The 221,463-nt window shown below is 68.4% G+C and carries 213 protein-coding genes, 1 tRNA gene, 14 pseudogenes and 1 riboswitch (1 of these 229 running past the window's edge); of the genes and pseudogenes, 120 read left to right on the top strand and 108 right to left on the bottom strand.

The genetic code is table 11. The features are described from left to right. Nucleotides 1-1,897, bottom strand: the 5' portion of a protein-coding gene (locus ASD25_RS08400) for a S9 family peptidase (RefSeq protein WP_056616203.1). The gene continues 215 nt to the left of window position 1, outside the view; the window shows 1,897 of its 2,112 coding nt (coding positions 1-1,897); the start codon lies at nucleotides 1,895-1,897; its stop codon lies off the left edge, out of view. 96 nt (nucleotides 1,898-1,993) lie between these two features. Between ASD25_RS08400 and ASD25_RS08405 the strand changes: the two genes are divergently transcribed. From ASD25_RS08405 to ASD25_RS08440, 8 genes are all read left to right on the top strand, one after another. Then, nucleotides 1,994-2,857, top strand: a complete 864-nt coding sequence (locus ASD25_RS08405) for a GNAT family N-acetyltransferase (RefSeq protein ID WP_056616206.1) — start codon at nucleotides 1,994-1,996, stop codon at nucleotides 2,855-2,857. Then, entirely contained in the window at nucleotides 2,850-3,320 is a 471-nt protein-coding gene (tsaE, locus tag ASD25_RS08410; protein WP_056616208.1) for a tRNA (adenosine(37)-N6)-threonylcarbamoyltransferase complex ATPase subunit type 1 TsaE, read from the top strand. The genes ASD25_RS08405 and tsaE overlap by 8 nt, the downstream gene beginning before the upstream one ends. Continuing rightward, the gene (amgK, locus tag ASD25_RS08415; protein WP_056616211.1) at nucleotides 3,313-4,401 is read left to right on the top strand and encodes an N-acetylmuramate/N-acetylglucosamine kinase AmgK; all 1,089 of its coding nucleotides are present in this window, start codon (nucleotides 3,313-3,315) and stop codon (nucleotides 4,399-4,401) included. Before tsaE ends, amgK begins: the two co-directional genes overlap by 8 nt. Then, nucleotides 4,398-5,117, top strand: a complete 720-nt coding sequence (murU, locus tag ASD25_RS08420) for an N-acetylmuramate alpha-1-phosphate uridylyltransferase MurU (protein WP_056616214.1) — start codon at nucleotides 4,398-4,400, stop codon at nucleotides 5,115-5,117. Before amgK ends, murU begins: the two co-directional genes overlap by 4 nt. Beyond that, on the top strand, nucleotides 5,114-8,200 hold the full coding sequence (gene addB / locus ASD25_RS08425) for a double-strand break repair protein AddB (RefSeq protein WP_056616217.1): 3,087 nt from the start codon (nucleotides 5,114-5,116) through the stop codon (nucleotides 8,198-8,200). Before murU ends, addB begins: the two co-directional genes overlap by 4 nt. After that, nucleotides 8,197-11,691: a double-strand break repair helicase AddA gene (gene addA / locus ASD25_RS08430; RefSeq protein ID WP_056616219.1), complete on the top strand. Its 3,495-nt coding sequence runs from the start codon at nucleotides 8,197-8,199 to the stop codon at nucleotides 11,689-11,691. The genes addB and addA overlap by 4 nt, the downstream gene beginning before the upstream one ends. 112 nt (nucleotides 11,692-11,803) lie before the next feature. Beyond that, entirely contained in the window at nucleotides 11,804-12,142 is a 339-nt protein-coding gene (gene trxA / locus ASD25_RS08435; protein WP_056616222.1) for a thioredoxin, read from the top strand. 88 nt (nucleotides 12,143-12,230) lie between these two features. Then, nucleotides 12,231-12,506 (top strand): hypothetical protein, encoded by a 276-nt coding sequence (locus ASD25_RS08440; protein ID WP_156389225.1) that lies wholly within the window; start codon nucleotides 12,231-12,233, stop codon nucleotides 12,504-12,506. Nucleotides 12,507-12,525: 19 nt separating this feature from the next. On the opposite strand, the gene ASD25_RS08445 is transcribed toward ASD25_RS08440, so the two are convergent. From ASD25_RS08445 to ASD25_RS08485, 9 genes are all read right to left on the bottom strand, one after another. Beyond that, a complete protein-coding gene (locus ASD25_RS08445) occupies nucleotides 12,526-13,800 on the bottom strand; it encodes a folylpolyglutamate synthase/dihydrofolate synthase family protein (protein WP_056616228.1) in 1,275 nt (424 codons plus the stop codon). 5 nt (nucleotides 13,801-13,805) lie between these two features. Continuing rightward, the gene (gene accD / locus ASD25_RS08450; protein WP_056616231.1) at nucleotides 13,806-14,699 is read right to left on the bottom strand and encodes an acetyl-CoA carboxylase, carboxyltransferase subunit beta; all 894 of its coding nucleotides are present in this window, start codon (nucleotides 14,697-14,699) and stop codon (nucleotides 13,806-13,808) included. 9 nt (nucleotides 14,700-14,708) lie between these two features. Beyond that, nucleotides 14,709-15,539: a tryptophan synthase subunit alpha gene (gene trpA / locus ASD25_RS08455; protein WP_056616234.1), complete on the bottom strand. Its 831-nt coding sequence runs from the start codon at nucleotides 15,537-15,539 to the stop codon at nucleotides 14,709-14,711. After that, nucleotides 15,536-15,991: a hypothetical protein gene (locus tag ASD25_RS08460; protein WP_056616237.1), complete on the bottom strand. Its 456-nt coding sequence runs from the start codon at nucleotides 15,989-15,991 to the stop codon at nucleotides 15,536-15,538. Before ASD25_RS08460 ends, trpA begins: the two co-directional genes overlap by 4 nt. Before the next feature lies 1 nt (nucleotide 15,992). Beyond that, entirely contained in the window at nucleotides 15,993-17,177 is a 1,185-nt protein-coding gene (gene trpB / locus ASD25_RS08465; RefSeq protein WP_056617104.1) for a tryptophan synthase subunit beta, read from the bottom strand. A gap of 63 nt (nucleotides 17,178-17,240) precedes the next feature. Then, a complete protein-coding gene (locus ASD25_RS08470) occupies nucleotides 17,241-17,882 on the bottom strand; it encodes a phosphoribosylanthranilate isomerase (protein ID WP_056616240.1) in 642 nt (213 codons plus the stop codon). 31 nt (nucleotides 17,883-17,913) lie between these two features. Next, nucleotides 17,914-19,128: an FAD-binding oxidoreductase gene (locus tag ASD25_RS08475; RefSeq protein WP_056616243.1), complete on the bottom strand. Its 1,215-nt coding sequence runs from the start codon at nucleotides 19,126-19,128 to the stop codon at nucleotides 17,914-17,916. Nucleotides 19,129-19,180: 52 nt separating this feature from the next. After that, the gene (locus ASD25_RS08480) at nucleotides 19,181-19,870 is read right to left on the bottom strand and encodes a pseudouridine synthase (protein ID WP_056617109.1); all 690 of its coding nucleotides are present in this window, start codon (nucleotides 19,868-19,870) and stop codon (nucleotides 19,181-19,183) included. A 205-nt stretch (nucleotides 19,871-20,075) separates the two neighbouring features. Beyond that, on the bottom strand, nucleotides 20,076-20,975 hold the full coding sequence (locus tag ASD25_RS08485) for a class I SAM-dependent methyltransferase (RefSeq protein ID WP_056616245.1): 900 nt from the start codon (nucleotides 20,973-20,975) through the stop codon (nucleotides 20,076-20,078). 70 nt (nucleotides 20,976-21,045) lie between these two features. On the opposite strand from ASD25_RS08485, the gene recQ reads away from it, so the two are divergent. Next, nucleotides 21,046-22,935: a DNA helicase RecQ gene (gene recQ, locus ASD25_RS08490; RefSeq protein ID WP_369816558.1), complete on the top strand. Its 1,890-nt coding sequence runs from the start codon at nucleotides 21,046-21,048 to the stop codon at nucleotides 22,933-22,935. A 76-nt stretch (nucleotides 22,936-23,011) separates the two neighbouring features. Further along, nucleotides 23,012-23,905: an aldo/keto reductase gene (locus tag ASD25_RS08495; RefSeq protein WP_235562667.1), complete on the top strand. Its 894-nt coding sequence runs from the start codon at nucleotides 23,012-23,014 to the stop codon at nucleotides 23,903-23,905. Here the strand turns inward: ASD25_RS08495 and ASD25_RS08500 are convergent. Further along, entirely contained in the window at nucleotides 23,889-25,718 is a 1,830-nt protein-coding gene (locus ASD25_RS08500) for a TonB-dependent siderophore receptor (RefSeq protein ID WP_056616247.1), read from the bottom strand. The genes ASD25_RS08495 and ASD25_RS08500 overlap by 17 nt on opposite strands. A 166-nt stretch (nucleotides 25,719-25,884) precedes the next feature. After that, nucleotides 25,885-26,084: riboswitch (cobalamin riboswitch) on the bottom strand. 51 nt (nucleotides 26,085-26,135) lie between these two features. Here ASD25_RS08500 and mutS point away from each other — a divergent pair. From mutS to ASD25_RS08525, 7 genes and pseudogenes are all read left to right on the top strand, one after another. Further along, nucleotides 26,136-28,737: pseudogene (gene mutS, locus ASD25_RS08505) on the top strand (DNA mismatch repair protein MutS). Continuing rightward, nucleotides 28,734-29,795: a hypothetical protein gene (locus ASD25_RS31830; RefSeq protein WP_235562669.1), complete on the top strand. Its 1,062-nt coding sequence runs from the start codon at nucleotides 28,734-28,736 to the stop codon at nucleotides 29,793-29,795. Before mutS ends, ASD25_RS31830 begins: the two are co-directional and overlap by 4 nt. Beyond that, nucleotides 29,792-30,088: a hypothetical protein gene (locus tag ASD25_RS31835; RefSeq protein WP_235562670.1), complete on the top strand. Its 297-nt coding sequence runs from the start codon at nucleotides 29,792-29,794 to the stop codon at nucleotides 30,086-30,088. Before ASD25_RS31830 ends, ASD25_RS31835 begins: the two co-directional genes overlap by 4 nt. Then, nucleotides 30,049-31,329: an ACT domain-containing protein gene (locus tag ASD25_RS31840; protein WP_235562672.1), complete on the top strand. Its 1,281-nt coding sequence runs from the start codon at nucleotides 30,049-30,051 to the stop codon at nucleotides 31,327-31,329. Before ASD25_RS31835 ends, ASD25_RS31840 begins: the two co-directional genes overlap by 40 nt. Before the next feature lie 9 nt (nucleotides 31,330-31,338). Continuing rightward, nucleotides 31,339-33,048 carry a murein biosynthesis integral membrane protein MurJ gene (murJ, locus tag ASD25_RS08515; protein WP_082572288.1) on the top strand — a complete coding sequence of 570 codons (1,710 nt, stop codon included), beginning with the start codon at nucleotides 31,339-31,341 and terminating at the stop codon, nucleotides 33,046-33,048. 41 nt (nucleotides 33,049-33,089) lie between these two features. After that, on the top strand, nucleotides 33,090-34,133 hold the full coding sequence (trpS, locus tag ASD25_RS08520; protein ID WP_056617120.1) for a tryptophan--tRNA ligase: 1,044 nt from the start codon (nucleotides 33,090-33,092) through the stop codon (nucleotides 34,131-34,133). 67 nt (nucleotides 34,134-34,200) lie between these two features. Next, a complete protein-coding gene (locus ASD25_RS08525) occupies nucleotides 34,201-34,902 on the top strand; it encodes a GNAT family N-acetyltransferase (protein WP_056616250.1) in 702 nt (233 codons plus the stop codon). Here the strand turns inward: ASD25_RS08525 and ASD25_RS08530 are convergent. Then, nucleotides 34,899-36,296 (bottom strand): RsmB/NOP family class I SAM-dependent RNA methyltransferase, encoded by a 1,398-nt coding sequence (locus tag ASD25_RS08530; RefSeq protein ID WP_082572290.1) that lies wholly within the window; start codon nucleotides 36,294-36,296, stop codon nucleotides 34,899-34,901. The two genes, ASD25_RS08525 and ASD25_RS08530, sit on opposite strands and share 4 nt — an antisense overlap. Beyond that, nucleotides 36,293-38,208: pseudogene (locus tag ASD25_RS08535) on the bottom strand (potassium transporter Kup). Before ASD25_RS08535 ends, ASD25_RS08530 begins: the two are co-directional and overlap by 4 nt. Before the next feature lie 174 nt (nucleotides 38,209-38,382). Between ASD25_RS08535 and ASD25_RS08540 the strand changes: the two are divergent. After that, a complete protein-coding gene (locus tag ASD25_RS08540) occupies nucleotides 38,383-38,853 on the top strand; it encodes an Rrf2 family transcriptional regulator (RefSeq protein ID WP_056616253.1) in 471 nt (156 codons plus the stop codon). A 1-nt stretch (nucleotide 38,854) separates the two neighbouring features. After that, nucleotides 38,855-39,667, top strand: a complete 813-nt coding sequence (locus ASD25_RS08545) for an SDR family oxidoreductase (RefSeq protein ID WP_056616255.1) — start codon at nucleotides 38,855-38,857, stop codon at nucleotides 39,665-39,667. On the opposite strand, the gene ASD25_RS08550 is transcribed toward ASD25_RS08545, so the two are convergent. Together ASD25_RS08550 and ASD25_RS08555 are read right to left on the bottom strand one after the other, a co-directional pair. Beyond that, on the bottom strand, nucleotides 39,664-40,050 hold the full coding sequence (locus ASD25_RS08550) for a DUF1801 domain-containing protein (RefSeq protein ID WP_056616258.1): 387 nt from the start codon (nucleotides 40,048-40,050) through the stop codon (nucleotides 39,664-39,666). The genes ASD25_RS08545 and ASD25_RS08550 overlap by 4 nt on opposite strands. 2 nt (nucleotides 40,051-40,052) lie before the next feature. Next, the gene (locus ASD25_RS08555) at nucleotides 40,053-40,751 is read right to left on the bottom strand and encodes a MarC family protein (protein ID WP_056616263.1); all 699 of its coding nucleotides are present in this window, start codon (nucleotides 40,749-40,751) and stop codon (nucleotides 40,053-40,055) included. A 96-nt stretch (nucleotides 40,752-40,847) separates the two neighbouring features. Here ASD25_RS08555 and pyrF point away from each other — a divergent pair, with 96 nt between their 5' ends. Beyond that, a complete protein-coding gene (pyrF, locus tag ASD25_RS08560; protein WP_056616266.1) occupies nucleotides 40,848-41,567 on the top strand; it encodes an orotidine-5'-phosphate decarboxylase in 720 nt (239 codons plus the stop codon). On the opposite strand, the gene ASD25_RS30990 is transcribed toward pyrF, so the two are convergent. The 3 genes from ASD25_RS30990 to ASD25_RS08575 form a co-directional block, all read right to left on the bottom strand. Then, complete coding sequence (locus tag ASD25_RS30990; RefSeq protein WP_162252062.1) at nucleotides 41,564-42,529, bottom strand: hypothetical protein; 966 nt, start codon at nucleotides 42,527-42,529, stop codon at nucleotides 41,564-41,566. The two genes, pyrF and ASD25_RS30990, sit on opposite strands and share 4 nt — an antisense overlap. A 137-nt stretch (nucleotides 42,530-42,666) precedes the next feature. Next, entirely contained in the window at nucleotides 42,667-43,155 is a 489-nt protein-coding gene (locus tag ASD25_RS08570) for a hypothetical protein (protein WP_056616272.1), read from the bottom strand. A 68-nt stretch (nucleotides 43,156-43,223) separates the two neighbouring features. Further along, nucleotides 43,224-43,457 carry a DUF1674 domain-containing protein gene (locus ASD25_RS08575; protein ID WP_082572341.1) on the bottom strand — a complete coding sequence of 78 codons (234 nt, stop codon included), beginning with the start codon at nucleotides 43,455-43,457 and terminating at the stop codon, nucleotides 43,224-43,226. A gap of 88 nt (nucleotides 43,458-43,545) precedes the next feature. Here ASD25_RS08575 and htpX point away from each other — a divergent pair. The 3 genes and pseudogenes from htpX to ASD25_RS08585 form a co-directional block, all read left to right on the top strand. Then, a pseudogene (htpX, locus tag ASD25_RS08580) lies at nucleotides 43,546-44,470 on the top strand (zinc metalloprotease HtpX). A 99-nt stretch (nucleotides 44,471-44,569) separates the two neighbouring features. Then, the coding region (locus ASD25_RS31845) for an argininosuccinate synthase domain-containing protein (protein ID WP_369816559.1) at nucleotides 44,570-44,982 on the top strand (413 nt) is incomplete at its 3' end. 1 nt (nucleotide 44,983) lies between these two features. Next, a pseudogene (locus tag ASD25_RS08585) lies at nucleotides 44,984-45,902 on the top strand (argininosuccinate synthase); the annotation flags it as partial. Nucleotides 45,903-45,922: 20 nt separating this feature from the next. Here the strand turns inward: ASD25_RS08585 and ASD25_RS08590 are convergent. Continuing rightward, a complete protein-coding gene (locus ASD25_RS08590; RefSeq protein ID WP_056616279.1) occupies nucleotides 45,923-46,297 on the bottom strand; it encodes a hypothetical protein in 375 nt (124 codons plus the stop codon). A gap of 188 nt (nucleotides 46,298-46,485) precedes the next feature. On the opposite strand from ASD25_RS08590, the gene ASD25_RS08595 reads away from it, so the two are divergent. The 3 genes from ASD25_RS08595 to ASD25_RS08605 all read left to right on the top strand — a co-directional run bounded on the left by ASD25_RS08595 (nucleotide 46,486) and on the right by ASD25_RS08605 (nucleotide 48,450). Next, nucleotides 46,486-47,064, top strand: coding sequence for a hypothetical protein (locus tag ASD25_RS08595; protein ID WP_056616282.1), 579 nt, complete (start codon nucleotides 46,486-46,488; stop codon nucleotides 47,062-47,064). Nucleotides 47,065-47,165: 101 nt separating this feature from the next. After that, the gene (locus ASD25_RS08600; RefSeq protein WP_056616285.1) at nucleotides 47,166-47,798 is read left to right on the top strand and encodes a LysE family translocator; all 633 of its coding nucleotides are present in this window, start codon (nucleotides 47,166-47,168) and stop codon (nucleotides 47,796-47,798) included. Nucleotides 47,799-47,880: 82 nt separating this feature from the next. After that, nucleotides 47,881-48,450 carry a hypothetical protein gene (locus ASD25_RS08605; RefSeq protein ID WP_056616287.1) on the top strand — a complete coding sequence of 190 codons (570 nt, stop codon included), beginning with the start codon at nucleotides 47,881-47,883 and terminating at the stop codon, nucleotides 48,448-48,450. 36 nt (nucleotides 48,451-48,486) lie between these two features. Here the strand turns inward: ASD25_RS08605 and ASD25_RS08610 are convergent, their stop codons facing one another. Then, entirely contained in the window at nucleotides 48,487-49,227 is a 741-nt protein-coding gene (locus tag ASD25_RS08610) for a DUF6065 family protein (protein ID WP_056616290.1), read from the bottom strand. Between the two features lie 53 nt (nucleotides 49,228-49,280). Between ASD25_RS08610 and ASD25_RS08615 the strand changes: the two genes are divergently transcribed. After that, nucleotides 49,281-49,817 (top strand): prolyl-tRNA synthetase associated domain-containing protein, encoded by a 537-nt coding sequence (locus tag ASD25_RS08615; RefSeq protein WP_082572291.1) that lies wholly within the window; start codon nucleotides 49,281-49,283, stop codon nucleotides 49,815-49,817. A 21-nt stretch (nucleotides 49,818-49,838) separates the two neighbouring features. Here the strand turns inward: ASD25_RS08615 and ASD25_RS08620 are convergent, their stop codons facing one another. Next, nucleotides 49,839-50,924 carry a sensor histidine kinase gene (locus tag ASD25_RS08620; RefSeq protein WP_082572293.1) on the bottom strand — a complete coding sequence of 362 codons (1,086 nt, stop codon included), beginning with the start codon at nucleotides 50,922-50,924 and terminating at the stop codon, nucleotides 49,839-49,841. 188 nt (nucleotides 50,925-51,112) lie between these two features. Between ASD25_RS08620 and purH the strand changes: the two genes are divergently transcribed. Continuing rightward, nucleotides 51,113-52,717: a bifunctional phosphoribosylaminoimidazolecarboxamide formyltransferase/IMP cyclohydrolase gene (gene purH / locus ASD25_RS08625; RefSeq protein ID WP_056616295.1), complete on the top strand. Its 1,605-nt coding sequence runs from the start codon at nucleotides 51,113-51,115 to the stop codon at nucleotides 52,715-52,717. Nucleotides 52,718-52,773: 56 nt separating this feature from the next. After that, nucleotides 52,774-53,523 carry a dienelactone hydrolase family protein gene (locus ASD25_RS08630; RefSeq protein ID WP_056616298.1) on the top strand — a complete coding sequence of 250 codons (750 nt, stop codon included), beginning with the start codon at nucleotides 52,774-52,776 and terminating at the stop codon, nucleotides 53,521-53,523. Here the strand turns inward: ASD25_RS08630 and ASD25_RS08635 are convergent. Then, nucleotides 53,520-53,981: an OsmC family protein gene (locus ASD25_RS08635; RefSeq protein ID WP_056617130.1), complete on the bottom strand. Its 462-nt coding sequence runs from the start codon at nucleotides 53,979-53,981 to the stop codon at nucleotides 53,520-53,522. The two genes, ASD25_RS08630 and ASD25_RS08635, sit on opposite strands and share 4 nt — an antisense overlap. A 122-nt stretch (nucleotides 53,982-54,103) precedes the next feature. Here ASD25_RS08635 and rpe point away from each other — a divergent pair, with 122 nt between their 5' ends. From rpe to ASD25_RS08660, 5 genes are all read left to right on the top strand, one after another. After that, the gene (gene rpe / locus ASD25_RS08640) at nucleotides 54,104-54,763 is read left to right on the top strand and encodes a ribulose-phosphate 3-epimerase (protein WP_056616301.1); all 660 of its coding nucleotides are present in this window, start codon (nucleotides 54,104-54,106) and stop codon (nucleotides 54,761-54,763) included. After that, entirely contained in the window at nucleotides 54,760-56,568 is a 1,809-nt protein-coding gene (locus ASD25_RS08645) for a heparinase II/III family protein (protein WP_056616304.1), read from the top strand. Before rpe ends, ASD25_RS08645 begins: the two co-directional genes overlap by 4 nt. Nucleotides 56,569-56,648: 80 nt before the next feature. Next, nucleotides 56,649-57,545, top strand: coding sequence for a thioredoxin (gene trxA / locus ASD25_RS08650; RefSeq protein ID WP_056616307.1), 897 nt, complete (start codon nucleotides 56,649-56,651; stop codon nucleotides 57,543-57,545). Between the two features lie 9 nt (nucleotides 57,546-57,554). Next, nucleotides 57,555-58,214 (top strand): LON peptidase substrate-binding domain-containing protein, encoded by a 660-nt coding sequence (locus ASD25_RS08655; RefSeq protein WP_056616310.1) that lies wholly within the window; start codon nucleotides 57,555-57,557, stop codon nucleotides 58,212-58,214. A 49-nt stretch (nucleotides 58,215-58,263) separates the two neighbouring features. Beyond that, nucleotides 58,264-58,458, top strand: coding sequence for a Trm112 family protein (locus ASD25_RS08660; RefSeq protein WP_056616312.1), 195 nt, complete (start codon nucleotides 58,264-58,266; stop codon nucleotides 58,456-58,458). Here the strand turns inward: ASD25_RS08660 and ASD25_RS08665 are convergent. Next, nucleotides 58,455-59,708 carry a UbiH/UbiF/VisC/COQ6 family ubiquinone biosynthesis hydroxylase gene (locus ASD25_RS08665; protein WP_056616315.1) on the bottom strand — a complete coding sequence of 418 codons (1,254 nt, stop codon included), beginning with the start codon at nucleotides 59,706-59,708 and terminating at the stop codon, nucleotides 58,455-58,457. The genes ASD25_RS08660 and ASD25_RS08665 overlap by 4 nt on opposite strands. Nucleotides 59,709-59,918: 210 nt before the next feature. On the opposite strand from ASD25_RS08665, the pseudogene ASD25_RS08670 reads away from it, so the two are divergent. The 4 genes and pseudogenes from ASD25_RS08670 to ASD25_RS08685 all read left to right on the top strand — a co-directional run bounded on the left by ASD25_RS08670 (nucleotide 59,919) and on the right by ASD25_RS08685 (nucleotide 64,401). After that, nucleotides 59,919-62,215, top strand: a pseudogene (locus tag ASD25_RS08670) (DNA translocase FtsK 4TM domain-containing protein). A gap of 28 nt (nucleotides 62,216-62,243) precedes the next feature. Further along, the gene (locus ASD25_RS08675) at nucleotides 62,244-62,423 is read left to right on the top strand and encodes a hypothetical protein (RefSeq protein ID WP_056616319.1); all 180 of its coding nucleotides are present in this window, start codon (nucleotides 62,244-62,246) and stop codon (nucleotides 62,421-62,423) included. Nucleotides 62,424-62,559: 136 nt separating this feature from the next. Continuing rightward, nucleotides 62,560-63,192, top strand: coding sequence for an outer membrane lipoprotein carrier protein LolA (locus ASD25_RS08680; protein ID WP_056617134.1), 633 nt, complete (start codon nucleotides 62,560-62,562; stop codon nucleotides 63,190-63,192). 414 nt (nucleotides 63,193-63,606) lie between these two features. Beyond that, complete coding sequence (locus ASD25_RS08685; RefSeq protein WP_056616323.1) at nucleotides 63,607-64,401, top strand: exodeoxyribonuclease III; 795 nt, start codon at nucleotides 63,607-63,609, stop codon at nucleotides 64,399-64,401. On the opposite strand, the gene ASD25_RS08690 is transcribed toward ASD25_RS08685, so the two are convergent. Continuing rightward, the gene (locus ASD25_RS08690; RefSeq protein WP_056616327.1) at nucleotides 64,398-65,801 is read right to left on the bottom strand and encodes an SLC13 family permease; all 1,404 of its coding nucleotides are present in this window, start codon (nucleotides 65,799-65,801) and stop codon (nucleotides 64,398-64,400) included. The genes ASD25_RS08685 and ASD25_RS08690 overlap by 4 nt on opposite strands. Before the next feature lie 61 nt (nucleotides 65,802-65,862). Here ASD25_RS08690 and ASD25_RS08695 point away from each other — a divergent pair, with 61 nt between their 5' ends. Then, complete coding sequence (locus ASD25_RS08695; protein WP_056616331.1) at nucleotides 65,863-66,699, top strand: hypothetical protein; 837 nt, start codon at nucleotides 65,863-65,865, stop codon at nucleotides 66,697-66,699. On the opposite strand, the gene ASD25_RS08700 is transcribed toward ASD25_RS08695, so the two are convergent. Continuing rightward, nucleotides 66,700-67,386, bottom strand: a complete 687-nt coding sequence (locus ASD25_RS08700; protein ID WP_056616334.1) for a response regulator transcription factor — start codon at nucleotides 67,384-67,386, stop codon at nucleotides 66,700-66,702. It abuts the gene before it with no gap. A gap of 62 nt (nucleotides 67,387-67,448) precedes the next feature. Next, the gene (locus ASD25_RS08705; RefSeq protein ID WP_056616337.1) at nucleotides 67,449-68,165 is read right to left on the bottom strand and encodes a YggS family pyridoxal phosphate-dependent enzyme; all 717 of its coding nucleotides are present in this window, start codon (nucleotides 68,163-68,165) and stop codon (nucleotides 67,449-67,451) included. Here ASD25_RS08705 and ASD25_RS08710 point away from each other — a divergent pair. Beyond that, nucleotides 68,164-68,796, top strand: coding sequence for a thiamine phosphate synthase (locus ASD25_RS08710; protein ID WP_082572294.1), 633 nt, complete (start codon nucleotides 68,164-68,166; stop codon nucleotides 68,794-68,796). The genes ASD25_RS08705 and ASD25_RS08710 overlap by 2 nt on opposite strands. Before the next feature lie 6 nt (nucleotides 68,797-68,802). On the opposite strand, the gene ASD25_RS08715 is transcribed toward ASD25_RS08710, so the two are convergent. Continuing rightward, nucleotides 68,803-69,195, bottom strand: a complete 393-nt coding sequence (locus ASD25_RS08715; protein WP_056616339.1) for an NtrZ family periplasmic regulatory protein — start codon at nucleotides 69,193-69,195, stop codon at nucleotides 68,803-68,805. Nucleotides 69,196-69,531: 336 nt separating this feature from the next. Between ASD25_RS08715 and ASD25_RS08720 the strand changes: the two are divergent. From ASD25_RS08720 to holA, 4 genes and pseudogenes are all read left to right on the top strand, one after another. Beyond that, nucleotides 69,532-69,970, top strand: a pseudogene (locus ASD25_RS08720) (DUF3576 domain-containing protein). A 63-nt stretch (nucleotides 69,971-70,033) separates the two neighbouring features. Next, a complete protein-coding gene (leuS, locus tag ASD25_RS08725) occupies nucleotides 70,034-72,592 on the top strand; it encodes a leucine--tRNA ligase (protein ID WP_056616342.1) in 2,559 nt (852 codons plus the stop codon). After that, the gene (lptE, locus tag ASD25_RS08730) at nucleotides 72,592-73,071 is read left to right on the top strand and encodes an LPS assembly lipoprotein LptE (protein WP_056616344.1); all 480 of its coding nucleotides are present in this window, start codon (nucleotides 72,592-72,594) and stop codon (nucleotides 73,069-73,071) included. Before leuS ends, lptE begins: the two co-directional genes overlap by 1 nt. A 10-nt stretch (nucleotides 73,072-73,081) precedes the next feature. Further along, nucleotides 73,082-74,134 (top strand): DNA polymerase III subunit delta, encoded by a 1,053-nt coding sequence (gene holA / locus ASD25_RS08735; RefSeq protein WP_056616347.1) that lies wholly within the window; start codon nucleotides 73,082-73,084, stop codon nucleotides 74,132-74,134. Between the two features lie 11 nt (nucleotides 74,135-74,145). Here holA and ASD25_RS08740 read toward each other — a convergent pair whose 3' ends face one another. The 12 genes and pseudogenes from ASD25_RS08740 to hemE all read right to left on the bottom strand — a co-directional run bounded on the left by ASD25_RS08740 (nucleotide 74,146) and on the right by hemE (nucleotide 84,522). Then, nucleotides 74,146-74,331 carry a hypothetical protein gene (locus tag ASD25_RS08740; protein WP_056616350.1) on the bottom strand — a complete coding sequence of 62 codons (186 nt, stop codon included), beginning with the start codon at nucleotides 74,329-74,331 and terminating at the stop codon, nucleotides 74,146-74,148. A gap of 25 nt (nucleotides 74,332-74,356) precedes the next feature. Beyond that, complete coding sequence (locus ASD25_RS08745; RefSeq protein WP_056616353.1) at nucleotides 74,357-75,247, bottom strand: ParB/RepB/Spo0J family partition protein; 891 nt, start codon at nucleotides 75,245-75,247, stop codon at nucleotides 74,357-74,359. Between the two features lie 28 nt (nucleotides 75,248-75,275). Then, nucleotides 75,276-76,062: pseudogene (locus ASD25_RS08750) on the bottom strand (ParA family protein). After that, a complete protein-coding gene (gene rsmG, locus ASD25_RS08755) occupies nucleotides 76,046-76,669 on the bottom strand; it encodes a 16S rRNA (guanine(527)-N(7))-methyltransferase RsmG (protein WP_056617139.1) in 624 nt (207 codons plus the stop codon). Before rsmG ends, ASD25_RS08750 begins: the two are co-directional and overlap by 17 nt. Nucleotides 76,670-76,671: 2 nt before the next feature. Further along, complete coding sequence (gene mnmG / locus ASD25_RS08760; protein ID WP_235562674.1) at nucleotides 76,672-78,528, bottom strand: tRNA uridine-5-carboxymethylaminomethyl(34) synthesis enzyme MnmG; 1,857 nt, start codon at nucleotides 78,526-78,528, stop codon at nucleotides 76,672-76,674. 69 nt (nucleotides 78,529-78,597) lie between these two features. Next, a complete protein-coding gene (mnmE, locus tag ASD25_RS08765) occupies nucleotides 78,598-79,905 on the bottom strand; it encodes a tRNA uridine-5-carboxymethylaminomethyl(34) synthesis GTPase MnmE (RefSeq protein WP_056616360.1) in 1,308 nt (435 codons plus the stop codon). A 166-nt stretch (nucleotides 79,906-80,071) separates the two neighbouring features. Then, nucleotides 80,072-80,311 carry a DUF6489 family protein gene (locus ASD25_RS08770; RefSeq protein ID WP_056616363.1) on the bottom strand — a complete coding sequence of 80 codons (240 nt, stop codon included), beginning with the start codon at nucleotides 80,309-80,311 and terminating at the stop codon, nucleotides 80,072-80,074. Between the two features lie 49 nt (nucleotides 80,312-80,360). Continuing rightward, nucleotides 80,361-81,578: pseudogene (gene rho / locus ASD25_RS08775) on the bottom strand (transcription termination factor Rho); the annotation flags it as partial. Next, entirely contained in the window at nucleotides 81,500-81,727 is a 228-nt protein-coding gene (locus ASD25_RS30290; RefSeq protein WP_156389228.1) for a hypothetical protein, read from the bottom strand. The pseudogene rho and the gene ASD25_RS30290, both read right to left, overlap by 79 nt. Before the next feature lie 214 nt (nucleotides 81,728-81,941). Then, a complete protein-coding gene (locus ASD25_RS08780) occupies nucleotides 81,942-82,424 on the bottom strand; it encodes a CopD family protein (protein WP_056617142.1) in 483 nt (160 codons plus the stop codon). After that, nucleotides 82,424-83,479 (bottom strand): ferrochelatase, encoded by a 1,056-nt coding sequence (gene hemH, locus ASD25_RS08785; protein WP_056616366.1) that lies wholly within the window; start codon nucleotides 83,477-83,479, stop codon nucleotides 82,424-82,426. The genes ASD25_RS08780 and hemH overlap by 1 nt, the downstream gene beginning before the upstream one ends. Further along, the gene (gene hemE / locus ASD25_RS08790) at nucleotides 83,476-84,522 is read right to left on the bottom strand and encodes a uroporphyrinogen decarboxylase (protein ID WP_056616370.1); all 1,047 of its coding nucleotides are present in this window, start codon (nucleotides 84,520-84,522) and stop codon (nucleotides 83,476-83,478) included. Before hemE ends, hemH begins: the two co-directional genes overlap by 4 nt. 485 nt (nucleotides 84,523-85,007) lie before the next feature. Here hemE and ASD25_RS08795 point away from each other — a divergent pair, with 485 nt between their 5' ends. From ASD25_RS08795 to dnaQ, 5 genes are read left to right on the top strand one after another with little or no spacing between them, the layout of a single operon-like run. Then, nucleotides 85,008-85,889 (top strand): pyruvate, water dikinase regulatory protein, encoded by an 882-nt coding sequence (locus ASD25_RS08795; RefSeq protein ID WP_056616373.1) that lies wholly within the window; start codon nucleotides 85,008-85,010, stop codon nucleotides 85,887-85,889. Nucleotides 85,890-85,936: 47 nt separating this feature from the next. Next, nucleotides 85,937-86,482: a nucleoside triphosphate pyrophosphatase gene (locus ASD25_RS08800; protein ID WP_056617145.1), complete on the top strand. Its 546-nt coding sequence runs from the start codon at nucleotides 85,937-85,939 to the stop codon at nucleotides 86,480-86,482. After that, nucleotides 86,479-87,276, top strand: a complete 798-nt coding sequence (locus ASD25_RS08805; protein ID WP_056616375.1) for a shikimate dehydrogenase — start codon at nucleotides 86,479-86,481, stop codon at nucleotides 87,274-87,276. Before ASD25_RS08800 ends, ASD25_RS08805 begins: the two co-directional genes overlap by 4 nt. Next, nucleotides 87,273-87,914 (top strand): dephospho-CoA kinase, encoded by a 642-nt coding sequence (gene coaE, locus ASD25_RS08810; RefSeq protein ID WP_056616380.1) that lies wholly within the window; start codon nucleotides 87,273-87,275, stop codon nucleotides 87,912-87,914. The genes ASD25_RS08805 and coaE overlap by 4 nt, the downstream gene beginning before the upstream one ends. Nucleotides 87,915-87,919: 5 nt before the next feature. Further along, nucleotides 87,920-88,639, top strand: a complete 720-nt coding sequence (gene dnaQ / locus ASD25_RS08815; protein ID WP_056616383.1) for a DNA polymerase III subunit epsilon — start codon at nucleotides 87,920-87,922, stop codon at nucleotides 88,637-88,639. Nucleotides 88,640-88,766: 127 nt separating this feature from the next. Here the strand turns inward: dnaQ and secB are convergent, their stop codons facing one another. Beyond that, a complete protein-coding gene (secB, locus tag ASD25_RS08820; protein WP_056616386.1) occupies nucleotides 88,767-89,288 on the bottom strand; it encodes a protein-export chaperone SecB in 522 nt (173 codons plus the stop codon). 190 nt (nucleotides 89,289-89,478) lie between these two features. On the opposite strand from secB, the gene timA reads away from it, so the two are divergent. Next, a complete protein-coding gene (timA, locus tag ASD25_RS08825) occupies nucleotides 89,479-90,123 on the top strand; it encodes a TIM44-related membrane protein TimA (RefSeq protein WP_235562676.1) in 645 nt (214 codons plus the stop codon). Next, nucleotides 90,123-91,238: an MltA domain-containing protein gene (locus ASD25_RS08830; RefSeq protein ID WP_056616390.1), complete on the top strand. Its 1,116-nt coding sequence runs from the start codon at nucleotides 90,123-90,125 to the stop codon at nucleotides 91,236-91,238. The genes timA and ASD25_RS08830 overlap by 1 nt, the downstream gene beginning before the upstream one ends. 198 nt (nucleotides 91,239-91,436) lie before the next feature. Here ASD25_RS08830 and ASD25_RS08835 read toward each other — a convergent pair. Next, a pseudogene (locus tag ASD25_RS08835) lies at nucleotides 91,437-92,973 on the bottom strand (helicase HerA-like domain-containing protein). 15 nt (nucleotides 92,974-92,988) lie between these two features. Here ASD25_RS08835 and ASD25_RS08840 point away from each other — a divergent pair. The 15 genes from ASD25_RS08840 to ASD25_RS08910 all read left to right on the top strand — a co-directional run bounded on the left by ASD25_RS08840 (nucleotide 92,989) and on the right by ASD25_RS08910 (nucleotide 109,549). Continuing rightward, nucleotides 92,989-94,209, top strand: coding sequence for an AI-2E family transporter (locus tag ASD25_RS08840; protein WP_369816560.1), 1,221 nt, complete (start codon nucleotides 92,989-92,991; stop codon nucleotides 94,207-94,209). 310 nt (nucleotides 94,210-94,519) lie between these two features. Then, on the top strand, nucleotides 94,520-95,359 hold the full coding sequence (locus tag ASD25_RS08845; RefSeq protein WP_056616394.1) for an outer membrane protein: 840 nt from the start codon (nucleotides 94,520-94,522) through the stop codon (nucleotides 95,357-95,359). Nucleotides 95,360-95,559: 200 nt separating this feature from the next. Continuing rightward, a complete protein-coding gene (locus ASD25_RS08850; protein ID WP_056616397.1) occupies nucleotides 95,560-100,425 on the top strand; it encodes an NAD-glutamate dehydrogenase in 4,866 nt (1,621 codons plus the stop codon). A 10-nt stretch (nucleotides 100,426-100,435) separates the two neighbouring features. Continuing rightward, on the top strand, nucleotides 100,436-100,906 hold the full coding sequence (locus ASD25_RS08855; protein WP_056616400.1) for a universal stress protein: 471 nt from the start codon (nucleotides 100,436-100,438) through the stop codon (nucleotides 100,904-100,906). 169 nt (nucleotides 100,907-101,075) lie between these two features. Next, nucleotides 101,076-101,633, top strand: a complete 558-nt coding sequence (locus tag ASD25_RS08860) for a NifU family protein (RefSeq protein WP_056616407.1) — start codon at nucleotides 101,076-101,078, stop codon at nucleotides 101,631-101,633. A gap of 98 nt (nucleotides 101,634-101,731) precedes the next feature. Further along, on the top strand, nucleotides 101,732-102,328 hold the full coding sequence (locus tag ASD25_RS08865; RefSeq protein WP_056616408.1) for a helix-turn-helix transcriptional regulator: 597 nt from the start codon (nucleotides 101,732-101,734) through the stop codon (nucleotides 102,326-102,328). 69 nt (nucleotides 102,329-102,397) lie between these two features. After that, the gene (locus tag ASD25_RS08870) at nucleotides 102,398-102,787 is read left to right on the top strand and encodes a helix-turn-helix domain-containing protein (RefSeq protein WP_156389229.1); all 390 of its coding nucleotides are present in this window, start codon (nucleotides 102,398-102,400) and stop codon (nucleotides 102,785-102,787) included. Nucleotides 102,788-102,809: 22 nt separating this feature from the next. Next, nucleotides 102,810-103,487, top strand: a complete 678-nt coding sequence (gene tsaB / locus ASD25_RS08875) for a tRNA (adenosine(37)-N6)-threonylcarbamoyltransferase complex dimerization subunit type 1 TsaB (RefSeq protein ID WP_056616416.1) — start codon at nucleotides 102,810-102,812, stop codon at nucleotides 103,485-103,487. Next, nucleotides 103,484-103,909, top strand: coding sequence for a GNAT family N-acetyltransferase (locus ASD25_RS08880; RefSeq protein WP_056616418.1), 426 nt, complete (start codon nucleotides 103,484-103,486; stop codon nucleotides 103,907-103,909). The genes tsaB and ASD25_RS08880 overlap by 4 nt, the downstream gene beginning before the upstream one ends. Nucleotides 103,910-103,937: 28 nt before the next feature. Next, nucleotides 103,938-104,417 carry a Fur family transcriptional regulator gene (locus tag ASD25_RS08885; protein ID WP_056616421.1) on the top strand — a complete coding sequence of 160 codons (480 nt, stop codon included), beginning with the start codon at nucleotides 103,938-103,940 and terminating at the stop codon, nucleotides 104,415-104,417. A gap of 57 nt (nucleotides 104,418-104,474) precedes the next feature. Beyond that, complete coding sequence (gene miaB, locus ASD25_RS08890; protein ID WP_056616423.1) at nucleotides 104,475-105,911, top strand: tRNA (N6-isopentenyl adenosine(37)-C2)-methylthiotransferase MiaB; 1,437 nt, start codon at nucleotides 104,475-104,477, stop codon at nucleotides 105,909-105,911. After that, entirely contained in the window at nucleotides 105,912-106,907 is a 996-nt protein-coding gene (locus ASD25_RS08895; RefSeq protein ID WP_056616426.1) for a PhoH family protein, read from the top strand. Next, the gene (gene ybeY, locus ASD25_RS08900) at nucleotides 106,904-107,365 is read left to right on the top strand and encodes an rRNA maturation RNase YbeY (RefSeq protein ID WP_056616429.1); all 462 of its coding nucleotides are present in this window, start codon (nucleotides 106,904-106,906) and stop codon (nucleotides 107,363-107,365) included. Before ASD25_RS08895 ends, ybeY begins: the two co-directional genes overlap by 4 nt. Next, nucleotides 107,340-108,950 (top strand): apolipoprotein N-acyltransferase, encoded by a 1,611-nt coding sequence (lnt, locus tag ASD25_RS08905; protein ID WP_082572295.1) that lies wholly within the window; start codon nucleotides 107,340-107,342, stop codon nucleotides 108,948-108,950. Before ybeY ends, lnt begins: the two co-directional genes overlap by 26 nt. Before the next feature lie 182 nt (nucleotides 108,951-109,132). Then, a complete protein-coding gene (locus ASD25_RS08910; RefSeq protein ID WP_056616432.1) occupies nucleotides 109,133-109,549 on the top strand; it encodes a helix-turn-helix domain-containing protein in 417 nt (138 codons plus the stop codon). Between the two features lie 10 nt (nucleotides 109,550-109,559). On the opposite strand, the gene ASD25_RS08915 is transcribed toward ASD25_RS08910, so the two are convergent. Continuing rightward, complete coding sequence (locus tag ASD25_RS08915) at nucleotides 109,560-110,072, bottom strand: hypothetical protein (protein ID WP_056616435.1); 513 nt, start codon at nucleotides 110,070-110,072, stop codon at nucleotides 109,560-109,562. A 123-nt stretch (nucleotides 110,073-110,195) separates the two neighbouring features. On the opposite strand from ASD25_RS08915, the gene coaBC reads away from it, so the two are divergent. The 3 genes from coaBC to ASD25_RS08930 all read left to right on the top strand — a co-directional run bounded on the left by coaBC (nucleotide 110,196) and on the right by ASD25_RS08930 (nucleotide 112,321). Next, nucleotides 110,196-111,422: a bifunctional phosphopantothenoylcysteine decarboxylase/phosphopantothenate--cysteine ligase CoaBC gene (gene coaBC / locus ASD25_RS08920; protein WP_056617161.1), complete on the top strand. Its 1,227-nt coding sequence runs from the start codon at nucleotides 110,196-110,198 to the stop codon at nucleotides 111,420-111,422. 11 nt (nucleotides 111,423-111,433) lie between these two features. Beyond that, on the top strand, nucleotides 111,434-111,883 hold the full coding sequence (gene dut / locus ASD25_RS08925; RefSeq protein WP_056616438.1) for a dUTP diphosphatase: 450 nt from the start codon (nucleotides 111,434-111,436) through the stop codon (nucleotides 111,881-111,883). Nucleotides 111,884-111,955: 72 nt separating this feature from the next. Beyond that, a complete protein-coding gene (locus ASD25_RS08930; protein WP_056616439.1) occupies nucleotides 111,956-112,321 on the top strand; it encodes a hypothetical protein in 366 nt (121 codons plus the stop codon). Between the two features lie 30 nt (nucleotides 112,322-112,351). Here ASD25_RS08930 and dapB read toward each other — a convergent pair whose 3' ends face one another. The 5 genes and pseudogenes from dapB to dnaK form a co-directional block, all read right to left on the bottom strand. Beyond that, on the bottom strand, nucleotides 112,352-113,101 hold the full coding sequence (gene dapB, locus ASD25_RS08935; protein ID WP_056616440.1) for a 4-hydroxy-tetrahydrodipicolinate reductase: 750 nt from the start codon (nucleotides 113,099-113,101) through the stop codon (nucleotides 112,352-112,354). A 62-nt stretch (nucleotides 113,102-113,163) separates the two neighbouring features. Beyond that, nucleotides 113,164-114,348 (bottom strand): molecular chaperone DnaJ, encoded by a 1,185-nt coding sequence (gene dnaJ, locus ASD25_RS08940; protein ID WP_056616441.1) that lies wholly within the window; start codon nucleotides 114,346-114,348, stop codon nucleotides 113,164-113,166. A 171-nt stretch (nucleotides 114,349-114,519) separates the two neighbouring features. Further along, a partial coding sequence (locus ASD25_RS31850) for an Hsp70 family protein (RefSeq protein WP_235562677.1) occupies nucleotides 114,520-114,864 on the bottom strand: 345 nt, incomplete at its 5' end. A 1-nt stretch (nucleotide 114,865) separates the two neighbouring features. After that, nucleotides 114,866-115,137 (bottom strand): annotated as a pseudogene (locus ASD25_RS31855) (Hsp70 family protein); the annotation flags it as partial. Between the two features lie 73 nt (nucleotides 115,138-115,210). Continuing rightward, a pseudogene (gene dnaK / locus ASD25_RS08945) lies at nucleotides 115,211-116,628 on the bottom strand (molecular chaperone DnaK); the annotation flags it as partial. A gap of 305 nt (nucleotides 116,629-116,933) precedes the next feature. Between dnaK and ASD25_RS08950 the strand changes: the two are divergent. The 3 genes from ASD25_RS08950 (at nucleotide 116,934) to ASD25_RS08960 (ending at nucleotide 119,029) form a co-directional block, all read left to right on the top strand. Beyond that, nucleotides 116,934-117,347 (top strand): hypothetical protein, encoded by a 414-nt coding sequence (locus tag ASD25_RS08950; RefSeq protein ID WP_235562678.1) that lies wholly within the window; start codon nucleotides 116,934-116,936, stop codon nucleotides 117,345-117,347. Nucleotides 117,348-117,431: 84 nt separating this feature from the next. Continuing rightward, complete coding sequence (locus tag ASD25_RS08955) at nucleotides 117,432-118,049, top strand: alpha-ketoglutarate-dependent dioxygenase AlkB (RefSeq protein ID WP_056616443.1); 618 nt, start codon at nucleotides 117,432-117,434, stop codon at nucleotides 118,047-118,049. 74 nt (nucleotides 118,050-118,123) lie between these two features. Beyond that, on the top strand, nucleotides 118,124-119,029 hold the full coding sequence (locus tag ASD25_RS08960) for a dienelactone hydrolase family protein (RefSeq protein WP_056616446.1): 906 nt from the start codon (nucleotides 118,124-118,126) through the stop codon (nucleotides 119,027-119,029). On the opposite strand, the gene grpE is transcribed toward ASD25_RS08960, so the two are convergent. Genes grpE through ASD25_RS08975 form a run of 3 tightly spaced genes read right to left on the bottom strand, consistent with a single transcriptional unit; the run spans nucleotide 119,026 to nucleotide 121,279 of the window. Next, entirely contained in the window at nucleotides 119,026-119,592 is a 567-nt protein-coding gene (gene grpE, locus ASD25_RS08965) for a nucleotide exchange factor GrpE (RefSeq protein ID WP_369816565.1), read from the bottom strand. The genes ASD25_RS08960 and grpE overlap by 4 nt on opposite strands. 53 nt (nucleotides 119,593-119,645) lie before the next feature. Continuing rightward, complete coding sequence (gene hrcA, locus ASD25_RS08970) at nucleotides 119,646-120,704, bottom strand: heat-inducible transcriptional repressor HrcA (protein ID WP_156389264.1); 1,059 nt, start codon at nucleotides 120,702-120,704, stop codon at nucleotides 119,646-119,648. A gap of 26 nt (nucleotides 120,705-120,730) precedes the next feature. Beyond that, a complete protein-coding gene (locus tag ASD25_RS08975) occupies nucleotides 120,731-121,279 on the bottom strand; it encodes a GNAT family N-acetyltransferase (RefSeq protein WP_235562679.1) in 549 nt (182 codons plus the stop codon). Between the two features lie 46 nt (nucleotides 121,280-121,325). Here ASD25_RS08975 and rph point away from each other — a divergent pair, with 46 nt between their 5' ends. The 6 genes from rph to ASD25_RS09005 all read left to right on the top strand — a co-directional run bounded on the left by rph (nucleotide 121,326) and on the right by ASD25_RS09005 (nucleotide 125,966). Next, the gene (gene rph / locus ASD25_RS08980) at nucleotides 121,326-122,042 is read left to right on the top strand and encodes a ribonuclease PH (protein ID WP_056616451.1); all 717 of its coding nucleotides are present in this window, start codon (nucleotides 121,326-121,328) and stop codon (nucleotides 122,040-122,042) included. Nucleotides 122,043-122,123: 81 nt separating this feature from the next. Continuing rightward, entirely contained in the window at nucleotides 122,124-122,480 is a 357-nt protein-coding gene (locus ASD25_RS08985) for a hypothetical protein (RefSeq protein ID WP_056616452.1), read from the top strand. Nucleotides 122,481-122,727: 247 nt separating this feature from the next. Next, the gene (locus ASD25_RS08990) at nucleotides 122,728-123,870 is read left to right on the top strand and encodes an acyltransferase (RefSeq protein ID WP_056616453.1); all 1,143 of its coding nucleotides are present in this window, start codon (nucleotides 122,728-122,730) and stop codon (nucleotides 123,868-123,870) included. A 39-nt stretch (nucleotides 123,871-123,909) separates the two neighbouring features. Then, entirely contained in the window at nucleotides 123,910-124,437 is a 528-nt protein-coding gene (locus ASD25_RS08995) for a CHAP domain-containing protein (protein ID WP_235562680.1), read from the top strand. 33 nt (nucleotides 124,438-124,470) lie between these two features. Then, nucleotides 124,471-125,427 carry a magnesium transporter CorA family protein gene (locus ASD25_RS09000; RefSeq protein ID WP_056616461.1) on the top strand — a complete coding sequence of 319 codons (957 nt, stop codon included), beginning with the start codon at nucleotides 124,471-124,473 and terminating at the stop codon, nucleotides 125,425-125,427. Nucleotides 125,428-125,492: 65 nt separating this feature from the next. Beyond that, the gene (locus ASD25_RS09005; protein ID WP_056616464.1) at nucleotides 125,493-125,966 is read left to right on the top strand and encodes a COG3650 family protein; all 474 of its coding nucleotides are present in this window, start codon (nucleotides 125,493-125,495) and stop codon (nucleotides 125,964-125,966) included. Here the strand turns inward: ASD25_RS09005 and mmcB are convergent. The 6 genes from mmcB to ASD25_RS09035 all read right to left on the bottom strand — a co-directional run bounded on the left by mmcB (nucleotide 125,963) and on the right by ASD25_RS09035 (nucleotide 130,436). Next, entirely contained in the window at nucleotides 125,963-126,421 is a 459-nt protein-coding gene (gene mmcB / locus ASD25_RS09010) for a DNA repair putative endonuclease MmcB (protein ID WP_056616467.1), read from the bottom strand. The two genes, ASD25_RS09005 and mmcB, sit on opposite strands and share 4 nt — an antisense overlap. A 42-nt stretch (nucleotides 126,422-126,463) precedes the next feature. Beyond that, nucleotides 126,464-126,988, bottom strand: a complete 525-nt coding sequence (locus ASD25_RS09015; protein WP_056616470.1) for a lipocalin family protein — start codon at nucleotides 126,986-126,988, stop codon at nucleotides 126,464-126,466. Between the two features lie 62 nt (nucleotides 126,989-127,050). Next, nucleotides 127,051-127,383, bottom strand: a complete 333-nt coding sequence (locus ASD25_RS09020; RefSeq protein WP_056617170.1) for a zf-TFIIB domain-containing protein — start codon at nucleotides 127,381-127,383, stop codon at nucleotides 127,051-127,053. Nucleotides 127,384-127,466: 83 nt separating this feature from the next. After that, nucleotides 127,467-129,317, bottom strand: a complete 1,851-nt coding sequence (locus ASD25_RS09025) for a DUF885 family protein (RefSeq protein ID WP_056616473.1) — start codon at nucleotides 129,315-129,317, stop codon at nucleotides 127,467-127,469. Between the two features lie 64 nt (nucleotides 129,318-129,381). Next, nucleotides 129,382-129,984, bottom strand: a complete 603-nt coding sequence (locus tag ASD25_RS09030) for a DUF6655 family protein (protein ID WP_156389265.1) — start codon at nucleotides 129,982-129,984, stop codon at nucleotides 129,382-129,384. 11 nt (nucleotides 129,985-129,995) lie between these two features. Then, on the bottom strand, nucleotides 129,996-130,436 hold the full coding sequence (locus ASD25_RS09035) for a VOC family protein (RefSeq protein WP_056616478.1): 441 nt from the start codon (nucleotides 130,434-130,436) through the stop codon (nucleotides 129,996-129,998). A 143-nt stretch (nucleotides 130,437-130,579) separates the two neighbouring features. Here ASD25_RS09035 and ASD25_RS09040 point away from each other — a divergent pair, with 143 nt between their 5' ends. The 4 genes from ASD25_RS09040 to ASD25_RS09055 all read left to right on the top strand — a co-directional run bounded on the left by ASD25_RS09040 (nucleotide 130,580) and on the right by ASD25_RS09055 (nucleotide 132,671). Next, the gene (locus tag ASD25_RS09040) at nucleotides 130,580-131,155 is read left to right on the top strand and encodes a YqaA family protein (RefSeq protein WP_056616480.1); all 576 of its coding nucleotides are present in this window, start codon (nucleotides 130,580-130,582) and stop codon (nucleotides 131,153-131,155) included. A gap of 52 nt (nucleotides 131,156-131,207) precedes the next feature. Beyond that, on the top strand, nucleotides 131,208-131,741 hold the full coding sequence (locus ASD25_RS09045; protein ID WP_056616481.1) for a disulfide bond formation protein B: 534 nt from the start codon (nucleotides 131,208-131,210) through the stop codon (nucleotides 131,739-131,741). Then, on the top strand, nucleotides 131,719-132,312 hold the full coding sequence (locus tag ASD25_RS09050) for a demethoxyubiquinone hydroxylase family protein (RefSeq protein WP_056616482.1): 594 nt from the start codon (nucleotides 131,719-131,721) through the stop codon (nucleotides 132,310-132,312). The genes ASD25_RS09045 and ASD25_RS09050 overlap by 23 nt, the downstream gene beginning before the upstream one ends. Nucleotides 132,313-132,383: 71 nt before the next feature. Further along, nucleotides 132,384-132,671, top strand: coding sequence for a hypothetical protein (locus ASD25_RS09055; protein WP_156389230.1), 288 nt, complete (start codon nucleotides 132,384-132,386; stop codon nucleotides 132,669-132,671). A gap of 3 nt (nucleotides 132,672-132,674) precedes the next feature. Here the strand turns inward: ASD25_RS09055 and ASD25_RS09060 are convergent, their stop codons facing one another. The 3 genes and pseudogenes from ASD25_RS09060 to ppa all read right to left on the bottom strand — a co-directional run bounded on the left by ASD25_RS09060 (nucleotide 132,675) and on the right by ppa (nucleotide 136,086). Next, complete coding sequence (locus ASD25_RS09060) at nucleotides 132,675-133,634, bottom strand: esterase-like activity of phytase family protein (protein ID WP_056616486.1); 960 nt, start codon at nucleotides 133,632-133,634, stop codon at nucleotides 132,675-132,677. After that, nucleotides 133,631-135,423, bottom strand: a pseudogene (locus tag ASD25_RS09065) (cobaltochelatase subunit CobT). The gene ASD25_RS09060 and the pseudogene ASD25_RS09065 overlap by 4 nt, the downstream one beginning before the upstream one ends. Nucleotides 135,424-135,519: 96 nt before the next feature. After that, nucleotides 135,520-136,086 carry an inorganic diphosphatase gene (ppa, locus tag ASD25_RS09070; protein WP_056616489.1) on the bottom strand — a complete coding sequence of 189 codons (567 nt, stop codon included), beginning with the start codon at nucleotides 136,084-136,086 and terminating at the stop codon, nucleotides 135,520-135,522. Nucleotides 136,087-136,258: 172 nt separating this feature from the next. Between ppa and ASD25_RS09075 the strand changes: the two genes are divergently transcribed. Next, complete coding sequence (locus tag ASD25_RS09075; protein WP_056616491.1) at nucleotides 136,259-136,942, top strand: DUF599 domain-containing protein; 684 nt, start codon at nucleotides 136,259-136,261, stop codon at nucleotides 136,940-136,942. Between the two features lie 245 nt (nucleotides 136,943-137,187). Here ASD25_RS09075 and ASD25_RS09080 read toward each other — a convergent pair whose 3' ends face one another. Next, nucleotides 137,188-138,036, bottom strand: a complete 849-nt coding sequence (locus ASD25_RS09080) for an N-formylglutamate amidohydrolase (protein WP_056616493.1) — start codon at nucleotides 138,034-138,036, stop codon at nucleotides 137,188-137,190. Nucleotides 138,037-138,161: 125 nt separating this feature from the next. Here ASD25_RS09080 and cpdR point away from each other — a divergent pair, with 125 nt between their 5' ends. The 5 genes from cpdR (at nucleotide 138,162) to ASD25_RS09105 (ending at nucleotide 144,793) form a co-directional block, all read left to right on the top strand. Then, nucleotides 138,162-138,518 (top strand): cell cycle two-component system response regulator CpdR, encoded by a 357-nt coding sequence (gene cpdR, locus ASD25_RS09085; protein ID WP_056616494.1) that lies wholly within the window; start codon nucleotides 138,162-138,164, stop codon nucleotides 138,516-138,518. Nucleotides 138,519-138,767: 249 nt separating this feature from the next. Continuing rightward, nucleotides 138,768-143,570: a Calx-beta domain-containing protein gene (locus ASD25_RS09090; RefSeq protein WP_056616495.1), complete on the top strand. Its 4,803-nt coding sequence runs from the start codon at nucleotides 138,768-138,770 to the stop codon at nucleotides 143,568-143,570. A gap of 217 nt (nucleotides 143,571-143,787) precedes the next feature. After that, nucleotides 143,788-143,862: transfer RNA gene (locus ASD25_RS09095), tRNA-Val, on the top strand. Between the two features lie 298 nt (nucleotides 143,863-144,160). Next, the gene (locus ASD25_RS09100) at nucleotides 144,161-144,364 is read left to right on the top strand and encodes a hypothetical protein (RefSeq protein ID WP_056616499.1); all 204 of its coding nucleotides are present in this window, start codon (nucleotides 144,161-144,163) and stop codon (nucleotides 144,362-144,364) included. 228 nt (nucleotides 144,365-144,592) lie between these two features. Beyond that, complete coding sequence (locus ASD25_RS09105; RefSeq protein ID WP_056616502.1) at nucleotides 144,593-144,793, top strand: hypothetical protein; 201 nt, start codon at nucleotides 144,593-144,595, stop codon at nucleotides 144,791-144,793. 78 nt (nucleotides 144,794-144,871) lie between these two features. Here ASD25_RS09105 and ASD25_RS09110 read toward each other — a convergent pair whose 3' ends face one another. Continuing rightward, the gene (locus tag ASD25_RS09110; protein ID WP_235562682.1) at nucleotides 144,872-145,504 is read right to left on the bottom strand and encodes an isoprenylcysteine carboxylmethyltransferase family protein; all 633 of its coding nucleotides are present in this window, start codon (nucleotides 145,502-145,504) and stop codon (nucleotides 144,872-144,874) included. Nucleotides 145,505-145,837: 333 nt separating this feature from the next. Between ASD25_RS09110 and ASD25_RS09115 the strand changes: the two genes are divergently transcribed. Together ASD25_RS09115 and ASD25_RS09120 are read left to right on the top strand one after the other, a co-directional pair. Then, complete coding sequence (locus tag ASD25_RS09115) at nucleotides 145,838-146,914, top strand: sensor histidine kinase (RefSeq protein ID WP_056616506.1); 1,077 nt, start codon at nucleotides 145,838-145,840, stop codon at nucleotides 146,912-146,914. Nucleotides 146,915-146,968: 54 nt separating this feature from the next. Beyond that, nucleotides 146,969-148,033, top strand: coding sequence for an NAD(P)-dependent alcohol dehydrogenase (locus ASD25_RS09120; RefSeq protein WP_200943569.1), 1,065 nt, complete (start codon nucleotides 146,969-146,971; stop codon nucleotides 148,031-148,033). Between the two features lie 31 nt (nucleotides 148,034-148,064). On the opposite strand, the gene ASD25_RS09125 is transcribed toward ASD25_RS09120, so the two are convergent. From ASD25_RS09125 to ASD25_RS09135, 3 genes and pseudogenes are all read right to left on the bottom strand, one after another. After that, nucleotides 148,065-148,433 carry a cytochrome c gene (locus ASD25_RS09125; protein WP_082572299.1) on the bottom strand — a complete coding sequence of 123 codons (369 nt, stop codon included), beginning with the start codon at nucleotides 148,431-148,433 and terminating at the stop codon, nucleotides 148,065-148,067. Between the two features lie 236 nt (nucleotides 148,434-148,669). After that, nucleotides 148,670-149,029: pseudogene (locus ASD25_RS09130) on the bottom strand (tyrosine-type recombinase/integrase); the annotation flags it as partial. Then, nucleotides 148,984-149,493 carry a RidA family protein gene (locus tag ASD25_RS09135; protein WP_235562684.1) on the bottom strand — a complete coding sequence of 170 codons (510 nt, stop codon included), beginning with the start codon at nucleotides 149,491-149,493 and terminating at the stop codon, nucleotides 148,984-148,986. The pseudogene ASD25_RS09130 and the gene ASD25_RS09135, both read right to left, overlap by 46 nt. Before the next feature lie 258 nt (nucleotides 149,494-149,751). On the opposite strand from ASD25_RS09135, the gene ASD25_RS09140 reads away from it, so the two are divergent. After that, nucleotides 149,752-150,411 (top strand): helix-turn-helix domain-containing protein, encoded by a 660-nt coding sequence (locus tag ASD25_RS09140; protein ID WP_200943571.1) that lies wholly within the window; start codon nucleotides 149,752-149,754, stop codon nucleotides 150,409-150,411. 168 nt (nucleotides 150,412-150,579) lie between these two features. On the opposite strand, the gene ASD25_RS09145 is transcribed toward ASD25_RS09140, so the two are convergent. From ASD25_RS09145 to ASD25_RS09165, 5 genes are all read right to left on the bottom strand, one after another. Then, the gene (locus tag ASD25_RS09145) at nucleotides 150,580-151,566 is read right to left on the bottom strand and encodes a TerC family protein (protein WP_056616512.1); all 987 of its coding nucleotides are present in this window, start codon (nucleotides 151,564-151,566) and stop codon (nucleotides 150,580-150,582) included. Between the two features lie 30 nt (nucleotides 151,567-151,596). Further along, nucleotides 151,597-151,785, bottom strand: coding sequence for a hypothetical protein (locus ASD25_RS09150; RefSeq protein ID WP_056616514.1), 189 nt, complete (start codon nucleotides 151,783-151,785; stop codon nucleotides 151,597-151,599). Further along, the gene (locus ASD25_RS09155; protein ID WP_056616518.1) at nucleotides 151,782-152,180 is read right to left on the bottom strand and encodes a tellurite resistance TerB family protein; all 399 of its coding nucleotides are present in this window, start codon (nucleotides 152,178-152,180) and stop codon (nucleotides 151,782-151,784) included. Before ASD25_RS09155 ends, ASD25_RS09150 begins: the two co-directional genes overlap by 4 nt. A 167-nt stretch (nucleotides 152,181-152,347) precedes the next feature. Further along, nucleotides 152,348-152,533: a YdcH family protein gene (locus ASD25_RS09160; protein WP_056616521.1), complete on the bottom strand. Its 186-nt coding sequence runs from the start codon at nucleotides 152,531-152,533 to the stop codon at nucleotides 152,348-152,350. A gap of 169 nt (nucleotides 152,534-152,702) precedes the next feature. After that, nucleotides 152,703-153,602: a LysR substrate-binding domain-containing protein gene (locus ASD25_RS09165; protein ID WP_056616524.1), complete on the bottom strand. Its 900-nt coding sequence runs from the start codon at nucleotides 153,600-153,602 to the stop codon at nucleotides 152,703-152,705. Between the two features lie 95 nt (nucleotides 153,603-153,697). Here ASD25_RS09165 and ASD25_RS09170 point away from each other — a divergent pair, with 95 nt between their 5' ends. The 3 genes from ASD25_RS09170 to ASD25_RS30295 all read left to right on the top strand — a co-directional run bounded on the left by ASD25_RS09170 (nucleotide 153,698) and on the right by ASD25_RS30295 (nucleotide 155,881). Beyond that, on the top strand, nucleotides 153,698-154,672 hold the full coding sequence (locus tag ASD25_RS09170; RefSeq protein ID WP_056616525.1) for a sodium-dependent bicarbonate transport family permease: 975 nt from the start codon (nucleotides 153,698-153,700) through the stop codon (nucleotides 154,670-154,672). 526 nt (nucleotides 154,673-155,198) lie between these two features. Next, nucleotides 155,199-155,576 (top strand): hypothetical protein, encoded by a 378-nt coding sequence (locus tag ASD25_RS09180; protein WP_056616527.1) that lies wholly within the window; start codon nucleotides 155,199-155,201, stop codon nucleotides 155,574-155,576. 152 nt (nucleotides 155,577-155,728) lie between these two features. Then, nucleotides 155,729-155,881: a hypothetical protein gene (locus ASD25_RS30295; RefSeq protein WP_156389231.1), complete on the top strand. Its 153-nt coding sequence runs from the start codon at nucleotides 155,729-155,731 to the stop codon at nucleotides 155,879-155,881. A gap of 665 nt (nucleotides 155,882-156,546) precedes the next feature. Here ASD25_RS30295 and ASD25_RS09190 read toward each other — a convergent pair. Next, nucleotides 156,547-156,741, bottom strand: a complete 195-nt coding sequence (locus ASD25_RS09190) for a hypothetical protein (protein WP_056616533.1) — start codon at nucleotides 156,739-156,741, stop codon at nucleotides 156,547-156,549. 147 nt (nucleotides 156,742-156,888) lie between these two features. Here ASD25_RS09190 and ASD25_RS09195 point away from each other — a divergent pair, with 147 nt between their 5' ends. The 4 genes from ASD25_RS09195 (at nucleotide 156,889) to ASD25_RS09210 (ending at nucleotide 162,987) form a co-directional block, all read left to right on the top strand. After that, nucleotides 156,889-157,542, top strand: coding sequence for a hypothetical protein (locus ASD25_RS09195; protein WP_056616535.1), 654 nt, complete (start codon nucleotides 156,889-156,891; stop codon nucleotides 157,540-157,542). A 160-nt stretch (nucleotides 157,543-157,702) separates the two neighbouring features. Further along, entirely contained in the window at nucleotides 157,703-160,168 is a 2,466-nt protein-coding gene (locus ASD25_RS09200) for a BTAD domain-containing putative transcriptional regulator (protein ID WP_056616538.1), read from the top strand. Nucleotides 160,169-160,956: 788 nt separating this feature from the next. After that, nucleotides 160,957-161,586 (top strand): YceI family protein, encoded by a 630-nt coding sequence (locus tag ASD25_RS09205; protein ID WP_056616541.1) that lies wholly within the window; start codon nucleotides 160,957-160,959, stop codon nucleotides 161,584-161,586. A gap of 570 nt (nucleotides 161,587-162,156) precedes the next feature. Then, on the top strand, nucleotides 162,157-162,987 hold the full coding sequence (locus tag ASD25_RS09210; RefSeq protein WP_056616546.1) for an alpha/beta fold hydrolase: 831 nt from the start codon (nucleotides 162,157-162,159) through the stop codon (nucleotides 162,985-162,987). Nucleotides 162,988-163,430: 443 nt separating this feature from the next. Here the strand turns inward: ASD25_RS09210 and ASD25_RS09220 are convergent, their stop codons facing one another. The 4 genes from ASD25_RS09220 to ASD25_RS30300 form a co-directional block, all read right to left on the bottom strand. After that, a complete protein-coding gene (locus ASD25_RS09220; RefSeq protein WP_056616548.1) occupies nucleotides 163,431-165,167 on the bottom strand; it encodes a monovalent cation:proton antiporter-2 (CPA2) family protein in 1,737 nt (578 codons plus the stop codon). A 42-nt stretch (nucleotides 165,168-165,209) separates the two neighbouring features. Continuing rightward, entirely contained in the window at nucleotides 165,210-165,392 is a 183-nt protein-coding gene (locus ASD25_RS09225; protein ID WP_056616551.1) for a hypothetical protein, read from the bottom strand. A 175-nt stretch (nucleotides 165,393-165,567) separates the two neighbouring features. Beyond that, nucleotides 165,568-166,461, bottom strand: a complete 894-nt coding sequence (locus tag ASD25_RS09230; RefSeq protein WP_056616554.1) for a pirin family protein — start codon at nucleotides 166,459-166,461, stop codon at nucleotides 165,568-165,570. A gap of 125 nt (nucleotides 166,462-166,586) precedes the next feature. Next, nucleotides 166,587-166,724, bottom strand: coding sequence for a hypothetical protein (locus ASD25_RS30300; RefSeq protein ID WP_156389232.1), 138 nt, complete (start codon nucleotides 166,722-166,724; stop codon nucleotides 166,587-166,589). Nucleotides 166,725-166,863: 139 nt separating this feature from the next. On the opposite strand from ASD25_RS30300, the gene ASD25_RS09235 reads away from it, so the two are divergent. Further along, nucleotides 166,864-167,772 carry a LysR family transcriptional regulator gene (locus ASD25_RS09235; protein WP_200943573.1) on the top strand — a complete coding sequence of 303 codons (909 nt, stop codon included), beginning with the start codon at nucleotides 166,864-166,866 and terminating at the stop codon, nucleotides 167,770-167,772. Nucleotides 167,773-168,010: 238 nt separating this feature from the next. On the opposite strand, the gene ASD25_RS09240 is transcribed toward ASD25_RS09235, so the two are convergent. From ASD25_RS09240 to ASD25_RS09255, 4 genes are all read right to left on the bottom strand, one after another. After that, the gene (locus ASD25_RS09240; protein ID WP_056616557.1) at nucleotides 168,011-168,931 is read right to left on the bottom strand and encodes a CPBP family intramembrane glutamic endopeptidase; all 921 of its coding nucleotides are present in this window, start codon (nucleotides 168,929-168,931) and stop codon (nucleotides 168,011-168,013) included. Beyond that, nucleotides 168,928-169,509 carry a hypothetical protein gene (locus ASD25_RS09245; protein WP_156389233.1) on the bottom strand — a complete coding sequence of 194 codons (582 nt, stop codon included), beginning with the start codon at nucleotides 169,507-169,509 and terminating at the stop codon, nucleotides 168,928-168,930. Before ASD25_RS09245 ends, ASD25_RS09240 begins: the two co-directional genes overlap by 4 nt. Continuing rightward, nucleotides 169,506-169,877, bottom strand: a complete 372-nt coding sequence (locus ASD25_RS09250) for a PadR family transcriptional regulator (RefSeq protein WP_056616562.1) — start codon at nucleotides 169,875-169,877, stop codon at nucleotides 169,506-169,508. The genes ASD25_RS09245 and ASD25_RS09250 overlap by 4 nt, the downstream gene beginning before the upstream one ends. Before the next feature lie 287 nt (nucleotides 169,878-170,164). After that, complete coding sequence (locus tag ASD25_RS09255) at nucleotides 170,165-170,668, bottom strand: hypothetical protein (RefSeq protein ID WP_156389234.1); 504 nt, start codon at nucleotides 170,666-170,668, stop codon at nucleotides 170,165-170,167. 372 nt (nucleotides 170,669-171,040) lie between these two features. Between ASD25_RS09255 and ASD25_RS09260 the strand changes: the two genes are divergently transcribed. Both ASD25_RS09260 and ASD25_RS09265 read left to right on the top strand, forming a co-directional pair. Further along, complete coding sequence (locus ASD25_RS09260; protein ID WP_056616567.1) at nucleotides 171,041-171,820, top strand: alpha/beta fold hydrolase; 780 nt, start codon at nucleotides 171,041-171,043, stop codon at nucleotides 171,818-171,820. 233 nt (nucleotides 171,821-172,053) lie between these two features. Next, nucleotides 172,054-172,359, top strand: a complete 306-nt coding sequence (locus ASD25_RS09265) for a GNAT family N-acetyltransferase (RefSeq protein ID WP_056616571.1) — start codon at nucleotides 172,054-172,056, stop codon at nucleotides 172,357-172,359. A gap of 26 nt (nucleotides 172,360-172,385) precedes the next feature. On the opposite strand, the gene ASD25_RS09270 is transcribed toward ASD25_RS09265, so the two are convergent. Both ASD25_RS09270 and ASD25_RS09275 read right to left on the bottom strand, forming a co-directional pair. Continuing rightward, the gene (locus ASD25_RS09270) at nucleotides 172,386-173,282 is read right to left on the bottom strand and encodes a LysR family transcriptional regulator (RefSeq protein WP_056616574.1); all 897 of its coding nucleotides are present in this window, start codon (nucleotides 173,280-173,282) and stop codon (nucleotides 172,386-172,388) included. Between the two features lie 86 nt (nucleotides 173,283-173,368). After that, the gene (locus ASD25_RS09275; RefSeq protein WP_056616575.1) at nucleotides 173,369-173,779 is read right to left on the bottom strand and encodes a RidA family protein; all 411 of its coding nucleotides are present in this window, start codon (nucleotides 173,777-173,779) and stop codon (nucleotides 173,369-173,371) included. Between the two features lie 144 nt (nucleotides 173,780-173,923). Between ASD25_RS09275 and ASD25_RS09280 the strand changes: the two genes are divergently transcribed. Both ASD25_RS09280 and ASD25_RS09285 read left to right on the top strand, forming a co-directional pair. Continuing rightward, complete coding sequence (locus ASD25_RS09280; protein ID WP_082572306.1) at nucleotides 173,924-174,895, top strand: LysR substrate-binding domain-containing protein; 972 nt, start codon at nucleotides 173,924-173,926, stop codon at nucleotides 174,893-174,895. A gap of 637 nt (nucleotides 174,896-175,532) precedes the next feature. Further along, a complete protein-coding gene (locus ASD25_RS09285; protein WP_056616576.1) occupies nucleotides 175,533-176,402 on the top strand; it encodes a LysR family transcriptional regulator in 870 nt (289 codons plus the stop codon). A gap of 48 nt (nucleotides 176,403-176,450) precedes the next feature. Here ASD25_RS09285 and ASD25_RS30305 read toward each other — a convergent pair whose 3' ends face one another. From ASD25_RS30305 to ASD25_RS09345, 13 genes are all read right to left on the bottom strand, one after another. Further along, nucleotides 176,451-176,588 carry a hypothetical protein gene (locus tag ASD25_RS30305; protein WP_156389235.1) on the bottom strand — a complete coding sequence of 46 codons (138 nt, stop codon included), beginning with the start codon at nucleotides 176,586-176,588 and terminating at the stop codon, nucleotides 176,451-176,453. Between the two features lie 556 nt (nucleotides 176,589-177,144). After that, a complete protein-coding gene (locus ASD25_RS09290) occupies nucleotides 177,145-178,725 on the bottom strand; it encodes an MFS transporter (protein ID WP_056616577.1) in 1,581 nt (526 codons plus the stop codon). After that, nucleotides 178,722-179,144, bottom strand: a complete 423-nt coding sequence (locus ASD25_RS09295) for a DoxX family protein (RefSeq protein WP_056616578.1) — start codon at nucleotides 179,142-179,144, stop codon at nucleotides 178,722-178,724. The genes ASD25_RS09290 and ASD25_RS09295 overlap by 4 nt, the downstream gene beginning before the upstream one ends. Before the next feature lie 2 nt (nucleotides 179,145-179,146). Continuing rightward, nucleotides 179,147-181,096, bottom strand: a complete 1,950-nt coding sequence (locus tag ASD25_RS09300) for an amidohydrolase (protein WP_082572307.1) — start codon at nucleotides 181,094-181,096, stop codon at nucleotides 179,147-179,149. Beyond that, nucleotides 181,093-181,299 carry a XapX domain-containing protein gene (locus tag ASD25_RS29280; protein WP_156389236.1) on the bottom strand — a complete coding sequence of 69 codons (207 nt, stop codon included), beginning with the start codon at nucleotides 181,297-181,299 and terminating at the stop codon, nucleotides 181,093-181,095. Before ASD25_RS29280 ends, ASD25_RS09300 begins: the two co-directional genes overlap by 4 nt. A gap of 50 nt (nucleotides 181,300-181,349) precedes the next feature. Then, nucleotides 181,350-182,009: a hydrolase gene (locus ASD25_RS09310; protein WP_056616579.1), complete on the bottom strand. Its 660-nt coding sequence runs from the start codon at nucleotides 182,007-182,009 to the stop codon at nucleotides 181,350-181,352. A 256-nt stretch (nucleotides 182,010-182,265) separates the two neighbouring features. Further along, on the bottom strand, nucleotides 182,266-183,093 hold the full coding sequence (locus tag ASD25_RS09315) for a class I SAM-dependent methyltransferase (protein WP_235562685.1): 828 nt from the start codon (nucleotides 183,091-183,093) through the stop codon (nucleotides 182,266-182,268). A gap of 250 nt (nucleotides 183,094-183,343) precedes the next feature. Beyond that, entirely contained in the window at nucleotides 183,344-184,735 is a 1,392-nt protein-coding gene (locus tag ASD25_RS09320) for an FAD-containing oxidoreductase (protein WP_235562686.1), read from the bottom strand. A 79-nt stretch (nucleotides 184,736-184,814) separates the two neighbouring features. After that, nucleotides 184,815-185,054, bottom strand: coding sequence for a DUF2188 domain-containing protein (locus ASD25_RS09325; protein WP_056616593.1), 240 nt, complete (start codon nucleotides 185,052-185,054; stop codon nucleotides 184,815-184,817). A 109-nt stretch (nucleotides 185,055-185,163) separates the two neighbouring features. Next, a complete protein-coding gene (locus tag ASD25_RS09330; protein ID WP_056616594.1) occupies nucleotides 185,164-186,207 on the bottom strand; it encodes a zinc-binding alcohol dehydrogenase family protein in 1,044 nt (347 codons plus the stop codon). Further along, entirely contained in the window at nucleotides 186,204-186,584 is a 381-nt protein-coding gene (locus ASD25_RS09335; protein ID WP_056616595.1) for an antibiotic biosynthesis monooxygenase, read from the bottom strand. Before ASD25_RS09335 ends, ASD25_RS09330 begins: the two co-directional genes overlap by 4 nt. A gap of 60 nt (nucleotides 186,585-186,644) precedes the next feature. Continuing rightward, a complete protein-coding gene (locus ASD25_RS09340) occupies nucleotides 186,645-187,658 on the bottom strand; it encodes a zinc-dependent alcohol dehydrogenase family protein (RefSeq protein WP_056616596.1) in 1,014 nt (337 codons plus the stop codon). 342 nt (nucleotides 187,659-188,000) lie between these two features. Beyond that, nucleotides 188,001-188,609 (bottom strand): RNA polymerase sigma factor, encoded by a 609-nt coding sequence (locus ASD25_RS09345; RefSeq protein WP_082572349.1) that lies wholly within the window; start codon nucleotides 188,607-188,609, stop codon nucleotides 188,001-188,003. Between the two features lie 29 nt (nucleotides 188,610-188,638). On the opposite strand from ASD25_RS09345, the gene ASD25_RS09350 reads away from it, so the two are divergent. After that, entirely contained in the window at nucleotides 188,639-189,565 is a 927-nt protein-coding gene (locus ASD25_RS09350; RefSeq protein WP_056616602.1) for a LysR family transcriptional regulator, read from the top strand. 106 nt (nucleotides 189,566-189,671) lie between these two features. Here ASD25_RS09350 and ASD25_RS09355 read toward each other — a convergent pair whose 3' ends face one another. Next, complete coding sequence (locus tag ASD25_RS09355; RefSeq protein WP_056616603.1) at nucleotides 189,672-190,022, bottom strand: AraC family ligand binding domain-containing protein; 351 nt, start codon at nucleotides 190,020-190,022, stop codon at nucleotides 189,672-189,674. Nucleotides 190,023-190,280: 258 nt separating this feature from the next. Here ASD25_RS09355 and ASD25_RS09360 point away from each other — a divergent pair, with 258 nt between their 5' ends. Genes ASD25_RS09360 through ASD25_RS31860 form a run of 3 tightly spaced genes read left to right on the top strand, consistent with a single transcriptional unit; the run spans nucleotide 190,281 to nucleotide 191,937 of the window. Next, the gene (locus tag ASD25_RS09360) at nucleotides 190,281-190,496 is read left to right on the top strand and encodes a hypothetical protein (RefSeq protein WP_056616604.1); all 216 of its coding nucleotides are present in this window, start codon (nucleotides 190,281-190,283) and stop codon (nucleotides 190,494-190,496) included. Next, nucleotides 190,496-191,230: a cytochrome c oxidase assembly protein gene (locus ASD25_RS09365; RefSeq protein WP_056616608.1), complete on the top strand. Its 735-nt coding sequence runs from the start codon at nucleotides 190,496-190,498 to the stop codon at nucleotides 191,228-191,230. Before ASD25_RS09360 ends, ASD25_RS09365 begins: the two co-directional genes overlap by 1 nt. Next, nucleotides 191,227-191,937 (top strand): cytochrome b, encoded by a 711-nt coding sequence (locus ASD25_RS31860; RefSeq protein ID WP_056616609.1) that lies wholly within the window; start codon nucleotides 191,227-191,229, stop codon nucleotides 191,935-191,937. Before ASD25_RS09365 ends, ASD25_RS31860 begins: the two co-directional genes overlap by 4 nt. Nucleotides 191,938-191,950: 13 nt before the next feature. Here ASD25_RS31860 and ASD25_RS31865 read toward each other — a convergent pair. Next, nucleotides 191,951-192,409, bottom strand: a pseudogene (locus ASD25_RS31865) (cytochrome c); the annotation flags it as partial. A 222-nt stretch (nucleotides 192,410-192,631) separates the two neighbouring features. Here ASD25_RS31865 and ASD25_RS09375 point away from each other — a divergent pair. The 6 genes from ASD25_RS09375 to ASD25_RS09400 all read left to right on the top strand — a co-directional run bounded on the left by ASD25_RS09375 (nucleotide 192,632) and on the right by ASD25_RS09400 (nucleotide 198,630). Further along, nucleotides 192,632-192,994, top strand: coding sequence for a cytochrome c family protein (locus ASD25_RS09375; protein ID WP_056616610.1), 363 nt, complete (start codon nucleotides 192,632-192,634; stop codon nucleotides 192,992-192,994). Beyond that, nucleotides 192,987-193,943: a cytochrome c oxidase subunit II gene (gene coxB, locus ASD25_RS09380; protein ID WP_056616613.1), complete on the top strand. Its 957-nt coding sequence runs from the start codon at nucleotides 192,987-192,989 to the stop codon at nucleotides 193,941-193,943. Before ASD25_RS09375 ends, coxB begins: the two co-directional genes overlap by 8 nt. Continuing rightward, the gene (locus tag ASD25_RS09385; RefSeq protein WP_056616616.1) at nucleotides 193,940-196,477 is read left to right on the top strand and encodes a cbb3-type cytochrome c oxidase subunit I; all 2,538 of its coding nucleotides are present in this window, start codon (nucleotides 193,940-193,942) and stop codon (nucleotides 196,475-196,477) included. The genes coxB and ASD25_RS09385 overlap by 4 nt, the downstream gene beginning before the upstream one ends. Nucleotides 196,478-196,496: 19 nt before the next feature. After that, the gene (locus ASD25_RS09390) at nucleotides 196,497-196,787 is read left to right on the top strand and encodes a hypothetical protein (RefSeq protein ID WP_056616620.1); all 291 of its coding nucleotides are present in this window, start codon (nucleotides 196,497-196,499) and stop codon (nucleotides 196,785-196,787) included. 83 nt (nucleotides 196,788-196,870) lie between these two features. Continuing rightward, the gene (locus tag ASD25_RS09395) at nucleotides 196,871-197,308 is read left to right on the top strand and encodes a DUF2231 domain-containing protein (protein WP_056616623.1); all 438 of its coding nucleotides are present in this window, start codon (nucleotides 196,871-196,873) and stop codon (nucleotides 197,306-197,308) included. Then, complete coding sequence (locus ASD25_RS09400) at nucleotides 197,305-198,630, top strand: sorbosone dehydrogenase family protein (protein WP_056616626.1); 1,326 nt, start codon at nucleotides 197,305-197,307, stop codon at nucleotides 198,628-198,630. The genes ASD25_RS09395 and ASD25_RS09400 overlap by 4 nt, the downstream gene beginning before the upstream one ends. A 262-nt stretch (nucleotides 198,631-198,892) precedes the next feature. Here the strand turns inward: ASD25_RS09400 and ASD25_RS09405 are convergent, their stop codons facing one another. From ASD25_RS09405 to ASD25_RS09420, 4 genes are all read right to left on the bottom strand, one after another. Beyond that, nucleotides 198,893-199,465, bottom strand: a complete 573-nt coding sequence (locus tag ASD25_RS09405) for a hypothetical protein (RefSeq protein ID WP_056616628.1) — start codon at nucleotides 199,463-199,465, stop codon at nucleotides 198,893-198,895. 46 nt (nucleotides 199,466-199,511) lie between these two features. Then, nucleotides 199,512-200,051 carry a heme-binding protein gene (locus ASD25_RS09410; RefSeq protein ID WP_082572310.1) on the bottom strand — a complete coding sequence of 180 codons (540 nt, stop codon included), beginning with the start codon at nucleotides 200,049-200,051 and terminating at the stop codon, nucleotides 199,512-199,514. Between the two features lie 242 nt (nucleotides 200,052-200,293). Beyond that, a complete protein-coding gene (locus tag ASD25_RS30310) occupies nucleotides 200,294-201,598 on the bottom strand; it encodes a helix-turn-helix transcriptional regulator (protein ID WP_156389238.1) in 1,305 nt (434 codons plus the stop codon). Between the two features lie 57 nt (nucleotides 201,599-201,655). Next, a complete protein-coding gene (locus ASD25_RS09420; protein WP_056616636.1) occupies nucleotides 201,656-202,111 on the bottom strand; it encodes a hypothetical protein in 456 nt (151 codons plus the stop codon). A 160-nt stretch (nucleotides 202,112-202,271) separates the two neighbouring features. Between ASD25_RS09420 and ASD25_RS09425 the strand changes: the two genes are divergently transcribed. Beyond that, entirely contained in the window at nucleotides 202,272-203,009 is a 738-nt protein-coding gene (locus tag ASD25_RS09425) for a LytTR family DNA-binding domain-containing protein (RefSeq protein ID WP_235562687.1), read from the top strand. Nucleotides 203,010-203,217: 208 nt separating this feature from the next. Here ASD25_RS09425 and ASD25_RS09430 read toward each other — a convergent pair whose 3' ends face one another. The 3 genes from ASD25_RS09430 to ASD25_RS09440 all read right to left on the bottom strand — a co-directional run bounded on the left by ASD25_RS09430 (nucleotide 203,218) and on the right by ASD25_RS09440 (nucleotide 205,117). Beyond that, nucleotides 203,218-203,700, bottom strand: coding sequence for a hypothetical protein (locus tag ASD25_RS09430; protein WP_056616641.1), 483 nt, complete (start codon nucleotides 203,698-203,700; stop codon nucleotides 203,218-203,220). Continuing rightward, nucleotides 203,690-203,914, bottom strand: a complete 225-nt coding sequence (locus tag ASD25_RS09435; protein ID WP_056616644.1) for a hypothetical protein — start codon at nucleotides 203,912-203,914, stop codon at nucleotides 203,690-203,692. Before ASD25_RS09435 ends, ASD25_RS09430 begins: the two co-directional genes overlap by 11 nt. A 483-nt stretch (nucleotides 203,915-204,397) precedes the next feature. Further along, complete coding sequence (locus ASD25_RS09440; protein ID WP_056616648.1) at nucleotides 204,398-205,117, bottom strand: hypothetical protein; 720 nt, start codon at nucleotides 205,115-205,117, stop codon at nucleotides 204,398-204,400. A 287-nt stretch (nucleotides 205,118-205,404) separates the two neighbouring features. Here ASD25_RS09440 and ASD25_RS09445 point away from each other — a divergent pair, with 287 nt between their 5' ends. Then, on the top strand, nucleotides 205,405-206,556 hold the full coding sequence (locus ASD25_RS09445) for a hypothetical protein (RefSeq protein ID WP_056616651.1): 1,152 nt from the start codon (nucleotides 205,405-205,407) through the stop codon (nucleotides 206,554-206,556). Between the two features lie 65 nt (nucleotides 206,557-206,621). Here the strand turns inward: ASD25_RS09445 and ASD25_RS09450 are convergent, their stop codons facing one another. Then, on the bottom strand, nucleotides 206,622-207,023 hold the full coding sequence (locus ASD25_RS09450) for a hypothetical protein (protein WP_056616652.1): 402 nt from the start codon (nucleotides 207,021-207,023) through the stop codon (nucleotides 206,622-206,624). A gap of 83 nt (nucleotides 207,024-207,106) precedes the next feature. Continuing rightward, nucleotides 207,107-210,562, bottom strand: a complete 3,456-nt coding sequence (locus tag ASD25_RS31210; RefSeq protein WP_056616655.1) for an autotransporter outer membrane beta-barrel domain-containing protein — start codon at nucleotides 210,560-210,562, stop codon at nucleotides 207,107-207,109. Between the two features lie 321 nt (nucleotides 210,563-210,883). On the opposite strand from ASD25_RS31210, the gene ASD25_RS09460 reads away from it, so the two are divergent. The 3 genes from ASD25_RS09460 to ASD25_RS09470 all read left to right on the top strand — a co-directional run bounded on the left by ASD25_RS09460 (nucleotide 210,884) and on the right by ASD25_RS09470 (nucleotide 214,090). Continuing rightward, nucleotides 210,884-211,972: a helix-turn-helix transcriptional regulator gene (locus tag ASD25_RS09460; RefSeq protein WP_056616659.1), complete on the top strand. Its 1,089-nt coding sequence runs from the start codon at nucleotides 210,884-210,886 to the stop codon at nucleotides 211,970-211,972. Next, nucleotides 211,969-213,258 (top strand): hypothetical protein, encoded by a 1,290-nt coding sequence (locus tag ASD25_RS09465; RefSeq protein WP_156389244.1) that lies wholly within the window; start codon nucleotides 211,969-211,971, stop codon nucleotides 213,256-213,258. Before ASD25_RS09460 ends, ASD25_RS09465 begins: the two co-directional genes overlap by 4 nt. 79 nt (nucleotides 213,259-213,337) lie before the next feature. Next, nucleotides 213,338-214,090 (top strand): DUF6065 family protein, encoded by a 753-nt coding sequence (locus tag ASD25_RS09470; RefSeq protein ID WP_056616666.1) that lies wholly within the window; start codon nucleotides 213,338-213,340, stop codon nucleotides 214,088-214,090. 337 nt (nucleotides 214,091-214,427) lie between these two features. On the opposite strand, the gene ASD25_RS09475 is transcribed toward ASD25_RS09470, so the two are convergent. From ASD25_RS09475 to ASD25_RS09490, 4 genes are all read right to left on the bottom strand, one after another. After that, nucleotides 214,428-214,949: a hypothetical protein gene (locus tag ASD25_RS09475; RefSeq protein ID WP_056616667.1), complete on the bottom strand. Its 522-nt coding sequence runs from the start codon at nucleotides 214,947-214,949 to the stop codon at nucleotides 214,428-214,430. A gap of 79 nt (nucleotides 214,950-215,028) precedes the next feature. Continuing rightward, nucleotides 215,029-215,436 (bottom strand): hypothetical protein, encoded by a 408-nt coding sequence (locus ASD25_RS09480; protein ID WP_056616668.1) that lies wholly within the window; start codon nucleotides 215,434-215,436, stop codon nucleotides 215,029-215,031. 96 nt (nucleotides 215,437-215,532) lie between these two features. Continuing rightward, nucleotides 215,533-216,081 carry a DUF3617 family protein gene (locus ASD25_RS09485; RefSeq protein WP_156389245.1) on the bottom strand — a complete coding sequence of 183 codons (549 nt, stop codon included), beginning with the start codon at nucleotides 216,079-216,081 and terminating at the stop codon, nucleotides 215,533-215,535. A gap of 115 nt (nucleotides 216,082-216,196) precedes the next feature. Then, a complete protein-coding gene (locus ASD25_RS09490; protein WP_056616670.1) occupies nucleotides 216,197-217,063 on the bottom strand; it encodes a hypothetical protein in 867 nt (288 codons plus the stop codon). Between the two features lie 194 nt (nucleotides 217,064-217,257). On the opposite strand from ASD25_RS09490, the gene ASD25_RS09495 reads away from it, so the two are divergent. Further along, nucleotides 217,258-218,979 (top strand): hypothetical protein, encoded by a 1,722-nt coding sequence (locus ASD25_RS09495; protein WP_056616671.1) that lies wholly within the window; start codon nucleotides 217,258-217,260, stop codon nucleotides 218,977-218,979. Between the two features lie 328 nt (nucleotides 218,980-219,307). After that, nucleotides 219,308-220,168, top strand: coding sequence for an OmpA family protein (locus ASD25_RS09500; protein ID WP_162252067.1), 861 nt, complete (start codon nucleotides 219,308-219,310; stop codon nucleotides 220,166-220,168). The last annotated feature ends 1,295 nt before the right edge of the window (nucleotides 220,169-221,463 follow it).

Genomic DNA, 221,463 nt, shown 5'->3' on the forward strand with positions numbered 1-221,463 from the left:
AGTCGCCCACAAAGGTGTTCGGGCTGAAGTCGCGATAAAGGTCGGCCCGTTCCCACGACGGGCCGCCGAACTCGGCGACGAAGGTGGCGATGTCCATGGCGTTCATCAGCTGGCCGACGTCGAACACCCCGGCGTGATTGACCAGACAGCGCCACGGCCCGTTCCACTTGCCGGCGATCATATTGACCATATAGCCGCCGTAGGAGGCGCCGAGCGCGCAGGCCCGGTCGCCGTCGATGAAGGGGTTGGCTGACAGCGCCTCCGCCCAGCCCTTCTGCAGATCCTCCAGCGGACGGTCGCCCCAGTGGTCGTTGATGGCGTCTGTAAAGGCCTGACCGAAGCCCGGCGACCCATGGAAATTGACCATCACCACCGCATAGCCGGCGCCCGTGTAGATCTGCGGGTTCCAGCGATAGCTCCAGCCGTCGGTCCATGGCGACTTGGGCCCGCCGTGGATCAGATAGACGGCCGGATAGCGCCGTCCCTCGACATAGCCGGTCGGCTTGAACACCCAGCCCTGCACGGCCTCGCCGTTCCAGCCGGAGAAGCTGAAGCTCTCGCCCTCGGGCAGATCGGTTCCGGCCAGGGCCTCGACATTATGCCGGGTCAGAACCTGCAGTTCCTTGCCCGCGGCGTCGACGATCTGCGCGGGGCCGCCGAAGCCTTCCTGCGACAATACCAGCCGGCCGCGCGTCTCGTCATAGGCCGAGACCGTGCCTTCTTCCGTCACCGCGTGCACCGCGCCCGTCCGGGCGTCGATCTCGAACAGCTTCTGCTGGCCGTTCTCGGCCGCGACAGCGTAGAGCGCCCGCCCGTCGGAACGCCAGCGCAGGGCGCCGGGGCCGCGGTCCCAGTCAGGCGTCAGGGCCCGGGCGTTCGAGCCGTCGGCGTTTCCGACCATGACCACGGCCTGATCGCCGAACACATTCTCGCGCCGCCCCGCCAGCCAGGCCAGCTGGCGTCCGTTCGGAGAGAAGACCGCATTGCTGTCGGGCGCCGGATTGCCGTCCGTCAGATTGACCGCCGGTCCGCCGTCCATCGAGGCGCTGTAGAGATCAAGGTCGTTGGTGAAGGCTTCCTCACGGCCCTGCATCTGGGTCGAGAACACCACGCGCCGCCCGTCCGGCGAGATGACGAACTCGCTGTCGTCGCCCAGCGGTCGCGCCGGGGTGTCGCCGTCCACGCCCGCCATCAGGTCGCGCGGCTCGCCCGCCGCCAGACCCGAGGCGTTCAGCGGCAGGGCGAACAGATGGCTGCGCCGCACGTCGTTCCAGCTGTCCCACGGGCGCAGCGGCAGCCGGTCATAGGTCCGCACCGTCGAAACCGCCGCCCCCTGCGCCTTCAGCCGGTCGCTGGTGCAGGCGAGGGTTCCGCAGTCCACGAAAACCGGCAGCGCCACGACCAGCATTCGTCCGTCCGGCGTCATGCGGAAGGCGGTGATGTCGAGCGGCAGGGTCGTCACCTGCACCGCCGCCCGGCCGTCGCGGTCCATGCGCCAGACCTGGCTGGAGCCGCCGCGCGATGACAGGAAATAGATCGCCTGCCCGTCAGGGCTCCAGCGCGCGCTCGACACGCCGCCGTCCGAGGCCGCCAGACGGCGGCTGGTCCCGTCAGCCTCGATCACCCAGGCGGCGCTGACACCCCTGTTGCCGCCCCAGTCGGTGGTTCGGACGGTGTAGAGAACCCGCGACCCATCGGGCGACAGGCGGGGATCAGCCACTCGCTCCATCATGGCCAGCTGGTCCAGGCTGAGGCCGCCCTCCGCCGTCGGCGCGACCACAGGCGCGGACGGCGTCGCCGCCGGCGCTGGCGCGGCGGTCTGGGCCAGCGCCCCCGCCGCGCCCGCCAGCCACAACAGCGCCGCCGCGCCGACCCGAAGTCCCGACCTGACCGCCATCTTCATCCCCTGAACGCCTGCGCCAGACTTAACACGCCCGCCGGTCCCGCCAAGCCGCTTGCCGAGCGGGCCGCGAGCGGCGACAACCGGCGTCGAATGACCGAGACCGTCGCCCTCACGCCGACCCGCCGGGAACCGCACGTCTGCGACGTGCTGATCGCCGAGCGCGCGCCGCGTCTGACCGCATCCCTCGCCTGGCCGCTGGTCCGGCCGATCCTCTACAAGCTGCTCAACTACCGCGCCGCGGTGCGCATGGCGGATGCTGTAAAGCCGCTCTCGGGCGCCGGCGCCCTCGACTATATGAGCGACCTGCTGGACCTGAAGGTCGCGGTGATGAACCCGGAGCGGATTCCGGCCACGGGCCGCTGCGTCGTCGTGGCCAATCATCCGACCGGCATCGCCGACGGAATCGCCGTCTTTGACGCCATCCGCAGCCGCCGCCCCGACGCCGTCTTCTTCGCCAATGCCGACGCCCTGCGGGTCTCGCCCCGGCTGGGTGAGGCCGTCATCCCGGTCGAATGGGTCGTCGACAAACGCACCCGCGAAAAGACCCGGGCCACCCTTCTGGCCGCGAAGGAGGCGTTCGAGGCCGAGCGCTGCATCGTCATGTTTCCGGCCGGACGGCTGGCGCGGGTGGCGAAGGACGGTTCGGTCACCGATCCCGAATGGGCCCCCACCGCCGCCTCGCTGGCGCGCAAATATGACGCGCCCATCGTGCCGATCCATGTCGCCGGCCCTACCTCGCGCCTGTTCCACTTTTTCGACCGGATCTCGCCGGAGCTAAGGGACATCACCCTGTTCCACGAACTGCTGAACAAGCGCCGCAAGGCCTTCCAGCTGAAGGTCGGCAAGCCGGTGCCGCCGACCCGGCTCGACATCGACGCGGTCAAGGCGACCTATGGCCTGAAGGCCTTCACCGAGCGGGTCCTGCCCAGCCAGCCGGACGCCGACTTTGCCTGACGCGGTTCCCCTGTCTCTGCCCGACGCCGACGCCACCGCTCGCCTCGGTGGCGCCGTCGCCCGGCGGCTGGAGCGCGGCGAGACGGTGCTGCTGTACGGGCCGCTGGGCATGGGCAAGTCGACACTGGCCCGCGGCCTGATCCGGGCCCTGACGCGGCCCGACGAGGACGTGCCCTCCCCGACCTTCACCCTCGTCCAGTTCTACGAGGGTGATCCCCCGGTCGCCCATTTCGACCTCTATCGCCTGACCCGGCCCGAAGAGGCCGCGGAGATCGGACTGGACGAGGCGCTGGACGACGGCTGCGCCATCATCGAATGGCCCGAGCGTCTGGGCGCCGATCCGGCCCGCTGGCTGGGCCCCGACATCCTGACCGTCACCCTCGCCGAACAGGACGAGGGCCGGGTTGCGACACTGTCCGGCACAGGCGCATGGGAGACGAAACTGAAGGACCTCCATGTCTGACCGCGAACACCTCCGTCTCGCCTTCCTGAGGTCCGCCGGCCTGGCCGAGGCTGTGCGGACGCCCCTGCCCGGCGACGCCTCGACGCGACGCTACGAGCGGCTGACCACGCCGGCCGGCGCGACCCTGATGCTGATGGATCAGGCTCCCGCCGCGGAGTCCCAGCCCTGTGACCCCGGCTGGACGCCGGCCCAGCGCCACGCGGCCGGCTGGAACGCCGTCGCCCGCCTGTCAGCTGGCCGGATCGAGGCCTTCGCCGCCGTCGCCGACCACCTGCGCCACGCCGGCCTCTCGACGCCTGACATCATCGCCGTGGATGTCGAGAACGGACTGGCCGTGATCGAGGACTTCGGCGACGACCTGTTCGCCCGCGTCATCGACGAGGGAGAACCGCAGGCCCCGCTGTACCTCGCGGCTGTGGACGCGCTGGCGAGGCTGCATCTGGCCGGACTCCTGCCCGACGTCATGCCCGGCCCGGGGGGCGGCTGGCCCCTGCTCAAATATGACGCGGTCGCGCTGCAGGGCGGCGCGGACCTGTTCGTCCAGTGGATGCCGAAACTGCACCCGGAACTCGACTTCGGTCCCGCGGCGATCGACGAATGGCAGGCCGTTTGGGCGCCGGTCGCGGCCATGGGCGAAGAGAAGGCCTGGGTGACGGCGCACCGCGACTATCACGCCGAAAACCTGATCTGGCTTCCCGACCGGACGTATCAGCGCCGGGTCGGCATGATCGATTTCCAGGACGCGGTTCTGGCTCACCCCGTCTGGGACCTGCACTCCCTGCTGCAGGACGCCCGCCGCGACGTGCCCCCGGAACTGGAGGCGGTCTGCTTCAACCACTATTGCGAGGTCATGATGGTCGATCGCGAGACCTACCGCCGCGACTACCACGCCCTCGCCGCCCTCAATGAGGCCCGCATTCTGGGCGTCTTCGCCCGGCTGATCTCGCGCGACGGCAAGCCCCGCTACGCCGCCTTCATGCCGCGCGTCTGGGCCCATCTGAACGCCAATCTGGGCAAGCCCGGGATGGAGACCGTCGCGGCCTGGTTCGATCGCCACGTCCCGGCAGGACTGCGCGCATGACCGCCGTCCCGAAGACCGCCATGGTTCTGGCCGCGGGCCTCGGCACCCGCATGCGCCCCCTGACCGACGACCGGCCCAAGGCCCTCGTCGAGGTCGGCGGACGGGCCCTGATCGATCACGTGCTGGACCGGCTGGCCGAGGCGGGCGTCGAGCGGGCGGTGGTCAATGTCCACTGGTTCGCCGACCGGCTGGAGAGCCATCTGGCGGCGCGCGGGCGCGGGCCGGAGATCGTCATCTCCGACGAACGCACCGAACTGCTGGAAACCGGGGGCGGACTCAAGAAGGCCGCGGCCCTCCTCGGGTCCGACCCGGTCTTCGTCGCCAATATCGACAGCGTCTGGACCGACCCGAAGGGCGATGCGCTGAATCAACTCGCCCGGTTGTGGAATCCGTCAATCATGGATGCCGCGCTTCTTCTCGCGAGACGCGAGGGCTCGATCGGTTTTGAGGGCGACGGCGATTTCTTCCTCGCCGATGACGGCCGGCTGACCTTCCGCGGCGACGCCACGGAAGCGCCCGTCGCCTATATGGGCGTCCACATCTGCCGGCCCGACTATGTGGCGGACGGCCCCGACGGACCCTTCTCGCTGGCTGACCTCTGGCGTCGCTCCGCCGCCGCCGGACGCCTGTACGGCTGCGTGCTGGACGGCGACTGGATGCACGTCGGCGACCCACAGGCGCGCGACGAGGCCGAGGCGAAACTGGCGGGGGAATGAGCAGCCGTTTCGATCCCTTCGAACCGATTGGCCCGCGCTGGTACGCCATCGAGGCGCGCCGGCCCTTCCTCGAGGATCTGGCCGCCGGGGTTCTGGACTGGCTGGGCGATCATCCGCCCGAGGCGCTGTCCGACGCCGTCATCCTGCTGCCCAACCGACGCGCCGCCCGCGCCTTCACCACCGCCCTGTCGAAACAGGCGGGGGGCCGGCCGCTGCTGCTGCCGCAGGTCCGACCGCTCGGCGATCTGGAGGAGGATGAGCCGCCGTTCGCCCCCGGCGAACTCGGTCTCGACCTGCCGCCCGCCATCGCCCCCCTGATGCGCCGCTTCGAGATGGCGCGGATGATCGTCGAGGACTTCCGTCCCGGCCTGTCGCCGTTGCGCGCGCTGGAGATGGCGGATGCGCTCGGCGGCTTCCTCGATTCCTGCCAGCTGGAAGAGATCGGGGACCTGCATAAGGTCGCCACGCTGGTCGAAGGCGATCTGGCCGAACACTGGCGCGAGTCCGCTGAATTCCTCGCCCTCGCGGTCGAGGCCTGGCCGAAGCGGCTGGAGGCCATGGGGCTGGTCGATCCGGCGTGGCGACGCGCCCGGCTGCTGCGCCTGCTGGCGACGGCCTGGACCGAGCGGCCGCCGACCCAGACCGTCATCGCCGCCGGCTCGACCGGCACCGCCCCCGCCGCCGCCGATGTGCTGGCCGCCGTCGCCGCCGCGCCGCGCGGCTGTGTGGTGCTGCCCGGCCTCGACCGAGATCTGGACCCGACCGTCTGGGACACGCTGGGCGACAACGAACAACATCCGCAGAACGCCCTGTGGCGGCTTCTGAACAAGCGCGCCGGGCGCGAGGCCGTCCGGCCGTGGTTCCGCCCCGCCGAGGACGCGGTCGCCGAAGCGCGCGGCCGCGCGCGCCAGCGGCTGATCAACGAGGCCCTGCGGCCCGCCGACGCCACCGATGACTGGCGCACGGTCATCGGCGCCCTGCGTAAAGACGCCTTCAGCACACAGTCCGCTGACCCCATCGCCCAAGGGCTGGAGGGTCTGTCCGTCGTCACCGTCCGCGCCGAGGAAGACGCCGCCTCCGCCCTCGCCCTGATGATGCGAGAGACGCTGGAGACGCCGGGCCGGACCTGCGCCCTCGTCACGCCCGACCTCGCCCTCGGCCGGCGCGTCGCCGCCCGGCTGGAACGCTGGGGCGTCGCCGCCGACGTCTCCTCCGGTCAGCCGCTTTCGCGCATGGATGCTGGGCGGCTGGTGGATCTTGCGGTCCGCTTCATGGCGACGCCGCTGGATCCCCATGCCCTGCTGGGCCTGCTGAAACATCCGCTGGTCCGGGTCGACCTCGGCGAGACCGACGGAGCCCTCGCCCTGCGCGCCCTCGAACACCACGCCCTGCGCGGTCCCCGCCATCGCGACTGGAGCCGGCTGCGCCGCGCCCTTCTGAAGGCGGGCGAACCCCGCGACGACGGCAAGGTCCCGTCCGAGGGAAGCCGCGCCCGCCTGACCGCCGCCGGAGCTCTGGTCGATCGGCTGGAGGCCCTGTCCGCCGCCGCGCTCTCGCCCTTCGCGCCCGAGGCGCCGCTGGACGCCGCTGCCCGGACCCTGACCGAACTGATCGAGGCCTTGGCCGGTCAGAACGCCTGGGCCGGACCTGACGGCGAGGCGGCCGCTTCCCTCCTGTCGGGTTTGATCGAGGGCGGGGCGTCGCTGGGCGCCGTGTCGCGCGCCGAGTTCACCGATCTGGTGCGCGGCCTGCTGACCGAGGAGACGGTGCGCACCGGTGGGGCCACCCAGCCGCGCCTGCGCATCCTCGGCGCCATCGAGGCCCGGCTGGTGCGGGCCGACCGGATGATCCTGGCCGGGCTGGAAGAGGGCGTCTGGCCCAACGCAGCGCCGACCGATCCCTTCCTGTCACGCCCCATGCGCCAGACCCTGGGCCTGCCGCCGCCCGAGCGGCGGCTCGGCCAGACCGCCCAGGACTTCGTCCAGGCCGCCTGCGCCGACGAGGCCATACTGGTCCATTCCGAACGTCGGGGGGGTCAGCCCGCGGTCAAGTCGCGCTGGCTGTGGCGGCTGGAGATGCTGACCCGCGGCGCTAACGCCCCGACGACGCCCATCGTGCTGGAACGCCCCTCCGCCTCGGTCGATACTGCCCGCGCGCTGGATGTCCCGCCACCGGGACCGCCGCGTTACGAGCGGCGCCCGGCTCCGACACCCCCCGTCCGCCGCCGCCCGCGCCAGCTGCCGGTCACGGGCGTCGAACGCTGGGTCCGTGATCCCTACGCAGTCTACGCCCAACGCATTCTCGGCCTGCAGAAGCTGGACCGGCCCGGCGCCTCTGCCGAGGCCATGGCGCGAGGCAACGCTGTCCACCGCGCCATCGAGCGCGTCGTCGTCAGCTGGCCCGACGCCCTGCCCGACGACTGCGCCGATCAGATCGAGACCTTCCTGCGCGAGGAGCTGGATGCCGCCGGCTTCGAGGACCACGCCATGGCCCGGGAAACGCCGCTGGCGCGCAACTGCGCCGTCTGGCTGGCCAGCTGGGAGCGCGAGCGCCGGTCTCGCGGCGCGACCCTGCTGATCGAACAGACGGGCCAGATGACCTTCGGCGCGCCAGCCGGTCCCTTCACCCTGACCGCCAAGGCCGACCGGATCGAACTGGACGCCACGGGCGCGGCCGTCATCGACTTCAAGACCGGCTCCACGCCCAGCGCGAAACAGGTGGCCCAGGGCTTCGCGCCCCAGCTGACCCTGACCGCCGCCATCCTCGCGGAGGGTGGTTTCCCCGGCGCGCCGCCGACGCCCGCCTCGGAACTGCTCTACGTCAAGGTCACGGGCCGCAAGACGCCCGGCGAGGCTGTCGACGTCGGCAAGGTAACGCGCAACCAGCCCCTGACCGCTGACCAGCTGGCCGAACGCGAACTGACCCGGCTGGTCGACGGCGTCGCCGCCTTTGACGAGGAATCGAAACCCTATGTCTCTTGGGCCGCGCCGCAGTTCATGGGCAATTTCGGCGGCAACTACGACCATCTGGCCCGCGTCTGGGAATGGCACGTTGTCGGCGGCGAGGACGAGGCGCCGGAATGACCCTGTCCCCCCTCGAACAGGCCCGCGCCCACCAGACCGCCGCCGCCGATCCCGGCCGGTCAGTCTTCGTCACCGCCAACGCCGGCTCGGGCAAGACCACGACATTGGTCGACCGCGTGGCCCGGCTGCTGCTGCAGAAGGCTCCGCCCGGCGAGATCCTGTGCGTCACCTACACCAAGGCCGCCGCCGCCGAGATGCAGGCCCGGCTGTTCGACAAACTGGGCCGCTGGGCCGTGATGGACGACGCCGACCTGTCGCGTGATCTGGCCCGGCTGGACGGCCGCGATCCCGCCGCCCTGAACCCTGGCGACCTTAAGGAGGCCCGTCGCCTGTTCGCCCGCGCGCTGGAGACGCCCGGCGGACTGAAGATCCAGACCATCCACGCCTTCTGCGAAAAACTGCTCCGCCGCTTCCCCATCGAGGCCGGCGTCTCGCCCGCCTTCAAGGTGCTGGAGAACGAGGCGGCGGTGGCCCTGTCGCACGCAGCGCGCGAGGATCTGGCCCGCGCGGCGCTCGCCGATCCCGACGGCCGGCTGGGCGCCGCCTACGCCCATTTCGCGGTCGAGCTGGACTGGAAATCCTTCCACGCCCTGCTGGCCATGATCGAGGCCGAGCGCGGCAAGCTGGTCGCCTATGTCGAGCGCTGGACCTCGGGCGCCGCGCCGGGTCCGCACATCCTCGCCGGGGTTTCGGAAGACGATACGCCCGCGGCCATCGAGACCGGTTTCCTCGAATGGCTCGACCCCGCCGACTGGCGCGCCGCCGCCGATGGCTTCGCCACCGGCTCGGCCAACGACCAGAAGATCGCCCACCAGATGCGCGAGGCGGTCCCGCCCCACTCCAGCCTCGCCGCCATGAAGGCCCTCTTCATCGACTCGAAGGGCGAGGCGCGGACGAAATTCGGCACCAAGAGTGCGCCGGCCGCGGCGGCTGGCTATCTCGACTCCGTCTCGCTCAAATACTGCGCCGTCCTCGACCGCATGCGCGCGGCCAGGGTCGCCGATGATACGGTCAAGGCGCTGACGCTCGCCCACGCCCACGCCGCCTTCTACGAGACCGCCAAGGCGCGGCAGGGCGCGCTGGACTTCTCCGACCTCGTGGTCCGCACGGTCGAGCTGCTGACCCAACGCGCGACCGCCGCCTGGGTCCTGTTCAAGCTGGACGGCGGCATCGAGCACGTGCTCGTCGACGAAGCCCAGGACACCGCCCCCGACCAGTGGGCCATCTTCAAGGCCCTGACCGAGGAGTTCTTCTCGGGCGAGGGCGCCGCCCGCCGGGGCGAGACGCCGCGCATCCCGCGCACCGTCTTCGCGGTGGGCGACGAGAAACAGTCGATCTACTCCTTCCAGGGCGCGCGACCAGAAAGGCTGCGGCAGGAGGCGCAGGCCTATGAGGCGCTGGCCCGCGGCGCAGGTCGTCCGTTCGAGGAGGTGCCGCTGGACACCTCCTTCCGCTCGACGGAAGAAGTGCTGGCCTTTGTCGACGCGGCCTTTGAGGGGCCGGAGCGGACCCGCGCCCTTGTCGGCCAGCTGGGCGACATCCCGACCCACCATCCGGCCCGCGTCGGTCAGCACGGCTCGGTCGATCTGTGGCCCCTGTTCCACGATCCCGTCACGCCGGACCGCGAGGCCTGGAACGCTCCGGTCGACAAGGAGGACGCCCGCAGCGGCCGCAAACAGCTGGCCCAGGCGATGGCCCGCGACATCCGCAAACAGGTCGAGGCCGGAAGCGCCGTCCATGACCGCGACGCGCCCGGCGGGATGCGCCCCGCCCGCTGGGGCGACTTCCTCGTTCTGGTCCGCCGCCGCGACGCCCTGTTCGAGGAGATCATCCGCGCCCTCAAGGCGGAGGCCGTTCCCGTCGCCGGCGCCGACCGGCTGAAGCTGAGCAGCCATATCGTCTTCGACGACCTGATCGCCGTCGCCCGCTTCGCCCTCTATCCCGATGACGACCTGTCACTGGCCGAAGTGCTGCGCAGCCCCTTCTGCGACATCACAGATTTCGGCGACGCCCACAGCCTGTATCCGCTGGCCGACAAGGAGGGCCGCGCAGGCCGGTCGCTCTGGCGCGAACTGCAACAACGCGCCGGCGAACAGCCGCAGTGGCGCCGCGCCCGCGACTTCGTCCAGGCCGCGCTGGAGGCCCGCGACCGTGACCCCTTCGCCTTCTTCTCCAGCCTGCTGAACCGGATCGACGAGACGGGCGTCTCGGGCCGCGCCCGCATTCTCGCCCGACTGGGCCGCGAGGCTGAGGAGGCGATCGACGAAACCCTCGCCCAGGTCCTGGCCGCCGAGGACCGCGGCGGGGTCGATCTGGAGACCTGCGTCGCCCTGCTGGAAGCCGCCGATGTCGAGGTGAAGCGCGAGATGGAAGGGGCCCGCAACGAAGTGCGGGTCATGACCGTGCATGGAGCCAAGGGTCTCGAGGCGCCCATCGTCATCCTTCCCGACACGACCTCGCGCGCCAAGCCGCAGGGCCCGACCCTGATGCCGTCTGCGACCGACGACGGCGAGGAGGGCGAGGGCTGGCTGATGTGCCCCGGCTCGGCCAGAGACGACTGCCCCGCCTCAAAGGCGGCGCGCGAGGCTCGCGTAGCCCGCACCGACGCCGAGACCCTGCGCCTGCTCTATGTCGCCCTGACCCGCGCCCGCGACCGTCTGGTGATCATGGGCCGCGCGACCCGGCGGCCCGAGGAGGGCTTCGAGGCGGGCAGCTGGTGGAGCGTCATCGCCGAAACCTTCCGGCGGCTGGGCGATGACGAACCGCTGAACATCCGCGACATCGGCGACGGCGTGCTTCGCTTCGGTGTCGATCCGGAGATGCTTGCGGCTGGCGCCATCGCCCGTCCGGCGCCGACAACGGTTCCGTCGTGGGCGCGCACCCCGCCCGCGCCGGACAACGCCGCCCGCTTCGCCTCGCCGTCGAAGATGGAGGAGACGACCCGCATCCCCGCGCCTTCGCCACTGGCGACCACCGCCGGGCCGGGGGCGCCTCTAGGTCGATTCCGGCGGGGGGACCTGATCCACCGCCTGCTCGAGCGCCTGCCCGACATCACGCCCGCCGACCGCGCCGACGCCGCCCGCCGCATTCTGTCCCGGGAACGGGACCTCGACGACGCCGCGCGCGCCGAAATGATCGACGCCGCGTTCCGCGTTCTGAACGACGCACGGTTCGCGCCGGTGTTCGGCCCCGGCTCCCGTCCGGAAGTCGCGCTGACCGGATCGGTGCGCGATGTCCCGATCTCGGGACGCATGGACCGGCTGGTCGTGACGCCCGACCGGGTGCTGGTGGTCGACTACAAGACCAACCGGCCCGCCCCCGACCGTATCGAGGACGCCGACCCCGCCTATGTGCTGCAGATGGCGGTCTACGCCTCGGTGCTGGCGCGGCTCTATCCCGACCGGCCTGTCGAGGCGGCGCTGGTCTGGACGGACGGTCCGCGGCTGATGGCCGTACCCGCAGACCTGATGCGGGCGGCGCTGACGCCATAGGCGTTGATTTGGACGCCGGAACATCCCACATCCTCGGCACCGGGCCGGAATCAGACAGTCTGACCGTCCGATCATTCGCGTCGCCCCTGCGACGCCAGACAGGATATTCTCCATGGCCACCATCAAGGTCACCGACGACAGCTTCGAAGCCGACGTTCTGAAGGCTTCCCAGCCCGTTCTGGTCGACTTCTGGGCGGAATGGTGCGGCCCGTGCAAACAGATCGGACCCGCGCTGGAGCAGATCGCCGACGATCTGGCCGGTCAGGTCACCATCGCCAAGGTCAACATCGACGACAGCCCCATGGTCCCGTCGAAACTGGGCGTGAAGGGCATCCCGACCCTGATGCTTTTCAAGGACGGCCAGATGGCCTCGATGAAGGTCGGCGCCATGCCCAAGGGCAAGATTCTCGAATGGCTGGCCGAGTCGGGCATCGGATCGGCCGCCGCATGATCCCGCCGGGGTTGAACAACCCCGGATTTGCCCCCATCGGCGATCGGTGTTCTCCTGCGGTCTGATCAACGACCGCCGGAGCCGTCCCATGCTGACCGCCGCTCTCATCGCCGCCGCCCTGCTGGCAGGCGGCCAGGTGTCCGTCATCGCCGCAACGCCGGCGCCCGCCGAAGCGCGGTCGACCAGTGCAACGCATGCGGAGCTGGAAGCCGGGACACGGCGGGTCTGCCGGCTGGAGCGCGCCACGGGTTCGAACCTGCAGCAGCGCGTCTGCCGGACCATACGCGTCGCGGCGCCCCAGACGCAGCAGACGCGCGAGTTCCTGCGCAACCTCCAGCGCGTTCGCACCCCGGACGTGAACTAGCGGCTCGGGCGAAAGCGGGTCAGACCGGCCAGGTTTCCCGCGCCGCGCCCAGCACCTCGCCCGCGAGATACAGCGAACCGCAGATCGCCACGCGACCCGCGCCCAGACGCAGGGCCCGGTCCAGCGCCTCGTCGACCGAGGCGCATGGCGTGGCGCCCAGACCGTGCCCCCGCGCGACCGCGGCCAAGGCTTCCGGCTCTGCCGCAGCCCCGTCGAAGCGCACGGTGAAGACGGCGGCGCCCGAGTCCTTCAAGGCCTCGAAGAATCCGCCCGCATCCTTGTTGGCCAGCATGCCGACGATCAGCGCCAGCGGTCGCGGCGCCTTCGCCTGCCGCTCGGCCAGGGCCTCGGCCAACGCCCGGCTCGCATGCGGATTATGTCCCCCGTCCAGCCAGAGCTCGGCGTCGGCCGCCCGCGCGGCCTCGCCGAGGGGCCCCTGCGTCAGCCGTTGCAGACGGGCAGGCCAGCGCACCGCCCGCAGGCCCTCCGCGATCGCCGCCTCGGGCAGATCCAGTTCCAGCGCCACGGCGACGGCGAGCCCGGCGTTGGCGATCTGGTGCGGTCCGGCCAGCGCCGGGGCCGGCAGGTCGAGGAACCGCTCCTGATCCTGAAACGCCATGCCGCCCCGCTCTGCCCAGGCGTCGAAATCCACGCCCATGACGGTCAGGGGCGCGCGAACCGTCTGCGCCGCCTTCTCAATCACCGCCATCGCCGCCTCCGACTGGCGCGCGATCAGACCGCGCGCGCCGGGCTTGAGGATGCCGGCTTTTTCCGCGGCCACGCCGGGCAGGGACGTGCCGAGGAATTCCGCATGGTCCAGATCGACAGGCGTGATGACGCTCAGCAGCGGGCGTTCGATCACATTGGTGGCGTCCAGCACGCCGCCAAGACCCACTTCGACGATGGCCAGATCGGCCGGGGTTTCGCTCATGGCCACGAAGGCGGCGGCGGTCGTGCTTTCGAACACGGTCGCCTCGACGTCCAGCACCTCGATCCGGTCGAGGATGTCGTTCAGCACATCGTCCCCGATCAGTTTCCCGCCCAGACGGATGCGCTCGTTGAACCGGACCAGATGCGGCGAAGTGTAGGCATGGACGCGCAAGCCGGCGGCTTCAGCGATGGCGCGAATGAAGGCGACGGTCGAACCCTTGCCGTTGGTGCCCGCCACATGGACCACCGGCGGCAGCCGGTTCTGGGGATCGCCCAGGGCGGCGCACAGCACCCGCATCCGATCCAGAGACAGGTCGATCCGTTGGGGGTGCCGCGCCCTCAGGCGTTCGGAGATCGGGTCCACGGCGCTCAGGCCGCCCGACGCCGCCCGCCCATCAGCATCGACAGGATCTGGCCCAGCACCACCGGCAGGTCCTCACGGGCGACGACGCGGTCGACCATGCCCTTTTCCTGCAGATATTCGGCGCGCTGGAAGCCCGGCGGCAGTTTCTCGCGGATGGTCGCTTCGATGACGCGCGGACCGGCGAAGCCGATCAGGGCCCCCGGCTCGGCCAGATGCACATCGCCCAGCATGGCGTAGCTGGCGGTCACCCCGCCGGTCGTCGGGTCGGTCAGCACCACGACGAAGGGCAGCTGCGCCGCCTTCAGCTCCTGGATGGCCAGGGTCGAGCGCGCCATCTGCATCAGGCTGAGGGCGCCCTCCTGCATCCGCGCGCCGCCGGCGGCGGTGTAGCAGACCAGCGGCACGCCGCGCTCGACGGCCGCCCGGGCCGCGGCGATGAAGGCCTCGCCCGCCGCCATGCCCAGCGAACCGCCCATGAAGCTGAAGTCCTGGACGATCACCACCGCGGGCGTTCCGTCCAGCTCGCCGAAGCCGATGGCCATGGTGTCCTTGCGGCCGGCTGCCTTGCGGGCGGCGGCCAGCCGGTCCTTGTACGGCTTGCCGTCCGAGAATTTCAGCGGGTCCTCGGGCACGTCGGGCGTGTCGATCGACTCGAACGCGCCGTCGTCGAAGGTGTAGCGCAGCCGCTGGTCGGCGTTGATCCGCATGTGGCGGCCCGAGGGCGTGACCCACAGCGAGTTTTCAAGATCCGACCGGTACAGCATCTCGCCGGTGTCGGGATCCTTGACCCACAGGTTCTCGGGTGTGTCGCGCCGGCTGACGATCTTGCGCACGCCGGGGGCGAAGCGGCTGAGCCAGCCGCCGCGTTTTTCCTGGGGGGGTTTGTTCTTGTCGACCATGGCGGCGCTTTAGACGCTTTCTTTCACGCGCGCACCCCGGACCGCATCGGCGAGGGACCGCACCTTGGCCAGAACGCGGGTCGCGGCGGGTTCGTTCGCCTCCAGAGCGGCCGCAACCTCGTCGACCAGAACCGAGCCGGCCACCACGGCATCGGCCACCCGGGCGATCTCGGCGGCGCGCTCCGGCGTCTTGACCCCGAAACCGACCGCAACGGGCAGGCCCGAAGCCTTGCGGACGCGTTCCACGGCCGGAGCGACCGACACGGCCTGCGCCTCCTTCACCCCGGTCACGCCCGCGACCGAGACGTAGTAGACAAAGCCCGAGGTCCGCTCGGCGATGATCTTCAGCCGCGCGTCGTCCGAGGTCGGCGTGGCCAGCCGGATCAGCGACACCTGCGCCGCGTCCAGCGCGTCCGACAACGGCCCGGCCTCTTCCGGCGGGCAGTCGACGACGATCAGCCCATCCACGCCGCTGGCCGCCGCGTCGCGGGCGAAGGCGTCGTAGCCGTATGTCTCGATCGGATTGAGGTAACCCATCAGGATCACCGGCGTGTCGGCGTCGCCCTGGCGGAAGGCGGCGGCCAGCGCCAGCGTGCCTTTCAGCGTCAGCCCGGCCTTGAGCCCGCGCAGGGCGGCGCGCTGGATCGGCGGTCCCTCGGCCATCGGATCCGAGAAGGGAAAGCCCAACTCGATGATGTCGGCGCCCGCGCCGGGCAGGCCGCGCAGGATCTCGATCGCCTGATCCCGCGTGGGATCCCCGGCCATGACATAGGCCACAAAGCCGGCCCGGCCCTCGGCCTTCAGCGCGGCGAAGCGGGCGTCGATGCGCGCTGTGGTCATTGCGCCGGCGGGACCGTCGCCGCGGGAGCGGCCGGCTGGGCGGCGCAGACGTCACCGGGGATCGGACCGAAGCCGAGATAGCCAAGCGCCGCGGGACCCGCAGGCCGCGTCGTGTCGTAGAATGCCTGCATCTGCAGCCCGTCGCAGCCGCCGCCGTCCCTGCGGCGCACGAACACGACGCGGTTGTCGTCGCCGCCGGCCGTGAGCCAGCCCCTGCTCCCCAGATCGGCGATATAGGCCTCGGCCAGAGCGCCGATCCCTGCCAGCGGCGCGCTGACGCAGAAGGCGCGGCCGGCGAGATTGTAAAGACCGCCGCAATCGGGCGCCAGGGTCGCGCCCGGCAGCACCATGGCCTCCGGAGACGCGAGAACGGGGGGCGGCGCCGCCGGTTGCTGCGCCCAGGCGGGCGCGGCCATGAGGGCCGCTGCAACGGCCAGTCCTGCGATCTTCATTCTACAACTCCACGCCCAGGTGTTTCGCCACGGCGAAAATGTCCTTGTCGCCCCGCCCGCACATATTCAGCACGACATCGCCGCCCTTGCCCACTTCCTTCGCGATCTCGCCCACCCGGGCGAGCGCGTGGCTGGGCTCCAGCGCGGGGATGATCCCCTCAAGCTTCGAGCACAGCTGGAAGGCTTCGAGCGCCTCGGCGTCGGTGGCGGCGCGGTATTCGGCGCGGCCGATGTCCTTCAGCCAGGCGTGCTCGGGGCCGATGCCCGGATAGTCGAGGCCGGCCGAGATCGAATGGCCTTCCAGTATCTGGCCGTCGTCGTCCTGCAGCAGATAGGTGCGGTTGCCGTGTAGCACGCCGGGCCGTCCGCCCTGAAGCGACGCCGCATGGTCCGGGCCGTCCAGCCCGCGTCCGGCCGCCTCGACCCCAATCAACCGCACCCCGGCGTCCTCGATGAAGGGATGGAACAGGCCGATGGCGTTCGAACCGCCGCCGATGGCCGCGACCACCGCGTCCGGCAGCTTCTCGCGCCGCGCCAGCATGGACACACGCGTCTCGCGCCCGATCACCGACTGGAAGTCGCGCACCATGGCCGGATAGGGATGCGGGCCCGCCGCCGTTCCGATCAGGTAGTAGGTGTCCTCGACATTGGTGACCCAGTCGCGCATCGCCTCGTTCATGGCGTCCTTGAGCGTCGCCCGGCCAGCCGTCACCGGCACGACCTCGGCCCCCAGCAGCTTCATGCGGAAGACGTTGGGCATCTGCCGCTCGACGTCGGTGGCGCCCATGTAGACGACGCATTTCAGGCCGAAGCGGGCGCAGACGGTGGCCGTCGCCACGCCGTGCTGGCCGGCGCCGGTCTCGGCGATGATGCGCGTCTTGCCCATCCGCATGGCCAGAAGGATCTGGCCCATGCAGTTGTTGATCTTGTGCGCGCCCGTGTGGTTCAGCTCGTCGCGCTTGAACCAGATGTTCGCGGCGCCGTGATGCTCCGTCAGGCGCTCGGCCAGATACAGCGGGCTGGGCCGGCCGACATAGTCGGTCAGGAAGCCGTCCAGCTCGGCCTGGAAGGTCGGGTCAGCTTTCGCGGCCTCGTATGCCGCGTTCAGCTCATGAACCAGCGGCATGAGGGTCTCGGCCACGAACCGCCCGCCATAGGGGCCGAAACGGCCCTCGGCGTCGGGCATGGCGTATTGATTGGGGATGATGGCGTTCACGGGGGAAGCTTTCACGCGGGGGAGCGGCGGAAATCAGGCGGAGCGGACGGCGTCGAGGAACGCCGTGATCAGGGCCGGGTCCTTAACACCCGGGGCGCTTTCCACGCCAGAGGACACATCCATCAGGGGCGCGCCCGAGATGCGGATGGCCTGCGCCACATTGTCCGGGGTCAGACCGCCCGCCACGAACCACGGATGGCGATACGCCCGCCCGGCCAGCATGACCCAGTCGAACCGCGCCCCGACCCCGCCCGGCAGCGCTGATCCCTCGGGCGGCTTCGCATCGAACATCAGGTGATCGACGAACGGCTCCCAGTCGTCGGCCGCGGCGAAATCGTCGTCCGTCCGGATCGGCAGGGCCTTGATGATCCCCGCGCCGGTCAGCATCCGGACCTGTTCGGCCCGCGCCGGCGTTTCGGATCCGTGCAGCTGGATCAGGTCCGGCTTCAGGATCAGGGCGATTTCGGTCAGCAAGGCGTCGTCGGCGTCGACCGTCACCGCCACGATCTTCGCCTTGCCCCGCGCCCGCTCGAACAGGGTCGCCGCGTGCAGGGGTGCGATGTGGCGCGGACTTTTCGGAAACACCACCGCGCCCACGAAGGCCGCGCCGCCCGTCAGCGCCGCATCCAGCGTTTCCGGCGTCGTCAGGCCGCAGATCTTGGCATGGGCGCTCATCCGCCGCAGGTGCTCCCGCCGCCCGCCGGGGTCAAGGCCGGTACAGGTCCGCGTCCGGGTCGGCCCCGCCGCGCAACGCCGCCGAAACCACCTGCGAAGCGATGACCGAATAGGTGATGCCGTTGCCGCCAAAGCCCATCACCGCCCAGGCGTGGTCCATGTCCGGCACCGGCGCGATCGAGGGCAGGCCCGTCGCGCTTTCGCCGAAGGCCCCGGCCCAGCTGTAATCGACCTCAAACTCCACCTCGGGCAGCAGGCGCGACAGCTTCCGGGCGATGGTCTCGCATTTGCGCTTCAACTTCGCCTTGTCGGCATGGGCGTCGGGCGACGTCTCGTCCTCGCCGCCGACGATCAGCCGGCCGTCCCCGCCCATGCGGAAATAGAGGTACGGATCCGACGCCTCCCACACGAGCGTGTCCCGCAACCACGCCGGACAGCGCTGGCGCGGCTTGGACGCCATGGCCCAGGTCGAGATCACTTTTGCGCCCGGCGTCGGCACCCCCTTGGGAAACTCGTAGCCGCAGCAGAACACCACCGATGTCGCCCGCACTGCATGACCCGCATCGGTCAGCAGTGTCACGCCGTCCGGATCGCTGACCGCATGGAGCACCTCGACCCGCGAATACACCTTGGCCCCCGCCGCCTGCGCCCGCCGCAGCAACCCCGCCGCCAGCCGCGCCGGATCGCCGCTGGCCGAACCCTGGCTCACGATAGCCCCCGTCCGGTCGATGCCGAACCGGTCGCGCAGAATCTCCGGTCCGATGGATTCGCTTTCCAGCCCGATCCCGGCCCGCGCCTGAGCCTCGGCCTCGAGGGCGCGACGGCCGTATTCGTCGCCGGCCAGATAGAGGGTGTCCTTGTCCTTCAACCCGCAGACGATCCCTTCGTCCGCCACGATCCGCTTCAGATCGTCGACGGCGGATCGCGAGCGCAGATATGCCCGCTTCGCCCTGGCCATCCCGACCTTTTCGGCCAGGGCGGTCAGCGGCAGGTCGATCTCCCATTGCAGCAGGGCCGTCGACGCCACCGTCGATCCCGTCAGCGGCGGCCGTCGGTCCAGCACCGCCACCGAATGATCGCGGCTCAGCTCACGCGCCATGAAGGCGCCGCTGATCCCGGCCCCGACGATGGCCACATCGACCGCGATCGCCTCCGTCAGCGGCTGGACGGGCACGCCCAGCCCATGACTGTCCGCCCACAGCGAGCGTCCGGTGCGCAGGTCTCTCTTGATCGTCGCCCCGGTCATGTCGTCTCCGCTGGAAGCGGAGCGTTAGAGCCCCAGACCGATCCGGGTTCCGTCAGGCGAAGATCAGGTCGATCTGCGCCTGATCCAGCAGCCGCCACTCGCCCGGCGCCAGATCGTCCGGCAGGGCCAGCCCGCCGACGCGTTCGCGGTGCAGCGCCTCGACGTGGTTGCCCACCGCTGCGAACATCCGCCGCACCATGTGATAGCGGCCCTCGGTCACCGTCAGCCGCGCCTCGGTCGGCGACAGCACCTCCAGCACGGCCGGCGACAGCGGCTTGTCCTCGCCCTCCAGCACCAGACCGCCGGCGGCGAAGACGTCGCCCTCGCTCCCGTCCAGCGGCCGCGCCAGGGTGGCGCGATAGACCTTGGCCACATGCCGTTTGGGACTGATCACCCGATGCAGCAGATCGCCGTCATCGGTCAGCAGCAGCAGGCCCGTCGTCTGCTTGTCCAGTCGCCCGATGGTCGAGATGGCCGGGTCGCGCCGCTTCCATCGCGGCGGCAGGACGTCATAGACCAGCGCCCCGTCCTCCTTGCGCGAACAGGTCATCCCCAGCGGCTTGTTCAGCATCATCACCAGACCGGGCGTCGGATCCAGCGGCTCGCCGTCGATCTCCATCCGCGCGGGCAGGTCTGGCGTCACGGCGATCCGCTTCGAGACATCCGTCAGGTCGGCGCCGTCCAGCACGATCCCGCCCGCCTTGCCCAGCCGCGCCATCTCGGTCCGCGAGCCATAGCCCATCGAGCCCAGCAGCTTGTCGACACGAGAGGTGGGCGTTTTCAACGCTCCCTCCTGTCGTCATCCCGGGGCGCGCAGCGACCCCGGGACCCAGCGGCGCCGAAGCGGCAGCGAAGGCGATGACGCAAGCGCCGGATGCCGGGACAGGTTCGCGCTCCCGCGCGCTGCTGGGTCCCGGCCTTCGCCGGGATGACGACAAGAGGAGCGATCACTTCACCGCCTCGAACACCTTGTACCCGCCCGCGTCGGCGGCCATCCGCACGCGCTTGAAGGCCGCGTTCAGCTCGGCCTCATAGGGCAGGTGGCGGTTGGCCACGAGCCACAGCACCCCGCCCTTGCCGAGCATGCCCGCCGCCTGACGGATGAAGGCCTGACCCAGCCGCTTGTCCTCGGTCCCGCCGTCGTGGAACGGCGGATTGGTGACGATGAAGTCCAGATCGGCGGCCGCCTCGACCGTGCGCGCATCGGCCCATTCGAAGGTCGCGCGCGGGTCGGTGACATTCTGCTTCGCCGCCGCGATGGCGCGCCGGTCCAGATCGATCAGCCGCAGCGAGGTCACCGCCGACGAGCCCAGCACCACCGTCGCCAGAGCGCCATAGCCGCAACCCAGATCGGCCCCCGCCCCCTTCAGCCCCGGCGCCGTCTGCGCCAGCAGCAGCGAGCCGGCGTCGATCCGTTCCCACGCGAAGATCCCCGGCTGCGACCACGCCTCCAGCCCCTCGACCAGACGCGGCGCCCCGGCGGCGATCGCCTCGTCGATCCCCATCAGCGCCTTGGGCCGAATGACGACGCAGCGGCGGTGATGCGCCTTGGCGCTCTCGCCGACCTCGACGCCAAAACCCTCCAGCTCCTTCTTCAGCCGCGAGCCGCCCTTGTCCTTGGGCGCCATGGCGTCCAGCCGGCCGCCGGGCTTCAGCGCCCGCAACGCAAGCGCCAGCGTATGCCGCCGCTCCAGCACGCCGGGCGGGGCGTAGATCATGATCTCGTCGGCCGAGCCCTCGGGGATGTCCTCGAGCGGCGTCGAGCCGGGGATCAGGGGCGAAACCTGGGTCGCCGCGCCGGGCGGATCGAACACCGCCGGCGGGCGGCCATACAGAAGGGTGGTCATGGCGGGGCTATAGCGGGACGGGCGTCATCCGTCTCCTCCCGCCGAATTCCCCGCTGACAAACGAGAACAAATGAGGCACAAGCGCACCATGCTCGCGGATACAACCTTAGCGTCAATCGCCCCGCCGTCGCTCGCCGACGCCCGCGCGACGCTGGAGCGGGTCTGGGGCCACGGCGACTTCCGAGGCTTGCAGGCCGACGTTGTCGCCGAGATTCTCGCCGGGCGCGACGTGCTGGCCGTCCTGCCGACCGGCGGCGGCAAGTCGGTCTGCTACCAGATCCCGGCCATGCTGCGCCCGGGCCTCGGCCTCGTCGTCTCGCCCCTGATCGCCTTGATGACCGATCAGGTGGAGGCGCTGAAACAGCAGGGCGTGGCCGCGGCCCGGCTCGATTCCGGCGTGTCCATGGACGACCGCTCGGCCATCTGGCGTCAGGCCCGGGCCGGCGAGCTGGACCTGCTCTATGTCTCGCCCGAGGGCCTTGCCCAGCCGCATCTGATCGACCGGCTGCACGATCTCCCGCTCAGCCTCATCGCCATCGACGAAGCCCACTGCGTATCCCAGTGGGGCCACGACTTCCGCCCCGACTATCGCACCCTCGGCCGTCTGGCCGAGCTGTTCCCCGGTGTGCCGCGCATCGCCGTCACCGCCACCGCCGACGCCCGCACCCGCGAGGACATCGTCCGCTCCCTGCATCTGGAAGGCGCGAAGGTCCTCGTCGACAGCTTCGCCCGCCCGAACCTGCAGCTTTCGGCGGTGCGCAAGGAGAATGCCTCTCGGGCGAAGACCGACCTCGCCGTCATCGATCTGGTGCGCCAGCGGCGCGGCAAGTCCGGCGTCGTCTATTGCGGCTCGCGCGACGGCTGCGAGCGGGTGGCCGACGCGCTCAAATCCGCCGGAACCAACGCCATCGCCTATCACGCCGGCATGGACGCCCGCGACCGCGACCGCCGGCTGGAGCGGTTCCTGGCCGAGGACGGGGCCGTCATGGTCGCGACCATCGCCTTCGGCATGGGGGTCGACAAGGCCGACGTCCGCTTCGTCATCCACGCCGATCCACCCGGCTCGCTGGAAGCCTACTGGCAGGAGATCGGCCGCGCCGGGCGCGACGGCGAACCCGCCGAGGGCCTGACGCTCTACGGCCCGTCCGACATCGCCTGGACCCTCAAACGGCTCGACGGCCGCCCCATGGCCGAGGAGGTCAAGGCCGTTCAGGTGCGCAAGGCGCGTCAGCTGTTCGCCATGCTGGACGGCGCCACCTGCCGCCCCCAGACCGTGCGCCGCTATTTCGGCGAGACGGCCGCCCAGCCGTGCGGCGCCTGCGACATCTGCCTCGACCCGCCCGCCGTCTTCGACGCCACCGTCCACGCCCAGAAGGCTCTGGCCGCCGTCCAGCGGCTTGGCGAGCGTTTCGGCAAGACCCGCGTCATCGACCACCTGCTGGGCAAGACGAAGGAGGTCCAGCCGTGGGAGACCGCCCTGTCGACCTGGGGCATCGGCGCCGACGTCGCCCTGCACACCTGGCGCGACGTGGTCGACCATCTGATGTTCGAGGGCCTGCTGGTCGAGGACCCGAATGACGGCAAGCCGCTGGTCCGCATCGGCGAGCCCGAGGCCGTCCGCGCCGTCTATCGCGGCCAGCGCGTCGTCGAGGTCCGCCTGACCCCCGCCCGCGCCGTCGCCTCGAAGGAGCGGGTCCGCACCGGCCGCAACGCCGCGCTGGAAACCATGGAAGCCGACGTCCGCGCCCGCTTCGAGACCCTGCGCGCCTGGCGCCGCGACCGCGCCGCCGAACAGCGCGTGCCGCCCTACGTCATCTTCCAGGACAAAACCCTGCTCGAAATCGCCATGGCCCAGCCCGGAAACCTCGAGACGCTGGGCCATATCTCGGGCGTGGGCCAGACCAAGCTGGACCGTTACGGCAAGGGCGTTCTGGCCGCTCTCGGTCAGGCTGTGGATTGAAACCGGCGTTCGCGAGGTAAGGTTCGGTCAAGGTCTTGGAAGGGGCGCCTTAAACTTTCGCCGTCACAGTCCCTCGGTGATCCCGAACCGCGCCCCGATTCCGGTCGACAAACTCGCTCTGGCCGTCGTGCACGCGCCGGACCGCGCCATACCCGCGCCCGCCGGAGCGCGCGAGGAATCGCTGCGCATCCTGCTGCAGACCGCCGCTGACTCCGGAGTCACCCGCGTCGCCACCCGCCCCGACGGCGACGGCGAACGCTGGCTGGGTCAAAGCTGGCCCTTCCCCTCGCCCTTCCAGGTCTCGGTCCGCACCGTGCCGGTCAGCGACGGCGTCGATCGGGTCGAGGCCCGCGCCCGTCGCTCGCTCGAACGTCTGGGCCTGCCACGCGGCGACGCCCTGCTTGTCTCCTCGGCCTCGGACCTCGCCGGCACCGAGGGCCGCGCCCTGTGGGACAAGCTGCTGGCCCTCAAGGACCGCGGCCTGTACCGCCGCATCGGCTTCTGCGCCTCGGTCGAGGACGGCCCGGCCCTGCTGGCCCGCCGCTTCCAGCCCGACCTCGTCCAGCTGAAATGCAATCTGCTGGACCAGCGCGCCCAGCACACGGGCGTCCTGTCCGAACTGGCCTCGCTGGACGTGACCGTCCACGCCTCGTCCATCTTCGCCGACGGCCTGCTGTTCATGAACAGCGAGCAGTTGCCGGTCGAGATGCACCGCCACGCCCCGACCCTGTCGCGCATCCGCCGCCGCCTGGCCGAGGCCCGCGTCGATCCGATGCAGGCTACACTCGCCTATGCACTGGGCCTGCCCGAAGTCTCCGCCGTCGTCGCCAGCGTCGCCTCGGCCGCCGAGTTGCGCGCCGTGGTGGCCGCCGCACACGCCCCGACGCCGGCGCTGGACTGGGGTTCCATGCAGCTGGAGCCGGCGACGATCTCCGCCGCCGGCCCCCGCCGCATCAGTAGCGCAGCCTGACCCCGACATAGCCGGACCGGCCCGGCTCGCCGTAGCCGAACACCTGCTGGTAGCGTTCGTCCGCCAGATTCTCGATCCGCGCCGTCAGGGTGACCTTGTCTGTCAGGGCGTAGGACCCATTCAGATTGGCCGTGATGAAGGCCTCGCGGACCCCGCCGGCGTCGTCCTGATCGCCCTCGGCCCGGACGGTGAGCGCACCCGACAACCGTTGACCGGTCCAGCCCAGCGTCGCCGATCCCGCCTGTTCCGGCACGCGCAGCAGCCGCGTCCCGTTCGACTGGTCCCGCGCGTCGGTCCAGGCGTATGCAAGCGTCAGGTCGAACCCGCCGCCCAGCTGGCCGCGGCCCTCGAATTCGACCCCGTCCGTCGCCGTCTCGGCGACATTGACGTAGTAGCTGTCGAAGGTAGCCAGATCGAAGATGTAGGTGATCTGGTCCTCGACGTTCAGCCGGTAGAAGGTCAGCCGGCCCTCAATGCGGCCGTCCGCCGAACCCCAGCCGACCGCCCCCTCATAGCCCTCGGCCGTCTCGGGCCGCAGCACTGGGAAGGGTTGGGACGAGAAGCAGAAGTCGCACACCGCCTGGCTGATCGACGGCGCCTTGAACCCCGTCCCGTACGCCGCCGACAGGATGAAGCCCGCGCCCGCCTCGAACGCGCCGGAGACGCGGCCCGTCGTCTTTGAACCGAAGTCATCGGTATCGTCGAACCGCAGGGCCCCGGTCAGGCTGAGCCGGTCGGTGGGATCGATCCGCGCCGTCGCGAAGGCGGAGGTCGTGCCGAGCTCCTCGGCCAGGCCGGTCGATAGACTGCCCTCCGTGTCCTCGCGTTCTGCGCCGATGACGAAGTCCACGCCCGCCGCCGAACCGTCCGCTTGCCAGCGGAACACCTGCCGGTCAGCCTCGAAGGCCGAGGGGAAGGATGAGACGGTCTCCCGCGCGATGTCCGACGCCGAGACGCTGAACTGGTGCGCCAGCCCGAGCGCGCTCAGGCGCAGACGGCCGAAGCCGGACCATTGCTCGCTGGCCTGGCTGTCGGGCGTGTCGGCCAGGACGTAGGCGGGCGCGGGATATCCATCCAGATCCACGTCGCTGTCGGTCCAGCGCACCGATCCATCGACGCTGACAACCGATGTAAAGGCGTAGCGGCCCTTGGCGCCGACCGTCGTGGTGGTGAAGCCGTCGGCCTCCGTATTGCCGTCCGCCTCGTCTGCGGCGGAGATGCCGTCCGTGTCGAAATGCGAGACCCAGGCCCCGAAGCCGTACTGCTCCGTGGAAACGCCCGCCGCCAGCCGGCCGCGAAGGGTTTCATACGACCCGGCCTCCAGATCGGCGCCGAAGCCGTCCAGCTCCCGCGTCGTAAAGGCGATCACCCCGCCGATGGCGTCCGAGCCCCACAGCGACGACTGCGGCCCCGACAACACCTCGATGCGCTCGATGTCGGACAGCTCCATGCTCGAGAAGTCGAAGGCGCCGTTGACCTCGGCGGGGTCGTTGACCGGCACGCCGTCGACCAGCACCAGGGTCTTGCCCGGCGTGGCGCCACGCATCCGCACCTGGGCGACGCCGCCGAAGGCGCCGGAACGCACGACGGACAGGCCGGGCACGTCATGCAGGATGTCGGCGGCGAACACAGCCCCGCGCTGCTCGATGGCGTGCCGGTCGATGACCCGCGCGCCCGGCGTGTCGGCGACGATGGCCGGCAGGCGGGTGGCGGTCACCACCACCTCCGGCAGGGCGTCGGGATCGTCCTGAGCATGGGCGGACAGGGGGAACAGCACGGCGGCTGCGGTGGCGTAGAGGATGGATCGCGTCATGCGCGGGACTCCGTCTGCCCCGCGCTGGCGCTGCGCGGCGGCGTGTGAAAGCGACCGACCCGGCCCTTGGGAAAGAGCGCGGCTGCCTGGGTCGGGTCGCTTCGACGGAACATCTCCCGCGCAAGCGGAAGGGCAGGCCCCACGCCTCTGTCTGGTCCCGGACAGCGGACGAGCGACGTCGGCGGCCAGGTCTCCTGGCTTGCGGGTCAACAACAGCCGCTCACGCCTTCCCGGTTGCCCAGTGACGCCGGAAGCAAGCTCCCGGATCGAACGACGGCCTCGCCGCCTACAGTTGCGGGCACAGCCGCGGTTTCTGACCGCGTTCCCTTAACCGCCTGCCGGGCTTGTCGCAGTGCGGCACAGCTTGCGCAAGACGCTTGAGGCGGGGCGCGCAATCCTTCACCTTGCGGCGCTCCCATGAACGCCCCCCTCGTCCACCCTCCGAAAGCCGACGCCGTCCCGTCCAGCGAGGGGACGACGCCCGTCATGGCGCAATTCCTCGCGGCCAAGGCCAGCCAGCCCGACGCCATCGTCTTCTTCCGCATGGGCGATTTCTACGAACTGTTCTTCAAGGACGCCGAGATCGCCTCGGCCGCCCTGGGCATCACCCTGACCAAACGCGGCAAGCACCAGGGCGAGGACATCCCCATGGCCGGGGTCCCGGTCCATGCCCTTGACGGCTACCTCGCCCGCCTGATCCGGCAGGGGTTCAAGGCCGCCATCTGCGAACAGCTGGAAGCCCCGTCCGAGGCCCGCAAGCGCGGCTCCAAGGCCGTGGTCCACCGCGACATCGTCCGCGTCGTCACCCCCGGCACCCTGACCGAGGACAGTCTGCTACGCCGTCGCCTGTTCGCTGGAAGACCTCGGCGCCACCCTCGCCTCCTTCCGCCCGTCCGAGGTGCTGGTCCCCGACCGCCTGTTCTCCGACGAGGCGACCAAGGCCGCACTCGACGGCTCGGGCGGCGTCGTTCAGGCCCTGCCGCAGGCGTTGGCCGAACCGGTGGGGGCTCGGGTCCGGGTCGAACGTCTGTACGGCGTCGCTTCACTCGATGGTTTCGGCGCCTTCGAGGAGGCGGAGGTCTCCGCCCTCGGCCTGATCGCCGCCTATCTGGAGACGACCCAGGCCGGCAAGATTCCCGCCCTGTCGCCGCCGCGTCGCTCGGGCGAGACCGGCTTCCTCGCCATCGACCCGGCGACCCGCCTCAGCCTCGAGATCGACCGCACCCAGCGCGGCGAACGCGAAGGCTCGCTGCTGGCCTGTATCGATCGCACGGTGACCTCGGGCGGCGCCCGCGCTCTCGCCGAGCGGATCGCCCGGCCCCTGCGCGACACCACCGCCATCAACCACGGTCTTGACGCCGTTGAATGGCTGCTGGAGAAGCGCGACCTGCGCCGCGATCTGCGCGACGGCCTGCGCGCCTCGTCCGACGTCGCCCGCGCGACCTCGCGTCTGGTGCTGGGCCGCGGCGGCCCGCGCGACCTCGCCGCCATCCGAACCGGCCTGTCGATCGCCGAGGGCATAGCGGGCCTGTTCCCCCCGGCCCGCGACCCGCTGACCGGTCCGCCCGCCCGCATCGCTGCCGCGCTGGACCTGTTGAGCCTGTCGCCCGAGCTCGGGCGTCTGCTGGTCGATCTGGCCGAGGGTCTGGTCGCCGAGCCGCCGCATCTGGCCCGCGACGGCGGCTTCGTCTCCGCCGGCTACCGCCCCGAACTCGAAGAGGCCCGCCGCCTGCGCGACGACAGCCGCCGCGTCGTCGCCGACCTCGAGGCCCGCGCCGTGGCCGAAGCGGGCGTCCCGTTCAAGATCCGCCACAACGCCGTCCTCGGCTATTTCCTCGAGACCAGCGCCAGGGCGGCCGAGCCCCTGCTGCGGCCCTCGGGCGAAAGCCCCTTCATCCACCGCCAGACCCTGGCCAATCAGGTCCGGTTCACCACCGTCGAACTCTCCGAGCTGGACGCCAAGATCAGCCAGGCCGGCTATCGCGCGCTCGCCATCGAGGGCGAGACCTTCGAGGTCTGGCGCACGACCGTGCAGTCGCTGGCGCAGCCGCTTCAGGCCGTGGCCGAGGCGCTCGCCGAACTGGACGCCCATTCCGCCCTCGCCGAATGGGCCGAGGAGGTCGGCGCCGTCCGGCCCGCCGTCGACGACACCACCTGTTTCGAGGTCACCGCCGGCCGGCATCCGGTGGTCGAGGCGGCGGTGAAGGCGCAGGGCGATCCCTACACGCCGAACAACTGCAAGCTGGACGGTTCCGGCTCGGCTTGCGCCCGCCTGTCGATCGTCACCGGTCCGAACATGGCCGGCAAGTCGACCTTCCTGCGCCAGAACGCCCTGCTGGTCGTTCTGGCCCAGGCCGGAGCGTTCGTCCCAGCCCGCGCCATGCGGCTTGGCGTGGTTGACCGGCTGTTCAGCCGCGTCGGCGCCGGCGACGATCTGGCCCGCGGCCGTTCCACCTTCATGACCGAGATGGTCGAGACCGCCGCCATCCTGACCCAAGCCACCGACCGCAGCTTCGTGGTGCTGGACGAGATCGGCCGCGGCACCGCCACCTATGACGGCCTCGCCATCGCCTGGGCCGTGGCCGAGGCCCTGCACGACCGCAACCGCGCCCGCACCCTGTTCGCCACCCACTATCATGAGCTGGCGGGGCTGGAGACGCGGCTGGCCCATGTCTGCAACCTGTCCATGGTCGCCAAGGAATGGAACGGCGACCTCGTCTTCCTTCACGAGGCCGCCCCCGGTGCCGCCGACCGGTCCTATGGGGTGCAGGTGGCCAAACTCGCCGGCGTCCCCGCCGCCGTCGTCAGCCGCGCCCGCGAGGTTCTGGACCGGCTGGAGGGCGAGAAGAGCGCCGCCATCAGTCTCGACGACCTGCCCCTGTTCGCCGTCGCCGAGCCGACCCCGCCGCCGCGCTCCTCCGCCGTCGAGGACGCGCTTGGGGCCATCGAACCCGACGAACTGTCCCCGCGCGAGGCGCTGGAGGCCCTGTACCGGCTCAAGGGTCTGGGACGCCGGTGACCCCCGATCCCGACGACCGGCTGATCGAGGCCGCGTCCGCTCCCGATGTGCGCAAGGCGGTCGCTGAGGTCCTGCGCGAACGCTTCGACGCCGCCCGCGCCAGGGCGGCCCGCCGACTGGAAGCCGGCGGCGAGGGAGTCGAGGTCGCGCGGCTCTATTCCGCCGCCGCCGACGACCTGCTGAAGGACCTGTGGCGATTCACCACCGAGACCCTCTACCCCGCTCACAACCCGACCGAGGCCGAGCGGCTCAGCCTGATCGCGGTCGGCGGCTACGGCCGGGGCGTGCTGGCGCCCTTCTCGGATCTCGACATCCTGTTCCTGCGTCCTTGGAAGTCGATCCCGCGCACCGAACAGGTCATCGAGTTCATGCTCTACGTCCTCTGGGACCTCGGCGTGAAGGTCGGCCAGTCGGCGCGTTCGGTCGACGAATGCCTGTCGCTGGCGAAGTCCGACATGGTCATCCGCACCACCCTTCTTGAGGCGCGCCCTCTGGCCGGCGACGAACGGCTGGCCGACGACTTCATCGCCCGCTTCCGCGCCTTCGTCACCAAGGCCGACCCGAGATCGTTCATCGCCTCCAAGCTGGAAGAGCGCGACCTGCGCCACCACAAGTCCGGCGCCGTCCGCTATCGCGTCGAGCCCAACGTCAAGGACGGCAAGGGCGGCCTGCGCGACCTCAACACCCTGTTCTGGATCGCCCGCTCCCTCGCTCCCGAGAGCCCGCTGGGCGCCCGCGTGCTCGACGACCTGCTGACCGCGCGTGAACGCCGGACGTTCGAGGAGGCCTTCGACTTCCTGTGGCGCACCCGGGCGCATCTGCACCTGACCGCAGGGCGGGCCGAGGAAAAGCTGACCTTCGACCTCCAGCCCGAGGTCGCCCGTCGCATGGGCTGGCGCGGACGCGGCGACGAGCCGGCGGTCGAGCGCTTCATGCGCCGCTACTTCCTCGTCGCCCGCGACGTCGGCGCCCTGACCCGCGCCATGTCGGCCAAGCTGGAGGCGCGCCAGCAGAAGCCGACCATGAGCCTGTCGCGGCTGATCCCGGGCCGCAAGTGAAAGGCCCCGAGGTCTTCGCCGCCGCGCCCGAGAAGCTGCTGATGCTGTTCCGCACGGCGGACGAGCATGATCTGGATTTGCACCCCGACGCCTTCTCGGCCGTCAGCCGGTCGCTGTCATTGGTCACGCCGTCCCTGCGCCGCGACCCCGAGGCGACCCGCGCCTTTCTCGACATCCTCGCCCACGGCCAGCGGCCCTACCGCGTCCTGACGCTGATGAACGAGACCGGCCTGCTGGGCCGGTTCCTGCCCGAATGGGGGCGGATCGTCGGCCAGACCCAGTTCAACATGTAATCAACGACATCTGGCGGGGCAAGCTGAAGGCCGATCATCCGTCCTCGTCCGAGATCGTCCATCGCATCGACGATTTCGAGGCCCTGATGCTGGCCATGCTGCTGCATGACGTCGGCAAGGGCGGCGACCGGGGCCAGCTGGAGGACGGCGCCATCGCCGCGCGGCGCGCCTGCGACCGGCTGGGCCTCGATCCGCGCCGCACCGAGTTCGTGGTCTGGCTGGTGCGCAACCACCTGGCCCTCAGCGACTACGCCCAGAAGCGCGACGTCTCCGACCCGGCGACGGTGCGCGCGTTCACGAAGCTGGTCGGCGACCCGGAACGTCTGCGCACCCTGCTGATCCTGACCGTGGCCGACATTCGCGCCGTCGGGCCCGGCGTCTGGAACGCCTGGAAGGGCAACCTCATCCGCGACCTGTATCAGCGCACCGAGGGCGTGTTCCGCGGCGAGGACGTGACCCATGCCGACCCGCTGGACGACTATCCCGGACTGGTCGCCCGCGCCCGTGCAGACGGGGCCGCCGCCGAGGCCGTGACTGTCGAGGACAGCGAGGAGGAGGACCGCGCCGCCACCCGGGTCGCCGTCGCCGCCCGCGACCGGCCCGGCCTGTTCGTCGATCTGGCCGACGCTCTCGCCGCCGCGGGAGCCGACGTCGTCGGCGCCCGCGTCGCCACCGCGCCGGACGGCACGGCGCTGGACGTGTTCGAGCTTCAGGACGGCGGCGGCGCGCCCTACGGCCAGGCCGAGCCGCGGCGCCTGACCCGGCTGATCGAGGGGCTGGAGACGGCCGCGCGCGGGGGCGTGCCCACCGCCCCGCCGCCGGTCGCCCCGCCCAATCCGCGCCGCGCCGCCTTCGACGTGCGGCCCACGGCCATGGTTGATCTGGACGAGAGCCCGACCGCCGCCGTGGTCGAGGTGTCCGGCGCCGACCGCCCCGGCCTGCTGGCCGATCTGGCCCGCGCCTTCGCCATCCACCGCCTGTCGATCCGCTCGGCCCATATCGCCGGCTTTGGCGAACGCGCGGTCGACAGTTTCTATGTCACCGACGCGGCGGGCAGGAAGCCGAAGCCCGGACCGAAGCTGGAGGCCCTGCGCGCCGATCTGGAGACGGTGCTCGACTTCACGGAACGCGGCGGCCACCGCGTCTCCGCCCCCGTCCGGGCCAGCCTGCGCGACGTCTCCGAGGTCGGTCGACGCGGCGGCGCGCAAGAGCCCGTATCGCGCGCGCCGGAACCACGCTAAGGCGCTGACATGGCCAAAAAAACCGATAACCGAGCTGAACCGATCGAGGCCGCGCCGCCAGTGCCATCGGCGACGGCGACGACCGATCCCATGGTCCAGCCGCCGGCCTCGGGCACGACCTCCCGCAAGGGCGGCGGCATGATGCGCTCGTCGGCCATCTTCAGCGGCCTCACCCTGGTCAGCCGTCTGGCCGGCTTCGCCCGCGACATCGTCATCTCCGCCGCCCTGGGCGCGTCGGTCGGACCGGCGGCGGACGCCTACAACACCGCCCTGAACTTCCCCAATCTGTTCCGGCGCATCTTCGCCGAGGGCGCCTTCGCCGCCGCCTTCGTCCCGGCCTACGCCAAGACCCTCGAGACCGAAGGCGAGGCGGTGGCGGACAAGGTCGCCACGGACGCGCTCGCCGCCGTGGCCTTCGCCACCCTGGCGCTGACCATCGTCGCCCAGCTGGCCATGCCGTGGCTGATGGCCGTGATCAACGTCGGCTTCCTCGACGATCCCGCACGCTTCAAGCTGGCCGTCGTCCTGACCCAGATCACCATGCCCTATCTGCCCTGTATGGCGGTGGCGGCCCTGCTCAGCGGCGTGCTGAACGCGCGCGGCCGGTTCATCGTCTCGGGCGCCTATCCGGTGCTGCTTAACGTCATCATGCTGGTCGCCGTGATCCCGGCCCAGGGCGGCCAGATCGGCGCCGCCTACGCCGCGTCCTGGGCCGTGCTGGTCGCGGGGGTTTCGCAGGCCGGATTATGCTGGTGGGCCGCGCGCAGGGCCGGCGCCGATATCCGGCTGGCCCTGCCGCGCCTGACCCCGGCTGTGAAGGCCATCATCATCACCGCCATCCCCGCCGCCATCGGCAATTCGGCGACCCAGATCAACGTCTTCATCTCGGGAAACCTGTCCAGCTTCGTGGCCGGCGGACGGACCTGGCTGGCGACGGCCGACCGCCTGTATCAACTGCCCCTCGGCCTCGTCGGCGTCGCCATCGGCATCGCTCTTCTGCCCCGCCTGTCCCGCGCCGTGGCCTCCGAGGACCATGGCCAGCAGCAGGCCTCGATGGACGAGGCCCTGACCCTGTCGATGGCCCTGACCCTGCCGGCGGCGGCGGCCCTGATGGCCATGCCCTATTTCCTGATCGACGCCCTGTTCACCCGCGGCGCCTTCCTGCAGGTCGATGCCGTCAACACGGCGCAGGCCCTGTTCCAGTTCGGCTGGGGCGTGCCGGCCTTCGTGCTGATCCGTATCCTCGCCCCGGCCTTCTTCGCCCGCCGCGACACGCGCACGCCGATGATCTTCGCCCTCGTCTCCGTCGCGGTGAACGCGGCTCTGGCGATCGGGCTGTTCAATCTCGGCTGGGGCATTGCGGGCATAGCGGCGGCGGTTTCCGCCGCGGCCTGGACGAATGTCATCCTGCTGGCCGCAACCCTGTGGCGGCGCGGTCTCTACCGGCCCAGCCCGCAAGCCCTGTCGCGCCTGACGCGCATCGGACTGTCCGCAGCGGGACTGGCCCTCATTGTCGGCCTGGCCGCGGCGAGTCGCGCCCTGATCGAGGCCCCGGTGGCCGACGCCCTCGGCGTGGTGGGTCTGGATGTGGGCGCCAAGGAGGCCGCCCTGCTGCTGGTCACCGCCGCCGGCGGACTGGCCTACATCGTCCTCGCCTTCGCCACCCGCGCCATAACCATGGCTGAAGTGAAGGGCCTGCTGCGACGAACCGCCAAGTAACGGCTTGCTCCTTGGGCGATGGTCGGGCATTGCGCCTCGACATGACCGACGCCTCCCCCGCCGTTCCCGCCTACCAGGGCCCCCGCCGCGTGCTTAGCGGCATCCAGGCCTCCGGCGCCCTTCATCTGGGTAATTATCTCGGCGCCCTGAAGCGGTTCACCCAGCTTCAGGACACGGGCGCGCCCTGTTTCCTGTTCGTCGCCGACCTGCATGCCATCACCGTCTGGCAGGACCCGGACAAGCTGACCGCCCAGACGCGCGAGATCGCCGCCGCCTATCTGGCGTCCGGCCTCGATCCGTCGAAGTCGATCATCTGGCCCCAGTCGGCCGTGCGCGCGCATTCCGAACTGGCGTGGATCCTGAACTGCGTCGCCCGCCTCGGCTGGCTGGACCGCATGACCCAGTTCAAGGAGAAGTCGGGCAAGCACAAGGAACGCTCGTCCGTCGGCCTCTACACCTACCCCGTGCTCCAGGCTGCCGACATCCTGCTGTACAAGGCCACCGAGGTGCCGACCGGCGAGGACCAGAAGCAGCACCTCGAGCTGACCCGCGACATCGCCCAGAAGTTCAACACAGACTTCAACGCGCCCGGCTTCTTCCCCCTGCCCGAACCCCTGACCCAGGGCCCGGCGCCGCGGGTCATGAGCCTGCGCGACGGTGCGGCCAAGATGTCCAAATCCGATCCGTCGGATCAGTCGCGCATCAACCTGACCGACGACGCCGACTCCATCGTCGCCAAGATCCGCAAGGCCCGCACCGACCCCGATGCCCTGCCCGAGACGCTGGAAGGCCTTGAGGGCCGCGCCGAGGCGAAGAACCTCGTCACCATCTACGCCGCCCTCGCCGACATGACGCGCGAGGCCGTGCTGGCCGAATACGCCGGACAGGGCTTCGGCGCCTTCAAGCCGAAACTCGCCGATCTCGCCGTCGCCTCCATGGCTCCGGTGACCGCCGAGATGCGCCGGCTGATGGCCGACCCTTCCGAGATCGACAGGGTCCTCGCCGATGGCGCCGCCCGCGCCGCCGCCATCGCCGATCCGGTGGTCGACGAGGTCAAGAAGATCGTCGGCTTCTGGCGCGCCTGACGGCGGCTTTCGGACGCCGCGTCCCGTCGGGTCTGGCCAACAGCGCCGCTTAAGCTAATTCAGCCTGATGAGCCTCGCCCATCCCCTCGACCGCCCGGTCTGGAGCGCCCTCAACACCCGCGTGGCGCCGCTTGCGATCCGCCGCGAGCAGGACGGAGGCGCGGCGGTGCGGCTGGACCCCGACGTGGGGGTCTTCGTCGCCGCCGCCGACGGCTCGCCGGCCAGCCGGGCCCTGCTGACCGCCCTCAGTCGCGAATACCCCGGCGCGGGCATGGTCGAGCCGGAAGGCGCGCCGATCGAGGCGGTGCTGCCCGACGTCCCGGTCATTTCCCGTGCATCGTGCGTGCAGATGACGGCTGCGGCCCTGACCGCCGGCCCGGCGGGCGACATCGAATTCCAGACGCTCGGCGAGGCGGACGCCGACGAAATGCTGGCTCTCGCAATACTGACCAGACCCGGCCCCTTCCGGCGCGGCACCCTGCGGCTGGGCGGCTTCATCGGGGTGCGGCGCGAAGGCCGGCTGATCGCCATGGCCGGCGAACGGATGAAGGTCGAGGGCTACAGCGAACTGAGCGGCGTCTGCACCCATCCCGATTTCCGCGGACAGGGTCTGGCCGGCGCGCTCAGCCGCGCGGTGGTCGCTGGCATTCTGGCGCGCGGCGAGCAGGCCTTCCTGCACGCCTATGCCGAACACACGGCAACGGTGGCCTTCTACGAGAGCCTCGGCTTCGCCGTCCGCACCCGGATGACCTACACCGTGCTGGCCTAGGCCACCCGATCCAGCCGGGCGACGAAGAAGCCGTCCACCCCGCCCTTTTCCGCCCACATCGACGGCAGGATGCGCAGCCAGCCCTCGGGCGTCAGCGCCTCGGACGGCGCGCCGACGGCGACCGGATCGGCGGGGGCCGTCCTGAACGCCGTGTTGCGGCGCAGGAAGGCGATGATCTGGGTCTCGCCCTCCTCGCGCTCCAGCGAGCAGACGCAATAGACCAGCCGCCCGCCCGGCTTCACCCGTTCGGCGGCGGCGTCCAGCAAACGGTGCTGCACATCGGCCAGCTTGGCGACGTCGGCGGGCTTGGTGGCGCGCAGGACTTCCGGATTGCGGCGGAAGGTGCCGGTGGCGGTGCACGGCGCGTCCAGCAGGACGGCGTCGAAGGTGCGGTCGTCCTCCCAGTCCTCGGCGGGGGTGGCGACCACCTCGGCGTTCAGGTCCGTGCGTTGCAGGTTTTCTGTCAGCCGCTTCAACCGCACCGCCGACCGGTCCAGCGCCACCACCGTCGCGCCCGAGGCCGCCAGCTGCAGCGTCTTGCCGCCCGGGGCCGCGCACAGATCGATGACCGCTTCGCCCGCCTGCGGGGCCAGCAGGCGTCCGGGCACGGCGGCCGCCGCGTCCTGCACCCACCACACGCCGTCGTCGAAGCCCGGCCAGGTCGCCAGATCGCCGCGCCGGCCCGTGCGGATCGATCCGCCCGGCAGGACCTCGCCCTCGACCGCCTCGGCGATCGCAGCGGCGTCGACGTCCGGCTTGATGCTGAGGTCCGTCGCCGGCTCCTCGCGCGCGGCCAGGGCCAGTCCGACCAGCGCCGCCTCGCCGTAGGCGGCGCGCCAGCGGGCGGACAGCCATTCGGGCAGATTGCTCTCGGCGGTGGTCAGTCCCGGCCCTTCGCGGTCGATGCCGCGCAGGACGGCGTTGACCAGATTCTTGTACGGCCGCGTCTTGGGCTCGCGCTCGGCCAGTTTCACCGCGGTCGACACCGCCGCGAAGGCCGGCGTCTCCAGGATCAGCATCTGGGCCAGAGCCACGCGCAGGATGGTGCGCACCGCCAGCGGCGGCGCCTTCTGCAGCTTGCGGTCGAGGATCTGGTCGATCTCGCCCAGCCGGCGCAGCGCGGCCATGGCCACCGCGCGGGCGAAGGCGCGGTCCGGTCCCGGCAAGCTTGAGATCTCGCGGAACGACAGGGCGGCGTCCAGTCCGCCGCGGCCTTCCAGCGCCGCGTTCAGCAGCACGCCCGCCGCGATCCGCGCCTCGACGCCGATGTCGGCGCTGTCGTCCTGCACCTCGACCTTGGGCGCGCGCGGCGGCCGGGTTCCGGCGCGGGCCTTGTCGGCCATGCGGCGGCCGCGGGCGGCGGAGCTGCGCCCCTGTTCGGGTCCACGGGTCATACGGCTACCTGCGCGCCCAGTTCGACCACCCGGCCGGGAGGGATGTGGAAGAAGTCGGTCGGATTGGCCGCGTTGCGGGTCAGGAAGATGAACAGCTTGTCCTGCCACAGCGGCATGCCCTGGGTCGCCGAGGCGATCACCGAGCGGCGGCCGAGGAAGAAGCTGGTCGACATGATGTCGAACTTCAGACCCTGTTTGCGGCACACGCCCAGCGCCTTGGGCACATTGGGCTGTTCCATGAAGCCGTAGCTGATGGTCAGCTTCTTGAAGTCGTCCGAGATCGGCTCGATCGTGACCCGCTGGTTTTCCGGCACGCGCGGCCGGTCGGTGGTTCGGACGGTCAGGATGACGTTCTTCTCGTGCAGCACCTTGTTGTGCTTGAGATTGTGCATCAGGGCGACCGGGGCGACGTCGGGGTCGCTGGTCAGGAATCCTTGCGCGTCTTGTCCGACAGGATCTGGGTGCCGCGCACCCAGGTCCACATCAGCAGCACGAGCGCCGCCCCCAGCACCAGCGGCATCCATGCCCCGTCCGGGATCTTGAGCAGGTTGGAGGTCAGGAAGACGGTGTCGATGAAGCCGAACGGGATTAGCGCGCCCAGCACGGCCCACACCGGCCAGTTCCACTTATGCCGGATGACCGAGTAGGCCATCAGGGTGTTGATCAGCATGACCCCCGTCACCGCCACGCCATAGGCCGCGGTCAGGTTGTGCGAGCTCTGGAAGACGAACAGCAGCACCAGCACGCCGATCATCAGCAGGTTGTTGACCGCCGGCACATAGATCTGGCCGGCCTGGGTCTCCGAGGTGTTCTTGATGTCGATGCGCGGCAGCAGGCCCAGCTGGACGGCCTGCTGGGTCACCGAGAAGGCGCCGGTGATGACGGCCTGGCTGGCGATCACGGTCGCCGCCGTGGCCAGCGCCAGCATGGGCCAGTAGATGGCCGAGGGCACCATGCTCCAGAACGGATTATCGGCCGCCCCCGGATGGGCGAGGATCAGGGCGCCCTGGCCGAGGTAGTTCAGGGTCAGACAGGGCAGGACGAAGCCGATCCAGCCGGCGCGGATCGGCGCCTTTCCGAAATGGCCCATGTCCGCGTACAGCGCCTCGGCCCCGGTCACGGCGAGGAAGACGCTGCCAAGGATGATGAAGCCGAGGAAGCCGTCGTTGATCAGCAGCATCACCCCGTAGTGCGGCGACAGGGCGCGCAGGATCGAAACGTCGTCGAAGATGTGGATCAGGCCCAGCACGCCAAGGCTCAGGAACCATACGGCGGTGATCGGGCCGAACAACCGCGCCAGACCGGCCGTGCCGCGCGCCTGAACAAGGAACAGGGCGATCAGGATGCCCGCCGAGACCGGCACGATGAAGGGATCCAGCCGGCCGCCGACGCCCGGGGCGTCCTTGACGCCCTCGATGGCCGACAGGACCGAGATCGCGGGCGTGATGATGCCGTCGCCGTAGAACAGCGCCGCGCCGCATACGCCCAGAATGAAGATGAAGGCGCTGCGCCGGCCCACGGCGTGGGTCGCCAGCGCCATCAGGGCGAGGGTCCCGCCCTCGCCCTTGTTGTCCGCGCGCATCAGGAACATGACGTATTTGAACGTCACCACGATCATCAGCGCCCAGAAGGCCAGAGAGACCACGCCGATCACGGCCAGATCGCCGCCGACGCCGTCCCGGGCGTGGCCGATCGCCTCGCGCAGGGCGTAGAGCGGGCTGGTGCCGATGTCGCCGAACACGACGCCGATGGCGCCGACGATCAGGCCCCATTTGCCGGCCTTGACGTGACCGCCTTCGCCGGCCGCCGCGGGGTGCGGATGGGCCGGTGCGACAGACTTGTCGGAGGGGGATTGGGTGTTGGAGGTGGCGGCGCCGGCGCCGTCTTCACCTTGGGGAGAGGCCCCGGCCATGAAGTTCCTCCGGGACCCCGCACAGCGCGGTTCCCATCAAAAGAGCGGCGAGCCTTTAGGCTCTTTCATTCCGCGGTTCAATCGTGCTGCGGGTGCGAAGGTTCCTGCGCCGTCAGCCTTGAAGATGTCCGGTTTGTGAAACAGCCTCGCAGCACCTATCTTGGAGGCTGCACCATGTCAGACAGCCAACGCTTTCCCGTCGCCGCCCACACCCTGGCCTATCTGGCCCACAAGGGCGCGTTCTCGCCTGCCGATGCGGCGGCGAGCGCGGTTCTGGCCGCCTCCATCCCGACCAACCCCGTCGTCGTGCGCCGCGTGACAGCCCTGCTGGCCAAGGCCGGCCTGATCGCCACCCGTCCCGGCGCCTCGGGCGGAGCCTGGCTGCTGCACAAGCCCGAGGACATCTCGCTGGAAACCGTGCTGCGCGCCGTCAACGGCTGCGCCCACCTCGGCTCGCCGCCCGCCGGGGCAAAGGGCTGCCCGGTCAGCGAACACATTCCGCGGCAAGTGGCCAAGGCCCTGACCGCCGCCGATCAGGCAGCGGGAACGGCCTTGTCGAAGATCACCATCGCCGATCTGCTGGATCACGATCCGGCGTCCCTGGCCGGCTTCGCTCCGCATTCGTCCTGCCCGGTCGCCGCCTGACATGAGCCTGCCGTCGCGGCCGCGTCCGGTCGTGCTGGTCACGGGCGCGTCCGCCGGCATCGGCGCCGCCCTCGCCCGGGTCTACGCCGGCCACGGCTGGGATCTGGTCGTGACGGCCCGTCGTGAGGCTCCGCTACACGCCCTCGCCGATGAGCTGTCACACACGGGCGCCGCGACGACCGTCCTGACCGAAGATCTCGCCGACCCCGCCGCCCCGCGCCGTCTGTTCGAAACCCTTCAGGACCGCGGCCTGCACATCGACGGCCTGATCAACAACGCCGGCTTCAGCCGCACGGCGGGCTTTCTCAACACCGACCCGGCCGCCCACGCCGCCATGATCCGCGTCATGCTGTCCGCCCCCGTGGAACTGGCCCGGTTGTTCGCCCCCGCCATGGTGGAGCGCGGCTATGGCCGCATCCTCAACGTCGCCTCGCTCGCCGGCCAGATGCCCGCGACCGGCGGCGACACCCTGTACGGCCCGATCAAGAGTTTTCTGATCAAGGCCTCGCAGGGCCTGCACCTCGAGCTGCGAGGGACTGGCGTCCACGTCACCGCCCTGTGTCCCGGCTACACCCTGACCGAATTCCACGATGTGAATGGAACCCGGGACGAAGTCTCGACCGCCTATCCCGCCTGGATGTGGCAGACCGCCGACCACGTCGCCCGTGTCGGCTACGCGGCGTGCGAGGACAACCGGCCGAAGGTCACGCCGGGGGCGATGAACAATCTGCTGGCCGGCCTCGCCAAACACCTGCCGGACCGGGTGGCGCTGGCCATGGTGGGCGGCCATGCGAAGCGACTGAAGCGGATCTAGCGCGTCGCCTCGAGCCAGCGCCGGCAGATCGCAGCGAAAGCGTCGGCATTTGCCGAAATCGCTTCTTCATCGGCGAAGGTGACGACCCCGCGATCCGGCGCCGCCCAATGAATCAGTCCGCTGTCGTCCGGAAAGCTGAAGCCGGTCGCGTCTTTCGCCTTCACCCCGCGGTGCAGGACGGCGCGCACGCCGCCCCTCGGCGCGACACCCACCGTAATCCGGTCGTCACCGTCAACGCAGAAGCTGGGCCCGTTCCATTTGATGTGTTCGGTGACGCCGTCGCCCGAAGCGAGCGCCAGCGCCCGCAACCGGCCGACAGCAGCCCGGACAGCCGGCGCCTGATCCGCCAGCCAGGCCTCGACCGACTGGACGGTCCCGGCCATCGCTAGTGTCCGCCCGTGGGGTAAGGCGTCGTCACCGCGCCCGAGATCATCCCCGGGATCGCTTCCGACAGCCCCAGCAGGATGAACTGGATCGCCAGGGCGCACAGGATCAGGCCCAGCACGCGCACGATGATCGACATGCCGATCTCACCCAGAATTCGGCTGATGGGGCCCGTCAGGGCGAAGCACAGGAAGGTGGCGATACAGGCCGCGACGATGGCGACCATGCCCGCCACCTGACCCTGATAGCCGATCTTGGAAGCCTCGCCGGCCTGGATGATGATGGTCGAGATGGCTCCGGGCCCGATCATCAGGGGCATGGCGAAGGGCACGACCAGCCGCTGGAACCGCCGCCGCGCGTAGCCGCGAACGTCCGCCGGATTGCTGTCCGCGTCATTGTCGGCAAACGACTTCAGGAAGTCCCCGCGCGTCATGTCGAGGCCCAGCAGCAGCAGCAGGATGCCGCCCGCGATCCGGAACGCCGCCAGCGAGATGCCGAAGAACTGCAGCAGCCCCAGACCGGTGAAGAAGAAGAAGGCGAGGAAGGCCGCCGCGAACAGGCAGATCAGGAACGACACCGACAGCCGCTGACGCACGCTGGCGCCGGCTGTCGCCGCGGCGAAGATCGGGATGTTGCCGATCGGATCCACCAGGGCGAACAGGGCCACGAACAGGTTGACGCCCAGATCGACCGCGTCCATGTGCTGACCTCGCCCTGCAATTCAGAAAACCTGCGGCCATCAAGGCTGACGCCCGTCCGCGCGTCCAGCCCTGACCGCGAAATAAGGAGCGACGCCATGAACCCCGCCACATTCGACCCCCGCCTGATCGTCGGCCTGGACCTGCCGTCCGTCGACGCCGCCCGCGCCATGGTCGACCGGCTGGGCGAGACCGTCAGCTTCTACAAGGTCGGGCTCACGCTTCTGGCCCGCCCCGGCGGCGTCGCCTTCGCCCACGAGCTCCGGTCCGCGGGCAAACAGGTGTTTCAGGACTGGAAGCTGCATGACATCGGCGCCCAGGTCGAAGGGGCCGCCCGCTCCGTCGCCGAGGGCGGTTGCGACCTGCTGACCGTCCACGCCGAACCTCAGGTGATGCGCGGCGCGGTCAAGGGCCGCGACGCCTCGGGCTCTGATACGAAACTGCTGGCGGTGACCGTCCTGACCAGCCTGTCGGACGCCGACCTGACCGAGCTCGGCTACGGCTTCACGGCGTCAGATCTGGTTGAGCGCCGGGTGCGTCAGGCGCTGGACTGCGGCGTCGACGGCGTCGTCTCCAGCCCGCTGGAAGCGGCGCGGGTGCGCGAGATCGCCGCCGCCGCCGGTCGCCCCGACTTCCTGATCGTCACCCCCGGCGTGCGTCCGGCCGGCGCCGACAAGGGCGACCAGCAGCGCGTGGCGACGCCGGCCGAGGCCCTGCGCTCGGGCGCCAGTCATCTGGTCGTCGCGCGGCCGGTGGTCGGCGCGGCCGATCCGGTTCAGGCCGCCGCCGCCATCGTCGACGAAATGCGGGCCGTCTAGCCGCGCTCGCCGGGTTCCTGGCTGTAGCGCTGGCGGGGCGGGGGCGGAGGCGCAGGCGTGGCGCCGTCGATGCCGTAATACTGGTTCGGCGTCATCGGGGCTTCGTAAGCGGGCGGGGCCTCGTAAACCCGAACCGGCGGCGGCTCCGGCTCGTATCCGTAGGGCGCCGGCTCGGGCGCATGGAAATACGGTTCGCCGTCGCGTCCATCGGGGCGACAGTCGCAATCGCGCCGCCCGTCCATATAGCCGCGGTCGTATTCGCGGGCGCTGGAGGCGTGGTCGTAGCCGCCGCGGTCTTCGTACCGCTCTTCCCGGCGGCCATGGTCAGCGTCGCGCCAGACTCCGCCGGCTTCGTACTCGCTGTATTCCTCGCGGGATTCGTACCGGCTTTCCTCATACCGGCTGGCTTCGTAGCTGTCCCGGCGCTCGCTGTAGCCGTACCGGCCGCCGCGGTCGGCGTCCTCGTAGTAGCGGGTGCCGCAGACGGGGGCGTAGCGCTCGTCGCGCCCGAAGCCGCCCAGCACATAGCCGAACGGCGCCGGAGCGCACGCACGGCCCTCATAGACGGCCTCATGGTAGACCGGCCCGCCGTAGTAACCGCCCCCGACGTCGCCGCCGTAGCCGCCGCCGACATAGACCGTGCCGCCGCCCGCCGCGCCGCGCACGCCGCTGACATTGTAGGTGCGGGCGTTCAGGTAGGACCGGGCGGACGCGCCCGCATAGGCGCTGGCGCTCGCATTGGCGCTCGCATTGACGTTGACGTTGATGTTCCGGCCGCCGCCTCCGGGATAGCCGCCCCCGGGGTGACCACCGCCCGGATGCCCGCCGCCGGGGTTGCCGCCGCAGCCGCCGCCGCACGGGCGTCCGCCACCGGGATGACCGCCGCCCGTGGGACCGCTCGCAAAGGCGGGCGTAGCGAGGATCAGAAGAGCGGCTCCAGCCGCGACGGTAAGCATACGCATGAGACAGGCTCCGGTGTTGAGCCGTTGTAAGTCCCTGGAAAGAAAAGGGTTCGTATTACACCGCAGGGGTGAAACAGGGGCCGCCGCATTCCCCCGGGACCCGTCAATTTAACCTTACCGGTGCGATTCCAGCCCGATCAGCGGTCGTAGAGATAGACGTCCGCACAGCCGCAACCGCGATCGCGCCGGTAGCGAACGTCACCGTCACTTCCCCCGCGCCAGACCGGGTGGCGGTCGTCGTTGTAGCCCCACTCATCGCGATAACCGGGGCGCGGCGGCGGATCGTACCGGCGGCTGTCGTAGCGGTAGTCGCCATACGCGTACCGGTGACCACCGCCATATCCGTAGGACCGATCGCCCGTCGGGTATCGATAGCCCGACCCGTAGCTCACATAAGGCCGCCCGTATCCGGGCGCCGGCACATAGACCTGCGGCCGGTCGGAGTAGCCGTCGGCCCATCTGCCCGTCTCGACGTAGGACCGCGTCTCCACTTCCGACAGAGGCGTTCCACCCACGGGTCGTCCATAGGCGTTTAGATAGACGGGCTGCCCGTACGTCTGGGCGGAGGCGGCTCCTGCAAGCATGAGCGTGGCGAGGGCCGCGGCGGCGGCGAGCGTGCGATACATGGGCGGCGTCTCCTGAACGGAATGGTTAACGCCGTTCGCCCGCCTTCGTTCTCTCGGTCGCAGACGGGTCAGAAGTCGACCGCCAGCCCCTTCTTCTCCCAGTCGCCGTAGCGGGTCGGCTCGGGCCCGCGCGGTCCGCCATGCTCGCCGGGCGGCTCGGCTTCACGCGCGGCGGCGCGGCGCTCTGCGGCTTCCAGCAGGGCGCGGCGCGCGGCCTCGCTCAGCGGCCGCTCGGGCGTGGCGTGGGGCACGTCGCCGTTCAGGGCCGGGGCTTCAGCTTCGGGGGTGGGATGATCGGTCACAGCGGCCTCGCCTTGAGCCTGGGCGTTGAACTCCACAAGTTAGGCGTTCGCCCTCAAGGCAGCCAGCCGTGATCCAGTAAAAGCCACCATGAACCACCTGAAGACCTTCACCCTGCTGGCGGCCCTGACCGCCCTGTTCGTCGGCATCGGCTACATGATCGGCGGCGTCGGAGGCATGCTGATCGCCCTCGTCGTCGCGGGCGGGATGAATCTGGTCAGCTACTGGAACGCCGACAAGATCGTGTTGAAGATGTACCGGGCCCAGCCGGTCGACGAACAGCATCCCAACGCCGTGGTCCGCGCCTATGTCGGCGACGTGGTCCAGATGGCCCGCGACGCCGGCCTGCCCCGGCCCGTCATCGCCATCATCCCCAACGACCAGCCCAACGCCTTCGCCACCGGCCGCAATCCGGCCAACGCCGCCGTCTGCGCCGATCCGCGGCGTCATGGCCCACGAACTGGCCCATGTGAAGAACCGCGACACCCTGACCATGACGGTCACCGCCACGGTCGCCGGGGCCATCGCCGCCCTCGCCAATTTCGCGCTGTTCTTCGGCGGCGGGAACGACGACGAGGAGCGGCCCGGCGGCATCTTCGGGACGCTGGCCCTGATGATCCTGGCTCCGATGGCCGCCGGCCTGGTGCAGATGGCCATCAGCCGGAGCCGCGAATACGAGGCCGACCGCGTCGGCGCGGAAATCGCCGGCGACCCGCAGGCCCTCGCCTCGGCGCTGGAGAAGATCGACGCCTCGGCCCGCCGCATCGTCAATCAGACCGCCGAGCGCAATCCGGCCTCGGGCCAGCTGTTCATCATCAACCCGCTGGCCGGGCGAGGCGCAGACAACCTGTTCTCGACCCATCCGGCGACCGGCAACCGGGTCCGCGCCCTGATGGAGCTGGGCGCGAAGATGGGCGTCGCCCCGCGCCGTCCGGCCTTCACCGAGCCCGCGCCGCGCCACGTGACGACCAGCGTGCCGACCACGCCCGCGAGCCGCTCCGGCCCCTGGGGCTGAGCCTGCCGCATTCCCGCCCTTGCATCGCGGGGCGTCTGGTCCTTTAAGCGCGCGCAACGCCGCCGAACGCCTCCCCCGCGTTCTACGAAGGATCCCCGCATGACCCAGTCCGCGCCGAAGAAAGTCGTCCTCGCCTATTCCGGCGGCCTCGACACCTCCATCATCCTGAAATGGCTGCAGACCGAATACGGCGCGGAGGTCGTGACCTTCACCGCCGACCTGGGCCAGGGCGAGGAACTGGCGCCGGCGCGCGAGAAGGCGCTGAAGATGGGGATCAAGCCCGAGAACATCTTCATCGACGACCTGCGCGAGGAATTCGTCCGCGACTACGTCTTCCCCATGTTCCGGGCCAACGCCCTGTACGAGGGCCAGTATCTGCTCGGCACCTCGATCGCCCGTCCGCTGATCGCCAAACGCCAGATCGAGATCGCCCGCATGGTCGGCGCCGACGCCGTCTGTCACGGCGCCACCGGCAAGGGCAACGACCAGGTCCGCTTCGAGCTGGGCTACTANACGCCAGATCGAGATCGCCCGCATGGTCGGCGCCGACGCCGTCTGTCACGGCGCCACCGGCAAGGGCAACGACCAGGTCCGCTTCGAGCTGGGCTACTACGCCCTCGAGCCCGACATCCGCGTCATCGCGCCGTGGCGGGAATGGGATTTCAAGTCGCGCGAGCACCTGCTGGACTTCGCCGAGAAGCACCAGATCCCGATCGCCAAGGACAAGCGCGGCGAGGCTCCGTTCAGCGTCGACGCCAACCTTCTGCACAGCTCATCCGAGGGCAAGGTGCTGGAAGATCCGTCGGTCGAGGCCCCCGAATTTGTACACCAGCGCACCCTGTCCCCTGAGGACGCGCCCGACGTCGCCACCGTCATCACCATCGGCTTCGAGAAGGGCGATCCCGTCTCGATCAACGGCGAGACCATGTCGCCGGCGACCCTGCTGACCGCCCTGAACCAGTACGGTCACGACAACGGCATCGGCCGCCTCGATCTGGTCGAGAACCGCTTCGTCGGCATGAAGTCGCGCGGCGTCTACGAGACGCCGGGCGGGACCATCCTGCTGGCCGCTCACCGCGGCGTTGAGTCGATCACGCTGGACGGCGGCGCCATGCATCTGAAGGACGAGCTGGCGGTCAAATACGCCCACCTCGTCTACAACGGCTTCTGGTTCTCGCCCGAGCGCGAGATGCTCCAGGCGGCCATCGACCACAGCCAGCAGAAGGTGTCGGGCGCGGTCCGCGTCAAGCTCTACAAGGGCAACGCCACCGTCATCGGCCGCGAGAGCGCAGAGAGCCTGTACGACCAGGAGCTGGTGACCTTCGAGGACGGCGCCGTGGCCTATGACCAGAAGGACGCCGCCGGCTTCATCAAGCTGAACGCCCTGCGCCTGCGGGTGCTGGGCAAGCGCGACGCGCGCGACCGGGGCTAGGGCCGGGCGCGCCGCCGTGCTCAGCGCGGCGGCGGATTTCCGTTGATCCAGTCCGGCGGGTTCTGGCTGCGGGCGCGGAACTGCGCCGCGGTCATGCGCAGCCGCAGCTGCCCGTCCTCGACGAAGGCCTCCCGGCCATAGATGCGGCGCAGGACCTGAAGCGGCGCCAGGGTCATGAAGGTGTCGTTCGGGCCGTATGAGGTCCGGCGATAGAGGTGGCGCACCTCCGCCACGCGCACGCCGTCGGAGGACACGACAGCCATGCCGTCGGCAAGGCCCGACACCCCTTGCGCTCCGACGGTCGCGGGCGCCGGGGCGGCTGCGGGCGCGGCCTGCCCGGCGAGGGCGGGCCCCGCGATAGCGAGCGTGGCGGCCACGATCAGGGCGGTCTTCATGCGGGTCTCCTCCGGTCCTTTCGGGACAGGACAGATCATCGCGACGCCGGCCTCGCCGCCACCGGTTTGAGACCAACGATCCGGTTTCGGCGACACGTCCGGGCGGCGGGGGCGCAGCCTTACAATCAATTCACTTGTGACGCGGCGGCGTTGGGCGGACCCTGCGGCTACCTTTCGGGAGCCCCGCCATGATCAAGGCCCTTTCCCTCGCCGCCGCCCTCGCCCTGCTACCCCTGTCGGCCGCCGTCGCCGCCGACGTGCGCGGCCCGTCCGAGGACGCGCTGGAAGCCGCCGCCGAAGTCTTTGAAGCCCGCATGGAAGCCTTCGGCGAACGCGCCGAGGCGATCGGCGAGGACCGGAGCCTGACCGAAACACAGCGCGAGCTCCGCATCGCCGCCTTGTGGACCGAGTACCAGCCCGACGTGAACGCCTTCACCGCCGCGGCCGCGCAGCACGCCTCGGCCATCGCCGCCGAAGCCCTGGCCAATGTCGATGTGGACGCCATCGTCACCGAAGCCCTGGCCGAGGTTCACAACTCGGGCGCCTTCGCCGCCGCACAGGGCATCGCCGCCAACGGCGCCTGGGCCTCCAACGATCCGGAGCACATGGCGACCTACGGCCTGATGGCCGAATACGCCGTCGGTGAAGCGCTGGATTCGATCGACGAGGTCGAGATCCAGATCGCCGAAGCCAACGCCCAGGTCGCGGAAGCCCTCGCCGAGGCGCAGGCTGAAGCCGCCCGGCCGGACGAGTCCGACGAGGACTGACCGGCCCGCCGCCTGAGCAGCGGCGCAACACTCTCCCTGTGACCGGCGCCGGGACCGCCCGGCGGGCTTGACCGTGGCCGGCGACTGCCGGACACGACGGCATGGCCAGCCTGCCCGTTGATCCGCACCTTTATCTGACCTTCCTCGGGGTCATGACGGTGATGGCGATCACTCCCGGGCCCGCCAACATCTTCTCGGTCGCCAACGGCGTCCAGCGCGGCAAGGCGGGCGCGCTGCTGGGCGTGGTCGGCATGAACGCCGCCACCCTGGTCTGGTTCTGCGCCGCGGCCCTTGGGCTGGGCGCCCTCGTGATCGCCTTTCCGCAGGTGTTCCGGCTGATCTCGATCGGCGGCGCCCTGTATGTCGCCTGGCTGGGGATCAACGCCCTGCGCGGCGCCTTCCGCACCGCCGCCGATGCTGACGCGCCCACGGTCCGCATGGGACGCAGCGCCCTCGTCGACGGCTTCATGGTCCAGATCGCCAATCCCAAGGCGATCCTTTTCTTCACCGCCGTCCTGCCGCCGTTCCTCGATGTGAACCGCCCCGCAGCCCCCCAGCTGGCGCTGTTCGCCCTGGCCACCATCGGCATGGACGTGATCTCGATGTCCGCATACGGTCTGGGCGGAGCGGCCCTTGCGCGGCGTATGAACGAGCCTCATTTCCGCAAGGGTTTCGCCCTCATGACCGGCGTTCTTCTTCTGGCTGCATCCATCCTTATTATTACGCGATTATAAGGACTTGAGTCAGGACGGAACGGCTTTGTTCATGTCCCGTTCAGCAGGCAGGGCGCGTTGTATCGCGTCAAGGAGAGTTCCCATGAGACATCGGTTCCTCAAGCCCGTGCTTCTGGCGGCGACGGCGGCTCTCGCCCTGTCGGCCTGCGCCACGGCCACCCCATACGGCCCGGCCGGCTACGGCAGCCGTTTCGGCTACTCCGAACAGCGCGTCGACGCCGACCGCTACCGCGTCAGCTTCGCGGGCAATTCCGTCACCTCGCGCGAACAGGTCGAGATGGCCCTGCTGCTGCGCGCCGCCGAGGTCACGCTGGAAAGCGGCGGCGACTGGTTCTCCACCGTCGAACGCGTCACGGACCGCGACGTCCGCTACCAGTCCACCTATGACCCCTGGTACGGCGGCATGTACGGCCCCTATTGGGGTCCGTCCTGGCGCTACTCCCGGGCCGGGTACTGGAGCCCGTGGGGCAGTCCCTGGGGCTACGGCGGCGGCTATGGCGGCGACCTGCGCGAGATCGACCGCTTCGAAGCCACAGCCGAAATCATGATCGGACGCGGCGCCAAGCCGGCCGGAGACGGCAACGCCTTCGACGCGCGCGAAGTCGTTCAGAACCTCGGCCCGCGCCTGCCGCGCCCGGCGCCCGCCAGCTGAGTTCACGGCCCCTCCGCTACGGCGGAGGGGTTCGTCCTATCCGACGCGCGGGCTCTTCAGCCGGCGCTTGTTGACGTGGGTCTCGGGCGCCGTGCCCAGATCCTCGGGAATCTCTCCCTTGAAATAATAGCGCTGCCACGCCTCCTTGGCCGCGTCCGGATCGCCCGAGGCCAGCCGCTTGTTGAAGTCGGTGCGGGCCCGGTTCCAGGCCTCGAACTGTCCGTGCATGACCGGATTGGATTCCAGGGACCGGATCACCGGTTGCATGGTCTCGACCTTGCGGTGCTCGATCGGGGTGATGAAGCAGAAGGGCTCGCCCTTCTCGAACTTCACCTTGCCGGGGCGGGTGAAGAGCCAGTTCATCGTGAAGGGGAAGGGCAGCCAGTCGGTCTCGATCAGGCCGACCAGAGGCTGGATGCCGTCCTTCATGTGATTGGGCGACCCGCCGGCCAGCAGGCCCCAGCCCGGCGGCGTGCGGAACAGATACTGCGGATGCATGGTCAGGACCCCGCGCGAGAAATGCGAGGTCACCACATGGGTCAGGTCGGCGTTGTGCCGCTCGGGCGTGATGACAATGTCGGCCTGGCTGGGCCCGCCGTTCCATTCGGCGGTGAAGGTCAGCGGGCACAGGATCTCCCAGCCCGTGGTGTTGGCCATGTTCAGCGGCAGGCAGCGATAGGGGTGCCGGCTGGCGAAGGCGTCCATCCAGTTGCGCGACTGCCGGCCGGGCACGAGGTCCGGCGGCGTTTGCGTCATCGGATAGCATTCGAGTTCCACAGGGAGCCTCCGGGCGGTATCGAGGGACGTGTTTGCATCCCTAGCGGCCCCGCATGACCCAAGACAAGACGCCCGAAGCTGGGCCCCCACCCGCCTTCAACCGCGACAGCCTGCTCGACTGGATGGCCGCGAACGCTGTCGGGCAGACCACCCGTGACCACCCCGCCGTCTTCCGCGTCGAGGAGGGGCTCGAGCTCAAGGCCGCCATGCCCGGCGCCCACACCAAAAACCTGTTCCTCAAGGACAAGAAGGGCCGGCTCTGGCTGATCTCGGCCCGGCAGGACACGGTGGTGGACCTCAAGCGCGCGCCGAAGACCATCGGCTCTGACAGGCTGTCCTTCGGCAACGAGGCCCTGCTGTACGAAACCCTCGGCGTGCGCGGCGGATCGGTCACGGCGCTGGGCCTGATCAACGACCCGGGCCACCGCGTCACCTTCGTCCTCGACAAGGCCCTGTGGGACGCAGACGTCGTCAACTTCCATCCCCTGACCAATACCGCGACCACGGCGCTGGATCAGGCGGCGTTCCGGCGCTTCCTGTCGTTGATCGGTCGGGAGCCAGTGGTGGTCGACTTCGCTCGACTGAACTGATCCCCCGGTTGCGATCGGCCGTTACCGGGCGGCGCCCACGGGCTGCGGCGCAAGAGGCAGGGCGATCAGCGCTTCCCAGTGGGTGGCGGACGCCGATGTCGTCAGGCTCGCCTCCGACCCGTAGAGCGTCGCCAGCCGCCTGCGGACGTTGACCAGCCCGGATCCCGTTCCAACGGCAGCCGGCTGTGCCTCACCGTTCGGCAGGTCATTGACCACGCTCAACAGTAGCCGTTCTGCATCTGCCCGGCCCCGGATTGTGAGCTCGGTCACGCCACTGGTTCTGGCCACGCCGTGCTTTATCGCATTCTCGACCAGGGGCTGAAGAACCAGCGCAGGCACGCGGACGTCCGGCAGGTCTTCCGCCATGTCTATGTCGATCTCCAGACGACCGCCGAAACGCACGCGTTCGATTTCCAGATAATCTGAAACGGCGTCCATTTCCTCATGGAGCGGGATCAGATCGCTGTCCGTAGCGAGCAGGCTCGAACGGTAGAAATTCGACAGCCGCTCAATCATGGCCTCGGCATCGTTCGTTCGGCCGGTCACGACGAGCGCGCTCAGCGCGTTGAGAGCGTTGAAAAGGAAATGCGGAGCGATCTGAAGACGAAGCGCGTAGAGCTGGTTTTGCTGCGCCTCCAGTTGAGCATCCTTGACCTCAAGCCTTGCTTCGTAACTCGAATGGGCGGCATCAAGCAGAGCAATCACTGCGGCGTAAAACCCGAACAGCCAGATATATACCTTGAAATTCTGGACTACAGTCGTAGCTGCGCCGGATTTCACCATCGAGCTGTCAAACAACGTCTCGATTTTGGTCGGAACGCTTAGATGATACACGAACCAGAGGTCGAGCCAGGACTGGGCGAGGGTGAACAGAACGGGCAGAACAAGCACGGCGGGCCAGTAGAGAATTCGCGGTCGCGAACGCGCCAGATCCAGCAATGCCGTCATGATCAGCATCAGGATCAGTCCGTGAACCGCCCACACGACGGCAAGCCAGAAGAATTTCCCGAGCGAGGCCATCTCGACCAGGGCGTGAACAACCCAGATCAGGCAAGCCAGTCCGACCGGCGCGAGACCACGAAAACGATCTTGAAGCTGTGAGGCCATAGGCAGGGACGCTAATGTAAAGGTTGGGCCAGAACACCCCCCTTTAACGGCCGGCCGGGATCACTGCTGTCAGGGATCGGCCTTCGGCCCCCGATTTCGGTGTTCCGGGCCGCTCCGGCGGTTCTATCCGGTCGCGTCATCTGCTAGAGGCGGCGCGCCTCCCCGCTCCTGACATACGGACCGCCGCCATGCCCGCCGCTCCCGACTTTCCCCCCGCGCCGGACCGCGTGGCGCCGAGGCGCGCGCTGATCTCCCTGTCCGACAAGACCGGGCTTGAGGACGCCGCCCGCACCCTGCACGACCTCGGCGTCGAACTGGTCTCGACCGGCGGCACCCGCGCCGCCATCGCCGGCTTCGGCGTGCCGGTGAAGGATGTGGCCGACCTGACCGGCTTCCCCGAGATGATGGACGGCCGGGTCAAGACCCTGCACCCCGTGGTCCATGGCGGCCTGCTGGGCGTGCGCGGCGCGCCCGACCACGCCGAGGCCATGACGACCCACAACATCGGACCGATCGATATCGTCTGGGTCGACCTCTATCCCTTCGAGGCGACGGTGGCGTCGGGCGGCGGCTTCGACGCCGTGGTCGAGAACATCGACATCGGCGGCCCGGCCATGATCCGCTCGGGCTCCAAGAACCACGGCTATGTCGCCGTCTGCGTCGATCAGGCCTCGGTCGCCGAACTGCTGGAGGCGCTGAAGGCCGACGGCGCCACCACCCTGGACCTGCGCAAACGCCTCGCCGCCCGCGCCTTCGCCCGCACCGCCGCCTATGACGCCGCCGTCTCCGGCTGGTTCGCCGGTCAGGTCGCCGACGCCGCCCCGGCCCGCAAATCCATCGCCGGCGCGCTGGCCCAGACCCTGCGCTACGGCGAGAATCCGCATCAGACCGGCGCCTTCTACCGCACCGGAGAGACCCGCCCCGGCGTCGCCCACGCCCGTCAGCTGCAGGGCAAGGAGCTGGGCTACAACAACATCGCCGACGCCGACGCCGCCTATGAGCTGGTCGCCGAGTTCGAGGCCCCCGCCTGCGTCATCGTCAAACACGCCAACCCCTGTGGCGTCGCCGTCGGCGGCGACCTGTCGGTCGCCTACGCCCGGGCGCTGGAATGCGACGCCGTCTCGGCCTTCGGCGGCGTGGTCGCGGTCAACCGGCCGCTGTCCGGCGCCGATGCGAAACTGATCACCGACATCTTCACCGAGGTCGTCATCGCCCCCGGCGCCGACGACGAGGCGAAAGCGATATTCGCCGCCAAGAAAAACCTGCGCCTGCTTCTGACCGACGGCCTGCCCGATCCGCTGGCGGCCGGCGAGGTGTTCCGCTCCGTGGCCGGCGGCTTCCTGGCCCAGTCGCGCGACCGCAGCCACATCGCCGCTTCCGACCTCAGGATCGTCACCCGCCGCCAGCCGACGCCGCAGGAGATCGAGGACATGCTGTTCGCCTTCACCGTGGCCAAGCACGTGAAATCGAACGCCATCGTCTATGCGAAGGACGGCCAGACCGCCGGCATCGGCGCCGGCCAGATGAACCGCCGCGACTCCGCCCGCATTGCCGCCATCCGCGCCCGAGAGGCGGGCGAGGCCAAGGGTCTGGCCCATTCGCTGGCCCAGGGCTCGGCCTGCGCCTCCGAAGCCTTCTTCCCCTTCGCCGACGGCCTGCTGGAAGCGGTCGCGGCCGGCGCCACGGCGGTGATCCAGCCCGGCGGCTCGATCCGCGACGACGAGGTCATCGCCGCCGCCGACGAGGCGGGCGTGGCGATGGCCTTTACGGGGGTGCGGGTCTTCCGGCACTGAAGGCGGAACCTCTGCCGTTTCCGACGGTTTGAACGCCCCTTCCTTCAGGTCGCCCCATGCAGACTCTCTCCCAGCGCTGGTCGATGCTCGAGCCGCACGCGACCACCGTCGGCCCCGACGACGACCGGCCGCGCCCGACCGTCATCCTGTTCCATGGCTGCGGCGGCCTGCGCGACCACCTGCCTCGCTATGCCGCCGCCGCCGTCGCCGCGGGCTGGCGTGCGGTCATCGTCGACTCCTACGCGCCGCGCGGCTGGAGCCGCCAGTTCGCCATGGCGACGGTGTGCACAGGCCTGCTGCTGCACGGATGGCAGAGGGCGGGCGATGTGCTGGCTGCCCTGCACGGCGTGTCCCAGCGGCCTGTCGTCGACGCGTCCAAGATCGTGCTTGCGGGCTGGAGCCACGGCGGGTGGGGCATCATGGAGGCCATGAGCTCGCAGCGCGGCCGCCGCATGCTCGGCGTCGAGGATCCCGGCGCCGTCGCGCTGGACGGCGTGGTCGGCGCCTGGCTGGCCTACCCCTATGTCGGCATCGGCGCGGTCAACAAGATGCGGCCCTGGACCCATTGCCCGAAGACCCTCGCCGTCATCTCGCGCACCGACCATCTGACCACGGTCCGCAACGCCGAGCGCGTGAATGACATGGTCCGGCGCTGCGGCGCGGACGTCGAGACCTGGATCGCCGACGGCACCCACGCCTTCGACGAACCCATGGCCGCGGGTCCGATGCGCTATCATGCCGAGCTGGCCGCAGAGGCTGTGCGCCGGTTCACCGCCCTGCTGGGCGACGTGGCCGTTGCGCCCTAGCGCGGTTCGACCGTCACTTCGCCACGAATGGAATTGGCGATGAAACAGTCCTCGTGCGCCCGATGGTGGAGGTCGTCCAGCGCCGCTTCATCAGGCAGGACATCGCCCGAGAAGGCGATCTCGGGCCGCAGCGTCACTTTCAGAAGCGCGATCTTGCCGCGCTCATCGCGCCCCATCAGCCCGATCGCCTCGTCCCGATAGGCATCGACGACAAAGCCCGCCTTGGCCGCGTAGCCGAGGAAGAACAGCATGTGACAGGCGGACACAGAGGCGACCAGCGCCTCTTCCGGGTCAACCGCGCTGGCGTCGGACATGGGCAGGGGCACGATGGAGGGCGCGGACGAGGCTGTAACGACCGCGCCGCCGTCGAACCGCCATTCGTGGCGACGGCTGTATTTGTTGTCGGTGAAGGCCTGACCGTCCCGGCTCCAGGCCACGGTAGCGACATACTCGCCCATCACGCACTCCATCGTTTCGCGATCAAAGATGGCCGCCTGAATGACCGAACCGTGAAGTCACCGCAACAGTGAAGCTTCCATCTCGCCTTGCTACGTCAGGCGAGCCGCCGTATCCCCGGCTCATGGCCGCGCCCCTCATCTGTCCGTCCATCCTCGCCAGCGACTTCGCCCGTCTGGGCGAGGAGGTTCGCGCTCTCGACGCCGCCGGCGCCGACTGGATCCATGTCGACGTCATGGACGGGCATTTCGTGCCCAACATCACCATCGGCCCCGATGTTGTGAAGGCCCTGCGCCCGCACACGACCCTGCCGTTCGACGTCCACCTGATGGTGGCCCCGGTCGATCCCTGGCTTGAGGCTTACCGCGAGGCCGGCGCCGACATCCTGACCGTCCATCCCGAAAGCGGCCCGCACCTGCACCGCACCCTCGGCCGCATCCGCCAGCTGGGCGCGAAAGCCGGGGTTGTCCTGAACCCCGGCACCTCTCTCAGCGTGCTCGACGACGTCGTGGAGCTGGTCGATCTGGTCCTGCTGATGTCGGTCAATCCGGGCTTCGGCGGCCAGTCCTTCATCGACACCACCCTGCGCAAGATCGAGAGGAGCCGCGCCATCCTCGACGCCGCCGGCTCGAAGGCGCACCTGCAGGTCGACGGCGGGGTCACCGCCGCCAACGCCGGCGCCTGCGTCGCCGCCGGGGCCGACGCCTTGGTCGCCGGAACCGCCGTCTTCCGTGGCGGTCCCTCGGCCTACGCGGCCAACATCCAGGCCCTGAAGGCAGCGTGAGCCCTCTCGGACCCTTCGCCCGTCCCGAAGCCGACGGTCCCGCGCCGGGCGAAATCCCCGGCCTGCGCGGCGCCCCGATGCGGACTCCGGTCAAGACCACCGGCGCCTCCAGCGGCCCCGGCCTGTGGCCCGCCGTCATCGGACGCCTGCTGACCCGCCAGCTGTGGATCGAGGCCTATGGCCTGCCCGGTTACAGCCTCACCCTGAAAGGCCGGCCGGCCCAGGGCTTCGCCGCGACCCCGCGCGATTTCCGACCCGTCGACCCGGCCCAGGGCAAGATCGTCCTCGGCGGCAAATTCGCCCTCGCCGGCACCAGCCTTGAGGCCGTTGCGCCCGAGGATCCCTGGAACCGGCCCAGCCCCACCCGCGCCTTCGCGGTCGAACTGCACAGCTTCGCCTGGCTGCCGTCCCTGATGCTTCAGGGCGAGCGCGGTGCGCGCGAGGCCGTGCGCCTGACCCTCGCCTGGGCCGACGCCTTCTCGCGCTGGTCGCCCTTCGCCTGGGGCCCGGAGATTCTCGCCCGCCGCGCCATTCATCTGGCCTGCGCCGCCCGCCGCATGGGGCAGGTCGCCACCGAGGCCGAACGGCTCCGGCTGGCCGACGTCCTCGGCCGTCAGGCACGCCAGCTGCTGCGCCCGCCCGGTGGCGTAGCCGGCAAGGCCGAGCGCCTGACCGCCGCCGCCATAACGGGCTGCACCCTTGCCGGCGCGCCGGGAGTCGCCCTTCGACGCGCGGCCCTGAACGGCCTGCCGGGCGCGCTGGACCGCACGGTCGGCCCCGACGGCGGCCACGCCACCCGCAGCCCGGAAGCGGGGCTGGAACTGCTGCTGGACCTGCTGACGCTCGACGACGCCCTTTCGCAGGTCTCGGAAGCCACGCCCGACGCCGTGCGCGGCGCCATCCAGCGGCTGACCCACGCCCTGCGCCTTCAGACCCTGCCGGACGGGCGGCTGATCACCATGCAGGGCGGCGGCCCGTCGAGCGCGGCCCGCGTCGCCGCGGCCCGCGTCCACGACGAGACCCATACGGACGCCGCAGGCGGAACCGTCGCCGGCATCGCCCGCATCCGCAGCCCGCTGCTGACCATCGCCGCCGACATCGCGGCTCCGGCGCGCGGCGCCTGGTCCGCTGCCGCCTGCGCCCAGCCGATGGCGCTGGAGATCGTCTGCGGCAAGGACCGGATCGTCACCGGCTGCGGCTGGACCCCGCGCGCCGCCGACCGCCAGGGCCTGCGCCTCGCCCCCGGCCATTCGACCCTGACCCTCGGCGACGGATCGACCGGCGAGCCCCTCGGCGGCTGGAAGGGCGACCTGCTGGACCACCGTCTGGTCGGCCGCCCCCTGCATCTGGTCGTCGACCAGCGCGACGGCGAGGGCGCGGTCTGGCTTGAGGTCGAGCACGACGGCTGGGTCCACGACTACGGCCTGTTGCACCAGCGCCGCCTGTATCTCGACCAGCGTCTCGACGAACTGCGCGCCGAGGAGCGGCTGCACCCCGCCCCGGGCCAGAAGGAGGTGGTCCGCGCCATCGCCGCCCCCTACGCCGTGCGCTTCCAGCTGGAACCCGGCGTCCAGGCCTCGCTCGCCCGCGACCGCCGCTCCATCCTGCTGCGCGGTCACTCGGGCCGGGGCTGGTGGTTCCGCACCGACGGCCCCGACGTCGCCATCGAGCCCTCGGTCCATATCGACGATGGCCTGACCCGGCGCTCGCTGCAGATCGTCGTACGCGGCTCGGCCCGCACCGATTCCGAAACCAAGATCCGCTGGAAGCTCAGCCCCGCCGGGGCAGGCGGCGAACCTTCCTGATCCTTCTCCCTTGAGACGAGCGGTCGCCGCGACCATCTGCGAACTGCCGCGTTACGCCTTTCCGACCACAGGACCGACTGATGAGCCTCGCCGACCCGACCGCCCTGCCTGACGACCTGATCAAGGACGGCTCCGACGCCGGCTTCATGACCGATGTCATCGAGGCCTCGAAGACTCAGCCCGTGCTGGTCGACTTCTGGGCCACATGGTGCGGGCCGTGCCGGACCCTGACGCCCATGATCGAAAAGGCCGTCCGCGCTGCCGGCGGGGCTGTGAAACTGGTCAAGATCGACGTCGACAAGAACCCGGCCTATGCGGGTCAGCTGCGCGTCCAGTCCATCCCCACCGTCTACGCCTTCGTCAACGGCCAGCCTGTCGACGGCTTCCAGGGCGCCGTGCCCGACAGTCAGCTCAAGGCCTTTATCGACAAGCTGACGGGTGGAGAGAGCGCCAACTCGGACATCGAACAGCTGTTGTCGCTGGGCGAGGAATCCCTGTCGCTGAACGACCTCGGCGGCGCGGCCCAGGCCTTCGCCCAGCTGCTGACGCTGGAGCCCGACCACCAGAAGGCCATCGCCGGCATGGCCCGCGTCTATCTGGCCGACGGCGACGCCGATCAGGCCCGCCAGACCATCGCCATGGCCCCGCAGGACTCGAAGGAGCCGACGGTCCAGAGCGTCCGCGCCCAGCTGGCCCTCGCCTCGGCCTCCCCGACGGGCGCGGCGTCTGAACTGGAGGCGAAAGTTGCGGCCGATCCCGCCGACCATCAGGCCCGCTACGACCTGTCGCTGGCCCAGGCCTCGGCCGGGGATCTGAAGGGCGCGGTCGACAGCCTGCTGGCCATCGTCGCCGCCGACCGCGAGTGGAACGACCAGGCCGCCCGCAAACAGCTGCTGGTCGTCTTCGACGCCGCGGGCGGAGCCTCCGACATCGCGCGGGACGGGCGTCGCCGCCTGTCCTCTATCCTGTTCGCATAGGAGGTCCGGGTGGCGCAGGGATATGTGAAGGCCGCAGACCTGCCGCAGGTGATCCCTGTGTTCCCCCTGCCGGGCGCCATCCTGCTGCCGCGCGGCCAGCTGCCGCTCAACATCTTCGAGCCGCGCTACCTCAACATGATCGACGATGCGATGGCCGGCGACCGCATCATCGGCATGCTTCAGCCGCAGGCCGGCTCGGTCCGCCTGCCGAACCTGTCGCCGGTCGGCTGCGCGGGGCGGATCACCAGTTTCGCCGAGACCTCGGACGGCCGCTATCTGATCACCCTGACCGGCTGCGCCCGCTTCCGTCTGGCCAGCGAACTGCCGGCCCAGACGCCCTACCGCCAGATCCGCGCCGACTTCGCGCCGTTCGAAAGCGACCTCAGCGCCCCTCCGGAAGACGACATCGGCGTTGATCGCGACGGCCTGCTGGACGCCCTGCGCGCCTATCTGGAGACGCGCGGCCTCGACATCGACTGGGACACCGCCGAGACCGCGCCGCCCGAGGCCCTGATCAACAGCCTGTCCATGGCCCTGCCGTTCGAGCCGCCCGAGAAACAGGCCCTGCTGGAAGCCGTCAGCCTCACCGACCGGTCGGACGTCCTGACCGCCCTGCTGACCATCGACGCCGCCAGCGACGGCGAGGGCGACACGCCGCAGATGCAGTGATGGTCGCACCCGAGTAGCGCCGCCCGCGAGCGACCTCTAGAAAGCTTCGATGTCCGACACCTTCCACACCCCCGCCTCGGTCGATCCCCGCCTGCTGGAGGTGCTGATCTGCCCCGTCACGCGCGGCAAGCTGACCTATGACCGCGAGCGTCAGGAACTGGTGTCGAAGGGCGCCAAGCTCGCCTATCAGATCCGCGACGGCGTGCCGATCATGCTGCCCGAAGAGGCGCGGGCGTTGGACTAGACCGCTTCGCCCCTCAGCAGCCGCGGCAGATCCCCCGTCGCCCCGCCTGCCTCATGCATGAAAGCGCGGCGCAAGGGCGCGATCCGGTTCACCGCAGCTATGCCCAGTCCCCGCGCCAGCCGCACCGGCGGCGCGTCGTTCGAGAACAGCCGCACGAAGCCGTCGAAGCCCGCCGCCAGCGCCGTATTGTCGAACCGCCGCCAGCGTGCGTAGCGGTCCAGCACCGTATCCGAGCCGATGTCCTCGCCCAGCCGCATGGCCTCAACCAGCACCTCGGCCAGGGCGGCGGCGTCCTTCAGCCCCATGTTCAGCCCCTGACCCGCCACCGGATGCACCGCATGGGCGGCGTCGCCGATCAGGGCGGCGCGCGGACCCGTCAGCGCCTCGGCCAGCTGCAGCGACAATGGATAGACGAAGCGCGGCCCGACCACCGTCACATCCTCGAGGAAGTCCCCGAACCGCCGCATCAGATGCGACTGGAAGGCGGCGTCCGAACACGCTTTCAGCGCATCGGCCCGCCGCGTCGTCTCGGTCCAGACCAGACTGGCCCGTCGCTCCGTCAGCGGCAGGATGGCGAACGGACCCGCAGGCAGGAAATACTCATGCGCCACATTGCCGTGGTCCCGGCCCAGAGACACGGTCGCCACGACCCCGCTCTGGCCATAGCCCCAGCCGACAGTATCGATCCCGGCGCTTTGTCTCACAAGTGAGCCCCGGCCCTCGGCGCCCACGACCAGCGGCGCCTCCAGCGACGTTCCATCCGCCAGCGTCACCACCGTCCGCCCCGGCCCGGCCTCGACCTTTGCGACCGCCGCCGGCGCCCGCACCTCGATCCCGCCGGCCGTGACCGCCTCGGCCAAGGCCGCCCGTATCCGCCGGTTCTCGACCATGTACCCGAGCGGCTCGCCGTCGGTGCGGTCGCCGATCTCGTCGGCGTCGAAGCGCAGGAAGGCCGAGCCGGCGGGCCGCGACGCCGCGCCCGGCCGACGGCCGTCCGTCACCAGAATTCGGTCCATTCGGCAGGCGTGCGGCCGCAAGGCCGCACCCACCCCCAGCGCGTCCAGCATGCGGAAGGTCGAGAAGGCGATCGCCGTCGACCGTCCGTCGAACGTCGGCGCCAGCTGCAGCGAAAACGGCTGCGGATCGACCAGCACGACCTTCAGCCCGCCCTGCGCCGCCGCCAGCGCAAATGTCGCCCCGGCCATGCCGGCGCCGGCGATGATGACGTCATGTCGGTCGGGCGTGCTCATGCCGTGGTTGTCGCGCTGGCGGGCTCAAAGGTCCAGTGCGGCAAAGTGGGATGAGGGATGAGGGATGAGGGAGCAGGGATGAATCGATATTTGAGCGGCGTCCATTTTCTTCCCTCATCCCTCATCCCCGCCCCTTGGGTAAACAGCCTCTTAACCCTGCGCAGGCGACACTCCCCGGTCAGTTCGACCGTCCGGAGTTTCGTCCCCGCCATGTCCGCCGCCCTCGCCATCGGCCAGCGCGCCTGGTTCGGCGCCCGCATCCTGTGGGGCGCGCCCATCGCGATCAAATTCCGCGGCGTGCTCCAGGCCCTGCTGGCGGCGCTTCTGCTGGCGGCCCTGATCTCGTGGAATCCGGCTGATCCCAGCCTGAACGCCGCCTCCAATCTGGCCCCGACCAACTGGCTGGGCCTGAACGGCGCCCTGTTCGCCGACCTGTTCATGCAGTCGCTGGGCATGGCCGCCTTCCCGGCTGCTGTGCTGCTGATCGCTTTCGGCCTCGCCTCCGCCATCGGCGACGTCATCCAGCAGCGGCTCAAGCCCACGACGCTCAAGGCCCTGTCGGCCGCGGGCGGGGTCCTCGCCCTCTCCGCCGCCCTCTCGGCGCTCGCCGCGCCCGCCGCCTGGCCGCTGGCCGCCAACCTCGGCGGCCTGTGGGGCGACGCCATCGTCGGTCTGATCCGGATGGCCTGCTCGGCCCTGCGCATTCCCGGCGCCCCGATCATCGCCGGCGTCATCTTCTTCCCCATGGCCCTGTGGGCGATCGGCTACGCCATCGGCCTGAGGACCTCGGACGTCGGCGACGCCTTCCACTGGGCCGGCAGCCGCCGTGCGCCGCCGGAGCTTCCCGCCAAGGCCCGACGCGTCGCCGCTGTGAAGGCGCCGCCCCGTCCGCGCCCGGCCCCCGAACCCGACGACTACGCCCCCGTCAGCCTCGACGTGGACGAAGCCCCGCCGTGGGACGCCCCCGTCCCCGCCCGCGGCGCGCCCGAGCCCAAGGTCGCCGCCGCCAAGGCCCCCAAGGCCTCGAAGCGCGAACTCGACGACAGCCAGGCCGCCTTCGACTTCGCCCGTCCCTCGGGCGGCTTCGACCTGCCGCCGCTGGGCATGCTGACCAAGCCCGCCAAACGCGTCGCCTCGGTCGACGAGGAGGCGCTGAAGCAGAACGCCAAGATGCTGGAAGGCGTGCTGCAGGAATTCGGCGTGCGCGGCGTCATCGACCAGATCCGCCCGCCGGCCCCCGGCGTAAAGCACGGCCGCGTCGTGGCCCTCAGCGACGACATCGCCCGCTCCATGTCGGCCCGCGCCTGCCGCATCTCGGTCGTGCCCGGCCGCAACGCCATCGGCATCGAACTGCCCAATACGAAGCGCGAGACCGTCTATCTGCGCGACCTGCTGGCCTCGACTGAGTACGACAAGCCGGCTCATCTGCTGCCGCTCGCCCTGGGCGAAACCATCGGCGGCGAGCCCTATGTCGCCGATCTGGCGCGCATGCCCCACCTGCTGATCGCCGGCACCACCGGCTCGGGCAAGTCGGTCGGCGTCAACGCCATGATCCTGTCGATCCTGTACCGGCTGACGCCCGCCGAGTGCCGCTTCATCATGATCGACCCCAAGATGCTGGAGCTCAGCGTCTATGACGGCATCCCGCACCTGCTGGCCCCCGTCGTCACCGATCCCAAGAAGGCCGTCGTCGCGCTGAAATGGACCGTGCGCGAGATGGAGGACCGCTACCGCCGCATGTCCAAGCTCGGCGTGCGCAACATCGCTTCCTACAATGAGCGCGCCCGCGAGGCCGTGGCCAAGGGCGAGCATTTCGAACGCACCGTCCAGACCGGCTTCGACGAGCAGGGCCGCCCGGTCTACGAATCCGAGAAGATCCGCCCCGAACCCATGCCCTTCCTCGTCGTCGTCATGGACGAGATGGCCGACCTGATGCTGGTCGCGGGCAAGGACGTCGAGGGCGCCGTCCAGCGTCTGGCCCAGATGGCCCGCGCCGCCGGCATCCACCTGATCATGGCCACCCAGCGCCCGTCGGTCGACGTCATCACCGGAACCATCAAGGCGAACTTCCCGACCCGGATCTCCTTCCAGGTCACCTCCAAGATCGACAGCCGCACCATCCTGGGCGAACAGGGCGGCGAGCAGCTGCTGGGTCAGGGCGACATGCTCTACATGGCCGGCGGCGGCCGCATCACCCGCCTGCACGGCCCGTTCGTCACAGATCAGGAGGTCGACGAGGTCTGCAAACACCTGCGCTCGCAGGCCGAGCCCGACTACCTCGACCTGATCACCGACGATCCGGACGGCGACGGCGACGGCGCCTTTGACGACGAGGGCGGCGGCGGGTCGGGGGACGACCTGTACGACCGCGCCGTGGCCGTGGTCACCCGCGACCGCAAGGCCTCGACCAGCTACATCCAGCGCCGCCTCCAGATCGGCTACAACCGCGCCGCCTCCCTAACCACGCCGGCAAGCGCGACATCCTCGCCGGCCCGCCGCCTATGTAGTCCGCGCGCGCGGCAAGAAAGCTGTCCAATGAATCGCAAACGTCCCTGGCGGCTGGCCGCCATTGTCCTGATCGCACTTGTCCTGACCGCGCTGGCGGTCCGGGCGGTGGTCAGGTTCGCTGACGCGAACGCGAGCTACACCGACGACGCCGTCGATATCGAGGTGATCGCGCCCCCCTCGCCACCGCCCGTTCCCGCGACGAACTGAGGTCCGCAGGGAACCCCGAGCCTGAACAGGGCTTCATCGCAGCGCCGGAATATGGTCAGGCTCGGGCCATGCCCCCGCCTTTCAAAGGCCGTATCCCGGCATGATCGATAACCATCCCGAACGGGAGAAGACCCTTATGACCGTCTCACGCCGCGCGTTCGCCTTCGGAACCACCGCCATCGCGGCCCTTGCCGCCCTGCCCGCCGCCGCACAGAGCGCGCTGTCGGCGGAAGATCGCGCCGTCGTGGCCCAGGCCCAGGCCTATCTGCAGAACCTGACCTCGGCCCAGGGCAATTTCGTCGAGACCTCGGGCACCCAGCGCCGCGAGGGCCGGTTCTGGATCCAGCGCCCCGGCAAGATGCGCTTCGAATACACCAGCCCGGCCGGCCTGCTGGTCGTCTCGGACGGTTCGAACGTCAAACGCTACGACCCGCGCCTGAACGTCTTCCGTCAGGTGCCGCTGGGCTCCACGCCCCTGTCGACCTTCCTCGCCCGCACCGTGCGCCTGGACCAGGGCGTGCGCATCGACCGCGTGACCCGGATGGCCTCGGGCGCCTTCGCCATCACCGCCCGTGACAACCGCCGTCCCAACGACGGTTCGGTCATCCTGTCCTTCGCCGGGTCGCCCCTGCGGCTGCACGAATGGACCATCACCGACGCCCAGGGCGGCCGCACCCGCACCCAGCTGACGACGCTGCAGCCGGCCTCCGGCCTCGCCGCCAGCCTGTTCCAGCTCAGCGACCCGACCCGCCGTCCGCGTCGCGGATGATTCGCGCTTTTGGCGAGTTGACTTTTTTCGCCCTCCGTGGCACTTTCGCAACAGGTCGGCGGGAGCCGGCCTGACCGCTACGGATTTCATCCCCTTCCCGGCGGCGAGAGACGAACCTTCCAGCGCCCGATCCCCCGATCGGGCGCTTTTTTGTTTGGCGGCCGCGGCGATGCGGCGCAGCGACTCTCCACCTTCGTCATTCCGGGCGAAGCGCAGCGGAGACCCGGAACCCAGCGGCGCCGCGACGGCGGCGAAACACTGCTGGTTGATGCAGGATTCCGGCGGGCGGTGCTCCCGACAGTTTCGCGCTCTCCCGCGCCGTTGGGTTCCGGGTCGCGCCGCAAGCGCGGCTTGCCCGGAATGACGACAGCAAGGGGATCAGCGATCCCGGATCAAAGATGCTAGACCCCCTCCATGCTTCGCATCGCCACCTGGAACATCAACTCCGTCCGCCTGCGCATCGATCAGGTCGCCCGCTTCGTCGAGGAGAGCGGGACGGACGTCCTGTGCCTGCAGGAGATCAAATGCCTCGAGGACCAGTTCCCCCGCGCGGCCTTCGAGGCCATGGGCATGCCGCACCTGAAGATCGGCGGTCAGAAGGGATGGCACGGCGTGGCCATCGCCAGTCGCAAGCCGATCACCGGGGCCCCCGCGCTCGACGTCTGCCGTGAACGCCACGCCCGCTGCGTCGGCGTGATGGTCGACGATGTGGAGATCCAGAATTTCTACATCCCCGCCGGCGGCGACGTCGCCGACCGGGCCGTGAACCCGAAATTCGATCACAAGATGGACTTCTACGAGCGCCTGACCGCCGAGATGGCGGAGCGTGACAAACAGCGGCCGCTGGTGCTGGCCGGCGATTTCAACATCGCGCCGGGCGAGAACGACGTCTGGAACCACCGCTACATGTCGAAGATCGTCAGCCACACGCCGCTTGAGGTCGAGACCCTGCGCCGGCTCCAGGCGGCCGGCGGTTTCGCCGACGTGGTGCGCGACCAGATCCCCGAACCGCAGAAGCTGGCCAGCTGGTGGAGCTACCGCGCCGCCGACTTCCGCAAGTCAAACCGCGGCCTGCGCCTCGACCACATCTGGACCTCGCCCGGCCTGACGCCGGCGGTCGCGCCCGGCACGGCCCGCATCCACGACACGGTCCGCGAATGGACCCAGCCTAGCGATCACGCCCCCGTAACGGTCGATCTGAACGTCTAGAAGGGGAAGAAGATCGGGATGGCGACCATGGCCGCCGCCCATGTGATCAGGTTCAGCGGCACCCCGACCCGCACGAAATCCATGTAGCTGTAGCCTGCCATCTGGAAGACCAGCACATTGGTCTGGTAGCCGAACGGCGTGGCGAAGGCCGCCGAGGCCGCCATCATGACCGCCACAAGGAACGGCCGCGCATCGACGCCCAGCGCATCAGCGAGCGCCACCGCGATCGGCGTGATCAGCACCGCCACCGTCGCGTTCGAAAGGAGCTCCGTCGCGAACAGGGTGACGCCGTAGAAGATGATCAGGGCGCCCATCGGACCCAGGGGCTCGACCACCCCGATCAGCGAGGCGGCCCCTGCCTCCGCCAGCCCCGTGACTTCGATGGCCGTGCCGACCACCACCATGCCGGCGATCAGCAACAGGATTTCCGGCCGCAAGCCGGCATAGGCCTCATCCGCGCTGATGACCTTGAGCAGGATCAGCACCACCGCGCCGGCGAAGGCGCTGGCGGCGATGGGCGCGAGGCCGGCCGCGGCGACAAGGATCACCGCCACGAATACGCAGATCGAGAGTACCGCCCGCCTCGGCTCCAGCGGCCGTTCCTTGCCTTTCTCATAGAGGTCGACATCCCCCAGAACCGCATCGCCGGACCCGTCCGGCTGGCTGCGGGCCTCACCGATCAGGGGCAGGCCGAACCAGCGCCGGCGGGCCGCGGGGCGATCCGCGGACTGTGCGCGTTTCGCCTGTTCCGCCTGCGCCCGCGCCATGTCGGCCTCTTCCAGACGGGCCACCCCGTCCAGCTGCCGGGCCCCGACGAGGTAGAGCCAGGCCGCGCCCGTCAGGCCGATGATCAGGCCGACGCCGGTGATGTCGAACAGACCGAAAACCGGCTGGCCCGCGTTCCGCGCCATGTCATTGACCAGCAGGTTGGTCGAGGTGCCGATCAGGGTCAGCAAGCCGCCCATGACGACGATGTAGCTCAGCGGCATCAGATAGCGTTTGGGCGAGTGGTTCAGGGACAGCGCCATATCCCGCACCACCGGCGCGGCCAGGACGACCACCGGCGTGTTGTTGAGAAAGCCCCCGACCGAGCCACACAGGCCGATCACGAGCCAGATGCCCCGTGCGCCGAGCCTCTGGGTCAGGCGCGTCGCCTGCCGTATCAGAAAGGCCAGCAGGCCCGACAGTTCGACCGCATAGGCGATGACGAACAGGCCGGCCAGGGCGATGACCGCCGGACTGGCGAAGGCGCCCTGCACCTCGACGGGCCTCACCACGCCCAGCATCAGCAGCACGGCGGCGCCCGTCAGGGCCACCACATCCGCCCGCAGCTTGCCGTGGATCAGGGCCGCGACGACGGCGACGAGGACGGCGAGGGCGGCGATCTGGTCGAACGACATGAACCCTCCCCGCCCCGATGCGCTAGGTCAGGGGTAGCGGATCGAAGGAGGGGACGGTTCCATGACGCGAAAGACGGCCCACATGATCTTCTCCGGGGCCGCGATCGCCGCCTCGATCAACCTCGCAGCATGCCAACGGCCCGAGCCGGCGGAAATCGCCAGCCCTGATCCCGAAATCGCAGCGCCCGCCGATCCGAAACCGCAGTCTTCTCCCTCCGTTCTGGGCCGCGCGGAGTTGCTGGACGCCGTCGCCGCCGCTGCATCGGATGCGGCCGGCGGCGTCGCCCGGCGCGGGCCATCCGGCATCGACGGGCGCCAATTCAGATTGCGGTTCGCCTTTGGCTGTCATGGCGAAGACCCGCCCCCGCCGGACGTGGATACTGACGGCGACGGCGTGGCGCGCTGGTTCCGGCCGGCTGGCGGAGGGAATTTGCGACTTTCGCTCTCCCCCGCGGACTGGAGCGAGGGCGATCCCACAGGCCCCGCGCCTCCCGGTTTCGACGGCGTGGAAGGGGTGTGGATCCCGTTCCCGTGGATGAAGAGCGAGCGGTGCCCTGCGCCCGGCCTCCCCATGATGGACGCGCGGACTGTGAAGGCCGAGCCTCGGGCAGGGTTGGCCATGCTGCGGGCGAAAGACGGATCCAGACTGGGGCGGGCGGGCACGGACGACTTTACACACCTGGTGCGTGGCGAGGCCGGAGCGCCCGCGGTGGCCCCTGGGGATGGTTATCGTCTGGTCATCGAGGGCCGGCTGACGGCCTGGGCGGATGGCCGGGTGATCCGCTGCCGCGTCATACGATCGGACGAGCCCCCGGCCTGCGTTATAGGGGCCGCCGTGGACAAGGTCGCCTTTGAGAATGCGGCGGGGGCCAGCCTCAGCGAATGGCGGCCCGGCTGATCACGGTTGCAGCCGGTACCCGCCCGCGTCGGTCAACAGCAGGCGGGCCTGACCGGGCTCGGGCTCGATCTTCTGGCGCAGGCGGTAGATGTGGGTTTCCAGCGTGTGGGTCGTGACCCCGGCGTTGTAGCCCCAGACCTCGGTCAGCAGCTCCTCGCGCGACACGGCCTTGGCCCCGGCGCGATAGAGATATTTGAGGATGTTGGTTTCCTTCTCGGTCAGCCGCACCTTGCGCGCCTTGTCGTCGACCAGGACCTTGGCGGCGGGCCGGAACTCATAGGGACCGATGCGGAAGACGGCGTCTTCCGACTGTTCGTGGCTCCGCAGATGGGCCCGGATGCGGGCCAGCAGGACGGCGAAGCGGAAGGGCTTGGTGACATAGTCATTGGCCCCGGACTCCAGCCCCAGCACGGTGTCGGAATCCGACGACTGGCCGGTCAGCATGATAATCGGGGTCGAGACGCCGTCCTTGCGCAGCAGGCGGCAGGCCTCGCGCCCGTCCATGTCGGGCAGGTCGACGTCCAGGAGGATCAGGTCGGCCCGCACCTCGCGCCCCATCCGCACGCCTTCGGCGGCGGTCGAGGCCTGCACCGGGCGGAAGGCCTCGTGCAGCGCCAGCTGTTCGGCCAAGGCCTCGCGCAGGTCGTCGTCGTCGTCGATGATCAGGATGGTTTTGGGCGTGGGCATGACTACCAGAATGGCGAGCGTTGCCCGTTCCGCCAAGGGCAGGAGCCCAAGCGGAGCGGTTTTCAGTCGATAGAGGCCGTTTGGAGGGTGTTTCGTTCCCCGAATAGCGCCGATCCGACGCGGACATGGGTCGCGCCCAGGCCGATTGCGGCCTCGTAGTCGCCGCTCATCCCCATCGACAGCACCTTCAGCCCGTTGCGGCGGGCGATCTGACCCAGCAGATCGAAATGTCTTTCCGGGGCCTCGTCGGCGGGCGGAATGCACATCAGACCCTCGACCATGAGCCCCGACGACCGGGCATGGGCGATCAAGGCGTCAGCGTCTTCGGGCAGGACGCCAGCCTTCTGCGGTTCGGCCCCGGTGTTGACCTGCACCAGCACCCGTACAGATTTCCCCGCCTTGCCGCCCGCCGCAGCCAAGGCGTCGCCCAGTTTCAGGCGGTCCAGCGTCTCGATGACGTCAAAGAGGGCGACCGCGTCGCCAGCCTTGTTGGTCTGCAGCGGTCCGATCAGCCTCAGCTCGAGGTCGGGAACAAGGGCGCGGTGGTCGGTCCAGCGTCCCTGCGCCTCCTGCACCCGGTTCTCGCCGAACACCCGCTGGCCCGCCGCCAGTATGGCGTCGATCGCCTCGGGGGGCTGGGTCTTTGTCACGGCTGTCAGCACGACGCTGTCCGGCGCGCGCCCGGCGGCGCGGCAGGCCTGCGCCATCCGGGCTCGCACCGTTCCGAGACGGCGGGCCACGCTGGACGCATCGGCTGGATCGGGGGATGAGGAGGCCATGAACCGCTCGGATGCCGAAATCCTGTGGGAGGTCGCCTGTGTCCTCGCACGCGACGCCGCCAAAGTCAGCGGGGCGTCCGCCCTTCCCCCCCTGTTGTTTTTCACCGACCCCCAACGCACGCCCCGGCCGTGGGATACGGCCGCCCGTTTGCCGGCGGGGGCGGCCGTGGTGTTCCGCCATTTCGGTCAGCCGGACGCCCGAGGGACCGCCTTGCGTCTGCGGGAGATCACGGCCGGGCGCGGCGTCCGGCTGCTGATCGGTCTCGACGCCGATCTGGCCGACGCCGTCGGCGCGGACGGGGTGCATCTGCCTGAACGTGCGCTGGATCAGGCCCGCGAGCTGTCGAAGGCGCAGCCGCAGTGGTTGATCACCGGCGCGGCCCACGCCGGCTCCGCGCTCGACGCGCCCGGCGTTCACGCCCGGGTCCTGTCGCCGGTCTTCCCGGCGGGCGGCCCGTCCGGAGCCACGCCGCCGCTGGGCCTGGACCGGTTCAGCGCGCTGGCGGAGTCAGCGGCCTGCCCCGTCTACGCCCTCGGCGGGGTCGATGCGAAAAACGCCCGCAGCCTCATCGGCTCGGGCGCTTGTGGCATTGCGGGGGTGTCGGCGATCCAGGCGGCGTTCAGCGCCTGACCGGCCTCAGAACCGGAAGATCGATTCCAGCCGGAAGCGCGGGGCCGAGCGGCGTTCGGTCTGCGGCCCGGTGGCGGGATCGGTGTCGGTCTCGGCCAGACCGGCCGCGGCGCCGACGCGGAGGCGCGGGTTGACGCGGTAGTAGGCGCCGGCCTCGACATCGCCAACGCCGCGGTCGCGGGTCTCGGGCTGGCTGAGGTTCAGGTCCAGACCCCAGCGGCCGCGCTCGGTGAAGCGCAGGCGCGAGGTGCCGGTGGCCGCGCGGGCGGACTGGGCTTCGTTCAGCGAAACGGCGGGCGCGCGGCTGCGGGCGGCGGCCTGGGCCGACGCGGCGTCGGCTGCGGCCACGAGCGTAAGGCCCGCGGCCAGTCCAGCTATGACGGCGCTTTTGCTGCGCATGTCCTGCCCTTCACGCCACGACGGGGATCCCGTCGCGATCTCTTGCCAGCAAGTAGACACCGCTGGTCAGCCCGGTCAACGAAACGGCGTAGCTGTACGGTGGTTCCGCGCGACTCTGGGGACTCCTGTGGCGCGAGCGTCACGACTCCGGGGTTCCCGTGACGCGGGAATGCCCCAATGCGGGACATATCCTTCAGCTCCCGACACGTCTTCGCCTTGTCATCGCCCCTTTTCGCCGTGTTATAGAGCCTCGCTTCGGCTGCGACCCCTGTTCGGGCAGGCCAGCGCGTGGGTGGAACCGGTCCGCCGCACGTTTCGATCGAATGGAGTTTCTCGATGGTGCTGGTTCGCGGTGCGATGTTCGCCCTCCTCGCCTCGGGCGTTCTGCTGAGCGGCTGCTCGTCCGACCGTCCGTTCGGGCCCACCGTTGGCGACGTCTTCGGCATGGACAGCGCGACCAAGGCCGCCGCTGCAGCCCAGACCGGCATTGGCGTCAACGCCTTCCTGTGGCGCGCCACCCTCGACACCATGGCCTTCATGCCCCTGGCCAACGCCGATCCCTGGGGCGGCGTCATCAACTACGACTGTCAAGGCCACGGTCTTCATCCTAGACACCCGCCTTCGCGCCGATGCGCTGAACGTGACGGTGACCAAGGAAGTCCGCGACGCCACAGGCGCCTGGGTCGGGGCCCGCGTCGCGGCCCAGACCGAGACCGATCTGGAAAACGCCATCCTGACCAAGGCGCGCCAGCTCAACCTCCAGAACGCCGGCTAACCCTCCCCGATACCCACCGCCTCCTTCTGGCCCCGCCTTCAGGAGCGACCCTGAAGGATTCCCGTGGCCCGATACGAGCCCAAGACCGCCGAACCCCGCCAGCAGGCCCGCTGGGCGGCCGCTGACGCCTTCCGCACCCCCACCGAGGGGACCGGCAAGCCGAAATACTATGTGCTTGAGATGTTCCCCTATCCGTCGGGGGCCATCCACATGGGCCACGCCCGCAACTACGTCATGGGCGACGTGGTGGCGCGGTCGAAGCGGGCGCAGGGCTTCGACGTCCTGCACCCCATGGGCTGGGACGCCTTCGGTCTGCCGGCCGAGAACGCCGCCATCGAACGGGGCATTCATCCCGGCGACTGGACCTGGTCCAACATCGCCGCCATGCGCGACCAGCTGAAGCTGCTGGGCCTGTCGCTGGACTGGTCGCGCGAATTCGCCACCTGCGATCCGGCCTACTACGGCAAGCAGCAGGCTTGGTTCCTGGAGCTGTTCCGGCGCGGCCTGGTCTATCGCAAGGACTCGGTCGTCAACTGGGACCCGGTCGACAACACCGTCCTGGCCAATGAACAGGTGGTCGATGGCCGCGGCTGGCGCTCGGGCGCGATCGTCGAGAAGCGCAAGCTGAACCAGTGGTTCCTGCGCATCACGGACTACGCCGACGACCTGATCGAGGGCCTGAAAGAGCTGGAAGGCCGCTGGCCGGACAAGGTCCGCCTGATGCAGGAGAACTGGATCGGCCGGTCCAAGGGCCTGCAGATGACGTGGAAATGGGCCGGAGACGCGCCCGCCGCCGCGCCGGACGGTCTGGAGATCTACACCACCCGCCCCGACACCCTGTTCGGCGCCAGCTTCATGGGCGTGGCCCCCGACCACCCCATCGCCCGCGCCATCGCCGAGACCAACCCCGACGCAGCCGCCTTCGTCGCCGAATGCCGCAAGGGCGGCTCGACCCAGGCCGAGATCGAACAGGCCGAAAAGATCGGTTTCGATACGGGCCTGAAGGTCCTCCACCCGTTCGACGGCCGCGAGGTCAGCGTCTGGATCGCCAACTTCATCCTGTCGGAATACGGCACCGGGGCCATCTTCGGCTGCCCGGCCCACGACCAGCGCGACCTCGACTTCGCCCGCAAGTACGCCCTGCCCGTCATCCCGGTCGTGAGACCTGACGGCGCTGGCGACGATTTCGAAGTCGGTTCAGAGGCTTATGTCGGCCCCGGCCGCCTGTTCCACTCCGACTTCATGGACGGAATGGAGATCGAGCCGGCCAAGGCCGCGGCTATCGCCCGCATCGAGGCCGCCGGTCAGGGTCAGGGAGCAACCATCTATCGTCTGCGCGACTGGGGCGTCAGCCGCCAGCGGTACTGGGGATGTCCCATCCCTGTGATCCACTGCGCCAAATGCGGTCCCGTGGGCGTGCCCGCCGAGCAGCTGCCCGTCGAACTGCCCAAGGACGTGACCTTCGACACGCCCGGCAATCCGCTGGACCGCCACCCGACATGGAAACACGTCGCCTGCCCGACCTGCGGCGGCGAGGCCGTGCGCGAGACCGACACCCTCGACACCTTCGTGGACTCCAGCTGGTATTTCGCCCGCTTCACCGACCCGACGGCGGCCGAACCCATCTCGAAGGCCGCGGCCGACAAATGGCTGCCGGTCGATCAGTATATCGGCGGCGTCGAACACGCCGTCCTGCACCTGCTCTACGCCCGCTTCATCAGCCGCGCCCTCAGCGACGCCGGCCTGATGTCGGTCAAGGAGCCGTTCGCCGGCCTGTTCACGCAAGGCATGGTGGTCCACGAGACCTACCGCCGCGCCGACGGCCTGTGGGTCGAACCCACGGACGTCGAACTGACCAACGACGCCGGCAAACGCTCGGCCCGTCAGCTCTCGACCGGCGAGACCCTGACCATCGGCGACATCGAGAAGATGTCGAAGTCGAAGAAGAACGTCGTCGCCCCGCAGGAGATCGTCGAGGGCTATGGCGTCGACGCCGGCCGGCTGTTCGTCCTCAGCGACAGCCCGCCCGAACGCGACGTCCAATGGACCCCCGGCGGCGTCGAGGGCGCAGGCCGCTTCGTCCAGCGCGTCTGGGCCGAGGTCGATGGGTTCGATCCGAACGCCGCGGGCGAGCCCGAGGCCGACGCCTTCCTGATCCGCGAGACGCACAAGGCCATCAAGGCGGTGTCCGAGGGCGTCTCCGCCTTCCGCTTCAACTCGGCCATCGCCAAGCTGTACGGCTTCATCGCCACGGTGCGCGACACGTCGAAAGCCGGCGGCGCGGCGCGGCGCGAGGCGCTGTCGGCCCTGACCCGGCTGATCGCACCCTTCACCCCCCACCTGGCGGAGGAGTGCTGGACGCGCCTCGGCGAACAGGGGATGGTGCTGGACGCGCCCTGGCCGGTGTTCGATCCAGCCCTGGCGGCCGACGACGAGGTGGTCCTGCCGATCCAGGTCAACGGCAAGCGCCGCGGCGAAATCCGCGTCGCCCGGGGTCTGGAGCCGGCCGAGGTCGAGGCGATCGTCATGGCCGACGCCGACGTGCAGGCGCGGCTGGAGGGTCAGACGGTGAGGAAGATCGTGGTGGTGAAGGATCGCATCGTCAATCTGGTGGTCGGCTGATGCGCCGGCTGGCCCTTACGTTTGTCTCCTTTGTGGGACTTTCCGCCTGCGGCTTCACGCCGATGTACGGCGACACGGGCGTGAGCGGCTCACTGTCGCGCATCGCCGTGACCACCCAGGACGACCGCCTCGGCTATCGCGTGCGGGAGCAGCTGGAGGACGCCCTCGGTCGCGACGGCTCGCAGCAACCTCTGTGGCGCCTGCAGACCGATCTGGACCAGTCGCGCCGCTCACTGGGCCGCCGGATCGACGACACCGCCACCCGCTATGAACTGACCGTGCGCGGGGCCTGGACCCTGACCCCGGCCGCCGGCGGCGAACCCTTGGGCGGGGTTGAGACGGTCACCACCACCTACGCCGCTGCGGACCAGCCCTACGCCGCTATCGCCGCCCAGCAGGACGGCGAGGAACGCGCCGCCGCCGAACTGGCGCGCCTGATCCGGCTGGACATCATGCGGGCGCTGTCGGCGCAGCCTTGAGGGTCGCCCGGTGATCCTGACCAAACGCCCCGAGGTCGACCGCTTCCTGTCCTCGCCCGACCGCGGCGTCCGCGCTGCGGTCATTCACGGCAAGGACCGATCCGGCGTCGCGGAGCGGGCCGGGATTCTGTGCAAGGCGATCACGCCCGATCTGAACGACCCCTTCAACGTCACCGTCCTGACTGACAGCGACATAGACGGCGACGAGGCGCGGCTGGAAGAGGCCCTGACCGCGCTGAGCATGATCGGCGGCCGCCGACTGGTGCGTGTGCGGCTGGGCTCCGAGAAAGCCTCGATAGACAAGATGCTGGCCGCCGCGGTCAGGAACCACGCCGAGGGCGCCTACAATCCTGACGCCATGCTGGTCATCGAGGCCGGCGCGTTGGGCCGGGATTCCGCCCTCCGCAAAGCGGCCGAGGGGGCGAAGGAAGCCGTCGGCATTGCTTGTTACGAGGATGAGACGGGCGATGTCGCCCGAATGACGCGGGAGGCCCTGGCTGCGGACAAGGTCGGGCTGACCGGCGACGCCCTGGACCGTTTCGTCAGCCGCCTGCCGCGCGAACGGGGCCTGATGCGGCAGGAGATCGAGCGGCTGGCCCTCTATATCGGGCCCGGCTCGGGCAAGACCATCGACGTGGCCGAGCTGGAACAGCATCTGGGGGTCGAGGCCGACGCCTCCCTGCAGGACGCCGCGCTTCAGGCCTTCGGCGGCCGCCCCGCACCGGCCCAGTCCGGCCTGCGCCGCGCGTTCGCGGAGGGCGAGTCGCCCGTCATGGCGGTCAGACAGGCCTCGATCCATCTGGGCCGCCTGCGCCGCATCAATGTGCTTCAGGCCAATGGCTCGGGGGCCAAGGAGGCGGCCAAGGCGGCGGGGGTGTTCTGGAAACAGGAGGCCGAGATGCTGCGTCAGGCGCGGAGCTGGCGTCTTGAGGACCTCGACCGGGTGCTGGACAGCGTCAACACCGCCGACATCGCCACCAAGACGACGGGCTCGCCCGATCAGTTGATCGCAGAACGGCTGCTTCTGGAGATTTCCGCGCGGGCGCGACGGCTGGTGCTCTAGCCCCCGGCGGATCAGCCCCGCTTCGACGCCTTCCGGAAGGCGGGCTTGGCCAAGGCGACGCTGCGCGCCTGCTGGGCCTTTTCCTCAGCCCGGGCCGAGCCCTGGAGGCCCGTATATCCGGGCCCGCCCCCGGCCTTCTTGGCCGCGAGGGCGCGTTTCATGGCTTCGGCGGTCGGATTGCTGGGCTTGTCGGTCATTCGGTCAGCCTAGCACAGGTTGGCGTCAGCCCCGCATCAGCCGGCGGCACAGATCGTCCAGCTGTTCCAGCGAGCCGTAGCGGATGGTGATCTCGCCCTTGCCGCCCTTGTCCGCCAGCTGGACCTTCAGGCCCAAGGCGTCGGCCAGATCCTGCTCCAGCGCCGCCACATCGGCCGCGCCTTCGCCCGACGCAGCCGAAGCCGTCCTCGCCTTGCCGGGTTTCGGACCTTCCGCGGCGCGGCGCGCCAGAGCCTCGGCCTGACGGACGTTCAGCCCCTCATCGACGATCTGCTGCGCGAGAGCGGCCGGATTGGGCGCGGTGATCAGCGCCCGGGCGTGACCCGCGCTCATCTTGTCGTTCCGAACGAACCACAGAACCTCTTCAGGCAGCTGCAGCAGGCGCAGGGTGTTGGCCACATGGCTGCGGCTCTTGCCGACCACGCCGGCGACGGCGTCCTGGGTGCGGCCGAACCGCTCCATCAGCATACGATAGGCGTCGGCCTCTTCCAGCGGGTTGAGGTCGGCGCGTTGGACGTTCTCGATGATCGCGACCTCGAAGACCTCGACGTCGTCCATCTCGCGGACCACGACCGGCACCTCGGTCAGACGCGCCAGCTGGGCGGCGCGCCAGCGGCGTTCGCCCGCAATGATCTGCCAGACGCCGTCCTGCCCCGGTTGCGACCGCACGAGGATCGGCTGCAGCACGCCCTTGTCGCGGATCGAGGCCGACAGCTCGGCCAGATCGTCGTTGTTGAAGATCTTGCGGGGCTGTTCCGGATTGGGCTTCAGGCTCTCGATCGGGGCCATGCGCACGCCGGCGGGCGCGGGCGCGCCGTCGACCGGGGCGCTCTCGGCCACCTGTTCACCCAGAAGGGCGGAAAGACCCCGCCCGAGGCCGCGCTGACGTTCGCTCAAGACACTGATTCCGTTCTTCTATTCATCATCACGCGGCCTGAAGCCGACGGGATTTCTCGCGCGCCACCACCTCGCGGGCGAGGCGCAGATAGGCCTGGCTGCCGGCGCATTTCAGGTCGTAGATCCTCCGCCACCCGCACATTCCGCGGAATGACCGATTCATAGACCTTGTCGCCGAAGTGATTGCGCACGTCGTTGGCGACCTGTCCCGACAGGGCGCTGCGCCGGTCGTACATGGTCAGGACCAGCCCCTGGATCTCCAGCGTCGGGTTCAGGCTCTGCCTCACCATCTCGATAGTCTTCATCAATTGGGTCAGGCCCTCGAGCGCGAAGAATTCGCACTGCAACGGCACCAGAACCGCGTCGGCCGCGGCCATGGCGTTGAGCGTGAGCAGGTTCAGCGAAGGCGGGCAGTCGATCAGCACATAGTCGTACCGGGTCTGACCCTCAGCCCCCTGCCCGGCCAGCGCGTCGCGCAGACGGAACGAGCGGCGGTCGGCTTGGCTCAACTCGATCTCCACGCCCGACATATCAGCGTCGGCAGGAATAATGTGCAGTCCGGGCACCGAGGTATGAACCGCGGAGTCGTCAACCGAGCGGCCATCGACGATGACATCGTAGATCGTCACCCGTCGTGTTTCACGTGGAACACCCAGACCGGTCGAGGCATTGCCCTGCGGATCCATGTCGACGATCAGCACCTTTTCCCCGATCGCGGCCAGGGCCGTGCCGAGGTTGATCGCCGTCGTGGTCTTGCCCACGCCGCCCTTCTGGTTGGAAACAGCGAGGACGCGAGTCTTACCGGTTGGGGACACGTCGAAGGCTCCGGACGGAAACGATACGGCCGCGCGGATCACTGCGCGAAACGGAGAGGTCGCTATCGAACTGCCAGACCTTGCGGGCTTCGATCAACTCAACCTCGGCCTTTTCCCCCTTGAGAAACAGCCCCTGTGCGCCGCGCTGTAGATAAGGCTGTGCATAGCCGAGAAGCTTCTCCATCGGAGCGACGGCGCGGGCGGTGACGATGTCGACCTTGACCCTCTGTTCCTCGGCCCGGCCGTTGATCACCGTGGCCCGCAGGGACAGGGCGTCGACCACCTCCTGCAGGAAGCGGCAGCGCTTTCCGAGGCTGTCGATCAGCCAGACATGACTGTCCGGACGGTCCTTCAGCAGGATGGCGAGCACCACCCCGGGGAAGCCCGCGCCCGCGCCGAGATCGGCCCAGGTCTTCGCGTTCGGCTCCATCTCCAGCAGTTGTGCGGAATCCCAGATGTGACGGTTCCAGACGTCGGGCAGGCTGTCGGGCCCCACGAGGTTCATCACGGCGTTGGCCTCGGTCAGGCGGACGATGAAGCGCTCGAGGTCAGCCATCTGGGCCGGGGTGGCCTGCGTATGGGCCTGAAACGTGGCCGCGTCGGTCAGGCTCACGCGGCCACCCTGGTCCGTTTGACGTGGGACAGAAGCGCCGTCAGGGCGCCGGGGGTCATGCCCTCGATGCGCCCGGCCTGACCCAGGGTGCGAGGCTGGACCAGCGTGAGCTTCTCGCGGACCTCGTTCGACAGACTGCCAATGGCCGCATAGTCGAGGTCGACCGGGATGGCGAGCGCCTCCTCGCGCCGCAGGGCCTCGGCGTCCGAGGCTTGGCGCTCCAGATACCCGGCGTAGCCAGCGTCGATCTCGATCTGCTGGCGGACCTGATCCGACCAGCCCGAGATCTGCGGTCGGGTCGAAAGGAAGGTGTCGAGGGTCACACCGGGGAAGGCCAGAAGGTCGCGGATCGAACGGCGCTGGCCGTCCGCATTGACGTGAATTCCGAGGCCCGCCGCCTCCTTGGGCGTGAACACTGTTTCACGTGAAACAGCGGTCGCCTCCGCCAGCTGGGCGGACTTGGCCCGGAAAGCCTCGCTGCGACGGGACGAGACGATGCCCGCCTCCATCGCCAAGGGGGTCAACCGTTGATCCGCATTGTCGGCCCGCAGCGTCAACCTGTACTCGGCCCGGCTGGTGAACATCCGGTAGGGCTCGGTAACGCCGCGTGTGACCAGATCGTCGATCATGACGCCGATATAGGCCTGGTCGCGGCCCAGAATGATCGGGTCCGAGCCGGCGGCGGCGCGGGCGGCGTTCAGGCCGGCGATGAGGCCTTGCGCCCCCGCCTCCTCATAGCCCGTGGTGCCGTTTATCTGGCCGGCCAGATACAGGCCGGGCCGCTTCTTGACCTCCAGCGCCGGGGTCAGTTCGCGCGGGTCGACATAGTCGTATTCGATGGCGTAGCCGAAGCGGAACACCTCCACCGCCTCCAGCCCCGGAATGGTGCGCAGGAAGGCGGACTGGGTCGCATCCGACACCGAGGTCGAGATGCCGTTCGGATAGACGGTCGGGTCGTCGAGTCCCTCGGGTTCGAGAAAAATCTGGTGCGAGGTCTTGTCGGCGAACCGGACCACCTTGTCCTCGATCGAGGGGCAGTAGCGGGGGCCGCGGCCGGACAGGTGGCCGCCGTAGACGGCGCTTTCACCCAGGTTCTCGGCGATGATCCGGTGCGTCTCGGCCGTGGTGTGGGTCACGCCGCAGGCGATCTGGGGCACGTCGATCCGGTCGGTCAGGAAGCTGAAGGGCACGGGCTCGGCGTCGGCCTGCTGCATCTCCAGCCGGTCCCAGGCGATGGTGCGGCCGTCGAGGCGGGCGGGCGTGCCGGTCTTCAGTCGGCCCATCTGCAGGCCCGCGCCATAGAGGTCGGCGGCCAGACCGGTCGAGGGAGCCTCGCCGTGGCGGCCCGCAGGAATGCGTTGGTCGCCCTTGTGGATGACCCCGTTCAGGAAGGTGCCTGTGGTCAGGACCACGGCGCCGGCGCGGACCTCGGTCCCCTCACCCGTGACCACGCCGACGACGCGACCGCCGTCGAGGATCAGGTTTTCGGCCGTGCCGGCCATCAGGGTCAGGTACGGGGTCTGCGCCAGTTCGGCCTGCATCGCCTCGCGGTACAGACGGCGATCGATCTGGCTGCGAGGCCCCTGCACCGCCGCGCCCTTGGAGCGGTTGAGCAGTCGGAACTGGATGCCGGAGACGTCGCCCAGCCGGCCCATGACGCCGTCCATGGCGTCGATCTCGCGCACCAGATGGCCTTTGCCCAGACCGCCGATGGCCGGATTGCAGGACATCTCGCCGATGGTCTCGAGCTTCTGGGTCAGCAGCACCGTGCGCGCACCGGCGCGCGCGGACGCGGCCGCGGCCTCGCAGCCGGCGTGTCCGCCGCCGATGACGATGACATCAAAGGATTTCATGGCCGGGGACATAGGGGAAAAGCGCCCGAAACGCCACCGGCGCTGTGGCGGTGTTTCACGTGAAACAGATCATTTGCCGATACAGAACGTCGAGAACACCTCTCCGAGGATGTCCTCGACGCCGATGGCGCCCGTCACCCGGCCCAAGGTTTCGGCGGCGCGGCGCAGGTCGTCGCCGGCCATTTCCGGCGTATGATCGAGCGCGCGGCGCGCCGCTTCCACATCGATCAGGGCCTCCGTGAGGCGGCGGCGATGGCGTTCACGGGTCACGGCCGGGAAGTCGGCGCCCGACAGATCCCGGGCCAGTCTCGCGGCGATCCAGTCGTGAAGCCGCGTCAACCCCTCGCCCGTCGCGGTGCTGACGACGAGATTTTCCATATCCTCGACGGCGTCGGTATGGCCGAGGTCTGACTTGTTGAGGATCAGGAGATCGCCTGGCTGAACATAGTCGGCGGCGACGCCCGGAGGATCACCCGGACCCCTTACCCAGAGCCGCAGGTCCGCCGCCTCGGCTCTCGCCCGCGCGCGGCGCACGCCCTCGGCTTCCACAACATCTTCGGACTCTCGCAGACCCGCGGTGTCGGACAGGGTCACGGCGTAGCCGCCGATGATTAGATCGGCGTCCAGCACGTCGCGGGTGGTGCCGGCGATGGGCGTGACGATGGCGGCCTCGCGCGCAACCAAAGCATTGAACAGCGATGATTTTCCGGCGTTGGTTTCGCCGATCAGGACGATCCGATAGCCCTCGCGCACGCGCTCGCCGCGCCGGGCGTCGGCCAGGGCGGCGCGCAAATCGGCGATCAGCTGGTCGAGCACCGGCCCCGCCGTGCGGGCCAGATTGTCGGGGATTTCCTCGTCCGGGAAATCGATCTCGGCCTCGACGAGCGCCATCGCCTTGAGCAGGTCGCGGCGAAAGCCCGTGTAGGTGCGCGACAGGGCGCCATCGAGCTGGCCCAGCGCCTGCGAGGCCTGGGCTGTGGTCTCGGCGTCGATCAGATCGGCGACAGCCTCGGCCTGGGCCAGGTCCATGCGACCGTTCTCGAAGGCGCGGCGGGTGAACTCGCCCGGGTCGGCCGGTCGCAGGCCGAGCGCGATCAGGGCCTGACTGGCTGCCTCGACCACCGCGCGGCCGCCGTGGAGGTGGAGCTCTGCGGAGTGTTCGCCGGTGTAGCTGTTCGGGGCGGGGAAACGCAGGACCAGCGCCTCGTCGATCGGCTGACCCTCGTGGCGCAGCGTGCGCAGTGACGCCAGACGCGGCTTCAGGTCGCCGGCGCCGAGCGCCGAGAGGGCGGCTTCGGTCCCGGGACCGGACAGGCGGAGGATGGCGATGGCGCCCCGGCCGGGCGGGGTCGCGAGGGCGAAGATGGTGTCGGTCATTTGTCTCCTCCCTATTCCATGGGGAGGTGGCGCGCCGCACTTGCGGCGTGACGGAGGGGGTGACACCGGCGCTTGGGGCGACGTCGTCGGGTCGCAATGCGACCCTCCTCCACCCCTCCACCGCTTCGCGGTCCCCCTCCCCACTTCGTGGGGAGGAGACGCGAGGTCACGGCTTGCTGGCTCCGCCGACCGCGGTCTCCATCAACTTGCGGAACTGGTCCTGGGCCTGGAGGCCGAAGCTGGTCCAGGTCTTCATCAGCTCTTCGGGCTGCATGGCCGTGATGTTCTCGTCCATGCGCCGCTTCATCTCGGAGACGAGATGGTCGTTCAGCGGCTCGACGTCCGGCAGGCCCATGAAGGCGCGCGCTTCCGCCGGTGTGCAATCGACCTCGACCGTGACCTTCATGCCGCCGCTCCATGTTTCACGTGAAACACGACCTTCCGTGTCCGGAGGGTCAGGTGTTCATCGACTGGAAGAAGTCCGCATTGTTCTTGGACTGGCGCAGCTTGTCGATCAGGAATTCGATCGCATCCTGCGGGCCCATCGGGTTCAGGATGCGGCGCAGGACGTAGGTCTTGGCCAGCTGATCCTTGGGAGTGGTCAGCTCTTCCTTGCGGGTGCCGGACTTCAGAACGTCGATGGCGGGGAAGATGCGCTTGTCGGCGACCTTGCGATCGAGGACGATTTCCGAGTTACCGGTGCCCTTGAACTCTTCAAAGATGACCTCGTCCATCCGCGAGCCCGTGTCGATCAGGGCGGTGGCGATGATGGTGAGCGAGCCCCCCTGCTCCACGTTCCGCGCGGCGCCGAAGAAGCGCTTGGGCCGCTGCAGGGCGTTGGCGTCGACGCCGCCCGTCAGGACCTTGCCCGACGACGGGACGGTGGCGTTGTAGGCCCGGCCCAGGCGGGTGATGGAGTCGAGCAGGATGACGACGTCCTTCTTGTGCTCGACCAGACGCTTGGCCTTTTCGATCACCATTTCGGCGACCGCGACGTGGCGGGTGGCCGGCTCGTCGAAGGTCGAGGCGATGACCTCGCCCTTCACCGTGCGCTGCATGTCGGTGACTTCCTCGGGGCGCTCGTCGATGAGCAGCACCATCAGGGTCACTTCAGGGTGGTTGCGCTCGATCGACTTGGCGATGTTCTGCAGCATGACGGTCTTGCCGACGCGCGGCGGGGCGACGATCAGGCAGCGCTGGCCTTTGCCGAGCGGGGCGACGATGTCGATGACCCGGCCCGAGCGGTCCTTCAGCGTCGGGTCCTGGATTTCCATGTGCAGCCGCTCTTCGGGATAGAGCGGGGTCAGGTTGTCGAACAGGACCTTGGTCTTGACCGTTTCGGGGTCCTCGAAATTGATCGTGTCGACCTTGAGCAGGGCGAAGTAGCGCTCGCCCTCGCGCGGACCGCGGACGGCGCCGTGGACGGTGTCGCCCGAACGCAGGCCGAAGCGGCGGATCTGCGACGGCGACACATAAACATCGTCCGGACCCGGAAGATAATTGACGTCCGGGCTGCGCAGGAAGCCGAAGCCGTCGGGCAGGATTTCCAGCGTCCCCGAGGCGATGATCTCGACCTCTTCGTCGGCCAGGGTCTTCAGGATGGCGAACAGCAGGTCCTGTTTGCGCAGGTTGCCGGCGTTCTCGATCTCGAGGCTCTCGGCGAAGGCGACCAGTTCCTCATCGGCTCGCCGTCGTCCTCGTCCTCGCCCTGCTCCTGGTCGACCATGGGCAGGTCGGAAGCGGCGACTTCCGTCGACGGCAGGTCGCCGTCGAAGGTTTCGGCTTCGGGGGCGGTGGGGTCGGTGTCGCGGACGTCGGTCATGGGAAGCTTCTTGAACATGCGCGGCCGGGCGCTCGCGAGACAGCGAGACCGGGCGGGCTGACGATGTCTGGCCTTGCGGCCGGCAGGGAGAACGACGGGCTCCGAAGGGAGAGATCCGATCGGCGTCGCTGAAAGAGAGGGACCGCCCGGCGCTGCCAGGAACGGTTCGGGACCAGCGAAACCACGCCAGCCCCGTCAGGTCAAGCGGCGCCGCCTAGCCGAACGTCCATTGGGTCGTGACGGAGAGCACCGCAACGATGGCGATGACGAAGGGGATCTCATTGGTCATCCGCCAGAAGCGGCCGGTGCGAACCGACGTCCCGGCTGCGATCCGCTTCAGCTCGCCGGACAGGAAGCCGTGCCAGCCGCTGAGGGCGACGACGGCCAGCAGCTTGGTCGCCATCCATGGCTGGGCGAGGAAACCCCAGCCCTCGCCGAAGCCGTAGACGTGGATGAGGATCATCCAGACGCCGAAAATCCACGTCATCGTCATGGCCGGATTGATGATGATCTTCAGCAATCGCTTCTGCCAGGTCCGCAGCAGGCCCTGCATTTCGGAGCGGAGCGGCTCCGCCTTGTCGGCCTGTTCAGCGTCGTAGGCGTAGAGACGCGGCAGGAAGAGCATGCCGGCCATCCAGGCGATGACCGCAAGGATGTGCAGGCCCCGGACGACCTCGAACGCACCGATATCAAGCATCAGGCCGCCTTCCGTGCGCATTGGGCCGGGCAGGCCTTCCAGACGGCCCGGCAACCCTGACCGTAGGGCGCGACACCCTCGCGCGGCAAGGCCTCGACGACCGCGTCGGAGAGGGTCTGGATGAAGGGCGCGGCCACCCCGACGGCGGGGGTGCGCAGATAGGGGGCGACGCCCAGACCATGGGCCAGTTCGGCGTATTCTATGTCGAGCTCGACAAGGGTTTCGATATGTTCGGAGACGAAAGCGACCGGGGTGACGATGACGCCCAGCCCATGATCAGCGGCCTGCTGGATGGCTTCGGGCGTCGAGGGGCCCAGCCATTTCATCGGCCCGACCCGGCTCTGGTAGCAGATGGTCCAGTCTCTCTCGCGTTCGACCAGACCGGCGGCCGCGGCGATGGCGGCGCAGGTGGCCTCGACCTGCTCCTGATAAGGGTCGCCCTTCTTCGCGATCAGGCTTTCCGGGATGCCGTGGGCCGAGAACAGGACGCGGACGGGGCGGTCGCCAGCCTCGTCGAGCTTCGCCCGTACGGCCTCTGACTGGGCCACGATCCAGCCGGGGGCCTGCGGATAGCAGCAGACGGTGCGGCTGACGCCCGGCCCCGCGTACGCCTCGCGCCACGCCTTGAGCGAGGACTCGGTCGTGGTGGTGGAGAACTGCGGATAGAGGGGCAGCAGGACGATCTCGTCCGGCGCAAAGGCGGCGACCTCGGCGGCGGTCTGTTCGGTCAGAGGCGACCAGTAGCGCATGGCGATGAAGGCGCGGACCTCGTCACCGGGCAGCCGGTAGGTAAGCGACTGTTGCAGCGCCGTCGCCTGTTTGCGGGTCTCGGCCAGCAGGGGCGAACCGCCGCCCATCAGGGCGTAGTTGGCCTGGGCGCTGGTCTCGCGACGGCTTGAGATCAGGCCGGCCAGCCATGTCCGGAAGGGGTCAGGCAGGCCGATGATGGCCGGGTCGCGGAACAGGTTGAACAGGAAGGGCCGCACGCTGGCCTGATCGTCCGGTCCGCCGAGATTGAACAGGACGACGGCGATGCGGCGTCCGGACCCGCTCATTGGGCGCCGATCCGCTTCAGCACCTGTTCGACATGGGCGATCGGCACGTCGGGCAGGATGCCGTGGCCGAGATTGAAGATCCACGGCCCCTGCCCCCAGGCCTCGAGCAGCTGATCGACGCGGCGGTCCAGCATCGGCCCGCCGGCCCGCAGCAGCAGGGGATCCAGCGCGCCCTGGATCGGCTTGATCGCCTGAACGCGGCGACCGATCTCCAGCGGACAGGCGGTATCCAGCGCCACGGCCTGAACATCGACCTCGGCCGCATACCGTTCCGCCAGGGCCGCCGAGCCCCGGGGGAAGCCGATCAGGGGCACGGTGACGCCCAGTTCGCGCGTGCGGCGCACCAGCTGCTGATGGGGACGCAGGACGAGGGTTTCGAACAGGTCTTCCGGCAGGCCCTCGGCCCAGCTCTCGAAGATCTTCAGCACCTGGGCGCCGGCGTCGGCCTGCATTTTCAGATAATGGGCGGTGGCCTCGACCAGCACCTCCAGCAGGGCCGCCACCTTCTCCGGCTCGGCATAGGCGTAGGTCCGGGCCTGGGCGCGCTCGCCCTTGCCTATGGTCCGGGCCTCGCCGTCCAGCATGTAGGTGGCCACCGTCCAGGGCGCCCCGGCGAAGCCGATCAGGGCGCGTTCGGGCTGCAGCTCGCTGCGCACGATCGACAGGGTCTGGCCGACCTGTTTCAGCGCCTCGCCAGCCCCGGAGGTCAGATCACGCATGGCCTCGACCGGCGGCAGGGCGCCCAGCCGCGGACCCTCGCCGGCCTCGAACCAGACCTCCTGACCGAGAGCCCGGGGGATCAGCAGGATGTCGGCGAAGACGATGGCGGCGTCGAAGCCGAACCGTCGCATTGGCTGCAACGTCGCCTCGGCGGCCTTTTCGGGGTTCAGGCAGAAGGAGATGAAGTCCGGCGTCGTCGCCCTGAGGGCCCGGTACTCCGGCAGGTAGCGCCCTGCCTGACGCATGAACCAGACCGGCGGACGCGACGGCGTCTCTCCGGCGAGAACCTTGAGAAGCAGCGGTGTGGGGGGCGAGGCGGTCATCTGACGTCGGTCCTACCGGTGGCCCGGTTCAGGCTCAACCCCGGGCCGTGTCGCACCCTTCCAATCCTTATCAAGAAAAGATTCGAAGAATGGGAGGTAGAAGGCAGGACCGGGGATGACGGGGATAAGCCGGACCACACGGCTGCGGGCGGACGGGTTTTCCGCAAACGGTCACAGACGATGCACCGGGTTTCACCGGGCTGGTGAAAGCGGGGATAGATCCTAACGAGGCCTTAAGGGCGGGCTTTGCGGGCCGGCGGGCCCCAGGGACGCTGGGCGCCGTTAACGTCTCATTAAGGATCTCCACAGGCGAACCGCGAACGGGTCGCGGCATCGGGATGAACCGGCCCGGCTGTGGGAGTCCCGTCCACCCCTATCCCCGCTCGCCGCCCTCGCCCGGCCCGGCTATAGGAAAAGGCTGACAGCCCCGGGCCAATGGCGCCCCGCCCTGTCCACAGGAGTCTCGCACATATGGACAGCCGCCGATGACGGGCTCAACAGGGACGGGCCGCGCGACGGGGCCTTCGCGGCTGGCCACCTATTTCCACGTTCATCTGGTCTCCGACTCGACGGGCGAGACGCTGAACGCCATGGCCAAGGCCGTGGTGGCGCGCTTCGACGGGGTCATTCCGATCGAGCACATCTACGCCCTGGTGCGGAACGACAAGCAGATGGACCGGGTGCTGGAGGAGATCGCCTCCTCGCCGGGCGTTGTGCTGCACACCCTCGTCGACCGCGAACTGCGCGAACAGCTGGAGGCGGGGTGCCGCCGCCTGGACATGCCCCAGATCGCGGCGCTGGATCCGCTGGTCGGTGCCCTGTCGCGCTATCTGGGCGCGGCCCTGTCGACGCGGGTGGGAGCTCAGCATGCGCTGGACACCGACTACTTCAACCGGATCGCGGCGCTGGACTTCGCCATGGCCCACGACGACGGCCAGGGCACGACGGCCCAGCTTGAGGGCGCAGACGTGGTGCTGTGCGGGGTCAGCCGCACCTCCAAGACGCCGACCTGCATCTATCTGGCCCACCGCGGCATCCGGGCGGCCAATGTGCCGCTGGTGCCGGGGCAGGAGGACGGGGAGCGGCTGGTCGGGCTGAAGAATCCGCTGATCATCGGCCTGACGGTGTCGCCGGACCGGCTGGTTCAGATCCGCAAGAACCGGCTGGACGGGCTGAACGCCACCCGCGCATCGTCCTATGTGGACCATGACTCGGTGCGCGACGAGACAGTGAAGGCGCGGCGGGCCTTCGAGCGGCGCGGCTGGCCGGTGATCGATGTGACGCGGCGGTCGGTAGAAGAGACGGCGGCGGCGATCATCAATGTGCTGAACGAGCGGCGCACGCGTCGGTTGGGGGCGACCTGGTGAGCGGCGAACGTCTCATACTGGCGTCGAAAAGCGCCGCCCGGCGGGCCATGCTCGACGGCGCCGGCGTGCCGTTCGCGGTTCAGGTCGCGGATGTTGACGAGGACGCGGTCAAGGCGACGCATGACCCGACCGATGCGGCCGGGCTGGCGGTCGAGCTGGCGCGGGTGAAGGCGCTGGCGGTGTCGCGGCACGATGCGGACGCCTGGGTGCTGGGCGCGGACCAGACCCTGGCCTTCGAGGGCGGGCTGGTGTCGAAGGCCGGATCGCTGGAGGCGGCGCGGGAGCGGCTCAAGGCGATGCGGGGCAAGACGCATCAGCTGCACTCCGGGGCGGCGCTGGCGCGAAACGGTCAGGTGGTCTGGTCCGGCGTCGACACGGCGGTCATGCGGGTGCGGAATTTCTCGGACGCCTTTCTGGACGCCTATCTGAAGGCCGAGGGCGAAGGCCTGCTGGCCTGCGTCGGCTCCTATCGGCTGGAGGGGATGGGGTCGCAGTTGTTCGAGGCGGTCGACGGCGACTATTTCACTGTCCTGGGCCTGCCGCTGTGGCCGGTGCTGGAGGAGCTGCGGCGGGCCGGGGTGCTGCGGTCATGACCCTGGTCGCGGGCGTCGCCGGGCAGCCGATCGCCCACTCGCTGAGCCCCGTCATCCACGGAGCCTGGATCGCGGCAGCGGGACTAGACGCTGTCTATGAACGCTTCGGGCCGGCGGATGCGGCGGGGTTTGTGGAACTGGTCGACCGGGGGCGAGCGGGATCACTGCGCGGACTGAATGTGACCTCCCCTTTCAAGGAGCAGGCGCTGGCCCTGGCGGATGAGGCGAGTGAGACGGCGCGGGCCTGTGGCGCGGCCAATCTGCTGGTGTTCGACAATGGCCGGGTCCGGGCGGACAGTACCGACGGCCGTGGGTTGATGGCGGCGCTGGCTGAGCAGGCGTCGGGACTGGATGTTTCCGGCCGGACGGTGGTCGTGCTGGGCGCGGGCGGCGCAGCCCGGGCGGCGGCGGCGGCGTTGAAGGCGGCGGGGGCCGAGGTCGGGGTGCGGAACCGGACGGTGGAACGAGCGCAGGCGCTGGCGGACGACCTGGGCGTGGCGGTGGTCGACGCCGGCGCGCTCGGACAGGCCGCGCTGGTGGTCAACGCCCTGAGCGTCCCGCCCGCAATCGATCTCGCGGCGCTGCGGGACGACGCGGTCCTGATGGACATGACCTACAAGCCGCTGCTCACGCCGTTTCTGGCGGAGGGCCGGGCGCGGGGGCTGACGACGGTTGACGGACTGGCCATGCTGATCGGGCAGGCGGGGCCGTCGTTCCGGGCGCTTTTCGGGATCGCCCCGCCGGCTCTCGATGTTCGGGCGGCAGCGCTCGCGGCTCTGGGAGAGACGGCGTGATCGTTCTGGGTCTGACCGGCTCCATCGGCATGGGCAAGTCGACGACGACGGCCATGTTCGCCGACGCCGGCGCCCTGGTTTGGAATGCGGATGAGGCCGTGCATCGGCTCTACGCGCCGGGCGGGGCGGCGGTCGGGCCGGTGGGAAAGGCCTTTCCGGGCGTTGTCGTCGACGGAGCCGTGGACCGGACGCGCCTGGCCGAGGCGCTGGGACGCGACGATCAGGCCTTCAAGCGGCTCGAGGCCATCGTCCATCCGCTGGTGATGGCGCATCGGCTTGAGGATCTGGCGGCGGCGGAAAGCCGGGGTGTCAGGCTCGCCGTGCTGGACATCCCCCTGCTGTTCGAGACGGGCGGCGACGCCGCGGTTGACGCGGTGGTGGTGGTGACCGCTCCGGCCGAAGTGCAGGCGGCGCGGGTGCTGGCCCGGCCCGGCATGACCCGCGAACGGTTCGAGGCCATTCTGTCCCGGCAACTGCCGGACGCAGAAAAGCGCCGACGGGCGGACTTCGTGGTCGACACCGGCGAGGGGCTGGAGGCGGCGCGGGCCCGGGTGGTCGAAATCGTGGGGATGGTTCTGGCCGAGGGGTGGTCTCCGCCCCGGCGCGGCCTTCCGAAAGACGGCGAACCGCGCCAATAAGGGCCATGTCCCGCGAAATCGTACTCGACACCGAAACCACCGGCTTCGACCCCCGCACGGGCGACCGGATGATCGAGGTCGGCTGTATCGAGATCGAGGATCTGCTGCCGACCGGGCGGACCTTTCACCGGTTGATCCACCCCGAGCGGCTGATCCCGCCGGACGCGATCCGGGTGCACGGCATCACCGACGACAAGGTGAAGGACGCGCCCAAATTCGCCGAGATCGTCATCGACCTGTGCGACTTCATCGGCGACGCGCCGATCATCGCCCACAACGCCCAGTTCGACCGCAACTTCATCGACCACGAGTTCGGGCGCTGCGGCCGGCCGCTGTTCCCTGAAGACCGCTGGATCGACACGCTGAAGCTGGCCCAGACGCGATTTCCGGGCATGCCCAACTCGCTGGACGCCCTGTGCAAGCGCTACAAGATCAGCTTGGTCGAACGCAGCCTGCACGGCGCCCTGATCGACGCCCGTCTGCTGGCCGAGGTGTATCTGGAGCTGAAGGGCGGCAAGGAACGGCGGCTGGACCTGTCGGCGTCGCGCACCGTCGCCACGGCGGCCGCCGCGGCCTATGCGGCGGCAGGTTATCCGCCTCGCCCCCGTCCGCTGGAGCCGCGCGGAAGTGAGGCCGAGCATGCGGCGCACGAAGCCTTCCTGCAGGCGACGCTCAAGGACCTGTCGCTGTGGAAGGGCTATGGCTTGGAGATCGAAGCGGCCTGACCGCTTCTCCCTCCCCCTTGTGGGGAGGGATGTCGGCGCGAAGCGACGACAGGGTGGGGTGCGTCTGACATTCCCCACCCGGTCGCTTCGCGACCACCCTCCCCATGAAGGGGAGGGAGAGTTCCGCTTACGCCTTGCCCTGCTCGGCCGGGCCGCGGGCGATGGACTGCTGGCGGGCGACATAGATGCCGGCGAAGTCGATCGGGTCCAGCATGAAGGGCGGATAGAAGCCGCCGTCCGAGGTGGCGCGGGCAATGATCTCGCGGGCGAACGGGAACAGGTAGCGCGGGCATTCGATCAGCAGCAGCGGCTCGATGTCCTGCTCGGGCACGCCCTGCAGGGCGAACAGGCCGCCGTACTGGAGCTCGACGTTGAAGACGGTCATGGCCTCGGTGGTGGCCTTGATGGTCAGGCGCAGCTCGACCTCGAACAGGCCGTCCGGACGGCCCTGGGCGTTCATCTCGACGCCCATGTCGATGGCGGGCTTGCCGTCCACGCGCAGGCTGTCGGGAGCCCTGGGGTTTTCGAAGGACAGGTCCTTGACGTACTGGGCGACGATGCGGAAGCCGGGGCCCTGCGGCGCGCCCTGCTGGGCGGTGTCGGCGGGGGCGGCCGTGTTGGCGTCGGCGGGAGGGGCGGCGTCGGTCATCGATCGGGTCTGTCTGAAGAGGGTGAACGGCGTCGTATCGGACGCCCCGGAAGGCGCGGCGACTAGCACGAGGGCGGGGGTGCGGCAACGACGCTCCCCTGCCATCAGGGGCGGTTCAGGTTGCGCGGCCCTATATCAGCCCCTAATCGTCAACCGTCGCGCCCGCCGTTTCGCGGACGCCAGTCAAGGATTGCCAGTGCCGCCGGTCCAGATTCAGATCGTCATCTTCGCCGTGATCGCCGCTATCGTCCTGTTCCAGCTCTACAATGTGCTGGGCAAGAAGGTCGGCCGTCAGCCCGAGGATGACGCCCGCGCCAAGCCGGCGACCATCCCCGCCGGCGCCAAGGCCGAAGCGGCCGGGGCCCGTCCGAACGTTCTGGACGCCGTCACCGCCGCGTCCATCGCCGGTCTGAAGGCCCGCGATCCCAATTTCGACCCCGTCCGCTTCCTCGAGGGCGCGCGACAGGCGCATGAGACCATCGTGCGGGCCTACGCCGCCGGCGACCGCGAGACGCTGAAGCCCCTGCTGACCCCGACCGTCATGGCCTCGTTCGAGGCCGGCATCGCCGCGCGCGAGGCCCGGGCCGAAACCGAGGTCGCCGAATTCCTGCACCCCGCCCGCGCCGATCTGGAGCTCGCTTCCGCCGAGGAGAACCGCGCCATGGCCAAGGTCCGCTTCCTGGCCGAACTGCGCAATACGGTGACGCCCGCGGACGCCGCCGCGGAGCCGCAGATCGAGGAGCGCCGCGTCGCCGAACTGTGGACCTTCGAACGGACCCTCGGCGCCAGCGATCCGAACTGGGTCCTGGCCCGCACCGAACCCGCCGCCGCCTGATGCGGGGCGCAGGGCCCGGGGTCGCCGCGCTGGCGCTGGTCATGCTGGCGGGTTGCGCGACGACACCCGTCCCCGGCCCGCCGCCGCTGCCGTCGTCTGCGCCCTCTCCCGCCCAGCCCCGGCCGGCGCCGCCACGTCCCGCGCCGGTTGCCCCTGCCGGATTGAGCCCGGCCTCCCTGCCCGGCTGGTCCGGCGAGGACCATCTGGCGGCCTTCGAGGCCTATGCCGTAGGCTGCACGGCGGCCCGTGAAGCCGCCGCCCGCGCGCAGTGCGCCGAGGCCACGCACATCAAACAGACGTCGAGGCCGGTGACCCGCGCGGCAGCGCGCGCCTTCTTCGAGAACGGCTTCACCGTCGTGGCGGCCGAGACGACGGACGGCGGTCCCGGGTTGCTCACCTCCTATTTTGCGCCGGAATACCCTGCCCGGACGAGGCCGAGCGCCGAGTTCGACGCGCCTGTCCTGCCCCGGCCCCCGCTCTGGTCGCGCGGCGACGTCATGGCTGTACGTTCCGATCTGGAGGTCGGCCCCCACGACGACGCCCTCGCCTGGATGCGGGCCGAGGACCTGTTCTTTATGCAGATCCAGGGCTCGGGCTATCTGACGCTGGAGGACGGATCGCGGTTCCGCGCGGCCTACGCCGCCGACAATGGCCGACCCTTCACCGGCATCGCGCGGCCGATGGCGGACCGGGGACTGCTGCCCCGCAACGGAACCTCGGGCGACGCCATTCGCGCCTGGCTGGCGGCCCATCGGGGCGCCGAGGCGCGCGAGGTGATGGCGCTGAATCCGCGCTACATTTTCTTCAAGGTGGACCCCGACGACGGGGGCGACCCCGCCGGGGCGGCGGGCATTCCCCTGCCCGCCCGGCGCGCCATCGCGGTCGACCCGGCCAGCTGGCGCTATGGCGATCTGGTGTGGATCTCGGCCGACGGCGGAAACCTGACCGGGGCCCGGGGCAGCTATCAGGGTCTGGTCATGGCGCTGGACACCGGCTCGGCCATCCGTGGCCCGGTCCGCGCCGATCTCTATATGGGCCGGGGCGAGGCTGCGGGGGCCGAGGCCGGGACCGTGCGGCATCCGCTGCGAATGTGGCGGCTGGTTCCGAAGGGGTAGCTCAGTGTCTCCTCCCTGTCGCGCAGCGATGGGGAGGTGGCGCGGCGCGGCTTCGCGCCGTGACGGAGGGGGCGGCGCAAGGGTCAGCCAGCCTTCCGCAAATCACTCTCCGTCGGCGCCGCCCCCTCCACCCCCCGCGCTGAGTCGCGCGGGCGGTCCCCCTCCCCATCGGCTTCGCCGACAGGGAGGAGACGGGTGCTACCGCCGCTTCAGCCCGCCCAGCAGGCCGCGCAGCAGTTCCCGCGTGAGCGTGGACCCCGCCGTCCGCAGTACCGATTTGGTGGCCGCCTCGATCGGCGTTTCCCGCGTCGAGCGGCGGGGCGCAGCGCGAGGACGCGCCACCTCCCGGTCGTAGCGGGCCTGTTCGCGGGCCTGTTCCTTCTCGCGGGCGGCGGCGGCCTTCTCCGCATCCTTCGCGGCGGCAGCCTCGGCCTTGGCGCGGGCCTCGGCCAGTTTGGCGTCAGCGGCGGCCTGGTCCTGTTCGCCGCGGCGGGCGTTCAGGATTTCCTCGGCGGATTCGCGATCGACCATGGTCTCGTACAGACCACGCACCGGGCTGGCGGCCATGACGGCGGCGCGCTCGGCGTCGGTCGCCGGGCCCAGACGGCTGTCCGGCGGGCGGATGGCGGTGCGGGCCACGACGCGGGGCGCGCCCTTTTCGTCCAGCGTCGAGACCAGCGCCTCGCCGACGCCCAGACCCTGGATGGCCTCGGCCGTGTCGAAGGCGGGGTTGGCGCGGAAGCTCTCGGAGGCCGCCTTCAGGCCCCGTTGTTCGGCGGGGGTGTAGGCGCGGAGCGCATGCTGGATGCGGTTGCCGAGCTGGGCCAGGACGCTGTCGGGAATGTCGGCCGGGTTCTGGGTGACGAAATAGACGCCGACGCCCTTGGAGCGTGAACAGCAGGTGGGCCTCGTCGAAGAAGAAGACGAGGCGCGGCTTGTCGGGGTCGCCGACCTCGGGCAGCTGTTCGAACAGCTCCGACAGCAGCCAGAGCAGGAAGGCGGCGTAGAGGCGCGGGCTGGCCATCAGCTTCGTCGCGTCCAGCACATTGACCTGACCGCGGCCGTCCAGACCGGTGCGCATCATGTCTTCCAGCCGCAGGGCCGGTTCGCCGAAGAAGGCCTTGCCGCCCTGCTGCTCCAGCTGGAGCACGGCGCGCTGGATCGACGCGATGGAGGCGGGGGCGACATTGCCGACCTCGCGGCCGATCCGCTCGGCGTTCTCGCCGAGATAGGCCAGCATGGCGCGCAGGTCGTCGAGGTCGAGCAGCAGCAGCTTTTCGGTGTCGGCGACGTGGAACAGGACGGACAGGACGCCTTCCTGCACCTCGTTGAGGTTCAGCATCCGCGCCAGAAGCACCGGGCCGATCTCGGAGACGGTGGTGCGGATCGGATGGCCCTTGAGGCCGTACAGGTCCCAGAAGACCACCGGCGCGGCCTTGGGTTGAAGCGTCAGCCCCATGGAGGCGGCGCGGGCCAGCAGCTTCTCATTGGGGGAGCCGGGGACGCAGACGCCCGACAGGTCGCCTTTCACATCGGCGCAGAAGACCGGGACGCCGGCGTCGGAAAAGCCTTGGGCCATGATCTGCAGGGTGACCGTCTTGCCGGTGCCGGTGGCGCCGGCGACAACGCCGTGGCGGTTGGCGCGGTTGAGCAGGAGGGTCTGGGCCAGGTTCGCGCCGTCACCCGCCCCTCCGTCCATGGATTGGCCGAGGAAGATGCCGGGGGCGTCGGTCATGGGGAGAGCTCCTGAATGCCGCCCACATTCCCGCGCCCGGCCCCGGGCCACAAGCGCCTTGTCGAGATCATTGACCGAACCCGCGACGCCGCCGACCATGCACCTATGAAACCGCCCATCGTCCTGCCGACCTCCTCCGTCGCGCGCAACGCGCTGGTCCTCATCGCCGTGGTGGCGGCCGGAGCGGCGCTCTACTGGCTGCGCGGCATACTGACGCCGCTGGCCATGGCGATCTTCCTGATGATCATGGTCGACGGAGTGAAGCGGTCGATCGAGGCGCGGACGCCGATCCCGGGCCGCTGGGCCGGCGCGGCGGCGCTGACGGTCGTGGTGGTGGGCTTCCTGATTTCCATCGTCATCATCGTCAACGGAGCCGCCGGCTTCTTCGACCAGGCGACCGGCATCACCGGCCGGATCGGGCCGCGGATCGACCAGATTCTGATCGACGGCGGACGGATGTTCGGCGTCGAGACGGCGCCGACGGCGGCCGAGCTGCTGAGCGGTCTGGACGTGCGCAGCTATCTGACGGCCGCGGCCATGCAGGCGCAGGGGATTCTGTCGGGCGCCTTCTTCGTCATGGTCTATCTGGCCTTCCTGCTGGCCTCGCAGTCCGGGTTCCGGCGCAAGCTGGTCGGCCTGTTCCCGGCCCGAGAGAGCCGCGCCGAGGCGCTGGAGGTGTTTCACCGGGTGCGTGGCGGGGTCGAGGGCTATCTGTGGGTCCAGACCGTCACCGGGGCCATGATCTGCGCCGCCGCCTGGCTGCTGATGCGGGCGGTAGGGCTGCAGAACGCCGAGTTCTGGACCTTCGTCATCTTCGTGGTCGGCTTCATCCCGGTGCTGGGCGGGGCCGTCGCCGGTCTGGCGCCGCCGCTGTTCGCCCTGGTGCAGTTCGAAAGCTACTGGCCGGCCGCGGTGTTGCTGATCGGATTGCAGGCGATCCTGTTCATCAGCGGCAACATGATCCAGCCGCGCATGCAGGGCGACAACCAGAACATCGATCCGGTGGTGGTGCTGCTGTCGCTGGCCCTCTGGGGTCAGCTGTGGGGCGTGGTCGGCATGTTCCTGTCGACGCCGCTGGCGGTCATGGCCATGGCCGTGCTGGCCGAGTTCAAGGGCTCTCGCTGGATGGCGATCCTGCTGTCGGGCGACGGCGAACCCTATGCCGAGGACGACGAGCCGAAGCCGGTCGGGAACAAGCGAAGCCGCGTCAACCCGCCGCAGTCTGCGACCGACTGAGGCCCATCCGCCGCCCTTGATTGGTCACAACCGGCGCCTATCTCATCCCTGTCGCCGCGGCCCCTCCCCCTCCCCCAAGCCGCGGTGGACAGATCGGCGCCGACCCTCCCCCTCCCCGGGCGCCGATCCGAAGCAGGCCGCCGAACGCAAGTTCGGCGGCCTTGTCGTATCCGGAACCCGCTGCGCGACATCCGCGCCACAGGGCCTGATCGAACCGCGATCCGGGCGGAACGGGCGTGCGAGGTCCCCGTTAGCGGCGGCGGAAGGGCGAAGCGCGGACGGTCCGCGAACAGCTCGAAGGATACTCCCCATGTACAGAACTCTCTCCGCCGCTTCCCTGGCGGTCCTGCTGGCCGGCGTCGCGGCGCCCGCCCTGGCTCAATCCGCTCCCGACTGGACCGGCCCCTACATCGGCGTCTACGGCGGCGTGGTCGAGAACAACGAGGAGGCCGGCGAAGGTCTGGTCTTCGACCGCGACTTCGATGGTCAGTTCGACGACACCGTGGTGCTGAACGGCACGACCAATGACGCCTTCAGCCCGGGTTCCTGCGACGGCGCAGCGACGGCCCAGGCCGCGGGCGGCGGCTGCGACATCGACCCGACCGGCGTCGATGGTTCGATCCGCGCCGGCTACGACATGCAGCTCGGTCCGCTGGTCGTGGGTCTGGTCGGCGAACTGAGCGCCGTGGATCTGGAAGACTCGGTCACCGGCTTCAGCACCACTCCGGCCGCCTATGTCTTCACCCGTCAGGTGGACCAGATGGCCGCCATCCGCGCCCGCGTCGGCTTCCCCGTCGGCCGGGCCCTGTATTACGCCACGGCCGGCGCCGCCAAGGCCAAGGTCGAGAACAGCTTCCGCACCACCAACACGGCCAACAGCTTCACCGAGACGGTGAATGAGGACGACGCCGACGGCTATCAGCTGGGCGCGGGCGTCGAATGGAAGCTGGCCCGTAACCTGTCGGTCACCGGCGAGTACCTCTACTCAAACCTCCAGCCCGGCGACTATGTCGTGCGCGTCGGTCAGGGGACGGCTCCGGCCACCAACCCCTTCATCCTGGCCCCCAACACGGCCGGGACGGACATGATGCGCAGCAATGACGATCTGGAGCTTCACGCTCTGCGCATCGGCATGAACGTCCGCTTCTAGTCGCTTCCCGACGATCAGCGATCGGCGACGCCGGCTCCGGAAACGGGGCCGGCGTTTTCGCTTTTGGGGGTTCCCCGGACGGGCCGGCTGGCCTAGTCAGGCGGCCATCGGACAGCGGCCTTGCCCCGGTGGCGAAGCGGCCTAGTCTGAGCCCCCATCCGGCGGCCGATGCTGAGGCCGCGTCTGCAAGAGACCTGCCCATGTCCGGCGAACCGGCGTCAAAGCTTCCTCAGGCGATCACGCTGGAGGCGCTGGAGAAGCGGTTCCGCAAGGCCCTGACGGTCAAGCCCGACGCCCGCGCGCTGGACTTCCTCGCCCAGGCCTTTGAGGACTATGCGGCGGACGAGACCCCGGAACTGGGCGGCGACGACCTGGCCGTGCTGCTGGCCAATGTCTGGAAGGCCGCCGAAGGCCGCGCCCACGGCGAACCGGCGCGGATCACCGTCTCGCCGGTGACCGGCGCCGACGGGCGGGCGGCCGGCTACGATCTGCTGACCGTCATTCAGGACGACCGCCCCTTCCTCGTCGACAGCGTAATGGGCGAACTGGCCGAGGCCGGCGTCACCGTACGCTCGCTGTACCATCCGGTCACCGACGAGGACGGCGGACGGGAATCCGTCATCGTGGTGGTCATCGACCCCCTGCCGCAGGAACGTCGCGACGCCCTCGGCGAGGAAATGTCCGCGACCATGGCCGATGTGGCCGGAGCGGTGAACGACCATGCGGCGATGGCGGGCCTGATGGCGCGCTCGATCGAACATCTGGAGGGCGGACCCAAGGGCGTGGCCCCGGAGGTTCTGGCCGAGAATCTGGAATTCCTGCGCTGGCTGCAGCAGGACCATTTCGTCTTCCTCGGCGCGCGCGACTACGACTATCCGCGCTCGAAGGACGGCGGCTACGAGGCCGAGGCGCCGTTGTCGCAATCGGGCGCCGGTCTGGGCGTGCTGGCCGATCCGAACCGGACGGTGCTGCGCCGCGCCAATGAGCCGGCGGTGCTGACCAGATCGATGAAGAAACAGCTGGACCTGTCCGAACCGGTGACGGTGGCCAAGGCCAACGTCCGGTCGCGGGTGCACCGCCGGGCCTATATGGACTACGTCGGGGTCAAGCGGTTCGGCCCGGACGGGCGTCCGTCGGGCGAGACCCGCTTCGTCGGCCTGTTCACCGCCGAGGCCTATGACCGGGCCGCCGCCGAGGTCCCGCTGATCCGGCGCAAGGTCGCCGGCGCCCTGGCCCGCGGCGGCAAGATCGAGGGCAGCCACAGCCACAAGCGGCTGAAGAACATCCTCGAGAACTATCCGCGCGACGAACTCTTCCAGATCGGCGAGGACGAGCTGCTGGATATCTCGCTGGGCATCCTGCACCTGCACGACCGGCCCCGGATCAAGATCTTCACGCGCAAGGACCCTTTCGACCGGTTCGTTTCGATCCTCGCCTTTATTCCGCGCGAGCGGTTCGACGCCTCGGTCCGTGAACGGATCGGCGGCATCCTGGCCAAGGCCTGGGGCGGGCGGATGTCGGCCTGGTATCCGCAGCTGTCGGACCAGCCGCTGGTGCGCATCCACTACATCATCGGCGTCACCCCGGGCGATCATCCGTGCCCGGATCAAACCGAGCTGGAGGCCCGGGTCGCCGAGGCCGGCCGCAGCTGGATCGACCTGTTCGAAGCCGCCCTGCGCGCCGCAGACGTGGACGACGTCGCCGTCGGCCCGCTGAGCGTGCGCTGGGCCGATGCCTTCGGCGCCGGCTATCGCGACCGCTATGACGCGGACGAGGCCGTGCGCGACCTGCAGGCGATCGACGGACTGAACACATCGGGTCAGGTCGGCTCGGGCGATCCCGTGTCGGTTCGCGCCTTCCGCACGGCGGAAGACGGCCCGCTGAACTTCCGCTTCAAACTGTATCGCCGCGGCTCGGCCGTGCCGCTTTCGGACGTGCTGCCGATCCTGGCCGACATGGGGCTGAAGACGCTGGAGGAATGGGGCCACGCCCTGAAGCCGACCGGCGGCCAGAACATCCATGTCCATGAATTCCTGCTCGAGGACCCGCGCGGCGGCGACCTGAAGTTCGAGGACGTGAAGGGACCGTTCGAGGCCGCCTTCTCGGCCGTCTGGACCGGCCTGACCGAGAGCGACGGCTTCAACCGTCTGGTGCTGGAGCTCGGCGTCGACTGGCGCGAGGCGGCGCTGGTTCGCACCCTCGCCCGCTATCGCCAGCAGACCGGTCTCGACCCGTCGCAGGCCGTGCAGGAAGAGGCGCTGCGCGACTATCCCGCCGTGGCGCGCGCGATCCTCGAATTGTTCGAAACGAAGTTCGATCCGGCCCGGGGCGGCGACGGCGAAAGCCGCGAGGCCGCGGTCGCCAAACTGGTCGCCGGCATCAACGCCCTGCTGCAGGACGTGAAGAGTCTGGACCACGACCGCGCGCTGCGCCGGATGGCCCTGCTGGTCGAGGCGATCAAGCGGACCAACTATTATCAGGCGGGACCCGACGGCCGGCCCAAGGCGCACATCTCGATCAAGATCGCCTCGCGCGAACTGGCCGACCTGCCGCTGCCCAAGCCGTTCCGCGAGATCTTCGTCTGGGCGCCGCATATCGAGGGCGTCCACCTGCGCTTCGGCCCCGTGGCGCGCGGCGGCCTTCGCTGGTCTGACCGCCGCGACGACTTCCGCACCGAGGTGCTGGGTCTGGTCAAGGCGCAGCAGGTCAAGAACGCCGTCATCGTGCCGGTCGGCTCCAAGGGCGGCTTCTTCCCCAAACATCTGGCCGCCATCGTGCGCGCCGGGGGCGACCGCGACGCCCAGCAGGGCGAGGCCATCCGCGCCTACAAGACCTTCCTGTCGGGTCTGCTGGACGTCACTGACAACATCAACGCCAAGGGCAAGGTCGTTCCGCCCCAGCATGTGATCCGCTTCGAGGGCGACGACCCCTATCTGGTCGTGGCCGCCGACAAGGGCACCGCGACGTTCTCCGACATCGCCAACGGCGTGTCGCGCGACTACGGCTTCTGGCTGGACGACGCCTTCGCCTCGGGCGGCTCGGTCGGCTACGACCACAAGGTCATGGGCATCACGGCCCGCGGCGCCTGGGAAGCGGTCAAGCGCCACTTCCGCGAGATGGGCAAGGACATCCAGTCCGAACCCTTCACCGTCGTCGGCGTCGGCGACATGAGCGGCGACGTGTTCGGCAACGGCATGCTGCTGTCGAAACAGATCCAGCTGGTCGCGGCCTTCGACCACCGCGACATCTTCATCGACCCGACCCCGGATCCGGCCACGAGCTGGGTCGAGCGCGAACGCATGTTCCGCCTGCCGCGCTCCTCCTGGCAGGACTACGACAAGAAGAAGATTTCGAAGGGCGGCGGGATCTTCCCGCGCTCGGCCAAGTCGATCCAGCTGACGCCGCAGATCAAGGCGGCGCTCGACATCCAGGAGGACGTTCTCGACCCGGCTGCCCTGATGAAGGCCATCCTGAAGGCGCCCGCCGAGCTGCTCTATTTCGGCGGCATCGGCACCTATGTGAAGGCTCCGACCGAGAGCGACGCCCAGGTCGGCGACAAGGCCAATGACGCCATCCGTATCGACGGCGGCGAGGTGAAGGCCAAGGTCATCGGCGAGGGCGCCAACCTGGGCCTGACCCAGGCTGGCCGCATCGCCTTCGCGAGAAGCGGCGGCCGGATCAACACAGACGCCATCGACAACTCCGCGGGCGTGGATTCGTCCGATCACGAGGTCAACATCAAGATCCTGACCGGCACCGCCATCGCCTCGGGCTCGTTGAAGGCCGACAAGCGCGACGCCCTGCTGGCCTCCATGACTGACGAGGTCGGGCTGAAGGTGCTGGCCCACAACTACGACCAGACGCTGGCGATCTCGCTGCAGGAGGCGGAAGGCGCGCAGGCGCTGGATTCCCAACAGCGGTTCATGCAGTGGCTGGGGTCGAAGGGTAAGCTGGACCGCAAGGTCGAGGGCCTGCCCGACGATCTGAAGCTGGCCGAGATGAAGGCCTCGGGTCAGGCGCTGACCCGGCCCGAACTGGCCGTGCTTACCGCCTATTCCAAGCTGGAGCTGTTCGACGACATCGTCGCCTCGGCGGCCCCCGACGACGCCTTCTTCAAACAGACCCTGGTCCGCTATTTCCCGGCCCCGCTGGCGAAATACGAAGCCGATATGCAGCGCCACCGGCTGCGGCGTGAGATCATCTCGACGATCCTGTCGAACGAGATCGTCAACATGGCCGGGCCGACCTTCCCCGAGCGGCTGCGTCAGGCGACGCGCTGCGACACGGGGGCCATGGTCATCGCCTTCGAGGCCGCGCGCCAGATCTTCCGCCTCGACGAGGCGTGGGACGCGGTGTCGGCCCTCGACCGGAAGATCCCGGCCGAGGCCCAGATGGCCCTTTACGGGGAAATCGCCACCGTGCTGCGCCGCCAGACCTTCTTCCTGGCCCGCCGCGCCATGCGCAAGGGCTGCACGGTCGGCCAGCTGATCGAGGCCTACCGCCCCGCGGCCGACGCCCTGCGCGCCGCCGGAGGCGCGGTGCTGTCGCGGTTCGAACAGGCGCGGCTCGAGGACCGGGTCCAGACCTTCATCGGCCTGGGCGCGTCCAAGGCCATGGCGCGCGACTTCGCCATGCTGCGGCCGCTGGTCGCCACCGTCGACATCGGCGATCTGGCCCGCGAGGCGAAATGGCCGGAGCCGGCCATGGCCATGCTGTACCATCAGGTCGGCGCGGCCTTCGACATCGACCGGCTTCGCGCCGCTGCGGGTCATGTGCCGATGGCGGATCATTTCGACAGTCTGGCGGTGCGCCGCCTGATCGAGGATCTGATGGCCGAACACGTCCTGCTGACCCGCGCCGTGGCCAAGGGCTCCAAGGCCTCGGTCGGGGCCAGCGAGGCGGCGGCGGAGACCGCCGTCGACGCCTGGATCGGGCCGCGTCTGGAGACGGTGGAAGGCGTGCGCAACTCGGTCGACGAGATCGAGGCCTCGGGCTCGGGCTGGACCTTCGCGAAACTGACCATCGCCAACGGCGCCATTCGTGAGATAGCCTCAGCCGCAGGCTGAGGGCTTATCCATGCCGCGCAAGTTTCTGGTCGTCGTCGACGACAGCCCGGAGTTCGAGTCCGCCCTGCGCTACGCCGCGCGGCGGGCCCGTTCGACCGGCGGGCGGGTGGCCATGCTGCGCGTCATCCCGGCGGCGGCGGCGGACGCCCACTGGTCCGGCGTGCGCGAGGAGATCGAGCGCCAGACGCGGCTCGAGGCCGAGACCCTGCTGAACAAATGGGCCGACGAGGCCGCGGAGCGTTCGGGCGCGACGCCGATGCTGCTGATCGAACGCGGCGAGGCCCAGGCGGCGATCCGAAAGGTTGTCGGCGAGGATCCCGAGATCAAGATTCTGGTGCTGGCGGCAGGCAGCGGCGGGCGCGGCCCGGGGCCTCTGGTCGGGGCGGTAGTCAAACAGGGCGCCGCCTTCACGGGGCGGAAACTGCCGGTCACCATCGTGCCGGGGGAGCTGACCGAGAAGGACATCGAGGACCTGGCTTAGGTGGTAGCTTTCTCCCTCCCCCTTGTGGGGAGGGATGTCGGCGCGAAGCGACGACAGGGTGGGGTAGGGGCCGGACTTCCCCACCCGGTCGCTACGCGACCACCCTCCCCATGAAGGGGAGGGAGACGCAGGCCTTGAACCCGAGCCGCTCACGGCGCACTTACCCGCCATGTTCATCCAGACCGAACCCACCCCCAATCCGAATGTGCTGAAATTCCTGCCGGGGCGGGATGTTGCGCAGTCGCCGACCGACTTCGTCAATGCGGATGAGGCCGCCGCCTCGCCGCTGGCCGAGGCCCTGTTCGCGCTCGAGGGCGTGACGGGCGTCTTCTTCGGCTACGACTACGTCTCGGTGACGCGCGAGGCGCAGGGCCCGGAGTGGGCGACCATGAAGGCCCCCATCCTGGCCGCCGTCATGGATCATTTCGTCTCGGGCGCGCCCCTCATGCGCGGCGGATCCGCGGCGGCCGCACAGTCCACCGCCGAGGACACCGAAATCGTCGCCGAGATCAAACAGCTGCTGGACAGCCGCATCCGCCCGGCCGTGGCCCAGGACGGCGGCGACATCCTGTTCGACGCCTTCGACGAGGAGACCGGCGTCCTGACCCTGCGCATGCGCGGCGCCTGCGCCGGCTGCCCCTCGTCCTCGGCGACGCTGAAGGCCGGGGTCGAGCAGATGATGAAACACTACGTCCCGGAAGTGACGCGCGTTGAGCAGGTGTTTTAAGGGGCGTTATCGCTCGAGACGCGTTCGCCCGGCTGTTTGAGCGCGGCCTGAAACGAATACGTCTCGCTTCCGCAGCCGGACGGCGCCATCATCGATCCATGCCCCGGTTTGAAAGCGATGAGGACGCCCGACGTCTCGGCGAGGCCCTCGCCGCCCTGCGCCGCGAGGCGGGCCTGAGCCAGGCCGAGGCCGGGCAGCGCGCCGGCATGACCAGCCAGGGCTGGGGTCTGTACGAATCCGGCAAGCGATCAGGCCTGTTCCGTCCCGATGTGCAGCGGCGGCTGACCGGCGCGATCGGCGCCACGGTCGAGGCGTTGGCGCTGGTTCAAGGGCCGGCCGACGAGAAACCCGAGCGACCCGTCGGTGCGGACGGCGTGTCCAGCGCGGGCCGGGGCTTCATCGCTGCGCCCTCGACGCCTGTCGCAACCCGGCGTGTACAGCTTTCCAACGACGACCTCGCGCCCTGGGCCGCCTCAGGCGTGGTGCTGGAGTATGAGCCGGGACGATGGCCGCGGCGCGATCAGGGCTGCGTCATCGAGATGGCCGACGGCGAGACACGGGTGCGGCTGTACGACCGGGCCGACGCGGATGTGCTGGTGGTGCGCGGCGGACCGGCGGGGCTGAACGCCGAAGAGCGGATCGCGCGCGGCGACACCTGCTCCGTGTCCGCGGTGACGGCGCGGCTGGAACGCTGATGAAACTAATTTATTGCAACGTTTTCGTTTCCATGAAACTCTCCGGGGTGGAAAAGGAGGCGAGCGAATATGGCGAGGATCGGCGGTCGGGACGACGTGGACGCCTATGTGGGCGCGCGGATGGGCTTGCGGCGTTCGGCGTTGGGCCTGTCGCAGAGCGCTCTCGCCCAGCAGATGGGGATCAGCTTCCAGCAGGTCCAGAAATACGAGACGGGGCAGAACCGCATCTCGGCGTCTCGGCTGCACCGGGCTGCGACGGTGCTGGGGACCTCGGTCGAAAGCTTCTTTCCGCCAGTCGAGACGGCGCGGGGGGCGGCCGACGACGGCTGGGCCGGGCTGCGCTTCATCACCGCAACGATGGACGGCCGGGCGGTGGCGACCGGCTTTCCGATGATCGCGGACCGCGAGGTGCGCAAGGCCGTGGCGCGCATCGTCCAGGCGCTGGCGCGGGACGTCTGAACGCACGCGCCGGAGTGCGGACATGAGGGTGCTGGTCGTCGATACGGCCTTGGGCCTTTGCACCGCCGGGGTGTTTGAGGTGTCGGGCGCGGATGTGCGTCGGCTGGGCCTGCGGTCGGAGCCGATGACCAAAGGGCATTCGGAACGACTGGCAGGCTTCGCAAGAGATGCGGCGGCCGAGGCGGGGCCGGGTTTCGAAGCGATCGACCGGATCGGGGTGACGGTGGGCCCGGGGTCGTTCACCGGCCTGCGCGTCGGCCTGGCCTTCGCCCAGGGGCTGGGTGCGGCGCTGGACCGGCCGGTGGTCGGGGTGTCCAGTCTGGATGCTCTGGCGGCGTCGGAAGAGGGCGGGGCCATGGCGGCGCTGATCGATGCGCGGCGGGGGCAGGTCTATGCGCGGTTCTGGACCAAGGGCGTCGCGGACGGACCGGCGGAGGCATTGTCGCTTGAGGCGGCGACGGCGCGGATCGGGGACCTCCCTTCTGGCGCTGTTCTGATCGGGTCGGGCGCACCCCTCTTCGCCGAAGCATTTCCGGCGTTGACGTGCATGCCCCTGTCGGGACCGGCGCCCGAGGCTCTGGCGCGGCTGACGGCGGGGGCCGATCCCGCGCAATCTCCGCCCCGACCCCTTTATCTGCGCGCGCCGGACGCCGCCCCGCCCACCCGCCTGCCGGGGCAGGCCCGGCCCGCGCGGCCATGATCGAGACCGCCGCCCGGCTGGCCGCCCTGCACGCAGAGGCCTTCGACGCGCCCTGGGACGCCGCCGCGTTCGAGAGCCTGATGGGGCAGGGCGGGGTGCATCTGGTCGAGACGCCCGGCGGCTTCATCCTGATGCGGACGGTCGCCGACGAGGCGGAAATCCTGACGTTCGCCGTGCGCCCCGCGGCCCGGCGATGCGGCGTGGGGGCCGACCTCGTCGCCCGCGGCGCGGCCGAGGCGGCGGCGCGCGGGGCGACCCGGCTGTTCCTCGAGGTGGCCGACGACAACGAGGCGGCGCGCGCCCTTTACGCCCGCGCGGGGTTCGAGGAGGCCGGTCGGCGGCCGCGTTATTACGCCCGGGCCGACGGCTCGCGGCGGGACGCCTTGCTACTGGCTCTCAACTTGCCCGGACGGCTTCCCTAGCGGGGGCGGCCCGCCTATCCTGCGGCGCATGGACCGGATCGAAAAACTTTGCGCCGACCGCGGCATGCGGATGACCGAACAGCGCCGCGTCATCGCGCGCGTGCTGTCCAGCGCCGAGGACCATCCGGACGTCGAGGAGCTGTACCGCCGCGCCTCCGCCATCGACCCGCACATCTCGATCGCCACCGTCTATCGCACGGTGCGCCTGTTCGAGGAGGCCGGGGTGGTCGAGAAGCACGACTTCGGCGACGGTCGCAGCCGCTATGAAGAGGCCGGCGACGACCATCACGACCACCTGATCGACACCCGCACGGGCGAGGTCATCGAATTCTTCGACGCCGAGATCGAACGGCTGAAGTCCGAGATCGCCGCACGACTGGGCTTCGAACTGATCGGCCACAAGCTGGAGCTCTACGGCAAACCGATCGAGGGCGCCGAGCCGGGCGCCCGCGATGGGCTGATCTTCAAGCGCCACGCCGCGCGCGTCGACCCGTCGGACGTCGGCTGACCCCGGTCGTATCCGCGGGCATGGCGTGAAGCCGGCGCCCGGATTAAAAGCCACCCCATGACCGAGACCCTCGTCCCGCCGGCGGCGTCGGATGGACAGGCCGCGCCCAAACGCCTGTTCATCAAGACCTACGGCTGCCAGATGAACGTCTATGACTCCGAGCGCATGGCCGATGTGCTGCGGCCGCTGGGCTATGCGACCACCGACGCGCCGGGGGACGCGGACTTCGTCATCCTCAACACCTGCCATATCCGCGAGAAGGCGGCCGAGAAGGTCTATTCCGAGCTGGGCAAGCTGCGCGAGATGCGGGACCGGCGTCTGGCCGCGGGCAAGCCGCGCATGACCATCGCCGTCGCCGGCTGCGTCGCCCAGGCCGAGGGCGAGGAGATCATGCGCCGCCAGCCCGCGGTGGATATCGTGGTCGGGCCGCAGGCCTATCACCAGCTGCCCGAACTGCTGACCCGGACGGCGCGGGCGCGGGGCGAACGGATCGGGGCCGACTTCGCCCCCGTCGACAAATTCGACGCCCTGCCGCAGGTCCGCGGCGTCGACGGGCCGACGGCCTTCCTGACGGTGCAGGAGGGATGCGACAAATTCTGCACCTTCTGCGTCGTGCCCTATACGCGCGGCGCCGAATGGTCGCGGCCGGTGGCGGCCGTGCTCGCCGAGGCGCGAGAACTGGCGTCCAGGGGCGTGCGCGAGGTCACGCTGCTGGGCCAGAACGTCAACGCCTATGACGGCGAGGGGCCTGACGGGAAGCCGTCGTCGCTGGCGCGGCTGGCGTACGAACTGGCCGAGATCCCTGGGCTGGACCGCATCCGCTATACGACCAGCCACCCCAACGACATGTCCGACGAACTGATCGCCGCGCATGGCCAGCTGGACGCCCTGATGCCCTGGCTGCACCTGCCGGTGCAGGCGGGCTCCGACCGGGTGCTGCGGCTGATGAACCGCAAGCACGGGCGGACGAAGTATTTCGAGCTGATCGATCGCATCCGCACGGCGCGGCCGGACATCGCCATGGCCGGCGACTTCATCGTCGGCTTCCCGGGCGAGACGGATCGGGACTTCGAGGACACGATGGATCTGGTGCGGCGGGTGAACTACGCCTCGGCCTTCGCCTTCATGTATTCGCCGCGCCCGGGCACGCCCGCCGCCACCATGGCGGGGCAGGTTCCGGATGAGGTTTCGCGGGAACGGCTGCACGCGCTTCAGGCGCTTCTGGCCGAACAGCAACTGGCCTTCAATCAGGACAAGGCGGGCCGGACCTTCGGCGTCCTGTTCGAGAAGAAGGGCCGGCACGGAGCCCAGGCGGTGGGGCGTTCGCCCTGGCTGCAATCTGTTCACGTCGACGATGCGGATCATCTGATCGGCCGGATCGTTCCGGTGACGATCGAATACGGCCAGCAGAATTCGCTGAAGGGCCGGCTGGCGGAAACCCGCCCTCAAGCAGCGACGCGCGGCGCGCGGAGCGATAGGGCGCAAGGAGTGTGAATGGCGCGTGAGAGTGAGTTTCTGGCCCTGGGCGACGAAGCCCTGCGCGCCGTCATCGGTCCGGGCAGCCGGCACCTGGCGCTGATCGAGGACCGCTTCAAGGTTCTGGTGGAGACGCCCGGTGGCGGGGTGTCGATCAATGGCTCGTCGAAGGATCGGTCGCAGGCGAAGCGGGTCATCGAGACCCTCGCCAATCGCGCCGAGACGGGCGCCGAGATCACCGAGGCCGACGTGCGCACGGCGTTGGGCGCCGCCGCGGCGCAGCCGATGGCAGGGCAGGGGAGCGTCGCGCCCGACGCCATCGCCCTGCCGGTTGGCCGGCGCGGGGCGATCGCGCCCAAGACGGCGGCCCAGGCCAACTATCTGTCGCTGCTGTCCCATTGCGAACTGACCTTCGGCGTCGGTCCGGCGGGCACGGGCAAGACGTTTCTGGCGGCGGCCTATGGCGCCTCCCTGCTGCGGCGGGGGCAGGTGGACCGGCTGGTCATCACCCGGCCCGCGGTCGAGGCGGGCGAGAAGCTGGGCTTCCTGCCCGGCGACCTGAACGAGAAGGTCGACCCCTATCTGGCCCCCATCTGGGAGGCGCTGAACGACATCCTCGGTCCCGACGACGTCCGCCGCCGGCGTGACAAGGGCGAGATCGAGGCCGCGCCGATCGCCTTCATGCGCGGCCGGACCCTGGCCCACGCCTTCATCATCGTCGACGAGGCCCAGAACACCTCGCGGCTGCAGATGAAGATGGTGCTGACCCGCCTCGGCGAGGGCGCGCGGATGGTGGTGACGGGCGACCCGTCGCAGGTCGACCTGCTGAACCCGCGCGACTCCGGCCTGAAACACGCCCTGCGCATCCTCGAGGATGTGAAGGGCGTCGGGGTGCAACGCTTCCAGGCCCAGGACGTCGTGCGCCACGCCATGGTCGAGCGGATCGTGCGCGCCTATGACGCCGACGCGGCCGCCCGTCGCCCCGCCGCTGACCTCGAAGATCCCGACGCATGATCGAGGTCGAGATCGAGGACGAGGCCTGGACCGCCGCCCTGCCGGACGTCGAAACCGTGGCCGGACGGGCCGCAGCCGCCGCACTGGGTGCTGTCGAGGGCGATGTCGTGGTGCTGCTCACCGACGATGAGGGCGTGCGCGACCTTAACGCCCGCTTCCGCGACAGGGACCGGCCCACGAACGTGCTGTCCTTCCCGGCCGCGGAGAGCGCCGCGCCGCACCTCGGCGATCTCGTGCTGGCTTACGGAGTCTGCGCGGCGGAGGCCGGGGCGCAGGGCAAGACGCTGGCGGATCATCTCAGCCATCTGACGGTCCACGGCGTGCTGCATCTGCTCGGCCGCGACCATGAGGCCGAGGACGAGGCCGAGACGATGGAGGGCGAGGAGCGATCCATTCTTGCCAGCCTGGGCGTCGCCGACCCATACAGGCGCGATGACCCATCCCAAGGCGACGCTTGATACCGACCTGCCGACCGGGAGCCCGCGCGCGCGGCTGATCCTGCGGTTCGGACGCATCGGTCTGGCGCTGGCCGCCGGCGCGGCCGCGGCGCTGGCGCATCCGCCGTTCGGCGTCCTGCCCGGCCTGCTGGGCTACGCCCTGCTGATGTTCCTGTCCGAACGGTCGACCGGCGCGCGCGGGGCCTTCTGGATGGGATGGCTGGCCGGCTTCGCCTATTTCTTCATCAGCTGCTGGTGGGTGGCCGAGGCCTTTCTGGTCAATCCGGCGCAGGCGTGGATGGCGCCGTTCGCGGCCAGTCTGCTGCCGATCGGGCTGGGCCTGTTCTGGGGGACGGCGACGGCACTCTACCGTAAATTCATGCCGCAGGGCGTGCGGCGCGCGCTGGTCTTCGCCGCCCTGTTCTGCCTGCTGGAATGGCTGCGCGGCCATGTGCTGACCGGCTTCCCGTGGAATCCGGCCGGGGCGAGCTGGAAGGCCGGCTCGGCGGGTTCGCAGTTCGCGGCGGTCGCGGGCGTCTATGGCCTGAGCTTCGTCACCGTAGCGGCGGCTGCGGCCTTCGCCCCCCTGCTGGGGGCCGGACCGCGCCGGGACCGGATCGCGGCGGCGGCGCTGGGCGCGGCGGCGCTGGGCGCGCTTGTCGTCGGCGGGACGATGCGGCTGGCTCAGGCGCGGCTGGAGCTCACGGACACCGTGGTGCGGATCGTCCAGGCTGACGTGCCCCAGGAATCCAAATGGTCGCCCGAGGCCTATCGCGGCATCGTCGACCGTTACGTCAATCTGACCGCCCGCCCCGGCGCGGTTGTCCCGGACCTGATCATCTGGCCCGAGGGGGCGCTTCCGGCTTCGGCCAATCAGGTGTTCGCACCGGGTTCGGCGGACGCGGAGGCGATCGCCCGCGCGGTGCAGCCGGGGCAGAGCCTGATCATGGGTCTGGGGCGAGGCGTGCCCGATCCGTCTGCGCCCGAGGGGGGGCGTTATTTCAACAGCCTGTTCGTGCTGAGCGACGAGGGCGAGAGCGGCCTGCGGGTCAGCGCCACCTATGACAAATACCGGCTGGTGCCGTTTGGCGAATATCTGCCTGCGGGCGGAATCATGGGGGCGCTGGGTGTGCGCAGCCTGACGCATATGCCGACCGATTTCAGCGCCGGACCGCTGCCCGCGCCGATCGACATTCCGGGCGCGCCCCGGGCACAGCCGCTGATCTGCTACGAGAGCCTGTACCCGGGTTTCACACCCGGCGGCGCAGGGCGGCCGGGGTGGATCGTCAACATCTCCAACGACGCCTGGTTCGGCCGCACCTCAGGGCCGCTGCAGCATCTGAATCTGGCCAGCTATCGCGCGATCGAGACCGGACTGCCGGTCGTCCGGTCCACCCCGACCGGCGTTTCGGCCATGATCGACCCCTGGGGTCGGGTCGTCGGCGACCAGAGGCTGGAGCCCGGCGAAAGCGGGGTGATCGACGCGCGCCTGCCCCGGCCCACCGGTCTGACGCCCTATGGCCGGCTCGGAGACATCCCGTTCTGGCTTGCGGTGCTGGCGGGACTGGCCTTGGCTGCTCCATGGAGTCGGCTGCGTCGCCGGTAAAAGGTCCGTCGGATCGGGTATAAAATTCGCCGATATGGGGAGTTTTCCCGCGTCGCGCGAAGCGTGGAACCCGTTACTCAACCAAGGCTGGGTCTGACACTCGCGTTTTTGCATTTTTAGATGACAGCAGGCACAGCCGGGCGCATTCAGGCTCTACGGTACCAACCGAAGGACGAGTAACGATGGCGAGAGGCAAGGGCGAGGACGGACCTCATCCCGTAGACCGGCATGTCGGCCGGCGTGTCTGCGAGAAGAGGCTGGCGCTCGGCTACAACCAGAGTGACCTCGGTCGGGCCCTTGGCCTGACCTTCCAGCAGATCCAGAAATACGAGAAGGGCGCCAACCGGGTTTCGGCTTCGAAGCTCTGGGACATCGCCCGGTTCTTCAAGGTCGACATCGGCTATTTCTTCGAAGGCCTGAGCGGCGCCCAGATGGCGGGCGTGGCTGAGGGCGGCGCGGCGTTCGAGCACGACTTCCCGGCCACGCGCTACACCATCGAGATCGGCCGCCTGGCGCCCCAGCTGTCCAGCCGGCAGCAGAAGCTGGCGCTGGAGTTGATCCGCGACATGGCCGACCGCAAGGAGACGGACGAGGTCTGATCCTTGTCCGCTATTCCTGTGAAGCCCGCCGCCGGCCGAAGGTCGGGGCGCGGTCCTTCTGTTCTGTCCAGTAAGCCACCCCCTCGCGCGGCTTGAACATCGTCTTTGGCACGCCGTCGCGCGAGACCACCGCGAAGGTGTTGGTCGAGGCCTGATACAGCAGCACATCGCCATTGGGCCGTTCGACCCGGTCCGTACCGGCGGGCGGTCGCGTCGTGAAGGCCTGCACCTTGGCCAGGTAATCCTGCGGCGACCGCGCCCCGAAATCCGCGCCGTTGCGCTCGAACAGCCGCGCCACCTTGGCGTCCACCGTCTCGCGCCGGTTCGCGGTCAGAGCGGGTTTCGGAACTTCCGCATCGAGCGAGGCCGTGGCGGCCTGCGCAGGGATGCTGCCCGCGGCGGTCAGCACCGCTTCGCCGGCCCCTTCCGCCGCCCGCTCGCGCGTTTCCACAGCCGAGCCGCCGTTGCCGCATGCCGATAGCAGCACCGCGATGACGCCTCCGTTCCAGAGCCTGGAGATCATTCTATCCTCCCAAAGGTTGAAACTCCCGAGCTTCGACATAACCACAGGTCTTATGTTCTGGCAATGTTCCGATCTGGGGCCCGGTCCCTCGACGGAACCGGTCGGGATGGCTAGATGACCGGCATGACCTCCGCCGCCCTGTCCGGACGCAAGATTCTGCTGATCGTCGGCGGCGGCATCGCCGCCTACAAGGCGCTGGAGCTCACGCGTCTGCTGAAAAAGGCCGGCTGCGAGGTGATGAGCGTGCTGACGGCGGCGGGGGCCGAGTTCGTGACGCCCATGTCGCTGGCCGCCCTGACCGGCCAGCCCGTGCGCCAGGCCCTGTTCATGCCCGAGGACGAGACGGCCATGGGGCATATCGAACTGTCGCGCTGGGCCGATCTGGTGGTCGTGGCGCCCGCGACGGCGGGGCTGATCGCCAAGGCGGCCAACGGGCTCGCCGACGATCTCGCCTCCACCACCCTGCTTGCGACCGACAAGCGGGTGCTGCTGGCCCCCGCCATGAACGTGCGGATGTGGTTGCATCCGGCGGTGCAGGCCAATGTCGGGCGGCTGGAAGGCTTTGACGGCTTCCATGGGGTCGCCGTCGTCGGCCCCGACGAAGGCGAGATGGCCTGCGGCGAGTTCGGCCCGGGCCGGATGGCCGAGCCGGCGGCGATCATGACGGCGATCGAGGGTCTGCTGGCCGGACCCGAGGGACGGCCTCTCGCGGGCCGCAGAGCGGTGGTGACGGCGGGACCGACTTTCGAGCCTATCGACCCTGTGCGCGGCCTGACCAACCGCTCCAGCGGGAAGCAGGGCTACGCCATCGCCGAGGCTCTGGCGCAGCTGGGCGCGCAGGTGACGCTGGTGTCCGGGCCTGTGGCCCTGTCGGCGCCCGTCGACGTGGAGCGGATCTGGGTCGAGACGGCGCGCGAGATGAAGGCGGCCGTCGAGGCGGCCCTGCCGGCGGACATCGCGGTGATGAGCGCCGCCGTGGCCGACTGGCGCGTCGACGGCGTCGCCTCCGGCAAGATCAAGAAGGCTCCGGGCGGCCCGCCCTCACTGGCCCTGATCGAAAACCCCGACATTCTGGCCAGCGTCTCTGCGCCCGGAAAGAAGCGGCCTCAGCTGGTCGTCGGCTTCGCGGCAGAGACGACGGATCTCGAGGCCAACGCCCGCGCCAAGCTGTCGCGCAAGGGCTGCGACTGGATCGTCGGCAACGACGTGTCAGACGACGTCTTCGGCGCCGACGGCAACACCGTGACCCTGTTCACGCGGGACGGCTCGGCGGAAAACTGGCCGCGCCAGTCCAAGACCGAGGTGGCGCGGAAACTCGCCGCGAAGATCGCCGATCATTTCAAAGCCTGAGAGCCTCTCGCATGACCACCGTCCGTGTCGAACGCCTGTCCCATGCCGGAGACCTGCCGCTGCCCGCCTATGAGACCGGTGGATCGGCGGGGATGGATCTGCGGGCGGCGGTGGCCGAGGACGCGCCCCTGACGCTGGCGCCGGGCGCGCGGGCGCTGGTGCCGACGGGTCTCAAGATCGCGCTGGAGACCGGCTACGAGGCGCAGGTACGGCCCCGGTCCGGTCTGGCGCTGAAACACGGCCTGACGTGCCTGAACTCGCCCGGCACGATCGACAGCGACTATCGCGGCGAGGTCGGGGTCATCCTGATCAACCACGGTCAGGAGCCGTTCGTGATCAAGCGCGGCGAACGCATCGCCCAGATGGTCATCGCGCGGCACGAGCAGGCCGCCATGGTCGAGGTGGAGACCCTGGACGAGACCGCGCGCGGCGCGGGCGGTTTCGGCTCGACGGGGCGGTAAGCGGAGCCATTCGCCGGATTTCGCGTTAACCCTGCTCCCGGCCAGGCTCGGCCGTTCCAAGGAGGTCAGCGTATGGAGTCCCTGTTCGATTCGATCGGCGCGTTTCTGACCGGCATCTTCGGCCTCGCCCAGGGCGGGTTCGACAGCGTCAACCAGATCATGGGTCTGCTCATCGCAGTGATCGCGGCCCTGATGATGCCGGCGTGGAGCCGGCTGTGGGCGACGGCGCTCGGCGCGGCCCTTGTACATATCCTGATCGGGGTGGTGCGGCCGATGCTGGACGGCGGGGCGCTGGTCCTGCCGAACCTGCTCAGCCTGACTTTCTGGATGACCGTGCTGGCCCTGTTCCTGGGCTATGCGATCGTCATCGCAGTCTTCTTCTTCATCAAGTCGCTGTTCACCGGCGGCGGCCACCGCCGTCACAGGCACGCGCACTGATGTGTGAGGGGCGGGCCAGCGCCCGCCCCGTCACGCCTGCCTGAAACCCAGTACGTCCTGCATGTCGTAGAGCCCCGGCTTACGGCTGCGCACCCATGCGGCCGCCGCCACCGCGCCGCGCGCGAACAGCGAGCGGTCGATGGCCGAGTGGCTGAGGGTCAGGGTCTCGTCCTCCGAAGCAAACAGGACCGTGTGCTCGCCGATGATCCCGCCTGCGCGTAGTGAGGCGAAGCCGATCTTCCCCGCTTCACGCGCGCCGGTGATGCCGTCGTAAGGGGCGGAGCGGACGTCAGCCAGATCCTCGCCGCGGCCGTTGGCGGCGGCCTCGCCCAGCATCAGGGCGGTGCCCGAGGGGGCGTCGGCCTTCTTGCGGTGATGGGCTTCCAGCACCTCGATGTCCCAGTCGCGCGGGTCCAGCCGCTGGGCGGCGTGTTCGACCAGACCGATCAGGATGTTGACGCCCAGCGAGAAATTCCCGCTGCGGACGATGGCGATCTTCTCCGCCGCCTTGAGGATTTCGGCGTCCTGTTCCGGCGACAGTCCTGTCGAGCCGATGACCAGGGCGGGCCCGCCGCGTTCGGCGCAGGCCTGGGCCAGTTCGACCGACGCGTCGGGGGTGGAGAAGTCGATGATGACGTCGCACAGCGACAGATCCGGCGTCTCGCCCCGGTCGAAGCGGGCGGCGACCACCACGTCCTCGCGGGCGTCCAGAACGGTGGAGACGGCCCGGCCCATGCGGCCCCGGGCCCCGGAGATGCCGGCGTGGAAGATGGCGCTCAACTCGGGACCCCTGTCAGTTCACGGACATGATGGCGACATTCGTCGGCGCCGTCATCAGGAGCCTACTGCGGCGTTTCGGAACCCACGATGTCGGCCCAGAAGCGTTTGGCCTTGCCGGCGAAGGACGAGTTGCGCGGGGTCTGGCTCTCCCCCAGCGAGGCGGCCAGTTCCTGCAGCAGTTCCTTCTGGTGCGCGGTCAGCTCGGTCGGGGTCTCGACGAACAGCTCGACCACCAGATCGCCGCGGTTCTTGCCGTTCAGGTGCGGCATGCCCTTGCCCTTGATGCGCACGGTCTTGCCGGTCTGGGCTCCGGCAGGGACGGTGACAGGCGCGCGGCAGCGGCCGTCGCACGCGTCGGAGGTCAGGCAGGGGGCGTCGATCTCGCCGCCCAGGGCGGCTGTGGTCATGGGCACGGGGACGGTGACCAGCAGGTCGAGGTTGTCGCGCTCGAACAGTTCGTGCGGCGTCACCGACAGGAAGACATACAGGTCGCCGCGCGGGCCGCCGCGCGTGCCCGCGTCGCCCTCGCCCGACAGGCGGATGCGCGAGCCGTCGTCGACGCCGGCAGGGACCTTGAGCTGGAGCTTGCGGTTCTTGCGCACCTGGCCGTGGCCGGCGCAGCTGGTGCACGGCTCGGCGATCATCTGGCCCTGGCCGCCGCAGCGGGGGCAGGTGCGCTCGACCTGGAAGAAGCCGTTGGCCGAGCGGACGCGGCCCGCGCCCTGGCAGGTGGTGCAGGTGGTTGGCTTGGTGCCGGCCTTGGCGCCCGTGCCTTCACAGGTGTCGCAGGTGGCCGTGGTGGGGACCGAAATCTCGACGTCGGCGCCCTTGTAGGCCTGCTCCAGCGTGATTTCGAGGTCGTAGCGCAGGTCCGAGCCGCGGCGCGGGCCGTGCTGGCGCGCTCCGCCGCCGCCGCGTCCGCCGAAGACGTCGCCGAACGCCTCGCCGAAGACCTGGGAGAAGATGTCGTTGACGTCGGCGAAGCCCTGGCCCTGGCCGAACGGATTGCCGCCGCCGCCGCCATTGACCCCGGCGTGGCCGAAGCGGTCGTAGGCGGCGCGTTTCTGGTCGTCCGACAGGACGGAATAGGCTTCGGAGATTTCCTTGAAGCGCGCCATGGAGTCGTCGCACCCGCCGTTCCGGTCGGGGTGATGCTTCATGGCGAGCTTGCGATAGGCGGCTTTCAGGCCGGCGGCGTCGATGGTCCGTTCGACCTCGAGAACCTCGTAATAGTCACGCGTCGCCATGCGGCGGTCGTCCTCTTACTCTTGCCGACGGTGCGCGCCTCTTCATGGGCGGATGAACCGTTGCGGCTGACCGGGCAGACATGGTGGCCCGGGAAAATGATGCAAGTTCATGAAACGGCCCCGCCCGTCGTCAGACAAGCGGGGCCGGAGTGATTGCGGAGCGAGTGTGTCTTACGCGCTCTTCTTCTCGTCGTCGTCGCCGGAGACTTCCTCGAACTCGGCGTCGACCACGCCGTCGTCGGCGGGGGCTTCATCCGAGGCGCCGTCGCCTGCGCCCTGCTGCGAGGCGTACATGGCCTCGCCCAGTTTCATCGAGGCTTGGACCAGGGTGTTGGTCTTGGTCCGGATGTCTTCCGGATCCGTGCCGTCCTTGGCAGTCTTGAGTTCGGCCAGAGCGGTTTCGATCGCGGCCTTCTCGTCGGCCCCGACCTTGTCGCCGTGTTCGGCCATGGCCTTTTCGGTCGAGTGGATCAGGCTGTCGGCGGCGTTGACCGCCTCGACCATTTCCTTCTTCGCNTCGGCCCCGACCTTGTCGCCGTGTTCGGCCATGGCCTTTTCGGTCGAGTGGATCAGGCTGTCGGCGGCGTTGACCGCCTCGACCATTTCCTTCTTCGCCTTGTCGGCCGCGGCGTTGGCCTCGGCTTCCTTGACCATCTTGTCGATGTCGGCGTCCGAGAGGCCGCCGTTGGCCTGGATGCGGATCGACTGTTCCTTGTTGGTCGCCTTGTCCTTGGCGGTCACGTGGACGATGCCGTTGGCGTCGATGTCGAAGGCGACCTCGATCTGCGGCATGCCGCGCGGCGCCGGGGGAATGCCCATCAGGTCGAACTGGCCCAGCACCTTGTTGTCGGACGCCATCGGNATGTCGAAGGCGACCTCGATCTGCGGCATGCCGCGCGGCGCCGGGGGAATGCCCATCAGGTCGAACTGGCCCAGCACCTTGTTGTCGGACGCCATCGGACGCTCGCCCTGGAAGACGCGGATCGTCACGGCCGACTGGTTGTCGTCGGCGGTCGAGAAGACCTGGCTCTTCTTGGTCGGGATCGTCGTGTTGCGTTCGATCAGCGGGGTGAAGACGCCGCCCAGGGTCTCGATGCCGAGGGTCAGCGGGGTCACGTCCAGCAGCAGCACGTCCTTGACGTCGCCCTGCAGAACGCCGGCCTGAACGGCCGCGCCCAGCGCCACGACCTCATCTGGGTTCACGCCCTTGTGCGGCTCCTTGCCGAAGAATTTCTTCACGGCTTCCTGAACCATCGGCATGCGGGTCATGCCGCCGACCAGAACCACTTCGTCGATGTCCGACGCCTTCATGCCTGCGTCCTTCAACGCCTTGGCGCAGGGCTCGATCGTGCGCTGGACCAGATCCTCGACGAGGGCTTCCAGCTTGGAGCGCGACAGCTTGATGTTCAAGTGCAGCGGGCCCGAGGCGTTCATGGTGATGAACGGCAGATTGACCTCGTACTGCGTGGTCGAGCTGAGCTCCTTCTTGGCCTTTTCGGCCTCTTCCTTCAGGCGCTGCAGGGCCAGTTTGTCGGAACGCAGGTCGACGCCCTGCTCCTTCTTGAACTCGTCGGCGAGGTAGTCGACCAGGCGCAGGTCGAAGTCCTCGCCGCCCAGGAAGGTGTCGCCGTTGGTCGACTTCACCTCGAAGACGCCGTCGCCGATCTCGAGGATCGAGACGTCGAAGGTGCCGCCGCCGAGGTCGTAGACGGCGATCTTCTGGCCGTCGTTCTTGTCCAGGCCATAGGCCAGGGCGGCCGCGGTCGGCTCGTTGATGATGCGCAGGACTTCCAGACCGGCGATCTTGCCGGCGTCCTTGGTCGCCTGACGCTGGGCATCGTTGAAATAGGCGGGAACGGTGATGACGGCCTGGGTGACGGTTTCACCGAGGTAGGCCTCCGCGGCCTCCTTCATCTTGCCGAGCGTGAAGGCCGAGACCTGCTGGGGCGAATAATCCTTGCCGTGGGCCTTCACCCAGGCGTCGCCGGTCGGGCCCTTGACGATCTCATAGGGGACCATCCCCTTGTCCTTGGCCACCACGGGATCCGTGAAATTGCGGCCGATCAGGCGCTTGATGGCGAAGAAGGTGTTGGTCGGGTTGGTGACCGCCTGGCGCTTGGCCGGCTGGCCCACCAGCACTTCGCCGCTGTCCTGGATAGCGACGACGGAGGGCGTGGTGCGGTTGCCCTCGGCGTTTTCAATGACCTTGGGGTTCTTGCCGTCCATGACGGCGACGCACGAGTTCGTGGTGCCCAGGTCGATGCCGATGATCTTGGCCATGTGTAGTCTTTCACTCCATTTCAGCGGGCGATGCGGCGGCCTTTTAAAGCGAAGCGCCGCGCGTGACCGCCCCTGATGTCAGGGTCGTTGGTCGGTTGGTACGGTTCCGACGCAAAGCCCCACGAACTGCGGGGATTTACGGCGGTTGAGGCCGATATGGGAAACACCCCCCCGCCTGCAAGCCCCAAACGCTTCGGGGCGAAGATTCGCCGTCTCATAATGAAGAGGTGATTTCGCCGAACATTGGTGTAATTAACTTTGGGTTAACCGGCCTTGGGGGGCTGGTCTCCGGGGAGAAGACCAAGATGAAAGTGCAAAAGACCATCGCCCGCGCCGCCGTGATTCTGGCGGCCCTGGCCTCGACGGCCTCCGCCGCGGCCGTCACCAGCACGGCGCCCGACCGGGCCGTCGCTGTCACCGCCGCCACCGCTTCTGCGCCGATCCAGTCGCGCGACGGCCGGAACCGCCGCGTGCGGGTCCATAACAACACCGGCTGGACCATGCTGCGCTTCTACGCTTCCAACACCAGCCGCAGCGACTGGGAAGAGGACATTCTGGGCGACGACGTCCTGGCCAATAACGCCAGCATCGTGATGAACATCGACGACGGCACCGGCGCCTGCCTGTTCGACTTCAAGGCCGAGTTCACCAACGGCCAGAACCTGATCCGCAACAACGTCAACGTCTGCGAGATCGCCGACTACTACTACACGCGCTGAGGCGCGCAGCCCCTCAGCTCGCTTGTCGGGCCTGCCGCCCTTCGGGCTACTTGAGGCCCGGTCGCGCGCGCTTACCTTGAGGGGATGAGCGGAGCGCGCGAGATCGATACGGGAATGGAGGGCTTCCGGTTCTGGCCGGGAGCCCTTTCCGCGTCTGAACAGGCGGGATTGCTGGCCGAGGTGCTGGCGGCCGGGGCGGAGGCGCCGTTTTACCAGCCGGTGACGCCCGGCGGGCGGCCGTTTTCGGTGCGGATGACCAGTCTGGGGCCACTGGGCTGGGTCTCGGACCGGGCGGGGTACCGCTACCAGGCGACGCATCCGGTCACGGGCGAGCCGTGGCCGCCGATCCCGCGGCTGTTGCTGGAACTGTGGCGCGATCTGACGGGGACAGAGACGCCGCCGGACGCCTGTCTGGTCAATCTGTACCGCGACGGGGCGAAGATGGGCCTGCATCAGGACCGGGACGAGGCGGACATGTCGGCGCCGGTGCTGTCGGTGTCGCTGGGGGACGCGGCCATGTTCCGCATCGGAGCGGCCGGCGGCGGGCCGACGAAGGCGATCCGGCTGAACTCGGGCGACGTCTGCGCCCTGACCGGCCCGGCGCGGCTGGCGCGGCACGGGATCGATCGGGTCATTCCGGGCTCGTCGACGCTCGTCCCGGGCGGGGGGCGGATCAATCTGACGCTGCGCCGGGCCGTATAGCTTCACAGCAAACGTGAATGGACGCCTCGCCGGGGCCGCGCCAAGGTCCCGCCTTTCCAAGGCCGGAGCCCGCCATGACGAACCTGATCCGCCCCGAGGGCCCCGAGGCCGACGACTTCCGCTTCAGCCGCCGGGCCGTGGCCGTCGGCGCCGTGGGCGGTCTGGCCTTTGCCGGCTACGCCCCGGCGGCGCTGGCGCGTCAGGCCGCGCCGATCACCACCAGCGACGACGACCTGACCATCGAACAGACGACATATCCCGCGCCTGACGGCTTCGCCCTTCCGGCGTACATCGCCCGCCCGACCGGCGACGGGCCGTATCCGGTGGTGATCGTCGTCTCGGAAATCTTCGGCGTGCACGAATACATCCGCGACGTCTGCCGCCGGCTGGCGAAGGCGGGCTACGCCGCCATCGCCCCGGCCTTTTTCGTGCGGATCGAGGATCCCGCGCCGCTGTCGGACATGACGCGCATCCAGCAGATCGTGGCCGGGGCCGGCTATGAGCAGGTGATGGGCGACATCGCCGCAACGCTCGACTGGGCCAGCTCGCAGCTTTGGGCCAACACCGACAGGGTCGGCATCACCGGCTGGTGCTGGGGCGGCAAGGTGGTGTGGCAGGCCGCGGCCCGCTTCGCCGCCATCGACGCCGGCGTGGCCTGGTACGGCCGTCTGGCTCCTTCTGAAACCGCCACGCCGGAACAGACGGCCGCGGGTCAGCCGTGGCCGGTCGATCTGGCCGACGACCTCAAGGCACCGGTGCTGGGCCTGTACGGCGAGGCGGACCGCGGCATTCCCCTGCCCAGCGTCGAGGCCATGCGCGCGGCCCTGCAGCGCGCCGGCCAGACGAACAGCCGGATCGACGTCTATCCGGCCGCGCCGCACGGCTTCCACGCCGACTACCGCGACAGCTATCGCGCGGCGGATGCGGCGGACGGGTGGGCGAAGTTGCTGGCCTTCTTCGAAAGCCGGCTGAAAGCCTAGGCCTTGCCGTCGAAATTGCCGCCGGTGGCGCCCGCGGCGACATAGGCGGCGTTGCCGGCCGCGGCGCCGGAGCCCTTGGCGGCGACGACCACCATGGCCGGGCGCACGGTGCGGCCGAACAGGGCGTAGCCGGGCTGCAGCGTCTGGATGACCTGACCGCCCTGAACGCTGTCGGACGGCTGTTCCATCATGGCCTGGTGCAGATGCGGATCGAAAGCCTCGCCCGGCTCGGGGGCGACGCGTTTCAGATTGTTGGACTCGAAGGCCTGCAGCAGCGACTTCTGGGTCAGCTCAAGGCCCGTCACCAGACCGGCCTCGCCGGCGTCGGCGTTCTTCGGGGCGGCCTGCAGCGCGCGCTCCAGATTGTCGGCCACGCCCAGCAGGTCGCGGGCGAATTTCTGGATGGCGTAGGCGCGAGCGTCGTTGTTCGAGGTCTCGGCGCGCTTCTTCGTGTTCTCGGCCTCGGCGACGGCGCGCAGGGCGCGGTCCTTCCACTGGTCGCGCTCGGCGATCAGGGCGTCGATCGGGCCCATGCCGTCGTCGTCGCCGGGATGTGAATCCAGACCGGCCTCGGCGTTGGCTTCGGCTTCGTCGTCAAACTCGTCGTGAATGTCGCTCAAGTGTCCTGTCCGTCCAGCATTCGCCCCAGCACCCGGGCGGTATAGTCCACCAACGGTATGATGCGGGCATAGTTCAGTCGCGCGGGTCCGATCACGCCGATGGCGCCCAGAACCCGCTGGCGGCCCGTCATATAGGGCGCCGCGATGACAGCGGAACCCGAAAGCGAAAAGAGTCTGGTTTCCGCGCCGATGAAGATGCGCACGCCCTGGGCCGTCGAGACCCCGTCCAGCAGGCCGATCAGCTGTTCCTTCTGCTCGAGATCGTCGAACAGGATGCGGACCTTCTCCAGATCCTCGGCCGTCTCGCGGTCGTGCAGCAGATTGGCGCGGCCGCGCACGATCAGCGAGCGTTCGCGCTCGGCCCCGCCGGACCAGGCGGCCAGACCGTCCTCAACCAGTCGGGCGGCGGCGGCGTCCAGCTCGCGGCGGGCGGCGTCCAGTTCGGTGCGCATCTCGGTGCGCGCCTCGTGCAGCGGGCGGCCCTTGAGCCGGGCGTTGAGGAAGTTGGAGGCCTCGGTCAGGGTCGAGGGTGTGACCCCCGCCTTGAGCGGCATCAGCCGGTTCTCGACCGAGCCGTCGTCGCCGACCAGCACCGCCAGCGCCTGATCGTGGCCGAGGGCGACGAATTCGACGTGCTTGACCCCGGCCTCGCGGATCGGGCTGGCGACGATGCTGGCGCCGCCCGCGAGGCCGGACAGCAGGCTGGAGGCTTCGTTCAGCGCCTCCTCGAAGCCGCGGCCGCGTCCGGCTAGGCGTGCGTCGATCTCGCGCCGTTCCTCGGCCCCGATGTCGCCGATCTCCAGCAGGCCGTCGACGAACAGGCGCAGGCCCGCATGGGTGGGAATCCGGCCCGCCGAGGTGTGCGGCGCCCCCAGCAGGCCTGCCATGGTCAGGTCCTGCATGGTGTTGCGGATCGAGGCCGGCGACAGGGCCACGCCGGTCATGGACAGGGTGCGGGAGCCGACGGGATCGCCGGTCTCCAGATAGGTTTCGACGATGCGGCGGAAGATGTCGCGGGCGCGCTGGTCCAGCCCGGTCAGGCTGCCCGTCTCCATCGCCGTCGAGGTCAGCAGGGTCGGCTTCATTTCGTCCGGCCTTCCCAGGTCGCCCGCGTCAGCCGATGCACCAGACAGTCATCCTCGCCGAACATTCGCCGGCCCTCGGGCTGGAAGCCGAGGCGCTGGTAGAAGCGGTGGGCCTCGGTATTGGTGTTCAGCGGATCGATGACGATGGCGGTCACGGCCGGGTCTGCGAAGGCCTCATCGGCGGCCAGGGTCATCATCCGCGTGCCGTAGCCGCGGTTCAGCGCGTCTGCAGGGCCGATCCAGATGTCCATGGCGCGCAGGTTCGGCTCGATCTCGCCCCAGTAATGCGTCGACTCCCGATGCGGATCACAGATCTGCATCACGCCGATCGGGCGGCCGTCGGCCTCGGCGATACGGTAGAAGCTGACGTCGGACTGGTCGGCCAGTTCCTCGCGCCATTCAATGCCGCCGAAGGCGACGTCGGCGTCCGGGTCGTCGGTCGAGCATTCGATGACGTGCGGCTCGCGATCCCACTCCGCCAGCATCGGGGCGTCGTCCAGCGTGGCGGGACGCAGGCGAACGGAAGATGCGGGGGACAGGGTCACGGTTTCAGGATAAGCACCGCCGCTGTCGCTTCCAAGGAATACCGTCATGCGCCCGTCCGAACGCACGCCCGAGCAACTTCGCACCGTCACGCTCGAGACCGGCGTGAACCGCTACGCCGAGGGTTCGTGCCTCGTGACCTTCGGCCATACGAAGGTTCTTGTGACGGCCTCGGTGGAAGAGAACGTCCCCGGCTGGATGCGCAACAAGGGTTCGGGCTGGGTTACGGCCGAATACGGCATGCTGCCCCGCGCCACCCACACGCGCGGCCGGCGCGAGGCCGCCAGCGGCAAACAGACGGGCCGGACGCAGGAAATCCAGCGTCTGATCGCTCGCTCGCTGCGCGCCGTGGTCGATCTGAAGCTGCTGGGCGAGCGGCAGGTGGTTCTGGACTGCGACGTCATCCAGGCCGACGGCGGCACCCGCACGGCGGCCATCACGGGCGCATGGGTCGCCATGGCCAGCGCCTTTGACTACCTGCGCGCCGAGGGTGTGCTCAAGACCGACCCCATTCTGGATCAGGTCGCGGCCGTGTCCTGCGGCATCTGCGGCGACGCGCCGGTTCTGGACCTCGACTATGAGGAGGATTCCAACGCCGAGGCCGATTCCAACTTCGTCCTGACCGGTGCGGGCGGGATCGTGGAAATCCAGGCCACGGGCGAGAAGCGCGGCTTCTCCCGCGCCGAGTTCGACCGTCTGTTCCAGCTGGCCGAGGGCGGCTGCGCCGAACTGTTCGCCCTGCAGCGGGCGGCGCTGGGCCGTTAAGCTTCGCCTTACGGGCATTCGGGGTTCCATCGTTCGCTGAAAGCAGGCATCGTCCGCCATCCATCGTGGGGAGACGATCCGATGCGCTTGCCGATCCTGCTGACCGCCGCCGCCTTCTTGCTGTCCGCCTGCCAGCCGCCCGCCGAGGCGCCCGCAGCTCCGGCGCCGGCCGAGGCCGCGCAGGATCCGGTCATGCCGGCCGACGCGCCCCCGCAGGAAGAGGCCATCGCCCCGACCGAGGCCTCCTCGACCTCGTGCACGCTCGATCAGGGTTCTGACGCGGCCGTCGCCCTTGCCAGCCGTTGCACCCGCGTCAGCCCGGCCTCGCACCCGCCCTGCAATCCCGACAACCCCTGCCAGCTGATCCAGGACGAGATCGACCGCTCCTGCGCCATGTACAAGGCGGGCGAGACCAAACCGGCGGAATGCACCGCCTGATCCAGGGCTGACAGAGGGCCCGGCTCCCTCCTGTCGTCATCCCGGGGCGCGCAGCGACCCCGGGACCCGGCGGCGCCGCGACGGCGGCGAAACACGGGCCGTTGCCGCGTCAGTGCTACCGGCAGGGTCGCGCTCTCGCGCGCCGCTGGGTCCCGGCCTTCGCCGGGATGACGAAAACAAAGGGCTCGTTGACGGCCAGCGAAAGCTTAATCGTTTTCCAAGGCTGTTGCGGCAGTCTGGCGGGGCCATGACCCCTGTTCAGACGCCCCCCGACCTGCGCGCCCTCACCGGCCTGCGCTTCCTCGCCGCCTTGTGGGTGGTGCTCTATACGGCGTGGCCGCATCTGGACGTCAGCTGGATCCCCGTCGCCGTGACGAAGGGATATCTGGGCGTCGAGGTCTTCTTCGTCCTGTCGGGCTTCATCCTCAGCCACGTCTATCTCGAGGCGGCGGGGACGAAGCGATATTCATACGGCGGCTTCCTGTGGGCCCGGATCGCGCGGGTCTATCCGCTGCACCTGCTGACCCTGTTCGGCATGGTGGCGCTCGGCATTGCCGGGACGGCGGCGGGGCTGAGCATCGACGGCAGCCTGACCGACTGGCGCGCCCTGCCGGCCCATCTGACCATGACCCATGCCTGGGGGCTGGCGCCGACCTCGGCGTTCAATCATCCGTCCTGGTCGATCTCGGCCGAGTGGTTCGCCTATCTGACCTTCCCGGCCTACGCCTTCGTCGCATGGCGGCTGCGCGAGCGGCCCATGCTGGCCGTGGCAGGCGCAGTCCTGCTGGCGCTGGGCATCTACGCCGCCTTCCAGCCGCTGGCCGGCTTCTCCCTGACCGAGGCGACCTTCCGCTGGGGCGCGCTCAGGATCGTGCCCTGCTTCCTGCTGGGCTGCGCCCTCTATCTGGTTCGCCGCCGCGCGCCGATCCCGTATGCGGGGCCGGTCGCCCTGATCAGCGGTCTGGCCCTCCTGGCCAGCGCATCGCTGGGTCTGTGGGACCCGGTCACCGTGCTGCTGGCGGGGGCGATGATCCTCGGCCTCGGTTCGCTGGACAACGCCCGCGCGGGCCTGATGGGATCGAGGGCGGGGGTGTATCTCGGCGAGATCAGCTATTCGATCTACATGGTCTGCGCGCCGGTGCTGCTGGTCATGACGAACCTCGCCGCGCGGGTGACCGGCGCTGACGACAAGCGGTTTCACATCATTGTGTGGCTGGCGGTGGTCGCAGCCATCCCGGTCACGGCGATGGCGACCTATCACCTGGTCGAACGCCCGTGCCGTAAGGCTTTGAGGGGATTCGCGGACCGGCGGCGGGCGCGGTCAACCGCGACAAAACCGCACACGGATTCGCCCGAAAGGGTTCTTCAACCCACGAAAACTATCGTCTAGGGATAGGTCTTCGGACGTCGGGGAACATACGCCAGCATGATGAAACGGCTCACAGCCGCTGCGGTTGCAGCGACCCTCGGATTTTCAGCGCTGGGCTATGCGCCCGTCGCGAAGGCCGACGAGCCCTACTGGCAGTGCGTAACCTTCGCCCGCATGTTTTCGGGCATCAATATCTTCGGCGACGCCCTGACGTGGTGGCGGCAGGCCCAGGGCAAGTTCCGCACCGGCGGCCGTCCCGAGACCGGCGCCGTCCTCGCCTTCCAGCCCAGCGGCCGGATGAGCCGGGGCCATGTGGCCGTCGTTTCCGACATCCTGACCGACCGCGTGATCCGCGTGACCCACGCCAACTGGGGCGGCAGCCGCGGCAAGGTCGAGGAAAACGTCACCGTCGTCGACGTTTCGGCCTCGGGTGATTGGAGTGCGGTGAAGGTCTGGTACAACCCGATCCATGATCTGGGCACCTCCGTCTATCCGACCTACGGCTTCATCTACAAAGCCCCGGCCGCTCCGAATGGCCCGACCGTCGAGAGCGTTCTCATGGCTTCGGCCGACGCCCCCGCCGGCTAGCCCCGAAAACCACTTCCTCGACAGGCTTCCGGCATGATCCGCGTCTGGTGCGCGGGACGGTCCGCCTGCGATCAACTGGTCGATCCCGCGACCTGGACCCTGCCGCCCGACGCGATCTGGATCGATCTGGTCGCGCCGACGGTCGAGGAAGAAACCGCCGTCGAGAAGGCGCTGGGCCTGTCGGTGCCCACCCGCGAGGAAATGGCCGAGCTGGAGGCGTCCAGCCGGGTCTATCGCGAGAACGGCGCCACCTACGCCACCGCCGACATCATCATCCACGGCGACGAGGAGATACCGGGCGTCGAGCCGGTGACCTTCGTGGTGACCGACGGGCCGCTGGTGACCATCCGCTACACCGACCCCCGGCCCTTCCGCCTGATGATCGAGAAGCTGGAGCGCGAACCGGGCCGGTGCGCCACGGGGCCCGACCTGTTCCTGAACCTGATGGAGACGATTATCGACCGGTTGTCCGACATCCTGTCGGGCACCGTGCTGCGGGTCGAAACCATCGCCGGCCACGTGTTCTCGGGCGGCAAGACTGTCGGCTTCGGCAAGCTGATCACCAAACTGGGCCGGGCCCAGATGACCAACGCGCGCATCGAGCAGAGCCTGGCCGGACTGGCGCGCATCTTCGCCTTCGTCGGCATCGACGAGCGGATGGACAGCGAGGAGGCGCGCGCCCACCTGCGGTCCCTGGCCCGCGACGCGGACAGCCTGTCGGCGCACAACCAGTCGGTCGCAGCCTCGATCAATTTCCAGCTGTCGGCGGCGCTGGGCCTGATCAACATCGAGCAGTCGTCGATCATCAAGATCTTCTCGGTGGCGGCGGTGGCCTTCCTGCCGCCGACGCTGATCGCCTCGATCTACGGCATGAATTTCGACCACATGCCCGAGCTGTCGCAGCCGTGGGGCTATCCGCTGGCGGTGGTCGCCATGGTGGTGTCGGCCATCCTGCCGCTGGCCTGGTTCAGGAAGCAGGGCTGGCTCTGACGGCCGGACTTGACCCAAGGGGCGCGGTCCGCGTTTGGTGTTCGAGACTTACCGGAGCCCCCGCCATGCGTCTGACCGTCCTCGCCGTATCCGCCCTGATCCTGACGGCCTGTTCGCAGGGCGAGGAGCCGGTCGCGCCGCCGCCGGCGGCGCCCGAACCGGCCCCGGTGCTGGGCGGCGTCGATCTGACGAAACCCGTACGGGCGCTGGGCACCGAACCATTCTGGAGCGTCGAGCTGACCGGAACCGAGATGGTCTACACGACCCCCGAACCGCCCGAGCAGCGCGCGCCGCAGCCGAAGGCCGTCGTCCAGGGCACCACGGCCACCTTCGAAGGCAAGACCGGCGCAGGGACGCCGCTCAGCGTCACCCTGGTCGCCACCGAATGTTCGGACGGGATGAGCGACCGCACCTATCCGCTGACCGCGATGGTCAAGGTCGGCGAAACCAGCCTGAACGGCTGCGCCGCCTCAACGGCGGCCATCATGTCGACGGGCGAGAGCGGGCCGGTGGTCGAAAAGGCCGAGCCGGCGGCCTAGCCGCCAGCGGGGTCCCGCAACGTCCGCATCGCCCCCAGACGGGCGAAGGCGATGGTCAGGGCCTTGCGGCGGGCCGGCGCCAGCGGCGTCAGCGGCGCCTCGCGCACCACGGCCCCGCCGAAGCCGTCGGCGACGATCAGACCCGGATGGTCGGGCAGGATGTCCGACGGAAACTCGGGCGCGACCGCGAAATAGAAGGCGTCGCAGAAGGGCGCGTACTCGCCCCATTTGCGGTCGACGCGATAGTCCTCGAGCCCGGACTTCACCTCGCAGATGACGATGTCGCCGCGCGGCCCGACGGCCATGACGTCGGCGCGCCGGCCATTGGGCAGGCAGACCTCCAGCAGGGGCGCATACCCCAGGTCGACCATCAGTCGCGCCGCGCCCCGCGTGACCGACAGGGTGGTCTCGGGGCGGCTGAAGACCAGCTCGATGTGGGCGACGGCGGCGGGCATTCCCGACTTATGTTCCGCTTGTGTTCCGATTTCAAGCGGGGTTCAGCGGCCGGTGTGGACCACGTTCGAGGTATCGAGGCCCAGCGCGCGGGCGCGGGCGATCACGCGCGTGCGCTCGGCCTCTGACGGCGACTGACTGCGGTTCCAGATCCACCAGTCCGACTTGTCGGGCAAGGACAGGATGGCCCAGCTGTAGTCCGGCGCGTGCTCCTGCACCCGGTAGTTCTGGCCGGCCAGGCCGCCGACGCCCAGCAGGCCGGTCAGGGTGAAACGGAACCGCCGGTTCGTGCCCGGATCGGTCACCCGGGCGTTGGCCCTTAGCGTCTCGACCCCGCCGTCGGCCCGGCGGGTGCAGGTCACCACGAGACCGTAGCGATTGGCCTGGGCCTGCGGATTGAAGTCGATCTGGGCGCGGCGGCAGTCTTTCTGGACGTCATTGGGACTGCGCGCGATCTCGAACCACCGGCCGTCGAACTGCCCCATATCGACGGCGGACGACTGGGCCGCCGCCGGCGCGGCGAGCGCGCAGGCGGCGAGGGCGACAAGGGCTGTGCGGGTCGAGATCATGACGCGTCCTTCGCATGAGGGTGCGAAAGATACGGTGGCGGCCGGCCCGGGGTTGCGCGACCTCAGTCGAAGATGTCGAAGATGCTGTCGCGCTTCTTCTTCTTGTAGCGGTAGTCGTCGTCATCGCGGCTGCGATAGCGCTCGTCGCGGTACTGCGGTTGTCCGCCCCACGGCTGGGGCGCCGGCTGCTGTGGCGGATAGGGTTGCTGGGCCTGCGGCGGCGCGGCCTGCGGGGCGGACGCGCGGCCGTCCTCGGTCGCCGAGGCCATCAGCTTCTCCAGCTCGCCGCGGTCCAGCCAGACGCCGCGGCAGTTGGGGCACATGTCGAACTGCACGCCGCCGCGTTCCAGCGTCTGCATGGCGGCGTTGTCGTTCGGGCACATCAAGAGCGGCATGGGCGTCTCCATCCAAAGGGTCCACCCGTAGAGCTAGGGTGTCGCCATGGTTCCGCCAACGCGGCGAAGGGCCGCGCCGTTCGTCAGGACGCCGGCGCGCCGCCGCCCGCTGCGATCCATGCGTCGACCTGGTCCTCCAGCACCTCCAGCGGCACCGAGCCCGAACCCAGAACCACGGCGTGATAGTCGCGCACATCGAACCGCGGCCCCAGCGCCGCCTCGGCCCGCGCGCGCAGTTCGCGGATCTTCAGCTCGCCGATCTTGTAGCTGGTCGCCTGACCCGGGTTGGTGATGTAGCGCTCGACCTCCTTGACGATGTCGCGCTCGCTGAGCAGCGAATTGCGCTGGAAATATTCGATCGCCTGTTCGCGGCTCCAGCGTTTGGCGTGCAGGCCGGTGTCGGTGACCAGACGCACCGCCCGCCACAGCTCCAGCGACAGCCGGCCGAAGTCCGAATAGGGGTCGGAGTAGTAGCCCATCTCCTTGCCCAGCCGTTCGGCGTACAGGCCCCAGCCCTCGGAATAGGCGCCGTAGCCGCCGAAGCGCCGGAAGCGCGGCATGCCCTCGATCTCCTGCGCATAGGCGATCTGGAAATGGTGGCCCGGCGCGCCCTCGTGATAGCTGATGGCCTCGATCTGGGGCTTCAGCACCTGGGTCATGTCGGACAGGTTGACGTAGTAGATGCCGGGCCGCGTCCCGTCCGGCGACGGCGAGTTGTAGAAGGCGACCGAGGCCGTCGCCTCGCGCCACGGCTCCACCGACCGCACCTCCAGCGCCGCCTCGGGCAGGTCGTGGAAGTACCGCGGAGCGTCGACCATGACCTGGGCGATGAAGGCGCGGGAATCGGTCAGATACTGCTCCTTGCCTTCCGGCGTGTTCGGATACTGGAAGCGCGGGTCCGTCTTGATGAAGGCGAAGAAGTCCTGCAGGGAGCCGGAGAAGCCGACGGCGGCCTTGATGACCTCCATCTCGGCCTGGATGCGCGCCACCTCGGCCAAGCCGGTGTCGTGGATCTGGTCCGCCGTCAGGTCGGTGGTGGTCGAGAGCTGGAGCCGGGCGTTGTAGAAGGCCTCGCCGTCCGGCAGCCGCCAGACCCCGCCGTCGCGGTCGGGCATGGCCGCGGCCTGCTGCTGCACCTCGGCGAGGGTCGCCAGCACGCCTTCATAGCCGCGCTTCCATTCGCCGGTCAGGGCCGCCCGGCCCTCGGCCAGCAGTCTGTCCTTGGTCGCCTGATCGGCCTCCAGCGCGCCGACCTTTTTCTGGAAATCGGCCCAGACCGGATTGTCTGCGCCGCCGTCGAAGGGCGCGCCGGCGATGATGTTGCGGGTGTTGGCGATCGAGGGCTCGAACACGAAATTCGGCGAGATGACGCCCTTCGACGCCCGGTCGCGGAGCTCGGCCGCGATCTCGCCCATGACGCGCTCGGCGTCGCGCAGGCGGGAAACATAGGCCTCGGCGTCAGAGACGCTGCCGACGCGGTGGTTGTTGATCATGAACACTGGCAGGCCGGTGGTCGGATTGCCGTTGGCGGCGAATTGATAGCCCCAGTCGCGCCAGCGGTTCGACAGCCGCGCCTGCTGGACTCCGTATTCGAACAGCCGCCAGGACATCCGGCTGTCGGCGCTGAGGGTCTGCGGATTGAACTGGTCGTTCAGCTGCGCCAGCTGCCGCTCTGAAAGGGCCAGCGCCCGGTCAGAAGCCGCGTTGGTGGCGTCGTCCAGCTTGTCGTAGTCGGTCTTCAGACCCAGCGAGGTCATCGATTGCGGGCTGAGCGCGATCCGCTCCTGAAACGCCTGTTCGAAGAAGGCCGCCAGCCGGGCGTCCTCGCTTTGCGCCGGAGCGGCGGCGGGCGCAGGGGTCTGGGCCAGGGCGACAACGGGCGCCCCCGCCAGCAGGGCGACGACAGCGGCGGACGAGACGAGCAGACGGCGCATGGGAACCCCCGGACAACTTTGAGGGCGCGACCATCCCCGACGCGGGGCCGGGGCGCAAGCGGTCCTAGAACTGCCGCCAGCTGTCGCCCGGTTCACGTTCGCCGGGGTCGATGGTTTGCTGGCCCCAGGCGGCGACCATCAGGAATTTGTGGCTGCGGATGCGGAACTCGCCGGTCATCGGCACAACCGCGCCCAGCGGAGCGCCGGTCCTCGGCTCGTAGAGGAAGCCCGAGAACTCCGCCACGCCGACCCGGTCGCGGCGGCTGTAGATCGACAGCTCGGGCAGGGAGACGACGTTCAGGCTCTCGCTGATCGGCACCCGCATTTCGGGCAGGCCGAAGACCCGGCGCATCTGCTCCAGCGACAGGGCCCCGGCGCGCAGCTCGAAGACAGCGTCGGCCTCGGACTTCGAGGGGGCCATCGCATAGCCGGCGTCCGACAGGGCCGAGCGGATGGCGCTGACGGCGTAGGCCGAGTTCTCGGCCTGGAAATAGGCCGCGTCCACGAAGACGCGCGACCCGGCCGGGATCGGCAGGGTCAGGCCCTCGACCGCGCGGTCGGCGGCGCGGGCGACCAGCAGCTGTTCCGTCGCCGTGCGCCCGGGGTAGGTCTCTGAGGTGGAGGCGCAGCCCGCCAGAGCCCCGGCCGCGGCCAGGACGGCGATCATTGTCCGCACGCTCACCAGCTCCCGGTGTTCGGCATGGAGGCCCAGGGCTCGGCGGGCGCCAGCGGCGCGCCTTCCTGCAGCAGTTCGATCGAGATGCCGTCGGGCGAACGCACGAAGGCCATGTTACCGTCGCGCGGCGGGCGGTTGATCACGACCCCGCCGTCCATCAGTCGCTGGCAGGCCGCGTAGATGTCGTCGACCTTGTAGGCGAGGTGGCCGAAATTGCGCCCGCCGTCGTAGGGCTGGGGATCCCAGTTGAAGGTCAGCTCCACCTCGGGCGACCGTTCGGCCTCGGCGCGGGGCCGGTCCGACGGCGTGGCGAGGAAGACCAGGGTGAAACGGCCCGCCTCATTCTCGATCCGGCGCGTCTCCACCAGACCCAGAAGGTCGCAATAGAAATGCAGGGAGGACCCGATATCGGTGACCCGGACCATGGTGTGCAGGTAGCGCATGGGGAACGTCCTTCCGGGGGAGGCTGGAAGGCCGCTTCTATAGCGACCGTTCGCCGCGATCGCGAATAACGGCCTGTTTCGGTGGATGCGTCCGCCCGCGCCGCCTGCTAGAGCCGACGTCCGGCCTTCGCCCAAGGGATCAAATGCTTCGCAAGCTCTACGACTGGGTCTTCGAACTCGCCCGCAGCAAACACGCGACGCCCGCCATGGCCGCGGTGTCGTTCGCCGAGAGCTCCTTCTTCCCGATTCCGCCCGACGTGATGCTGGCGCCGATGATCCTCGCGCGCCCGGACAGGGCGTATTTCTACGCGACGGTCTGCACAGTGGCTTCCGTCCTTGGCGGCATTCTCGGCTACGCCATCGGCTACTTCCTGACCGACGTCGGAATGATGATCCTCGCCTGGCTGGGCAAGGCCGACACCTTCGAGGCGTCCAAGGCCCTGTTCCAGCAACACGGCGCCTGGGTGATCCTGATCAAGGGGCTGACGCCCATCCCCTTCAAGCTGATCACCATCGCTTCGGGGATTTTCCAGTTCAACTTCGCCCTGTTCGTGGCCCTGTGCGTCGTGACGCGCGGCGCCCGCTTCTTCGCCGAGGCCTTCATCCTCAAACGCTGGGGTCCGCCCATGCTCGAGATGGTCGAAAAGCGGCTGGCGATGTGGACCGTCATCGGTCTGGTGGTGCTGGTCGGCGCCATCGCGGCGGTGAAGCTTCTCTGATCCCGCGAGCCGCATCGACGCGACGCACGGGCCCGGCTATGAACATCGTCCGATGAGAGCCCTTTATCGACTCCTGACGCGGTGGTGGACCGCCTTCGCGCTCGCCGCCTCCCTGGCGCTGCTGGGCGCCGCACACGCGTTCGAGCGGTTCGGCGGGCTGGCGCCCTGCAACCTGTGCCTCAAGCAGCGCGAGGTCTACTGGGGCGCGGTCGCTGTCGCCCTGACCGCCACCCTCTGGCATCTGATCAGCCGCGGCAGCCGCGGCACGCCGCGCATCGCCGCCTTCCTTCTGGCCGTCATCTTCGCCACGGGCACGATCACCGCGGTCTTCCACATGGGCGGCGAGATGAAGTGGTGGGCGCTGCCCGCGACCTGCGCCGGCGGGGGCGAGGTCAATCTCGAAGGGCTGGCCGCCCTGGCTCTCGGCACCGGGCCGATCGAGAAGCCGGTCTTCTGCGACGCGGTGACATGGCGTTTCCTCGGCCTGTCCATGGCAGCATGGAACGCCCTGATCTCGGCCGCGCTTGCCGTGTTCAGCCTTCTCGCAGCCAAGAGGCCCAAGGATGCCCGAGCACCCCGCAGCTGATCTGAAGGCCGACCGGCGCATTCCGCTGGCCCGGCCGGGACGCGGCGCCAGCAAGCGCCGACGGGCCGAGATCCTGCGCGTCGACCACGCGGGCGAATATGCGGCCGTCCACATCTACCGGGCCCAGAAGGCCGTGTTCGAGGGTCGCGTCGGCAAGACCGCCCTGGCCGCCGACATGGGCGAGATGCAGGAACAGGAGGCGGTGCATCTGGCGCGTTTCGACGCCCTGCTGAACGCAGAACGCGTGCGTCCCACCCTGATGACGCCGGTCTGGCGGCTGGCCGCCATGGCCCTGGGCACGGGCACGGCCCTGATGGGCGAAAAGGCCGCCCACGCCTGCACCGAGGCGGTCGAGAGCGTGATCGAGGAACACTACGCCGACCAGATCGCCGAGTTGCGCGACCGCGACCCGGCCCTGGCCGCCGAACTGGCGGTGTTCCGCGATGAGGAACTGGCCCACCACGATCACGCCGTCGACCACGGCGCCCGCGAAGCGCCCGGCTACGGCCTGCTCAGCGCAATCATCAAGGCAGGCTGCCGCGCGGCGATAAAGATCAGCGAAAAGGTCTGATCGCACGCCCGGGTTGCGATCCGCGGCGCGACGGGCATTATAAGTGATTACCGTTCTCACAGGAGTTCCTGGTGCTTCTCCCCGTCGCCATGTTCGCGTCCGCCCTGTTGCTGCAGCAGACCCCTGCCTCCCGGACGCCTGCCCCTGCGGCGACCGCCGAGGCCCCGACCGCGACTGCCGCCGCGAACGCCGCCGTCACACCCGCCGAGCCGGCCCAGACCTGCCGGATCGAGCCCGTCACCGGTTCGCGCTTCGGCCGCCGCGTCTGCCGCAACACCGCCCAGACCGAAGAAGACCGCGCCAACAGCCGTGAGATGCTGCGTCAGATGCAGGGCGCGCGGACCCCGCCGGTCGGCTGAGGCCTACCGCCGGGCCTCGACATCGAAGGCCAGCAGCAGGGTTCGCTGACGCGGATTGTCGTTGTCGTCGGAGACGATGTAGAGGCGCGTTCCCGCGGTGCCCGCCATTGCGGCTATCCCCTCGAAATTGTCTGTCGTCGACGGCAGGCTGAGGGTCGCCAGCACAGGCCCCAACACCCCTGACGCATCCATGCGGCGAAGGCGCGCGCGCATGTCGAAGGGCTCGCGGTACAGCCGCTCGACCACGAACCAGCCGTCGCTCGCCGGATCGCGGTCCATGCCTGTAATGCGCCAGTCCGAGATCGCGGGCGGGGTCGCGGGCGCGGGCGAGACCTCGATGCAGCGCACGGCGCAATCCCAGACGCCGCCGCTTTCCGCCGCCGCACGAAGGCCGCCCGGGCCGGCCGCCAGGGCTTCCAGACCGTCATTGCCCGGGGCGACGGGCGGGGTCGCCAGCGGCGCCGGCCTGTCCCTCAAGGCGTCGAGGCGGCCATAGGACCACAGGCGCGGCGTCTGTTCGAAGCCCACGACCAGATCGCCTACCTCGGTGATCGCCAGACTCTCGGCGTCGCCGTCGGATTTTGTGGAGAAGGCGCCCCCGTCTTCAGCGGTCAGGCCGCGCAGGCGCAGGTCGGAAAGCCCCGCCAGCCGACCGCGCGGGTCGAACGCCAGCCGTCCGCGCACCAGATGGCCCGCGTCGGTGACCGCGATCATGTCGCCGTCCGCCAGCTTCAGATCCGAAAGGCCGTGTAGCGGGCCGCCGCGCGGCGCAACGATCTGGATCCCGCCGGCGAACCGCACCCCCGGCGCCAGCCGCACGCCACCCGGAATGCCCAGTCCGACGGCGCGTATCTCCGCCGCGACCGGAGTCCAGCCGGCTTCCGCGCCCCGCCAGGGTTCGGAGACCGCGCCCGCGCAGGCGCCCAGCAGCAATGTCAGGCAGACGGCGGCGAGCCGCCTCACGCGGCCTTCCGGCGGCGCCCCGAGGCCACGGCCTTGGGCTCGGCGTCGAACAGGGCGGCGAGGTTCTCGACCATGGCTCCAGCCAGCTGCTCGACATCGACGATGGTGACGGCGCGGCGGTACCAGCGGGTCACGTCATGGCCGATGCCGATGGCCATCAGCTCGACCGGCGACCGGCCTTCGATCTCGGCGATGATCTGGCGCAGGTGTTTGTCCAGATACAGGGCCGCATTGGCCGACTGGGTGGAATCGTCGACCGGCGATCCGTCTGAAATGACCATCAGGATGCGCCGCGACTCCGTCCGGGCCAGCAGGCGCTCATGCGCCCAGGTCAGGGCCTCGCCGTCGATGTTTTCCTTCAGCAGCCCCTCGCGCATCATCAGGCCGAGGCTCTTCTTCGCCCGCCGCCAAGGCGCGTCGGCCGACTTGTAGATGATGTGCCGCAGGTCGTTCAGCCGGCCCGGATTGGCGGGTTTGCCGGCCGTGATCCACGCCTCGCGCGCCTGACCGCCTTTCCAAGCCCGGGTGGTGAAGCCCAGAATCTCGACCTTGACGCCGCACCGCTCCAGCGTCCGCGCCAGAATGTCGGCGCACACGGCTGCGACCATGATCGGCCGCCCGCGCATCGAGCCGGAGTTGTCGAGGAGCAGGGTCACCACCGTGTCGCGGAACGGGCTCTCGCTCTCGGCCTTGAAGCTCAGGGGGCTGGTCGGGTCGGTGATGATCCGGGTCAGGCGGGCGGTGTCCAGCACCCCCTCCTCGAGATCGAAGTCAGCTGCTGGTCCAGCAGGGCGCGCAGCCGATCCAGTTCGTTCGGGTCGCACAGGTCGGCGGCGTCCACGACCTCGTCATAGGCCGTGGTGAAGACGCGATAGGCGTCGATGGCCCGACCGTCGTCCATGGTCTGCTGGCGATTGGGCAGGGAGCCTTCGTTGACGTCCGGGCCGTCGTCCGAGGCCTCGCCATCGGGATCGCCGGGCGCGCCGTCGGGGCGGCTTTCGCGATCCTCGCCCTGATCCTTGTCGTCGGTCGAGCCGTCCATCGACTGACCCTCGCCGCCACCGGCGTCGTCTTCCTCGTCCTGATCGTCGGCCGCGTCCGGGTCCTGCGGATCGGGCTCCTCGTCGCCCTGATCGTCAGAGGCGTCGTCGCCGCGCCCGTCGCCCGGATCGAGATCCAGCGCGCGCAGCACATCCTTCAGCCGTTCGCCGAACACAGCCTGGTCGCCGGCTGCCTCGGCCAGCGCATTCAGCTTGTCTCCCGCCTTGTCCTCGAGAGAGGTGCGGACGAGGTCCAGCATGGCCCCGGCGCCGTCGGGCGCGCGCTGGCCGGTTAGCCGCTCGCGCACCAGCAGAGCTACGGCCTCGGGCAGGGGCACGCGCTCGGCGTCGGCGCGCAGGGCGCCCATCTTCTCCAGACGGGTCAGCAGCGCCGCATTCATATTGGCGCGAACACCCGCCAGCGAGGTTGACCCCACGGCCTCGACGCGGGCCTGTTCGACGGCCTCGAACACATCGGCGGCGCGGGTGTCCGACGGGCGCAGCCGGGCGTGCAGGCCTTCGTCGTGATTGGCCAGGCGCAGGGCCAGCCGGTCTGCCTGACCGCGCAGGGCGGCGTTGCCGTTCGCGCCCGGATCGCGGGCGGGATGGGGCAGGGTCAGGACGCCGTTGGAAAGCTTCGGCCCGTCCGAGCCGAAGGTCACCTCAAGCTCGGATTGCTCGGCCAGCGCGCGCGCCGCATGGGCGAGCGCGCGCTTGAAGATGTCAGCGGGGGTTTCGGCGGCGGCCATGGGCGACACATAGCGCAGCGAGCGGAGAGGGGAAGCGTTCCCTGTCGTCGCTTCGCGCCGACATCCCTCCCCACTTCGGGGGAGGGAGAAGCGAGATCACGCCGCGTTGGCGGCCTTGCCGGCGGCGGCTTTCAGCTTGTCCTGATGCGCGCGCATGCCGGCGGCGATCAGCTCGGCGGCCTCGCCGGCGTCGCCCCAGCCCTTCACGGTCACCGACTTGTTCTTCTCCAGATCCTTGTAGCGGGTGAAGAAGTGCTCGATCTGCTCGACCAGAATGGCCGGCAGCTGCCGGTAGCTGGCGATGTCGGTGTAGTAGGGGTTCAGCTTGTCGACGGGCACGGCGAGGATCTTCTCGTCGCCGCCGGCCTCGTCTTCCATCTTCAGCACGCCGATCGGGCGCGAGCGGATGATGCAGCCCGGGACCACGGGGGTCGGGTTCAGCACGATGACGTCGCAGGGATCGCCGTCGTCCGAAAGGGTGTGCGGGATGAAGCCGTAGTTGCCCGGATAGTACATCGCCGTGTGCAGGAAGCGGTCGACGAACAGGGCGCCGGAGGCCTTGTCCATCTCGTACTTCACCGGAAGACCGCCTTGCGGGATCTCGATGATGACGTTGACGTCCCAGGGCGGGTTGGGGCCGACGGTGATGGCGTCGATGTTCATGGCGCGCTCGATTATTGTGCAGTGCGATACGAAAGTGGCGGGCGTGATAGGCTCGCACGGCGCCCGAAGCAAGGCAGAGCATGATTTGGGCGCTATGTTCGCGGCGCGGTCGCTCACGGCTTGAGCGCGCGGCGCGTGCGCGCCACGATGCGGCTGTGACGAGGAGCGACCCATGACCCTTTTCGACTGGCTGGCCCTCGGCTTCTTCATTGTCTGCTGGCTGGGTTATGGCCCTCTGCTCGGACTGCTGGCCCGGCGCAGCGGCACGCTGAACGACGACATGCTGATCGTCCGCCGGGTCTGGATGACGGCGATGACCCATCGCGAAATCCGCCTCGTCGACAGCAATCTGCTGGGCCACACGATCAATTCCGGCGGCTTCTTCGCCTCGACCAACCTGCTGTTGATCGCGGCCGTGGCCAGCGTGTTGTTCGGCGGCGAGCAGGCGATCGAGGGTTTCGCCTCCGTCGGCGCCGAGGATGTGCCGACCCGTCTACTGGAAGCCAAGCTGGCGCTGGTGCTGCTGTGCCTGTCGCGAGGCCTGCTCGATTTCATCTGGTCGATCCGCCAGCTGAACTATTCGCTGGCCCTGATCGGCGCGGCTCCGGAAGTCCACACCGAGGCGGATCGGGTGGCGCTGGGCGATGCGGCGGCCAATCTGCTCAATCCTGCCCTGAGCGCCTTCAGTCAGGGCGTGCGCGGCTACTATTTCGCCCTCGCCGCCGCTGCATGGCTTTTCGGGCCGGTCTGGCTGGCGCTGGGCGTCGCCCTCATCTCCGGCCTGCTGATCTGGCGTCAGGCCGCGTCCCCGGCCGCTCTGGCGATCCGCAGCGCACGGCGTCTTCTCGAGCCTTGACCGCCAATAGCCAAGGCCGTTCGCAGATGCGCTGGCACACGGACAGATTTGCCCCGGAAACCGGTTACAGCGGCATCACGCGGAACGACCGTGCCGTTACACTGCGTGAACGCAGGTGCGAAATACTGTCTTGACGGTTTGTGCACTGCACACTAGCTTGATTTTCGACGCCTCCGGGCGTCATGCCCTTCCTGGGCGTTTCCTCCCTAAAGACTTTTATGCCGCGCCTTCGGGCGCGGCTTTTTTTATGCCTCGCCGGCCAGCAGGCCTGCGATGACCCGCGCGACGCCCTTCTGCGTGCGTGACCAGCCCGCCGAAGGCGTCCGAGCCGCCTCGTCGAAATACAGGGCGCGGTTCAGCTCGATCTGGATCGCCTGGAAGCCCTCCTCCGGCCGGCCCCACGACTGGGTGGTCCATCCACCCGCATAGGGCTGGTTCAGCGCCACCCGCCAGCCCAGCGCCTCGAACGCCCGCCGCAGTCGTCGGGTCAGCTCCGCCTCACAGGACGCGCCGTGCCGGTCGCCCAGCACAACATCCGGTCCGCGCGCGCCGCCCGAGCCCTGGGTCGCCCGCGCCGGCATCGAATGCCAGTCGACCAGCACGGCCCCGCCATGCCGCGCGCGCGCAGCCCGCATCCGCTCGCCGATGGCGGCGTGATAGGGCGCATGCACCCGCGCGATCCGCTCCCGCGCCTCCTCCAGCGTCAGCCGGCGCCTGTACAGCGTCTTGCCGTCCCCGCCCAACCGCGGAATGACGCCATAGCCGGCCGCCGTGCGGGCCGAACCCGGGCTGTCGCCCAACCCCTCGATCAGCAGGGGGTCAAGATCGGCGGGATCCCGGTTCAGGTCGACATAGGCCCTGCCGAGCCGCCCGAGCACCAGAACGGCCCCGCTGTCAGTCCCGGGCGCGATCAGCTGGTCGACCAGCGCGTCCTCTGCGCTGCGCAGGCTTGCCTGCGACAGGTCGGGATCGGCACCCATGTCAGCCGGATAAAGATCGCCGGAGTGGGGCGAGGCGAAGACGAACCGCCCGGCGGCCGTCGCCTCCACGACGGTGAAGCTCGCCTGATCCCTGCTGTCGCCCCCGAGAGTCATGCCGCAGCCATAGCCTGTTTCCGCCGCTCATCCACAGGGGACCGCTTTGACATCGCGGTGATTTTCATGGCGGGTTTACCAGTGCAGGCCTAACTTCAGGGAAAGAAGACCGGGGCGAAAACTACATGGCGCGTATCCTTCTGGCCGAAGACGACCACTCCCTGCGCGGGTTCCTGACCCGTGCGCTGGAGCGCGCCGGCCATTCGGTGGTTGATTGCGAGAACGGCGACGACGCCATCGACGCCCTCGACCAGGGACCGTGGGACCTGCTGCTGACTGACATCGTCATGCCCGGCGCCGACGGCATCGAGGTCGCGCGCGTCGCCGCCGCCCGCCAGCCCGGCATCCGCATCATGTTCATCACCGGCTTCGCCGCCGTGGCCCTCAGCGCCGCCCAGGCCAGCCCGCAGGCCAAGGTCCTGTCCAAGCCCGTGCACCTTCGCGACCTCGTCGGCGAAGTCGAACGCATGGTCGCCGCATAACGAAAAGGCGCGGTGATCGGGAGGTCGCCGACGCAGTAACCGAGCAGGCGGCTGTCCAAGGGACAGGCGCCGCCGCGCGCAACCACGCGCGCCCGTCTATGCTTTACCGTCAAGGCAACGGTGCCGCACCACTTGAGGTGTGCAATGCAATTGCATTGATGCAAGCGGTTACAATTACTTCGCTTGATCTGTTTTCGGAGGCGCGCCAAGGGCAGAGTCCCTTCGTTCCTCAGACGCGAGACAGAGACCATGCCGACCACCCTGGCCGCCGGCGACATCGCCATCATCGGTGTGAACGCGGATGATCCGGATTCCTTCGCCTTCGTGGTCCTGACCGAGATCTCGGCGGGGACCCAGATCACCTTCACCGACAACGGCTGGACGGGCACGGGCTTCCGCACGGGCGAGGGCGTCTACACCTACACCTTCGCCACCGCCGTTCCGGCCGGCACGGTGATCAACGTCGGCGCGACGGGGATGTCGTTCTCGGGATCGGGCGACTCCATCATCGCCTACCAGGGCACGGCGGGGAACCCGACCTTCCTGTATGCGGTCGACTTCGCCGACGGGAACGGCGTTTTCGCCGCGACCGCCAGCAACAGCAACACCTCGGCCATGCCCTCAACGCTGGAGCCGGGCCGGACGGCGATTGCGCTGCCGCAGGACAATGTCGCCTACAACGGCCCGACCTCGGGCTCCAGAGCCGACATCCTCGCCGCCATCGCCAACCCGGCCAACTGGGTCGGCGACGAGGCCGCGCGCCAGACGCCGCCGTCGGGCCCGTTCAGCATCGGCGACGGCTCGCTGATCGACATTTCGGACGCCTCGGTCATGGAAGGCGATGCGGGGGCGAGGGTCCTCACCTTCACCGTCACCCGCTCGGACGGTTCGGGCGCGGCCTCGGTCGATTTCGCCACGGGCGGCGGAACGGCCACGGCCGGCTCCGACTACGCCGCCGCAGCCGGCACGGTGACCTTCGCGGCCGGCGAGACCACGAAGACCGTCACCATCACGGTCAACGGCGACTACGAGATCGAGAATGACGAAACTGTGGTCGTCACCCTGTCGAACGCCCGGGGCGGAACGATCGGCGACGGCTCGGGCGTCGGCGCGATCCGGAACGACGACGCGCCGCCGGCGCCGCCCCCGCCCTTCATCAATGAGTTCCACTACGACAACGTCGGCGAGGACGCCGGGGAGTTCATTGAACTGGCGGGCGTCGCGGGCAGCAGCCTCGAGGGCTACAAGCTTGTGCTGTACAACGGCGCCAACGGCCGGCCCTACGCCGAGATCGCGCTGAGCGGCCGGTTCCCCGACCAGCAGAACGGCATGGGCACGATCTCCATCCCGCGGTCGGGCCTGCAGAACGGCGAGCCCGACGGCTTCGCCCTGGTCGGACCGGACGGCAAGGTCGTCGAATTCCTGAGCTATGAAGGCGCCATGACCGCGACCGAGGGTCCGGCGGCCGGCATGACCAGCACGGACGTCGGCGTATTCGAGGACGGCGACGTCGGCGGCACCTCCATCGGCCGCACGGGCACGGGCGGGGTGGCCGAAAACTTCACCTGGAAGCTGCTGAGCGACGACACCCCGGGCGGAGCCAACACGGGCCAGACCTTCACCCCGACCGTCAGCGTCTCCGACGCCGCGGTGGTCGAGGGCCAGGACGGCGCGGCCGTCCTGCGGTTCACGGTCACCCGCACCAATGGCAGTGGCCCCGCCTCGGTCCGCTACGCCACCGCCGACGGCCCGGCCAACGGCACGGGCGCCAACAGCGCCGACTATCTGGGGCAGGCCGGGGTCGTGAACTTTGTCGACGGCCAGATGACCCAGGTCATCGAGATCGTCGTCACGGGCGATCAGCGCGCCGAACTGGACGAGACCCTGACCCTCAACCTGTCCGATCCGTCGGACGGTCTGAGCCTGGCCGACGAGCAGGGCGTGGGAACCATCATCAATGACGACGGCATGCCGCCCGTCGTCCGCATCGGCGACGCGGTCCTGTCCGAGGGCGACAACGGCGAGACCGTGATGACCTTCACCGTCACCCGCGAAGGCGGTGACGGCGCCTTCACCATCGACTACGCCACCGCCGACGGCACGGCCACGGCTGGCTCGGACTATGAGGCCGCCGCCGGCACGCTCAGCTTCGCCGCGGGCGAGACCAGCAAGACCATCTCCGTGGTGGTGAAGGGCGACGTCTCGCCCGAGGGGTCCGAGACCCTGACCGTCAAGCTGTCCAACCCGACCGGCGACGCCGCCGTCGCCGACGGCGAGGCCCGGGGCAGGATCGTCAACGACGACATGATCGCCATCTACGACCTGCAGGGCGCGGGCCATGTCTCGGCCTTCGCGGGCGAGGCCGTCCTGACGCAGGGCGTCGTCACCGCCATCGACAGCGACGGCTACTACATCCAGGACGCCACGGGCGACGGCGACATCCGCACCTCGGACGCCATCTTCGTCTACACGGGCACGGTGGCTCCGACCGGGATCTCGGTGGGGGACGTGGTCCGTGTGCGCGGCACGGTCAACGAGTTCAAGGCCGCCGCCAACCAGCTGTCCTCGACCCAACTGGTCGCGGGCGAGGAAGGCCTGAGCTGGGAAGTCATCGGGACGGGCACGGTCCAGGCCGTGGCGATCGGGACGGGCGCCGGCGAGCGCGCCATTCCGACCAGTGTCGTCGATGACGACAACATGACCTCATACGATGTCGAGACCGACGCCATCGACTTCTATGAGTCGCTGGAAGGCATGGTCGTGACCATGAAGGACGTCCGCATCGTCACCGACAGCGACGAAGGCGGCGCCTATGGCGTGGCCTCCAACGGCGACGGCGCGACGGGCCTGAACGATTACGGCGGCATGACCCTGACCGAGGGCGACTTCAATCCCGAGGCGCTGTTGATCTACGACGACTCGACCCTGTCGGGCGATTACCAGTCGAACCACTCCACCGGCGACCGCCTCGGCGACGTGACCGGCGTGATGAAATACCACAGCGGCGAATACGAGCTGGTCGTGACCCGGCCGGTCACGGTCGTTGAGGACGTCGATGCGCCGGAAGGCGAGAAGACCGACCTGGTCCAGGGCGACACCGAAGAGACGGGCACGGCGGACCAGCTGACGGTCGCCACCTACAATCTTCTGAACCTGAACCCGACCGCGCCCAATATCGACGCGCTGGCGGAAGACATCGTCGACAGCCTGGGCACCCCGGACGTGATCAGCGTGGTCGAGATGCAGGACAGCAACGACGGGACGCTCAGCGGCGCGAAATCGGCCCAGGTCCTGATCGACGCCATCTACGCCCTGAGCGGCGTCCGCTACGTCTATGTCGAGATCGCTCCCACCGAGCCGAACTCGACCGGCGGCGCGGCCAACAGCAACCTGCGCAACGGCTTCCTCTACAATCCCGAGCGCACCAGTCTGGTGGCCGGCTCGGTGGAGCTGATTGACGGCCCGGCGTTCGAGGGCAGCCGCCGTCCGCTGTCGGCGCAATTCGCCTTCAACGGCGAGGCGGTGACCGTGGTCAGCGTCCACTCCAGCTCGCGCATCGGCAGCGACACCCTGTACGGCCCCAACCAGCCCCCGGTGAACGCCGCCGAGGCCGCCCGTATCGCCCAGAGCACCGCGATCAAGGCCTATGTCGACGCCCTTCTGGCCGATGACGCCGACGCCTCGGTCATGGTGCTGGGCGACTTCAACGCCTTCTATTTCGAAGAGGCGCTGACGATGTTCGAAACGGGCGAGAACGCCCTGCAGAACCTCTATGAGCTGCTGGCCGAGGACGACCGCTACACCTACACCTTTGGCCAGAACCGCCAGGCGATCGACAACATCATGATCTCCCGGGCCCTTCAGGACGCGGCGCGGTTCGACGCCGTTCACCTGAACACCCTGCTGGCCAAGGCCGATCAGGGCAGCGACCACGACGCCCTGGTGACCCAGCTGTTCATCGTCGGGGCAGGCGACAACAAGGTGGTCGGCACGTCCCAAGCCGACGTGCTGCGCGGCCTCGCGGGCAACGACACCTATATCATCAACCACACTGGCGACCGGATCGTGGAGGCGTTCAACGAAGGCGTCGACACGGCCATCTCCACCATCTCGTATCGCCTGTCGGACAACGTCGAGAACCTCACCCTCACGGGTCAGGCCGTGCGCGGCGACGGCAATGCGCTGGACAACATCCTGATCGGCAACGGTCAGGAGAACAGCCTGTACGGCTATGACGGCGACGACGTGCTGGACGGCGGCGCCGGCTGGGACACGATGAACGGCGGATCGGGCAACGACATCTACTATGTCGACGCCGAGTTCGACGCCGTGATCGAGGCGAAGAACGGCGGCGTGGACGAGATCCGCACCACCCACGGCGTCCAGGTGCTGGGCGTCCATGTGGAGAACCTGACCGGCCTCAGCGACTCCGGTCAGGTGCTGATCGGCAATGCGGTGAACAACGTCATCAAGGGCGCGGCCGGCGATGACCACATCGACGGCATGAGCGGAAACGACATCCTGTTCGGCAACGCCGGCATGGACTTCCTGCTGGGCAGCGCGGGCGACGACTTCCTGTTCGGCGGCGGCGACGACGACCGGCTTGAGGGCGGGTCGGGCAATGACCGTCTGGACGGCGGCGCGGGCGTCGACCTGATGCGCGGCGAATCCGGGAACGACATCCTGGCCGGCGCCGACGGCGACGATCTGATGGACGGCGCCGCGGGCGCCGATGTGCTGATCGGCGGCGCGGGCAACGACTTCCTCAGCGGCGGTGCGGGCAATGACGTCTTCGTCTTCGGTCCCGGTTCAGGCGACGACATCGTCACCGACTACCGCAAGGGAGACATCCTCGACTGGTCGGCGATGACCGAGGCGGGCATCACCGCGACCCAGACGCGTCAAGGCAATGATGTCCTGATCAGCTTCTCGGACGGGTCGTCGATCCTGCTGCAGAACGCCAATCCGCGCGACATCGTGTCGGCTGACGCCTTCCAGTGGAACGCCGGCCAGCCCGACAAATACGCCGAAATGGACTGGATCTACGCCTGATCCTGAACGGACCGGACTGGACCGCCGTCCCGATGCGCTTCGGGACGGCGGAAAACCGGGCCGGCGCGGGTTCGCTCGCGCCGGCCCGGTTTTCATGCCGTGGGAGCCCCGGACTTTCTCCCGCGCGAGCCCGGTTTTTGGAGCTTGCGGCGAGCGCCTTCCACAGGTTATAGACCGCGCCTTCCCGACCCTTGGGTTCGCCCGGGGCCGCCACGGCGGACGCGTAGCTCAGCGGGAGAGCACTTCGTTGACATCGAAGGGGTCACAGGTTCAATCCCTGTCGCGTCCACCATTCTTTTCAATAGGTTAGCTTGATACGCCGGAAGGCGCTGTCGATCTATTGCGCAGTTTGCACTGCGCCACGGGGGCCCCCCCGCCTAATCCGGAGTATCCGGCCGCGCGGCGATGCAGTGAAGACCTGCACCACTGCCAGAGCGGCGAGACGGACGAATGGTGTCGTCCAGGATCGATCCCCGCGGCAGCAGGGACAGCCAACTCCGTCAGCCACCGTCCAGAAGCCAGTCCCGAGTTAGCCGGACAGAAAGCGTTGCGGGTTTAATGGTTACGAGGTTTGCGCTAAACATTTCCGCATGGCCAATCAGACACACAGGTTCTCCATCACTGGCAGCTCCATTCACATTGTGGAGGTCACCGATGAGGAGCTGAATGCGGTTGGCGGGCGATACCACGACCTCGTGCGGGACAAGGCCGTCACTGACGGGCTGATGACGAAGATCGAAACCCGGACAGCGTATGTCGCACCTGTGAAATCCACTTCGACACCACAGGGATAGGACCGGCCGGCTCGAGGCCTTGAAGCGGTTGTCGGCTTTCCACCCTTAAGCGACGGTCTGCTCCCGACCCAAAGCGGACTTAAACCTTTGGCGTATACGTAGCTGACAAACCCCCGCCTAAACGTGGCTTGTGGGCAACGCGGGCGATGCGACGTCTTTTCCGTTGCAGCCGAATACGGTTCCGGACATTACCGCCGACGACCTCCCAAGCGGGTCCGGGTTCGAGGCATGGGCGACTACACACTTACGGTCTGCAATGAGGGCGAAAGCCTTCCAATCGAGACCGTTCGGCTGACCGAGTCTGTGAAGGTTCTCGACACCATTACGGCCCTGCTGGAGAAGCATCCGGGCTGTCACCGTATCCATGTGAACGCCGGAAATGCTCGCCTGTTTTCGGTGGACTGCGCGGGGAACAACGTGGCCGACTAAAGGCCATCCGGTCGACCAAGTCCGCTATCAACCCATTGCGGACTTTAGGCCAGCCGCTGAGAACGGAGACGTTCTGCGCTAGGGCAGAGTGAACATTGCATGGACCCAGCCCACGTCCTGAGCGTGTTCCAGCGCCTCGAACAATGGAATGACCAACAGAAAGGCCAGACCGTCTCGCAGTGTCGTTAGAAACAGGACAGGGCGGATTTCCAGCGTCTCGAGATCACGCCACCTGCGGAAATCCGGCCAAAAGCGCGGCGTGCTAGCCAAATACCGCTCGTAAACTGGTCCGAACGTGGCTTTCAGCCAGTCCTCCTCACGGCGCACCGTCGCGTAGAAAACAAGGAACGCGATTATAGCAAACAGGCCGGCCATCACGACAGACCCGGTCTGGGCTCCCATGCCGAAGGCACCGATGAAGCTGAACACATAGAGAGGGTTTCGGCTGATCGAATATGGACCTCGATCCACGATCTCAGCTTTCTTCCGCCCGCCGATATAGAGCGAGCACCACGACCGCCCGACGATACAAATGCCGATGAGTGCGAGACCAAGGGCTTCAAACGCTTCGTGGAAATCGTTGTTGCCACCCAGCGTGTGTGTGATTGCGGCGAGGACGCACACGGCCAAAATACAGGCCGCCAAGACCGCCTTACGCATGAGCTGGACGCGACGAAGATGATCAGGGTGGGCAGTGGTCAACGCGATCACCTCGTTTGTGCTCCCGCGTTACTCCCACGTGGGATCGGGGTCCAGCAACCTAGCCGCTCGACGCCCGCTTTCCACCCCTAGCTGACGTTCGGCAGGACCACTCACCGGTCGTCGGCTAGCCTGTAGGGTCGCCCTACGCCAGCAGGACGAAATACGCAGCGTAGCGCCTTGAGGCGGTCTCACTTCGACCCGGGCTTGAGGCCGAGATTTTACTAAGTTGTCGTCCCGGCGGCCATACATGCTATTAGAGCCTCACTCCGACGCTCATGACCGCGTTCGAGCGCCCCGTGCGGCTTTCGCTTCGCGAGCTCCGGGGACCCAGAAAGGGCTTTCATGCCCGGATCGACCAAACTCCTTACCGATGCCTCCAGCCTGAGCCTTGCGCTTGCGATGGTTTACGCGTCCGCGTCGCCTCTTCTCTTGCTTGATGGCGAGTTCGAAGTGATGGCGGCCAGCGCATCATTCTGCGACGCGTTCGACATCGACCCGGCGCAGGCTGTGGGCAGCACTCTGTTTAGCTTGGGAACAGGCGAATGGGATGTGCCCCAGCTGCGCTCTTTGATGGACGCCACGCGAAGCGGCGATGCAGAGATCGACGCGTATGAGACGGAAATCCGCCGGGAGGGCGGCCTGCCGCGATGCGTCATTCTGAATGTGCGAAAGCTGTCTTACGGAGACCCTGACAATCTGCGGTTTCTAGTGGCGGTCGCGGATGTCACTGAAGCTCGGGCGCTCGCCCAAACCGCACGGGACTTGGTCAAGGACAACGACCTGCTGCTGCAGGAGGTGCGCCATCGGGTCGCGAACAGCCTCCAGATAATCGCCAGCGTTATGATGCTCAACGCACGACGCGCATCTTCGGAGGAAACTCGGGGCCATCTTCGCGATGCCCATACTCGCGTCATGTCCGTGGCGGACCTCCAGCAACTGCTCGCGGTCTCTAGTCGGGACGTGGTGAACGTGCGGAGTTATCTCACCAAACTGTGCGGGACCATCGCCGCGTCAATGATCGTCGATCCGGGGGCCTTGGTGCTTAGCGTCGACGCGCCCGAGGTCTCCGTCGAGCCGGAGGTGTCCGTGAGCCTTGGCCTTATCGTCACCGAACTGGTGATTAACTCGCTCAAGCACGGATTTCCGGACGGAGCTGGCGGGACGATACTTGTCTCCTATACCTGCGAAGGACCTCGTTGGACGCTTTCCGTAGCCGACAGCGGTGTGGGCATGCCCGTGAGCCTCAACGAGGCGCGAGCTGGCTTGGGTACCAGCATCGTGCAAGCATTGGCCCGACAGCTCCTCGCGCGCGTCGTAGTCAGCGCCCGGACGCCCGGCACCACGGTGACCATAGAGCACACGGGAGCGGCAGCGGTGAAGCCGGAGACCAACGTCGCCGAACCACAGGTCGCGATCTAGCCACTCCCGGTCCCGCCAGTCTGCAGATCAGAACCGAGGCGCTAAATGGCAATGATGAAGGCGGCGGTTTTCGCGGAGCCGGGACGCATCTTGCTCCGAGACAAACGAGTGCCCGAAGTGGGGCCGCTGGACGCCCTGCTCCGAATAACCACCACCACGATATGCGGCACCGACGTCCACATCCTCAAGGGCGAGTACCCCGTCGAGCGAGGACTGACGGTCGGCCACGAACCTGTGGGGGTAATCGAGCGGCTGGGCTCTGGCGTCACCGGCTACCACGAAGGCCAGCGCGTTATAGCCGGGGCCATCACGCCGAGCGGGCATAGCAGCGCCTGCCAGTGCGGACGCGCAGCTCAGGATGGCGCCGGTTTGACACATGGCTGGAAGGCGATGGGCGGCTGGAGGCTCGGCAACACCATCGACGGCTGTCAGGCCGAGTTTGTTCTCATTCCGGACGCGATGAATAATCTCGCACCGGTCCCCGACGAACTGAGCGACGAGCAGGTTCTGATGTGCCCGGACATCATGTCCACTGGGCTCAGCGGCTCCGAACGGGGCGATGTCCAGATCGGCGACGCCGTCGCGATCTTCGCGCAGGGTCCTATCGGACTTTGCGCCACTGCTGGAGCGAAGCTGTCCGGGGCCACAACAATCATCGCCGTCGACCGGCTCCCGGAACGGCTTGCCATGGCCAAACGAATGGGAGCTGACCATGCCGTCGACTTCAGTGCGGTCGACCCCGTCGAGGAGATCATGCGGCTGACCGGCGGGCGAGGCGTCGACGTCGCCATCGAAGCTCTTGGCACCCAACACACCTTCGAGGCCTGCCTGCGGGTTCTTCGTCCGGGCGGAACCCTGTCGAGCCTTGGCGTCTACTCGCAGGACCTGTCGATCCCGGCCGCCCCCTTCGCGGCGGGGCTGGGAGACTACAGGATCATCACCACCCTTTGCCCCGGGGGCCATGAACGGATGCGTCGCCTGATGTCGGTCATCGCCTCGGGCCGGGTCAGCTTGGAGGCGATGGTCACGCACCGCTATCGGCTGGACGACATCGAAGCTGCCTACGAGCTCTTCGCCCACCAACGAGACGGCGTCCTCAAGATCGCGATAAGCCCGTAATGCGACGGACCTCGCATTCAGCGGGGCCGCCTCAGCCCGAAGGCTTGCTCTGAACGCTCTCGAGGTAATTGATCAAGTCGTTGCTTTCCGCCGGGGACAGAACGAATTCTGGCATGGTGGAGTGCCCCGTGTTGATGCCCTCGGCGAAGGCTTCCGCGAGCATTTCAACCGGATAGCGGCGGCTAATTTCACGAAGCGGAGGTGCAGCCGCGTTCGGGCTATCACCGATGTCCGCTATCGCGTGACAGCCTGCGCAGCGAGCTTGCGCAAAGGCCAAGCCGCGCAGGATGGAGGCCGTTTCGTCCGCAGCACTGCGAACGGGCCTCGAAGTCTGCACAGCAAGGCTTGAGCCACATCCGCAAACTGCGGCAGAGAGCGCGAGGACGACGGCGAGCTTCATATTCTTCCGGGCACGCTGACCTAGACATGATCAAGAAGTCACTCAGCGTCGGAGCCATCTGTACGCCCAACTTGCCCTAATGTTGGCATTGTAAATGTTGCAGCCGCGACTTTCACTGCGAACCATAACTACAGCGCCGCATCGCCCTTTAGTCCTTCGACGTCTACAACGGTCCGCTTCCCACCCGAAAGAGACCTTCGGTGGGTCCGCTTTCCGACGGACCCACCACCCAGCCGCTAAAGGTCGATCTGTTCGGAGATCTCTAGAGCGTCGTCGACTTCGATACCGAGGTATCTGACGGTGCTCTCCAGTTTGCCGTGACCCAAGAGCAGCTGGCAGGCGCGGAGGTTTCCGGTCTTCTTGTAGATCAGCGCCACCTTGGTACGTCGCAAGCTGTGGGTGCCGTACGCACTCGGATTCAGATCGATCATACGGACCCAACCGTCGACGAGGCGTGCGTACTGGCGCGTCCCGATATGCCGGCCGGCGTTGCTGCGGCTTGGGAACAACCAATCATCCGGCCGCCGGCCTCGGAGGTCGAGCCATTGCGTCAGAGCTTCCCTCGCCGGCTCTGTGATCTCGAATGGTACGGGTCGCTCCCTGAAGGGACCCGGGCGATCACCTTGATCTCGAAATCGAAACCCGCGAGCCAGTTGACGCCGAGCGCCGTCCAGCTTGGATAGGGCGCGTTCGGAAAAGCCTCAGCCTTAACCGCCATCACCGTAGCGAACTGGTTCTCGGGATCGGTGTTGAAGGTCGTCACATCGACGACGTCCTCCAGGCCGCATCCGCCGGCTTCCAGGGTCGCTTTCAGGTTGGCGAACGCCAGATGGACCTGAGCCTCGAAATCAGGCTCGGGGGAACCGTCGACGCGGCTCCCGACCTGACCCGACACGAACAGCAAGTCTCCGGACCTGATCGCCGCGGAGTAGGCATAGTGGCTGTACAAGTCATGCCGAACCTCCAACCCCGGCGTTAGCCCAAGGCTTTCTATAAGGGCGTCACCGCTTTCGCGCATTGATGCGGCGATGCGGGTGAAGTCGCCCTTTTCCCAAAGCATCTTGTTGGGGTTCGCAGGCCCGCTGCTCGTGGAAGCCGTCTGTTCTCTAACCATCATCAAGCCCCTTGAGTGCCCGCGAATTCGGCCGCCGACCGTCTGATTACAGCGTTCGCTATCCAGCCATCCAGTTCCGGAACTGTACCGCCCGGTACAGTTTCGGAACTGGCGGTGCCCGCCGCTGGAGAGTAGAACGCAGTTCTCTCAGATCGAGGAATTATGATGGCAACCAGCGCGCATCGGCAGTTCTGTCCCTTGGCAATGGCGTCGGACCTCCTCTGCTCGCGCTGGACCATGATGCTTCTGAGCGAACTGCTCAGCGGCACCGCTCGCTTCAACGATCTTCGACGGGGCCTGCCGCGCATGTCCCCCGCCTTGCTGTCCAAAAGGCTCAAGGACCTCGAGCAAGCCGGAATCGTTGTGCGGCGGCCCACCACGGACGGAGCTGACCTCTTCGAATATTCGCTCACGGAAGCAGGACGGGCGATCGAACCTGTCATCGATGCGATGGGCGATTGGGGCCATCGCTGGATCACGACCGAGGCCACCTTGGCGCATCTCGATGTGCAGCTCCTGATGTGGAACATGCGGCGCAAGATCGACCCTAACCCCCTGCCGCCTCGCCGCAGCACCATCCAGTTCATCTACCGCGACCTGCCGACATCGAAGCGAAATTGGTGGTTGCTCGTCCAGCCAGGTCGGGAGGTCGACCTGTGCTCAGTCGAACCCGGCTATGATGTCGACCTGTACGTCACGACCGATCTCCGAACTCTGACTGAAGTCTGGATGGGCTACGCCCCGATCGCTGCGGCCATGGATGACGGTCGGTTGGTCGTCGTCGGCAACCGCGAGCTGGAGAGCAGCTTCCAGACTTGGCTAGGAGCAAGCCGTTTCGCTACCCTCGACAAATGCGTCGCCTGAAGGCGGTTGCGGCTAGCGGGGGAAGTCAGCTGCCCGGAAGGTGACAGCAACAAGCTAGCGGGCTGCGACGGCTTAGCGCCAGTGCGAACGTTGGTTGACGGCCTGAGGACCGCCACCTAGCGGAAATGCGGTGGACGGCGCCCTTGAGCGGGTCGTCCGATTGCAGCGTCATAGCGCGACTCCTTCAGCGGCGCCCGACCGGGTCCGCCAGAGCGACCAGAGGATACCGGCCGCGAGGATCGCGAAGGTTACGCCCAGAGAGATGGCCGCCGGAAACTTCTCCCATCCCATCAGGTCTGCGACGAAGATTTTGGACCCGATGAAGATCAGCAGGACAGCCAGCGCCTGCTTCAGATACGCAAAGCGGTGGATAATGGCGGCGAGAGCGAAATAGAGCGCCCGCAGGCCCAGGATGGCGAAGATGTTCGACGTGTAGATGATGTAGGGGTCGGTCGTGATGGCGAAGATGGCCGGAACGGAGTCGACCGCGAAGATCACGTCGGCGATCTCGATCATGATCAGCGCCAGGAAGACCGGCGTCACGAAGGTCGCCAGTCGCCCCGTCCTGGGGTCCGGCAACTTCACGACGAAGCGCTGGCCATGCAGTTCATCGGTGACCGGCAAGCGCCGCTTCAGAAACCGCAGCAGCGGGTTGTCGCCTATGTCGTGGGTCTTGTCGGCCATGGCGATCATCTTGATCCCCGTCAGGATCAGGAAGGCCGCGAAGATGTAGAGCACCCAGCCGAACTCGGAGACCAGTGCGGCTCCGCCGGCAATCATGATGGCGCGCAGCACGATCACGCCCAGGATCCCCCAGAACAGCACGCGGTGCTGATAGATCTGGGGGATTGCGAAATAGCCGAAGATCATCGCGATGACGAAGACGTTGTCCATCGCCAGCGACTTCTCGACCACGAAGCCGGTCAGATACTCGATCGCCGGCTGCTGGCCGAGGCTGAACCAGACCCAGCCGCCGAAGCCGACGCCGAGGGTCAGATAGCCGAGCGACATCAGCAGGCTCTCGCGCACGCCGATTTCACGGTGCTTCTTGTGCAGCACGCCGAGGTCCAGCACGAGCAGAACGACAACGAGCACGAGGAAGGCGGCCCACATCCAGACCGGTTTGGTCAGGAGGTCCTGGGTCAGAAAATCCATACGATCAGTGTTCCAGTCTGTATGTCCGCGTCAGACGCGGATGTCGAAGGTGTGCCGGCTGGGCCGGCGGATGACGGTGTCGTCCGTCACCGCGTCGGGCGCGGTGACGGGACGATCCGTGGGACTGCTGCGGTGAGAGGCGACGCGCTGCGCGCACTGGGCGAAGTGGGCCGCGCTCATCTGCGCCGTCATCGCCGGCGGCGGCGGGCCGATCCTCATCGCCGTACGTCCAGCGCCGCGCGCTCAACCAGCAAGTCGAACCTCGCCGGATCCACGTCGAGCAGTTCACACATGCGCAGCAGTGCCGCGCGCTCCTCGGCGTCGAACCCGCCGTCGGCCTCGGCGACCGAACAGGCGGTCTCGATCAGCAAGCGGGACGGACCCGGCTGCCCGCGAAGCTGTGCGATCGCGGCCTCCGCCGCCGCCTGGCCGTCCTCAAGGTCGCGATCGAACCGCAGGTTCAGGGCCTCGAACCCCACCAGAACCTCATGGAGCCCGAAGCTGCGGATGCTGGGCGTTTCCCGCATCCGGTCGGTCATCCGTTTGCGCTCCTGTGGGGTCACCCAGCCGTCGGCCTGCGCCACGAGTGCGCAAGCCGCGACGATGGCGTCCATCTGGACCACGTCACCTGGGGTCCAGACGTCATCCTGTTCAATGGGCGCGCGGCTGCGCGCCCGGCGATCTAATGAAGGCATGGTGCTCGTTCCTGCGCCAAGCAGTGGCGCTTCGTTGAAGGTGGTCGACGGAGGGAAGCGGAAGTCGGTCCCTCGAGGATCGGTCGTCAGTGCACCGTGGACTGCGCCAAGACCGCATCGGCCTGCGCCAACTGGTCCCTGATCGCCAGCTTCCGCTTCTTGATCCCCACGAGGGTCCGATCGTCGGGCCTCACCCGCGACCGCTCCGCCTCAAGCGCCATCTCCAGCAGGACGTGAAGCCCCTGCAGGCGACGCATCAACACGACATTCATGAGCCTCTCCTTCTCGACGGAGGAGCGCTCGACACAGGTTCGATGAAGGGAAGACTGCTGGACCCCGACATCGAGCGCACCCGATGCGGTCCGACATCACGATCACCATGATCGTCAGAGGGGCCCGGGCCGCCCCGTGAGATAGGCGGGGCAAGCCAAATAACCCAAATCAGTACTGGTGATGCGTCTTATAAGCGCTGGTCATGGGGGATCTACCGCCCTCCAGAGTGCGGAGGACTTCCTGGGCGAGCAGTCCAGCAGGACCGCACATGCCACGCGCGGAGACCAGGGCTATTTCGGTATCGCTCAGGGCGGGAAGCGGGCTCCCAAGCACGGTCAGGTCCCGCGACGCCATGGCCGCCGGGAGAACCCCGACCCCAAGCCCCGCGCGAAGCGCCGCCATCTGTCCCGAGAGGCTGGGGGATGTGAAGGAGGCGCGGAATGCGAGACCGTAGGCTTCCAAAGCGCTCAGCGCACGCTTGCGATAGATGTCAGGCGCTGGCGCGATGATCAGCGGCAACGGCGTCTGCTCGAGGATGGACGCGTCGAGTGCGACCCAGACGAGAGGCTCGCTCCACACCCGGACGCCCAGTTCAGGACCGACCGGCTCGCGCTTGATCAGGGCGAGATCGAGCAGCCCGCGCGACATCTGGTCGAGCAGATTGGTGGTGTAGTCACACGTAACCGACAGCTTGATGCGCGGGTGGCTGCGCGCGAACGATCCCAGAATGCCTGGCAGGTGGATGGTGGCGATGTCCTCCGGCGCCCCGAAGCGCACCTCGCCGGCAAGATCCCCCTCGCCCAGGGTCGCGACGATCTCATCGTTGAGCCGCAGCAGCCGCCGGGCCTGGGGAAGCAGGCCGGCGCCTTCGGTCGTCAGGCTGAACCCCCTGCCGCCACGATCGAAGACCGGTGAGCGCAACTGGTCCTCAAGCCGGCGGATCTGCAGGCTGACCGCGGGCTGTGTCCGCCCCAGCAGCGCGGCGGCGCGGGTGAAGCTGCCCGTCTCCGCTACCATGACGAAGGCGCGCAGAAGATCGATGTCCAGATTGACCAACCGCTGCGCCATCCATCAGCATCCATTATGAGCCCCATCACGCCAATAAACTGGATCGAGGTACCGGTCGAGCACACAGGAAGCGCCCCACAGGAGCGCCTCACCGAATGCCCGATCTCACTGCCAGCCTCGCGCTTCTGACCTCCCCCGCGATCCTGTTCTTCTACATCGGAGCGGCCGCCGCTCTCGCCCGCTCCGACCTCGCCATCCCGGAACCGGTCTCCAAGGCGCTGTCGCTCTACCTGATGCTCGCCATCGGCTTCAAAGGCGGCGTGGAGGCGAGGGAGGCGGGGGCGAACGGCGACTTCCTCGTCGCCGCGGTCATCGGCGTGACGCTCAGCGCCCTGATGCCGCTGCTGGCTTACATGATCCTGAAGCGGGTGCCGCGGCTGGACCGGTCAACGGTCTGCGCCCTTGCGGCGACGTACGGCTCCGTGTCCGTCGTCACCTTCGCGGCTGGTCAGCAGCATCTGGCCACGATTGGCATGGCCTCGGGCGGTTATATGGCGGCCGTTCTGGCGCTGATGGAGACGCCTGCGATCCTGACGGCGCTTCTGCTCCTCAATGGCGCCGGCCGCGGCGAACCGGGTCGCCGCCGCACGATCCTCAGGGAAGTGTTCGTGGGAGCGGCCACGGTGATGCTGCTGGGAAGTTTCATTGTCGGACTAATCTCCGGCCCGGCGGGCATGACGAAGCTTGAAGTGTTCGTCGGCCCCCTGTTCCAGGGAGCGCTCTGCTTCTTCCTGCTGGACATCGGGCTGATCGCCGCGCGTAGGTTGCTCGACGGCGGACGGAAGCTGACATGGGGCGTGCTCGCCTTCGCGCTAGCCTTTCCGCTCGTCTCCGCTGCCATCGCTCTTGCGGCGTCGCGGCTGCTGGGTCTCGGTGTCGGCGACGCCGCCTTGCTCACCATCTTGGCTGGGTCGGCGTCCTATATCGCCGTGCCGGCTGCGATGCGGCTCGCCGCGCCCGACGCAGACGCCGGCGTGTTCGTGACCGCGTCGTTGGCCGTGACCTTCCCGTTCAACCTCACGATCGGTATCGCTCTGTACACCGCTGCGGCTTCTTGGCTCTGGGCGTAAGAAATCGGTGGGGCTGGATGATACTCCCTCCCCACAAGGCGGACCTCCACATCGGCCGCTCAGCGCCGAGGCCTGACGCACCGGATTTAGGCCGCGGACATACCCGACAACGGACTCGGGCAAGGTCCGCAAAGAGTCAGAAGTAGGCCCTATAGCTGCGTCGATCGAAGAGAGGATGCAGTGGTGGACGACCAGTGATGGTGGCTGTCTCGATATGCCGGCCATGCTTGGGTTGAGGTCGCCCGCGAGATTGCCTTGATAACTGACCCAGAGGTTCGGCTTGTGGCGCTCGAGGCTGCGTGCCTCCGTCTGCTCGTAGATCGCGACGACCTTCTGAGCGATCTGCTGGAAAAGTTGAAAGGCGTCCGTCACGGGAGCCTCGGCGCTGAAGCTATCGACCCGGTGCGGGAAGGTCACTGGCGCAAGTCGACCGGGGTGGCGACCGCCCCCTCCACCTCCTGACGCTCGCACTCCTCTCCACCACGGCGTGCGGGTCCATTCGCCCGGCGCCCCATGAAAGAACACCATGAACGACGGAATTTTCTCGAACCTCGCCCGCGCAACGCGGCTTGCCGCCGACCACCAGTGTGCAGGCTACCGCTTCTGGATGGTCTTGCACCTTCTCGGATGCATCACGCTGCAGAACGACGCCGACGGCGTCTTCATCGGGATCGACACCGTTGAAGATTTTTTGCTCGAGGGGGATCCTGACGATCTCTACGCGGTAATGCACCGCGACGGGTCAGGATTAGTGGTCGATATCGACCACTGGCCTGCCTTCATTGGCACGGAGCCCCTTGCCGCCATGGTGATCTGTGGGGGAGAGTCCGCAGCGCGCCAAGAGCGGACATTGGCTGGCCGCCTGAAACCGGACATCTTCAGCTTGGACATGTGCGGAGGTTGACGTTGGCGGCGGTGCCGGATTTCCAGGAACTTATGTCGCTCGTAGGACACCTGCTCCTGCGTTGGGGGTGGGTTGAGGACGGCCTAGAAGGGGCCCCCGTTCCCAGCGAACTGGACCGCGTCCGTCACATCAGGAACGCTCTATGTCACCGAATGATCTCTGCGCGCGCCGATCCCGACGGGGACGAAGTCGCTTATGTCAGGTGTCGACTGCTGGACGGCACGGTCGTCCAGTATTCCGCGGAAGACCTCGAGGAAGCGATCCGCGAACTCGAGAAGCTGGGCCATCGCTACGGCACGCGGTGACTCGCCCGCTGTGCGCCAAGTGCAGACATGGGCAGCCGGCCTGGAGGCAGACATTGGACGGCGTCCTGCCGTTAGGACCGCTTCCGACCCATACCACACGCTCAACAGGCCGCTTCGGCGGGGCCAGGTCTTGGGGGGCGGGACGTCTACCCAGCCTCCGGCCAGAAAAATTCGTGCCGCGCTTGCCGACCCCTGCTGTGTCGACGTTTTTTCCCGGGGTAGCTCCGAGTACTTCGCAGGATCAGTCCTCGCATTCGGCCTGCATAGCGAGCGCCAAGGCCTCGCCCCGGTCGGCCTCTTCCTTCAAGATCGCTAGTTCACCAGCGGTAAGGCTGCCGTCTGGCGCCAGCCGCGGTCAGTGGCTCGCCAGCGAAAAGGGGTCGTTCGACGCCGCCGTTTGGCGCGTCCGCTGTTGTGAGCAGGCCCCGTGTCCTTCGGACACGGCTTTCTGCAGATCGCCTAGCTGACGTTGAACGGGTCAACATCGTGCCGAGGGTCCTCGTATGCCCCTCTGCCGCCCCATAAGACGCACACCCTCTGAGCGGGGCGGAGCCGGCTCTCGTCCCCCAACAGCTTTGACGGGCTGCCCTGCCCGGCCGACCCGGCTGGACAGGATCACGGGGCTGAAGTCACGTTACAGTCGCCCGGGTCGATAGAGCCGGTGGTCACGCTGCCCTGAAGCAGAAGGTCGTCGCCTGCCCGGGCGTGACGTCGCCGCGACCGAACGGCTCGAAGAAGTCGGCGCTCCTGCCGAAGTCGGGGTTCCCGACGATGTTGGCGCCGACGTGGTTCGTGCCGACATCGAGGCTGGCGGGCGCTTGCCCGCCGCGCCGCCTCCCTCGAACGATGGAGGACTGCACCGTCCAAACCGCCTATCCCATGAGGCGACGGATAAAAACCGCGCCTTGGCGGTCCGGCTCGGGACGATTTCACGCCCATTTCACGCTCGGCGCCACGGTCCCTGGGACGCCTCCACGAAATGCTCCGGCAAAACAGGAGCATCTCCCATGGCCGTAGAACGGCAGATTGAAATGGAACGACTCGCGTCGTTCGCACACGGGGGCGGAGCGTTCGTCAGCATCGCGCTCAGCCAAGCGTTGGGTCACGCCCGCATCGCGGTCCTCGTGACCGACCGGCACGGCCGGCTGAAGTTCGCCAATCACCTGGGTCAGGCGCTTCTTGGCGGCGATCTCAAGATCATCGGCGATCGACTCGCCGCGATCGATGATCGGGCGACCCCCGCCCTGCGCCGTGCGATCGAGGCGGCGGCGACGCGTCCCGCGGGCGATGCGCAGGAGGTGCTTGTCGATACCCTTGGCGACGCCTGCGAGGCGCTGCGCCTCGTCGTGGTGTCGCTCGACTGGCCCGGCGACGAAGGTCTGGCGATGCTGATGGCCGTCGATGGAGCGCCCCGCTTCGACTGTGCCCGCCTGCGTACGGCCTTCGGCCTCACTCCGGCGGAGGCGAAGTTGCTACGGGCTTTGATCGATGGCGATCGCATCTCGGACCACGCCGCAAGGTACGGTATTAAGCAGACCACCGCCAAGAGTCACCTGCGGCAGCTGTTTCTCAAATTCGGCGAGAGCCGCCAAGCGGACCTTGTCCGAAGGGCGCTGAACGACCCGGCCCTCCGCCTCGCCCTGGAGCCGATCGCCGCCTGACACGATATCGCGCAAATCGGGGATGAGTTCGTCAATGCCCCGGTGTAGGGTCCACCCGTGAAGGGTGGGCTGCGTGAATTCCTGGCGGTTGACTTTATTGGGACGGTGCGAGCTGAGCACCCCCGGCGGGAGCGTCGTGACGCCGCCGACGCGAAAGGCCTTGGCCCTCGTCGCCTTCCTCGCCCTGCAGCCCGGACGCCGCGCCTCACGCGAACGCCTGGCCGCCCTGCTCTGGCCCGACGCGGACGCGACCCAGGCCAGGCTCAATCTCCGCAAGGCTCTTTCGCTGCTCCGCAAGGTGACGCCGGACGGCGACGATCTGTTCAGGGCGCAGGGCGAGCAGATCAAATTGCGGGCCGACGGCTTGGAATGCGACGTCGATGCGCTGGAAGCCGCCACCCGCGCGCCGGTCGCGGTCGACGCTCCCGTCGACGACCTGACCGGCGAGCTCCTGCAGGACTTCGGCATCCGCGACGCCTACGAGTTCGAGGCCTGGACGCGGGTCGAACGTCAGCGCATCCGCGAACTGCAGCTGGCCCTGCTGACGCGGCGCCTCGATAGCGAAATCGACACTCCGGCCGGTGCGGAGTCAGCGGTCCGGACAGCGTTGCGGATTCTGCAGATCGATCCCTTGCAGGAGGGCGCCCGGCGGGTGCTGATGACGCTGCATGCGCGCCAGGGCCGATCGGCCGCGGCCATGGAACAGTATCGCGAACTGGCCGACCTCCTCCACCGGGAACTCGGCGCGCAGCCGGAAGAGGAAACACGCACCCTCTATCAGGACATCACCCGCCAGCGACGCACCCGGCCGGCGCCATCGCAGACCAGACCGCCAAGAGCCCTTCGGGAAACGCCGGCCACGACCACGCCGGGCAAGCCTCCCGCTCGCCGCGGTCACCGGATCGGCATCGCAGCCTCACTCCTGCTGGCCGCGCTCGCGGGATCCCAATTCAGTGTGCAGCAATCGCCCGAGACCGTCGCGCTCGGGCCGCTGACCACGATCCTGGCCAGCGAGGAACCGACCCGCCCGGCGGTATCGCCGAACGGCGAATGGATCGCCCATATCTCGCGACGCATACATCCCGGAAACCTGGACATCTACCTTCGCACCTTGAGCGGCGGGGATCCAGTGCGGCTGACCACAGATCCGGCGCTGGACGACAATCCCGCCTGGTCAGCCGACGGCCGACTGCTCGCCTTCACGCGAACCCCGGCGACCGGAGATGCGCCGTGCCGCATCATTGTCATGGCGCCGCCAAACGGACATGAACGGATCGTCGGCGCCTGTCGCGCGGTGAGCAGCACGCGCCTGAGCTGGGCCCCCGACGGGAAGTCGATCTATTTCGCCGACCAGGCCGCCCCCGGCCTTCCGACGAGCCTCTTCCGTCTCGACGTGGAAACTGGACGGAGCCGCGCGCTGACCACCAGCCCGGCCGAGATTGCCGGCGACGAAGCCCCGACGATCTCACCCGACGGGAAAATGCTCGCATTCCTTCGTCGCACAAGCTGGACAGCCGCCAACGTCTACGTTCTGGACCTGACCAAGGGCCGTACGCGTCAACTGACCACCGACGGGAGGCGAATCTGGGGGTTGACCTGGGACAGGACCGGCAAGGGCGTTTACTTTTCCTCCAACCGCAGCGGCGACACCGCGCTCTGGTGGGCTCCCGCGCGGCGGACCGGCGAGGCAAAGCGTATTTCGGTCGGGTTGCTGGACTTCCGCTTACTCACCTCCGCTCGCGCTCGCGACCGTCTGATTTTCGAGGCTGTCTCCGACTACTCCGACCTTGTGCAGGCGGACGCGGCCGGCGTGCGGCGTCCCATTGGGGACACGCCCTGGCCGGCGGAAGGCTATTCAGACTGGTTCGCGGATGTCGCAGCCGATGGCAGCCTTGTCATGGTCTCTGATCGTGACGGCAGTGAACGCCTGTGGATCCAGGGCGCAGACCACGGTCAGCCGACCGCCGCCTCAACCATACTGGACGCTGTGCTCAGCGAGCCGCGCTGGTCTCCTGACAGTAGACGCATCGCGTTTGTGGCCACGCGTGACGGCGGCGCCGATCTCTACGTCGCCGACCGGCGAACGGGCCGGATAACACCTTTGACCGCCGACGACGCCGATGACGCCTCGCCAGTTTGGTCGCACGACGGCCGGCATCTCTACTTCACGTCCCGACGGGGCGGCTTCTGGCGCATCTGGCGGATGAACGCCGACGGGTCCGGCGCGACGCCGTTCAGTCTGCCGGGGCCGCGCGCCGTGCGCATCGACAGCAGCGGTCGCATCTACGCCGTCTTGGATGGTCGCCAAGGCGTATGGCGCCTGTCGCTCTTGAACGATCGGGAGGCCGGACCGCGCCAACTGATCGTCGCCGACCAACAGTCCTGGGATTGGCTGAACTGGGATATCGATCGCCGACAGCTGTTCTACGTACAGCGTTCGCCCGACGGCCTGAGCGGCAGGATCCGTCGCCGCGATCTGGCCGGCGGTCGGGACGAGAGTCTGGACGAGACGACGGACCTTCTGTTGCTCGATGCCTTCGCCGTACGCCCGGATGGCAGCCTCCTCCTCACCCGCCGCAAGTACGGGACCCGCTTGCTGGCGACGGACCTCATCAGGACGCCCTGATGCGCGACTCTCATTCATTCGGACCGCGCCTGACGAGCAGGCTGGCAAGTTTCCAGGCAGCCCAGGACTCGGAACAGCCTGAAGCCGAGACGAACTTGTGCCCCCATTGTTCCCCCAAGTCGAAAGGCCACAGCCCTCTAGACTCTAACGCATTGAAAAAGTTGGCGACCCAGGCAGGACTCCAACCTGCGACCTCGGCTTTAGGGAAGCGGACCTTGCGAAATGCGCGCCAGTGGGTCGCGTAGCCCTGCTGGGAAGTGGCTCGTGTCCGATGCTTTCGCCACGAGATGGGGTGAGCTGGGAATTAGCCTGCCGCCTTATCACGGCGAAGGAATAGGGGCCCAGAGTGACCGCATCATGGAGCGGGGCTGCTGTAAGCGGACATTCCGAACTGCCGCATTGAGTCACAGGCGGGCGTAGGTGAAGCGCAAAAAGCGGGGCCTCAAGCTCCACATCGACCCGCAGACTGGCTAAACTCCGCTACCCGCTCGTTCCGCCTCGCAAGACACGGCGTATCGCCTGAAGGGGCTAGGCGTGCAGCCCCTTCCCCGACGTATTTCGATAGGGTGGAGCAGACCCGATGAAGGGAGCCGGCCCCACTCTGAAAGCCGTACTCGACCGTAAGGAGCGGACACGCCGGATCATCGACCGGGACCATCCGGAATTCTCGCCGGAACTTCTCCAACCGTACCGGCCCACCGGACCGGCGCCGGACACCGATACAGACTTGCGGCCACGCTCGGCCGCCCTATCTGTATCTACCTCTATTGCAGTTTGGATATCCCCTCATGATTCACCTTCGCCGTTCCGCCCTTGCGGGCGTCACAGCCCTCGCCCTCCTCACTTCGGGCGCAGTCATCGCCCAATCCGCCGCAACGCGGGTTCCCGCCGAGGTGCGCGCGGGGACCTACAAGCTCGACGCCGACCACGGCAAGATCACCTGGTCCGTCGACCACCTGGGGTTCTCCACCTACATCGGGCAGTTCGTTAACGTACAGGCGGACCTGAACATCGACCCGGCCAATCCGTCCGCTTCCCGGCTTATCGCAACCATTCCCCTCACCGACGTGGATTCGAACTCTGACGCACTCGACCAGCACCTTCAGACGTCCGACTTCTTCGACACGGCCAATCATCCTGCGGCGACCTTCGTCTCACGCTCGGTGACCATCGATCCTGCAGATCCCACCGAAGCGACGGTCATCGGCGACCTGACGCTGCGGGGCGTCACGCGCCCGGTGACCATCGAGGTCGAGTTCAATCAGGCAGGCCCCGCCATGGGCAATGTCTACAAGGCCGGCTTCGATGGCGAGGCGACCATCAAGCGGTCGGAGTTCGGCATCACCTTCGGCCAGCAGTTCGGCCTCGGTGAGGAGGTCACGCTTCACATCGAAGGCGAGTTCGTCCTTCAGCCATAACCGCACCGCCGGCGAAGGTTCCCGCGCCCGCCCAGGAACCCTCGCCGGGAGCGGCTCCGCGTGATTCCATAGCGCCGGCGGTCCTCCCGGCGGGTCCCGGGGTCCAAGGATCCGGACAGGCGACTCCGGCGAGCCGGGCCCTCCGGGCACAGGGTGTTGCGCGAGGCGCAACACCCTGTGCCCGACCGTGAAGCTATCGCCCCGCGGTCCAATCGGCCATCATCCGCCGCATCGTGACGGGCGAGGGCTGACGATGCGAGAGGCGATCGACATGCGGCGGGCCCGCGCAGCAGACGCCGCGCAGGTTCCTTTTCACCCCCATCATACCGGGAGGCGCGGCCGACCTGACCGATTTCCGGGGCGCCGCCCGGACGTTCATTCATCTCCGACTTTCCTGGGTCCGCGCCTCCGGACCCCTGTCCAGAGTGGCTCGCTCTCTCCAGCGTCTTGAGACCTTCGAGACCGGCCTCGATACGCCGCCGGCCGCGCCTTCCAACGCTCGTAGTTCGTCCTCCTGCGGCGTCTGACCAGAACCACCGTTCCTTCCCACCCCAGAGAAAGAAGCCAGCCATGCCCCACCTGACCCTCAAAGACGGCGTCCGGATCTTCTACAAGGATTGGGGTCCCAAGGAGGCCCAGCCGATCGTCTTCCACCATGGCTGGCCCCTCAGCGCGGACGACTGGGATAACCAGATGCTCTTCTTCCTGGACAAGGGGTACCGGGTCGTCGCCCATGACCGCCGCGGACACGGCCGGTCCGATCAGACGGACACCGGCAACGATATGGACACCTACGCAGCGGATGTCGCCGAACTGGCCGCGGCGCTCGACCTCAAGGGGGCCGTCCACGTCGGCCATTCGACCGGCGGCGGCGAAGTCATCCGTTATGTGGCTCGCAGCGAATCCCGGCGCGTCGCCAAGGCGGTCCTGATCGGGGCGGTGCCTCCGATCATGCTGGCGACGCCGCAGTATCCGGGCGGACTGCCGATGGAAGTCTTCGACGGCTTCCGCGAGGCGCTGAGCCGGAACCGCGCCCAGTTCTTCATGGATGTGCCGGCCGGTCCCTTCTACGGCTTCAACCGCCCAAGCGCGGAAGTCAGCGAAGGCCTGATCCGGAATTGGTGGCGCCAGGGCATGATGGGCGGGGCCAAGGCTCACTACGACTGCATCACGGCCTTCTCCGAAACCGACTTCACCGAGGACCTCAAAAATGCGTCCGTCCCGGTGCTGCTTTTGCACGGCGAGGACGACCAAGTCGTGCCGATCGACGCCTCCGCCAGGACGGCGATCAATCTCCTCGCGAACGGGACCCTGAAAACCTATCCCGGTCTGTCGCATGGCCTGTTCGCCACCCATCCGGACATGGTCAACGCCGACCTGCTGGCCTTCGTCACCTCCTGAGCTCACGCATACTGACCGCCGGACCTTCGGGTCCGGCGAACCGGCGGCGAGTTCGCGCCTAGGCGCTGGTGAACCCGGCTCGCGGCACAGGCGTCAAGGGCGTCGCCGCATGCGTCGCCTCGGCGTTCGAGGTGAGCCGGGCGCCGCCGGGAACCAGCTTGCTCGGGGGATCGACAGCGACGCTGCAGTCCTGAGCGAGGCGGACACCGGCGTGATCGAGCCGAGGCGTGTCTTCAAGGAGCAGCCGGGCCGGCCCCGGCGCCGGATGCGGCGCCTCGCCTCGCCGCCTGCCGAGCAGACTTGCAGCTCCTGGCGGGCGTCGTCGGCTGACGGCGTCACACCGCTCGGCAGCCCCCGCTCGCTCGCCCCTTCCTCCGCCATCCGGAACGGCGGCCTCGGGTAGCGTAGCTCGACGCCTCAACGGCGTGGGGGCCACGTCTCCGTCACGAGGCGGCCGGCGCCAGGTGCAGGCGATCCAGACCCGACATGGCGTCGCCCTGGATCTGCTCGGCCAGACGCTCCGCGTCCCGGCGCCGGACGTCGGCGGCCGCTTCCGCGATGTCAGCCTCGGCGTGGCCAAGGGCCCGCAGACCCGCCGCGCCCATCAGATAGGCGGACTCGACCGTCTCGCGGATCTCGAAATCGACGCCGGCGCGGGTCAGCTCCACCGCGTGTCCTCGATCGGAGCTTCTCACGAGCAGGCGAGCCTGGGGAAAGGCGTGACGCGCCAGTTCGACGATCTGCGTCGCCGCCCTGGGATCGTTGACGCAGACCATGACCGCGTCCGCCTCCCCGGCGCCCGAGTGGCGGAGAATGTCGAGGCGAGCGCCGTCGCCGAAGAAGACCTTGAATCCATACTGCGCGGCTTCGCGGATCCTGTCCGGATCCGCATCAATGACCGACAGGCTGACCCCTCGCGCCAGGAGGGCTTGCGAGGCGATCTGGCCGAAGCGTCCGAACCCGATCAGCAATACCCTTCCCTTAAGGTCGCGGGCGGCGTCGATGCCGTCCATGGACGCATCGTTGCCGAGCAGGCGGTCCGCGGCCAGCATGAGCAACGGGGTCATGGCCATGGACAGGATCACCAGAGTGGAGAACAGGGCGTTCTCGCGCGCGTCAATGACACCGGCCGAGGTCGCCGCCGTATAAAGAACAAAGGCGAACTCACCCCCCTGGAGGAACATGGAGGTGCGGTGCAGCGCCTGTCGGTTGCCGCTGCCGAACAGGCGCGCGACGGCCAGGACGACCGCACCCTTGGCGAGCGTGAATGCGCCCAACAGCGCGATGAGCAGCCGCCAGTCGAGAGCGACGACCGAGAGGTCCAGGGACATCCCGACGGCGAGGAAGAACAGGCCCATCAGCAGCCCGCGGAACGGTTCGATGTCACTTTCGATCTGGTGCCGGTAGCTCGAGCTGGAAAGCATCACCCCCGCAAGGAAGGCGCCCATGGCCATGGACAGGCCGACAATATCCATGAGCAAGGCGGCGCCGAGGACCACCAGGAGGGCGCCGGCGGTGAGCACTTCGCGGGTCCGGGCCTTCGCCAGCAATGCGAAGAACGGATTCAGCGCCCAGCGCGAGACGACCAGGAGCATCAGCAGGGCGCCGGCGGGCGCCACCAGGCCGGCCCAGCCGACGTCTCCCTGACCGACCGGCGCCAGAAGGCCGACGATCGCCAGGAGCGGGACGATCATCAGGTCCTCGAACAGCAGAACGGCGACCGACTTCTGGCCTTCCGCGCTCGCCATCTCCCCCCGGTCCCGGAGCACGGACATGATGACGGCCGTCGAGGACAGGACGAAGCCGGACCCGGCGATGAATGCCACGGGCGCGGACAGGCCGAAAACAGCCCATCCCGTGACGCCGAGCGCCAGGATCGCGGCGCTCACCTGAGCCAGCCCAAGGCCGAATATCGAGCCACGCATCGCCCACAGTTTCCGGGGCCGAAGTTCCAGCCCGATTACGAACAGGAACATGACGACGCCCAGTTCCGCGAAATGGAGGATGGCCTGGGCGTCGGTGAAGACGCCGAGCACCGACGGACCCACCAGCACCCCGGCCGCGAAATAGCCCAGGACCGAACCGAGCCCAAGGCGGCGGAACAGGGGCACGGCGACGACCGCGGCGGCCAGAAGCACGACCGCGGGCGCTATGGTGTCGGTGACGCTGGCTTCAGCCAAGTTGTGTTCCTTTCAATGCGGATGGGCCCGATCGCTAGGGAGTCATGAGAGCGGCCGAACGCGCGTGGTGATCACCGGGGCACCCTCGAGGACCCGCTGCACCGGACATCTGGCGGCGACGTTGAGGAGGCGGGCGCGCTGTTCGTCCGTGAGCTCAGGCCCCTGGATCACTATGGCCTTTTCGAAGGTGTCGACGGGCGCCGAAGCTCCGGCGATCCGCTCCATGCCGTATTCGACCCCGACTTGCCGCCCAGACGCTCCGGATCATCGGCCGTGAGGATATGGCGACCCACGGTGAGGGTGACGGCATGGGACATCTCGCCGACCCCGCCGGTGGCGCTGGCCAGGACGGCGTTCGGTCTCCCGGCCGCGCCTGCGGCCCGGCCATCGGCGCCCTCTCTCACGACAGCGGCGACGGCATCATACGCGCACCGTCCGGGAAGGGTGTGAACTCCTGGTCGTCGCCGTCCGGCAACTTCATCCGGCCGGCCTTCCAGTCTTCCGCGGCCTGCTGGAGGCGGTCCGGCGAAGAGGAAACGAAATTCCAGTAGAGGTAGCGTTCGCCGACCGGCTCCCCGCCCAGCAACATGATTGTCGACGGCCGTTCTGCCCGCAGGTGCGAGGCCGCCGGGCTGAGGACGGCCATCTGCCCCGCCGTCAAGGTCCGGCCGCCCAGGGTGATCTCTCCCGTGGCGACATAGACGCCCCGCTCGCCATGGCCCATGGGAACCTCCGCCCTGGCGCCCGCCTCAAGGTCGAGATGGGCGTAGAACAGGGGCGAGTGGGTCCGTGCGCCGGCGACAAGCCCGTAGGCGCTCCCGGCGATCAGATGGCCGCTGACGCCCCCGTCGCGCCAGGCCGGCAGATCGGCGCCCTCGTAGTGGGCGAAGGCGGGGTCGGTCTCCTCGTCTGCGGTCGGCAGCGCCACCCAGGCCTGGATGCCGTGAAGATGGTCGCCTGAAGCCCGGCCCTTTTCCAGCCGCTCGCTGTGGGTGACGCCCCGGCCCGCCGTCATCCAGTTGACCTCCTGGGGCCGGACGGGAAGCTCATAGCCGAGGCTGTCCCGGTGCATCATCTCGCCCGAATACAGATAGGTGACGGTCGACAGGCCGATATGTGGATGCGGCCTGACGTCGGCGTTCCGGTCCACGCCCGGGGCGATGTCCATCGGCCCCATGTGATCGAAGAAGATGAAGGGCCCGATCATCCGCCGCTCCGCGAACGGCAGGACGCGGCCGACCTCCAGACCCCCTCCAAGGCTCCGGCGTCTCTGCTCGATAATCATCTCGATCATGGTCGTCCTTGCTGTCGGGGGAACGACGAAATCCGCCTGAGCGGTCCCGTCGCCGTCCCGGGAGTGGAAGAGGATGAAGGAAGAAACAGCCGCGCGGGCTCTCCATCCTCCGTCATCCCGTTTGATCAGGCGCCGACGCCCGGGCCGGTCGGGACCGGCCTGTTGACCACCGGCTGTTCCCACAGGCTGGGCTGGTGATCGGTCAGCCCGAGAACCGGCTCCTCGGGCCGGAGGAAGGATGCGAGGCCGTTGCGGAGGGTCATGAGAGGGCTCTGCTGGCTAGAGGAGTTGGCAGGGTGGCGCGCCCTGTTCCGACGCCGCCTGGAAAGACAATCGCATTGCCGGTTCCGATAGAGTATGGCCGGGGAAAGCTACGCAGTGTCTCGAATCCCGGAACGCCAGGTGGACCTTGAAGACCTCCACACCTTTGTAGAAGTGGCCGACGCCGGGGGCGTGTCGGCGGCCGCACGCCGCCTCGGACTGGCCAAATCCATCGTCAGCCGACGGCTCTTCCGGCTCGAGGCCGAACTCGGCGTACAGTTGCTCGCGCGCACGACACGGGGCTCCTCGCTCACCGAAGCCGGAACCGCCTTCCGCGACTACGCCCACCGGATCGGCCTCGAGATGGAGGTCGCCAGGGAAATGATCCTGCCGCAAGGCGAGCTGCGCGGCCGCTTGCGCATTTCGGCGCCGCTGTCGTTCGGACCAAGCCATTTCGCACCCGTGATTGCAGAGATGGCGCGGCTCCACCCGCAGCTCAGCATCCAGACATGCTACACCGACGGCTTCGTCGATCTCGTCGCCCAGGGCTTCGATTGTGCGGTCCGCGTCGGCTATCTCCAGGACTCGAACCTGATGGCGAGGCGGATCGGACCTGTAAACGGCCGCCTGGTCGCGAGCCCGGCGTACATCGAAGCCCACGGCGCGCCCGAGACGCCCGACGAGATTCTCGAACACGAGGCGCTGATGCAGGGCACTGAAGCCTGGCAGTTCCTCGACGGGGACCAGACCGTCACCATTCGCCCTCACGGCCGGTTCAAGGCCGACAACGGCATGGCTCTTCTAGCCGCGGCGCTCGCGGGGCTGGGCGTCGCCTACCTCCCTGACGACTTCACCCGCCCCCATCTGGCCAGCGGCGCACTGGTCCCGATCATGACCCGCTACCCGCTGCCCACGGCCGGAGCCTATGTCCTGCGCCCGCCCGGCCAGCATCCCGCGCGCAAGATCCGTGTGCTGACCGAGCTGCTGATCCGATACTGCAACCAGCCCGATCTGTGGTCGGCTCTGGCCGAAGCACGGCGTCGAACCTGAGGTCGTCTTCCCGGGCGGCGGCTTGATCGGTCTCGAGATCAACGGTGAGCAGGTCGCCGCGAGGCTTGTCCCGCACGCAGTGATCGCGACCTCGCGACCGGCCCGAAGGCCGCCCTGGCGGCGATCACGATGGCCGCATCCCCTCTACGCCCGGCGGCCGCCCCGCGGCCGCGATGCCGCCAGAGCCGCCCCGGATCGGGCCCCTCCTGCATGGTCGTTGCGCCTTCGCCGCCGAAGGTCACCGAAGCGGGCGCGTTGCGTTCCGCGGGGGCTTGGCCTCGCGGGGGCGACCCTTCCGCTGGTCCGGTCTCCCCGTGCGGCGCTCGTCACCCAGCGCAAACCAGCAGAACAGCCCGACGAGGGCCATCAAGGCGGTCAGCAGCACGTCGGCGTGAAGCGCCGATCCCTCCGGACCGAGATTGCCGACGACCCCCTGCTGGATGGAGTTCACTGCGCCATGGGCCAGCGCGGCAGGCCAGAAGCTCCCCGACCGGATGGTGAGCCAGCCGAAGAAGAGCGATGCTCCGATCATCTGCAGCGGGAACAGCACGAACGCGCCGAGATAGGGATGCTCCGGGAAATTATAGCCGGCGAGAAGGGCGGGAAAGTGCCAGACCGTCCAGATGGCCGCCAGCACGAGGATGCCGGGGCGCACGCCGAACTGACGGGTGAGATGGCCCTGCAGAAAACCCCGCCAGGCGAACTCCTCGCCGGTCGCAGCCACGAGGTTCATGACGGAAAACGCGACCGCGGTCAGAACGATGTTGAGCAGAAACAGCGGCCAGGCCTGCTCGCCCCGGCCAAGCAGCCAGGGCCCGCCGGACACGGCCACGCCTTCCGCCCCGAAAACGAACCAGCCGGAAACCGCGAGGCCGGCGGCGACCAGCAACCCCACGACCGCAAAACCGAGGGCGGTCTCCACTGCGATCCCGATGGGTAGATACCTCAGGCGCCCGAGCCGCCAGAGCACGCCCTCGCGCGAGGGGCGGTGAAGTATGAGGAAGCCGGCGGCCAGCAGGGTCGGCGACCACATGATGAGCAGGAAGACAAGACTGGCCCCTGGCGTCCCGAGGCCGAACACGCCGATGGCGGCGAACTGCATGGCCCAACTCACCGCGACGGCGAGCAGTACGAAAATGAAGATGGCGCGACGGGTCATGTCGGCTCCTTGACCGGACGGTCCGGCCGGGGCTTCAGCAGCGGAACGACGAAAGAAAGCAGGAGCCGGCCGCAGACAGCGACCAGGGTGAGAAGCAGCGCCGAGATCGGAAACAGCCAGGGGCCCATAAGTTCGCGGCCGGCGGCGGCATCGTCGATGATGCCGACAAAGCCACCCCCCTGTCCGACCCAGAGGCCGGTGTGGACGGGGTCATAGATCTTGAGCCCGACCATCAGGACCGTGATCGCCGCCAGAACTCCCAGCAGAAGCAGGAGAAGCAGGGTGAAGGCGGCGACGCCGCTGCGGTGGGCCCTGTTGGCGACAAAAAGGGCCAGGTCGGCGGCACGCTGCGACCCCAGGGCTTCATACGCCTCGATCTCGTCAATGAACTGGCGAGCGTAGCGCTCCGCGGGCCCGAACCCCTGAAGCACTGTCTCAAGCGCGACGCCCTCCGCGACCCGGTCATCGATATGGGATCGGGTTTCACGCAGGATGTCGTCGCGCTCGCGGACCGGCAGACTGCCCAGTGCCCAGCCGAGGCGGCGCACCCATTGCTCTAGTCTCTGTTGCTCGGTCACGACGGAATCCTCCTCGCAAGGAATTGGGTGAGCCGCGCGGACATCTCGCTCCAGCTGTCAAGCTGCGCGCGCAGCTCGGCGCGACCGGCGTCAGTAATCGCATAGTACTTTCTGGGTCGGCCGTTGTCCGGGTCGAAACGCCACTCGGCCAACGTCCAGCCGGCTTTCTCCAGCCGGTGAAGCAACGGATAGACCGCCCCTTCCGCCAGATTCAGTCCCGCGTCTGTGCGTAGCCGTTCCAGGATGTCGAGACCGTAGCAGGGCTCCTCCTCAAGCAGACTGAGAAGCGCAAGCTCCACCAGTCCCTTGAGCATCTGGGAACGCTGCGGCCGCAGCGGGCCGGTCTGAGGCTCGATTTCATACGACATCTTGTTATACAAGATATCGATTTTTTGATTATCCGCAACCCCCGGCGGGGTCGGCGGTCAGGCTGTCTCCGCCGGCGCCCAGTTGAGCGTCTCCGGCGGACAAGGTCGTCGGAGCTGGCGGAGGTCCAGCGAACGCCCGCCACGGCTCCACGAAAAACCCGCCGTCGCCGAAGCGGGACCGGCCTCCTGGTCGAGGCGCAGGGTTGAGCCGCCCGCCGCTCGAACGGCGGTTTTGAGGGCGCCGCCCCCCGAAAGGCAGGCTCCAGACCCTCCGGCCTCCTACCCGCTCAGGCCGGACCGCTTCGCCTCGCCCAAACCAGGACGCCGGCGAAAACGGCGCCGCTCAGGGCAGAGGCGGGCCCGTATTCCGGCAAGGCCACGAACCAGGTCCGGGCGAAACCGGCCATTGTCAGCTGCCGCCAGTCCAGAAGCGCGAGGGTCAGAATCGTCAACGGCAGACCCAAGAAGAAGCCGCCTAGTCCTCCCGCTGCGAGCATGGTCGTCCAAGCGGTACGCCGTCGGTCGAGCCACAGCGCCAAGGGCGAAAGGACCACCGTGGCCGGCGCCGTCGCGAAGGCGGCGACGAGCGCGACGAGAATCGCCATCAGGATCGCGCCCGCCGCGGCCTGAGGTGCCGTGGTCGACACCGCTGCGCTGCAGTCGTTTGCGCAGTCCGGCACGGTCGAGACGAGCTTTGCGACGAGCGCGGTAGCAGCCAGAACGATCCCGGTCGTGAGCGCCGCTAGGAAATGCCCCAGCGTCAAGGCGAGGACAACGGCCCTGAGGCGCATGAAGTCAGACCGCGGTCGCATCAGGGGATCGTTGTCGGCGATACATTTCGGACTCCGTAACGGTTCGCCGGCGGCCCGTCATCCTGGAGGCCTGGTCGCACCGGGGCAGCCCGGGCGCCGGCTCGCGCGACGCGTCCACCTGCACTTCCGGGCCACTCCGGGGCTTCCCCCTGATGCGGCCGGCTCCGCCCTGCGTTCCGCTTCAAGCAACAGTGTGCACGACTTTTGAGACTACCCCACAAGCCAGCGTTCGGTCAGGACTTGTCGAGGAACAGACGAACCCTCCCGCGAACAGAAAGCCGCCGGGGGCTGGTTCGACGCACAACTCGGAGCGCCTCCCGCCGGGGCGGATCTTTTGCTGGAGACGACCTCATGCCCGGACGCAAGATCGCCGGAGCGCTTATGGCCGGACTGATGCTGGCCACGACCGCGGCCGAAGCGCAGACGCCGGAGAAGCCCACCATCGTTCTCGTGCACGGCGCGTTCGCCGATGCGTCGAGCTGGAAGGGCGTAATCTCCAGCCTTCGGGAAGACGGCTTCACGGTCATCGCAGCCGCCAATCCGCTGAGAGGCGTGTCGTCCGACGCAAGCGCCGTCGCGGCCCTGGTCGACAGCATCAATGGTCCTGTCGTGCTCGTCGGCCACTCCTATGGAGGCACGGTCATCACCAACGCCGCACGAAACCAGGACAACGTCCGTGCCCTCGTCTATGTGGCGGCCTTCGCGCCTGACGCCGGTGAAACAGCGGCCGACCTCGCCGGCCGGTTCCCCGGGGGCACGCTCGGCGAAGCCCTGAGTCAACCCGTGCCCTTGAGCGCCGGAGGCCATGATCTCTACATCCGGCAGGACGCCTTCCATCAACAGTTCGCTCACGACGTCGCCCCGGCAGAGGCCTCGGTGATGGCGGTCACCCAGCGGCCGATCACCGACCTGGCGCTCAACGAGCCCTCGGGCGAGCCCGCCTGGAAGACCATACCCTCCTGGTTCGTCTACGGAGACGGCGACAAGAACATCCCCGCGGCTGGCCTGGCCTTCATGGCGGCGCGCGCCCAGTCGCGCAGCACCGTGGTGATCCCCGGGGGATCGCATGTGATCATGATTTCCGAGCCCGGGCGCGTCGCCGATCTGATCGAGTCCGCCTCTGCGCCATGACGGCGGGGCACGGCCCATGGCGCCACCTCGCCGCCCTCGATCAATCGGATGTCCGTCGGAAGTCACAGACCAGGATCAACGCCGGATCATTGGAACATCGAAGCCGCTTCGCTGACATTTCCAGCGCACGCTAACAGGTCGGGACCGGCGAGAATCCACCCTTACGACGCCAATCCCGACCATCGGTCGCCGGCGACCCTGACCCAACCCCTCCTCGCTCACCTGGAGCCGCCATGTCTGATCCCGAAGTCCGCAACAACACGGATCTGAACCGCTACGAACTGGCGGCGGACGGGGAGGTCGGGGTCGTGACCTACAACCTTTCGCCGCCCAATCTGATGATCTCGGAAACCCTTGTGCCCCGACGTCTTGAGGGAAAGGGGATCGCCGGCCGGCTGGCGCAACACGTGATCGACGACGCCAGGTCGCGCGGACTCGTGATCCTGCCGGTCTGCCCGTTTTTCTCGGCCTATCTGAAGAAGCATCCTGAACACGCGGAGGCGGTGCACCCGACCTATCGCGGCATCCTCGGCATCTAGCGGCCGCCTTGTCACGCGCCTTGCGGTCAGATCACAGGTCCGAACCTGTCCGCGAGAAAAGACACCAGCGCCCGGACGCGCGCGATCCGGGCCCGCGCCGGCGGCATCAGCAGGTGAAGGCCGCCGCCCTCGTGGGGATGCGCGGGCAGGACCTGTTCCAGATCCCCGTCGAGGACCGCCTGCTCCACCATGAACCACGGGAGGATGACGACGCCGAGCCCCGCCTTGCCGGCGGCGAGGACCATCTGTCCGCTGTCGGTCCGCAGGCGCGGGTTGCCGCGGACGTATTCCCAGCCCTCCGCTCCTCTGAAGCGCCACTGGTTCGTGGCGTGGGTGTAGACGATGACGTCGTGCCCTGTCAGATCGCCGGGCCGTGACGGACGACCGCGCGTATCGAGATAGGCAGGGCTTGCGACCACGACGGCCCGAACGGTCGCGAGCCGGCGCGTGATCAGGCTCGAGTCCGGCAGGTTGCCGATCCGCACCGCCAGATCGTAACCCTCGCTGATCAGGTCGACCTGCCGGTCCTCGAAGCAGATTTCGAGGCGGACCATGGGATGAAGCGCCGCGAAGTCGGCCAGCAGCGGCGCCAGGCCGAGCTGAAAGACCTGCGGCGCCGAGATCCGCAACTCTCCGGAGATCTCGGTCGTCAGCTTGCCGACGGCCTCCCGGGCGAACTCCAGTTCCGCAAGCGCCGCCGCGCCCCCGGCGTAATACGTTCGCCCGGCGTCGGTCAGGGCGGTGCCGCGCGCGGTTCGGGTCAGCATTACCGCGCCCACGGCCCGTTCGAGCTGGCTGACCCGACGGCTGACGATCGATTTGGCCACGCCCAGCCGCAGCGCCGCCTGGGTCATGCTGCCGGCCTCGGCGACACACACGAACGCCCTGACCTCCGTTAGCTCCACCGGCCTGGGATCAGACACTTGCGACGCTCCGTTCGATATTTCCTCGGGACTGCGTTGAAGGGACGCGGAAGCCGGTCGACCGGCGGCCCGGACAGTGGACGACGTCAGTCCGCTTTCCGCCGCGGTTCGGGTATGCGCGCGATCACCTTGATCTCGAAATCGAACCCGGCCAGCCAGGTCACGCCCACAGCCGTCCAGTTGGGATACGGCGCAGGGCCGATCTCATCGGCCCGCACCGCCATGACGGTTTCCAGCTGGGACCCGGGATCGGTATGGAAGGTCGTCACGTCGACCACGTCATCGAGCGAAGCGCCCGCGGCTGCGAGGATGACCTTCAGGTTGGCGTAGGCGCGCCGGACCTGGTCGGCGAAGACTGGCTCGGGCGAACCATCCTCCCGGCTCCCGACCTGCCCCGACACGAAGAGCAGGTCCCCGAACCGGATCGCAGGCGAATAGCCGTGCACATCGTACAGGGCGTGACGGTTGGGCGGCGAAATGACTTCACGACGGGACATGGCGATCTCCGGGTTTGCAGGGTCGGCGGGTCGGCGGGCTCGCCGCGTCGAGCGGGCGGGTCTTAGTTGCACGACGACTTAGGCCCTGGCGATTGTCGTGATAAGGCGGCGCTTATCGCATGCGGCGGTGAAAGATGCTCAACAATGGCCGATCTCAGAACCAGCGAATTGCGGACCTTCGTGGAGGTGGCGCGGCGGCGAAGCTTTCGGGATGCGGCCGACGTTCTGGGCGTCTCGCGATCGGCGCTGAGTCACGCGATCAGCACGCTTGAGAGCCGCCTTGGGGTGCGCTTGCTCAATCGGACCACGCGCAGCGTCTCCCTCACCCCCGCCGGCGAAGCGCTTCTTCTTCGGGCTCCGTCCGTCATCCGGGACCTGGACGATCTGCTGAACGCCGTGGGTCACGGGCAAGACGAAGTGGTCGGCGTGCTGCGTATCAATGCAGAACCGCTGGCGGGGCGCTGGCTGGTGCAGAACGCCCTCCCCTCTTTCACCGCGAGGCATCCTGGCGTCAGCCTCGACCTCGTCACTGACGGCCGGTTTATCGATATCGTCGCAGAAGGGTTTGACGCAGGCGTCCGCCTGGGGAGCGCCGTGCAGCAGGACATGGTCGCGGTTCCCTTCGGCGGCGAAATCCGGTTTCTGGCCGTCGCCTCCCCCGACTACCTCGCAGCCCATGGCCGACCGACCATGCCCCAGGACCTCCTGCGACATCAGTGCGTCCGACAGCGTCTGCCAAGCGGGAAGCGCTATCGTTGGGAGTTCGCGCGAGGCGCCGAGGAGATCGTGATCGATGTCCCGGGCGCCCTCAGTCTCAACGACAACGGCCTCATGCGCGACGCCGCCGCAGCGGGGCTGGGCATCGCTCTCGTACCCGAGCCTACGGTGGCCGCCGAGCTGCGGGACGGGAGTCTGATCCAAGTGCTTGAAAACTGGACGCCTCCCGAGCCGGGCCATTGCCTCTACTACAGCGGCCACCGGCTCGTTCCGGCTCCGCTAAAGGCCTTCATCGGGGTTGTGCGAGAGGCGGATCGTCGGATCAGGCAGCAGGCGGCGTCCCGCGACACACAGGCTGGACCCGCCAGCCCCACCGGTCCGCGCGGCCAGCGAGGCTGATCCGGCGCCTCACCCCGTGACGCCTCGGCTGGCTGCCCCATCCGCGGCGCCCGCGCACGGCCCACCTTGCAGGCGCTGTCGGTCAGTGAAAAAGCGGCGGGGTCCGGTGAAGGAGCGTGGTCGCCGGCCCGGCGTCAAAGCGGCCTACGGCCTCGGACACGGTCGACCCTGTCGGTGCATCCGCTGCGCCCGGGAAGAACTGGCGCCACCCCCGCTCTGCGGGATTGTGGTGCATCGGTCATCGGCCCCTACGGCGTGGCCGACGACGGCCTCGAGCGCGCCGGGTAACCAGCCGCTTCCGGCTGATGCGGGGCGGCGCCGGACTCCGGGCCGCGGATCGTACAATCCGCTGCAACCCGCTGTCCATTGTCCCGGGACGTGCGTCCTACATGAACAACATTGAAGGGGAGCGCGTGGGCGGAGCCAAGGCGAAGAGATCATGAACCGGTCCGACACCCCGCGTCTTTTGACTGCTCACTCGCCCTTCCGAAGTGGGCGCGGGCAAGCCTGCCCCGGCTGGTGAGCCAAACGCCAGACCGGCGGGACTGAGCGCCCGGCGACCGAGAGCCTTCACCCATTTGCCCGCGGACGATCAGTTGGAGAGTTGAAAGTGCCGGAAGTCAGAGCGGTCGACCTTATGGAAGTCAGGGCCTTCCTGTGCGTCGCGGAAACGGGAAGCATGACCCAGGCCGCCCAGCGTATGGGCGTCGCCAAGTCAATTGTCAGCCGTCGTGTCAGCCAGCTCGAGAGAACGCTTGGCGCAATCATGCTGATCCGCACGGCGCGGGGCACCGCCCTGACCGACGCCGGCCGGACCTACTACGCCAGGGGCTCCGCGGCCCTCGCGGAGCTGGAATCCGCCCAGGAGGCCGTCGGGAAGCTGACGGCGGAGATATCGGGTGAGCTTCGGATCTCGGTGCCCATGGCGCTTCAGAACCTGCTCGCCCCGCTGCTGGCGAACTTCGCCGCCATGCAGCCGGCCATCCAGCTTGATGTCCGTTTCGAGGACCGAATGGTCGATCTGACGAGCGACGGTTACGACCTGGCGCTGCGGATCGGCAACTTGCCGGACTCGAGCCTGATCACCCGGCGCCTCGCGACCGTCCGCGCCGCCGTGGTTGCAAGCCCCGCCTACCTCGACGCGCGGGGCCGACCGGAGCGCCCGACCGACCTCGCCGGTCACGACGTCATTCTCTACACGAACGCCTTGAACCAGTGGCGTTTCAGAAGATCCGAAGGCTGGGACTACGTCCGAGGCAACGCCCGCTTGCGGACCGACAACGCGCAGATGGTGCTGGCCTCCGGCAAGGCGGGACTGGGGGTCGTCATTCTGCCGTGGTTCATGGCGGAGCAGGCCGTCCTGGAGGGCGCTCTGGAGCAGATCCTCCACGACTACCCGCACGAGGGCGGAGGCCTTCATCTGCTGATGCCGCCGGCTCGGGCTCGGATCGCTCGCGTCCGGGCCTTGGTGTGCTTCCTCACCGACAAGTTCGGCCCCGAAATCTGATTTCAGAAGCCGGTGCGCTGCCGGCGGCGAGGCCAGGGCGGCCGCCGGCTAGATCGACTCTGAGAGGCTGACGCTGAACCGACGTAGCCGAGGGTCGCCGTAGACGCTGTAGCCGAGCTGAGTATAGTCGAGGATCGCGATGACCGGCGGCGTCTGGTTGAAGACGTTCTGAACGCCTGCTGACACCCGCATTCCTCCGAGCAGGCGGTGACCTTCATCGAAGGGCTGACGTGCAGGTCGCTGTAGGTCTGGCTCGGCGCCCTTCGGGCGCCCTGCAGCTGTATCGCGCGAGCAACGCGGGCGGCCCCGGCAGGGGTAGAGACATCCTGGGTAAAGGTGATGCTGTAGCTGTCGTGGAATTGCGTGTTCCACCGCACGCGCCAGGCGCCATGCTCCCAATCGATCCCGCCGTTTCCTTGCCATTTGAGGGGGCGACCGGCGGACGCCGACGGCGACTGGCGGATGCGGAAAAAAAGGGGCCGCCGTTGGGTGTCGGCGGCCCCCACCCCTGTCATCGGCTTGGGGGTGGAATGACAGGAGACTCATCACCGGACATGCGCAGGAACCATGGCCGGCCTGGTGAACCTATCCGGCGCGCAAGCTTCGCGCAGTCACCGAAAGCCGCGATGTCGTGTTCGTGAATCCGCAACGCCGGTCGAGGGCGACGGCCAGGCCGACGAGCGGCACCTCGGATCTGGTCCTGCAAGGCGGCTTCTGCGGCCCAGCGGGGATCGTCGCGCGATCAGAGGTTCGGGGCGATCAGGTGGCGGACCACGGGCGGCCGGTCGCCAGTGTGGAAGCGCCTGAGGCTCTCCTGCGCGAGCCGATCCTCATGCGTCACCCGCTCATGCTGTCGAAGGTGTTCCAGCCAGCTGGCGACGACGAAGCTCTCAATGATCAGCCCGGGGGTTTCGGCGTCTTCGAACACGTTCCACCGCAGGGCTCCGTCACGTTGTCGGACCGGTTTGAAGCCGTGGAGCTCGCGAACAAACTCCACGGTCCGGGCCGGATCGACACGGTACTCTATCAGGATCATGACCGGTCCCCGATCCGCGGGGTGCTCTCCGGTGACGACCGGTTCGGCCCAATGGCCGGAAGGGGTCAGGTCGACCGCGTTGGCGGCGGGCAGGCGGAACCGGAAGGCGGCCAGCGTCGCGACGCCCAGGGCGACCGCGGCCGTCGTCAGGGTCGTGGGTATGTCGGTGCGGCTCGCGAAAATCCCCCACAGGATGCTGCCGGCCGTCATGGCGCCCTGGAAGACCAGCAGGTAGACGGCCAGGGCCCGAGCCTTGATCCAGGCCGGGACCGCCATCTGGGCCGCCACGTTCAGACCGGACAGCATGGTGATCCACGACACTCCGGCCACCACCATGATCCCGCCCGCGACCCAGGCATTCCCGGCCCGGCCGAGCGACAGGGTGGCCACCGCGAACAGCAGAGAGGCGATCACCGAGAGCCGGTTTGCGCTGACGTGTTTGCGGACCCGGGCCAGGGCCACGGCGCCCGCCACGGCTCCTGCTCCCATGCTGCCGAGGAGCACACCGTAGCCGGCGGCGTCCAGGCCGAGCATCTGACGTCCAACAAGAGGCAGCAGGGCCCACAGGGCGCTTGAGAACAGGAAAAAGGCGACCGAACGGACGAGCACAAGCTGCAAGGCGGGCGCATGGCGCGCGTAACGATAGCCGGCCCGCAAGGCGCCGAAAAAATGCTCAGCCGGCAGGGTGCTGACCAAAGCCTGTCGGCGCCAGGCGAAAAGAACCCCCAACACGGCCAGGATCGACACCGCGTTCAGGGCGTAGACCGCGGCCGGTCCCGAGAGGGCGACGATCACGCCGCCCAGGGCCGGCCCCATCGCGCGCGCGATGTTGACGCCGAGGCTGTTGAGGGCGATCGCGTCCGCGAGAGAAGGCTTGCCGACCAGCTCCGGCACGATGGCCTGGAAGGCCGGGGCGCCGAGGGCGGCTCCCAGTCCCATGACCGCAGTCAGCGCCAGCAACAGCGGAGGTGTGATCAGGCCGGACCAGGTGATGGCCGCCAGCGAAGCCGCCCCGGCCAGGATCAGCATCTGGGAAGCGATCAACAGTTTCCTGCGGTCGATCACGTCGGCCAGCGCGCCGGCGGGCAGGGCGAACACGAACATGGGCAGGGTCGTCGCCGCCTGCACCATGGCCACCCACAGCGGACTGGGCGACAGGGAGGTCATCAGCCAGGACGACCCGACGTCGTTCATCCAGGTGCCGATGTTCGAGACAATGGTGGCGATCCACAGCGCGCGGAACAGCGGCGTCGCCAGCGGTCCGCGGGGGGCGGCGGCCTCGCTCATCGATCGTGGCGCTCAGCGAGGATCGCCGCCAGAACCAGACCGCCGATCAGGCCGACGTTGGCGATGAAGGCGTTCATGTCGTGAAAGCGGGCCATCGGGTCTTCCAGGGCCCAGAAGGCGTGGCCGACGACATTGGCCAGGACGGTGAACACCCCCAAGGCGCCCGCGCCGACCCACGCCCCGCGGCCCACGATGACGGCCAGGGAGCCGCCGATCTGCAGGAGGATGACGGCCAGAGCTGCGGGGACGGCCGGCTGCAGGCCGAAATGCGACGCCTCGGCGACGGCGGACTGGAAATCCGCCAGTTTCAGCAGGCCGCTGATCCAGAAGGGCGAGGTCAGCAGGATCCGGCCGATCAGGGCCACGCCAGGCGCCTCGAGCAGCGCGGCGATCAGTCGGGGCGACGCGGCGGCGTTCATGGTCACACCGCCCAGCAGGCGCAGCCGAGAGCGCCCCAGAAGGACCCGGCGTCCGCCGCCGGAGCCTGATGTCGGGCCGTCGCCGCATGGTCGTGACCGTGGACGCCGCAGGCCGTAGCGCAGCCGCAGGCTGCGGCCGCCCTAGCGAAGAAGCCGTTCGGCTGCTGAGTCTTCGTACTGTGATAACCGCCGAATGTGCGGACCGGCGACCAGTCAGGCGCGGGCGGCGGGATCGGCGGGGCTTCGCGGGCGAAGTCGCCGGCGCCCCAAACCACCTTGCCGCCCAGCAGCGTCAGGTCGCTCTCGATATGGACGATCTCGTCTTCCGCGACCGAGAAATAGTCACGGTCCAGTACGACGAGATCCGCCAGCCGACCCGTGGAGATGACGCCCTTCTTGCCTTCCTCGTTGGAAAACCATGTGTTGGCCTCGGTCCACAGACGCAGGGCCGTCTCGCGATCCTGACGCTGCGCGGCCGGATACATGCGCAGCCCGCCCAGGCTTTTGCCGGTCACCAGCCAGCTCAGCGAGACCCACGGATTGTAGGAGGCGACGCGGGTCGCGTCGGTGCCCGCGCCCACCGGGACGCCGGCGGCCAGCATCCGGGAGATCGGCGGGCTGTCGGCCAGGGCCGCCGCGCCGTAGCGCTCCGCGAAGTCCTCGGCCTGGTACATCATGCGGTGCTGCACCGCGATGCCGCCGCCGAGCGCTGCAATCCGGTCGATGTTGCGCTCACTGACCGTCTCGGCGTGGTCGAAGAACCAGTGAAGCCCCTCGAACGGGGTGTCCCTGTTGACCGCCTCGAAAACATCCAGGGCCCGGTCAATGGTCTCGTCATAGGTTGCGTGCATCCGCCACGGCCAGCGTTGCTCGACCAGCTGCCGGACGACCGGCTCGAGGTCGGCCGCCATGCCGGAGCCCATGTCCGGGCGCGGCTGACGAAAGTCCTCGAAGTCGGCGGCCGAGTAGACCAGCATTTCTCCGGCGCCGTTGTGACGGTAGTAGTCGTCGCCCTGGCCGGGCCGGACCTGGGCGCCCCAGGTCTTGAAGTCGTTCAGCTCTTCCTGCGGCTTCTGGGTGAACAGGTTGTAGGCGAGGCGGACGGTCAGCTGACCGTCCTCGTGCAGCTTCTCGATGATCTCGTAATCATCGGGATAGTTCTGAAAGCCCCCGCCGGCGTCGATGACGCTGGTCACCCCGAGCCGGTTCAGCTCCCGCATGAAATGGCGCGTGGAATTGAGCTGGTAGGCCTCCGGCAGTTTTGGACCCTTCGCCAGGGTCGAATACAGGATCACCGCATTGGGCTGGGCGATCAGCATCCCCGTCGGCTCGCCGCTCGCGTCCCGCTGGATCTCGCCGCCAGGCGGGTTCGGCGTGTCTCTTGTATAGCCCACCGCGCGCAGGGCGGCGCGGTTGAGGAGCGCCCGGTCGTACAGATGCAGGATGAAGACCGGCGTCTCCGGAGCCGCTGCGTTGATCTCGTCCAGGGTCGGCAATCGCTTCTCGATGAACTGATGCCGGGTGAAGCCGCCGACCACCCTCACCCACTGCGGCGGCGGCGTATTCCGGGCCTGGCGGCGCAGCATGGCCATGGCGTCGGCCAGAGTCGGCACCCCGTCCCAGCGGAGCTCCATGTTGTAGTTGAGGCCGCCGCGAATGACGTGGGTGTGGCTGTCTATCAGACCGGGCACCACGCGACGGCCGCCGAGGTCGATGACCTTCGTCGACGGTCCGGCGGTGGGGACGATCTCGCGCGCCGAGCCGACGGCGGAGAAGACGCCGTCCTTGACCGCCACGGCGTCGGCCGCGGGGTTGGATCGATCCAGGGTGGTGAACCGTCCGCCATGCAGGATGAGGTCGGGGGCTTCGATCATCTCTGAACTCCAGGCGAGGGCGGGCAGAACGCCGGCGACGCCGAGGCCGCTCAAGGTGGTCCGGCGCGTCGGGTTCATGGGAGGGACTGGTCAGGCGAGGCTGCGGCGGCCTGGGATGCCTCCAGACGGTGGCGCAGGTGCTGCACGCCCTGCTCTCCCAGGAGTATGCCAAGCAGTCCGAGCAGGGCGACGTAGGGCGGAGCCGGAGACCGGACGTTCAGCAGGCCATAGATGGCTCCGACCAGAAGGCCGACGGCGAGGGCGATGATGAGGGTCTTCATGCCGGTCTCCCAAAGACGGCGGCCGGGCAATGCCCGGCCGCCCGAGCGGTTCAGCCTTCCCGCGCGTTTTCGCCCAGCATGGCGCGGGCGTACTGGATGCCGACCCCGTAGGCCCCGCCGAACTTGACCGCCGCGGCGGTGGTAGTCTCGTAGGTGGCGGAACGGGCCCAGTCGCGCTGCAGTTCGAGCAGATACTGGATGGACGTGATCGGCCGCGCGCCGGCCTGGATCATCCGCTGGACGGCCCGTTCGTGGGCCTCGTCGGTGACATCGCCCGAGGCGTCGGTGATGACGAAGACCTCGAAGCCCTGGTCGATCGCCGAAAGGACCGGACCGACGATGCAGACCGAGGTCCACAGGCCTGCGATCACGATGCGCGACTTGCCGGCGCGGTTAACGGCGTCGGTGACCTGCGAGTCCTCCCAGGCGTTCATTGAGGTGCGGTCCAGAACGGGAGCGTCGGGGAAGGCGTCCCGGATCTCGCTGAAAATCGGACCGGCGAAGGACTTCTCCGCCACCGTGGTGAGGATCGCCGGCACTCCGAAATCGCGCGCGGCGGTCGAGACCAGGGCGGTGTTGTTGCGCAGGATGGCGATGTCGATCGAGGCGGTGGCGAACGACATCTGAGACTGGTGATCAACAAGGATCAGCGCGTGGTCGTCAGGGGTAAGCAACCCCTTTCCGGCGGTCGGGATGGCTGTTGCGGTCATGATCGGCTCCCTGGCCGCGCAGCGCGGCACTTTCTGTGAAAGAGGTGTGCCGCGATCGATCCGGATGGGAAACAGGCGCTATCGGAACACGGCGTTCCGCTTTCGGGATCAGCCGACAGACCGCCGCGCTGGCGCCGCATGCCCGGTCGCGGTGCGCGACATCGATCCGGCCGCGCAGCGGGGCCCGGTCTTTGATCAAGGCGGGCGCGGCCAGCGCCACGGCGATCCGATGGTAAGGTCCCTCGTCCAACCGTCGTCATTCAGGCAGGCGGGCGATCCCGATAAGCGCGCGCGACTCTACGGTGAACGGTACGGCCGAGGCCTTGCCGTTCGCGGCGCGCAGCCGCTCGCGAACCCGGTCCTGACCTTCTTCGTCGAGCGCCGCCCAGGAAGGAAACTGCCGAAATAATTGATGCGCATGATCCGCTAGCCAGTCCGCCGACTCGATCGTCCAGTCTCGCGCTATTGTCTCGATGCGAACTTGCGCAGAGCCCGCACCCCGTATGGCCGCCTCCAGCCGTTGCGGCGTTCTGAGCGCCTCCAGGCCCGGCGGAAATGGCGACGGCTCCAGTCCCGGCAAAGCCTCGCGCCGGGCCGTGTCGAACAGGACGGCGGGACCAGCGCCTCGCGCATGGGCCCAGGTCACCAGGACCACCCGCCCGCCCGGCCGAACGACCCGGTGGAGTTCGCGCAGACCTTTTTCCCAGTCGGGGAACAGCATCACCCCGAAAACCGAGAAGGCGGCGTCGAAGTCGCCATCGGGCAAATCCAGCGCCTGTCCGTCCATCACCCGAGCCTCGCAGCCCGTTCGATCATACCCGCCCTCCGCCAGACGCGCCGCCAGCCGCTCGACCATGCCCGGTGAGAAATCGGTGGCGAGGACGCTCGCCCCCTCGGCGGCAGCCTCCAACGTCAACGCGCCCGTTCCGCAGGCGACGTCCAGCAGCCGTTCGCCCGGTCGAACGCCCGCCAGTTCCAGCGCGATTCTGGCGAACGGTCGCGTGTGCGGCTCGGCCAGTGTCTCATAACCGAGGACAGCATCGTTCCAGATATCCGGCTGATGCATCGGGTTCAGCGGGTTCATCATCAGTCCTCATTCACTTGCACTGTGGGCCAGGATCTTCCCAGGCGCCGTGTAGTCCCCGGTCCTGCGATGCTGCGTCGCGAGACGGACAACGCTGGGGGCGCCGACCCGGCAAGCGGTCGGGTCGCGCTCATGGAGGACCGGGCGCTGTTTCTGCGCTGGAGCCCCCCAAGGCATGAGAAAGGCGGTCGGCCCGCACGGGAGCGATACGGCGTATCGCCGGTCGAGAATGGCAGCCGGCAGCCCGGCGTCATGACAAGTCCAGAAGCAGCGACGGAACGAGCTCTGAAACCGTCGGGTGGATGGGGACGGCCCAGCGCAGGGCCTCGATCGTCTGGCCCGCACTCATCATGTTCAGGATGCCGTGGATCGCCTCATCGCCGCCCACGCCCAGAACGGCGGCTCCCAAGATCTGACGGGTGTCTGCGTCAGCCACCACCTTCATGAACCCTTGGGTCTCGCCCTTCTCTACCGCCCGGCCGACCCGTTTCATCGAACGCCTGGCGTGAAGCAAAGGGCGGCCGGACTTTTCGGCTTCGGCATCGGTCATCCCGACCCGGCCCAGAGGGGGGTCGATATAAAGGGCATAGCCCGGGATTCGTTGGCTCACGCGGCGATCTCCGCCGTCCAGCAGGTTGGCGGCGACGATCTCGAAGTCGTTGTAGGCGGTGTGGGTGAAGGCGCCGCGGCCATTACAGTCGCCGAGCGCCCATACCCCCGGGATGGAGGTCCGGAGCTGGTCGTCGACCCGGATGTAGCCGCGATCATCGGTGGCGATCCCGGCCTCATCCAGGCCGAGATCGTCGGTATTGGGGCGGCGACCCATGGCCAGCAGGACGTGACTGCCGACCGACGCGGGCGATCCATCAGCGCAATCCACGGATACGGACACGCCGCCCTCCGCCGGGGCGAAGCCGATGCAGGCGGCTCCGGTGCGCACGGTGATCCCCTCCGCCTCGAGGATGTCGCGCACGGCCTGGGACACGTCCGGATCTTCCCGCGCGATCAGCCGATCCGACCGCTCCACGATCGTGACCTCCGCCCCGAAGCGCCGATACATCTGGGCGAACTCCAAGCCGATGTAACTGCCTCCCACCACGACCAGGTGGCGCGGCAGGACATCCAGGGCCACGATCCCCGTATTCGTCAGATGGGGCACGTCGTGGAGCCCCGGCATGTCCGGCACAACCGCCCTGCCCCCGACATTGATGAATATCCGAGGCGCCCTGAGACGCCGGCCATGAACAGCCACGGTGTCGGCGCTCTCGAACCTCGCATGGCCGCGTATCAGTTCCACATTGGCCATGCCCCCCAACCACGTCTCATTGCCGTGGCGCGCATCGAGAGAGACCTTTTTCGCCCGGGCGGCCACCGCGGCCATGTCGACGGTCACGGATCCGGCGGTGAAGCCGTAGTCGCTCCCCCGCCGGGCGGTGCGAATGGCCTGGGCGCTGGCGACCAAGGTCTTGGTCGGCATGCAGCCGGTGTTCACGCACGTTCCGCCGACGAGCTTGCGCTCGATGACCGCGACTTTCATTCCAGCCGCGTTGAGGCGTCCGGCCAGAGGCGGGCCGGCCTGGCCGGCTCCGAGAATGATGGCGTCGAACGGCTCCCGCATGACGGAGTCGCTTACTTTCGTCATGGCAAGCCTCGTTCCTGGCCCGGGTTCACGCCGTCCATCCGTCGCGGCGAATGCGTCGGCGTCAAGGTAAAGGCAGTGCTCAACCCTCGACCGAGGTGGTGGGTCGATCCGAGCCGCCGACCCTCTCCTGACGCCAGGTCCCCGCGCCATCCTCATAGCTGATGGAGGCGCTCCGCCCTGGCTGCAGCTGCTCGGCCGCCGCACGCGAGGCAGCTGCGCGCGCCAGGTCATGGGTGCGGAAGGTTTCCGAATAGGTCCCGTCGACCTGGTAGGCCCAACCCCCGTCGTGCTCGACGATCCGGTAGACGACGTTGCTCATGTTGCTCCTCCAGAAAAGTCTCTCCTACGCCCTCAGCCCCCGCCCCGCCTGCCATTCAGCGTCCCGGAAACAGGGACGCCCTGGCGCCCGGAACGGCACGCGGCTCATGTCAGAGGGAGTCGGGGTCGGATCCTCCGGCCTGGAAGCCTTCGAGAACAATCTTCCCCCTTGTGCTCCCGCTTTCGAGCTGCGCGTGGGCCCGTTTCAGATTGGCCGCATTGATGGGCGACAGCCGCTCCGTGAGGGTGGTCTGGATGCGGCCCTCGTCCACAAGGTCGGCGACGGTGTTCAGGATCTCGCCCTGCCGCGCCATGTCCGGCGTCCCGTAGATGGACCGGGTGAACATGAGCTCGTGATGGATCGAGACGGCCTTGCGCTTGAACACCATGAGGTCGAGGCCCTGCGGGTCGTCGATCAGGGCGAACCGGCCTTGGGGCGCGATGAGGTCGGCGGCCGCGGCGGTGTGCTGCTCGGTGTGGGTGGTGGAGAAGACGAAGGCTGGGGCGCCCAGGCCGAGATCGGCGATCTGCGCCGCGAGCGGCCGGGCATGGTCGATGACGTGATGGGCGCCCAACGACAGGGCCCAGTCCCGGGTCTCCGGGCGCGAGCCCGTGGCGATCACCGTCAGATCGGTGCGCTGGCGCGCAATCTGGATCGCGACCGAGCCGACGCCGCCCGCGCCGCCGATGATCAGGACGGCGGACGCCGCCCCGGGAACCGATCGCGAGACGTCCAGCCTGTCGAACAGCGTCTCCCAGGCCGTCAAGGCGGTCAGGGGCAGCGCCGCGGACCCGGCCCAGTCGAGCAAGGCGGGCTTGCGACCGACAATGCGTTCATCGACGAGGTGGAACTCGGCGTTCGATCCCTGTCGCGTGATCGATCCTGCGTAGAAAACCTCGTCTCCCGGTTTGAACAGTGTCGCTTCCGGTCCGGTCGCGGCGACCACGCCGGCGGCGTCCCAGCCCAGAACCTTCCAGTCTTCGCCCTGCGGCACCGTGCTCCGGCGGACCTTGAAGTCTACCGGGTTCACCGCCACCGCCCTGATCGCGACGAGAAGGTCGCGCCCTGCGGGTGTGGGTCGTGGGAGTTCGATGTCGACGAGCGCGTCGTCGTTGTCGATCGGGCCGGGCGTCCGGTAACCGACGGCTTTCATGAGAGGTCTCCAGCTTGCAATGGCCCGGGGAGCGGACTTTCGATCACACGGCTTCGGGCCGATCCGGTCTCGGCGGACATGGTGCGTCGGGGGTCCGTCGGGACATGCACGACCTCGGGCTCAGCCACGAGCATGGGGCTGAGGGCGGCGATGAAGCGGTCGTGCGCCTCGCTCGGCTCGAAGCCCTCGGTGTGGGCGGCCAGATCGCGCCATTCGACCTGCAGAAGATAAGAATCTGCGTCGTCAAGCGTCCGCACGAGACGATGCCTCAGATAGCCGTCCGCCGCGGCGAGCAGCGACGCAACGCCGGCGAACGCGGCTTCGAACCTGGAGCCGGAGCCCGGCTCGATGCGAAAGATCACGAGTTCTGTCACCATCGGGTGTCTCCGGACGGGCGGACTGCGACCGCTGCGGGCGCGCAGCGGTCGCGCCTCGCGTCAGACGTTTTCCTGAAGAGCGGGCAGGACGACCGTGTCGCCCGCCACGTCGATCACGACCTTGCCCCGCAAGCCCCTGGCGGAGCCGTTCTCGAGAAGATCGTGCGCCTCGCCCATGCGGGCCAGCGGGAACACCGCGCCGATCACTGGCTTCACCAGCCCGCGCTCGACGAGGGTTGTGAGCGCGTCCAGCTTGCCCTGGTTCTGCCGGGTGAACACGAAGTGGTACGCGGCGTTCTTGCCCCAGGCCTCGATCAGGTTCTGCGGCTGGGCGATGTCGACCAGACTGACCACACGGCCGAACGGAGCCAGGGTCAGAGGACTCCGTGTGAGCGTGTCGCCGCCGATCGTGTCGAAAACGACGTTGACGCCTCGCCCGTCCGTCAGCCGGGTGACCTCCCTGACGTAGTCGTGCGTGGCGTAGTCGATCGCCTCGTCCGCCCCCAGAGACCGTACGAATGCGTGGTCCCTGGACTGCGCCGTCGTGATCACCCGCGCGCCGATCGCCTTGGCGATCTGGATGGCGAGCGTGCCGACGCCGCCTGCGCCGCCGTGGATGAGGATCGTCTCACCGACGCTCAGCCGGGCCCGTTCGACGAAGGCCTCCCAGACCGTGCCTCCCGCCAGCGTGAGGCTCGCGGCCTCGAGGTGGCTGAGGTTGCGCGGCTTGCGGGCGACGAGTTCGACGTCGGCGACATGCTGCTCCGCGTAAGAGCCGGAGCCGCCGAAGATCTTCGGCGTGTAGTAGACCTCGTCGCCGGGCGAGAATTCGCTGACCTCGATTCCGACCGTCTCGACGACGCCGGAGATGTCATGTCCCGTGATGGCGGGCAGCGGCACGTACTCTTTGTAGTCGCCGCGGCGGATCTGGTAATCGAGCGGGTTCAGGGCAGTGGCGTGCACCCGCACCCTGACCTGGCGCGGACCGACCGCAGGCACCGGCACATCCCGAAGCTCGAACGCGTCAGGCCCTCCAAAGCGGGTGAGCACGGCGGCTTTCATTGTCTGGGTCATGAGGGGTCTTTCTCTTTCATTCTGGCCGGTCACGCCGGCGCGGCCGCGACGAGGGGTAGAGACGCTTGAGGCATCGCCCGGGACAGTTCGGTGCTGCGCCGGAGCGAAAATTGGCGCCTCCGGGCCGTCAGCGGGGATCGTTGCTCTGGTCGCCGGTTTCTCCTGGCCGGTCAGGTCGTCGGTTTGACAGGACCCATCTGATCCTTGGCGATGGGCGTTGGTAGTTCGCCGGATCCGGATCATCTTCAACGAAACCTTGAAGATGGCGGGCAGCGGTCGTTCGCGAGGGGAACGTCACGCACAGACCGCCGGCTGCGGAGCGTGTCGCGCCTCAAGTCTCCGTCAGGCGCCGTCCCGCATCTGCGCCATGATCGTCGCCATGGCGCTTGCGACCTGCTTTTTGACGGCGCTCCGGGAGATGCCGAAGGCTCGCGCGATGGCGTCCTGGCCGACCTGCTCGATGCGATAGAGGATGAAGATCGCGCGCGTCCGGCCGGGAAGCGCTTCGAGGGCCGAGCCGAAACGGGCGAGTTCATCGCGCCCGAGCGCCAGGCGCAGGGGATCGAGCGGGTCGATCCCGTCGTCCTCGGACGTTCCGACAGTCTCCAGGTAGCGCCGGCGGACACCAGCCCGCCGCGCCCGGTCGACCAGCAGGTTCCGCGCGATCTGAAAAATGTACCGGCCGGGCGCGGCCTCGGGAACGTCGCTTCCCAGCAGCCGAACAAACACCTCCTGGGTGAGATCCTCAGCTTCCGCGTAATTCCTCACCCGGCGCAGGAAGAAGGCCATCAGGGCCGGCCGCCACTGCCCGATCTGCGAGACCTGCTCGTCAACGCGCTGCACGATTCCTGCTCCCGATCCACAGTCCGCCCGTTCCCGAGCGGTCAACTGTGTCCCGGCAAATTTGACCTTTCGCAGTGGCCGGTTGTAGCGGGTCGAAATCAGGATCATCTTCAACGGATTCTTGAAGGCGCCGCCCCATGGAAGTGGATGACCTGAGCCTGTTCGTGAGGATCGCCCGGCTGCGCAGCATCAGCTCGGCGGCCCGCGACGTGGGCGTCACGCCGGCGAGCGCCAGCGCCCGGCTGGCGGCGCTCGAGAAGCGGCTCGGGGCCCGCCTTCTGCACCGGACGACACGGCAGGCTACCTTGACCGAGGACGGCCTCGCTTTTTTGCCGCACGCGGAGAACGTCGTGCTGGCGGCCGACGCCGCCCAGGCGGCGCTCGGACGCCAGCACGCCGCACCGCGCGGCACGCTGCGCGTCGCGGCCCCGGCGTCGTTCGCGCGCCTGCATATCGTGCCCGGCCTGCCCGAGTTCTGCGGCCGATATCCCGATCTGTCCATCGACCTGCGGATCTCCGACAGCGTCGTCGACCTGGTCGAGGGCGCCTTCGACGTGGCGGTCCGGTACGCCGAGCTCAGGGACTCATCCTTCGTCGCGCGTCGTCTCGCGCCTGATCGGCGGGTGCTTGTGGCCTCTCCGGACTATATCGAGCGGAGGGGACAGCCAAAGACACCTGACGACCTGACCCACCACGCCTGTCTGGTCGTCGGCACCCTCGATCTCTGGACGTTCCAGCGTTCGGGCGAGGACGTGATCGAGCGCCGTGTCGTCCCGAGTCTGCGGATCAACGACGGCGTGGCCGTACGCGACGCGGCCTGCGCGGGGCTCGGCATCGCCTTGATGGCGAGCTGGTGCGCCGCCGACGAGCTTCGATCCGGTGAACTCGTCCCCGTTCTCACCGACTATCCGCTGGTGTCGACCCAGACCCTTTGGGCGCTTTATCCCAGTTCGCGCGAACTGGCGCCGAAAGTCCGGGTCCTTATCGACTGGCTCACCGAGCGGTTCGCCGGACGCCCCGATCCCTATTGGGACAGAGGCCTTGAGACATTGTTCGCGCGCTGACCGTGAGACTGGACGACTTCAGATCACGACTGACGGATAGACGCGTCTACCCGCCGGAACCGGGCGAGATGAAGCGGCTGGCGCGCCATGATGTTGCAGGCGCGCCCTAGCCTTTCGCCGTCCGCCAATGCGGATGGGTGACATAGGCGGTCACCGCACCCTCCTCGTGCGAGCGGATGGTGACAGCTTCGCCCTTGGGCATGTACACGATCTCACCAGGCCCTGCGGTGACCGTGCCGCCATCGCTCGAGATCGAAAGCCGACCCTCCAGGACGATCATCACGTCGTGTACCGCCATAGTTTCGCTGAGGCTCTGGCTCGGCGCATAGCGGCCGTAGCCGATGGTGATCGGCCCGCCATGCCGCTCGTCGACCAGATTGCCGGTGAACACGTCGGCTTCCTGTCCCGGCGAACGCTCCATCGATGCGTCAGCGATCTTGAACCTCTGGACCTTCATCGTCTTGCTCCATCGAAACCATGTGGAAGCCGCCTTTAGGCAGGGAGGTTCCCGCTGCGATGTTCGGTAGTAGCGGCGGGGGAAGCAGGCGAAGTCGCTTACGCGCCAGAAGCCGAACTTGAGCGGCGTGCGGAAAGCAGACATTGCCGGAACCGCTGCCGCGCCCCGAAACGGAGAGTGAGGTCCGACGTCCCATCGCGTCGCTCTCTATGGAACCCCCGACGTCGCCCAATCCTTATTCTCCTGTCAAGCTGGGGGATGTCGATGAACGCCTCGCATTTGCGCGGCAGCGGCGGTTGGCGAGCCAAGAGCACGGACACGCTGCGCCATCAGCCGTCCTGTCGAGGTATCGGCGGCACGGACATTGAGGCGGCCGACGGGCGGCATGGGCTGCAAGCGACCAACGGCCGGCCGGCCAGCGAAATGACGAACGGCGACTTTGTGATCGCATGCGCCTCGGTGGAGCGGGACTGATGACAACGGCCAAGCTCTGGGAGCCTTATTGTGGCCCAGCGCCAGCCCCGGGCGACTGGCGTTGGAACCTCGACCCCGTGCCGCTGGGCGTGCTCGCTGCAGCGACGATCGTCATCGTCTGGCGGTTACGCGGGCGCGAGCGGGCATTGGGCTTGTCGGCGATTCTGGTGCTGGCTATCGGCTTCATCTCGCCCCTCTGCGGCCTGAGTTCGGCGCTGTTCGCAGCGCGGACCGTCCACCACGTTCTGCTGGTCGCCGTTGTCGCGCCTCTGACCGCATGGGCGCTGCCCTCGCGGCGTGTTGGACCGCTGGCGCTGGCCACAGCCTTTCAGGCGGCGGTGTTCTGGGGCTGGCACGCGCCGTCGGCCTATGCCGCCGCCCTGTCGAATGATCTGGCCTATTGGGCGATGCAGCTCAGCCTGCTCGTCTCGGCGGTCTGGTTCTGGGCGGGCGTGCGAAGGGCGGCGGCGCCTGCAGCGGTTGGTCATCTGCTGATCGCCATGGTTGCGATGGGACTACTCGGGGCTCTCCTGACCTTCGCCCCGCAGCCGGTCTATGCGCCGCATCTCCTGACCACACAGGCGTGGGGCTTTACGCCGCTCGCTGACCAGCAGGCGGCCGGGCTGATCATGTGGGCGCCGGCGGCGGCCGTCTATCTGGCGGCAGCCCTGCTGGTGCTGGGCCGCTGGATCGGGCCGGACCAGCCCGTCAGCCGAGTGGACCACGCGCCGTGATCGACCGGCTGATCGTCAACGTCCTGGAATGGGCGGCGGGGCACCACGACGAGGGTCGGTTCTCGCCCGTCGCCATCGTATTTCACTGGACCATGGCCGCCCTCGTGGTCTTCCAGCTGGGCTGGGGTTGGTGGATGGGGCGACTGCCGGTGGGCGGCAACAAGATCGCGGCGCAGGATCTGCACTATGCGATCGGGGTCTTGATGCTGGTTCTGGCGCTGGGGCGCGGCGTCTGGCGCTTGATGGCGCCTGGACCGATCAACGACGCGGACAAGCCGGGCTGGGAAAGCACCGCCGCCAGCATCACCCACTATCTGTTCTACACCTGCCTGTTCGGCCTGCCGTTGACCGGCTGGATGATGATCTCGGCCACGGCGCGCGAGCAGGAACTGACCCTGCTAGGCCTCATGCCCTGGCCGCTGTTGCCGCTGCAGGACCTGACCATCGTCCGCCGCTGGCAGATCGAGGCGGTGAGCGAATGGATGCACTGGGGCCTGATCGTCACGCTGCTGCTGCTGATCCCGCTGCATGTGGGCGCGGCGCTGAAGCACCAGATCATCGATCGGGACGACGTACTCCACGGGATGCTGCCGGTCGTGCCGGAGCCGACGCGGCGGCGGACGCGCTGGCAACGCCGCTATCGGGCGGTGGAGCAGCGGGCAAGGTCTCTAGCCAGGCGGCTATTCGGCCTGTCTCGGCGTCGGTGAGCCCGGCGACCGCATCGGCCATCACGCCCCTTGGGTCGTTGCGCCGTTCGGCCGTCTTCCAGCGTCTGATCTGTTCAATCGTATAGGCGGCGGGTTGAGCGGCGATGGCGGGGTTGCCTGAGCCGACGCCAAGCCCGTCCACGCCGTGACACGAGGCGCAGGCGGCCACCCCGCGCGCTGGATCGCCTCTCAGATAGATCGCGGGTGCCGTTCTCGCCGCGCCGGTCACCGCAGGCGCGGGCAGCGAGGCGTACCAGGCCGAGACCGCCCGCCGGTCGCCGTCGTCGAGCCAGCGCGCGACCTCGGTCATGATCGGGTCCTGACGGACGCCGTTCGTGTAGTCGTCCATCTGTTTCTGCAGATAGCCGGCGTCCATGCCTGCGAGGCGCGGCACGCTGACGCCGTCGCCTTCACCCTCAAGTCCGTGGCAGCTGAAGCAGGCGTTGGCCGCTCCTCCCTCCCCGCCGCTCATGGCGATGATCTGTCCCGTGCGCGTGAACGCCGCACCGGTTTCGTTGGTCGGGGGCGAGCAGGCCGCCACGGTCAGAGGGATGAAGAGGAGCGCGCGCACCCGGATCGAACACAGGCGCACGCTCACGGTTCCGCTTGGCGGGAACCTTGGCCATGGGCGCGGGTTTGCTCCGCAACGGCAAAGGGGCGTGATGGCGACGCGACAGACCCATCCGGGTTCGAAGTGAGGTGGGGCGTTCTCAGCCTGACCGCGCTGCTGTGCGCCTGCGTGGACAAGAGCGATCCGCCACGCGAGATCGCGGGCGCGGATGCCGGAAACGGACTGGCCGTCATTCACAGCGTGGGCTGCGCCTCCTGTCACGTCATTCCCGGCGTTCGCTGGCCAGAGGGTCTGGCGGGACCGTCGCTGGCGGGTTTCGCCGACAGTCCGATGATCGGCGGCCAGTTCCCGAACCGGCCCGATGTTCTGGTCGATTGGCTGGTCGACGCGCCCTCCATGGCGCCCGCGACCGCCATGCCTGCGATGCCCCTGACAGAAAGCGAGGCCCGGGACGTGGCTGCCTACCTCTATACGCTCCATGACTAGTCCCGCCGCTGATGGGACAGCCGCATGGCCGCCGGCGGCGCTGGACCCGGCGGGGCCGTTCGCCGGTCCGCTGAACACCCTGTCGTGGGTGCTGTTCGCCATGGGCGGCGCCGTTCTGCTGATCGTCCTGATCGCCCTGGGCGTCGCCCTGTTCGGACCCCGGCGCTGGCGGACGCGCCTGGGCGGCGCGAAACTGGTCTGGATCGGCGGCTTCGCCTTCCCGGTGGTCGTCCTCAGCGCGCTTCTGATCTATGGGCTGGGTCTCACCAGCCACCTGACCCAGGAGCCGGCGCCCGGCGAAATGCGGGTGCGGGTGACCGGCGAGATGTGGTGGTGGCGCGTCGCCTATCTGGACGCCCAGGGACGCGAGGGCTTCCAGGACGCCAACGAGATCCACATTCCCACGGGCAGGCCCGTCTTACTGGAGCTGGACTCCGCCGACGTGATCCACAGTTTCTGGGTGCCCCGTCTGTCGGGCAAGGTCGACATGATCCCCGGACGCCGGAACCTGATGCGCATCCAGGCCGACGAACCTGGCGCCTACGGCGGCCAATGCGCCGAATATTGCGGCGGGCCCCACGCCCTGATGGGGCTGGTCGTCGTCGCTCATGAGCCGGCCGACTACGCGGCATGGCTGGGCAAACAGTCGGCTCCGGCTGCGGGCGCCGCCCAACCCGGCGCGGGAATCGAGGTCTTCGCCCGGGCCGGGTGCGGCTCGTGCCATTCGGTCGCCGGAACGGCCTTCAATGGACTGGCGGGACCTGATCTGAGCCACGTCGGTTCGCGGCGCACGCTGGGCGCGGGCATTCTGCCCAACAATCAGGGCACGATGGCGGGCTGGATTTCAGACAGTCAGTCGATCAAGCCGGGCAACCGCATGCCCGCCTATCCCGTCCTGACGGGTCAGGAACTGCGCGATGTCTCCGCCTGGCTCGAGAGCCTGAAGTGAAGAGCGAAACCGGCTTCGACACGAACCTGTACGACCGCTTCCCGACGTCGGAGCCGCGGCCGGGCGGAGAGCTCGAGCAGCTCGAACAAATCTGGTGCCGTCCCAGGGGCTGGGAGTGGATCACCGCGATCAACAACAATTTTGTCGGCGTCTACTATGTCGGCGCAGCCATGCTGTTCTTCGTGCTGGCGGGCGTCCTGGCCGTGCTCATGCGGACCCAACTGGCCCTGCCGCTGAACGGCCTGCTGCCGGCAGAGACCTACAACCAGCTGTTCACCGTGCACGGCACGATGATGATGTTTCTGTTCGCCGTGCCGGCGGTGGAGGCGCTGGCCGTCTTGCTGCTGCCCCAGATGCTGGGCGCCCGGGACCTGCCGTTTCCGCGCCTGTCGGCCTATGCCTTCTGGGCCTATCTGATCGGCGGCCTGGCCTTTTTCTGCTCGCTGTTCTTCGGCCTGGCCCCGGACGGCGGCTGGTTCATGTATCCGCCGCTCAGTTCGACCGCCTTCTCGCTGGGGATCAACGCCGACTTCTGGCTGCTGGGGATCGGCTTCATCGAGATCTCGGCCATCGCCGGAGCCATCGAGATTATCGTCGGCGTGCTGCGCAATCGCGCGCCGGGGATGACGCTAGCGAAGATGCCGATCTTCGCCTGGGCCATGCTGATCTTCGCCGGAATGATCATCATCGCCTTTCCATCCGTGATCCTGGCGACGACGCTGATGGAGCTGGAACGGGTCTTCGGCTGGCCCTTCTTCGACCCGCTGAAGGGTGGCGATCCCCTGCTGTGGCAGCACCTGTTCTGGTTCTTCGGCCACCCGGAGGTCTACATCATCTTCCTGCCCGCGGCGGGAGCGATGTCGACGATGATACCGGCAATCGCCCGGACGCCTCTGGTCGGGCACACCGCCGTGGTGCTGGCCATGCTGGCGACCGGATTCATCAGCTTCGGCGTGTGGGCCCACCACATGTTCACCACCGGCATGCCGACCATCTCGACCAGCTATTTTTCGGCGGCGTCGATGGCGGTGTCGATTCCGGCCGGCATCCAAGTCTTCGCCTGGATCGCGACCATCGCCGCGGGAAGGATGCGATACACCGTGTCCGGCCTGTTTGTTCTGGGCGGCATCGTCACCTTCGTCATGGGTGGCCTGACCGGCGTCATGCTGGCCATGGTCCCCTTCGACTGGCAGGCCCACGACAGCTATTTCGTCGTCGCCCACCTGCACTACGTCCTGATCGGCGGAATGGTCTTCCCCTTCTTCGCCGCCATCTACTTCTGGCTGCCGATGTCCTCCAGCCGGCCGCTCAGCGAGCGGCTCGGAAAGTGGGTATTCTGGCTGATGTTCACCGGCATGCACGTCACCTTCCTGCCCATGCACCTCAGCGGCCTGATGGCCATGCCGCGACGGGTCTTCACGTATCTGCCCGGTCGGGGTCTCGAACTACCCAACCTGATCTCCACCATCGGCGCGGTGCTGACAGCCGTGGGCGTCCTGCTGTGGATCATCGACATGATCCGCAATTTCCGCCCGTTCGGACGCGGCGACGCTGGCAATCCGCACGATGCACCGGGCATGGAGTGGCTGCCGACCGGCCTCTATTCGGTCCGGTCGGTGCCGGTGGTGACCAGCCTGTATCCGTTGTGGGAGCAGACCAATCTGAGCCGCGACGTCGAGGCCGGTCGCTATTTCCTGCCCAACGCCCCGACAGGCGGTCGCGAGACCGTTGTCACCTCGACCCTCAACGCCGAGCCCCAGTATCTGCAGCGCATGCCCATGCCGTCGCCCTGGCACGTCTGGGCGGCGGTGTTCACGGCCGGGCTGTTCCTGCTGCTGACGATCCAGGCCTATGTCGCCTCGGCGATCAGCGGCGTGCTGGCCATCTGGTGCGTGATGCAATGGTGCTGGATGCTGGACCAGCCGCGTATCCGTGACACGGTGGATATCGGCGCCGGGATCCGCGTGGCGACCTACGCCAGCGGTCCGTCCAGCCATGGCTGGTGGGCCATGGTCATCACCCTGGTGGTCGCGGGCATGATCCTGGCCATGGCGGCCTTCAGCTACGTCTTCCTGTGGAGCCGCAACCCGGAAGACTGGATTGCGCCGCCCGGCGCGTGGTCGCTCGTCGTGACGGTGGCGGGCAACGCGATCGGCGGCGGACTGGCATGGTTGTCTTGCCGGGCCCTCGCGCTCGACAGGCCGCGCGGTCCCCTGATCGCGACGCTGTTGATGATCCTGGCCGCTGCGGCGATCGGCGCGGCCTGGTTCGTCGATCTCGAGAGCTGGCTGGCCAGCGGCCTTCAGGCGTCGGCGACCGGCCAGGGCGCGACCGTCTTCGCCCTCCTGTCGTGGCATGGCTTCTTCGTCGCCATCGTCGGGTTGATGGGCCTGTACGCCGGCTTGCGCTGGGCGGCGGGCCATGTGGAGGCGCGACGCCCCTCGACGTTCGACCTGATCGCCCTGTTCATCGTCTATTCGGCGGGCCAGGGGACGTTTTCCACCCTGCTCACCCGCCTTTTCCCGGGCGGCTGACATGAGGGCGTGGGCATGGATGACCGGAGGACTGATCGTGTGGGCGGTCCACTTCCTTGGCGTCTATACGCTGTCCAGTCTGGCCGATGTCGTCGTCAGCGCTGACGCCCCCGCTTGGCGCGCCGCCGCGCTGGTCTTCAGCGGCGTCTGCGTTCTGGCCTCAGCCGTTCTGCTGGCCCTTGCCGCCAAACGGCTTCGTCGGGTGGACAGCGAGCGCCCGAAGTTCGCCGATCAACTTGCGGCTCTCGGAGCCGGTCTCGCCCTCGTCGCGATCGTCTGGCAGGCGCTTCCGACGGTAATCGGCTACTGAACCGCGCCGCCTCCGATGAAACCAATCCACGGTCGATGGATTGGTACTGTGACGCTCAATCATGGAACACGGGAGGTAGCAGGATGCCGGCTGGCCAAACGACGGCAGGGGGCGATCCGCATCCCGCCCACGCGATCCTGTTGGGTTTTCCCATCGCGCTTTTCAGCAGCGCCCTGGTCACCGACATTGTCTACCTCCGGACGGCCGAACTTCAGTGGACGAATTTTTCAGCGTGGCTGATCAGCGGCGCGCTGTTGTTTGGCGGGCTGGTCCTCGCCTGGGCGCTCGTCAGCCTCGCTCTCAATCTGAGAGGATCGGGCAAGGGCCGAAACCTGATCTATGTCGGCGTGCTCGCCGTCATGTGGATTCTCGGACTGATCAACGCCTTGAAGCACAGCCAGGACGGCTGGAGCTCGGTCGGCGGTTTCGGTCTGACATTGTCGATCCTGTGCACGCTGCTGGCCCTCGCCGCGGGCGTCATCGCCCACTCAAACTACTGGCCGCGGGAGGTCGCGCGATGACCCGTTCGTTGATCGCCGCCACGGCGGTCGCCCTGGCCCTCGCGGGCTGCGGCCGCGGGGACTCCGGGCTGGATCAGACAGGCCCCGCGCCGGAACTGCCCGAGATCAATCAAACACTCATCCCGGCGATGCAGATCGCCAGGCCGATCGGCTGGGGGGACCAGACGCCCACCGTTCCGGCCGGTTTCACGGTCACCGCCATGGCGACCGACCTGCAGATTCCGCGTCAGATGCTGGTCCTTCCCAATGGCGACATCCTGATCGCGGAAGGCCGCGGCGGCGGCGCGCCGCCCCTGCGCCCCAAGGATGTCATCGCCGGCGTCATCAAGAAAAAGGGCAACACCCAGGTCGAGAGCGGCGACCGCATCACCCTGCTTCGCGACGCCGACAACGACGGGCGGCCCGAGGTGCGGAGCGTCTTCATCGACAATCTGAACGCGCCATACGGCCTCGCATTCGTCGACGGCTCAATCTACGTCGCCAACCAGGACGCTCTGCTGCGCTTCCCCTATCAACCCGGCCAGACCCGGATCACCGCGCCCGGCGAGGAAGTCACCAAGCTCCCGTCGCGGCTCAACCACCACTGGACCAAGGCCCTGACCGCCAGCGCGGATGGACTGACGCTGTATGTCGGGATCGGCTCCAACAGCAACGTCGGCGAACGCGGCATGGCGGTGGAGGAGGAGCGGGCCGTGGTCTGGGCGATCGACCGGGCCACCGGGGCGCGCCGCACCGTCGCCACCGGCATCCGCAATCCCACCGCCCTCGCCATCGAGCCCCAGACCAGCGCCCTGTGGGCCGTGGTCAATGAACGCGACGAGATCGGGGCCCAGCTGGTCCCCGACTATCTGACCTCGGTGCGTGAAGGCGCCTTCTACGGCTGGCCCTACAGCTATTGGGGGCGCAACGTCGATCCTCGCGTCCGGCCTCAGAAGCCGGAGCTCGTCGCCAGGGCCATAGCGCCGGACTACGCCCTGGGGTCTCACGTCGCTGCGCTGGGATTGTCGTTCGCGACAAACGGCGGTTTTGGCGGTTCCTTCTCCCAAGGCGCTTTCATCGGCGAGCATGGCAGCTGGAACAGGCCGGATCCGTCCGGCTACAAGGTCGTGTGGGTGCCGTTCGCCAATGGACGCCCGTCCGGAGAGCCCATGGATTTCGTGACCGGCTTCCTGACTGAGGACGGTCAGGCGCGCGGGCGACCCGTCGGGGTCGTGTTCGATCCGGCCCGGCGAATCCTACTGGTCGCCGACGACCTGTCGAACACTATCTGGCGCGTGGCACCGCGAACACCCGCGCCCCAGGTTCCGACGCGACGGCCATAAACGCTCGCTACAGACCTTCCAACGTATTCAGGGGCGCGCGGGATCGGACCCGGACAAAGTCCGCTTGGAGTCAGGTCCGGTCCTATCGTGCGGCGTCGGCGATTAGCCCCGAGAGCGGACGTTTCGAACCGCCGCTATGAGTCAGAAGCGGAACCTTCATCCTTGGACGCAGTCATTTCCGGCTCGCCCGAAGGCTGGACGCCAGCAGCCGGGTTACGTTGACTGCACGGACCAGCTTTTGGGTGAGGCCCGATAAATCGGATCAGGGGATCGCCGTCGCGGGCGAAGTGATTTTCGACCCACGCGACATCCGGCGCATCCAGACAGCGACGACCGGCCGGGCGGTGGCGGTCGCGGCGGCGAGGAAGGCGGCGGCGACCCCCACATGAACGACCTCGGGATTGTTGACCCCCACCGGACCCAGGATTCTTCTACCTACGTCGCTCGCCGAGACCCCCGTATAGAACAGGGCGACATTGCTCAGCGCGGCTAATGCCTTCACGCACACGAAGACGACTGGAAGCAAAAGCGGACCCGAGGGAGCCGAACCGACCAACCGGCTCACGATCGGACCAGGCTTCGAAGCTGCGCCGCCGACGCGATGCCGGGCTAAGGCCACCAGCGCGATCATGAAGGGCAAAAGCGCGACCATGACAAGGATCGCCCGGTCGCTCGCGAGTTGGCCGATGTCGGTCTGGAACACCGGATTGGTTTCGTATCCGCCGACGCCCTGGACAAGCAGCGTGGAAAAGTGATCGGCCGATGCCGCAGCGGCATAGGCGACCGAATAGAGGACGGCGTCTACCAAGGCGTGGCGGTTCAGGATGGTCAGCATGTCATTCGGGGGCAAAGTGAATCGATGAGGATCAGCGCGCCGTCGCTCAGCCCGCCGCAGCCTCTGCCAGGCGAGCGATGTCGCCATCCGTCAGGGCGGAGGCGCCGCTGACGCCAATGGCTCCGACGGTACGGCCGTCGACGACGATCGGCACGCCGCCCTCGACCGGAATAAGACCGTCGATCGCCAAAGGCCAAAGCTGCCCGGCCGCGAGCGCATCGGCGAGGACGCGCGTCTCGCGGCCGAATCGGGCCGCTGTGCGGGCCTTGGCAAGGGCGATATCGGCGGATCCGTATCCGGCCCCCGTCATCCGCCCGAATGCGATAGGCTCTCCGGTTGGCTCCACGATCGAGATCGTCAGCCCCAGGTTGCGTCGCCGCCCCTCGTCGATCGCCGCGGCCATGACCCGCTCAGCCTGCTCGTAGCTGAGCGGCGCGCCGTGAGGCACGCCTGGCGGCGCTGGGGCGCGCGCAGGCTGGATGGTGGTCGAATTCGGCGTCTGAGCAGGCGCTGGACCGGTCTGAGCCATTGCGGACGACGTCAAAGCCAGGGCGAGGACTCCGCCGAGAAAGTGGGAAGGTCTCATGTCGCGTCTCCACGATGGGCGGTGAAAGATCGTTCGAGGGAATCGACGCCCGAACGGACGTCTCCGGGCGGTGGCCGCGTCCGGTTTGGCGGCGAGGCTCCGGGGTTTGCGCCGAAAAACGTGATAGGCCGCATCGGACGTTCATCGCCTCATCCGATCGGAGGAGGAAAAAAGGGAACTTGGACGGCCGCGAGCCCCATGCAGACGACGCTTTGCACACTGCCTCCTGACCGCTGGACGCCTCACTCATCAGCCGGCCCACTGACGGAGCGGGAAAATATCGGGTCGGCGAAAATCAACCGGACGAGATCGGTCTGTCTGTTCACCCCCGCCTTGCTGAAGAGAGCGCCGAGATGGGTTTTGACGGTCGTGATGCTCACGTTGTTAGCCTCCGCGTAGTCGGCGAGCGATGCCCCCTTGCTCAACGCATGCGCCAGCCTCGCCTCAGCCGGCGTCAGGCCGAACAGTGTCGCCAACGCTTCCGCGCTCGGCGCGCCGACGTCCCGGGGCTTCGCCAGAACAACGACGCAGACGCCCTTCTCGTGGAACAAACCCGTGCGTTGTTCTCTTAGCGGCGTGACCGAGACGCTGTACCGCCCGGCATGGCTGGACCCCGTCAGCACGAGCAGGCTTGCCTCGGGCGAGGGTTCCGCCCTCGTCGCCTTGTCGATGGCCTGCCTGAGCTTGGCGGCGTCCGTTCGACCAACGCCGCACAGCCGCCCGGCCCAGTTCGCGATCGCGACCCGCTCCTGCATCAGGCGCTCTGCCTCAACGCTCGCGAAACGGATCTCGCTGGAGCGGCTCACGACCATCAGACACTGGCCCGCGGCCTTCATCGCATCGAGGAAGCCTTGGCGGGCCAGCGCAGCCTCTTCCAATCGCATACCGATCTCGATCGCTCGCCGGAGATGCGGGAGCAGAGTTTTCAGGAGACGAAGCTCGCCGGACGAGTAGGCCCCCAGCCGGCCCTCGCGAACCAGGCCGAGATGCAAGGTTCCAGAGTCCCGGGCAAGAAGCGGGACCGTCGCAGCATGCCTGAACCCCCGTGGTTGCAGCCATGCGACATCAGATTTTGCCGGATCCAGGTCGCCTTGCGGGGAGACCCGCCCCGCGACGACGTGACAGGATGCGGTATGCAATGGGCTCGTCGCCCAGATGTCGTGAGGGTTGTCGTCGCCGTTAAACGATCGAACGAATGCCGGATCCAGGTCTGTCGCCCAAATCCGGCGGATCTCGGGATTGGGGTTCGATCGCTCGTAGATGGCCGCATGTCCGCAGAATACGCGACCCAGCTCGGCGACTACGCGGTCCCAACACGACGCGTCGGCGCCTGCGGCGTAGATATTATCGACGAGGCGATCCTTGTCGAACGATACGCCGCGCGCCAATCGCGCTCGTGCATTTGGCGTACTGCGCGACGCATGCCGCGCGGGCGCGGCCGCGGGTCTGGAATTTTCGAAGAATGCGTCAAACTCTGCAGTCATGATTTCGACCTTGGCGAGATCGCCGCGTTCAGTGCGCGCCGGCCAGCCGCCGAGAGGAACCACCGGGACGGGGAGAAACGGGCCTTGGCGCCCGGCAAGGGGGGCGGCGCGGCGTGGGGCCTAACTGTCGTGGCGGCCGGGAGCGCCGGAGGCGCGTCGGACCGCCACCATCGGCAACCTCTGGCCTCCGTGGTACAAGACCGTGCCGCACATGGTGTTCGCATTGCCTGTGAGGCGGCCCTCGAACAGCACCTCTCCTTCCCGGGACGCGACTGACATCCTGATGGCCCCGCCCACGAGCTCCAGCCGCCGCACCGCGACGGTGTTGGTCCGGTAAGGCGTGAGAGAACCGGCGTAGGCGCCATCCATCGGCCCAAGGGCCATGACGCCGGGCGACGGTTCGTCGCCGACCTGCATCAGGAAATCCCACTGACCTTGCAGATCTGGCGCATCTCCCCGGGGGACGAAGGCCGCTGCGTCGCACGATGCGAGCGTCGGCGTCGCAGGCTCCGCGCGGAGCTCCGACGAGGCGGCAAGAGCTGCCGTCAGGCTGAGAATTGCGTGCAGACGTTTCATGAATTCGGGTCCCCGGCTGCCGCGGCGCGGCGTTGAGACCTCAGCCGATGCCTGTAGTGCACCGACCTCGACAATTTGCAATTTCGCAAATAGCCTCTGACGCTTCGGAGACGCGGGTCCCATGCCATTCACGATGCGCCAACGACGTGCCTGGCCTTTCGTGGTCCGCTTCGCATCGGTGCTCGCGGTGGGCTTGCTGCTGGGATTTGCCACGCCGTTCGAAGCGGACCCCCCGCTCAGGGCGCCTGTCCGATATGCCTTCTGGGTCGGCCTGACGTGCGCGGGCTATCTGGCCGCGCTCGCTGGAGAGAGGCTGCTTTCCGAACGATTGAGGTCGCGTGTCCAGTTGCGGCTGGGCGCGGCTGCGATCGTCTCCGCCGTGCCGATGACCTTCGTCGCAGCCTGGGTGGTTCCCTTTGTGCGACCTGGCCACCACTTCACGCTCTCGCAGATCCCAAATCTGTTCAGCGTGGTCGCGACCATCCAGCTCCTGATCGCATTCACGCTATTACGATCCTCGCCCACCCCGGCGCGACCCTCCCCGGCGCCGGCCGCACCGGCCGTCGCCTATCCGCGCGCCCTGCTCTCGCGCCTGCCGGGTCGTCTGGGCGAACAGATCATCGCGCTTGAGGCCGAGGACCACTATCTGCGCGTCCACACGGCGCTCGGGTCGGATCTCGTGCTTATGCGTCTGTCCGACGCCATCGCAACGATCGAACCTGATCTGGGCCTGCAGGTGCACAGAAGCTGGTGGATCGCCCACGACGCGATCCGCGAGGTCAACAGGTCCCAGCATCGGGCGCAGTTGCAACTCAGCAACGGGCTAACCGTGCCGGTCGGGCGTACATATCTGGCGGCGGTTCGATCGCGAACGGCGCGACTGGTCCTGGACGGCTGACGTTACCCCGCCGATGCCCGGGCGAAATCGCGGCCAAGATGCGCCCTTTGAAGCGGGTCCCACGCTCGACGCGGCGGCGCTCCATTTATCCATCGGCATCGCCCCATGGTCGCACCGGCCTCAGGGGGCTCCAGGGCCGGCAGTGGTCCGTCACGCTGGCGCCAGGTCCGCAGGGAAGCCGCTCGCCGATCGATTCATGTGCGGCCGCTCAGACCGGCATCGCAGGCGGCTCACCGTCGCCCTTCCGATCTCTTTCGCCGTCGACCGAACAGGAGGGCGGGCTGCTGAAGGGCTGACGGGTCCCGTGCCCGTCCACCCCGAACTGCGAGGCTCGCTCGCGCTTGAGAATGGCCGCCACCTCGTCGCAGAACCCTGTTCCTTCCGACGTCAGGAACGCATGCCGGGAGCGGTCCTCCCTAGGGCCGCGCATCAGCTGCACCAGACCGCGCATTGGCCCCAAAGCACCAGGCATGTCAGCAGGGCCCAGGCGGCGGACGGTGCGCGACGCTTGAGCGACGTTGAATCCGCACCAGCGCGCGACGCTCGTGACGGTGATTCCAGGGTGTTCGGCGACGATCATCAACGTCATCAACTCCGCCAGGTTGATGTCGGGATGTCGACTGCGTGCGAAAACGAGTGCCCGCGCCAGATTTCCGATGGGTTTGGGATCGCAGAGGCCCTCAACCGGCATAGCGGGCACGCACGATCTCGAACTCGTCCCCGAGTTTGGGCGGCGGGGCGGCGCGCGCGGCGGTTCTCGGGCGTCTTGCCTTGATCTGCAGTTGCGCCTCTCCATGCTCAGCGCTCAGGTGCCGAACAAGAGCCGATAGAATATTGCGGCGCGCCTGGACGCCAAATGCATCGCTATCCTCGAAGTCGATGGTGATGATGGCCTGATACTTCACGATTTACTCCAGCACGGTCGTGGGTGTCGGCGAGCCAAGGGCGTCGCGCACGCATGAGCGCGACCGGCTGGCCAGGGATCTGCCGCTTGGGCTCTGTTGGGTCGGGTCCGGGTCCGAGATCCTGGGACCGGGCACGGAGCGTCACGGCAACCGGCCCGGCGACGCGCACCATGCGAGACGCCCTGCCGATCTTGGGGGAGCGCGGCGGGGGCTGACGAACTGAAGACATGCTCAAGTTATTCCTCCCCAGGCGCCCGTACTCGAAGATCGGCGACCTTGATCCTCTGCCCGGTGCAAGCGGCTCCCTTCCGTAGACCAGTGACGGCGGGTCGCGCCTCATACGTTCGGACGAGGCAAGTCGCCCTTCCGGGGGCGCGGGCTGCAGCGCGCGTGGACCCCCGATCGCCCGCGCGCGGCGTCTGCCGTTCCCGAAGCCTGCGTCATCGAAAGCGCCGTGGTCGCCGGCCCCGGCGATTGGACTGCCTACGGCTTTCGATCAAACCCCGCCCCGTTGACGTGCAATGTCCTGGGCGCGCGGCCTGGGACAAGGCCGGGAGGCAAGGCCACCATGAGACGCACCTCAAGGCCGTGATCGTAGCGGAGCTCCAGCGTTCCTCGACGAATGGCGTAGGTGCCTGTCCCCTCGCTCACCGCGCGGCTCGCGCGGGAGGCGGAATCGGAGCCGAGGTCGGCCCAGCTCAGATAGGGCAGGAGCCCCTCTTCGGAAAACCGGCCCTGTTCGGTCAGCGAGAGCGCGACGATCGGCATGGGCGCGTCGGGGTCGAAGACGCCCCAAGTCCCTTCCAACGCCATACCGTCGAGGAGATGCATCGGCCGATACCCTTGGGTCGATCCAGGACGCCTCAGAACGCCTTGTGAATCGATGGAGAAGCGCGTGTCGTCCCCGGACGCGGCGTTGTGAAAGATGACTTCGTTTCCGCGACGCCGGTAGTCTCCGCACTCCGCGAAGCGACACTCGTAGTCCCAGTCTATTTCGCGCGCCAACCCTTCGGTCGGATAGCCCCGGAAAGCGCGTCCATCGGCCAGGAAGGTATAGTGGTCGACCTTGACCTTGTTGTTCAGCTGGTCAGTCCGGAACCCATAATAGACCCCTTCAAGGGTCGGTTCCGCTGGGGCCATGGCCGCGCCCACGATCGCGGCGACGCAGGCTGCGCCAAGCATCGCCCACCTGATGACGTTCATCTTCAAATCTCCCGGTCGACGCCCGGCGCCGCGACAACGACCTTGCCGGCGCGCGCAGATCCGAGCCTCGTCCATACGAAGGAGATCGGAAGCGAACACAGCGGCGCGGTTCCCCCGCACCCGCCCTTCGATGAACTGATCTCGCCGCGCTGAACTTTGGCTTCGATGCCCGAAACGCGGATGGGTCGAGCGAGGGGCTTCATCCGAATGGACGATGCGCGCTTCGCCCCCGTCGTTAGGCTCTCGCCTCCACGTGACGGCGGGGGCGGGCGCGAGGCAGGTGAATCATGAGCGAGCAAATCGGGGCCGGCGAAGGGTTCGGTCGGATGATCGACGCCATCTATGAAGCCGCGACGGACCGAGACGGCTGGCGCGGGGCCGTAGAGACCGTAGCGGCCAGCTTCGGCGGCGTCGCGGCGGTTCGGATCGCCGCCGGGCGGGATCTGCAGGATCTCCGGTCAGCCGAAGCGACAATCGATCCGCATTACCTTGACGCCTACTACGCCCACTACGCCGGCGCCGACCCTCTGACGCAAAGGGACCGCTTCGGGCGGATGCCGTCCGTCGTCGTCGAAGAGGCCCTGATGCCGATCGACGAACTCAGACGATCGGAATTCTACGCGGACTGGATGCGCCCGCAGGATGTCGGTCGCATCATGCGCTGGAGGGTAGAAGCGCCGTCGGGCCTGCTCGACCTGATCATCCTTCGCTCCGAGCAAGTCGGCGCGTTCACGCCCGCGGAGCAGCAATCCGGTCGACTGATCGTTCCCCACCTGAAACGAGCCGTCGAGATCTCGGAGCGCGTCCAATCGCATGAGACCGCACTGGCTGGCGCCCAGGGCGCGCTGCAGACCCTGCCCGCACCGGTCCTGATAGTGGACTCCACCCGCGTCGTGCGCTTCGCCAACCAATTGGCGGAGGCCCTGTTGCGACGCTGCGACGGCCTGATCTGCCGCAGTGGACGGATCCATGGGATCGGGGAGATCGATCAACGTTTCGGCGTGCTTCTCGCCCGCGCGACCGGCGGCGGCAAGCGAGACCAGGCGCGAACCGGCGGCATTCTGGCGGTGCCGCGCAAACTCGCCGACGCGCCGTTGTCGGTCGCGGTCACGCCCGTGAGCGAGACCCAAGACGGCCCGCCGGCCCACGGCCCCCTGGCGCTTGTCGTCATCAGCGCGCCAGAACAGAGGATCGCGGTCTCGAGGGACATTCTTCGCTCGCTCTACGACCTGACGACCACGGAGGCCCGGCTGATCGCGGCGCTCTGCACCGGGCAGACGCTGTCCGGCTTCGCCCACGCCTCGGGCACGGCCCTGACCACCGTCAAAAGCCATCTGGCCGCGGCCTTCCTGAAAACCGGCGAGCGCCGCCAGACCGACCTCGTCTTGCGGGTGATGTCCGATCGCGCCGCGATCATGGCGAGCCAGACTGTCCGATAGGGAGCCGTGTCCATGCGCGGCGAAACCGGGCGCATGGCCTTCTGCGACACGCTCTCCGGCCGGCCTCAGGGCCGGGCGGCAGGCGCGCCGGTCGAAGCTGACGCCGACGTCGATGCGTAGGGCCGGGCGTAAGCCACCGTGAACTTGCCATCCTGCTCGCCGCCGATCGCCCAGCGCAGCTTCGCGCCGCCGGCAAAGGCGATCACATAGGTTTCCACGCGTCCTCCTGTTCCCTCGGCGCCTTGTTCGAACTGCAGGGACCCGATCGGACCCAGAGACGCGAGTTGAGCCGACATCTGCTGCTTTTGCTGTTCGCACGCAGCGAGAAGCGGGCCGGCCATGACATCAGCGGGGCACCGGCCCGCGGCGGTCTCCGCAAGCATGCGCTGGAGCGCGTCGGCGTACGCGCCGTCCTCGTGAGCGAAGGCGAGCGTCGCGCCCGCGGCGAGAATGGAAAACAGGTTCATTACATTCATTCCTGAAAGCGGCGCGGGCCCCGTCCGCCGACCACCGGGTCACGACGCTTTCGCGCCGGACCCGGCCGCCGGTTTCACCATGCGTAGCGAAGACCGACGCTTGCGGATTGGGAGAAGGCGTTCGAGCGCGCGCCGAAGCCGTACGAGCCGTAGAGCGACCAGCCGGTTGCGACCTCGCCCGACACCCAGGCGGCGCCGGAGATTTCAGTCTTCGCAGGCGTTACGCCCTCGACAGCGAACCGTCCACCGCCGCCAATCAGCTCGGGGCGCGCGCTCCAGCCCTCCTGAATGAGGTCTTCCGAAGCGCCGAGGTGACCACCGAAGGTCAACTGACGTCCTTCTCGGAGACCGACCGACCAGTCGGCCGCCAAACCTGCGCGCAGGGTGAGGACGCGATGCCCGGCGTCCCCGAACTTCAGACCCGCATCGCCGGCACCCGTTTCTTCAAACGGATCCTGCCGCACGTCCGCGTAGGACAGGCCGACGTACGGTCGGACCCCGTCCGCAGAAGCCGTCCGAGCCTCGCTGACGCCGAGGTCGAACACCAGGCCGGAGGCTTCGGTCTCGCCTTGCGCGATCCGTTCGGCATCGACGCCGGTCGTCAAACGACGCGTCGCATCGATGGCGTGCGCGCCGTGCGACGCGGCCACATCGATCTGGACCGGCCCCGTCGGGAAAGAGGCGTGAACCTCCATCAGGAGCGAGCGAACCTGAAGCCTGGAGCGCGTGCGATCCTGCTCCAGATCGGTCTCGGCCGTCTCCATGACGACGCCCAGACGCAGGTCTGGTCCCACCAGGCGATCAGCTCCGACCACGAGGCCGACCGCATTCCCCGTCGTCCCGGCGTGGACCCGGGTTCCGTCGACGACGTCCCGGGCTCCATAAGCATAGGCCCAGGCCCCATCGTGCAGAGCGGTCGCGCCCGTCCGCCGGGCACGGACAGACGTCTCGCGGATCAGGCGCGACTGCGCGGCCGCTGCGGCGCCCGGGGCAGCGAGGTAGGCTTCTCCCGTCAGCGAATCGAGCGCAGCGCCTGCACGCTCGGGCCCGATATCGTTCAGGTCGGCGCGGACCAGCGCGAGGTCCGACGAGAAGGCGCCCTTGCTGACGAACGCATCCCGCACAGCCGACTGGTTCGGCGTCAGCCCCATGATCACCTCCAGCATCGGCGGCGGCGGCGGCGGAGGCGGAGGAGGCGGCGGCGGCGGAGGCGGAGGAGGCGGCGGCGGAGGGGGCGGCGGAGGCGGCGGCGGCGGCGGCGGCGGAGGCGGCGGCGGCGGGGGCGGCGGCGGCGGAGGCGGAGGCGGCGGAGGGGGCGGCGGAGGCGGCGGCGGCGGGGGCGGCGGTGGCGGAGGCGGCGGCGGCGGCGGAGGGGGCGGCGGAGGCGGCGGCGTGGCCGAGCTCAGCGTGACCGACACCGAGGTCGGCGCATAGACGACGTTGTAGTTGAAGAAGAGGCCGTTGCCTTGCACGTTCGCGAAGGCGTCGCGGACGCCCGCCGCGGCGCGCAGGAAGGTATACTGGCCGGCTTCCGCCAGATCCAGGGGGATGAAGCGCACTGTTCCCGCAAGCTGGGCGAAGCCGGTCACATCCAGCACGTCATTGGCACCGAGCGCGCCCAACTCGATGTCCAGAGCGCCATTGGCCTCCTGAACATAGTCCCCTTCAATCGTCAGCCTCCCGAGCGAGGGCTGGGCGGACCCGTTGGCGAAGCGGCCCGGCGCGATCACGCCGGCGTTCCTGACCAGACTGTCGCCAAGAACGCGGCCGTCGCCGTAAAGGCCGCCGCGGACGAGAAGATCCCCGTCATGGCCGCCGTCGAGCAGATAGGCGCCGTCGAGCGTCAGAAGTCCGCCGTCGAGCGTTGAGCCTTGGGACAAATGAAGCACCCCGCCCAGGACGCTCATGCTGTTGGCGAAGCTGAAATCGCCGTTCAGGGTCAGCGTCCCCGCGGCGCCTTTGATGAACCGCTCGAATTCCAGCACGTTATCGCCAACAAGCGTCTGCGTTCCGTTGGCGCGCAGCAAATCGTCGCCATGGCCTCCGGCAATGACGGTCGTCGCACCCATCGACTGGCCTTCGCGAAGCTCCAGAGTATCATCGCCATCGCCAAGATCGGCGGCCCGAAGCAGTCGGCCGGCGAGGACGAGACGGTCGGATCCGTCTGCGAAGGAAATCGCAGCGTCGATCAAACCGCTGTTGTACAAGGTGTCGTCGCCGCCACCGAAGAAGATGTCCCCCCGGATGACGCCCGTGGTCTCGTTTTCGAGACTGTCGTTATCGCCGCCGAGGTTCACGCGACCCTCGACAGTTCCGCGGTTGGCCAGCGTGTCCTCGCCCTGACCGAGGTCCAGATCTCCGACGATTGTCCCCGACGACAGGTTGGTCACCAGGTCCCAGCCCGCCCCCGTGTCGACGTTGCCCACGATCGAACCGCCGTTGAGCAGCTGATCGTCGCCCGTGCTCAGCAGAATGTCGCCCTCGATGGCCTCTATGCCGCCCGTGAGATCGCCGGTGTCGAACGACGCCCCGTTCGCCACGAACCGCCGCCCTCCCTCGGATGACAGGTCGATGTCGCCCCAGATGCGACCGGTGTTCTCGATCACAATCTCCCCGGTGTCGCCAACCCCTGCATAGATCGCGCGCGCATCGGCGCCGCGCAACGCGTTGCCGATCGTCCCGTTGTTCACCAGCCGCGCCGAGGATGTAGTCTCCGGCGTCAGCAGGACGATCGTCGGGTCGGCCGCTCCGCCCAGACCAATATCGATGACGCCGTCGTTAAGGATTGATCCGGACCTCAGATTCACCGCGCCGGCTGCGCCGAACCCCCGGATCTGACCCGTGTTGACCAGCCGGCTGTTCGAGCCCAGTCGAACGGCCACGTAGCCAGACGTTATAAGGCCGTCGTTTTCGACAACCGCCCGTTCGTCCATGAGAACGGCGATGCTGCTGCCACCCGTCGATTCCAGCCGGCCCGAGTTGGCCAAGTAGCCGTCCGTGGTCATGCGAACGGCCCCGCCCGCGCCGCTGATCCGCGCGTTCGCGCCGTCGGAGTAGAGGCTCGAGCCCGCTCCCAGCGAGACGGCCGCGGCCAATGCGCCCGTCGACGTCATGTCACCTGTGTTGCGGACCACCGAGGCGCCGGCGATGGACAGGGCACTCGCGCCGTCGCCGGCCGCGGAGATCGAGCCGCTGTTCTCGAACGCTGCGCCCTGCCTCATGCCCTCGATCCGGACGCCGTGGGTCCCCTGGCCGAAGCCTGTGGCCCGAATAGCGCCGGAGTTCGTGACGTTGCCCGTGTTCAGGCCCAGCGTCAGCGCGACCGAAGAGGCGGACGAAATCGTTCCGTCATTCGTCAGAACATCGACGTTCGCGCCTGCGTTCGTCGGGCCGGTGGTCCCGGAACAACGGACGACCTTCTGGCCGGACGACGTATCGGTGGTGCAATCGGCCGCGGCGGGCCGGATGTCGTAGACGAACAAGGTGGTCGCAAGCGTTGTCGCAGCGAGCAGAGCGGTTTTGGCGTGCATGAACGATCGCCGTCGCGCGGCGTCCCAGGTGAAAATTCAGGGTCGGAGCGAGTTGGACCTCGCTGGAATTCAGGGAGGAGTAGTTCGAGCCGAACCGTCCGGCCTCCCCCGATCGGAGGAGAAAGGCGCAGACTCATCCTGAAGGAGAGCGGCTCTCACCGGGGCGCATCGAATCCTGACGCGGCCCTCCGGCGCGCTCGGCAGCGCTCCTCCGTTCGCATGAGGCGCTTGCGCCGGGGCCGCCTTATCCCTCGCCGCCCCGGTGCCAACTGGCACGTCCGAGCCTCGAACCGTGACGCTGCAATCCAGGACCAGCGGCGCATGACCGACGTTGCGTCGGACATGCGCCACGACGCCGAAACGCTCGGCCTCATCGACCAGATCTATCGCTCGATCACCGATTCTAGGCTTTGGTCCGAGTGGACGTCTCGCCTGGCGGACAGGATGGGCGGCCGCATTCGACTGCATGAGCCAGCGCTTGGCTCCACAAGCCTGAATGATATCTTCGGAGGGCTCGCCGGCGAGGATGACCAGGTCGCCCTCGGCTCCGAATACACTTCGCCCCCGGCGCGCTGGGTAACGGAAACGGGATTCGCGCCCCAGGGGCCGGCGAGGGCGTCCCAAGGGGCTCTTTCGCGATCAGGCTTCACCCATGCCCTCGCCCTCCAGACAACCCTCGGGGGCAAGGCCCGGACGGTGCTCTCGTTGCATCGGCGCGCGACGAGCGGCGAACTTCTTCCCCGTCAGCGGGACATGCTGGACCAACTGGCTCCGCATATGGCCCGCGCCGTTCATCTGCGCGCCCTGATCGCTCGCGCCGCCGCCGCGGGCCGCGCCGCCGGCCTTGCGCTCGACATGGCGCACCTCGGGTTTTTGATCGTCGACAGCGAACGGCGCATCGAACTCGCGAGCAACTTCGCCGAGCGCGCATTCGACGCCGGGGCCTTGTCTTCGCTGGCGGGCGCGCTGGATGCGGCGGACCCCAAGAGCACCGCCCTTCTTCAACAGGCGATCGCCGCCGCTACGCGGACGGCGCGCCCGAAGCCCTCGACCTTCTCCATTCAGGGAAGCGGCGCCCGGTACAACCTTGTCGTCTCACCTGTTTCCCGCGCCGAGGGGCCGAGCGGAATCGATGAGCGCGCCCTTGTTCTTCTATCCCCGGCCCGCAGCGTCACGCGCGACGCTCTGCAGCGGGAGTACGGACTGACCCCGAGCGAGGCCGCACTCCTGTGCGCGCTCATCAACGGCCAGCGACTCGCCGAATACGCCGTGGCCTCCGGCCTCCAACTCAGCACGGTGAAAACGCATCTGAGAGGCGTGTTCATGAAAACAGGCGAGCAACGTCAGGCCGATCTGATCCGGCGCGTCCTTTCGGACATGATGTTGAGCGATCCGGGCGCCCGCCAATGAACGGCGCCGGTCGCAACAAGGTGAGGCGAACATCATCCGTTCGGAGGAGGTCGTCGGATATTGAGCGTGTCAAAGGACCAGGTAGGATTACAAGTCCGGAACAGCGCCGGACCCCCCTGGCGCTCCGGATTCGCGAGCGCCGGAAAGACATGGGCAGGGTTGCGATGACACGCGACGAAGACGAGCTGAACGCCATCGTCGATCTGATCTACGATACTGCCGTCGCGCCGGAGCGCTGGCGCGACGTTGCTGGCCGGCTGGAGCGGCTCGCGCGCGGGCGCGTCGCCTTCCTCGCCCAAGATCAACGCCCCACAGGCTTCTTCATGCCCTGCTCCGAAGCGCAGGGGCCCGACATAGCGGAGTATCTCGAGCGACACTGGAGCACGGACCTGGCGATGCGCCATCTTCGCGGGGCTCCGGAGGGCGGCTCCATCGTCGATAGCCGTCTGGTTTCAGACGAAGGCCGCCAGCGGCTTGGCTTCTATCGCGATTACCTCGCCCCTCGCGGTCTCCACCGAGGCTATTACACCGTCGTCTGCCGCGACGACGACAGCACCGTGGTCATGGGCGTTCACCGGCCGGACAAGACGGACGACTTCGAAGCTGATTGCACCCGGGCTATCGCGTTCGTTCAACCGCATCTGAGCCGGGCCATCCGGCTGGCGAAACGCTTGATCGCCGCAGAGGCCGCAAGGGATGCGTCATTGGCGGCGATGGACGAAGCGAGCATCGGGGTGATCGTGCTGTCTCACGACGGTGTCGCCCGTTTCGTCAACCGTTTCGGCGAGGCTCAACTCGCCGCCGGACTTCTGTCGTCGCGCTGCGGTCGGTGGGCCGCCGCCGAAGGGCGGGAGGACCGCGCCCTTCAAGTGGCGCTCTCGAAAGCGACCCGCTCCATTGGAGCCGTGGCCACCACCTTCAACCTGACCGACCGACGAGGCCATGCCGTCAAGGTCACGGCCATGCCGCTTCGGCCTGCAGGCCTGATGCATCTGGGCTCGGAGCCCCTGGCGATGCTGACATTCGCGGTGCCGGCACCCGATCTGGACGTGGACGGGCTGCGCCTGACCTATGGGCTCACGACAGCGGAAGCGCGCCTCCTCGAGGCCGTGGCCGCGGGCGAGCGGGTCGGGGACTATGCCGCGAGGGTCGGCGTTCAACTGACCACGGCCAAGACGCATCTTCGCAGCGTCTTCGCCAAGACCGGCGAACAGCGACAAGCGGGTCTGGTGCGGCTCGCGCTGCGCGGCGGCGGACCAGCGCTTCGCGTCGATCAGGCCGCCTGAGCGCTGCTGCGCAAGAGTTCGCCTATGAGGACCAAGCCAGGTCCTGCGCTTTCCCATTTTTGCATGAGGCCGCCCTCCCATGGTCGACTGTTCCGACCTCTTTCTGGAATGCTTCCCGACGATGCCCGCGCCCCCCCGGATCGTGCCCGGCCGACCGGATCGCGAGTGGATGGACGCGTTCTCGGGCCGTCACCCCTATCGCTGCCTCCCCCTCACGATCGCGAACGCTTCGGGTTGGGAGATCCTCTGCCCTTTCGGCTTCGAGGCGACCTGGAACGGCGACCCCGGCGCGGATGCAATCAAGGTCACCGCCGACGCCGGGGCGACCTTCGTGGACCACTTCGTGAAGTCGCACTTCAGTCGGGGCGCGCTGACCTTCCACGCCGGCTGGCTTTTTCGGACGTCGCCGGAATGGGCCCTCAGGGCGTCGGGCATCCCCAACAGCTTCAAGCATGGCCTGGCCGCCATGGAGGGGATCGTCGAAACCGACTGGCTGCCCTACCCCTTCACGATGAACTGGCAGTTCACGGCGCCCGGTCGCGTACGTTTCGAGAAGGACGAGCCCTTCTGCTTCATCACGCCGGTGGCGCACCGGCGTCTTGAGGCTTTCAGACCCGTCCGGCGTTCCTTCGACGCTGATCCCCGCCTGGCGGAGCAGTACGCGAACTGGACGACGGCCCGAACGCGCTTCAACGACAGCATCGCCGCCGGCGACCCATCGGCCGTCAAGCAGGCGTGGCAACGCTACTACTTCAGGGGGCAGCACCCTGACCGTCAGGACCTTCCGGAGGTCCACATCAACAAACGGCGGCTTAAACCTCTGGAGAGCTGACGGCGAAACGGACGGGGCCGTCCGTCACCGCGGACAGCGAGGCTCCTCGACGCTCGCGCGTTCGCGGGGGCGGCGTTCGCTTCGCAAAAGCGGCCCTCGCGCTCGGCGACCTGTGCCCGGTCGGCCGGTCGAAGCCGACTTGCGCGCTCCTCGACGACACCGATCCCGGGCAGCGCCGAGCATCACAACATGCCGGATCAGGCAGCGGCCTGGTCGGCCCGAGCCAGGCTTCCGTCGCCAGACCAGCCGCGCACGATGACGCCGAAGTCCAAGGCGCTGCTCCGGAGGCCGTTCGAGGGTGCGCACGCCTGTGGGCCGCACCCTCCCGGCCGAGCCGTCAATATTTTTGCAGCGCCGCAGTATCCATGCTTCGGGCGAACGCGATGATGAGTTCAGGGGTCACCTCAGAGCCCTGAATGCCCACCAGGACGCGGCCGACCTTCATTTGGAGGACGCCGCCGGGACCTTGTTCATTGTATGAGAGATAGGCGTCCAGATCGTTGATCTTGACCCGTGACGTCACCATCCATGGAGCCATGGGATGCGGTCCCAAGGGCCGGTCCTCTTCCAGCCAGGACTGGAGGTCCGCAGGGCTGGGATGGGTAATGGTGATGCCCAGCACGCCTTTTGCGCCCGGTTCGCTCCGGCCGTACGAATGGTGCGCGGACGGCTCCATTCCGTTGAGGTCCTCCACCACGGCAGGCGGCATCGTATTCTCGAACCCGCTGGGAGGCGGCGGGATGAATGCGACAAGCGGCGACTGAATCGATTGCGCGCTTGCGCTCGACGCCACGATGGCGGGCGTAGCCGCGAGGGCAAGCGCCGTCCCGAACAGGACGCGCAGGAAAAGGGTCTTCATCGAATCTTCCTTGAGTTCGGGGGTTGAGGCGCCGGCGACGAAAGCGTCGCATCGCCCGCGCCGATGGGCAGGCGTGGGATCAGCCGTTCGCCTGACAGTTCAAGCGGCGCGTCTCGGACTCGATCTCGCGCAGACGGTCCCCTGGCGCGGCCGGGGTCGCCGCACGGGCATCGCTCTCCACCGAGGAGAGCCCGGAAGAGGCCCGTTCGTGCGCCTCGCCTTCGATCTCTCTCGCGGCGACCCGACCGAGCACGCTGTCGCCAAGGTCAACAGGTGGAGCATAGGCCAGGGCCCTGTTGGCCACGCCGGCAAGAAAACCTCCGAGCCTGCGCCCCGCTCCCGCATTGCGCTGCCCCCTGAGTCCTGCCGCCTCTTGGGACAGACGGGCGCATTGGGCTGCAGGATCCGCACCGGCCGCAGGGGCGGCGGGAGCCGCGGATTGCGGCTCGCTCAGGAGCGCGGCGCCAAGAAACAACAAGGCGATCATTGAAGTTCTCCAGGAATTTTACTCAGTGAATGAAAAAGCGGCGCCTCGACGGATGCCGACGGACGGCCGCCGCGAGGCTGGCGCGGCGTGTCGGTACTATTCGTCGACGCGTCCGCGCTGGCCGTCCGACTCGACCGTGTCGCCAGGCTTCATGTCGGCCGGACATGGCCCGAGATGGCGGCTCTTCATCGTGATCGTGCCAGGGGTCATGGGCGGTCCCCCGTCGACCGTGAAGCGGTTCGTCATCTTGATTTCGACGTTGCGCGCGTCGCCGGTGATCTCCGCCGAGACGCCGGTTTCCATGCCCTCGGCCTTACAGGCGATCTCATAGGCATAGCCGCCGGGAATGTTTCGCTTCTGAGGCGCCGAGCATTCGACCGCCTCGCTCGGCTCGGGGATCGGGCTCCAACGGTTCTGAAGCTCGGCGTTCAAACAGGCGCGGCTCGTGACCGGCTCAGCCTCGCCTCCGCTGACGCTGGTCGTCGTCTCCCAGAGGCCCGATGTTTTGAACAAGGGACCATCGGGGGACAAACCCGCGGACGAAGAGGCCGCGCCGGACGCCGCTGGCCCGCCGTCCTCATCGGCCCCCTGCGAACAGGCTCCGACCACCAAGGCCACGCCCAACAGTGTCGCGATCATGCGCATGATGCATTTCTCCAGAAGGCCGGCGATCAAACGCCGCCGAATAATGTCCTGGCGAGGAGCTACGAGGTCCAGGCGAGCCTTGCCTCCTCCAAACGAGGGAGGTCGACAGAGTTCGTCAGGCGGGGGCCAGGCGAAACTCCAGACGGACGATGATGGGAGAACCGTCGCGCGCCGGAAGCCGGCCTTCCGCCGTGAAGGCGTCCGCGCCGCCGGTCGGCTGGAGGCGTCGCAGGATCGCGTGCGGCCGACTGAAATTGCCGCCCGGGTCGACTTTGAAATCCGGCCCGCTTCGCTCAAGCGCTTCCAGATTGAAGGGCGCCAGCCTGCCGCCGGGGAGCAGATGAGACATCGGATCGATCTTGAGGAACGCTTCGCCCGTCTTCCGATCCAGAACCAGTTCGCTCCAGCAGATGTCGAAGCCGGCCGCTTCCGCGCCCTGCCCGGCCTGATGGGTCAGAGACGTTGATCCGCTCGGCTCGACGATCGTGGCTATTCCGCAACCGCGATCCGCATCGCCCCCCCACATCTGGAACCGATGGTCATCCACATCGCCCTGAGGTCCTGCCGCGAGCGCAGCTTCTCCCTGTTCGCGCAGTCGTTCCGCATTGGCGTTGAAGGCGTCGAACCGGGCTTTCGCGGTCGCACACGCGCTGCTGTTCTCATCGGCGACGCAAGCGTCGCCGAACGCCTCGGCCAAACGGCCGTATTGCTCCATGTCGACAGCATGGGTTTCGAAGACCCGGGCCTGATGCTGCTGGGCGTCCCGTTGGGCATCGGTCGGCGTCGGATCGAGAAGGTTCAGCAGGGTCGTCGGTTGAGAGATGACATTCATCTGAAGGATCAGCGAGCGCCCGCCGGCGCGAGAGGCTTCGAGCCGAAGGGTTGCCCGTCGCCCCCCGGGGTCAGCGCCCAGCTCGGCGGCCGAAGCGTTCGACGGGGCTCCTGACAAGAGGGACATGGCCACAACGGCGGTGACGAGCATTTTCTTCCATCCTTGAGAGGGCCATCGCGATAGCGATGTGCATCCGAACCCGGCCGCCCGGATGCGAGCGATCGATCGATGATTAGATCCGGCGATGGCGTCGCGCCTCCCCCGAACGAATGAGGCCGGGACTACCGCTGACGGGTAGACCGCCTTCGCTGCCCGTTTCCGGCAGACATCAATGGAATGGTGGAATGAGGTCCGCTCTCGCAGCACTTGCAATCGGCGTCGCTGGCGTCTTCGCGGCTCCGCACGCCGCGGCGCAGACCGGTGAACTCGAAAGCTGGATCGGCATCGGCGACATGGCGGCGGCGAGCCTCGACCGCCACCTGTCCTCGCGGCAGTTCGCCCAGGACTTGCTGGATACGGGCTCGTTCGACCCGGAGATGAACGAGTATTTCCGACGCTCCATCGAAAGTCTGGATCGCCAGGTCGCGCGTGATCGCGAACTCGTTCGCATGTCGAATGAGGCGGTCGCGCTGGAGACGGGATCGGCTTCCGACCCCAAGGCGAACGCGGTGAACGGTCCGCTTCAGGACTGGCTCGCCAACGAGAGCAAGCGGACGGCCGGGTCTGGTCCCATCAACGAATGGATCGCGGCCCACGAGGCCCGGATGGCGCGCGACAGCGCCCAGGCTGCTCACCTTGACGGGTCGTCAAACTCGGCTGCCGGACGGGCCTTTAACGAGGCTCGGGCCGCGCAGTCGTGGTCTGCGGTCCAGAGCAGCCGCGTGCTTCAGCAATTCACGACGATCGTCGTGGATTCCACCGGAGAGGTGACCGTCAACGATCCACGCGACGCCGTTGAAGCCAAGCTGATCGATATCGACTCCGAGTTGGAGCAGCTGCGCGAGCAGGCCCGCGAGGAAACCGACGTTGAGGCGCAAAAAGCCATACGGTCGCGCATCGCCGCCCTGGATCGCGAGCTCAGAAATACGATCTCCGCCCTCTCCCGCATGGTCGAGACCATCGATGCGCCGGCGCGGACGCCGGTTCGCCGCGATCCGCCGGTTTGTTCGGCGCCGGACCGGAACACCGTCAGCCTGGGCTGTGAATATTGGGCGGACGGCATGCCCATAGTGATACCGGGCGGCGATCCGATCATCATCGACAAGATCGAACTCGATATCGCTGACGATCCCCTTGGACGCCCCTTGTCCTGGAGGCTGGATTTTTACTGGCGTTACCGTAGCGACCCGAGCCGAAGCGAGGAGCCAACGACCAGCGCCAATGGCGACATCGAGGTGGATGCCGACGGCAACCTTTACCTCGCGCCGGGCAGCGATTCGTCCGGCGTCGGCGCCAGCAGCTTCAAGCTCTCCATCGACCGTGTGTCGGCTCGGGCCACAGGGGTGGACGTGCTTGACGGCAATCATCCTCTCAGCCTGACGCTGTCGCGGGATCCCGGCAATTACGTCGACCGCAGCGCAGTGGCGCCCGTACCGGGGCAACGATCCGCGGATGACGTCGAAGTGCTTCCGCTCGAAGAGCGCGAGACGCAAGATGACCTCGACGTCCTCCCGCTCGAGGAGCGAAGTCCGCAGGCAGGGGACGACGACCTCCAGGTTCTTCCGCTTGAGGAACGCAACACCGGGGCCCCAGACGATGTCGACGTTCTTCCGCTCGACGAGCGAGAGACGGATGAGGATCTCGAGGTCCTGCCGCTCGCGGAGCGAAGCCAGTCGGCCCGAGACGACGACCTCCAGGTCCTTCCGCTCGAGGAACGCCCCACCGGGGCGCCGGATGATGTCGACGTTCTCCCGCTCGAGGAGCGAGCCCGGGAGACCTCTCAGGACGATGAGGTCGATGTGCTGCCGCTGGACGGCGATGACCTGGAGCTGACGCTGCTCGACCGGCAAACCGCCGCCTCGCCGGACAGGTCTCGCGAGTCGCCCCCGAAACGCCCGAGCCGGTAAAGCAGAGGGCCTGCGCTGGTCGCCACCAGATCTCCGGCCCTGGGTGAGCCCACGCGGAATCTCGTAGTCCTGGTTGCCGGTCACCGGGTGGCGTTCAGCAGGACTGCGCCCCTTCGCCCATATCGGCGGTCGCGGATCCTGTCGCTGGGCCAGCAAATACGCCCGCCTCCTCCGTTCGGTGGAGGAGCATGAGGCGGCCACGGTGTAGTGGCCGACGCCAAACCAATCGTCGTAACGGATATCGCCTATGTTCAAAACATCGCAAGCTCGCCCGGTCCTGGCGCAGGCCGAAGACGTCAGGGTTCCGGCGCGCGTCCGCCGCGTCGGATTGATCGTCGCCGCATTGACCGTCGTTTGCGCCTCCGCCGCCGGCGCGCCCGCCTGGGCGGCGCAGCAGGACCAGGCTCAAGAGCATCCGGTCGTCAAGGCCTACCCGGGCGCCGAGGTCGAGGTCTTCGAACGGAAGGAATTCGACGTCGCCAAGATCGTGACGGGACTGAGGGGGCTTGAAGGCACCCTGGAAAACGCGGAGGGCGCGATCAGCCACTACGTCTATGTCCACGCCGACGGCACCTCGCCGATCCAGGTCGTTCGCAACTTCGGCCGCGCATTGAAGGACGCCGGCTTCATCGAAGTCCTGAGCGGTCCCGACATCGAGCGCGATGGCGGCCGACACGACTATTTCGGCGCCTATCGGCTGGACAGCAACGGCCAGCCCGCCATCCACGTGAACGTGGCCGCCGACGTTAACGGCGAGATCACCCGGTCCGACGTCCTGATCATCGATGTCGAGGGCATGGAGCAGGTCTACGCAGTGAATGCCGACGCCCTCTACGCCGGTCTGGAAGCGACCGGCCGCGTGACGTTGGACGGCGTGCAGTTCGAGACCGGTCGAGCCACCCTGCGCCCTGAATCGTTCGCCGCCCTCACCGAGGCCAGGAACCTATTGATTGCCCGTCCCGAGCTTAAGCTGGGCGTCGAAGGCCACACCGACAACGTGGGCGCGCCAGCGACCAATCAATCCCTCTCGCTCCAGCGCGCCGAAGCGGTCAAGGCCTGGCTGGTCGAAAATGGCGTCGACGCCTCGCGGCTGACCGCGGCGGGCTTCGGAGACGGGCGGCCTCAAGCAAGCAACGCCGATGACGCAGGACGGGCTCGCAACCGCAGGGTTGAGCTCGTCCGCCAGTAGACCACGCGCCGCGCACCTGAACCGAACGCGCCATGCGAGCGTCGTGCGAGGTGCCCGGTCGTCACGGGCCAAGCAGCAAGCTTGTTCCCGTGCCGCACAAGAGCGGCATCCCGAAGGTCGCCAGAGAATCAGAAGCGGGCCACCTCCATTGCCTTCGCGATCGCCTGAGGCTCTGGGCCGGAAGCGGACCTCCTGAACGTCCGCAATGAGTCATGATCGGTCGTCTGTGCAGGAATTCGAACAGGGCATGCGTGCTAGACCTCGCAGGGTCCGTTCAAGGTGACTGCTCGTAACCGCCCTAAGCGTATCAGAGCTACATACTGACAACCTGCCCCTTCCACAGCGCTGGCGGCAACGCACAATGGGCCGTGACTTATGCTGAAGGCCGAGTTCGCCGTCGCTGTAGCGGCTCCTGATCTGGCCGCTCCAGCCTGACACCCGCCCCATATTGATCGGCGGGAATGAAGAGTACGCCCGCGGATTCCAAGGTGGTGACGAGAAGCCGAGCACTGGCAGCGGTGACTTCAGCTTGGCCATTGGTCTTTTCGGCTTTTCGGATCGTGTTGATCGACAGTCCGGTTCGCTCTGAAAGGTCCAAGACGGACATGTTCAGGAGCCCTCTAGCCGCCCGCAGTTGTGCGCCGGTAACGACATCACGCACACCTCGACGCCCGTCTCCCGGCACAACTATTGACATTTAGCACCAGATTTATAATCTAACACTACCTCACAAGCGAGGTAATCCCATGCATCCTAAGCCCCGGCCCCCGGTTTGTCCGGATCACGGCGCGCCGACCAAGCGCGACGCCTGCTCCCAATGCAACGCAGCGTACATGCGGGGTTATCTACGGAGGGCCCGCCAGACCAGACCTCACCAAGCAATCTTGGAACGAGCGCGCAAGCGGGCGCGACGGCAAGGGCTCCCCTTTTCGCTGAGTGCTCAGGATATCTCCCTCCCGACGCGATGCCCGGTGCTCGGTATCCCCTTGCGCGTTGGCCAGAGCCGCTCGCCGGGCTCGCCCTCGCTGGACCGTATCGATCCAAACCGAGGTTATGTAACCGGGAATGTCCGAGTCATCAGTGACCGCGCCAACAAACTGAAGGGCAACCGCGCCTTGTCCGACATGCAGTCGCTCTGCCGGAGAGCTCCTATCCACCGTAGATCAGACTACGAGGCGGTGAGCGCCTACATGGAACGCGAAGCCCTGCTCATTCAGGTTCGACAGCGGGCAGCGCGCGAGCTGGGAGCCGACCGCCCTTGGCAGGTCATAGCTTGCTTTCTGGAGCAGCGGTTT

Source organism: Brevundimonas sp. Root1423 (assembly GCF_001426805.1).

Excerpts from the sequence above, each read along its gene's own strand:
- ASD25_RS08405 (WP_056616206.1), top strand. The coding sequence starts at position 1,994 with ATGACCGAGACCGTCGCCCTCACGCCGACCCGCCGGGAACCGCACGTC.
- amgK (WP_056616211.1), top strand. The coding sequence starts at position 3,313 with ATGTCTGACCGCGAACACCTCCGTCTCGCCTTCCTGAGGTCCGCCGGC.
- murU (WP_056616214.1), top strand. The coding sequence starts at position 4,398 with ATGACCGCCGTCCCGAAGACCGCCATGGTTCTGGCCGCGGGCCTCGGC.
- addB (WP_056616217.1), top strand. The coding sequence starts at position 5,114 with ATGAGCAGCCGTTTCGATCCCTTCGAACCGATTGGCCCGCGCTGGTAC.
- addA (WP_056616219.1), top strand. The coding sequence starts at position 8,197 with ATGACCCTGTCCCCCCTCGAACAGGCCCGCGCCCACCAGACCGCCGCC.
- trxA (WP_056616222.1), top strand. The coding sequence starts at position 11,804 with ATGGCCACCATCAAGGTCACCGACGACAGCTTCGAAGCCGACGTTCTG.
- ASD25_RS08440 (WP_156389225.1), top strand. The coding sequence starts at position 12,231 with ATGCTGACCGCCGCTCTCATCGCCGCCGCCCTGCTGGCAGGCGGCCAG.
- accD (WP_056616231.1), bottom strand. The coding sequence starts at position 14,699 with ATGGTCGACAAGAACAAACCCCCCCAGGAAAAACGCGGCGGCTGGCTC.
- trpA (WP_056616234.1), bottom strand. The coding sequence starts at position 15,539 with ATGACCACAGCGCGCATCGACGCCCGCTTCGCCGCGCTGAAGGCCGAG.
- ASD25_RS08460 (WP_056616237.1), bottom strand. The coding sequence starts at position 15,991 with ATGAAGATCGCAGGACTGGCCGTTGCAGCGGCCCTCATGGCCGCGCCC.
- trpB (WP_056617104.1), bottom strand. The coding sequence starts at position 17,177 with ATGCCCGACGCCGAGGGCCGTTTCGGCCCCTATGGCGGGCGGTTCGTG.
- ASD25_RS08470 (WP_056616240.1), bottom strand. The coding sequence starts at position 17,882 with ATGAGCGCCCATGCCAAGATCTGCGGCCTGACGACGCCGGAAACGCTG.
- ASD25_RS08475 (WP_056616243.1), bottom strand. The coding sequence starts at position 19,128 with ATGACCGGGGCGACGATCAAGAGAGACCTGCGCACCGGACGCTCGCTG.
- ASD25_RS08480 (WP_056617109.1), bottom strand. The coding sequence starts at position 19,870 with ATGGGCTATGGCTCGCGGACCGAGATGGCGCGGCTGGGCAAGGCGGGC.
- ASD25_RS08485 (WP_056616245.1), bottom strand. The coding sequence starts at position 20,975 with ATGACCACCCTTCTGTATGGCCGCCCGCCGGCGGTGTTCGATCCGCCC.
- recQ (WP_369816558.1), top strand. The coding sequence starts at position 21,046 with ATGAGGCACAAGCGCACCATGCTCGCGGATACAACCTTAGCGTCAATC.
- ASD25_RS08500 (WP_056616247.1), bottom strand. The coding sequence starts at position 25,718 with ATGACGCGATCCATCCTCTACGCCACCGCAGCCGCCGTGCTGTTCCCC.
- ASD25_RS31840 (WP_235562672.1), top strand. The coding sequence starts at position 30,049 with ATGGGGGCGGATCGTCGGCCAGACCCAGTTCAACATGTAATCAACGAC.
- murJ (WP_082572288.1), top strand. The coding sequence starts at position 31,339 with ATGGCCAAAAAAACCGATAACCGAGCTGAACCGATCGAGGCCGCGCCG.
- trpS (WP_056617120.1), top strand. The coding sequence starts at position 33,090 with ATGACCGACGCCTCCCCCGCCGTTCCCGCCTACCAGGGCCCCCGCCGC.
- ASD25_RS08525 (WP_056616250.1), top strand. The coding sequence starts at position 34,201 with ATGAGCCTCGCCCATCCCCTCGACCGCCCGGTCTGGAGCGCCCTCAAC.
- ASD25_RS08530 (WP_082572290.1), bottom strand. The coding sequence starts at position 36,296 with ATGACCCGTGGACCCGAACAGGGGCGCAGCTCCGCCGCCCGCGGCCGC.
- ASD25_RS08540 (WP_056616253.1), top strand. The coding sequence starts at position 38,383 with ATGTCAGACAGCCAACGCTTTCCCGTCGCCGCCCACACCCTGGCCTAT.
- ASD25_RS08545 (WP_056616255.1), top strand. The coding sequence starts at position 38,855 with ATGAGCCTGCCGTCGCGGCCGCGTCCGGTCGTGCTGGTCACGGGCGCG.
- ASD25_RS08550 (WP_056616258.1), bottom strand. The coding sequence starts at position 40,050 with ATGGCCGGGACCGTCCAGTCGGTCGAGGCCTGGCTGGCGGATCAGGCG.
- ASD25_RS08555 (WP_056616263.1), bottom strand. The coding sequence starts at position 40,751 with ATGGACGCGGTCGATCTGGGCGTCAACCTGTTCGTGGCCCTGTTCGCC.
- pyrF (WP_056616266.1), top strand. The coding sequence starts at position 40,848 with ATGAACCCCGCCACATTCGACCCCCGCCTGATCGTCGGCCTGGACCTG.
- ASD25_RS30990 (WP_162252062.1), bottom strand. The coding sequence starts at position 42,529 with ATGCGTATGCTTACCGTCGCGGCTGGAGCCGCTCTTCTGATCCTCGCT.
- ASD25_RS08570 (WP_056616272.1), bottom strand. The coding sequence starts at position 43,155 with ATGTATCGCACGCTCGCCGCCGCCGCGGCCCTCGCCACGCTCATGCTT.
- ASD25_RS08590 (WP_056616279.1), bottom strand. The coding sequence starts at position 46,297 with ATGAAGACCGCCCTGATCGTGGCCGCCACGCTCGCTATCGCGGGGCCC.
- ASD25_RS08595 (WP_056616282.1), top strand. The coding sequence starts at position 46,486 with ATGATCAAGGCCCTTTCCCTCGCCGCCGCCCTCGCCCTGCTACCCCTG.
- ASD25_RS08600 (WP_056616285.1), top strand. The coding sequence starts at position 47,166 with ATGGCCAGCCTGCCCGTTGATCCGCACCTTTATCTGACCTTCCTCGGG.
- ASD25_RS08605 (WP_056616287.1), top strand. The coding sequence starts at position 47,881 with ATGAGACATCGGTTCCTCAAGCCCGTGCTTCTGGCGGCGACGGCGGCT.
- ASD25_RS08615 (WP_082572291.1), top strand. The coding sequence starts at position 49,281 with ATGACCCAAGACAAGACGCCCGAAGCTGGGCCCCCACCCGCCTTCAAC.
- ASD25_RS08620 (WP_082572293.1), bottom strand. The coding sequence starts at position 50,924 with ATGGCCTCACAGCTTCAAGATCGTTTTCGTGGTCTCGCGCCGGTCGGA.
- purH (WP_056616295.1), top strand. The coding sequence starts at position 51,113 with ATGCCCGCCGCTCCCGACTTTCCCCCCGCGCCGGACCGCGTGGCGCCG.
- ASD25_RS08630 (WP_056616298.1), top strand. The coding sequence starts at position 52,774 with ATGCAGACTCTCTCCCAGCGCTGGTCGATGCTCGAGCCGCACGCGACC.
- ASD25_RS08635 (WP_056617130.1), bottom strand. The coding sequence starts at position 53,981 with ATGGGCGAGTATGTCGCTACCGTGGCCTGGAGCCGGGACGGTCAGGCC.
- rpe (WP_056616301.1), top strand. The coding sequence starts at position 54,104 with ATGGCCGCGCCCCTCATCTGTCCGTCCATCCTCGCCAGCGACTTCGCC.
- trxA (WP_056616307.1), top strand. The coding sequence starts at position 56,649 with ATGAGCCTCGCCGACCCGACCGCCCTGCCTGACGACCTGATCAAGGAC.
- ASD25_RS08660 (WP_056616312.1), top strand. The coding sequence starts at position 58,264 with ATGTCCGACACCTTCCACACCCCCGCCTCGGTCGATCCCCGCCTGCTG.
- ASD25_RS08665 (WP_056616315.1), bottom strand. The coding sequence starts at position 59,708 with ATGAGCACGCCCGACCGACATGACGTCATCATCGCCGGCGCCGGCATG.
- ASD25_RS08675 (WP_056616319.1), top strand. The coding sequence starts at position 62,244 with ATGAATCGCAAACGTCCCTGGCGGCTGGCCGCCATTGTCCTGATCGCA.
- ASD25_RS08680 (WP_056617134.1), top strand. The coding sequence starts at position 62,560 with ATGACCGTCTCACGCCGCGCGTTCGCCTTCGGAACCACCGCCATCGCG.
- ASD25_RS08685 (WP_056616323.1), top strand. The coding sequence starts at position 63,607 with ATGCTTCGCATCGCCACCTGGAACATCAACTCCGTCCGCCTGCGCATC.
- ASD25_RS08690 (WP_056616327.1), bottom strand. The coding sequence starts at position 65,801 with ATGTCGTTCGACCAGATCGCCGCCCTCGCCGTCCTCGTCGCCGTCGTC.
- ASD25_RS08695 (WP_056616331.1), top strand. The coding sequence starts at position 65,863 with ATGACGCGAAAGACGGCCCACATGATCTTCTCCGGGGCCGCGATCGCC.
- ASD25_RS08700 (WP_056616334.1), bottom strand. The coding sequence starts at position 67,386 with ATGCCCACGCCCAAAACCATCCTGATCATCGACGACGACGACGACCTG.
- ASD25_RS08710 (WP_082572294.1), top strand. The coding sequence starts at position 68,164 with ATGAACCGCTCGGATGCCGAAATCCTGTGGGAGGTCGCCTGTGTCCTC.
- ASD25_RS08705 (WP_056616337.1), bottom strand. The coding sequence starts at position 68,165 with ATGGCCTCCTCATCCCCCGATCCAGCCGATGCGTCCAGCGTGGCCCGC.
- ASD25_RS08715 (WP_056616339.1), bottom strand. The coding sequence starts at position 69,195 with ATGCGCAGCAAAAGCGCCGTCATAGCTGGACTGGCCGCGGGCCTTACG.
- lptE (WP_056616344.1), top strand. The coding sequence starts at position 72,592 with ATGCGCCGGCTGGCCCTTACGTTTGTCTCCTTTGTGGGACTTTCCGCC.
- ASD25_RS08740 (WP_056616350.1), bottom strand. The coding sequence starts at position 74,331 with ATGACCGACAAGCCCAGCAATCCGACCGCCGAAGCCATGAAACGCGCC.
- mnmG (WP_235562674.1), bottom strand. The coding sequence starts at position 78,528 with ATGAAATCCTTTGATGTCATCGTCATCGGCGGCGGACACGCCGGCTGC.
- mnmE (WP_056616360.1), bottom strand. The coding sequence starts at position 79,905 with ATGACCGACACCATCTTCGCCCTCGCGACCCCGCCCGGCCGGGGCGCC.
- ASD25_RS08770 (WP_056616363.1), bottom strand. The coding sequence starts at position 80,311 with ATGAAGGTCACGGTCGAGGTCGATTGCACACCGGCGGAAGCGCGCGCC.
- ASD25_RS30290 (WP_156389228.1), bottom strand. The coding sequence starts at position 81,727 with ATGACCGACGTCCGCGACACCGACCCCACCGCCCCCGAAGCCGAAACC.
- ASD25_RS08780 (WP_056617142.1), bottom strand. The coding sequence starts at position 82,424 with ATGCTTGATATCGGTGCGTTCGAGGTCGTCCGGGGCCTGCACATCCTT.
- hemH (WP_056616366.1), bottom strand. The coding sequence starts at position 83,479 with ATGAGCGGGTCCGGACGCCGCATCGCCGTCGTCCTGTTCAATCTCGGC.
- hemE (WP_056616370.1), bottom strand. The coding sequence starts at position 84,522 with ATGACCGCCTCGCCCCCCACACCGCTGCTTCTCAAGGTTCTCGCCGGA.
- ASD25_RS08795 (WP_056616373.1), top strand. The coding sequence starts at position 85,008 with ATGACGGGCTCAACAGGGACGGGCCGCGCGACGGGGCCTTCGCGGCTG.
- ASD25_RS08800 (WP_056617145.1), top strand. The coding sequence starts at position 85,937 with ATGCTCGACGGCGCCGGCGTGCCGTTCGCGGTTCAGGTCGCGGATGTT.
- ASD25_RS08805 (WP_056616375.1), top strand. The coding sequence starts at position 86,479 with ATGACCCTGGTCGCGGGCGTCGCCGGGCAGCCGATCGCCCACTCGCTG.
- dnaQ (WP_056616383.1), top strand. The coding sequence starts at position 87,920 with ATGTCCCGCGAAATCGTACTCGACACCGAAACCACCGGCTTCGACCCC.
- secB (WP_056616386.1), bottom strand. The coding sequence starts at position 89,288 with ATGACCGACGCCGCCCCTCCCGCCGACGCCAACACGGCCGCCCCCGCC.
- ASD25_RS08830 (WP_056616390.1), top strand. The coding sequence starts at position 90,123 with ATGCGGGGCGCAGGGCCCGGGGTCGCCGCGCTGGCGCTGGTCATGCTG.
- ASD25_RS08840 (WP_369816560.1), top strand. The coding sequence starts at position 92,989 with ATGCCGCCCACATTCCCGCGCCCGGCCCCGGGCCACAAGCGCCTTGTC.
- ASD25_RS08845 (WP_056616394.1), top strand. The coding sequence starts at position 94,520 with ATGTACAGAACTCTCTCCGCCGCTTCCCTGGCGGTCCTGCTGGCCGGC.
- ASD25_RS08850 (WP_056616397.1), top strand. The coding sequence starts at position 95,560 with ATGTCCGGCGAACCGGCGTCAAAGCTTCCTCAGGCGATCACGCTGGAG.
- ASD25_RS08855 (WP_056616400.1), top strand. The coding sequence starts at position 100,436 with ATGCCGCGCAAGTTTCTGGTCGTCGTCGACGACAGCCCGGAGTTCGAG.
- ASD25_RS08860 (WP_056616407.1), top strand. The coding sequence starts at position 101,076 with ATGTTCATCCAGACCGAACCCACCCCCAATCCGAATGTGCTGAAATTC.
- ASD25_RS08865 (WP_056616408.1), top strand. The coding sequence starts at position 101,732 with ATGCCCCGGTTTGAAAGCGATGAGGACGCCCGACGTCTCGGCGAGGCC.
- ASD25_RS08870 (WP_156389229.1), top strand. The coding sequence starts at position 102,398 with ATGGCGAGGATCGGCGGTCGGGACGACGTGGACGCCTATGTGGGCGCG.
- tsaB (WP_056616416.1), top strand. The coding sequence starts at position 102,810 with ATGAGGGTGCTGGTCGTCGATACGGCCTTGGGCCTTTGCACCGCCGGG.
- ASD25_RS08880 (WP_056616418.1), top strand. The coding sequence starts at position 103,484 with ATGATCGAGACCGCCGCCCGGCTGGCCGCCCTGCACGCAGAGGCCTTC.
- ASD25_RS08885 (WP_056616421.1), top strand. The coding sequence starts at position 103,938 with ATGGACCGGATCGAAAAACTTTGCGCCGACCGCGGCATGCGGATGACC.
- miaB (WP_056616423.1), top strand. The coding sequence starts at position 104,475 with ATGACCGAGACCCTCGTCCCGCCGGCGGCGTCGGATGGACAGGCCGCG.
- ASD25_RS08895 (WP_056616426.1), top strand. The coding sequence starts at position 105,912 with ATGGCGCGTGAGAGTGAGTTTCTGGCCCTGGGCGACGAAGCCCTGCGC.
- ybeY (WP_056616429.1), top strand. The coding sequence starts at position 106,904 with ATGATCGAGGTCGAGATCGAGGACGAGGCCTGGACCGCCGCCCTGCCG.
- lnt (WP_082572295.1), top strand. The coding sequence starts at position 107,340 with ATGACCCATCCCAAGGCGACGCTTGATACCGACCTGCCGACCGGGAGC.
- ASD25_RS08910 (WP_056616432.1), top strand. The coding sequence starts at position 109,133 with ATGGCGAGAGGCAAGGGCGAGGACGGACCTCATCCCGTAGACCGGCAT.
- ASD25_RS08915 (WP_056616435.1), bottom strand. The coding sequence starts at position 110,072 with ATGATCTCCAGGCTCTGGAACGGAGGCGTCATCGCGGTGCTGCTATCG.
- coaBC (WP_056617161.1), top strand. The coding sequence starts at position 110,196 with ATGACCTCCGCCGCCCTGTCCGGACGCAAGATTCTGCTGATCGTCGGC.
- dut (WP_056616438.1), top strand. The coding sequence starts at position 111,434 with ATGACCACCGTCCGTGTCGAACGCCTGTCCCATGCCGGAGACCTGCCG.
- ASD25_RS08930 (WP_056616439.1), top strand. The coding sequence starts at position 111,956 with ATGGAGTCCCTGTTCGATTCGATCGGCGCGTTTCTGACCGGCATCTTC.
- dnaJ (WP_056616441.1), bottom strand. The coding sequence starts at position 114,348 with ATGGCGACGCGTGACTATTACGAGGTTCTCGAGGTCGAACGGACCATC.
- ASD25_RS08950 (WP_235562678.1), top strand. The coding sequence starts at position 116,934 with ATGAAAGTGCAAAAGACCATCGCCCGCGCCGCCGTGATTCTGGCGGCC.
- ASD25_RS08955 (WP_056616443.1), top strand. The coding sequence starts at position 117,432 with ATGAGCGGAGCGCGCGAGATCGATACGGGAATGGAGGGCTTCCGGTTC.
- ASD25_RS08960 (WP_056616446.1), top strand. The coding sequence starts at position 118,124 with ATGACGAACCTGATCCGCCCCGAGGGCCCCGAGGCCGACGACTTCCGC.
- hrcA (WP_156389264.1), bottom strand. The coding sequence starts at position 120,704 with ATGGAGACGGGCAGCCTGACCGGGCTGGACCAGCGCGCCCGCGACATC.
- rph (WP_056616451.1), top strand. The coding sequence starts at position 121,326 with ATGCGCCCGTCCGAACGCACGCCCGAGCAACTTCGCACCGTCACGCTC.
- ASD25_RS08985 (WP_056616452.1), top strand. The coding sequence starts at position 122,124 with ATGCGCTTGCCGATCCTGCTGACCGCCGCCGCCTTCTTGCTGTCCGCC.
- ASD25_RS08990 (WP_056616453.1), top strand. The coding sequence starts at position 122,728 with ATGACCCCTGTTCAGACGCCCCCCGACCTGCGCGCCCTCACCGGCCTG.
- ASD25_RS08995 (WP_235562680.1), top strand. The coding sequence starts at position 123,910 with ATGAAACGGCTCACAGCCGCTGCGGTTGCAGCGACCCTCGGATTTTCA.
- ASD25_RS09000 (WP_056616461.1), top strand. The coding sequence starts at position 124,471 with ATGATCCGCGTCTGGTGCGCGGGACGGTCCGCCTGCGATCAACTGGTC.
- ASD25_RS09005 (WP_056616464.1), top strand. The coding sequence starts at position 125,493 with ATGCGTCTGACCGTCCTCGCCGTATCCGCCCTGATCCTGACGGCCTGT.
- mmcB (WP_056616467.1), bottom strand. The coding sequence starts at position 126,421 with ATGCCCGCCGCCGTCGCCCACATCGAGCTGGTCTTCAGCCGCCCCGAG.
- ASD25_RS09015 (WP_056616470.1), bottom strand. The coding sequence starts at position 126,988 with ATGATCTCGACCCGCACAGCCCTTGTCGCCCTCGCCGCCTGCGCGCTC.
- ASD25_RS09020 (WP_056617170.1), bottom strand. The coding sequence starts at position 127,383 with ATGCCGCTCTTGATGTGCCCGAACGACAACGCCGCCATGCAGACGCTG.
- ASD25_RS09025 (WP_056616473.1), bottom strand. The coding sequence starts at position 129,317 with ATGCGCCGTCTGCTCGTCTCGTCCGCCGCTGTCGTCGCCCTGCTGGCG.
- ASD25_RS09030 (WP_156389265.1), bottom strand. The coding sequence starts at position 129,984 with ATGATCGCCGTCCTGGCCGCGGCCGGGGCTCTGGCGGGCTGCGCCTCC.
- ASD25_RS09035 (WP_056616478.1), bottom strand. The coding sequence starts at position 130,436 with ATGCGCTACCTGCACACCATGGTCCGGGTCACCGATATCGGGTCCTCC.
- ASD25_RS09040 (WP_056616480.1), top strand. The coding sequence starts at position 130,580 with ATGCTTCGCAAGCTCTACGACTGGGTCTTCGAACTCGCCCGCAGCAAA.
- ASD25_RS09045 (WP_056616481.1), top strand. The coding sequence starts at position 131,208 with ATGAGAGCCCTTTATCGACTCCTGACGCGGTGGTGGACCGCCTTCGCG.
- ASD25_RS09050 (WP_056616482.1), top strand. The coding sequence starts at position 131,719 with ATGCCCGAGCACCCCGCAGCTGATCTGAAGGCCGACCGGCGCATTCCG.
- ppa (WP_056616489.1), bottom strand. The coding sequence starts at position 136,086 with ATGAACATCGACGCCATCACCGTCGGCCCCAACCCGCCCTGGGACGTC.
- ASD25_RS09075 (WP_056616491.1), top strand. The coding sequence starts at position 136,259 with ATGACCCTTTTCGACTGGCTGGCCCTCGGCTTCTTCATTGTCTGCTGG.
- ASD25_RS09080 (WP_056616493.1), bottom strand. The coding sequence starts at position 138,036 with ATGACTCTCGGGGGCGACAGCAGGGATCAGGCGAGCTTCACCGTCGTG.
- cpdR (WP_056616494.1), top strand. The coding sequence starts at position 138,162 with ATGGCGCGTATCCTTCTGGCCGAAGACGACCACTCCCTGCGCGGGTTC.
- ASD25_RS09090 (WP_056616495.1), top strand. The coding sequence starts at position 138,768 with ATGCCGACCACCCTGGCCGCCGGCGACATCGCCATCATCGGTGTGAAC.
- ASD25_RS09100 (WP_056616499.1), top strand. The coding sequence starts at position 144,161 with ATGGCCAATCAGACACACAGGTTCTCCATCACTGGCAGCTCCATTCAC.
- ASD25_RS09105 (WP_056616502.1), top strand. The coding sequence starts at position 144,593 with ATGGGCGACTACACACTTACGGTCTGCAATGAGGGCGAAAGCCTTCCA.
- ASD25_RS09115 (WP_056616506.1), top strand. The coding sequence starts at position 145,838 with ATGCCCGGATCGACCAAACTCCTTACCGATGCCTCCAGCCTGAGCCTT.
- ASD25_RS09120 (WP_200943569.1), top strand. The coding sequence starts at position 146,969 with ATGAAGGCGGCGGTTTTCGCGGAGCCGGGACGCATCTTGCTCCGAGAC.
- ASD25_RS09125 (WP_082572299.1), bottom strand. The coding sequence starts at position 148,433 with ATGAAGCTCGCCGTCGTCCTCGCGCTCTCTGCCGCAGTTTGCGGATGT.
- ASD25_RS09135 (WP_235562684.1), bottom strand. The coding sequence starts at position 149,493 with ATGCTTTGGGAAAAGGGCGACTTCACCCGCATCGCCGCATCAATGCGC.
- ASD25_RS09140 (WP_200943571.1), top strand. The coding sequence starts at position 149,752 with ATGGCGTCGGACCTCCTCTGCTCGCGCTGGACCATGATGCTTCTGAGC.
- ASD25_RS09145 (WP_056616512.1), bottom strand. The coding sequence starts at position 151,566 with ATGGATTTTCTGACCCAGGACCTCCTGACCAAACCGGTCTGGATGTGG.
- ASD25_RS09150 (WP_056616514.1), bottom strand. The coding sequence starts at position 151,785 with ATGAGGATCGGCCCGCCGCCGCCGGCGATGACGGCGCAGATGAGCGCG.
- ASD25_RS09155 (WP_056616518.1), bottom strand. The coding sequence starts at position 152,180 with ATGGACGCCATCGTCGCGGCTTGCGCACTCGTGGCGCAGGCCGACGGC.
- ASD25_RS09160 (WP_056616521.1), bottom strand. The coding sequence starts at position 152,533 with ATGAATGTCGTGTTGATGCGTCGCCTGCAGGGGCTTCACGTCCTGCTG.
- ASD25_RS09165 (WP_056616524.1), bottom strand. The coding sequence starts at position 153,602 with ATGGCGCAGCGGTTGGTCAATCTGGACATCGATCTTCTGCGCGCCTTC.
- ASD25_RS09170 (WP_056616525.1), top strand. The coding sequence starts at position 153,698 with ATGCCCGATCTCACTGCCAGCCTCGCGCTTCTGACCTCCCCCGCGATC.
- ASD25_RS09180 (WP_056616527.1), top strand. The coding sequence starts at position 155,199 with ATGAACGACGGAATTTTCTCGAACCTCGCCCGCGCAACGCGGCTTGCC.
- ASD25_RS30295 (WP_156389231.1), top strand. The coding sequence starts at position 155,729 with ATGATCTCTGCGCGCGCCGATCCCGACGGGGACGAAGTCGCTTATGTC.
- ASD25_RS09195 (WP_056616535.1), top strand. The coding sequence starts at position 156,889 with ATGGCCGTAGAACGGCAGATTGAAATGGAACGACTCGCGTCGTTCGCA.
- ASD25_RS09205 (WP_056616541.1), top strand. The coding sequence starts at position 160,957 with ATGATTCACCTTCGCCGTTCCGCCCTTGCGGGCGTCACAGCCCTCGCC.
- ASD25_RS09210 (WP_056616546.1), top strand. The coding sequence starts at position 162,157 with ATGCCCCACCTGACCCTCAAAGACGGCGTCCGGATCTTCTACAAGGAT.
- ASD25_RS09225 (WP_056616551.1), bottom strand. The coding sequence starts at position 165,392 with ATGGAGCGGATCGCCGGAGCTTCGGCGCCCGTCGACACCTTCGAAAAG.
- ASD25_RS09230 (WP_056616554.1), bottom strand. The coding sequence starts at position 166,461 with ATGATCGAGATGATTATCGAGCAGAGACGCCGGAGCCTTGGAGGGGGT.
- ASD25_RS30300 (WP_156389232.1), bottom strand. The coding sequence starts at position 166,724 with ATGACCCTCCGCAACGGCCTCGCATCCTTCCTCCGGCCCGAGGAGCCG.
- ASD25_RS09240 (WP_056616557.1), bottom strand. The coding sequence starts at position 168,931 with ATGACCCGTCGCGCCATCTTCATTTTCGTACTGCTCGCCGTCGCGGTG.
- ASD25_RS09250 (WP_056616562.1), bottom strand. The coding sequence starts at position 169,877 with ATGTCGTATGAAATCGAGCCTCAGACCGGCCCGCTGCGGCCGCAGCGT.
- ASD25_RS09255 (WP_156389234.1), bottom strand. The coding sequence starts at position 170,668 with ATGCGCCTCAGGGCCGTTGTCCTCGCCTTGACGCTGGGGCATTTCCTA.
- ASD25_RS09260 (WP_056616567.1), top strand. The coding sequence starts at position 171,041 with ATGCCCGGACGCAAGATCGCCGGAGCGCTTATGGCCGGACTGATGCTG.
- ASD25_RS09265 (WP_056616571.1), top strand. The coding sequence starts at position 172,054 with ATGTCTGATCCCGAAGTCCGCAACAACACGGATCTGAACCGCTACGAA.
- ASD25_RS09275 (WP_056616575.1), bottom strand. The coding sequence starts at position 173,779 with ATGTCCCGTCGTGAAGTCATTTCGCCGCCCAACCGTCACGCCCTGTAC.
- ASD25_RS09280 (WP_082572306.1), top strand. The coding sequence starts at position 173,924 with ATGGCCGATCTCAGAACCAGCGAATTGCGGACCTTCGTGGAGGTGGCG.
- ASD25_RS09285 (WP_056616576.1), top strand. The coding sequence starts at position 175,533 with ATGGAAGTCAGGGCCTTCCTGTGCGTCGCGGAAACGGGAAGCATGACC.
- ASD25_RS09290 (WP_056616577.1), bottom strand. The coding sequence starts at position 178,725 with ATGAGCGAGGCCGCCGCCCCCCGCGGACCGCTGGCGACGCCGCTGTTC.
- ASD25_RS09295 (WP_056616578.1), bottom strand. The coding sequence starts at position 179,144 with ATGAACGCCGCCGCGTCGCCCCGACTGATCGCCGCGCTGCTCGAGGCG.
- ASD25_RS09300 (WP_082572307.1), bottom strand. The coding sequence starts at position 181,096 with ATGAACCCGACGCGCCGGACCACCTTGAGCGGCCTCGGCGTCGCCGGC.
- ASD25_RS29280 (WP_156389236.1), bottom strand. The coding sequence starts at position 181,299 with ATGAAGACCCTCATCATCGCCCTCGCCGTCGGCCTTCTGGTCGGAGCC.
- ASD25_RS09310 (WP_056616579.1), bottom strand. The coding sequence starts at position 182,009 with ATGACCGCAACAGCCATCCCGACCGCCGGAAAGGGGTTGCTTACCCCT.
- ASD25_RS09315 (WP_235562685.1), bottom strand. The coding sequence starts at position 183,093 with ATGAACCCGCTGAACCCGATGCATCAGCCGGATATCTGGAACGATGCT.
- ASD25_RS09320 (WP_235562686.1), bottom strand. The coding sequence starts at position 184,735 with ATGACGAAAGTAAGCGACTCCGTCATGCGGGAGCCGTTCGACGCCATC.
- ASD25_RS09325 (WP_056616593.1), bottom strand. The coding sequence starts at position 185,054 with ATGAGCAACGTCGTCTACCGGATCGTCGAGCACGACGGGGGTTGGGCC.
- ASD25_RS09330 (WP_056616594.1), bottom strand. The coding sequence starts at position 186,207 with ATGAAAGCCGTCGGTTACCGGACGCCCGGCCCGATCGACAACGACGAC.
- ASD25_RS09335 (WP_056616595.1), bottom strand. The coding sequence starts at position 186,584 with ATGGTGACAGAACTCGTGATCTTTCGCATCGAGCCGGGCTCCGGCTCC.
- ASD25_RS09340 (WP_056616596.1), bottom strand. The coding sequence starts at position 187,658 with ATGACCCAGACAATGAAAGCCGCCGTGCTCACCCGCTTTGGAGGGCCT.
- ASD25_RS09345 (WP_082572349.1), bottom strand. The coding sequence starts at position 188,609 with ATGATCCTGATTTCGACCCGCTACAACCGGCCACTGCGAAAGGTCAAA.
- ASD25_RS09350 (WP_056616602.1), top strand. The coding sequence starts at position 188,639 with ATGGAAGTGGATGACCTGAGCCTGTTCGTGAGGATCGCCCGGCTGCGC.
- ASD25_RS09355 (WP_056616603.1), bottom strand. The coding sequence starts at position 190,022 with ATGAAGGTCCAGAGGTTCAAGATCGCTGACGCATCGATGGAGCGTTCG.
- ASD25_RS09360 (WP_056616604.1), top strand. The coding sequence starts at position 190,281 with ATGTCGATGAACGCCTCGCATTTGCGCGGCAGCGGCGGTTGGCGAGCC.
- ASD25_RS09365 (WP_056616608.1), top strand. The coding sequence starts at position 190,496 with ATGACAACGGCCAAGCTCTGGGAGCCTTATTGTGGCCCAGCGCCAGCC.
- coxB (WP_056616613.1), top strand. The coding sequence starts at position 192,987 with ATGACTAGTCCCGCCGCTGATGGGACAGCCGCATGGCCGCCGGCGGCG.
- ASD25_RS09390 (WP_056616620.1), top strand. The coding sequence starts at position 196,497 with ATGACCGGAGGACTGATCGTGTGGGCGGTCCACTTCCTTGGCGTCTAT.
- ASD25_RS09395 (WP_056616623.1), top strand. The coding sequence starts at position 196,871 with ATGCCGGCTGGCCAAACGACGGCAGGGGGCGATCCGCATCCCGCCCAC.
- ASD25_RS09400 (WP_056616626.1), top strand. The coding sequence starts at position 197,305 with ATGACCCGTTCGTTGATCGCCGCCACGGCGGTCGCCCTGGCCCTCGCG.
- ASD25_RS09405 (WP_056616628.1), bottom strand. The coding sequence starts at position 199,465 with ATGCTGACCATCCTGAACCGCCACGCCTTGGTAGACGCCGTCCTCTAT.
- ASD25_RS09410 (WP_082572310.1), bottom strand. The coding sequence starts at position 200,051 with ATGAGACCTTCCCACTTTCTCGGCGGAGTCCTCGCCCTGGCTTTGACG.
- ASD25_RS09420 (WP_056616636.1), bottom strand. The coding sequence starts at position 202,111 with ATGAAACGTCTGCACGCAATTCTCAGCCTGACGGCAGCTCTTGCCGCC.
- ASD25_RS09430 (WP_056616641.1), bottom strand. The coding sequence starts at position 203,700 with ATGCCGGTTGAGGGCCTCTGCGATCCCAAACCCATCGGAAATCTGGCG.
- ASD25_RS09440 (WP_056616648.1), bottom strand. The coding sequence starts at position 205,117 with ATGAACGTCATCAGGTGGGCGATGCTTGGCGCAGCCTGCGTCGCCGCG.
- ASD25_RS09445 (WP_056616651.1), top strand. The coding sequence starts at position 205,405 with ATGAGCGAGCAAATCGGGGCCGGCGAAGGGTTCGGTCGGATGATCGAC.
- ASD25_RS09450 (WP_056616652.1), bottom strand. The coding sequence starts at position 207,023 with ATGAACCTGTTTTCCATTCTCGCCGCGGGCGCGACGCTCGCCTTCGCT.
- ASD25_RS31210 (WP_056616655.1), bottom strand. The coding sequence starts at position 210,562 with ATGCACGCCAAAACCGCTCTGCTCGCTGCGACAACGCTTGCGACCACC.
- ASD25_RS09460 (WP_056616659.1), top strand. The coding sequence starts at position 210,884 with ATGACCGACGTTGCGTCGGACATGCGCCACGACGCCGAAACGCTCGGC.
- ASD25_RS09465 (WP_156389244.1), top strand. The coding sequence starts at position 211,969 with ATGAACGGCGCCGGTCGCAACAAGGTGAGGCGAACATCATCCGTTCGG.
- ASD25_RS09470 (WP_056616666.1), top strand. The coding sequence starts at position 213,338 with ATGGTCGACTGTTCCGACCTCTTTCTGGAATGCTTCCCGACGATGCCC.
- ASD25_RS09475 (WP_056616667.1), bottom strand. The coding sequence starts at position 214,949 with ATGAAGACCCTTTTCCTGCGCGTCCTGTTCGGGACGGCGCTTGCCCTC.
- ASD25_RS09480 (WP_056616668.1), bottom strand. The coding sequence starts at position 215,436 with ATGATCGCCTTGTTGTTTCTTGGCGCCGCGCTCCTGAGCGAGCCGCAA.
- ASD25_RS09485 (WP_156389245.1), bottom strand. The coding sequence starts at position 216,081 with ATGCGCATGATCGCGACACTGTTGGGCGTGGCCTTGGTGGTCGGAGCC.
- ASD25_RS09490 (WP_056616670.1), bottom strand. The coding sequence starts at position 217,063 with ATGCTCGTCACCGCCGTTGTGGCCATGTCCCTCTTGTCAGGAGCCCCG.
- ASD25_RS09495 (WP_056616671.1), top strand. The coding sequence starts at position 217,258 with ATGAGGTCCGCTCTCGCAGCACTTGCAATCGGCGTCGCTGGCGTCTTC.